Here is a 226064-nt window from a genome sequence, read left to right as displayed (position 1 = left end):
GCGTCGGACTGGGGGGCCTTCTCGCCGAACTGGCGCAGGTGCACCTTGGAGGACTTGTACGAGCAGTGCTCGGACCACATCACCGAGTACATGGCGAGTTCGGCGCCGGTCGGGCGGCGGCCGAGGATCTCCACCACCCGCTCGTACTCGTCCTTCTTCAGGCCCAGTTCGGCCCAGGGCAGCTCGACGTCGGGGGTCGCGGTCGCGTGCTCGACCGTGTCCAGAGGCGTCCGGCTCATGCGGTGACCAGCTTCTTGAGGATCGAGGTGAAGAACGGCAGGCCGTCGGTGCGGCCGGTGCCGATCAGGGGCTCGACGGCGTGCTCGGGGTGCGGCATCAGGCCGACGACGTTGCCGGCGGCGTTGGTGATGCCGGCGATGTCGTTGAGCGAGCCGTTGGGGTTCACGTCGAGGTAGCGGAAGGCGACGCGGCCCTCCGCCTCCAGCTCGTCCAGCGTGCGCCGGTCGGCGACGTAGCGGCCGTCCATGTTCTTCAGCGGGATGTGGATCTCCTGCCCGGCGGTGTAGTCGCCGGTCCAGGCGGTGCCCGCGTTCTCCACCCGCAGCTTCTGGTCGCGGCAGACGAAGTGCAGGTGGTCGTTGCCGAGCATGCCGCCGGGCAGCAGGTGGGCCTCGGTGAGGATCTGGAAGCCGTTGCAGATGCCCAGCACCGGCAGGCCGGCCTTGGCCTGCTCGATGACGGTGTCCATCACCGGCGAGAAGCGCGCGATGGCGCCGGCGCGCAGATAGTCGCCGTAGGAGAAGCCGCCGCAGAGCACCACGGCGTCGACCTGCTTCAGGTCCTTGTCCTTGTGCCACAGGGAGACGGGCTCGGCGCCGGCGACGCGGATCGCGCGCTGGGTGTCCCGGTCGTCCAGACTTCCGGGGAAAGTGACGACGCCGATACGGGCGGTCACTTCGCGGCCCCGGCGACCACGTCGCCGGACTCGACCTTGACGGTGAAGTCCTCGATCACGGTGTTGGCGAGGAAGGATTCCGCAAGATCATGGATGCGGGCGAGGGCGGCATCGTCCACCGGCCCGTCCACTTCGAGTTCGAATCGCTTTCCCTGACGGACGTCCGAGATCCCCTCGAATCCCAGCCGCGGCAGTGCGCGCTGCACCGCCTGGCCCTGGGGGTCGAGGATCTCCGGCTTGAGCATGACGTCGACTACGACGCGTGCCACTGGCACTCCCGGTGTGTGGTGCTGAGCAGGTCCCTTCAGACTACCCGCACAAAAATTCTACGCGGGTAGCGTTGGAGGAAGCGACGAGAGCCCGCTCACATCGGGCGGATTTTCCGGCCGGGTGTGGGAGGCTTCCGGGAAAACTTGGGGAAAGGACACGCGGAGGTATTCCTGCGGTCTTCCCCTTGCAATGACGGGCACTGTACAAATGGGCCCTGTACAAATGAAATGCCCTGGGCCGATACTTTCCCGATAACTGTCTGATAGTCGGCATCTGAGTGACGTCCTGGCACGTCATCGCGGAGATGCCGCATGAAGGGACCGATATTCGTGGCGCAGCGTGTCGTGGTCACTGTCTTCGATGACATCGACGGCTCCGAAGCGGCGGAGACGGTCGCCTTCGGGGTCGACGGCAGGATGTACGAGATCGACCTGAACGAGGCCAACGCGCAGAAACTCCGCGAGGCGCTGGAGCCGTACGTGTCGGCCGGCCGCAAGCGGTCCCGGTCCGGGCGGGCCTACCGGGAGACGGAGGTCGCCCCCGACCCGGCGGCGGTCCGGGCCTGGGCGCAGTCGAACAAGCTGGAGGTGCCCGCGCGGGGGCGCATCCCGAAGAAGGTCTACGAGGCGTTCGCCGAGGCGCAGTGAGTCCCGCGTCCCGGCCCACCGGCCCCTCGCCGCAGCCGACTTGCGCCGCACCCCGGGTGGTCGGCTAGAGTCTGGAGCGCGCCGGGGGGCCGGGCCGAAAAGCCCAGCTCACGGATCACGCGGGTGTAGTTCAGTAGCAGAACATCCCCCTTCCAGGGGGAAGGCGCAGTGTGCAATTCCTGTCACCCGCTCTGCATCGCCGTACCGACGGTCGTTTTCGATCAGGTAGGCTGGTGCTCGCACCGATCGGTAACCGTGCTTGTTCAGGCGGGCGGTCGGAGGCAATGCGGACGTAGCTCAGTTGGTAGAGCGCAACCTTGCCAAGGTTGAGGTCGCGAGTTCGAACCTCGTCGTCCGCTCGGGAAGAAGACCCCGGTTCCTCGTATGGGACCGGGGTCTTCTCGTATGCCCGGGCCCCTTCTGACATTTGTCACGCCGAGCGGTGACAGCGCGCACTGACCGCTCGCCCTGGCGGCAGGAAGGCTGAAGGGCATGCGAGACGACGAGTACGTGATCGAGGTCAGCGGCCTGCGGCGGGTGTACGGGGGCGGGTTCGAGGCGGTGCGGGGCATCGACTTCTCCGTCCGGCGCGGGGAGGTGTTCGCGCTGCTCGGCACCAACGGCGCCGGCAAGACGTCCACCGTCGAACTCCTGGAGGGCCTCGCCCCGCCGGCCGGCGGCCGGGTCCGCGTCCTCGGGCACGACCCGTACACCGAGCGCGCCGCCGTCCGCCCCCGCACCGGCGTGATGCTCCAGGAGGGCGGCTTCCCCTCCGAGCTGACCGTGGCGGAGACCGCGCGGATGTGGGCGGGGTGCGTGAGCGGGGCCCGCCCGGAGGCGGAGGTGCTGGCGCTGGTCGGCCTCGCGGACCGGGCCGGGACCCGGGTGAAGCAGCTCTCCGGGGGCGAGCGGCGCCGCCTCGACCTGGCCCTCGCGCTGCTCGGCGACCCCGAGGTGCTGTTCCTGGACGAGCCCACCACCGGCCTTGACGCCGAGGGGCGCCGGGAGACCTGGGAGCTGGTGGGCGCGCTGCGCGACGCGGGGACGTCGGTGCTGCTGACCACGCACTACCTGGAGGAGGCCGAGCAGCTCGCCGACCGGCTGGCCATCCTGCACCAGGGCCTGATCGCGGCCACCGGCACCCCGGCCGAGGTGACCGAGGCCCAGCCCGCCCGGATCTCCTTCGAGCTGCCCGACGGCTACCACCTCGGCGACCTGCCGCCGCTGGCCGGCCTCGGGGTGAGCGGGCACGAGGCGGACGGCCGGCTGGTCCGGCTGCGCACTCGGGAGCTGCAACGGGCGGCCACCGGGGTGCTGGCCTGGGCGGCGGGGGCCGGCGTGGAGCTGCGGCGGCTCGACGTGCGGTCGGCGTCGCTGGAGGAGGCGTTCCTGCGGATCGCGCGGGAGGCGTCGGCGGGTTCGGCGGACCCGATACGGGAGACGGCGGCTGCGAAGGAGTACTCGGCATGAGCGACACCCTCTCGGCCCGTGCGGCCAGTACCCCCAGGACGCGGATGGCCGCCCTGGCCCGCGCCGAGCTGACCCTGCTCGGGCGGAGCAAGGGCACGCTGGTCGCCGCGCTGATCGTGCCGGTCGTCCTGCCGGTCAGCGTGCGGTCGGCGACCGACAGCATGGATCTGGCCGGCGCCGGGCTGAGCGCCGGCACGGTGGTGCTGCCGGCCGCCATCGGCTTCTCCCTGCTCTTCGCGGTCTACTCGGCGCTGGTCGGCGTCTTCGTCGTGCGGCGCGAGGAGCTGGTCCTCAAGCGGCTGCGCACCGGCGAGCCGCGCGACGCGGAGATCCTGGCCGGCTCGGCGCTGCCCGCCGTGCTCACCGGCCTCGTGCAGTGCGTGCTGCTCGCGGTGGGCTGCTCGGTGCTGCTCGACGTGCCCGCGCCGGCCGCCCCCTACCTGGCCGTGGCCGGTGTGCTGATCGGTCTGGTGCTGTGCGCGGCGCTCGCCGCGGTCACCGCCGGCTTCACCAGGACCGGGGAGAGCGCGCAGGTCACGCCGATGCCGCTGCTGGTCGTCTCCATGATCGGCTCCGGCGTCACCGTGCCCCTTGAGCTGTTCCCCGATCCGCTGGGCTCCGTCTGCCGGCTGCTGCCGCTCTCGCCCGTCATCACCCTGGTGCGCGGCGGCTGGACCGGCGACCTGTCGGCGTACGAGGCGCTGGGCGCCCTGGCGACCGCCCTGGCCTGGACCGGGCTCGCGGTGTTTGCTGTACGGCGGTGGTTCCGGTGGGAGCCCCGGCGCTGACGATGGCATGGGGGGCCGGGCTGAGGAGGAGTGAGGGCATGGCGAGGCCGAGGCCGCGCGGCTGGTGGCGGCGGAAGAGCACCCCGGCGAAGGTCGAGACGTACACGCGGTGGTCGTTCTACTTCTTCGGGGTCATCGAGGTCGCCACCATCGCCGGGGCCGGCCTCGCCACGGTCGGTCCGCGCCTGGCGGGCGCGCTGCTGCTGACGGCCCTCGTGCACGCCGGGTCGGGTGTGGTGGTGACGGCCCGTTCGCTGGACTTCACCCGCGGACGGCGGGCCCAGCCGGTGCGGTCGCTGTGGGCGCACGCCGCCCTCACCGCGGTGATCGCCGTCGGCGCGGTCGGCGTCGCGGAGCGCGGTCCGTCCGGGGAGGGCGTGGACGGGGCGGCGGGTGCGCTCTTCGGGACCGTGCTCGTCTTCGGGGCCGGGGTGATCGCCCTGGGGGTGCGCAACCGGCGGCGGGTGTTCGCGATCGTCGGCGGCTTCGCGGCCGGCGCGGGGGCGGTGAGCCTCCCCATGGGGACGCCGGACGGGCAGGCGCTGGCGCAGACCGGCATCGTGCTGGTGATGGGCGGGTTCCTGGCCTTCACCTCCGTCTTCTCCGTCTGGCTCCTGGACGCGGTCTACGCGCTCGACGAGGCCCGCGAGACCCGTGCCCGGCTCGCCGTCGCGGAGGAGCGGCTGCGGTTCGGCCGGGACCTGCACGACGTGATGGGGCGCAACCTCGCGGTCATCGCCCTCAAGAGCGAGCTGGCCGTGCAGCTGGCCCGGCGCGGGCGGCCCGAGGCGGTGGCGCAGATGACCGAGGTGCAGCGCATCGCGCAGGAGTCGCAGCGCGAGGTGCGGGACGTGGTGCGCGGCTACCGGGAGGCCGACCTGGAGGTCGAGCTGGCCGGCGCGCGGGGTGTCCTCGCGGCGGCCGGGGTGGAGTGCCGGGTGACCGGCGACGCCGCGGGGCTGCCGGCCGAGGTGCAGTCGGCGCTCGGGTGGGTGGTGCGGGAGGCGGCGACGAACGTGCTGCGGCACGGGGACGCGCGGGTGTGCGAGGTGGCTGTGCGGGTGGACGAGGAGCGGGGTGCGGCGGTGCTGGCGGTGGAGAACGACGGGGTGCGGGACACGGCCCCGGGGGAGGCGCGCGGCGGCTCGGGCCTGGCGGGGCTGCGGGAGCGGCTGTCCGCGGTGGAGGGCACGCTGGAGGCGGGCGCGGCGGGGGACGGGAGGTTCCGGGTGACGGCGGTGGTGCCGTTGCCCGCGGCGGCGGGTGGGGCAGGGCGTTGGGGGGCGGAGGTGCCGGTGCCGTCGGGTGCGGGGGTGCGGCGGTCGGCCACGGAGGGGCCGTCGGCCGCGAAGGGGCGATCGGACGCCGCACCGGCGCAGGACCCGGGCGCCTCCGCCGGGGCCGCCGTGCCGTCGGGGAGCGGTGAGGTGCCCGGCGGCGCGGAGACCCGCGGGGGCCGGCCCGGGGCGGAGGGCGTGTCGTGACCGAGGTGGTGCGGGTGCTGCTCGCCGATGACGAGCACCTCATCCGGGGGGCGTTGGCCGCGCTGCTGTCCCTGGAGGACGATCTCGTCGTGGTCGCCGAGGCGGCCAGTGGGCCCGAGGCGCTGGCGATGGCGCGGGCGCACGCGCCGGACGTCGCCGTCCTTGACCTCCAGATGCCGGGGGCGGACGGTGTGAAGGTCGCCACATCGCTACGGGCCGAGCTGCCCGGGTGCCGGGTGCTGATCGTGACCAGCCATGGGAGGCCCGGGCACCTGAAGCGGGCGCTTGCGGCGGGGGTGCGGGGCTTCGTGCCGAAGACGGTCAGCGCGCAGCGGCTCGCCGAGCTGATCCGCACGGTGCACGCCGGGAACCGTTACGTGGACCCGGAGTTGGCGGCCGACGCGATCTCCGCGGGGGACTCGCCGCTGACCGCGCGGGAGGCCGAGGTGCTCGAGCACGCGGCCGACGGGGCGCCCGTCGCGGAGATCGCCGAGCGGGCCGCGCTCGCGGAGGGGACGGTGCGGAACTACCTGTCGTCGGCCGTCACGAAGCTCGGCGCGGAGAACCGGCACGCGGCGGTGCGGCTCGCGCGGGAGCGGGGTTGGGTATAGTTGCTCTCGCGCCACGGCGCAGTGCGAACGTAGCTCAGTTGGTAGAGCGCAACCTTGCCAAGGTTGAGGTCGCGAGTTCGAACCTCGTCGTTCGCTCCACAGCACGAAGCCCCCGGTCACCGGCCGGGGGCTTCGTCGTGTCCCGTGTGCCCGCGCTCAGCTCCAGCTGAGGCCGGTCAGGCGCTCGTACGCCTCGATGTACTTGGCGCGCGTCGCCTCGACCACCCGCTCCGGCAGCGGCGGCGGAGGCTGCTCGCTCTTGCGGTCCCAGCCGGACTCCGCCGAGGTCAGCCAGTCCCGGACGAACTGCTTGTCGAACGAGGGCTGCGCCCGGCCCGGCTCCCACTGGTCGGCCGGCCAGAAGCGGGAGGAGTCCGGGGTGAGCACCTCGTCGGCGAGGACCAGGCCGTCGTCCGCGTAGCCGAACTCGAACTTGGTGTCCGCGAGGACGATGCCCCGCTCGCGGGCGATGTCGCGGGCCCGGGAGTAGACGGCGAGGGTCGCCTGGCGCAGCTCGGCCGCGGTCTCCGCGCCGACCTGGCGGGCGACCTCCTCGTACGACACGTTCTCGTCGTGCTCGCCGACCTCGGCCTTGGTGGCCGGGGTGAAGATCGGGGCGGGCAGCTCCGAGCCGTCGACCAGGCCCTCCGGGAGGGCCAGGCCGCAGACGGTGCGGGTCTGCTCGTACTCGGCGAGGCCGGAGCCGGTGAGGTAGCCGCGGGCCACGCACTCCACGGGGACCATCCGCAGCGACTTGCAGACCAGGGTGCGGCCGGCCCAGTCGGCGGGGGCGCCGGGGGGCAGGTCGGTGCTCAGGACGTGGTGCGGGACCAGGTCGGCGAGCCGGTCGAACCACCACAGGGAGAGCTGCGTGAGCACCCGGCCCTTGTCGGGGATCTCGGTGGGCAGCACCCAGTCGTAGGCGGAGAGGCGGTCGCTGGCGACCATGACGAGGTCGCCCGCCTCGTTCCGGTACAGCTCGCGCACCTTGCCGGTGTGCAGATGCACCAGGCCCGGCACCTGGATCGGCTCGGGCTTCTCGACGAATCCGGACACGGTTCCTCCCCGTGGTTCTGTCCAACTGGCTCGATTCTCCCGTACGCGGGGTGCCGGTCGCGCCGCGGGTGCCGGTCAGTCCCGTTTGCAGATGCGGTCCAGGAGGTTGGCGGTGGCCCGCTGCACGCGCGGGTCGGCGTGGCCGGGGCGGTCGAGCTTCGGGGACCAGGCGAACGTCCCGGACGCGAAGACCCAGGCGCCGGACGGGGCCCGGTACAGCGACGTCTCCTGGTGGCGCCGGGCGCCGTGGGCGTCGGGGTACGGGGAGTGGGCGAGCAGGACCCGCTCCTCGTGCTCGGGCAGGGCGGTGCGCGGGAAGTAGCGGTCGGCCTCGCCGGCGACCAGGTCCTCGATGGCGTCGCCCTCGTGGGCGCCGGTGGCCTCCCACAGCCAGTGGCCGGCGTTGCGGACAATCAGGGGGCCGGGTTCGGGGACGCGCCCGGCGTACTGGATGCCGAGCAGCTGCTGCTCGGCGCGGTCGACCTCCCGCCACAGCACGGGGCGGCCGGGGCCGCGGCGCTTGCGGCAGGTCAGCAGGCGGTCGGGGGCGCCGGACGGGGACGGGGACAGCTCCACCTGCCAGTACATGGTGTTGGCGGAGAGGAAGACCAGCGAGGTGCCGTGGTCGCGGGCGGCCTCGGCGGTGCGGCGCATCGGCGCCGACCAGTACTCGTCGTGGCCGGGGAAGACCAGGCCCCGGTAGCGGGCCGGGTCGACGCGGCCGGCGTGCAGGTCGCGGGCGTCGGCGTAGGCGAGGTCGTAGCCGTAGCGCTCGGCGAAGCGGATGACGTCGTAGGCGTGGCCGACGTGCAGGGGGAGGCCCGCGCCGGCGTACGGGCGGTCGAAGGAGACGGTCGTCGCGGCGTCCGCCTCGCCGAGCAGCCGGCCCTCGGCGTCCCAGGCGTGGTAGAGGCTGGCGCCGGTGCGGCCGTCCTCCGGGTAGAGGTTGTACGCCTGCCAGGTCACGTCCGGCAGGACCAGGAGCAGGTCGGCCGGGCGGTCGTCGCGGACGGTGAAGGGGACGTGGGAGCGGTGGCCGCCGGCGGTGGTGAGCACGGCCACGTAGGCGCCGGTGTTCCAGTACGAGGGGATCTGCAGCCGCCAGGAGAGCCACCAGTGGTGGCAGGAGACGGTGCGGTCGGCGGCGAGCGGCGGGGGCTGGACCATGCCGGACAGGCGGGGGCTGGTGGTGATCTTGGCGGCGCCGTCGCCACCGTAGTGCCCTATCCGGTAGACGTCGACGGAGAACTGCTGGGGCGGGTCGACCGAGACGTGGAAGTCGACGGCCTCGCCGGGGGCGGCGGCGCCGGTGGAGGTGTAGCCCTTGATCTGGCCGTGCACGTCGTCGGCGGCGCGGGGGCCCGAGGTCCGGGTGGCGGCGGCGTCCGGGTCGGCGTACCAGGCGACGACCTGGCCGGTGTCCCCGAAGTACGCCTCGCCGCCGCGCAGCCAGGGGACCGGCCCCTGTCCGAACGGGTCCGTGACGGCGTGCGCCATCGCTCCCGACTCCCAGCGGCGGATCTGCTCGGGCGCCATGGGACTCTCCCCTCCCTCAAGCCCCCGTGCTGTCCGTTCGCGTGCGGTCGGTGCGTGCGTGCGGTCGGTGCGTGCGTATGACGAACGCTTTTGCCAGTCGTGCGGTCGGGTTCCAGCACATCACATGTTGCGCCGGTGCCGTCACTGTTCGTCGCGAAGTGGTGGTGGGCGGTGCCAAGTGGAGAGGTGCGGTCCGGTTCTCGGCGGGCCGCCCTTTCAGACCAGGCGTACCGGCTTCTCCGGGCGTATGCCGAGGTCGGTCAGCCAGGTGCGCAGGGGCTCGGGGTCGCCGGTCTCGACCAGGGTGCGGACGCGGGGGGCCAGATCGGCCGCGCGGGTGCCGTCGAAGAGGAGGGACGGGCCGTCGAGCCAGTCCAGGCCGGGGGCGGCGCCGGCGGTGTCCATGGCGGCGCAGCACACCATCGCCGTGACGTGGTCGGTGAGGATCTCGCGGCCGGTGCGCGGGGGTTGCAGGGGCAGCAGGGGCAAGGGGTGGTCGTCCCAGAGTCCGGCGGCGGGCTCCGGGGGCGGGGCGGCGGTGGTGGGGGCGGCCTTGTTGGCGGCCGGCTCGGCCTCTTCGCGGGCGAGCTGGGCGCTGAGGCCGGCGGCGAGGGCGGCGCCCTGGGGGGTGGTGTCGTCGGCGTCGGGATCGGGGGCGGGCGCGGGCGCGGGGGTGGCCGGTGGGACGGCGAGGTGGTCGAGGACGCGGTCGAGGGTGGGGCCGGGGGTCGGGGTGCGGTCGGAGGTCGGCGTGCGGTCGGGGGCGGAGGTGGTGGCGGTGGCGGCGGTCGGCTGGGGGTCCTCGGGGCCGGGGCCGGGGCTCGGGTCGGTGACGGTGAGGGTGTCCAGGACGCGGTGGAGGCGGGCGGCGTCCGTGCGCCAGGTGCGGTCGACGACCTCCTCCGCGTACTCGTCCCACTCCACCGACGCCCACTCCGGGCCGGCGTCGGGGCCGCCGTGGAAGAGGCGGGCGGCGAGGAGGGAGACCGCCTCGTCGATCGCGCCGGGCTCTTCGAGGAGGTCGCAGGCGGGGCGCTCGCCGAGACGGGAGGCGAAGCCCTCGGCCAGCCGGTCGCGCCGGGACAGCTCGGTGAGCGCGGCGACGACGCCCACGTCGAGGCGCGAGGGCCAGCGGCCCATCCGCCAGGCCGGCAGCGCCACCCGGGTCAGCAGCCGGTCCCAGCCCGCGTAGGCGAGGCCCACCTGCTCCTGGGCGACGATCCGCAGCCCGTAGTCCACGGCCTTGGCCCGCTCGGCCGCGGCCGACGCGACCGCGCGCTCCATCTCGGCGGCGTGGGCGCGGCAGCCGCGCAGCAGCAGCCGGGTCGCCCAGCCGAGCCCCGCGCCCGCCGCCCGGGACACCGGACCCCGGCCCGGCGCGGCGGCCACCGCCACGGCGGCGTCCAGGCCCCGCAGGAAGCGCCGGGCCGCGGCTATGTCGGGGTGCGCCGAGGGACCCGCGCCCGCGACGACCGGGGCGAGGACGGCGCGCAGCTCGCCGACCCGCATCCACCACAGGAAGGGGGAGCCGATGACGAGCACCGAGGCGCCGGCGCCCGGCGGGGTGCGGGAGGCGTGGGAGCGGTCCTCCAGCCAGCTGTCGCAGTCCGGGGTGAGCGCTATCGCGGACGGCGCGGGCACGCCGAGCCGGTCGGCGAGGTCGCGCACCAGCCGGTACAGGTCGGGCGCGGACTCCTCGGCGACCGCCACCGTCGGCGTGCAGGCCGGGCGGGCGCGGGCCACTACCAGGGCGACCGCGCCGGCGAGCAGCAGGACGAGCAGCGCGAGCGCGGACACGGCCCAGCGGGCGGCGTCCCAGCCGGCCCCCACGAGGTGGCCGCTGGTGCCGCCGGCGAGCAGGATCACGGCGGCCGCGGCGGGCAGCAGGGCGACCGCGAGGGCGCGGCTGCGGACCCGTAGCACGGCCAGCGCCCGGGCCCGCGCGGCCCGCGCGCCGGCCTCCGCACCAATGTCGACACCGCTCATGTCCGACTCACCCCCTCCGCCCTCCTCGCCCTCCGGCTGTCCCGAGTGTCCTGACTGTCCCCACTGTGGCACCCGCCACTGACATCGCAATGCCGGTGGGCCATGTGCCGGAACGCTTGCGCGGCACCATAGTTGGGGCCCCGGCGCCCGTCAGCCATATGGCGGATCGGTCACTCGATGGAATGGCTTTGGGCAAGGGTGATCGACAGACAGCAAGGATCAGGCCCCGGCTCCTGGAGCGGAGCCGGGGCCTGCCGGTACGGGGCCTGGCGGTACGGGGCCTGGCGGGCGAGGCCGGTCAGGCTTCGCCGGCCGCCTTCGCCGCGATGTCCGTACGGTGCTGGGAGCCCGCCAGTCCGACGCGGGCCACTGCCCGGTAGGCGCGGTCGCGGGCCTCGGTGAGGTCGGCGCCGGTCGCCGTGACCGACAGCACCCGGCCGCCGGCGCTGACCACGGCGTCGCCCTCGCGGCGGGTGCCGGCGTGCAGCACGTAGGCGTGCGGGGCGTCCTCGGCGGCGACCTCGGCCAGGCCGGTGATCGGGTCGCCGGTGCGGGGGCTCGCGGGGTAGTCCGCGGCGGCGACGACCACCGTGACGGCGGCCTCCTCGCTCCAGCGCAGCGGCTCCAGGTCGGCGAGGTTGCCGGTGGCGGCGGCCATCAGCAGGCCGGCCAGCGGGGTGCGCAGGCGGGCCAGGACCACCTGGGTCTCGGGGTCGCCGAAGCGGGCGTTGAACTCGATGACACGGACGCCGCGCGAGGTGATCGCGAGGCCGGCGTAGAGCAGGCCGCTGAACGGGGTGCCGCGGCGGCGCAGCTCGTCCACGGTCGGCTGGAGCACGCTCTGAACGACCTCGTCGACCAGCTTGGGATCGGCCCACGGCAGCGGCGAGTACGCGCCCATGCCGCCGGTGTTGGGGCCCGCGTCGCCGTCCAGGGCGCGCTTGAAGTCCTGGGCGGGCTGGAGCGGGCAGACGGTGTCGCCGTCGGTGACGGCGAAGAGGGAGACCTCGGGGCCGTCGAGGAACTCCTCGATGACGACGCGCTCGCAGGCGGCGGCGTGCTGCCGGGCGGCCTCGATGTCGTCGGTCACGACGACGCCCTTGCCGGCGGCCAGGCCGTCGTCCTTGACGACGTAGGGGGCGCCGAAGGCGTTCAGGGCCGCGTCGGCCTCGTCCGGGGTGGTGCAGACGTAGGAGCGGGCGGTGGGGACGCCGGCCTCGGCCATGACGTCCTTGGCGAACGCCTTGGAACCCTCCAGCCTGGCGGCCTGCCCGGAGGGGCCGAAGACGGGGATGCCCGCCTCGCGCACGGCGTCGGCGACCCCGGCGACCAGGGGCGCCTCAGGACCGACCACGACCAGCTCGGCGCCCAGCCGCTGGGCCAGCGCGGTGACGGCCGCGCCGTCGAGGGCGTCGACCGGGTGCAGCTCGGCGACCTCGGCGATGCCAGCGTTGCCGGGGGCGCAGTGCAGCGCGGTGACGTCGGGGTCGAGGGACAGGGAGCGGCACAGGGCGTGTTCGCGGGCGCCGCCGCCGATGACGAGGACCTTCACGGGTGTCAGCCTAATGGGCGGGGGCGGGGGCGGATTGTGCGGGCTTCCCAAGGGGCGGGGGGTGCGGGGTTGTGGGTTCCTCCAGTCGCACCCCGGCTCCCTGTCGCCGGAGGTCGGCCACTTGGGGCTACTCGTGGGCGATCTCCTCCACGACCGTCGCGCCCAGCTCCCGTACGAGGAGGTCCATGCCGGACAGGGCGGACTCGTCGAGGTCGGGGTCGTCGTCCTCGGGGACGTCGTCCTCCGGGGAGACCGGGGGCGGCGGCTCGGGGGCCGGGGGGCGGGCGGGGGTGGGCGACGCGGAGGGGGTCGCCCGGGAGGAGGAGGCGGCGGCCGGGGGCTCGGGGGCGGCGGACGGACCCGAGGCGGGGGGCACCGATGGGCGGGGCGCGGACGGGCCGCCGCCACCGGAGAAGCCACCGCCGCCGGAGTACCCCCCGCCGGCTCCGCCCTCGCCGCCGCCGAAGGCACTGCCCCCGGACGCGCTGCCGCCGCCGGCCCCACCGAAGGGGGCACCGGGGGGCGGGGGCGCCGAGCCGCCGGACGGGTCGACCACCGCCTCGATCTTCCACTGCACGCCGAACCGCTCGGTCAGGCACTGGCGCAGCACGTCCTCGCTGCCGCTGCTGAGGAAGTTGTCCCGGGCGCCGGCGTTGACGAAGCCGACCTGGAGGACGGTGCCGTCGAAGCCGGTGACCTGGGCGTTCTGGCTGAGCAGGATCCAGGTGAACCGGCGGCGGTTCTTGACGGCCTCCAGGATCTCCGGCCAGATCGTGCGCGGGTCGAGCCCGCCGCGCTGCGGGGCGGGGGCCGGGGCGGCGGGGCCGGGCGCGGGGGTGGCCTGAGCCGGAGCGGGGGACGCCGCCGGGGCAGGGCCGGGCGTCGCGGGCCGGGTGGCGGGGGCGCCGCCGCCCGCCGCCGCCGGGGTGGGCCAGCCGCCCGGGCGCCGGCCGCCGCCGGCGGGGGCGGCGCTGGGCCAGGCGCCGGGGGCGGCTGCCGGGGCGGAGTTGGAGGCGGGCGCGGATGCGGGTGTGGGCGCGGTCGGCTCCGGGGCCGGCGCCGGCGCCGGCTGCGGCTCGGGCGCGGGGCTGCCGGTGGCAGCCGGCGGGGCCTCGGCGCCGGGGCCCCGCACCGCGGCACGGGCTGCGGCGGGCCCGCCACCGGCCGGAACGGGAGGAGCGGCGGGGGCGGCGGCATCGGCAGCCCCGCCGGAGCCGCCGCTCACCGGGACCGCCGCCGCATGGGCCTCGGGCCCGGGCACGTACCCCATGGCGGGCGCCCCGCCCCCCGCCGAGAACTGCACCCCGCGCTCGATCCGGTCGAGGCGGGCCATGACCGACCGCTCGTCCCCGTACGCGGCGGGCAGCATCACGCGCGCGCAGATCAGCTCCAGCTGGAGGCGCGGCGAGTGCGCGCCGCGCATCTCGGTCAGCCCCTCGTTGACCAGGTCGGCCGCGCGGCTCAGCTCGGCGGCGCCGAAGGAGCGCGCCTGGGCCTGCATCCGCTCCAGGACGTCGGCGGGGTGGTCGAGCAGCCCCTTCTCGGCGGCGTCGGGCACGGCCGCGAGGATGACGAGGTCGCGGAGCCGCTCCAGGAGGTCGGCGACGAAGCGGCGGGGGTCGTTGCCGCCCTCGATGACGTGGTCCACGACCCCGAAGGCGGCGGCGCCGTCCCCGGAGGCGAAGGCGTCGACCACGGAGTCGAGCAGCGAGCCGTCGGTGTAGCCGAGCAGCGATGTCGTCATGTCGTACGTCACACCGCCCTCCCCCGCCCCGGCGAGCAGCTGGTCCATGACGGACATGGAGTCACGCACGGATCCCTGCCCCGCCCGCACCACGAGCGGCAGCACCCCGTCGTCGACCGGGATCTGCTCCTTCTGGCACACCTCGGCGAGATAGTCGCGCAGGGTTCCCGGCGGGACGAGCCGGAAGGGGTAGTGATGGGTGCGCGACCGGATCGTCCCGATGACCTTCTCGGGCTCGGTGGTGGCGAAGATGAACTTGAGGTGCTCCGGAGGCTCCTCGACCACCTTCAGCAGGGCGTTGAAGCCCTGCGGGGAGACCATGTGGGCCTCGTCGATGATGTAGATCTTGTACCGGCTCTGGGCGGGCCCGAAGAAGGCCTTCTCGCGCAGCTCACGGGCGTCGTCCACGCCTCCGTGCGAGGCGGCGTCGATCTCGATGACGTCGATCGAGCCCGGTCCGTTGCGCGCGAGGTCCTGGCAGGACTGGCACTCGCCGCACGGGGTCGGCGTAGGACCCTGCTCGCAGTTGAGACACCGGGCGAGGATCCGCGCGCTGGTCGTCTTGCCGCATCCGCGCGGACCGCTGAACAGGTACGCGTGGTTGACCCGGTTGTTGCGCAGCGCCTGCTGCAACGGGTCGGTGACATGCCCCTGCCCGATGACCTCGGCAAAGGACTCCGGTCGGTAGCGGCGGTACAGCGCGAGAGATGACACGTCTACGAGGTTATAGGCGCCCACCGACAACCGGCCCGGCCCCGCCGCCCCCGCCGGGCACCCCGGCAACGCAAGCGCCCCCCACGCACCCGCCAGAGCCGACCTACCCTTGCTGCCTTCCGGCCCTGGGGGAGTTCAGTCAGATAGCGCCGCGTGAGGGGCTGCGCCATAGGTTACCTGATCCGAGGCCCTTTGAACGAGTTCGCAAGCACTCCCCCACGTCATGTAATGTTCTCGGCGGAGGATTCGCCTAGAGGCCTAGGGCGCACGCTTGGAAAGCGTGTTGGGGGCAACCCCTCACGAGTTCGAATCTCGTATCCTCCGCCAGTGCCTCACCGGGCACGATGTCGAAGGGCCCCACCGTTCGCGGTGGGGCCCTTCGACGTGGCGGTGGAGGGAGGTGTCATGGCCCGGAGTACGCCGGCCCCGTCACCGGTCAGGTCACCTTCAGTCGCGTTCCGTGGACGGCCAGGGCGGCCAGGCGGCGGGCCTGGGCGGCGGTGGCCGCGCGGGCCGCTACGTGGCCGACGCGGGCCGAGCTGTCGGCCGGCTCGGGGACGGTGTCGCCGGGTCGCAGGTACAGCTCGCTGCGGGTGCCGGGGACCTCGGGTACGGCGACCTCCGCCAGCGTTCCGGCGTGCTCGGGGAGCAGGAAGCGGATGGCGGCGGCGCGGTGCCGGGTGGGCCGGGTTCGGGGCGGGCGGCCGGTCACCGCGCGGAGGTACGCCTCCGCCTCGTCGATCCCCGTCGCCGCCTCGACGAGCTCGCAGATGTTGTCCCCGGGCAGGCGGGCGCCGGTCTCGATGACGACCGGGCGGCCGGTGCCGGGCGGGATCTTCAGCTCGGTGTGCGCGACCCCGTTGCGCACCCCGACGGCCAGGGCGGCGCGGGCGGCGGTGTGCTGCACGGCCAGGGTCAGCTCGGGGGAGAGCTCCGCCGGGCAGGTGTGGCCGGTCTCCACGCGGTGGCGGCCGGCGGTGGTGTCCTTGGCGACCACCGGCAGGGCGTAGGCCACGCCGTCGGCGACCACGGTCTCCGTCGAGTACTCCGGGCCGGGTACGTAACTCTGGAGCAGCACGCGGGAGTCGAGCGGGAGGCCGTGCGGCTCGGCGGTCTCGAAGCGGGTGGCGGCGGCCACCGCGGCGGGCAGGTCGGCCGGGTCCTCGACGACGCTCACCCCCCAGGAGCCGCCCTGTTCGACGGGCTTCACCACCAGCGGCCGGCCCAGGCTGCCGGACTCCGTGGCCCGGAGCGCCTGCCCGGCGTCCGCGACGACCGCGCCGCGCGGCGCGGGGACCCCGGCGGTCCGGAAGGCGGCGGCCATGTCGGCCTTGTTGCGGGCCGCCCGGGCCAGCAGCGGGTCGTTGCCGGGTGCGCCGAGCCGCGCCGCGAGGCGGGCGGCCAGCGGGGTGAACAGCTCCCAGCAGGCGGCGACCGCGCGGATGCGGTGGCGGCGGCAGTAAGCCTCCGTCTCGTCCAGGGCGCGGGGCGGGTCGGCGAGGTCCGTGAGGCAGACGCCGGCCAGCGCGCCGGCCAGGGCGGGCGGGTAGGCGGCGTGGACGGCGCGGTGCGTGGCGGCGTGCAGGGAGAGGCCGAGCCGGGCGGCGGCGGCCGCGAGGAACGGGCCGGCGTTCCCCATCGGCTCAACGACCAGCACGGCGCTGGGCGGCGCTTCGCTGATGTTCACGAGGGCCCACTGAAGCCGTCGGCGACGGGCACCGTCCATCGGGCCGACCTCCGAAAACACCCGCCGGGCGTGGCGGGGTGGCTGGGAGGATGCGCCGAAGCGACGCGCTCACCAGGGCGGGGGGGGTGTGCATGGGGTCGGGCCGCGGGGCCGGCCGTGCGGACCCCGGGTGGTGGCCGGGGAGGAGTCTGCGCAGGACAGGGGGCGTCGGGCGGGGGAGACTCGGGCGGGAGGGGGTGTCGGCCGCCGTGTGAGGGGTTGGTCCGTGCTCGACGTGCCGTGGTGGTTGTGGGCGGTGTTCGGTGCCGTCGTGGTGGTGTCGCTGGCCGTCGACCTGCTGGCGCACCGGGACACGCACGTCATCGGGTTCCGGGAGGCCGCCGCCTGGAGCGGGGTGTGGGTCGGGCTCGCGGTCGCCTTCGGGGTGGTCGTGTTCCTCGTACTGGGGACGACGCCCGGGGTGGAGTACACGACCGCCTGGCTGCTGGAGAAGAGCCTGTCCGTCGACAACCTCTTCGTCTTCGCGCTGATCTTCGGCTACTTCCGGGTACCGCGGGCCTACCAGCACCGGGTGCTGTTCTTCGGCGTGCTGGGAGCGCTGGTGTTCCGGGGGTTGTTCCTGGCGGCCGGGGTGGCGGTGGTCAGCCGGTTCACCGCGGTGCTGTTCGTGTTCGCGGCGGTGCTGTTCTGGAGCACGTACAAGATCCTCAAGGAGGAGGACGACAGCTTCGACCCGGGGCACAGCCTCGCCGTGCGGCTGCTGCGCAAGGTGGTGCCGGTGCGGGACGAGTACGCCGGGGCGCACTTCTTCGTCCGCGAGGCGGGGCGGCGGGTCGCCACGCCGCTGCTCGCGGTGGTCGTCGCGATCGAGGCGGCGGACCTGGTGTTCGCGGTGGACAGCGTGCCGGCGGTGCTCGCGGTGAGCGACGAGCCGTTCATCGTCTACACCAGCAACGCCTTCGCGATCCTGGGGCTGCGCGCGCTGTACTTCCTCCTCGCCGGCCTCCTCGACCGCTTCCACTACCTGAGCAAGGGGCTCGCGCTGATCCTCGCCTTCATCGGGGTGAAGCTGGTGCTCCAGGCTTCGCACAAGGTCATCAGCAGCAGCGTGCCGGAGATTCCGTCGCCGGTGAGCCTGGCGGTGATCGTGGTGGTGCTGGCGGGGTCGGTGCTGTTGAGTCTGGCGCGGCCTCGGGAGGGCTAGGTTCGGGTTCTTCCCGGTCAGGGGCGGATGCGCACCGGGCGCGCCTCGCTCACCTGGTCCGTCTCCGTCACCCGCACCGTCGCCTTCGGGTCGGTGGCACGCAGGGCGGCGTGCGCGGAGGCGGGGGCCGCGCCGCCGAGGAGCAGGAGAAGCAGGAGGGGGAGCAGGGGGAGGAGCAGGAGCGGCCGGGGAAGCACCGCCGCCGCCCGACGCAGCCGGCCCCCGCCACGTACCGCACGCCTCACGTCGCCTCCCGCGATCCGCCTCGCGGGGATACGTACGGCTGCCGGCACCCCGCCCCTCGCCCCACGGGGACGCCTGCGGCCACCGTCGGTACCTCGTGCGCTCAGTTCCGCCGGGACGCGCCCTCGCGCTCAGCTCAGCAGATGCCCCACCGTCTCCCGGCGCAGGAACGCCAGCTGGGCCTTCTTCTCCGGGAGGTACACCTCCGGCAGGTCGATCTCCGGGAGGACCACCGCCGGGCCCGCGGTGAAGCCCTGGCGGAGGAAGCGGGCCACGGCCTTCTCGTTGCGGACGTCCGGGTCGACGACGATGCGCGTGCGGTCGAGGCCGAGGAGGACGTAGCCCATGAGCGCCGTCGCCAGGGCCGCCGTCCAGCCGGGGCGGGCGCCCGCCGGTCCTGCCGAGGCGAGCAGCAGGTGGACGCCGATGTCGCCGGGCTCGACGGGGTAGCACTCGCCCACCCGGTCCGCCTCGGGCTCGTAGGTCTGGAGGAGGGCGACGGGCGCCTCGTCCCTGGTGACGAGATAGGCGTGGTGGGTGGACAGGCCGGCCAGGTGGGCGTAGACGTCGGCGACCTGATCGCGGGTCAGGCCCGTCATGCCCCAGAACGCGGCGCGCTCCTCGCTCACCCAGCCGTGCACCGTCTCCGCGTCGCGGGCGGCATCGAGGGCGAGGACGCGGACCGTGCCGAAGCCGTCGAGGGCCTGTTCGTGGAGGGCCGGGCGGGAGGCGTACGGGTCAGACATCGGATTCCTTCGTGAGCTGGGCGAAGTCCGTGAGGACGGGGACGAGCGCGCCGGTCAGCCACAGCGGCTGCTGGTCCCGGCGGTGGGCGGCGCCGCCCGCCCCGTGCGGGACCGCCCAGCCGCTGCGCGTCCGGTCGGCCAGGTCCCAGACGTAGCGGGCGGCCGGGCCCCGCGCGGCGCGGTCGGTGAGGCCCGGGACGGCGGAGGTGCACAGGACGCAGTCGTGGTCGCCGGACAGGCCGGGCTCGGCGGCGTCGGGGGAGTCCGGGTCGGGCAGCGCCCGCCAGGGGGCGAGGCGATGGGTCTCGCCCCAGGAAGCGCCGGATGCCGAGTCCGCCACCTCCTCCACCGCCGCCGCGACGATCGCCGCGCGGTCGATGCCGTACAAGTCCTCCGCGCGCAGGAGGTGTTCCAGGGCGTACCCGATCCGCGGGACCAGGGCCAGCCAGGGCTGGAGCACCTCCGGCCAGGCCGGCGGTACGGCCGCGGCGGCGAGGGCCGGGTGTGCGGCGAGGCGCCGGACGACGGCGCTCCGCAGGGCGGCGTACGCGGCGGCGTCCGCGCTGCCGGCGTCCATGTGGCGGTCCCAGGCGAGCAGGCGGTCGCGGAGGGCGGCCCCCCGCGAGGCGTCCGGCACCTGGGCCACGAGGTCAAGGAGGGGCCCGGCGGAGCCCAGGTGCGTGTCCATGTGGATGGCCGGCATGTCAGCCGCCGACCAGCGCCGCTTGCCGGCCAGCAGCGCGGCGATGCGGTCGGCGCGGTGCGGCGGCGCGAACTCGACGCCGAGCGGGGCGGCCGGGCCCCGCTGGTTGGCCATCACCGCGACGCCGTCCGACAGGCCCGCCCGCGCCGGGGTGTGCCAGCCCCGCCACTCGTGCCCCGGCTCCCAGGCCGGCACCGGACGCTGCCCGTTGGCCGCCGCCCGCACCGGCACCCGCCCCGCGACCCGGTGCAGCAGCCCGCCCTCGGTGTCGGCGGCCTGCACCACGTTGACCGGCTCGGCCCACGCGTCCAGGGCCCGGTCCACGTCGGCCACCCGGCGGGCCCGCAGCAGCGGCAGCAGGGCGCCGAAGCCGAGGTCGGCGGTGACGCGGGGCGGGTGGCGGAGGCTGAGCGCGGCCGGGGTGCCGTCGTCCAGGCCCTCGGGGCCGCCGGCCACCACCGGGCCCCGGTCGGTCTCGACGACCTCGACCTCGACGTCCGCCTCCCCCGCGACCTCGATCACCTCGGTGTGCCGGGCGGCCCGGTGCCAGGTGCCGTCGGGGCCGAGCGCCTCGACGCCGGCGCCGGTGCGGCGCAGCCGCTCCTCGTAGAGGTCCTGGTAGTCGGCCATGGCGTTGGTGATGGCCCAGGCGACGGTGCCGGTGTGGCCGAAGTGGGCGATGCCGGGGACGCCGGGCACGGCGAGGCCGACGACGTCGAACTCCGGGCAGGAGAGGTGGATCTGCTGGTAGACGCCGGGGTCCTCGATCCAGCGGTGCGGGTCGCCGGCGATCACCGCGTGACCGGTCGTGGTGCGCTCGCCGCTGACCAGCCAGCCGTTGCTGCCCGCGGTGCCGGGGCCGTCGGCGGCGAACAGGGGGACGGCCTCGGGGCCGAGGTGGGCGGTGACGTGGGCGCGCCAGAGCTTGGCCGGGAAGCCGGCGAAGAGGATGTGCGTGGCCAGCCAGACGCCGAGCGGCGTCCAGGGCTCCCAGCGGCCGGGGGCGAGGCCGGCGCGGGCGAACTCCGGTGCCCACGGGCCTCCCTCGGCCAGACCCTCGCCCACCTCGGCCAGGCCCTCGTTCACCCCGTCGACGTAGGCCCGCACCCAGGCCGCCGTCTCCGGGTCCTTCTCCTCCAGCGCGGCGAAGCAGCGCCGTGCGGTGTCGGCGAGGCGGGCGCGGCGGGCGAGGCGGTCCCAGGAGAGGGCCTCGGGACCGAGGAAGGACGCGGAGGTGCCCTGCGCCCGGTGCCGCTCGACCTCCAGCTGCCAGGCGCGGTCGCGGGCGGTCACCCGGCCCTGGACGCGGGCGAGTTCGCCCACGCCGTCCGCGCGCAGGTGGGGTATCCCCCAGGCGTCGCGGTAGATCTCGGCGCTCACCCTGTGCCCTACTCTCCGGGAAGCCTTTAGGTTAGGCTCACCTAAGTATTACGTCGTGGCGAGATGGTACGTGAAAGGTGAAGAACCGATGGCGCAGGGTCGGGGTTGGGAGGGCGCGGTCCTCAAGCTGATGCGCGCCAAGGACTACGCGTTCACGGTGACCGAGGCGGAGGACGTCGCCCCGGACTACCGGCGGCTGCGGCTCAGCGACGGCGGCATGCTCGCCGCGACCGGCACGCACCCCACCATGTGGGTGCGGCTGTGGTTCGAGAACGCGGGCAAGCCGCACCAGCGGGCGTACACCCTGGTCGACCCCGACCCGGCGGCCGGCACCTTCGGCATGGAGTTCGCGCTGCACGAGGGGTGCGCGAGCGACTGGGCGCGGGCGGCGAAGCCCGGCGACACCATCGAGGCCACCGTCCAGGGCACCGGCTTCGAGACGCCCGAGCCCGCCCCCACCCGGCTGTTCGCCGTCGCCGACCCGGCCTCGCTGCCCGCCCTCAACTCCCTGCTCGACGCGCTGGGCACGGTCCCCGCGACCGTCTTCTTCGAGGGCGACCCCGGCGAGCTGCCGCTGCGCGCCGACCCCGCCCGGCACGAGGTGCGCGCGATCCCGCGCCGCGACGCCGGCCGGCACCTGGTCGAGCAGGTGAAGGCGGCCCTGCCCGAGCTGCTGCGCGAGACCTCCGAGCCCTACCTGTGGATCGCCTGCGACACCGCGACGACCCGCGCGCTGGCCTCGTACGCCCGCAAGGAGCTGGGGCTGCCCAAGCAGCGGGTGAACGCGCTGGGGTACTGGCGCGCGAGCTGACCGGCCCCGCGCGATCATCGGGGCATGGACGTCACCCTGCATCTCGCCCAGGACCCCGAGGCCGACGAGCTACTCGGCCGCAGTCCGCTCGCCGCCCTTGTCGGCATGCTGCTCGACCAGCAGGTGCCGATGGAGTGGGCGTTCAAGGGCCCGTCGACCCTTGCCCGGCGGATGGGCGCCGAGGACCTGGACGCGCACGACATCGCCGCGTACGACCCCGAGGAGTTCGCCGCCCTGCTCTCCGCCAAGCCGGCCGTGCACCGCTACCCCGGCTCGATGGCGGGCCGCGTGCAGCAGCTGTGCCGGTACCTCGTCGACACCTACGACGGTGACGCCGAGGCCGTCTGGCGCGGCGTCGGCAGCGGACGCGAGCTGCTGACACGCCTCCAGGACCTGCCCGGCTTCGGGCGCCAGAAGGCGCAGATCTTCCTCGCCCTGCTCGGCAAGCAGCTCGGCGTCCGCCCCGAGGGCTGGCGCGAGGCCGCCGGCGACTACGGCGAGGCCGGCTCCTACCGCTCGGTCGCCGACATCACCGGGCCTGAGTCGCTGACCAAGGTGCGTGCGCACAAGCAGCAGGTGAAGGCGGCGGCCAAGGCGGCGAAGTCCGCCAAATCCGCCCCCTCGGACTGATCACCCGGCGACTGGGCGGCTCGGCGGCTCGGCGGCTCGGAAGTCCAGGATGTCCAGCCAGGAGCCGCCACCGTCGTCGGCCGCCGGGCGGGGGCGCAGCGGGCGCGGCTCGGGGTAGCTCGCCGACGCTGCCCGCGCCCGGACGACGTCGGGCCCGCCGCACGCCTCCACCGCGAAGGCCCCGAAGGTCTTCGCGAACGCGGCGGGGTCGCGGAACTCCACGCCGACCGCGCTGCCGTCCAGGAGCGGTACCCACACCACCCGCTCCAGCCGCGGCCACTCCGGCGTTGGGTCGGGTGGGCGTCCCCGAGTGGCGGGACCGGCGCGGGTGTCCGCAGCATGGAGCATGACCGAGCCACCGAGCGGCGCTCCCGGCGGGCAGCCGTACGACGACAGCGGGGTCCACGCCCGGCACGGCGCGGGGCCGCGCGCCACCGGAACCGGACCCGGCACCGGCACCAGAACCGGCGGCCCCGAGCCCGAGCCGGCCTTCGAGGGCCCGCTGCACCTGCTCTCCCGCGCCGCCTGGCAGACCGTGCTGCTCACCGGCATCGCCTCCCTCGTCCTCGGCGTCCTCGTGCTGGTCTGGCCGGGCGCCTCCGTGGTCGCGGCCGGCGTGCTCTTCGGCCTGTACCTCGTGGTCAGCGGCGTCCTCCAGCTGGCCGCCGCCTTCGGCACGCACCGGACGACCTCGCTGCGGGTCCTCGCCTTCATCAGCGGCGCCGTGTCGATCCTGCTCGGCCTGTTCTGCTTCCGGGGCCCGTTGCAGTCGGTGCTGCTGCTCGGCCTGTGGGTCGGGATCGGCTGGCTGTTCCGGGGCATCACGCAGACCGTGGCCGCCGCCCACGACCCGTCGGTGCCGGCGCGCGGCTGGCAGGTGTTCCTGGGCATCGTCACCGTGCTCGCCGGCATCGTGCTGATCGACTCGCCCTACGAGTCGGTCGCCGTCCTGACGGTCGTCGGCGGGTGCTGGCTGGTCGCGGTGGGCGTGGTCGAGGTCGTCACGGCGCTCGGCATCCGCTCACGGGCCCGCAAACTGCCGCACTCCGCGTGAGGCCCTCCCTACGCCGAGCGGGCGGTTCTCCCGCCGGGCGCGATGCCTCCCGGGCGCCGGGCGGGGACACGACCTGACGTGAGCCCCGCGCCGCCGCCACCGCCGCGCACCGCCGCCGCCGTCCGAGTCGTACGGCGGCTCCGGTGGCTGCGGGCGCTGGTGCTGCTGCTCGCGCTGCTCGTGCCGGGCGCGCACGCGCAGGCCCACGCCGCCACGGGCGCGGTGACGGCCGGCGCCGCCGAGGCGGCCGAGCACGACGTCCTCGACGCCCTGGTCCGCACGCCGGCGCCCGGTGCGCGGCACGCCGTCCCCACGCCCCGGCGGCGTACGTCGCCACCCCCGTACGCCCGCCGCACCCCCGCCCTCCCCCTCCCCGTCCCGTCCGGGCCGCGCTCCCCGCGCTCGGTGGTCCTGCGCTGCTGAGCCGGCCGGTGCCGACCGCCGCGCCCCAGCACACCACCGGACCCAGGAACGAGGAACCCCGTCATGCTCAGCGACCCCTACGCCGTCCTGCGCGCCCTGCTGCGCGCCGAGGCCGCCCGCCGCGCCCAGCGCGCCGACGCCGCCCCCGAACCGCCCCGCGAGGCACCGCGCGAGCGCCCGCTGCCCGCACGCGAGGGGAGGCGCGGCTGACCGGGAGGACCCGGCCGGGTCCGGGCGTGGCCGCCTCAGGAGGCTGCGCCCGGGGAGCCCGGGCCGGTAGGCTTTCCGTGTGATCTTCAAGCGCATCGGAAACGGCCGGCCGTACCCCGACCACGGCCGGGAGAGCACCCGGCAGTGGGCGGACGTCGCGCCGCGCCCGGTCCGCCTCGATCAGCTCGTCACGACCAAGGGGCAGCTGGACCTGGAGACCCTCCTCGCCGAGGACTCCACCTTCTACGGCGACCTGTTCGCGCACGTCGTGAAGTGGCAGGGCGACCTCTATCTGGAGGACGGCCTGCACCGGGCGGTGCGGGCGGCGCTCCAGCAGCGACAGGTGCTGCACGCGCGCGTCCTCGAACTGGGCTGACCGCCCGGCCGACCACCCCGGTGACAGGGGGCGGTGACGGGGGCGTTGACCCTTTCGGGTGGGATCGCGGCCGTCCTCGGAAGGTCACGTGATCATCTAATAGGCATCGCCGCCGAGGGGCATTACGCTGCGCACATGAGCATGCTGACTCCGCCCGGCATGGGCGGCCAGTACCGCATCACGGGGGACAAGTTCCCGCGGATGCGACCGGCCCGGCGCCGCGGCAGGCTCGCGTTCGTCGCAGTGGCCTGCGTCGCCGTCCTGACGGTCCTCGGCTGGGGCACCTGGCAGCTCATCGGCGTCTTCACCGGCGGGGACGAGGCGGTGGCCGCCACCGGGAAGTGCCGGCCCGGCGCCACGCAGGCCCGGGCCAGTGCCGCGCCCGCCGCGGCGGCCGTGCCGAAGCCCGGCCAGGTCACCGTCAACGTCCTCAACGCCACCACCCGCAAGGGCCTCGCGCAGCAGACCGCCGACGAGCTGAAGAAGCGCGGGTTCCGGATCGGCGAGGTGGGCAACGCGCCCAAGGACCTGGACAAGAAGGTCCGCGGCTCCGGGGTGCTGCTCGGCCCGGCCGCGTCGGTCAAGAGCACGCTGCCGGTGCTCGGCGCCCAACTGCCCGCCGCCGAACGCCGCACCGACGCCGCGCGCAAGGGTGCGGCCGTCGACCTGGTCATCGGCGACGGGTTCAAGGGCCTGGCGAAGCCGGCCGACGCCACCGCGGCGCTGGCCCGCCTGAGCGCCCCGCGCGAGGCGGAGGCAGCGGCGGCCAAGGGCTGCTAGGCGCCCCCGGGGGCGGGTCGGCTCAGGCAACCGTGAGCACGATCTTGCCCCGGATGTGCCCCCGCTCCGCGCGCCGGTGCGCCGCCCGCGCGTCCTCCAGCGCGAAGGTGCTGTCGACGGCGACCCGGATCGTGCCCGCGTCGGCCAGGCGCCCCAGTTCGGCCAGCTGAGCGCCGCTCGAGCGCACCTGCGTACCGGTGACGGTGACGCCCCGTTCCGCGTTCTCCGCGTCGTCGAACTCCCCGAAGTACACCGGGTGCAGGGCGCCGCCGCGCCTGACGGCGGGCAGGAAGCGCCGGCTGGCGGGGCCGCCGACGACGTCCAGCACGACGTCGGCGTCCCGGACGACGTCCTCGGGGCGCCGCTCGGTGTAGTCGATGAACTCGTCGGCGCCCAGACCGCGCAGGAACGCCTCGTGGGCGCCGGAGGCCACGGCGATGACGCGGGCCCCCTTCCACTTGGCCAGCTGCACGGCGAGGTGGCCCACGCCCCCGGCGGCGCCGTTGACCAGCACCGTGGTGCCGGGGCCGAGGGCGGGGGGCCGGTGCGGGGCCTCCTGGAACGGGGAGGGGTGGTCGTGCCCGAGCTCGATCAGGTACTGCCACGCCGTCAGCCCCGACATGGGCAGCGCGGCGGCGTGCACGTGGTCGACGGAGGCCGGCTTGCGGGCGAGGTCGGAGGCGGGCGCGGCGACGTACTCGGCGTAGGCGCCGCTCTGCATCAGGACGGGGAAGCGCAGCAGGCCCACCACCTCGTCGCCGGCCGCGAGGCCGCGGACGCCGGCGCCGACGGCCGCCACGTCACCGGAGACGTCGGTGCCCGGGACCAGGGGCAGGTCGAACGGGGGCCTGAACTCCTCGGGAATGCCGGGCATCCCCTCACGCACGTACCAGTCGGGCGGGTTGAGGCCGACCGCGTGCACGCGGACGAGCACCTCGCCCGGCGCCGGTACCGGGACCGGCACCTCCTCGTGCCGCAGCACCTCGGGGCCGCCGAACTCGTGCAGCCGGATCGCCTTCATCGTGTGCGTCGGCATCGCTTTCCTCCTGCTCGCGGTGGGGGATACGCTTCCGGTTCAGCGATCCACATAAGTGGACCACTGATCCGAATATATGGATCAGTGGTCCACTTGGTCAAGTGAGGGAAGCGAGGGAGCCGGGATGCGGGCCGACGCGCAGAGGAACCGCGACCACCTGCTCGCCGTGGCGGGCGCCATCGTCGTCGAGGAGGGCGTCGACGTGTCGATGCGCGACATCGCGCGCCGGGCCGGGGTGGGGCTCGCGACGCTGCTGCGGCACTTCCCGACGCGCGAGGCGCTCCTCGAAGCCCTGCTCCGTACGAGCTTCGAGGAACTGACGGCCAGGGCGAGTGCGCTGGAGGCGTCGGACGCGGCCCGGGAGGCGCTCGTCTCGTGGGTGCGCGAGTGCGTGGCGTGGACGACGGAGTACCGGGGGGCGACGGAGCTGATGGCGGCCGCGATCGACGAACCGGGGTCCGCCCTGCACGCCTCGTGCGTCACCCTGCGCGCGGCCGGTGCCCGGCTGCTCGTCCGGGCCCAGGCCGCGGGCGAGGCGCGGGGCGACCTCGACGGCGACGACCTGTTCGCGCTGATCGCCATGCTCGCCTGGGCCGGCGACCAGCCCGCGCTCGCGCCCCGCGCCGAGCACCTCTTCGACGTGGTCGCGAGCGCCGTCCTGACGGGCGCGGGGGGCCGGTAGGACGGGCCCGCGGGCCGCGCGTCGGTTACTCGGCCGCCCCGTACATGCGGTCGCCCGCGTCGCCGAGGCCCGGCACGATGTAGCCCTGCTCGTTGAGGTGCTCGTCGACCGAGGCCGTCACGACCGTCACCGGGGTGCCGGCCAGCTCGCGCTCCATCAGCTCGACGCCCTCGGGGGCGGCCAGCAGGACCACGGCCGTCACGTCGTCGGCGCCGCGCTTGATCAGCTCCTGGATCGAGGCGACCAGGGTGCCGCCGGTGGCGAGCATCGGGTCCAGGACGTAGACCTGGCGCCCGGAGAGGTCCTCCGGCATGCGGGTGGCGTAGGTGTGGGCCTGGAGCGTCTCCTCGTTCCGGACCATGCCGAGGAAGCCGACCTCGGCGGTCGGCAGCAGCCGGACCATGCCGTCCAGCATGCCGAGGCCGGCCCGCAGGATCGGCACGACCAGGGGGCGCGGGTGGGAGAGCTTGACGCCCGTGGTCCGGGCGACCGGCGTCTGGATGTCGACCAGCTCGGTGCGCACGTCGCGCGTGGCCTCGTAGGCGAGCAGGGTGACCAGTTCGTCGGCGAGCCGGCGGAAGGTCGGGGAGTCGGTGCGCTGGTCGCGCAGGGTGGTGAGCTTGTGGGCGACCAGGGGGTGGTCGACGACGTGGAGACGCATGTCCCCCACAGTAACCGGGCCCCGCGGCACCGGCGGCCCCGCGGTTCGCGGACGTTCGAAGCGCCCGGTCGGGGGAAGGCGGGAGGGACGGACGCGGGGTGGTGAGACGGTGCCTGACCGGGACTTCCACGACACGCCGTCCCCGGACGACGACCCGGGGACACGGCGCACATCGCGACGCGGACGCGCCACGCGAGCACCCTCGGACGAGCGCGCGCCGGGCAGGAAGGCGGACGGCGGGGGCAGGCCCCGTACCGGCCGGACACCCCGCACGCAGACCGCTCCGGACATCGAGGCACGGCCCGGCGAACCCCGTACGAAGACGCCTCCCGGCACGGACCCGCCGCGGCGGCGCGGCCGGAGGCAGGACCCGGACTCCCGAAACGGCATCGAGGCGCAGATGGAGACACGGCAGGAGCCGACCCGACGACGCGGACAGGGCCAGCCCACCGCATCCCGCACCCGAACGGGCCGCCGCCGCCCACCGGCCGCCCAGGACCCCGCTCCGACACCGGCCGCCGACACCGGCCCTGTGACCGACCCGGAGCCCGCCCCCCGACCCGACCCCGGCCGCACCCCCGAGACCGGGACCACCCCGGGGACCGCGCCGCGACCCAGGCCCGAGACCGTGAGCGACCCGGAGACCGCACCGCGACGCGGGCCCGACCAGGCCACTGACCCCGGAACCGACCCGGAGCCGGCCCGGCGACGCGCCCCCGGCCGCACCCCCGACTCCCGCAGCCGAACGAGCCGCCGCCGCACACCCGCCGAAGGCCCCGACCCGATGACCGACACCGACTCCGGCACGGACCCCGGGACCGACACGGATCCCGGGACCGTGGCCGACCCGGAATCCGCCCGGCGACGCGCCCCCGACCCGCGCCGCCGACGCGCACCGGGTCAGGAGGCGGACCGGGTGGCGGACCCGGGGACGGACACCGGCACCGGCACCGAGTCCGCGCGGCGGCGCAGGCCGGGGCGGGGGCCCGTCGACGAGGGCCAGCCGCGGCTGATCGGGGGGCTGACCCCGGACACCGGGCCGGAGACCGAGTCCGAGCGGCGGCGCCGCAGGGCGCAGTTCCTGCGCGACCTCGCCGAGGCGCGCCAGCTGCGGGACCGCGTCCAGCCGCGCCGCGCCAAGACCGCCCGACTCCGCCACGCGATGCGGATGCGCACCTTCCGCTGGTGACCGGCGACGGAGCCGACGCCCACCCCGGGACGCCCCCCAGGTGACAGCCGGGCGCGGCACGCCCACCGGCGGACGCGGGTGGCGTGCGAAGGCGCGTACGATCCGGACGTGGCGGCGACGAACGCGGGCGAAAGTGCCGGACACAGGGCGCGGAAGACGTCCCCTGTGCGCCTCGTTTCTGCCACGATTCCGAGTGGGTGGGGCTCGGCGCACCGCGCTCCCCCGCCCGCAGCCTCCGCCGGGGGGACCCCCAACCGGCACACCTAGGACCAGTGGGAGAGTCACGGTGTACTTCGCCGCACTGCTCGCGCGCACCGAAGACGGGTGGAAAGCGAGCGACACGGAACTCGACGATGTGGAGACCCTCTCGGACCTGGCCGACCTGGCCCGGGAGGCATCCACGGACGACGACACGGTGCTCGTGCTGATCGAACAGGAGGACGCGTGGTTCGGCGTCGTCCGCCTGGACGGCGAGGACGACCCGCGCATCTACGTCTCCGACGCCGCCGCGGCCGCCCGCAGCAGCTACGGGGAGATCCTGCTCACCGACGAACTGCTCGGCCGCGACCCCGACGGGGACGACGACCTCGACGCCCTCGACCTCGACGGCACCGAGGACGGCGAACCGGACGAGGACGCCGACGACGAGGAGGGCGGCGGCGCGGGCACCGGCACCGCCGACTCCGCCGTGCCGCACGGCCCGGTCGGCGACGCCGAGGTCCTGGACGACCTCGGCGTGACCGAGAAGGAGCTGCGCGCGCTGTCCGGCGACGCCGTCGGCGAGATCGCCGAGGCCCTCGGCGCCTCCGACGTCCTGGAGACCGTCCGCTGAGCGAGCCGCCCGACGCCATCAGCCCGCCCGACCCCGTCCGCGACCCCTGGCGGGACGCCGTACGGCTCGCCCTGGCCGAGGCCGGGCGGGCCGTGCCCGGCGGGGACGTCCCCGTCGGCGCCGTCGTGCTCGGCCCGGACGGCCGCACCGTCCTCGCCACCGGGCACAACGAACGCGAGGCCACCGGCGACCCGACCGCCCACGCCGAGGTGCTGGCACTGCGGCGGGCCGCCGCGGCGCTCGGCACCTGGCGGCTGGCCGGCTGCACCCTCGCCGTCACCCTGGAGCCGTGCACGATGTGCGCGGGCGCGCTGGTCCTAGCCCGGGTCGACCGGGTCGTCTACGGCGCCCGGGACGACAAGGCGGGCGCGGCCGGCTCCCTCTGGGACGTCGTCCGCGACCGCCGCCTCAACCACCGCCCCGAGGTGATCGAGGGCGTCCTCGCCGAGGAGTGCGCCCGGCAGCTCACGGCCTTCTTCCGCGACCGCTGAACCGATTTCCAGGCACGCTGGAGCGTGCTGTAAGGTCTCCCTCGGTAGCGTGTCCGAGCGGCCGAAGGAGCTCGCCTCGAAAGCGAGTGTGGCGCAAGTCACCGAGGGTTCAAATCCCTCCGCTACCGCTTGAGAAGGGCCCCGTCGAGAGACGGGGCCCTTCGTGCGATCATGTCCGACCGACAGGCAGGCATCGGTGGGACAGGGGAGGCCGCGGTGGCGGTGAACACGAAGAAGGTCGCCGTCTACGTACTCGTGGTCTTCGCGCTGTACGTGATCATCACGGACCCGGCCAAGGCCGCCGACTACGTACAGATAGGTTTCCAGGGGATCTCCGACGCGGCGGGCGCCGTGGGCGACTTCATGACCTGGGCCGCCAACGGAGGAAAATGATGATCCGCCACCTGGTGCTCTTCAAGCTGAACGAGGGCGTCGAGCGCGACGACCCGCGCGTCGAGCGGGGCGTGGCCGCGTTCCGGGCGCTCGGCGGGCAGATCGAGGAGCTGCGGTTCTGGGAGTGCGCCTGGAACATCAGCGACCGGCCCATCGCCTACGACTTCGCCATCAACTCGGCCGTCGACGACGCCGACGCCCTCACCCGCTACCTGGAGCACCCCGCCCACCAGGCCGGCGTCGGCCTGTGGCGCGAGTTCGCCACCTGGGTGATCGCCGACTACGAGGTCTGACGGCTGGAGCCGCCGTAATCCCCGGAAACGGACAAATCATCCTCAACAATCCCCAACACGGCGTTATGGGGTGCTTGCACACAGTGCACATGTCTTGTGATGCTATGACCGCTTTTGACGGATGAATTGACGGGTGCACTGACGGCTGAGGGGACGGACCACGAGGTGGAGTTGACCGTGCCGGCAGCCAGTACCCCTCCGCAAGCACCACCCGCCCAAGCTGCACCGGCCCAGGCCGCGCCCCCTCAGGCCGCGCCCCCTCAGGCCGCGCCCCAGCGCAGCAGCCGGGGCGCCGACACCCGGGCCCTCACCCAGGTGCTCTTCGGCCGGCTCAAGGGGCTCACGCCGGGCACGCCGGAGCACGACCGGGTGCGCGCGGCGCTCATCGAGGCCAACCTCCCGCTGGTGCGCTACGCCGCCGCCCGCTTCCGCTCCCGCAACGAGCCGATGGAGGACGTCGTCCAGGTCGGCACCATCGGCCTGATCAACGCCATCGACCGCTTCGACCCGGACCGGGGCGTGCAGTTCCCGACCTTCGCGATGCCCACCGTGGTCGGCGAGATCAAGCGGTACTTCCGCGACAACGTCCGCACCGTGCACGTACCGCGCCGGCTGCACGAGCTGTGGGTGCAGGTCAACAGCGCGACCGAGGACCTGACGACGGCGTTCGGGCGCTCCCCCACGACCGCCGAGATCGCCGAGCGGCTGCGCATCACCGAGGAGGAGGTGCTGAGCTGCATCGAGGCGGGGCGCTCGTACCACGCCACCTCCCTGGAGGCCGCCCAGGAGGGCGACGGGCTGCCCGGGCTGCTCGACCGGCTCGGTTACGAGGACCCCGCGCTCGACGGCGTCGAGCACCGCGACCTGGTCCGCCACCTCCTCGTCCAGCTCCCCGAGCGCGAGCAGCGCATCCTGCTGCTCCGCTACTACAGCAACCTCACCCAGTCGCAGATCAGCGCCGAGCTGGGCGTCTCCCAGATGCACGTCTCCCGGCTCCTGGCGCGCAGCTTCCAGCGGCTGAGATCCGCGAACCGCATCGACGCCTGAGCGCGGCCCGGGAAGCGAAAACACGAGCGAGCGGTCACCTCGGAGAGCGAATCGCTCACCTGGGATGTTGCGGGCCGGCGCGACCTGAAGGAACGTCACACCCCCTTCTTCCAGGGGGTTTTCGTGTCTCACATGTCGACAAGTCACTACAGCGCGTTGCCGACATGTGACATTCTGCCGGAAGCGCGTTTGCCGGAGCCCCGGTTCCGGTAATTCAGGTGAAGGCTGCGTTCCCGACATGGGGGACGCGAGCCACGACCGTCCCGCGACCCAAAGGGGGTGGCATGTCCGCAGACCAGGGCAGCTCGAAGGTGCTCGCGCTCGCGGAGAGCGAGACCGCGTCCGAGGCGCTCGACGCGCTCGGCACCGTCATCGACGACATCCCGACGCTCGAGGCCGTCCCGGCCCAGCCCGCCGCCCCGGCGGCGGAGGCCATGGCGGCCCCGGGGGTCATCGACACCCGCACCCTGTCCCGCTCCCTGTTCCTGCGGCTCGCCACGCTCGGCGAGGACAGCCCCGAGCGCGGCTACGTCCGCGACACCCTCATCGAGCTGAACCTCCCGCTGGTGCGCTACGCCGCCGCCCGCTTCCGCTCGCGCAACGAGCCGATGGAGGACATCGTCCAGGTCGGCACCATCGGCCTGATCAAGGCGATCGACCGCTTCGACTGCGAGCGCGGGGTGGAGTTCCCGACCTTCGCGATGCCGACGGTCGTGGGCGAGATCAAGCGGTTCTTCCGGGACACCTCCTGGTCGGTGCGGGTCCCGCGCCGCCTCCAGGAGCTGCGCCTGGCGCTGACCAAGGCGAGCGACGAGCTGTCGCAGAAGCTGGACCGCTCCCCGACCGTCGCCGAGCTGGCCGCCGTGCTCGGCGTCTCCGAGGAGGACGTGGTCGACGGCCTCGCGGTCGGCAACGCCTACACCGCCTCCTCGCTGGACTCCCCGGCCCCGGAGGACGACGGCGGCGAGGGCTCGCTCGCGGACCGGCTCGGCTACGAGGACACGGCCCTGGAGGGCGTGGAGTACCGCGAGTCCCTCAAGCCGCTCCTTGCCAAGCTGCCGCCCCGGGAGCGGCGGATCATCATGCTGCGCTTCTTCGCCAACATGACCCAGTCGCAGATCGGCGAGGAGGTCGGCATCTCGCAGATGCACGTCTCCCGGCTGCTCACCCGCACGCTGTCCCAGCTGCGCGAGGGCCTCATCTCCGACTGAGCCGACCGAACCGGACCCCCGCGCCGCCTCCCCGGTGGCCTGCCCGCGCGTGCTACTTCAGCGCCAGCCAGGCCACCGCCGCGACGATCACCACGGCGACGACGACGCCGATGATCAGGCCGACGCGCGGCCCGGAGGAGGCGGGGGACGAGGCGGCCGCCGCCGCCCGCGGGGACTGCGGGGCGCCCTCGTCCACGAACGCGCGGAACATCTGGGTGCTGCCGGCGGGGTCGTAGTTGCCCTGGGGGCCCTGGTTGTCAGTCATGCCCCGAGACCCTAGCGAATCCACGGGCCCCGCCCAAGTGCGGGGCCCACGGCACCCGTTACTTGCCTTTACTAACTTTTTGCGCCGCCGGCCCTCCGTTTGTTTGCCTTCAGCAACCAAGCAGTCTTATGGTTGCCCTAAGCAACGAATACGGGAGGTGGGATGGCCGAGCAGGCGCAGTTCGAGGAGCTGGCCCGTCAGCTCAGCGCCGTCGGAGCCGTGAAGCGGGACATGGGGCGGATCCTGCCGCCCGACTGCCCGGCCGGCTCCGCGGCCGTGCTGACCCTGCTCGGCCGCCACGGCGACATGCGCATGAGCAGGCTCGCGGAGCTGCTCGCCGTGGACATGTCCGTGACCAGCCGGCACGTCGCACACGTCGCCGCCCGCGGCTGGATCGAGCGGCACCCGGACCCCGCGGACAAGCGCTCGCGCATCCTGCGCCTGACGGCCGAGGGCCTGGAGCAGGTCGACGAGCTGTCCCGCCGGACCACGCGGCTGCTCGCCGAGCGCCTCGCGGACTGGACCGACGACGAGGTCGGCCAGCTGATCGGGCTGATGACCCGCCTGCGCGCGTCCTTCGGCGACTGCCGCTCGGCGCCGCTCCGGCCGCCCACTCCCGTGTTCGAAGAGACCACCCGTACACCCGCAAGCACGTAAGAAAAGGAAGCCCATGGCAACGACCACACCAGCCGGTGTGCGGGCCCACGCCAAGCACGGGGGAGGCTCCCACGGCGGCTCCCACGGCGACGCCCCGATGACGCACCGGCAGATCATGGAGGCCCTGTCCGGGCTGCTGCTCGGCATGTTCGTGGCGATCCTGTCGTCCACGATCGTCTCCAACGCCCTGCCGCACATCATCGGCGACCTCGGCGGCGGCCAGTCCGCCTACACCTGGGTCGTCACCGCCGCCCTGCTGTCGATGACCGCGGCCACCCCCCTGTGGGGCAAGCTCGCCGACCTGTACAGCAAGAAGGCGCTCGTCCAGATAGCCCTGGTCATCTACGTGGTCGCCTCCATGGCGGCCGGCCTGTCGCAGAACCCGGGCATGCTCATCACCTTCCGGGTGTTCCAGGGCATCGGCGTCGGCGGCCTCTCCGCCCTGGCGCAGATCGTGATGGCCGCGATGATCTCCCCGCGCGAGCGCGGCCGGTACTCCGGCTACCTCGGCGCCACCTTCGCCGTCGCCACCGTCGGCGGCCCGCTGCTCGGCGGTGTCATCACCGACACCTCGTGGCTGGGCTGGCGCTGGTGCTTCTACGTCGGCGTGCCCTTCGCGATCATCGCCCTGATCGTCCTGCAGAAGACCCTGCACCTGCCCGTGGTCAAGCGGGACGTCAAGGTCGACTGGGGCGGCGCGACCCTCATCGCCGCCGCCGTCTCCCTGCTGCTCGTCTGGGTCACCTTCGCCGGTGACAAGTACGACTGGGTCTCCTGGCAGACCTACGCGATGGTCGGCGGCTCGATCGTCCTCGGCCTGCTCTTCGTCCTGGTCGAGTCCAAGGCGAGCGAGCCGATCATCCCGCTGCGCCTGTTCAAGAACCGCACGATCACGCTGGCCTCGCTGGCCTCGCTCTTCGTCGGCATCGCTATGTTCTCCGGCACCGTCTTCTTCAGCCAGTACTTCCAGCTGGCCCGGGACAAGTCCCCGACCATGTCGGGCGTCATGACCATCCCGATGATCGGCGGCCTGTTCGTCTCCTCGACCGTCTCCGGCCAGTTCATCACCCGCACCGGGCGCTGGAAGGCGTGGCTGGTCAGCGGCGGCGTCCTGGTCACGGCCGGCCTGCTGCTGCTCGGCGGCATCCGGTACGACACGGACTACTGGAAGATGGCCATCTTCATGGCCCTGCTGGGTCTCGGCATCGGCATGATGATGCAGAACCTGGTGCTCGCCACGCAGAACCAGGTGGCCCCCTCCGACCTCGGCTCGGCCAGCTCCACGGTGACCTTCTTCCGCTCCCTCGGCGGTGCGGTCGGCGTCTCGGCGCTCGGCGCGGTGATGTCCCACAAGATCACCGACTACGTCAAGGACGGCGTCGCCGCCCTCGACCCGAAGTACCAGGCCGCGATGGCCGGCTCCGGTTCCACGGACACCATCCCGGACATGGACAAGCTGCCGGCCCCGATCCGGAACCTGATGGAGAGCGCCTACGGGCACGGCATCGCCGACGTCTTCCTGATCGCCGGCTGCCTCGCCGCCCTCGCCTTCGTGATCACCCTGTTCATCAAGGAGGTCCCGCTGCGCACCAAGGGCGCGCTGGCCCAGTCCGCCGAGGGCGAGGCCCCGGTGACCGACCCGGCCGCCACGCCGACGGTCGCCGAGGCGCAGACCCCGGCGCAGGGCATGGCCCAGGCGCAGGCCCCGGCGCCCGTCGCCGAGCCGGTCCCGGCCGCCGTGGCCGCCGGCCCGGCGCAGGGCACCGACACCGCGACCCAGCGGCTCGGTGCGGTCGCGAGCACCGGCGCCGGTGACACGGCCCCGCTCCCCGGCGGCATCGCGGTGCGCGGCTTCGTCCGCGGCGCCGAGTCCGCCCCGGTCCCGCAGGCCGCCGTCACGCTGATCTCGCTCGGCGGCCGGCAGCTGGGCCGCTCGGTCGCCCAGGCCGACGGCTCCTACGCGGTCGACGCGCCCGGCACCGGGTCGTACGTCCTGATCGCCTCCGCCGACGGCTTCCAGCCGCAGGCGTCCACGGTCGTCGTCGGCGACGAGCCGGTCGCCTTCGACATCCTGCTCAGCGGCACCAGCGGGCTGACCGGCCTGGTGCGCGCCGCGGAGAACGGGCTGCCGGTGAAGGACGCGATGGTCATCGTCACCGATGTGCGCGGGGACCTGCTGGCCACCGCCGCCACCGGTGAGCAGGGCGAGTTCGCCCTCGCCGAGCTGGTGCCCGGCACCGTGACCGTCGCGGTCAACGCCGCCGGCTACCGGCCGCGCGCGCTGCCCGTCGAGGTGGGCGGCACCGGGGTCACCCGGGTCGAGGTCGACCTCCAGTCGGGCGCGCAGGTCCAGGGCGCGGTGCGCGCGCCGCACGGTCCGCTGGCCGACGCCCGCGTGACGCTGGTCGACCAGGCCGGCAACGTGGTCGGCAGCGCCACCACCGGGACGGACGGGGCGTACGCCTTCACCGACCTGGACGCCGGCGAGTACACCGTCATCGCGACCGGCTACCCGCCGGTGGCCACCGCCCTGACGGTGACCGGCCAGGGCGTCGACGGGCACGACATCGACCTCGCCCACCCCGGCGAGTGACGGCGTAGCCCGACCACCGAGAACCCCGGCCCGTGGCGGCCCGCGCGCTCTGAGCGGAGGCGCGCCACCGCCACGGGCCGGTCTCGTTCACGGCCTCACGACCATTTTCTGAGTTCGAGTCTTTGCAGGGAGAAAACGGGATGGGACTGACCGGACTGACCGCGAGGATCCGCACCCGGGACGGCTGGGCCGTCTCGCACGCCGTCGTCACGGTGACCGACATGACCGGCGCGCAGGTGCTGCGCGCCGAGGCCGACGCCGAGGGCGCGGTGCGGGACGCGACACCGCTGGCGCCGGGGGCGTACACCGTCATCGTCACCGCCGTGGGCTACGCGCCCGCCGCCTCCAGCGCGCTCGTCACCGCGAGCGGCCGGGCCGAGGTCGGTACGGTGACGCTGGCCCGCCAGGGCGGCACCGAGCTGCCGCCGCCGGGGCCGTGGACCATCGACCCGGCGCACTCCAGCGTCGCCGCGGTCGCCCAGCACCTGGGCATCTCCAGCGTGCACGGCCGGTTCACGGAGTTCGCCGGCCTGGTGGAGATCGCGCCGGACGACGTCGCCAAGTCCCGGGTGGAGGCGGTCATCAAGGCGGCCTCCGTCGACACCGGCAACGGCATGCGCGACACGCACCTGCGCTCGGCGGACTTCCTGGACGTCGAGCGGTACCCGGAGATCACCTTCCGGTCCACCGGCGTCACCCAGGCGCCGGGCTCCGACCGCTGGACCGTCCACGGCGAGCTGGGCCTGCACGGCGTGCTCCGCCAGGTCGACCTGGACCTCGCCTACCTCGGCACCGGCGCCGACCCCTGGGGCGGCACCCGGGCGGCCTTCCGGGCCACCACCGAGCTGCGGCGCGAGGACTTCGCCATGAACTACAACCAGGTCCTCCAGGCCGGCATCGCCGCCATCGGCACGACCCTGCGGGTGGAGCTGGACATCCAGGCGGTGCAGGGGGACTCACTCCCCGCCGCGTGAGCCGCCCTTCGCGGTGACCTGGGCCACCAGGTCCTGGCACAGGTCCCGCAGCTTGATGTTGGAGTCCTGCGAGACGCGGCGCAGCCGCTCCATCGCGTCCTGGGCGTCGATGCGCTCGCGCGCCATCAGGATGCCGATCGCCTGGTCGATGATGCTGCGGGAGATCAGGGCGGTGCGCACGTCCGCCGTCGAGGCACGCTGCCGCTCGATGCGCAGGGCCTCGTTGACGGCGCCGGCGACCCGGTCCGCGAAGGACCGGGCCGCCTCGTGCGCGCCGGACAGGGAACCGGGCTCCAGGCCGTAGAGGTTGACGGCGGCGCCCGCCCCGCCCTCCACGGCCAGCGGCAGCGCCAGCACGCAGCGCACCCCCGTGGTCAGCGCGTACTGCGTGTACGCCGGCCAGCGGGTCTCGGTGACCAGGTCGGGCGCGTACTGCTCGCATCCGGTGTCGGCGGCGTCCACGCAGGGGCCCGCGCCGTTCTCGTACTGCCTGAGGTCCAGGCCGCTGGGCAGCCCCGTGCTGCCCGCCAGCGTCATCAGCCGCGCGCCGCGGCGCACCGTCAGCGAGCACGCGGCGGCGCCGGGCACCTCCGTCACCGCACGGTCGGTCAGATCGCGCAGCAGCGTGTCGATGCCCCCGCTGCGCGCCATGGCGTGGTCGAGGGTGTCCGGCGTCTGCGAACTCATGCGGTACGGATTACCCGTGGGCGCCCATCGACGCCCCCGCCGGGCCTATTCAGCGCCCCGCGCTCCCTCCCGCGTGGTTCGCGTCCACCAGGCGGCGGGCCAGGTCGCGCAGTTTCACGTTCTCCCGCTGCGAGGCCCTGACCAGGGACTCGAAGGCGCCGGCCGCGTCGATGCCCAGGCGTTCCATCAGGATGCCGGTGGCCTGGCCGATGAGGTCCCGGGTGCGCATCGCCTCGGTGAGCTGCTCGCGCACGGTCGTGGAGTCCAGGGCGAGGCCGACGTGCTCGGTGAACAGCCGGCCGATGCGGGCGGCGTCGTCGTCGAAGGCGCGCGGGGCGCGGGCGTAGGCGGTCAGCACGGTCAGCCGGCGCCGGTCGGCGCGCAGCCGCAGGGACAGCGCGGAGCGCAGGCCGAGGCCGGCGAGGGCGGTGCCGGCACCGTCGGCCTCGCTGTCCTCTATCCGCACCACCGGGGTGGTCCACAGCCGCTCCCAGTCCGGGTGCGGCTCGCGGGCCTCGTCCTCGGGCGCGGTCTCGGCGGAGCGCACCACCTCGTCGGTCCAGGCGAGCGTCCGACTGCGGCTGCCGCGTTCGATCTCGGAGATGCCGGCGTGCTCGGCGCCGGGCAGCAGGCGTACCGCCAGCTCGGCCGCGGCGCGCAGGGTGTTGTCCGGGGTGCCCGTGTCGTGCAGATCCCGAGCCGCGGCGGTCAGGGCCTCGGCCAGCTCGAAGCCCGCCGGAAAACGCGGCAAATCGGTAAATTCGGACGCAGCCACCACGAACCTCTTCGGCGTGCACGGCCAACCGACCGCGCGCAGGAGAGCTCCGCAGCACATTCCCGACTGCGAGCACAGGACGGTCAGCACTCTAGCTGCTCCGTTGTGCGCCGGTGACGCCCGCCCGACGTACCCGTGGAGCGCCTTTCGCCGCCCGGCGCCGACATGATGAAATGGGGGCCGGGTCAGGAAGCGGCCTTGCCGGAAGCCGGACGAACGTCTGCCAGGTGAATCCTTGACCTTCCTCCCGAATCCCAGCGACCCGGGCGCGGCGCCGCCCGACTGCGTCGTGCTCGCGCTGCCCGCGGAGCTCGATTTCTGCAACGCCATGGGGCTGCTGCCGCTGATCATGGCGGCGGTGCGGGCCCGCGCTGACGCGCGCACCCTCGTCCTCGACCTCACCACCACGCACTTCATGGACTCCCAGGGCGTCCGCCTCCTCGACGAGGTCGCCCTGCGCCTGCCCGGCCGGGTCCGGCTGCGGGTCGCGGCGGACCCGGAGGGCGTGACGACCCGCGTCCTGGAACTGACCGGCCTGCGCCGGGACGTGCCGGTGTACGACAGCCTGGCGGAGGCGGTGCGGCCGGGGGAGGCGATGTCGTTCGGGCCGCGGGGGTAGCGGGGCCGGCGGTGCTTCGGGCAGCGGAGGTGGCGGGGCTTCGGTCGGCGGGGCCGGCGGTGGGGGGTCGGTCGCGGGGCCGGGCCGGGCTACGGGGCTAGGGTGGGGGCATGGCACCTCGTACCGCGACCAACACCCGTGTCTCCCTGGAAGAGTTGCTGGAGTTCGTCCGGCCCCGGCACCGGGCGATCCTGCTGACCCGGCGCGGCGACGGCGGCCCCCAGGGCTCCCCGCTGACCTGCGGGGTCGACGGCTCGGGCCGGATCGTCGTCTCGACCTACCCCGAGCGGGCCAAGACCCGCAACGCCCGGCGGGACGCCCGGGTCTCCCTGCTCGTGCTCAGCGACGACTGGGACGGGCCCTGGGTCCAGATCGACGGCACGGCCGAGGTCATCGACGCGCCCGACTCGGTGGAACCGCTCGTGGACTACTACCGGGCCATCTCCGGGGAGCACCCCGACTGGGACGAGTACCGTCAGGCGATGGTGCGGCAGGGCAAGTCGATCCTGCGCATCGAGCCCGAGCGGTGGAGCCCGGTGGCCACCGGCGGGTTCCCGGCGCGGCTGACGGGGGACGCGGACTGAGCCGCCCGCTCAGCCCCGCTCCACCATCGCCTCGATCCCCGCGACCAGCAGGTCCAGGGCGAAGGCGAAGTCCCGCTCCATCATCTCCCCCACCGTGTCCCCGCCCCGCGCGTCCATGAGATCCCGCGACTCCTCGATGACGCCGTCGGTGTCGGGCGTCCCGCTCACCGCGCTCATGGCGTGCCGGAAGTAGTCGTCGGGGCTCAGCCCGGTGTCCGCCGCGCGGGTGAGGAAGTGCCCCTCGATCGTCCCGTAGCCGTAGACGAACTGGAAGACGGCGGAGATCGCGCCGGTCACGCCGTGCGCGGGCAGGCCGGTGCGGCGCAGCACCCGCTGCACCCTGCGGGCGAAGACCAGCGCGTTGGGGCCGATGTTGAGGTACGCGCCGATCAGCGGGGACAGCCAGGGGTGGCGCACCAGCAGCGCGCGGTTCTCCCGGGCCAGCGCGCGCAGCTCGGTGCGCCAGTCCTCGTCGGCCTCCTCCGGGCCGCGCAGGCGCAGTTCGCCGTGGACGGCGTCCAGGGCGAGCTCCAGCAGCTCGTCCTTGGTGTCGACGTACCAGTAGACGGACATCGCCGTGACGTCCAGCTCGGCGGCGAGGCGGCGCATGGAGAACTTCGCCAGCCCCTCGGCGTCGAGGAGCCGCACGGTGGCCTCGGTGATCCGGCGCCGGTCGAGGCCGGACGGCTGCGCGCCCCCTCGCCGGCCGCCGCGCCGCTCCCGGCTCTCCCGGTCGACCAGCCAGACGCTGTCCCGGGGCCCGGGTCGGCCGCCCTCCGTCGCCATGCGCACCTCTGCCTCTCGTTGCCTGTGCGGCTCCACGCCGGTCTGCCCGTGGGGCTCCACGCCGGTGCCGGCCGGGTCGGTCAGACCGGGCGCGGCTCCGTCTCCGGCGTCTCCGCGACCCCCGGCGTCTTCGAGTCTGCCCCCTGTGCCCGGTGCAGCAACGCCGCAGCGACGAGACCGCCGGCCAGCACCGCCGCCGCCCCCACCAGCTGGCTGGCCTGGAGCCCCGAGGAGTACGCGGCCACGATCCGCCCCCGCTCGCCCGCGCCGTCCGCCGCGGCCAGCGCCGCCGGCAGCGAGGCCGCCGCCACCGGGACCAGCGCCGCGAACCGGGAGTTGAGCACCGCGCCGAGCACGGCCACCCCGAGCCCGTTGCCGAACTCCGCGAGCGTGCCGTTGATCCCGGCGCCGACGCCCGCCTTGGCCGGCGGTATCGCGCTCATGATGGCGTGCGCCATCGCCGGGTTGGCGAGCGCGCACCCCGCGCCGATCAGCAGCAGGCCGAGCAGGGTGCCGGCGTAGCCCTGCCCGGTCAGCGTGGCGACGGCCACCAGGCCGGCCGACATCAGCACCATGCCCAGCAGCACCGCCCGCGGCGTGCCGAGCCGGGCGAGCCAGCGGGCGGACAGCCCGGTGAAGTTCAGCAGCACCACCGACAGGGCGAGCGGGGCGGTGCGCAGGCCGGCCTCCAGGGGCCCGTAGCCGAGGACGAACTGGAGGTGCTGGGTGAGCAGGAACAGCGCGCCGCCCATGCCGAAGGTGATCAGCACGGCGCCGGCCACCGCGCCGGTGAAGCGCCGGTCGCGGAAGAAGTCGAGGTCGAGCATGGGGTGGGGGACGCGGGTCTCCCAGTACGCGAAGAGCGCGAGGACGGCGAGGGCGCCGGCCGCGGTGAGCAGTACCCGGGGGGAGGTCCAGCCGTGGGCGGGGCCGGAGATGATCGCGTAGACCAGGCCGCCCATGCCGACGGTCGACAGCACGGCGCCCAGCGGGTCGGGCCGTTCGCCGCGCCCGCCGCGCGACTCGGGGACCAGGACCACCACGGCGACCAGGCCGAGGGCCACGACCGGCAGGTTGACCAGGAAGACGGCACCCCACCAGAAGTGGTCGAGCAGGAAGCCGCCGATCAGCGGGCCGCCCGCGAACCCGAGCGCGTTGACCGCGCTCCAGACGCCGATCGCCTTCGGCAGTTCGCCGGCCGGGAAGACCTGCATGACGACGGCGAGCGTGGTGGTGAGCAGCAGCGCGCCGCCGACCCCCATCCCGGCCCGCGCGGCGATCAGCTCCCGGACGCCGTCCGCGAGCCCCGCGGCCAGCGAGCCCGCGCCGAACAGCACGAGCCCGGCGAGCAGCATCTTCTTCCTGCCGTACCGGTCGGCGGCGCTGCCCGCGGTGAGCAGGAGGCCGGACTGGACGAGGGCGTAGGCGTTGACCATCCACTGGATGTCGGAGGTGGCGGCGTGCAGCTCGGCGGTGAGCGAGGGGATCGCCACGTTGAGCACGGTGTTGTCGAGCACGACCGTCAGCTGGGTGAGGCTGATGACGGCGAGGATGAGCCAGCGGCGGGGGTGGGGGCGCGGGTGGGGTCCGGGGGCCATGCCGTACACCGTATAGCTGAACCTGTACGCCGTACAGGCAGCGCCTCCCGCCGCCCGCGGATCAGGAGGGCCTGATCAGATACCCGGCCCCCCGCCGGGTGTGGATCATCGGCGCCCGGCCGGCGTCGATCTTCTTGCGCAGGTAGGAGACGTACAGCTCGACCACGTTCTCCGGCCGGCCGCCGAAGCCGTGGGACCACACCCGGTCCAGGATCTGCGCCTTGCTCAGCACCCGGCGCGGATGGCGCATCAGGAAGCGCAGCAGCTCGAACTCGGTGGAGGTCAGCCGGATCCCGACGCCGCCCCGGGCGACCTCGCGGCTGTCCTCGTCGAGGGTGAGGTCGCCGACGGTGAGCAGGGTCCCCGGCCGCCGACCGGTCACGGCGCCCGCGCGGCTGACCAGGCCGTGCAGCCGGCCGACGACCTCCGCCGTGCGGAAGGGCTTGCCGACGCAGGCGTCCCCGCCGGCGGTCAGCCCGGCGACCCGGTCCCCTGCGGGGCGCGCGGACCGCCCACCCGTCAGGAACAGCACCGGCACACCGGGCAGTTCGCGGCGCAGCCGCCCGAAGAGGCTCAGGCCGTCGAGGTCCGGCAGCTGCATGTCCAGGACGACGACGTCGGGCCGGAACTCCCGCGCCGCCCGCACGGCCCCGGCGGCGTCCGCCGCGCCGCGCAGCCGCCAGCCCTCGGGACGCACGGCACGGGAGAGCCGCGCGGCGACGGAGGGCTCAGCGTCCACGACCAGTACGCGGACGGCGGTCTGCCGAGGAGTCGTCGGGCGCGAGGTCGTCGTGGTCGTACCGGTCGTGGTCATATCGGCACGATGGCGGGGCGGTGTGAGAACGGGCTTGCGCGAAGCTGTGAATCCCCTGAGAAACGGGGGGTGTCTCGGCGGACGGAGGCTCAGACCAGCCCGAACAGCCGGGCCCCGTTGTCATGGCACACCGCCCGCAGCCAGCCCTCCCCCAACCCCAGCCGTTCGAGCGCGAGCAACTGCTCGACGTACGGATACGGGATGTTGGGGAAATCCGTCCCCAACAGCACCCGGTCACCGACCGCGGCGAGCCGGGGCAGCGCCCGGCGCGGGAAGGGCGCGAAGCGGTCGCCGAAGTCGGTGAACACCATGGTGGTGTCGAGGCGCACCTCGCCGTACCGCTCCGCGAGGCCCAGGAAGTCCTCGTACTCGGGCAGCCCGAGGTGCGCGACGACCAGCCGCAGCCGGGGGTGCCGGGCCAGCACCCGGGCGACGGGCCCCGGCCCGGTGTGCTTGCCGGGCGCAGGACCCGACCCGCAGTGCATCACCACCGGGACGCCCGCCTCGGCCAGCAGCCCCCAGACCGGGTCGAGCAGCTCGTCGGCCGGGTCGTACGCCCCCACCTGCACGTGCGCCTTGAAGACCCGGGCCCCCGACTCGACGGCCCGGCGGACACAGCCCTCGGCGCCCGGCTCGGGGAAGAGGGTGGCGGTGTGCAGGCAGTCGGGGGTGCGGCGGGCGAAGTCGGCGGCCCAGCCGTTGAGCCACTCGGCCATGCCGGGCTTGTGCGGGTACAGCATGGCGGTGAAGGCCCGCACGCCGAACGCCCGCAGCAGGGCGACCCGTTCGTCCTCGTCGGCGCGGTAGGTGATCGGCCACGCGATGCCGTCCTTCGGCTCGCTCAGGGCGTCGAAGTACTCCCACACCTTGCGCAGGACGCGCTCGGGCATGAAGTGGGTGTGCACGTCGACGAGCCCGGGCAGCCCGAGCCCCTCCCAGAACCGCCGCACCCGCTGAACCTCGCTCATGCGGCCCACGATCACCCGCGCCCCGGCCTCAGAACAACCCGTCCTGCACGCCGCCGCCCGTGCCCAACTCCCGCAGGGGCACCTCGCACCCCCCACCCCCCGGGTCGGCGACCAGCTCCCACCCCGTCATCAACCGCGTGTCGAGCACGACGACCCCGCGCGAGGTCGCGAGATGCAGATCGGGCCCGGCGACGGCGACCAGCTCACCCCCGACGGCACCACCGGCGACCAGCTCGACCACCTCCCACGCGGGCGCCTCGGCCCGGTCGAGCCCGAACTCCCGGACGTGGTCGACACCTCGGAACGGCTCCGCCCGCAACGCCTCCGGCCACCCGCCCAACCGCACGGCCCGCGCATGCAGCTCGGCGATCTCCGCGACCCGCTCGCCCTCCGTACCGGGCAGCGCACCGCGCACGCCCCGCTTCCGCCCGTAAGGAATCCGATCCGGCACCCCCAGCCCGACCCGCAGCACCTCCTCGGCCCGCCGCGCGGCCATCAACGGCCCCGTCCCCAGCCAGCTGAAGCAGACGGCCCCCTGCTCCAGCAGCCGCGCGGACCCCCGCTCCACGCCGGTGATCCCGACCTTGACCATGCCGGGCCCGAACCAGGCGAGGTAGACGCGGTACGGCCGGGGATCGTCGGCGAGGGTGTCGGCGGCGACGGAATGGGCGCGATCGAGCCGAGCACACTCCTCACACCGCCCCCCGGTCGACCGCCCCTGCACGGGCACCCCCAGCGGACACGCATGCCCCCGCGCCCCGACACACCGCCGCACGCCCCCTTCCACCACCCCGAAGGCAACCCGCTTCCCCCGCGCCAACGGACTACGCCGCCCGCCCTCCCACACCAGCACGGGCGCCTCCCCATCCCCCCACCGCAGCCCCGCGCACCGCCACATCTGTGTACTCACCCTCGCCTCTCACCAGGTCCGGACGTTAGCGTGCGAGGGTGATCACCAGCGAGGGAGCCCGCCTGGGCGGGGAAGCCGCATGTCGCCTGGCGCGGACCGGGCGCTACGAGTTCAAGCCGGGGCTGTCGGACGCCGAGTTCGCGCGCATCGAGCACGAGTACGGGTTCGAGTTCGCTGACGACCACCGGGCGTTCCTCGCCGCCGGGCTGCCGGTGAACGTCCCTCCCGAGGAGGGGCAGACCTGGGCCACTCCATGGCCTGACTGGCGCAACGGCGATCCGCAGAAGCTGCGCGGTCAGCTCGCCTGGCCGACAGAGGGCGTCCTCTGGGACGTGGAGCACAGCGGCTACTGGCACGAGAGCTGGGGCGAGCGCCCGACGGCCCCCGAAACGGCCCTGACTACGGCCCGACTCCACCTCGCGAACGCCCCGACCCTGGTCCCCGTCTACGCCCACCGCTTCCTCCCGGCCGGCCGCGGCACCCACGGTCACCCGGTGCTCTCGGTCTGGCAGACCGACCTCATCTACTACGGCCTCGACCTGGTCGACTACATGCACCGGGAGTTCGACGAGCCCCGCGACGAGCCCGACGAAACCTGGAACCCACAAGCCACAGTCCCCTTTTGGAGCTGCTTCCTCTGAGGGCCTCCCGCCGAGGAAGACGAGGGATCTTGAATTTGCCAGTCCGCACACTCATCTCGTCAGAATGACGCGAGCAATCTACAATCTACGTTTTCGCGGCCACGGTCTGAGACCCTGAAGACCGATCGAGAGGGGTCGCAGGTATGGAGTGGAAGACCCACGGTGAGCGACGGATCTACACGAACAAGTGGGTGAATCTGTGCCTGGTCGACGTCCAGCAGCCCGACGGGGACAGGTGGGAGTACCACGTCGTCCGTCTCCGGCACTTGGCCGTGGCCGCCGTGGTCAATGATCGCCAGGAACTCCTCATGATGTGGCGGCACCGCTTCATCACGGACTCGTGGGCCTGGGAGCTGCCTATGGGCCTGGTCGAGGACGGCGAGACCCCAGAAGAGGCTGCGGCCCGCGAAGTGCTGGAGGAGACGGGCTGGAGGCCAGGCCCCGTCAAGCCTTTGATCTACGCCGAGCCGGCCAACGGCATCACCGACTCGCAGCACCATGTCTTCCGCGCCGACGGCGCGACCTATGCGGGACCAGCCACGGAGAAGAACGAGTCCGACCGCATCGAGTGGATCCCCCTCTCGGAAGTGAGGGGAATGATCGACCGCCGTGAGATCGTGAGCAGCGGATCACTCGTCGGCCTCCTGTACCTGCTCATGGATGAAACGATCCGCTGACCGGTGTGGGAGAAGTTCCCTCAGCCGCGCCTCGAAGGACAGGGCCACGGGCTCGCGCCTGTACGGGGCCAACTGGTCATAGAACTCCCTGATGTGGCCCGACACTCGCTCTGAGGCCACTGCCGAAGAGGCTTCCAGAGCTTGCGTGGCCGTATGGCATGCCTGCTCAAGCTTGTCTTGGTCCAGTTGCGTCCGTGCCAGCCAGAACGAGTGAAACGCGCGGCCTCGCTGGTTGGTGCGATCCTCTCGCCGCAGAGAATCCTCGATCAACGGTTCTGCGGTCGCCGCCTCACCAAGCTGGCCATGGGCGATGCCTGTATCCACGATGAGCTTCGGCTCATCGAAGTAGGCCGCCCACGGCGGGTCCGGGTCGCTCGCCTTGATCCGCTCGAAATGGCGGTGCGCTGCCCCGATTGCCCGGTGAGTGGCGTCCCGGCCGGCGAGGGTGGCATGGGCAAAGGCTTCGCGCATGGCCAGCATCGACAGAACGCGCGGGGTGGCGCCGATTTCTGAGCGGGCTTGGTCCTGAGCGGCGGTCACGAGGGCCAGGGAGTCGGCGGGTTTGTCCATGTAGGTGGCCTGCAAGCTCATACACGCAAGGACATTGGCCATGAAGGGGCGGTCGTCGATCTCCTTGGCCAGTCGCAGGGCTTCGGTGAAGTAGGCGCGGGCCTGGTTGTACAGCCGGGAATCGAAGTAGGTCCAGCCCGTGAGGCGTGCCAGTTCGGCTGCGACTCCGTACAGGCCGTCCTGAACGGACGGCGTCAGGCTCTCCTTCAGAAGCCCGACGACGTACCGGAGCTGCCCAACGATGGCCGGCCGCAGAGCCTCGCCCCCGTGCTGATCGTCTCGGCGCCAGTAGTCCTCGATGGAGGAACGGAAGGCTTCAAGGGTGCCGGTACTCATGCTGGTTCGCGCAGTCAGAGCCAAAATGCTGTCCACATCGGGGCCTGGCAGGGACGCGAACGCCCGCTGCGAGGGCTCCGGAGTTGCCTCGTGTAGCTCACGCTCCATGGCGATGTGAGCGTGGGGCGTCTCCCACGCTCGGCGGGCAAGCCCGAGCAGGTGTCCTGGAATGCGCAACCCGTCTGAGATGCGCTCGATGACCTCCATGTGTTGCAACTGACGTTGCCCTGAGATTACTTCTTCGACGCGGCTGGGGGTCAGGTCGCAACGCCTGGCGATCATGGAGGGGTAGATGCCCGCCTTGCTCTTCACCAGCCGGAAGACCGTTGCGAAGTCCCGCACCCGACACGCATTGATCATCTCGGGATCGGTGAGCAGCCGGGCAGGCAGCTCCTGCGGCCGGTCGGCTTGGGGCATGGGTGGCTCCCCACTGCGAGGGCTACGCAACGTCGCTGAATCCCTACCCTCGGCGATACTACTCAAGTTGGGTAATCACCCTGACCTTTTAGCGGTCGCCCGCGGATCGCGATGCTCCTGCGCATGGCAAGCAACCAGCAGACGAGACCAGGCATCGGCGAACTGGCGAAGGACACCGCCAGTGGACGTATCGGCGTCGTCATGGGCGAGGTCGGCGGCCGCGTACAGATGAGGCCCGTTGGTGGCGGCAGGGAGTGGGATGCCATGCCGAACACCGTCGTGGCGCTGCGGGCGCGGGAGGAACTGAGCGCACGCCTGGCCGTTCGTAACGGCAATAGCCGGAAGAGGTTGTGATGCGCGCCATTGGCCGGTACGCGGGAGTCCTCTTCATCATCCTGATCAGCGGGTCGTGCGGCCTGGTGATCGGCATGGCTCTCAACGTCAGCCCGTAGGCCGGCCGCCCCGTCCGGGGCCGTTCAAGCCCGCGTTCTGGTCGCCGATGCGCGCGACCGCTGCGGCCAGCAAGTGCCATGCACCGCCGACACGAGGAGCATTCGCATGACGGCAACGTCGAACGACCAGATGACCGGGCGCGCGGTGGCGGGCGAGGAGCTGTTCGACAGCCTCACCCACTTCGTGATGGTCCACCACGGGCATTCCCGCGAACGAGCCGAGCGGATCGCGGACCAGGCGGTGGCCTTGGTGGTCACCGCAGCGACCGCGACCGTCCCCATGGTCCCGTCGGACGACGTGGACCTCGGTCTGCACGCGCTCATCCTGCACACGAAGGAGTACGCCGACCTGTGCCAGCGGTTCGCCGGCCGCTTCCTCCACCACAACCCGAAGCCGGGCGGTGGTGGGCGTGACCCTGAGACGGTCGCGGCCTCCGCGCACGCGATGAAGGCGGCCGGTTTCATGGTCTTCGACGACCTCTGGACCGTGGACGGCACCAACCTCGCACAGTGCGACTCGGACTGCGGCCGCCCGTACGGTCAGGCGTAGCGACACGACACCAGCGGCGCGGTCGACCTCAATACGGGGTCGGCCGCGTTGCCCGGAAGGAGAAGCGACGTTGTCCGGGACACCCCCTGAACTGCCGATCATCGTGGTCGATGCCCTCATGCCCAAGGCTCAGCGCCTGGTCGTCAATCGCCGGGGCTCCATGGTCTGGGAGGTTGAGAGCCATCGAGGGCAGTACGCCGTGAAGGTCGGATACCCGATCGAGGCTACGGCCGACTGGCCCGCCCAACCCTGGACGGCGCTCGCCCCCGCACGCGAAGGCGCCGTGCTGTACCGGATCAGCTTCGACGACTTCGCGTACGGCGAGTGGGAGCGGGGCACCTGGAACTTCCAGCCGTGGCGCGAGGGGCTCGACCTCTACGAACTCTGGAAGCCCTGTCGTGAGCCGGACTCTCGTACTGAACCGCACATCAGCGTGGCCCTCGGCTGCGTAGAGGCACTGGCCGAACTGCACGCCAAGGGCTGGGCCCACGGCGACGTTCAACCCGCGCACTTCATCATTGGACCGGAGCGCACCCACCTCATCGACCTGGCCTTGGCCCGGGGTGGGCACATCCCCGAGTGGTACGACTTCCCGTTCCGCGGCTGCCTCGTCCACTACGAAGCCCCGGAGATCGCGCGCAGCGTGCTCGCGAACGGAGCGGCGGAGCCCACCCAGGAAGCGGACGTCTATGCGCTGGGCGCCTCGCTCCTGATTTCCGCCACCGGCTGGCGGGCCGTCGAGTACCCGGACGACGCACCGCGCCACGAACAGCGACGAGCCATCGCGAGTGGCAAGCGCCGGCCGGTGAGGGTCTCGGGTGAGCTGGGCGAACTGATCGACACCATGCTGAGCCCCGCCCCGGGAGACAGGCCCACGATCTACGAGGTCGGCAAGGCTCTGAGCCGAGCACGCCAGAGGCCCCCGAGATGATCCCGGGGGCCTCTGGTCTGCTGTGCACTCGGCAGGATTCGAACCTGCAACCTTCTGATCCGTAGTCAGATGCTCTATCCGTTAAGCTACGAGTGCTTGTTCTGTTGTGTCTGTGCTTTCGGGGCTTGCGGCCCGCTCGCGGCGACAGGAAGAACACTACATGACCGCCGCCGCCATGTGAAATCCGTTCCCCGCACCCCTTGTGAGCTGGGCGAACGGCTGGGAGACGACGAAGCCCCGGCCGGGTGGGCCGGGGCTTCGTGATCATGTGCGGAGGCGGAGGGATTTGAACCCTCGATGGGGGGTAAGCCCCAAACCGCATTAGCAGTGCGGCGCCATAGACCGGACTAGGCGACGCCTCCAGACATCGTCACCGAACGCGCGAGCGCGAGCGGTGCGTGCCGATGATGACACAGTCGAGCGGGGTGTCACCAATCGCCCCCCACGGTACTAGGCAGGTCGGGGGCGGGGCAAAGGGCTTCGCGCGGGGCGCGTGCCGCATCGTCCGGGGCGCTGCGGCGTTGAGCAGGGCATGGTCCAGATCACCCGGCTCGCGTTCGCCGCCGCCGTCACCGCCGTCTCCGTTGTCTCCCTCGCTCCGCTGAGCGCCTCCGCCGCCTCCGCCGCCCAGGGCGACGGCGGGCCCCGTGCCGAGGTGCCGGCCGTGGGGGATCGGCTCGTCGTCACCGTCCGGGACGCGGGGGGCGGGGTGGACGGGACGTATGTCCTGTACTGCCACCCCGGTGGCGGGAGCCACCCCGACCCCGCCGGCGCCTGTGACGCGCTGGAGCGGAACACGCGGTGGGGGGTCGACACCTTCGGCCCGGTTCCGGAGGGCGCCGTGTGCACCATGCAGTACGGGGGGCCGGCCACCGCGCACGTCACCGGGACCTGGGCCGGGCGGGCCGTCGACGCGACGTACGACCGGAGCAACGGGTGCGAGATCGGGCGGTGGGATCGGATGGTGCCGCTGCTGCCCGCGCCGGGGGTGGGCAGCGTGGGCGACACGCCCGGGGCCTCCTCCGGGGGGTGAGCGGCGCGCACGGAGCCCGGTCACCTGTTCCGCGTCACTTCCGCGAGCGCCCTCCCCGCCGTCCCGCGCCGCCCGCCGGGCCCCAGCGCTTAGACTCCCTCGCGTGACACGCCGCGGGGCGGTTGGCAAGATGGCCCAGGCGGTCGGCAAGTGCGGTAACAGGAGGGAAGCGTCTCGTGAGCAGCAGGCCATCCCGAGGCGCTGCTCGCCTCGCAGCGATACTGGACGCCCTGCCCGACGCGTTGGTCCTGGTCAACGCGAACGGCACCGTCGTCAACGCGAACACCATCGCGCTGGAGGCGTTCGAGGCGCCCGGCACCGCGCTGGTCGGGCGCGGGCTGCTCGATCTGCTGCCGCAGTTCGACTCCCGGCTGATCCCCGGCTCCATGCGCCGCCCCGATCACATCGACCCCCGCGCCCGCACCAAGCCGACCCGGATGATCGCCCGGCGCACCGACGGCACCGAGTTCCCCGTCGAGGTCACCAGCGCCAACCTGGAGAACGGCCAGCAGGCGTACGACGGTTACGGCTACACCGGCGACGAGCTGCTCATGCTCGTCGTCCGCGACCTGACCGGCACCGTCGACACCGAGGCCGAGCTGGCCCGTTCGCAGCGGCAGACCGAGATGATCCTGCGGGCCGCCTCCGAGGGCGTCGTCGGCACCGACACCGACGGGCGGATCGTCCTCGTCAACCCGGCCGCCGCGCAGATACTGGGCTACCGGGCCGGCGAACTCGGCGGGCGCGAGCTGCACACCCTCGTGCTGCACTCCCGGCCCGACGGCTCCCCCTTCCCGTACGGCGAGTCCCCGCTCGCCGACACCCTGCGCTCCGGGCGCAAGCACCGGGTGCGCGGGCAGGTGCTGTTCGCCAAGAACGGCGACCCGCTGCCGGTCGACCTCACCACCGCGCCGGTCCGCGACGGCGACCAGCTGGTCGGCGCCGTGATGACCTTCACCGACCGCCGGCCCTACGACGCCATGGTCAGCGAGCACGAGGACGCCGAGCGCCGGCACGACGAGGAGCTGGAGCGGCTCGCCGAGGAGCACGCCTCCGAACTGACCGCCCTGCGCCAGCAGCACGTCACCGAGGTGGAGGAGCTGCACGAGAAGCACGCCGAGGTGCTGGCCGCCGGGCAGGACCGCTACGCCGCGCTCGGCGAGCGGGAGAACGACCGCTACGAGGCCCTCGCCGCCCGGCACGAGCAGCTGCTCACCCTGCTCGGCGCCTCGCTGCGCGGACCCCTCGCCGAACTCCGGCAGGAGCTGGCCGCGCTCGCCGCCGACGACGCCGGGCAGCTGTGGCCCGAGGCCAACCAGGTGCTCCACCATCTGTCGGCGGGCTACTCGCGTATCACCACCCTCATCGACAACGTCCTCGGATATCAGCGCCTCGACACCGGTGCGGAGAGCATCGCCCGGACGAAGGTGATGCTGGACGCCGTCGTCGCGGCCGGTGTGGACGGGGCCGTCGAGCTGATCGGCCCGGGCCGGGTGCAGTTCGCCGTGCACGCGCCGCCCATCGAGGCCGAGGCCGACCCCCGGCTGCTGGCCACCGCCCTCGCCCACCTCGTCGCGGACGTCGCGGGCGTCGACGCCACCGGCAACGCGCCCGTGGCGGCCACGGGCGGCGGCTACCTGGACAACACCGTCGTGATGGCGGCCGCCCAACGCGGCGAGGTCGTCCGCATCGAGGTGCGCGGGCCGTACGCCGGCGGCGACCCGGTGCACGAGCCGATCGTGCGCGGGATCGTGCGGGCGCACGGGGGTGTGCTGCAGACGCACGAGATGCCGGGGATGAGCGGCAGCGCGTACGTGCTCGAGGTGCCCGTCGGGAACGGGGCCGGGGCCGTCGTCGCCGGCGCGGCCGAGGTCGCGGTCGCGGGCGCCGGTGCGGATGCCGAAGACGTCGACGGGGGGCGGCGGCGGGCCCGGCGGGCCTCCGTGGACGCCTTCCTGGACGGTGCGGACGGCGAGTCCGGTGACGTCGACGACGCCGGCCAGGCCGCTGACGGCACGCCCACCGGGCGGCGCAGGCGACGGGGTGCCGAGGTACCGGGGCAGGACCCGGAGGCCGTGACGGTGCCGGCGCAGGCCGGGCCCGGCGACGCCCCCGGTGGTACCGGGCGGCGGCGCGGGCGGCCCGCCGAGATCGGCGCCGGGGCGTCGGAGGCGCGCGGCGGGGTGTCCGAGGGCGCCGTCGTCACCGCCGCCGAGCATGCCGCGGGGGCCGCGGCCTCCCACACCGCCCTTGGCGCGACCGTGCCGCCGCAGGGCGTGCCGGTGCCGGCCGGGCGCCGGGCCAGGCGGGACGGCGCGGAGCAGCACGCGCTGCCGCCGGCGCTGCCCGCGCAGGCCGGTGCGCAGGCCGGTGCGCCGGTTCCGGACGCCGTCGGCACCCCGGCCGAGGAGGGCGGCCGGCCCACCGGGCGCCGGCGGCGCGCCCTCGCCTCCGCCGACGAGCGGGCCGCCGCGCAGGAGGCCGCACCGCGGCAGGTGTTCGCGCTGCCGCCCGCCGAGGCGGACCGGCCGGTGGCGGAGACCGACGGGGCCGCCGAGGCCGGTGTGGCGCCCGAGGCCGATGAGACGCCCGAGGCCGTCGCCGAGGCGGTCGCGGCCGGCGCGGTGCCGGGCGCGGTGCCGGGCGCGGTCCCGACGCCGGACGCCGGGACGGACGAGGCCGCCACGCCGGCGCCGGTGCCGGACGCCGCGGACGTACGCGCCGACGACGTGGCGGACGACGCGGGGCGGCACGACGCCGTCCCGCACGACCAGGCCGACGACCACACGCCGCCGCAGCCGCATCCGACCGAGGCCCCGACCGGGCGGCGCCGCCGGGCGGTGGCCGGCGCGGCCCGCCAGGCGGAGCCCCAGGCTCCGCAGGCCCCGGCCGAGCAGGGCATCCCCGCGCAGGCCCGGGCCGGCGACTCCGCGGCGGCGGTCGAGTCCGAGGCGCCCGCCTCGCCCGAGGCCGCCGACGACGAGACCCCGGCCGCCACCCCCGGCCGCGGCACCCCCCTCCCCCCGGAGAACGCCCCCCGCGTCGCCCAGCCGCTGCCCGCCGAGACCGCCGTCCCGGCCGGCCCGGCCGTCTCGCCGGGCGACCCGGCCGCCACGCAGGGCCGGGCGTTCAGCGTCCGCACGCTGGGCCAGGGCGTGCCGTTCAACCGGCAGGCCGCGCAGGTCCAGCAGCCCACGCAGGCCGCGCAGGCCGCGCAGCCCCCGGCTCCCCTGCCCGGCTCCCCCACCCCCACCCCCGCCCCGCACCAGCCGGGCGGCTCGGGGCGGCGCCGCAAGCTGGGTACGCCGCCCGACCCGGCCGCCGCCGCGCGACCGGAGCGCCCGGAGCCGGCGGCCCGCCCGCACCCGGCGCCCGAGCGCCCGTCGGGCCCCGCGCGGCCGACCACCGAGGGCACCGGGCGGTCGTACGCCATAGGGGCCCCGGACCGGAACGCCGCCGAGGGTCCCGAGCCGCTGGACGGGCCCGGCGGCGCCGTGGAGGTGGCCGACCCGCCGCGCCCGCAGCCGATGGACGACGAGCTGCCGCCCGAGCCGCTGGACAACCCGCGCCGGCTGCTGGTGTGGCCCGCCCCCGACGTCTCCACGCAGCAGGCGCTCAGCGACCGCGGCTACCGGCCGGTGATCGTCAACTCGCGCGAGGAGGTCGACGCGCAGATCGCCGCCTTCCCCGCCGCGCTGTTCGTCGACCCGCTGACCGGGCCCATCACCCGCACCGCGCTCCAGTCGCTGCGCCAGGCCGCGGTGGCCGCCGAGGTGCCGGTGCTGGTCACGGCCGGCCTGGGGCAGGCGTCGCGGGACGCGGCGTACGGCGCCGACCCGGCCGTCCTGCTCAAGGCGCTCGCGCCGCGGGACAGCGAGCAGCACCCGCCGCGCGTCCTGCTGATCGAGGAGCACGCGGAGATCGCCCTCGCGCTGACCGCGACCCTGGAGCGGCGCGGGATGCAGGTGGCGCGGGCGGCGAGCGACGCGGACGCGGTGGCGCTGGCCGGGCAGTTCCGGCCGAACCTCGTCGTGATGGACCTGATGCAGATGCACCGTCGGCAGACCGGGTTCGCCGGGATCATCGACTGGCTGCGCGCGAACGGGCAGCTCAACCGCACCCCGCTGGTCGTCTACACCGCCGCCGTCGACCAGGCCGACCTGCCGCGGCTGGCCTCCGGCGAGACGGTGCTGTTCCTGGCGGAGCGGTCCACCAGCGGTGAGGTGCAGGGGCGGATCGTGGAGCTGCTGGCGCGGATCGGGACCAACTGAGCCGGTGACGGGAGGGGGCGGGCCCGGCCGGCCGCCCCCTCCCGCGCCGCCGGGTCAGAGCTGCTCGACGTCCAGTCCGCCCTCGGCGTACTGCCGGCGCAGCACCTTCTTGTCGAACTTGCCGACGCTCGTCTTCGGCACCGTCTCGACGACCGTCCACCGCTCCGGCAGCTGCCACTTGGCGATCCCGCCCTCCTCGGCGAGGAAGGCGCGCAGGGCGGTGAAGTCGGTGGTGGCGCCCTCGCGCAGGACGACGGTGGCCAGCGGGCGCTCGCCCCACTTGTCGTCGGGGACGGCGACGACCGCGGCCTCGGCGACGTCCGGGTGGGCCATCAGCGCGTTCTCCAGCTCCACCGAGGAGATCCACTCGCCGCCGGACTTGATGACGTCCTTGGCGCGGTCGGTGAGGGTGAGGAAGCCGTCGGCGGAGATGGTGCCGACGTCGCCGGTCTTCAGCCAGCCGTCCTCGCTGAACTTGTCGGCGGGGCGCAGCGGCTCGGCGTCCGGGCCGTTGTAGTACGCCCCGGTGATCCAGGCGCCGCGCACCTCCAGCTCGCCCGCCGACTCGCCGTCCCAGGGCAGCCGCTCGCCGCCGGGGCCGGTGAGGCGGGCCTCGACGCCGGCCGGGAAGCGGCCCTGGGTGAGGCGGTAGGCGAACTCCTGGTCGGTGCCGATCGTGTGGGCCGGCGGCCGGGCGATGGTGCCGAGCGGCGAGGTCTCCGTCATGCCCCAGGCGTGGAAGACCCGCATGCCGAGCCGGTCGAACGCCTCCATCAGCGACGGCGGGCAGGCCGAGCCACCGATGGTGACCTGGGTGAGGGAGGCGACGTCGCGCGGGTGCGCGGTCAGCTCGGCGAGCAGGCCCTGCCAGATGGTCGGGACGGCGGCGGCGTGCGTGGGGCGCTCGCGCTCGATCATCTCGGCGAGCGGCGCGGGCTGCAGGAAGCGGTCCGGCATCAGCATGTTGACGCCGGTCATGAAGGTGGCGTGCGGCAGGCCCCAGGCGTTGACGTGGAACTGCGGGACGACGACCAGGGAGGTGTCCCGGTCGGTCAGGCCCATCGACTGGGCCAGGTTGACCTGCATCGAGTGCAGGTAGATCGAACGGTGGCTGTAGACCACGCCCTTGGGGTCGCCGGTGGTGCCGGAGGTGTAGCACATGGCGGCGGCCGTGCGCTCGTCGAGGTCGGGCCAGTCGTAGGCCGTCGGCTTCCCGGCGAGCAGCTCCTCGTAGTCGTGCACCCGGACGCCGGCGGCGTCGGCCGCGCCGGTCAGCGCGGAGCGGTCGCCGGGGCCGTTCACGACGACGTGCTCGACGGTCTTGAGGTGCGGCAGCAGCGGGGCGAGCAGGGGGAGCAGCGAGCCGTCGGCGATCACGACGCGGTCGGCGGCGTGGTTGACGATCCAGGTGAGCTGGGCGGCCGGGAGGCGGAGGTTGAGGGTGTGCAGCACCGCGCCCATGGAGGGGATCGCGAAGTACGCCTCGATGTGCTCGCTGTGGTTCCACATGAGAGTGGCCACACGTTCGTCGCCGGTGACGGAGAGGTCCTCGCGCAGGGCGTGCGCCAGCTGGGCGGCGCGGGCGCCGATCTCGGCGAAGGAGCGGCGGCGGGGGCCCCTCTCCTCGCCGGTCCAGGTGGTGACCTGCGAGCTGCCGTGGATCGTGGATCCGTGGGTCAGGATCCTGGAGACCAGCAGCGGTACGTCCTGCATCGTGCTCAGCACGGTGTCCTCCCGGGGCGACATGGCGCAGTGTCGGCGCTCCGCCGATTCTGCTCACATACCAGGCGGTATGTCACTAGGGAGGTCGTGCGGAGAATGATCGATCACCGCACGTCACGCGCTCGCTCAGCGCGCGACCCCCAGCTCCGGGTCCTCGCGCAGCTTGCCCAGCGCCCGCGACACCGCGGACTTCACCGTGCCCACCGAGACGCCGAGCACCTCGGCGGTCCGGGCCTCGCTCAGGTCCTCGTAGTACCTGAGGACGACCATCGCCCGCTGCCGGGCGGGCAGCTTGAGGATCGCCCGCCACATCGCGTCGTGCAGGGCCTGGCGCTCCGCCGGGTCGTCGCCGGCGGACAGCGGCTCCGGCTCGGGCAGCTCGTCGCACGCGAACTCGTCGACCTTGCGCTTGCGCCACTGCGAGGTGCGGGTGTTCAGCAGCGCCCGGCGCACGTACCCGTCGAGCGCCCGGTGGTCCTCGATGCGCTCCCAGGCCACGTACGTCTTGGTCAGCGCGGTCTGGAGCAGGTCCTCCGCGTCGCACGCGTTGGCGGTCAGCGACCGCGCGGTGCGCAGCAGTACCGGCTGGCGGGCCCGCACGTAGGACGAGAACGACGGGTACGGCAGGGTCTGCGAGAGGTGCGGGGCGGCGGTCGCGGCCTTCGAAGCGCTGGTGCAGACGGGTGTGGTCATGGCTCAACGCTATGAGCGCGGGGGCGGGCGGCGGATCGGCCGCAGGTCCCGAAGGCGGCTCCGCCTCAGGTTGTAGGGGCGGCTCGGGGGCGACCTCCTGAAGGTGGACGAGCGGGGGAGGGTTCTCGGGGGCGCGACCCCGGGACGCCGGGGCGGTGGTGGCGGGACGCCGCCGGGGCGGTGGTATCGGAGTACCACCGCCCTGACGCCTTGCGACCCCTTGAAGCACACCGCACACGACGGCCGTTCTGCCGGCCGCGCTACCCGCCGCGGCTCACCACCACAGCGGGCTGAAGCTGACGGCGACGTTCTCGTTGCCCTGGTTGACCGCCGTGAAGGCGGAGCCGAAGACCTGCGCGGTGTTGCTCTGGTTCGAGGCCCCGGAGCCGACCGCCTGCTGCTGCGTCGTGGCCGAGTTGCCGTTGTCGGCCGCCGCCACGCCGCCCAGGAGGGCGACGGCGAGCGGGAGGGCGGCGACGGTGGCGAAGACGCGGGCGGTACGGATGCTTGCCATGGTTGTTCCTCCGGACGTGAACTCGGTTGTGTGCCAGAGCAGTTGGCCTACCGGCCCCGGCGCTGTGACGACGTCGCGAGATCAGAGTCGCCCACCGGATCGCGACGAACCACCCCGGACGCCCCGATTCGCCCTCAAGCGTGAGCACAAGTCGATAAACCCCCTTCACTCACCTTTCCGTTCAGCTCGGGGCGGTCAGGACCACTCCGTCCCAAGCCCCGCAAGGGGTGAAGCGTTCCGGCACGCGTCGGCGCTTTTCGGCCCTCTGCCGCCCCCGTCGGCGCGTCGGAGGCGACCACCCTTCCCTTTCTCGAACGCGTGTACGAAAATGGCTCCATGGCCACCATCGATCGCCACGACCGGAACACCCGGCAGGCCACCGCGCTGGCCCTCGCGCACGCCCTGTCGGCCGCCGAGCGCGGCCTGGCCGTCATCCCGCTCTCCCGGTCCTCGTCCAGCAGGCGCAGGGCGGGATAGCCCTCCAGGGAGTACGGCTCGCTGCCGCAGTTCTCCAGGTGCAGGCCGACCACGCGCAGGCCCATCGCCGCGTCCCCGTCGTCGGCGGTGACGCGGAGGCCGGAACGGGGGCAGGTGCCGGCCGGAGCGGGGGCCTCGGCGGTGGGCACCTTCTCCACGTCCTGCACCTTCACGCGCCCGTGCGCGTGGAGGCCGCTGCCGTCGAACGTCCGGTGCGCGGTCTGCCCGGCGCCGACGGTCACGACGGCCGTCATGGGGCCGGACATGGCGCGGTCCTGCTCGTCGAGGGGGCTGAAGGTGATGGTGTAGGTGAAGGACTCGGTGCCGGGGTTGGTGACGGTGTACGCCACGTCGCACGGGCCGCCGGAGGTGCCGGGCGCACCGGACGCGCCGGACGTGCGGGGCTCGTCGGAGGGCGAGAGGGTGTCCGCGTGCACGCTGTGGTCGCCGCCCGAGGGCGACGCCGTACCGGACGCACCGCCGCCGTCCCCGGCCCCCGCCGCCCCCTCCACCACCCCGACGACCCGCACCCCGTCCAGGGCCGGCTCCCCGCCGCCCACCTCGCCGTAGGCCGCGCAGCGCCCCGTCGGCGCACCGACCGGCTCCCCGCCGGCGCCGACCTGGGTGCCGCAGGCGCCGAGCGCGAGGACGGTGACGAGGGTGCCGGAAGCGGCGACGGCGGCACGGGCGTGCGAGGAGAAGGGCATCCGCCCACTTCACCAGCGCACCGGCACCTCGAGTGTGGCGGAGGCCACATCTCCGGTAACGGCCGCGCCACAGTCCCCGGGGTTCACCCCCCGTCCGTCCCCATCAGCGCGGCGATGTCCCGTTCCGTCCAGTGCCCGGCCGCGCCCGGGCAGGCGGCGACGTACGAGGCGACCGCCTCCGCGTCCCACACGCCGGCCGACAGCAGCCCCGACGCCAGGAACCCCACGTACGGCCGGGACGGGGCGACCCACTCGACGTCCCCCACGCCCCACGGCGCCGTGAACGTCAGCACCGGCAGCCCCTCGATCCGCCCGGCGCACACCAGCGTCTCGTACCGCCCCTCGCCCAGCTCCGCCCGGCCCTGGGCGAGCACATCCTCCAGGTCGAGATCGATGTCGGGCTCGCGGTACATCTCCTGGGCGGCGATATCCGCGAACTGCCCGGCCGTCACGAGGTACGCCCGCGCCAGCACCCGCCCGCCCGCCCCCGCGTCGTAGAAGGCCCGGCCGCCCCGCCACACCGGCGACCAGGTGGCGAAGTACAGCGCCCCGCCCAGCTCCACCGCCTCCGCCCGCTCCGGCATCCGCGGATCCCGGCACCCCGGGTACTCCCGCGCCGCCCCCGCGGGCCGCCCGCCCCGGACGTAGGCGGCGAGCCGGTCGAGGTGCAGGTTGGACCCGTAGGCGGCGTACCAGACGTGGGTGGGCCGCCGGTCGACCGGCAGCCCGGGATCGACAACCCGAAGCGCCTTCACCCGACCTCGCCTCCCATCCCGTCCACTCCGACGACGGCCCGCTCACGGACGACGGCCCGCTCACAGACGACGGCCCACTCACAAGAGAACGGCCCCTGGCCGCTTCGAGCAGCCAGGGACCGTTTCCCCTTGCGCGGTGGGTGTGGGATTTGAACCCACGGTGACGTCGCCGCCACGACGGTTTTCAAGACCGTTCCCTTAGGCCGCTCGGGCAACCCACCCCGCGCCGTCGGTGATCGGCGGCGCGGGACCAGGGTAGCGGGTCCGGTGGGGCGGGTCGGGTCAGTCGTCGTCGCCCGTCTTGGAGCCGAGGGTCAGGTCGACCGTGTGCTGCTTGCCGTTTCGCTCGTAGGTGAGCTTGACCTTGTCGCCGGGCTGGTGGGTCCAGATCTCGCCGATCAGGGTCGGGCCGCTGTCGATGACCCGGTCGTCCAGCTTGGTGATGACGTCGCCGGGCTTGAGGCCCGCGTCGGCCGCCGGGCCGCCCGGCTCGACCGGCTCGGCGCCGCTGACGCCCCGCTCGGTGATCTGCGCGCCCTTGGCGGACTCCTCCAGGGAGACGGAGGCGCCGATCCGGGCGTACACCGGCTTGCCGTTCTGGATGAGCTGCTGGGCGACGTACTTGGCCTGGTTGACCGGGATCGCGAAGCCGAGGCCGATCGAGCCCGGCTGACCGGCGCCGCCGCCCATGCCGCCGCTGCCGGAGGACTGGATCGCGGAGTTGATCCCGATGACGTTGCCCTGGGCGTCCAGGAGCGGGCCGCCGGAGTTGCCCGGGTTGATCGACGCGTCGGTCTGCAGGGCGCTCATGTAGGACGCCTTGCTGTCGGCGCCGCCGTCGCTGGAGGCCACCGGGCGGTTCTTGGCGCTGATGATGCCGGTGGTCACGGTGTTGGACAGGCCGAAGGGGGCGCCGATGGCGATCGTGGAGTCGCCGACCGCGACCTTGTCGGAGTCGCCGAGGGGGAGCGGCTTCAGGTCCGAGGGCGCGTTCACCAGCTTGATGACCGCCACGTCGTAGCCCTGCGCGTGGCCGACCACCTGGGCGTCGTACTTCTTGCCGTCGGGGAAGGTCGCGCTGAGCTTGCCGCCGTCCACGGCCTGGGCGACCACGTGGTTGTTGGTGACGATGTGGCCCTGCTTGTCGAAGACGAAGCCCGTGCCGGTGCCGCCCTCGCCGTTGTCGCCCTCGGCCTGGATGGTCACCGTGCTGGGCAGCGCCTTGGCCGACACGCCGGCGACGGTGCCCGCGTCGCGCTTGACCGCGCCGCCGGTGTCGGAGGCGGCGACCGTCGTGGAGCCGTTGTCGTCGTCCTTCGCCAGCGTGTACCCGATGCCGCCGCCCAGGCCGCCCGCGACCAGCGCCGCGACCAGGAGGCCGGCGACCAGGCCGCCGCGACCGCGGCGCGGCTTCGGCTCGGGCTGGTGGTACGTGGAGCCCCAGCCGCCGCCCGCACCGGGGCCGCCCGCGCCCGGGTCGCCCGCGCCGTACGCCGGGGGCTGGGACGGGCCGGCCGGCGGCGGGGGCGGGGGCCACGCGGCGTGCGGCGTCTGGGAGGCGGCGGGGGGAGGGGTGGCGGGCGGCTCCGGGGCCGCGCCCCGCGGGGCGGAGGCGTCGTGGTCGCCGGCGTGCGGGGCGGAGGCCGCGGGGGAATCCACCGGCACGGGGGGTGCGGACGGAGCCGGGGGTACTCCGGCGCCCTCGTTCTCGGTGCTCACGGCTTCTCTCCTTGGTGATCCACGATGATCCACGTCCGGTGACCGGGTCAGGTGATCATGCCTGACGGTCCGGCCCGGTGATCCACTTCTGATGCGTCTTGTGATGCGTCCTCGACTGCCATCAGCTTTTCCCACCGGCCGTCAGAGCACCATAAGCGGTTGCTGTGGGCCCGGGGCCGTTCGCTGCGCGGGTCCGCCGCGCAGGTCATCCAAGACTAAACGGACGGGGTGCCGATGCCCGGGGAGGCGGCCTGCGTCGTACGTCTACCCGCACGCGGTGGCACCATGACGCGGTGACCCACGCACGACAGCACCGGATCCAGGTCGTCGCCCACCGGGGAGCCTCCGAGGAGGCACCCGAACACACGCTGGCCGCCTACCGGAAGGCCATCGAGGACGGGGCGGACGCCCTGGAGTGCGACGTGCGCCTCACCGCCGACGGCCACCTCGTCTGCGTCCACGACTGGCGCGTGAACCGCACGTCCAACGGCCGCGGGGCGGTCTCGGCGCTCGAGCTGGCCGACCTCGCCGCGCTGGACTTCGGCTCCTGGAAGACGCGGGAGGCGACACGCGCGCGTGGCGAGGAGCCCGACTGGGAGCACCGGCCCGAGGACCGCGAGGAGACCTCGGTGCTCACCCTGGAGCGGCTCCTGGAGCTGGTGTCCGACGCGGGGCGCCGGGTGGAGCTGGCGATCGAGACCAAGCACCCGACGCGCTGGGCGGGCCAGGTGGAGGAGCGGCTGCTGCTGCTCCTGAAGCGGTTCGGGCTCGACGCACCCGCGGCCGACGCCCTCGCAGGGCCCGACTCCCTGGCCGGTGCGGTCGGCTCCCCGGTGCGCGTGATGAGCTTCTCGGCGCGCTCGCTGCACCGGGTGCGGGCGGCGTCGCCGGGGCTGCCGACGGTCTACCTGATGCAGTTCGTCTCGCCCCGGCTGCGCGACGGGCGGCTGCCGGCCGGGGTCCGGATCGCGGGGCCCTCGATGCGGATCGTGCGCAATCACCCCGCCTACATCGAGCGCCTCAAGCGCGCCGGGCACCAGGTGCACGTGTGGACCGTGAACGACCCGGCCGACGTCGACCTCTGCGCCGGTCTCGGCGTCGACGCGATCATCACCAACCGGCCGCGCGCGGTCCTGGACCACCTCGGCCGCTGAGCGTCGCACGTCTTGACGCGGCGACCCGGCCGCCCGCATTCTCACCTCCCGGCACACCGGCGAGATCCAGCCACCGCGCGGCACACGCTGATCGGGCGCACTCCGGCGCGTTCGGTGCGGGTGCGACCGGGTCGAGTGCGTCACCGGACGCGGATCGACCGGTTTCCGGTCCAGGCCAATGGGGCATTCACCCCGTGGTGTGGGGCTAAGGAGGTCTCGGGGGTGGCGTTGGTGGTGGCACAGGAGGTGCCCTCGTCGTCGAGCATGGCCGTACCTCATGGCCCGGCGGGCGTCGGGCAGGCGAGGCACCGCATGCGTGATCAGCTGCGCAGCGGCGGTGTGACGGAATCGGTCATCGACGACGCCGTACTGGTCCTTTCCGAATTGTTGAGCAACGCGTGCAAACACGGCCGCCCACTGGGCGACGTCCCGGCCGGTGACGGAAGCGTCCGCGCCGCCTGGCGGCTGGATGCCGGGGGACGGCTCCTGGTGGAGGTCACGGACGGCGGCGGCCCGACCCGCCCGGCGCCGTCGACCCCGTCGGTCACCGCCCGCGGCGGCCGGGGGCTGAACATCATCACGGCGCTCTCCGCGGACTGGGGCGTCCGCAACGACGCCCGCGGCGAGGTCACCGTCTGGGTCGTCGTCCACGACGACGTACGCGCGGCCCCGGCGGCCGGTCACCGGCGCGACGACTTCGCCTCCCGGGTCGCGGCGCCGGCGGTGTCGGAGATTCCGGGGCTGGAGTACGAGGGACCGTACGAGGGGCCGTATGAGGAGGACGACGCGTACGACGCGGCGGGCTGAGCCGGCGGCTGCGTCGTCAGGGTGCGGCTCCGTCCACAGGTGCGGCTCTGTCCGCAGTGCGCGGCTCCGTCCACAGGGTCCCGTCGGTCACTTCCGGAACGGCTAGGCTCGCGCCCGTACCAGAGAAGCCGCATCCGGGAGACAGTCACCATGGCCAAGAAGCGCCCCCAGACGAAGGCCAGGCGGCCTCAGCCCACCGACGGTGACCTGCCGGTCGTCGGCGCCCGGGAGCCCTGCCCCTGCGGCAGCGGCCGTCGCTACAAGGCGTGCCACGGTCGGGCCGCCGCGCAGGCCGGCACCGAGCTGGTGCAGCGCCCCTTCGAGGGGCTGTCCGGCGAGGGCGACTGGGTCGCGCTGCGCGAGCTGGTCCCGGCGGCGACGGTGGAGCTGACCCTGAAGGACGGCCTGCCCGAGGGCGTCCCCTCCATCACGCTGGCCACGGTGCTGCCGATGGCCTGGCCCGCCCTGCGCCGCGACGACGGCTCGGTCCTGCTCGCCCTCCAGAACGACACGGCGTCGGGCGACCTCAGCCGCGACCTCGCCGACACCCTGCTGCGCGCCCTCGAGGCCGAGCCGGGCACGCCGGTGCAGGGCCGCCGCGCCCCCGCCGACGGCCCCCGGCTCCAGGACCTGCTGGCGGCGGACGCGCCGTTCGAGCCGGTGGTGCACGAGGGCTTCGAGTTCTGGGTGCCGGACGCCGAGAACGCGACGCCGGAGGTGACCGCCTCCCTGGAGCGGGCCAACGCCGCCGCCATCCCCACCGTCCGGCTCCCGGACCTCGACGCCGCCTACTGGTGCGAGACGCCGGACAAGAACCACCTGCGCTGGGTCATGCCCCACGAGGAGGAGCGACTTCTGGACGCCCTCGCGCGGCTGTCGGCGGCGGGCGACTCCGGCCTCGGCGAGGGCACCCGCCTCGTCGGCTCGTTCCGCGCGCACGGCCTGACCGTGCCGGTATGGGACCTGCCGAGCGGCGTCGGCGCCGCGGACGTGGAGAAGCCGGCGGCCGAGTTCGCCGAGCGCCTCGCCACGGCCCTGGCCATCGAGGCGCCCCTCACCCCGGACGAGCGGCGGGCCCGCGGCGGCCTCACCAACCGGCAGGTCACCCTCAGCTGACCCGCGCGGTCACCGGCACCGTTCCCGCCTTGGTCCGCGCTTGGTCCGGACTTGGTCCGCACCTTTGCGGGAGCAGGTGACTCCAGTCACAACTCCCGGTAGACACAAGCCAGTCGGTGTCCGGAAACCAGGAGATCGAATTTGCTTACCGCCGATCTCTTGTTACCGTTCGAGTAGCCCGGTTGCTGGTGCATCCCCCGTCGCCAGCAACCGGGCCTTTCCATGCCCGCGACTCTCCGCGCGGCGCCCTCGGCCGCCGACCGCGGTCAAGGCCGGCCCGGCTCGCTCCCCGTACGCAGCAGCAACGGCCCCGTACTACAGCTCGGGCGCGCTCACACCCGTACGCGTGAGGGCGTCGACCACCGCGTCGAGGACCGCCTCCACGTCGGGCACCCAGGGCGTGGCGGAGCCGGGCAGCGGGGCCCGCTCCCAGCGGACGGCGCCGGCGCCGGTCTCCGACGGGGGCAGCACGAGATAGCCGCCCGCACCGTGGAAACGCAGCGAGCCGGGGACGAAGTCCTTCGCGTAGAGCAGCTCGCCCAGCTGCGCCAGGGAGTACGGCCGCACCAGCAGCGCCCAGCGCGTGGGCGAGGCGACGACCGGGCCGACCCGGAGGCCCGCGCGGTCGAGCGCGGCCAGGGCGCGGGCGGCCGGTCCTGCGGGCAGCGAGACGGCGCACGGGGCGTCTCCCCCGGTGGCCAGCAGGACCGGCGCGGCCGGCCGGCTGGTCCACCACCAGCGGACCATGCGGGCGTCGGTGGTGGCCGCGAGGAGGCCGGGTTCGAAGGGGTGCGCGCCGGGCACCGTGCACTCGGGGTCGGGGCAGCCGCAGCGCGAGCGCGCCCGCGGGTCGGCCGCCACGCCCGGGAGCACCGGCCACCGCCAGCGCGCCGCACAGGTCAGGGCCGCGTCGAGCGGGTCGGGCCGTCCCTCGTCGCGCGGGGACCTCTCATCGCCGGTCACGAGCCTGCGTCGCCTTCCGAGGATCTCGCGCATGAGCGCTCGTTCCTTTCCGTTGCACGCCTGGCAACACCGTGGTCGCATCACGCAACACGTGGTCGCATCACGCCTTGTGTCGCATCACACCATGTGTCGATCTCTTCGCTGTGCGGAGAAGCTGCTGGCGCCTCACACCCCCCGCCGGGGGCGGGGAACCCCAAAACGCCCCGAATCCCCTCGGGGTCGTGCTGTCGACTGCGTCCGTGGCATGGCGCGGGGGTGGCGAAGTATGGCGTTTCGCCGTCTCGCGTATTTCTCTCCGCCTCCGCCACGGGAGGATGGGGCACGGTCGTCGGTGGATAGGACGCCCGGGTCGGTCGCCGGGTTCCGGGTGGCACCCGACCACCCCGGCCTTCACCGAGTACGTACCCATCACGACCGCTGTGACGCTCCGTTGAGCACCCCCAGAAGACCGCAACAAGACGTCCTCTGCGGCAGTTTCAAGCCAACTTCGCTTTTACGCAAGGGTTTCGCAAGGAGCCGAGAATGAGGCCACGTGAGTCCCACGGACACCAGGAATCCCAGCAGGACAATGCTGGACATCTCCCGACGAGTGCGTGTACATGTGGAGACACTGCTGGCGGCGCCGAATGACATGGGGGTTCGCGATGCATTTGCGCAGAAAGCACCGGTCGGAAAGCCGGACACCATGAACGCCCCGCATCCCGCGAAAGTGGCCGGAATCGACTCCACCGTGCCGGCCCCCGCCCAGACTGTCGCGCCCGCCGCGCCCGAGCCCGCCGCCCCGGCCACCGCGCCGCCCGCCCCGGACGCCCCGGGCGTCCTGCTCCAGGACCGGCTGGCCGGCTGGGTCTCGGACCTCACCACGCTGCACGAGCTGACCGAACGCCTGGTCCGCACCGACTCCCTCGCCGACGGCCTCCAGGAACTGCTGCACGCCGGAGCCGCCCTGGTGGGCGCCCGGCGCGGCCTCGTCGTCCTCGAACCCGCCGACGGACTCGGCCCGGACACCAGCACCGGGCTCGGTCTCACCCGCGCCGACCTGGGCCTCATCGAGACCGTCCCGCGCGCCGCCCTGCCCTGCGGCCGCTTCCTCGGCGCGCCGACCCTGGACGCCCCCGCCCTCGGCGCCCCCGCCGCGCCGCCCGCCGCCGAGGGCGAGGCCGGGATCGCCGTGCCCGACCTCTTCGCCGAGCCGGGGCTCGACCCCCGCCACCGCGAGGTCGCCGCCCGCCTCGGCTACGCCGCCAGCTACACCCTCCCGCTCGCCGCCGAGGGCGCCGGGCGGCTCGGCGCGGCCGTCTGGCTCTACGACGAGCCCGCCGAACCCACCGGCCGGCAGCGGCACCTGGCCGGCCTGTACGCCCGGTACGCCACCGCCCACCTGGCCCGGCTGGTCGAGGTGGAGCGCACGCGCGCGTGCATGGCGACGCTCGCCGAGGAGCTGCTGCCCTCCCGGCTGCCCCGCGTCCCCGGCGTCCAGCTCGCCGCCCGGCACCGCACCGGGCCGCGCGGCGGCGGCGACTGGTACGACGCGCTGCCGCTGCCCGACGCCGCCCTCGGCCTCGCCGTCGGCTCCGTCACCGGCTCGGGGCCCGGCGCGGTCGCGGCGATGGGGCGGCTGCGCGCCTCGCTGCGGGCGTACGCCGTGATGGAGGGCGAGGACCCGGTCGCCGTCCTGTCCGACCTGGAGCTGCTGCTGCGGCTGACCGAGCCGGCCCGTTCGGCCACCGCGCTGTTCGGCTACTGCGAGCCGGCGCTGCGCCGGATCACCCTGGCCGGCGCCGGGCACAGCCCCCCGCTGCTGATCGGTGAGCGGCGCACCGAGTTCGTGGAGACCTCCGTCTCGGCGCCGCTCGGCATGCTCGCCTGCTGGGAGGCGCCCAGCGTGGAGGTGCAGGCCGAGCCGGGAGAGACGGTCCTGCTCTACACCGACGGGCTGCTGCACCGCACCGGCGACCCCACCGACCGCGCCTTCGCCCGGCTGCACGCCGCCGCGGCGGGCGTACCACGGGCCGCCCGGCAGGACCCGGGCGCGGTCGCGGAGCACGTGCTGCGCGCCGTGCTGCCGGAGGCGGGCGGCGGCGACACGGCGGCCGAGGAGGACGTGGTGCTGCTGGCGGTCCGCTTCGAGTGACCCGCCACCCCAAGTGAGAGACCTTCGGCCCTGGGCCCCGTTTCGTACGACCGTACGATGGGGGTGGCCCAGTGCCGTACGGGCCGCGTGCCGTATAGAGGAGGATGACCGTGGCGGAGGAGCTCCCGGAGACCCCGGAGACCGCTGAGGAAGCGCCGATCAAGCAGCGGAAGAACAGCCTGTACCCGGGTGTGTCCGACGAGCTGGCCGAGAACATGAAGTCCGGCTGGGCCGACACCGAGCTGCACGACCTGGCGCCGGTCGCCCAGGCCGCCGAGACCGCCGCCCGCCGGGCCGCGCTGTCGGCGCGCTTCCCGGGCGAGCGCCTGGTGGTGCCGGCCGGCAACCTCAAGACCCGGTCCAACGACACCGAGTACGCCTTCCGCGCCTCCGTGGAGTACGCCTACCTCACCGGCAACCAGACCGAGGACGGCGTCCTGGTCCTGGAGCCGGCCGGCGAGGGCCACACCGAGACGCTCTACCTGCTGCCGCGCTCCGACCGCGAGACCGGCGAGTTCTGGCTGGACGGCCAGGGCGAGCTGTGGGTCGGCCGCCGCCACTCCCTCACCGAGGCGGAGCAGCTGTACGGCGTCCCCGCCTCCGACGTCCGCGAACTGGCCGGCGCGCTCGGCGAGGCCACCGGGCCGGTGCGCGTCGTGCGCGGCCACGACGCCGGGATCGAGGCGGCGCTGACCGACAAGGTCACCGCCGAGCGCGACGAGGAGCTGCGCGTCTTCCTCTCCGAGGCCCGCCTGGTCAAGGACGACTTCGAGATCGGCGAGCTGCAGAAGGCCGTCGACTCCACGGTGCGGGGCTTCGAGGACGTGGTGAAGGTCCTCGACAAGGCCGAGGCCACCAGCGAGCGCTACATCGAGGGCACCTTCTTCCTGCGCGCGCGCGTGGAGGGCAACGACGTCGGCTACGGCACCATCGCCGCCGCCGGACCGCACGCCTGCACCCTGCACTGGGTCCGCAACGACGGCCCGGTCCGCTCCGGCGACCTGCTGCTGCTCGACGCCGGCGTGGAGACGCACACGTACTACACGGCGGACGTCACCCGCACGCTGCCGGTCAACGGCACCTACACCGAGGTGCAGAAGCGGGTCTACGACGCGGTGTACGAGGCCCAGGAGGCCGGCATCGCGGCGGTCCGGCCGGGCGCGAAGCACCGCGACTTCCACGACGCCGCCCAGCGGGTGCTGGCCGAGAAGCTGGTCGCCTGGGGCCTGGTCGAGGGCCCGGTCGAGCGGGTCCTGGAGCTGGGGCTGCAGCGCCGCTGGACGCTGCACGGCACCGGTCACATGCTCGGCATGGACGTCCACGACTGCGCCGCCGCGCGCGTGGAGACGTACGTGGACGGCACGCTGGAGCCCGGCATGGTGCTCACCGTCGAGCCCGGCCTGTACTTCCAGGCCGACGACCTGACCGTGCCGGAGGAGTACCGGGGCATCGGCGTGCGTATCGAGGACGACATCCTGGTCACCGCGGACGGCAACCGGAACCTCAGCGCCGCGCTGCCCCGGCGGTCCGACGAGGTCGAGGCGTGGATGGCGGGGCTCACGGGCTGATCGAGCGCCGGGGGGAGTTCGGGGGTCGGGGAGTTCGGGAGTCGGGGGGCGTTCCGTGGACGACTTCTGGGCCGGTGTCGGGGTCGATCTGCATCTGGAGCCCGACGCCGCCGGGGGTCGCCGCCACGGCCTGGAGCGGGCGCTGCGCGACGCCGTGCGCGCGGGCCGGCTGGCCCCCGGGACCACCCTGCCCGCCTCCCGGCGGCTGGCGGAGCAGCTGGGCATCGCCCGGGGCACCGCGAAGGCCGCCTACGACCAGCTGGTCGCCGAGGGGTACCTGACCGCCCGCCAGGGCTCGGGCACCCGTGTCGCCCGGCTGCCCGCCGCGCCGGCCGGCCCGTCCGAACCGGCGGCACCCGCGCGTGCGCCCCGTTTCGACCTGCGCCCCGGCAGCCCGGACGTCGGCGCCTTCCCGGCCGCGGCCTGGCTCCGGGCGTTGCGCCGCGCGGTCGCCTCGGCGCCGGCGTCCGCCTACGACTACGGCGACCCGCGCGGCCGTGTCGAACTGCGCACCGCGCTCTCCGGCTACCTCGGGCGCGCCCGCGGGGTGGTCGCGCCGCCGGAGCGGATCGTGGTCACCTCCGGCTCCGTCCAGGGCCTCGCCCTCCTCACCCGCGTCCTGGACCGGCCCCGGGTGGCCATGGAGGACCCGGGGCTGCCCTTCCACCGCGAGGTGGTCCGGCGGGCGGGCGGCAGCGTGCTGCCGGTGCCGGTCGACGAGCGCGGCGCCCGCGCCGAACTCCTGGGCCCGGCCGACACCGTGGTCCTCACGCCGGCGCACCAGTACCCGAGCGGCGTGACCCTGCGACCCGAGCGGCGGCGGGCGTTCAGCGCGTGGGCACGCGCGTGTGACGGCCTGATCGTCGAGGACGACTACGACGGGGAGTTCCGCTACGACCGGCAGCCGGTCGGCGCCCTCCAGGGCATGGCGCCGGGCCACGTCGTCTATCTGGGCACGGTCTCCAAGACCCTCGCGCCCGGGCTGCGGCTCGGCTGGATGGTGCTGCCGCCGCACCTGGTCGACGCGGTGGCCGACGTCAAGCTGCACAGCGACCACCACACCGAGGCGCTGGGCCAGCTCGCGCTGGCCGACCTCATCGGCACGCACGCCTACGACCGGCACGTACGCGGCTCCCGGATGCGCTACCGGCGGCGCCGGGACCGGCTCGTGGACCTCCTCGGCCGGCGCAGGACCGTGCGCGGGGTCGCGGCCGGGCTGCACGCGCTGGTGGAGGTGGCCGACGAGGACGCGGTGCTGGCGCGGGCGGCGGCGGAGGGGCTCGCGGTGGGGCGGCTGGGGGAGCACTGGCATCGCCCGGACGGTGCGGGTGCGGGTGCGGGGCGGTCCCAGGGGCTCGTGGTGGGGTACGGGACGCCGCGCGAGGCGGCGTATCCCGAGGCGCTCCAGGCGTTGGGGCGGGTACTGGACCTGCCGTCCTAGACGGCGACCAGGGGCGCGCCGCCGCGCCACTTGAGGACCTTGTCGAAGCTCACCACGGACCCGGTCCGGCCGGGCGCGCTGCCGATGTGGACGTGGTCGGTGAGTTCCTGGATCAGGCACAGGCCGCGGCCGTGCTCCGCGTCGGCCGGGGCCTGGCGGGCCGCGCCGCCGCCCGGAGCGCCCGGGGCGCCGGCCGGGAAGCCGGGCCCCGAGTCCGCCACCTCGATGCGGCAGCGCTCGCCGTCCAGGTAGGCCGTCACGCGGTACGCCTCCGAGCCGGCGCCCGCGCCGCCGTCGGGGCCGCCGTGCTCCACCGCGTTGGCGCACGCCTCGCTGAGGGCCACGGACAGGTCGAAGGAGATGTCGGGATCGACGCCCGCGGTCTCCATGGTGCCGATCAGCAGGCGTCGGGCCAGGGGGACGCTCGCAGCCTCGCGCCGCAGATGGAGTGACCACCAGATGCTCATGCTCCAGCCTCCCGGCCGCGGCTCGACATACCGTTACGTATTGCCCCTCGTGGCCGGGCGTAAGCGCAGAGTCGGCATCCGACCGCCCGTACGGCGGATGCGCGCCCGCGCGCCGACGGTGTATGAGCGGGGGTGCGGGGGGCGCGCTCGGGGATGCGCGGGGCGTTCGGCGGGGATGTCTGAGGGCGGCCGGAGAGGGCTTCCGAGCGCGGATGAGGATCTTCCGGTTCTTCCGGGCGCTTCCCGCACCTTCCGGTCGTAGCTCATCTTGCGGACCTGCCGCACGGGGCCCGGGGTGCCGGTGCGATGATGAGGCCGCCATGTCTGTCCCCCATCCGTCATCGGCGCGCTCCGGGAACGACCTCCGGGTGCTGCGGGCCGCGGTGTTCGCCGCGGTCTGCGTCGTGCTGGCCGCGGGCGGGCACGTCCTCGCCTCCTGCGCCGGGGTGCCGGCGTGGTCGCTGGGGGCGGGCTTCGCGGGGGTGCTCGCGGTGGCCGTGCCGCTGGCCGGGCGGGAGCGGTCGCTGCCCGGGATCGCGGTGCTGCTGGCTGCCGGCCAGGTGGCGCTGCACACCCTCTTCGGCGTCGGCCAGCACGCTGCCGCCGCCACGGCCGCGTCCGGTGGGGTCGGCGTCGGTACGGCCGGCGCGGGTGCGGCCGACGCGTCGCTGGTGCAGCAGGCGGCCCATCTCGTGTGCGGGAGCGCCGCGGCGGCGATCAGCCCGGCGCAGGCCCAGCGCATCCTCACCGACGCCCGGCTCGGGGCCGGCGGCGGCCACACCGGCCTCCACCGCCCGGCCGGCGACGCCATGTCCGGCGCGGCCGGCTCCCCCATGGCCCTGCTGCCGTCCCTGCCGATGCTGCTGGGCCATGTCCTGGCCGCCGTCGCCGCCGGCTGGCTGCTGCGGCGCGGCGATCTCGCCCTCGCCCGGCTGGTCGACGTGTCGACGCACTCGGCCCAGTCGGTGGCCGAGGCGGCACTGGTACGCGCCCTGCGCGGCGCGCTCGCGCTGGTGCGCGCCCTGCAGGCCGGGCTCGCGGGGGCACCCCGCACCGGCCCGCGTCCGCCGTGCGCCGACCGCACGGCGCCGCCGCGTCCGTGGACGACCGCGCTCCAGCACACGGTGATCAGGCGCGGCCCGCCCCGCACTCCGCTCGTCCACTTCGCCTGACACGACGCGACCGGTGCCATGAGGGGCCGCCGTCGTGCGGCGAGCGCGCGCCCGCGCGCACCCCCTTCTGCCACTCGTCACCGGCCCCGTCGGGCCGGGACCCACTCGAAGCGGAGTGCTCCGTCCATGAAGGCTTCCCGTATCGCCACCGCCGGCGCCCTGTCCGGCATCGCCGTCCTCGCCCTGTCCGCCCCCGCGTTCGCGCACGTCACCGTGCAGCCGGAGGGCCAGGCCGCCAAGGGCGGCTACGCGACCGTCAACTTCAAGGTGCCCAACGAGCGCGACAACGCCTCCACCACCAAGCTGGAGGTCAACCTCCCCGCCGACCACCCGCTGGCGTCCGTGATGCCGCAGCCGGTGCCGGGCTGGGACGTCAAGGTCACCAAGTCGAAGCTCGCCAAGCCGCTCGAGTCGCACGGCGAGAAGCTCACCGAGGCCGTCAGCAAGGTCACCTGGACCGCCCAGAAGGGCGGCGGGGTCCAGCCCGGCTACTTCCAGAAGTTCCCGCTCTCCCTCGGCGCCCTGCCCGAGGACAGCGACGAGCTGGTGTTCAAGGCGATCCAGACGTACTCCAACAAGGAGGTCGTGCGCTGGATCGAGGTCCCGCAGGAGGGCCAGGACGAGCCCGAGAACCCGGCGCCCGTGCTCCAGCTGAGCGCGGCCGAGGACGACGCCCACGGCGCGTCGGGCGCGACGGCGACCGGCGGCGCCGACGCCGGTGACTCCGGTGACTCCGGCGACAAGGCGGACGGTCACGACACGGCCGCGGCGGCCGACTCCGGCGACGACAGCGACACCACCGCCCGCGTCCTCGGCGTGGTCGGCATCGTCGTCGGCGTCGCGGGCGTCGCCTTCGGCGTGCTGGCCGGCCGCCGGCGCGGTACCGGCGCGTCCGCGTAACCCTCTCGTCCGGTGCGCACCGGGTCCCGCCCCTCGGGGCCCGGTGCGTACCGGGGCACCTCAGATCTGGGACATTCCTCCATGCACATCAGCTTCCGAACGAACTCCCGCCCCCGCGGGGCCTCCCGCAAGAAGACCCTGGCCGCGGCCGTGCTGCTCGCCGCCGGCGCCCTCACCCTGTCCGCCTGCGGCGACGGCTCCGACGGCGGCGAGCCGGCCGCCGTGGTCTCCGACGACACCGGCCGACAGGCGGCCACTATCCTCGACCAGCCCTTCAAGAAGCCGGACCTGGTCCTCACCGACACCGACGGCAAGAAGTACGACCTGCGCGCCGAGACCGCGGGCCGGCCCACCCTGGTCTACTTCGGCTACACCCACTGCCCCGACGTGTGCCCCCTCACCATGAACAACCTGGCCGTGGCCAAGAAGCAGCTCCCCCGGGCCGAGCAGGACAAGCTGCGCGTCGTGTTCGTCAGCACCGACCCGGAGCGCGACACCCCCGCCGCCCTCAAGACCTGGCTGAAGGGCATCGACCCGCAGATCGTCGGCCTCACCGGCGACTTCGCCACCGTCCAGGCCGGCGCCCGCGGCCTCGGCATCTCCATCGAGCCGCCGACCAAGGACAAGAACGGCAAGATCGTCTCCACCCACGGCACCCAGGTGATCGCCTTCTCCCCCAAGACCGACGCGGGGTACGTCCTCTACGACGACGACGCGACCGTGGACGACTACACCAAGGATCTGCCGAAGCTGGTCAAGGGGGAGAACCCGTGATCCGGCGAGCCGGGACCGCAGCGGGGGCGGCCGCGCTGGGCGGCTGCCTGCTGCTGGCCGGCTGCTCCGGGTCCGGCGACTCGGGCGGCGACGAGGCCGAGTTGTCCGTCGGCGGCGCCTACATGCCGCAGCCCGTCTCCGCCTCCATGGCGGCCGGCTTCCTCACCATCACCAACAAGGGCGGCGCGGCCGACGACCTGACCTCCGTCACCAGCGAGGCCGGCGAGGTCACCGTGCACCAGACCAAGGGCGGCACGATGACGGAGGCCGACCGCCTCCCCGTCCCCGCCCACGGGCGGCTGGTGTTCAGGAGCGGCGGCAACCACCTGATGTTCGAGAAGCTCACGCAGCGACCGCGGGAGGGCCAGACGGTCTCCGTCCGGCTGCACTTCGCCCACTCCGCCCCCGTCACCGTCGCGATACCGGTGAAGGCGGCCACCTACCAGCCCACCGGCGGCACCCCCGAGCACGCGGCGCACTCCGCGTCCTCGGGACACTGAGGGAGGGACCACCTTGACGCTGACCATCGCCCCACGCCTCCGGACGCTGCTCCTGCTGCTCCTCGCGGCGGCCGGCCTCCTGCTCGCCACCGCCGGACCGGCCTCCGCGCACGCCGCGCTGACCGGCAGCGACCCCCGGCAGGGGGCGGTGGTCGACCGGGCCCCGGCCCAGGTGTCGCTCACCTTCTCCGAGAACGTCTCCCTGGACGACGACTCGCTGCGCGTCCTCGACCCCAAGGGCAAGCGGGTGGACGACGGCAAGCCGGCCGGCACCGGCGGCACGACGTACGCCGTGAAACTGCACGCCGGGCTGCCCGACGGCACCTACACCGTGGCCTACCAGGTCGTCTCCGCCGACAGCCACCCCGTGGCCGGCGCGTACACCTTCTCCGTCGGCGCCCCGTCCGAGACCTCCGTCTCCGTCGGCGGCCAGGAGGCGGGCGGCGGACCCGTGGGCTGGCTCTACGGCTTCGGGCGGTACGTGTCGTACGCCGGCTTCGTCGTGCTGACCGGCGGCGCCGCCTTCGTGCTCGCCTGCTGGCCGCGCGGGGCCGGGGCCCGGGTGCTCCAGCGGCTCGTCGTCGGCGGCTGGCTGGCGCTGACCGGTGCCACGCTGCTGCTGCTCCTGCTGCGCGGCTCCTACACCACCTCGGGGAAGCTCGCCGACGTCTTCGACCTGGACCTGCTCGGGGAGGTCCTCCAGACCAAGAGCGGGGCGGCGCTCGTCTCCCGGCTGCTGCTGCTCGCCGCCGCCGCCCTCTTCGTCGCCGTGCTCTTCGGCGCGTACGACAAGCGCGAGGACGAGGAGAAGCGGGACCTCACCTTCGGGCTCGCCGTCGGCGGAACCGTCGTCGGCGCGGGCCTCGCCGCGACCTGGGCGATGGCCGAGCACGCCTCCGTCGGCCTCCAGGCGGGGCTCGCCATGCCCGTCGACGTCCTGCACCTGCTCTCCGTGGCCGCCTGGCTGGGCGGGCTCACCGCGCTGCTCACCGCCCTGTACCGGGCGCCGGCCGAGCTGCCGCTGCCGGTCTCGGCCGTCCGGCGGTTCTCCCGGGTCGCCTTCGGCAGTGTGGTGGCCCTCGTCGTCACCGGCGTCTACCAGTCCTGGCGGCAGCTGGGCTCCTGGTCCGCGTTCACCGACACCCGCTACGGGCAGCTGCTGCTGGCCAAGATCGCGCTGGTCGCGGCGCTGGTCGGGCTCGCGTACTTCTCCCGCCGGTGGACGGCGCGGCTGGCGGTGTCGGCGGCGGCGGTGCCGGCTGCTGCGGTGCCGGCCGCTGCGGGGAAGCGGCAGCAGAGGCAGGGGGCCGGGTCCGCGGTCGCCGCGGCGACGCCTCGGAGCGAGGGCGCGGCGGCGAAGGCCAAGGGCGCGGGGAAGTCCCGGGTCGCCGGAACCGCCGCGGAGGCCGCCGACCCGGAGCGCGCCGCGCACGCCGGCGACCCGGAGCGCGCCGCGCAGCTGGCCCGGCAGCGGGCCGCGGTCGACACCGCCCGGCGCAAGCAGCAGCGGGACGCCGACCCCGAGCGGCACGGGCTGCGCCGCTCCGTGCTGGCCGAGGCGGGCGTCGCGGTCGTGCTGCTCGCCGTCACCACCGTGCTGACCCAGACCGAGCCGGGGCGTACCGAGCAGGAGGCCCAGGCGGCCGGCGCGGCCTCCTCGTCGGCCGCCAGCTCCACTGCGCCCTCCGGCGCGGTGACCCTGGACATCCCGTTCGACACCGCGAGCCCCAACGGCAAGGGCGTCGTCCGCGTCGACATCGACCCGGCCCGGGTCGGCGGCAACGACGTGCACCTCTACGTCGAACGTCCGGACGGCACCGCCGTCGACATCCCCGAGGTGAAGCTCGCCCTGACCCTCAAGAGCAAGGACATCGGGCCGCTGCCGGTGGCCCCGGAGCACATCACCACCGGACACTGGTCGGCGAGCGGAGTGCAGATCCCGATGGCCGGCGACTGGGAGGTCGCCGTGACCGTGCGGACCTCCGACATCGACCAGGTGACCGTCTCTAAGAACGCGCAGATCGGCTGAACCGCACCATGGCTGACCAGTCCACCCCCTCCACGTCCGGCACCCAGGGAGCGCGCGAGGGCATCTCCCGCCGCCGGCTGCTCGGCACCGCCGGGGCCACCGGGCTCGTGCTCGGCGCGGCGGGCGGCGCCACCGGATACGCCGCGGCACCGGCCGAGGCGACACCGCTCACCTCGCTGGGCAGGGCGCGGGCGGCGTTTCACGTGAAACATCAGCCCGGCATCACCACGCCCATGCAGGCGCGCGGCCATCTCGTCGCCTTCGACCTGGCGGCGGGCACCGGCCGCAAGGAGGCCGCCGCGCTGCTGCGCCGCTGGTCGGAGACGGCGCGGCGGCTGATGGCGGGCGAGCCTGCCGCGACCGGCGACACGGCCGTGGCCCTGGACGCCGGGCCCTCCTCCCTGACGGTGACCTTCGGGTTCGGGCACGGCTTCTTCGGCCGGACCGGTCTGGCGGCGCGACGCCCGGCGGCCCTCGATCCGCTGCCCGACTTCTCCTCCGACCATCTCGACAAGGCCCGCAGCAACGGCGACCTGTGGGTGCAGATCGGGGCCGACGACGCCCTGGTCGCCTTCCACGCCCTGCGCGCGATCCAGCGGGACGCCGGGTCGGCGGCGCGCCTCCGCTGGCAGATGAACGGCTTCAACCGCACGCCGGGCGCCACCGACCGGCCCATGACCACCCGCAACCTGATGGGCCAGATCGACGGCACCCGCAACCCCAAGCCGGCCGAGCCCGACTTCGACCGCCGGATCTTCGTCCCGGAACGGGGCGAGCCCGACTGGATGGCGAACGGCTCCTATGTCGTCGTACGGCGCATCCGCATGCTCCTCGACGAGTGGGAGCGGCTGTCCGCCAAGGCCCAGGAGGGGGTGATCGGGCGCCGCAAGTCCGACGGGGCACCGCTGTCCGGGGGCGGCGAGACGACCGAGATGGACCTGGAGAAGACCGACGCCGCGGGGGACCTGGCCGTCCCGATCAACGCCCACGCCCGCATCACCCGGCCCGACCAGAACGGCGGCGCCGCCATGCTGCGCCGACCCTTCTCGTTCCACGACGGCTTCGACGCCGACGGGGCGCCGGACGCGGGCCTGCTCTTCGTCTGCTGGCAGGCCGATCCGCTGCGCGGCTTCGTGCCGGTGCAGCGCAAGCTGGACCGGGGGGACGCGCTTGCGCCGTTCATCCGCCACGAGGCGAGCGGCCTGTTCGCGGTGCCGGGCGGGGCTGCGGAGGGGGAGTACGTGGGGCAGCGGCTGCTGGAGGGGTGAGGGACGGTGGCCGCCGGCCCGGCGCACCGGGGTGGGACGGTCCGTGGAAGCACGCGTCGCGCCCGGCAGCGGCGCATTAGGGTGAGTTCATGCCCGCCAGTTACGCGTATCTCGGCCCCGAAGGCACCTTCACCGAAGTCGCCCTGCGCACGCTCCCGGAGACGGCGACCCGGGAACTCGTACCGTACGTCTCCGTCCAGTCCGCGCTCGACGCGGTGCGCACCGGCGAGGCCGAGGCCGCGTTCGTGCCGATCGAGAACTCCGTCGAGGGCGGCATCACCACGACCCTGGACGAGCTGGTCGCCGGCCAGCCGCTGATGATCTACCGCGAGGTGCTGCTGTCCATCACCTTCGCGCTCCTCGTCCGCCCCGGCACCGGGCTGTCGGACATCAAGACGGTCACCGCGCACCCGGCCGCCCAGCCCCAGGTGCGCAACTGGCTCAAGGCCCACCTCCCGCACGCTCTGTGGGAGTCGGCCGCCTCCAACGCCGACGGCGCCCGCCTGGTCCAGGAGGGCCGGTTCGACGCGGCCTTCGCCGGTGAGTTCGCCGCCGCCCGGTACGGCCTGGAGGTCCTGGAGTCCGACATCCACGACGCGGAGAACGCGCAGACGCGGTTCGTCCTGGTGGGCCGCCCGGCCCGGCCCGCCGCGCCGACCGGTGCGGACAAGACGTCCGTGGTGCTCTGGCAGCGCGACGACCACCCCGGTGGCCTGCGCGACCTGCTGGGCGAGTTCGCCACCCGGGGCGTCAACCTGATGCTGCTCCAGTCCCGGCCCACCGGTGCCGGCATCGGCAACTACTGCTTCTGCATCGACGCCGAGGGCCACATCACCGACCGCCGGGTGGCCGACGCCCTCATGGGCCTCAAGCGGTCCTGCCTCCAGGTGCGCTACCTCGGCTCCTACCCGCGCGCGGGCGCGGACCCGGCCGACCTCGACGGAAGCTCCGGGAGCGCCTCGGCGCCGGTGCGGCCGGGTACCTCGGACGCGGACTTCGTGGCGGCGGCGGACTGGGTGGGGCGCTGCCAGGACGGCCGGTTCTGAGCGAGCGTTGTCCACAGAAGTTATCCACAGGTCCGCTTCTCGACCTGGGGACAAGTCGACAACCAACCCCGACACAGTCGACAAATACCCCCACAGGCACCATCTCCGTCCACAGGCCCACAGGTCACCCCTCGTCCACCTGTCGCCCGCCCACCATTCTCCGGAGTGACACCGAGTGCCCCGTTTCCACTCGAAAGTGCGGCTACAAAAGGTTTGAACCGCCTGCCATGAGGCGCCCATCCCAACATCCACAGACCTTGCACACAGCCTGTGGATAACTTCCGGGGACCCACCCCGGCCTGTGGACATCCGCTGCCTCTCGGAGCCCCAAGTCCGGTGACACGCACGGGAATCCGGCCGACCCGCCGCCGGCTCCGGCGATACGGACGGCGATACGGAGTCGAACACGCTCACCCCGCACCGGTAGCCTGGACCGCGTGATTGACCTTCGCCTGCTCCGTGAGGACCCCGACCGTGTGCGTGCGTCGCAGCGCGCCCGTGGAGAGGACGTCGCGCTCGTCGACTCCCTCCTGTCCGCCGACGAACGGCGCAGGTCGTCCGGCGTCCGCTTCGACGAGCTGCGCAATGAGCAGAAGGGCCTCGGCAAGCTCATCGGCAAGGCCGCCGGGGACGAGAAGGCCGAGCTGCTGAAGCGGGCGGGCCAGCTCGCCGCCGACGTCAAGACGGCCGACGCCGAGCGCGACGCCGCCGACGCCGAGACCCAGGAGCTGCTCCAGCAGCTCGGCAACCTCGTCCACCCCGACGTGCCCGTCGGCGGCGAGGAGGACTTCGTCACGCTGGAGACGCACGGCACGCACCGCGACTTCGCCGCCGAGGGCTTCACCCCCCGCGACCACCTGGAGCTGGGCCAGCTGCTCGGCGCCATCGACGTCGAGCGGGGCGCAAAGGTCTCCGGCTCGCGCTTCTACTTCCTCACCGGCGTCGGCGCCCTGCTGGAGCTGGCCCTGGTCAACGCGGCGATCGCCCAGGCCACGGCGGCCGGATTCACGCCGATGCTCACCCCGGCGCTGGTGCGCCCGCGGTCGATGGCCGGCACCGGCTTCCTCGGCCAGGCCTCCCAGGACGTCTACCACCTCGACAAGGACGACCTCTACCTGGTCGGCACCTCCGAGGTGGCCCTCGCCGCGTACCACATGGACGAGATCCTCGACGCCGACCGCCTCCCGCTGCGCTACGCCGGCTTCTCCCCCTGCTTCCGCCGCGAGGCCGGTTCGCACGGCAAGGACACCCGCGGCATCTTCCGCGTGCACCAGTTCGACAAGGTCGAGATGTTCTCCTACGTCCTCCCCGAGGACTCACAGGCCGAGCACCAGCGCCTCCTCGACTGGGAGAAGCAGTGGCTGACCTCGCTCGAGCTGCCGTTCCGCGTCATCGACGTGGCCTCGGCCGACCTCGGCGCCTCGGCCTCGCGCAAGTACGACTGCGAGGCGTGGATCCCCACCCAGGGCAAGTACCGCGAGCTGACCTCGACCTCGGACTGCACCGAGTTCCAGTCCCGCCGGCTGTCCATCCGGGTCCGCGAGGACAAGAAGGTCCGCCCGCTGGCCACGCTCAACGGCACGCTGTGCGCCGTCCCGCGCACCATCGTGGCGATCCTGGAGAACCACCAGCAGGCCGACGGCTCGGTGCGCGTCCCCGAGGTGCTGCGCCCGTACCTGGGCGGCCGGGAGGTCCTGGAGCCGGTGACCAAGTGAGCGACACGGACACCGGCACCGGCGCGGCCGGGGGCGGCACGGGCTTCCCCTACCGGCTCGTCGCCACCGACCTCGACGGCACGCTGCTGCGCAGCGACGGAACGGTCTCCCAGCGCACCCGTGAGGCGCTCGCCGCGGCCATCGCGGCGGGCGCGGCCCACCTCGTCGTCACCGGCCGCGCCGTGCCCTGGACCCGGCACATCCTGGACGACCTCGGCTACGACGGGCTGGCCGTCTGCGGCCAGGGCGGGCAGGTCTACCACGCCGGCGAGCACCGGTTGCTGACCTCGGTCACCCTGGACCGCCAGCTGGCCGGCGTGGCCCTCGCCAAGATCGAGGCCGAGACCGGGCCGCTGTACCTGGCGGCCAGCCGGGACGGCCTGGACGGCGACATCCTGGTGGGCCCGGGCTACGAGGTCGGGGGCAGCCTCCCGGCGGTCCCCTTCACCGACGCCGCCGACCTGTGGACCGCGCCGCTGAACAAGATCTACCTCCAGCACCCGACCCTGTCCGACGACGAACTGGCCGAGGCGGCCCGGCTAGCTGCCGGCGGCTTCGTCACCGTCACCATGGCCGGAGCGGGCATCGTCGAACTGCTTCCCCTCGGCCTGTCCAAGGCCACCGGTCTCTCGCTGGCGGCCCGGCGCCTCGGCGTGAAGGCCGCGGACACCATCGCTTTCGGCGACATGCCCAACGACATCCCCATGTTCGGCTGGGCCGCCCGGGGCGTGGCGATGGCCAACGCCCACGAGGAGCTGAAGGCGGTCGCGGACGAGGTGACGTCCTCCCACGACGAGGACGGAATCGCGGTGGTCCTGGAGCGGCTGGCCGCCTCGGCGGCGACCCGGGTCTGAGAGCCGGACACGGCCCGGACGGCGCCGAGATCCCCGGGGAGCGGCCCACGCGGGGGATCCCCGCGTGCTCGAAGCGGCCGCCCCGTCGATCGGCGCCGTCCGGCCTCGTGCACCCCTCACCCTGCCGGGGTGGGAAGCCGGACGCCACCGATTAAAAGGGGACGTACGCCGCCCGACGGTCCCGCGTCACTCCTCCCCGGCCAGCGTCAGTGTCCGCAGCTTGCGGCCGGCGTACCAGGTCGCCACGACGGTGACCGCCGCCAGCAGCACCGTGGCGGTCGGCAGGCCGACGTCGGAGGTCACCAGGTCGCCGTGCGCGACCTTCTGGGCCACCGCGAGCGACCACTGCTGGACGCTCAGGGTGCGCGCGCCGGGCACCAGCGACCCGAACAGCGCCTCCCAGACGAGGGCGTAGACCAGCCCGAAGACCACCGCGTGCCGGGACACCGTGCCGAGCAGCAGGAACAGCGCGGCGTAGGCGATGGACGCGACCAGCGCGGCGATCGTGTAGGCGACGGCGATCTGCTGGCCGTTGCCGTTGAGTATCAGCCCGGCGAGCATCGTCGGCACGGCCGAGAACACCATCGTCACGGCGATGGCGACGATCAGCTTGGTGAAGATGATCGTCGGCCGCTTGATCGGCTTGGAGAGCAGATACACCACCGAGCCGTCGTCGATCTCGGGGCCGATGGCGCCGGTGCCCGCGATGACGCCGATGATCGGCACCATGGTGGCCAGCGCGAAGCCGCCCAGCACGTCCGAGGCCGTCTGGTCGTCGACGCCGCCGAGGGCGCGCACCGCCACCGCGATGACGATCAGCAGCAGGGGCAGCGCCCCGAGGATGAGCGCCCGGCGGCGGCCGAGCAGGGCCCGGTAGGTGAGCCGGGCGACTGTGGGGTCGTACATTCTTCGGCCTCCTACGCCGCGACGAGATACGAGAAGACGGACTCGAGGGACTCGTCGGACGGCGAGACCGTGAGCAGCCGGATGCCGTGGTCGCGGGCGACCCTGGGCAGCAGGACGGTGAACCGGCCGAAGTCCACCGCCTGGATGCGCAGCGCTCCCTCGGCCATGTCGACCTCGATGCCGGAGGTCGACGGGTCGGCGATCAGCGCGGCGGCCAGGGCGCGGTCGTCGCTGGAGCGCACGAGGTAGCGGTGCGGGCGGTCGGTCATCAGCCGGCGGATCCGGCGGAAGTCACCGCTGGCCGCGTGGCGCCCGGCGACCACGACCTCGATGTGCCAGGCGAGCTGTTCGACCTCCTCCAGGATGTGCGAGGAGAACAGCACCGTGCGGCCCTCGTCGCCCATGCGGCGCAGCAGGTCCATCAGCTGCATGCGCTGGCGCGGGTCCATGCCGTTGAACGGCTCGTCGAGGAGGAGCAGGGACGGCTGGTGGACCAGGGCGGAGGCCATCTTCACCCGCTGGCGCATGCCCTTGGAGTAGGTGGCGATCTTGCGGTCCTGGGCGTACTCCATCTCCACCGTGGCGAGCGCCTCCTTGGCCGCCTTGCCCCCGAGGCCGTGCAGCTCGGCGTTGGCCAGGACGAACTCGCGGCCGGTGAGGAAGTCGTACATCGCCTCCCGCTCGGGGACGACGCCGATCTGCCGGTAGACGGACTCGTTGCGCCAGACCTGCTCTCCGTCGAGGGTGACGGTGCCGGTGGAGGGGGCGAGGAAGCCGCCCATCATGTTGATGAGGGTGGACTTCCCGGCGCCGTTGGGGCCGAGGAGGCCGGTGACGCCCGGACCGATCGTCATGGTGATGTCGTTGACGGCGACCACGTTGCCGAACCAGCGGGAGACGTGGTCGATGCTCAGCGTGGTCACAGTCCCACCTTCTTGTAGCGGCGCATCAGCAGGCCGTAGGCGCCGGCGATGAGGCCCAGGGTGACGAGGAGGAACACCGCGCCCTGCGCGTTGTCCGGTCCGACGCCGCCGGGGGAGGCGGAGGTCGCGCCCAGGAAGGCCGACTGCACCCCGTCGATCAGGGTGATCGGCGAGAACAGCCCGATCCAGGTGACGGCCCCGGAACTGCTGTTGACCTCGGCTATCGCCTGGAGCGTGGAGACCGCGCCGTAGGTGATGGTCAGCACCGCGATGACGGCCGCGATGCCGAAGCCGCGACGCGGGGTGACGGAGGCGACGACCAGGCTGAGCCCGGCGAAGAGCAGCGAGAGCAGCGCCACCGAGACGAGTCCCTGGCCGAAGCCCTTGGTCTGGTCCGCGAAGTCGAGCTTGGCGAGCAGCGCCCCCACGTAGAGCACCAGGAGCGGGGCGGCGGTGAGGAGGAACAGGGCCGAGGCCAGCGCGGCGTACTTCGCGCGGACGTAGTCGGCGGTCTCGATGGGCCGCGAGAAGTACAGCGGCACGGTCTTGAAGCGCAGGTCGCGCGAGACGGACTGCGGAGCCTGGGCGGCGACGAAGAGGCTGATGACGGCCTGGAGGATGATCGCGTAGCGGGTGTAGTGCACCGGCAGGTCGTTCGCCTTGGTGACCACGGCGACGGCGACCATGATGGCGGCGGGCAGGCACATCACCACGAACAGCAGCATCGGCAGCACCTTGGACTTGGCCGAGCGGCCGAGGCCGTAGGCGCCGCGCAGGGACTGCGAGAACAGCGAGCGGCGGGCATAGGCGCGGCCGAGGCGGGGGCCGTCGTAGCTGCGGTAGCCGATGTTGTGGATGCGGGTCTGGTCCCCCGGCACCGGGGCCGGGACGTGCAGCGGCTGCTCAGCTGCCATGGCCGACCGCCTCCTTCCGTGCTGCGTCGCTGTCCTGGAAGACCTCCGAGATGTGGTGCCGGCGCTGCTCCATGCGGACCAGGCCGAGGCCGAGGTCGGCTATGACGTCCCGCACCAGGTCGTAGGTCTCCTCCCCTGCCGAGGTGAGCAGCAGGATGTGACCGGCGCCGGGCAGGCCGCTGCCGTCCTCGACGCTCACCCCGCGCGCCTGGAGCGCCTCGCGCACCGCGCGGGTGCCGTCGGGGTGGTCGTCGGTGTCGGTGACCTCGATCGCGAGGGTCGTGGTGGTCTGGGTGAAGTCGGTGGTGGAGCTGGAGCGCAGCAGCTTGCCGCCGTCGACGACGACCACGTGGTCGCAGGTGCGCTCCAGCTCGCCCAGCAGGTGGGAGGTGACCAGGACCGAGATGCCGAAGTCGGTGTGCACGCGGCGGATGAGGCCGAGCATCTCGTCGCGGCCGACGGGGTCGAGCCCATTGGTCGGCTCGTCGAGGAGGACCAACTGCGGGTCGTGGACGAGGGCCTGGGCGAGCTTGACGCGCTGCTTCATGCCGGTCGAGTAGCCGCCGATGGGGCGGTACCGCTCCTCGTACAGGCCGACGTGGCGCAGGGTGTCGGCGGTGCGCTCGCGGGCGGCGGTGGGCGGCAGGCCGGACATCCGGGCCATGTGCACGACGAACTCGGTGGCCGAGACGTCGGGCGGCAGGCAGTCGTGCTCCGGCATGTACCCGACCCGCTCCCGGATGGCGGCGCCCTTGGTGGCGACGTCCAGTCCGAGCACCTCGGCGCGGCCCTCGGTGGCGGGGGACAGACCCAGCAGGATCTTGATCAGGGTGGATTTGCCGGCGCCGTTGGCACCGACGAGTCCGGTCACACCGGGCCCGATGTCCACGGAGAGGCGGTCGAGCGCGGTCACCCGGGGGAACCGCTTGCTCAGGCTTTCGGTCGCGATCACAGTCACAACCACGACTGTAGTGACGGGCCTCACGGCGGTCGTCAGACCGCAGAGCCGTCTTTCGCCTCCCTCTCCGGTATGACGGCCCCGGGGGATCCCTGACCTGAGAGCTACGGGAGCCCGCGTGCGGGCGTGGTGCGGCCGGTCCCGACCGCTCTATTGACGCCGGGTCTAACAGCTGGAAGATTCGGCGGCGTCAGGTTACGAGCGAGTAGCTTGGTCGGCGGCGTGGTCGGGCCGGGCCGGGTGGAACGGGGTGGCATGACGACGGCAGTGGCAGCGGGGTCCGGCACCGAACTGGCGGGCTTCCGGCGGGTGCAGCGCCTCGCCTACGAGTGCGCCGAGGCCGTGGCGGCCCGTCTTGAGCCGGGGGTGACCGAACGCGAGGCGGCCCGCATGCAGCGCGAGTGGCTGCGTGCACGGGGCGTCAAGGACTGGTTCCACCTGCCGTTCGCCTGGTTCGGCGACCTCGCCGGCTTCACGGGCTTCCGCGTCCCGCTCCAGTTCTTCCCGACCGGACGGCGGCTGGAGCCGGGCATGCCGTTCATCCTCGACCTGGCCCCGGTGTACGGCGGGTTCACCGCCGACATCGGCTACTCCGGCTCGCTCGGCGCCAACCCGGTGCAGCGGCGGCTGATGGCCGACCTCGAGGCACACCGGGAGCTGATCCTGCGGGAGGTGCGCGAGCGCCGGCCGCTGCGCGCGATCTACCAGGACGTGGACCGGCTCATGGTTCGCCAGGGCTATGCCAACCGGCACCGCGCCTACCCGTTCGGGGTGATCGCGCACAAGGTGGACCGGGTCCGGGAGCGGCGGCTGACCCCGCGTCTGTTCGGCTTCGGCACACAGTCGTTGAAGGGGCTGGCGAGCGACGCGCTGCACGGGCACCGGGAGGGCTGGTCCCCGCTGTGGTCGCCGTACCGCTTCTCCGACCACCCGCCCCGACCGGGCCTCTGGGCGGTCGAGCCCCACCTCGGCTTCCGGGGCACGGGCGCGAAGTTCGAGGAGATCCTGGTGGTCACCGACTCCGCGGATCCCGAGGAGAGCGCCTTCTGGCTGGACGACGATCTGCCGCACGTGCGGCGTTGGGCGGAGGGGACATGACGGAATCGGCACGGTCGGGAGGTGCGTCCGCGATGACGCTGGAGGGCGCCCGGGAGCGCTGGGTGCGCACCGGCGGGGTGGAGCTGTGCGTGGCCGAACTGGGTGATCCGCGGCAGCCGACCGTGGTGCTCGTGCACGGCTACCCGGACAGCAAGGAGGTCTGGTCGGAAGTGGCCCACCGGCTCGCCGGCCGCTTCCACGTCGTGCTCTACGACGTCCGGGGCCATGGCCGCTCCAGCGCTCCCAGCCCGCTGCGTGGCGGCTTCACGCTGGAGAAGCTGACGGACGACTTCCTGGCGGTGGCGGACGCGGTCAGTCCGGACCGCCCCGTGCACCTGGTGGGACATGACTGGGGATCCGTGCAGGGCTGGGAATTCGTCACCGTCCAGCGCGCCGAGGGCCGGATCGCCTCCTTCACCTCGATGTCCGGCCCCTCCCTCGACCACTTCGGGCACTGGATCAACCGGCGCCTGAAGCGCCCCACCCCGCGCCGGGTCGGACAGCTCCTCGGCCAGGGCGCCAAGTCCTGGTACGTGTACCTGCTGCACACCCCGGTCCTGCCCGAGCTGGCCTGGCGCGGCCCGCTCGGCAAGCGCTGGCCGGGCATCCTGCAACGCGTGGAGCGGGTGCCCGCCGGGGACTATCCGACCCCCTCCCTCCCGATGGACGCGGCGCACGGGGCGTGGCTGTACCGGGACAACGTCCGGCCCCGGCTGCGCCGACCCCGCGCCGACGCGTACGCGCACGCCCCCGTGCAGCTGATCACCCCGCTCGACGACGCCTTCCTCTCCGAGCGGCTCTACGACGACCTGGAGAAGTGGGCGCCGCGGCTGACGCGCCGCACGCTGCCCGCCAAGCACTGGGTGCCGCGCACCCGGCCCGACCGGCTGGCGGGCTGGATCAACGACTTCGTCACCTCGGTGGCGGACGGTCGGCCCGAGGCGACGGCACCCGGTAAGCACGCCGACCGCTTCGGCGGGCAGCTGGTGCTGGTCACCGGGGCGGGCAGCGGCATCGGGCGGGCGACGGCGTTCGCCTTCGCCGAGGCCGGCGCGCGGGTGGTGGCCGTCGACCGGGACGCGGAATCCGCCGCCCGCACGGCGGAGCTGGCCCGCCTGATCGGCGCCCCGGCGGCCTGGGCGGAGCCCGCCGACGTCTCCGACGAGCAGGCCATGGAGAAGCTCGCGGACAAGGTCGCCGCGGAGTACGGCGTGGTGGACGTCCTGGTGAACAACGCCGGGATCGGACTGTCCGGCTCCTTCTTCGACACCACCCCGGAGGACTGGAAGAAGGTCCTCGACGTCAATCTGTGGGGCGTGATCCACGGCTGCCGGCTCTTCGGCCGGCAGATGGCCGAGCGCGGGCAGGGGGGCCACATCGTCAACACCGCGTCGGCGGCGGCCTTCCAGCCGTCCCGGGCGCTGCCCGCCTACAGCACCTCCAAGGCGGCGGTGCTGATGCTGAGCGAGTGCCTGCGCGCCGAACTGGCCGGTCAGGGCATCGGCGTCACGGCCGTCTGCCCCGGGCTCGTGAACACCAACATCACCGCGACGGCACGCTTCGCCGGGGTCGACGCCGCCGAGGAGAGGCGGCGCCAGCAGCGCTCGTCCCGGCTGTACGGGCTGCGCAACTACCCGCCGGAGAAGGTCGCCGACGCGATCCTGGAGGCCGTCGTCCGCGACAAGGCCGTACTGCCCGTGACGCCGGAGGCGCGCGGCGCCCATCTCCTCTCCCGCTTCCTCCCCGGGGCCCTGCGGAGGCTGGCCCGGGTCGAGCCGCGCCTGTAGCCGCCCCCGCCCGCTCCGGCGTCCCGCCGACCACGGATCATCGGGACATGGACCAGCTGCCCACCACCGAGGCCGCCGTCACCGTGCTCCGCGCCATCGCCGCGGAGCACGCACGGGAGATCGAGGTCACGCACGACATCGGCGCCGATCAGACGTCCCGGCGCACGGCCGCCGGGGTGGGCGTGACCACGGACGCCGACGGCACCCTTCCGCACGAGGCGTACGCCGAGTTCGGCGGGGTGCCCCGGGTGAGCGTCCGCCTCTTCCCCGAGGACGACGCCCTGATCACCGTGGAGGGCGTGGAGTGCCACGACATCCCGCGCGACGAGGTGCCCGCCTTCCTGCGCTCGGTCTTCGGCGGCCTGGCATACGTCACAGCGCGCCGCTTCCCGCCCGGATACCGGCTGGTCGTGCCGCTGCCGGGGGACCGGGCCCACAAGGAGCCGGTGCCCATGTTCCTGCTGAGCCCCTGGCTGAGCGGCCGGGTGCGGTGAGGCCCCGCGGGATCCCTGAGCGCGACCGGGGTGCCGGTCGGGGACGTTTCACGTGAAACAGCTCCGCCCGCATAGGCTCGACGCCATGAGTCTGCGTCTGAGCACCGTGATCCTCCCTCACCGCCGCTGGCACGAAGGCGGCCGTACGGCCTGGACGCGTGCCGAGCAGCTCGGCTTCCACACCGCCTACACCTACGACCACCTGTCCTGGCGGAGCTTCCGCGACGGGCCCTGGTTCGGCGCCCTGCCGACGCTGACCGCCGCCGCGACCGCCACCGAGCGACTGCGCCTGGGCACCCTGGTGACCTCGCCGAACTTCCGGCACCCGGTGACGCTCGCCAAGGAGCTGATCTCCCTCGACGACATCTCCGGCGGCCGGGTCACGCTCGGCATCGGCGCCGGCGGCACCGGCTTCGACGCCACCGCGCTCGGCCAGGAGCCCTGGACCCCGCGTGAGCGGGCCGACCGGTTCGCCGAGTTCGTCCCGCTGCTCGACCGGCTGCTGACCGAGGACGCGGTGTCGTACGGAGGCGACTTCTACTCGGCGCACGAGGCGCGCAACATCCCCGGTTGTGCGCAGCGACCGCGGTTGCCCTTCGCGGTGGCCGCCACCGGTCCGCGCGGGCTCCGGCTCGCCGCCCGGCACGGACAGGCGTGGGTGACCACCGGCGACCCGAAGCTGTTCGAGAACGGCACCCCAGAGCAGTCGGTCCGCGCCCTGCGCGGGCAGCTCGACCGGCTGGCCGACGCCTGCGCCGCCCTCGGCCGCCAGGTGGACGAGCTGGACAAGGTCCTGCTCACCGGCTTCACTCCGGACCGCACCGGCCCCCTGGAGTCCGTGGACGCCTTCGTGGACTTCGCCGGCCGCCACCGTGACCTCGGCTTCACCGAGATCGTCGTCCACTGGCCGATCCCCGACTCGGACTTCGCCGCCGACGAGCGGGTCTTCGAGCGGATCGCCGTGGAGGCACCGGAGCAGCTGCGCTGACCCTCCGGAGCCCGGACGAGAGCCGTACGCCACAGGTGTGCGCAGCCTCGCACGGTCGTGCGGGTGTCTGCGTGACAATGACCGGGTGACCTCAGCGACCCGCCAGCCCGAGCCCCCGGCCGCCGCCACCCGCCCGCGGCTCATCGCCACCGACCTCGACGGCACCCTGCTGCGGGACGACCAGACGGTCTCGCCGCGCACCGTCGCGGCACTCGCCGCCGCCGAGCAGGCCGGCATCGAGGTCTTCTTCGTCACCGGCCGCCCCGCCCGCTGGATGGACGTGGTCAGCGCGCACGTGCACGGTCACGGCCTCGCCATCTGCGGCAACGGCGCCGCCGTGGTGGACCTGCACGGCGGCCCGGGCGCGCATCGGTTCGTGAAGGTGCGGGAGCTGGCGCGGGACAACGCCCTGGACACCGTGCGGCTGCTGCGTGACGCGGCGCCCGGCACGGTGTTCGCGATCGAGCAGACGTACGGCTTCCACCAAGAGCCGGATTACCCCAAGCTGCACCTGGAGGTCCCCGACGGCCTCCTCCTGGCCGAGGAGGTCCTGGCATCGGGCGGCCGTGCCGCCGACGAGCCGGTCCTCAAGATCCTCGCCTTCCACCCGGACCTAGATCCGGACGGCTTCCTCACCCTGGCCCGCCTCGCCATCGGCGACCGCGCCTCCGTCACCCGCTCCAGCCCGAGCGCCCTGCTGGAGATCAGCGGCCCGGACGTGTCCAAGGCGAGCACCCTCGCCCTGTGCTGCGCCGAGCGCGGCATCTCGCACGACCAGGTCGTCGCCTTCGGCGACATGCCCAACGACGTCGAGATGCTGACCTGGGCGGGCCGGTCCTACGCGATGGGCAACGCCCACCCCGACGCGATCGCCGCCGCGTCGGGGCGGACGGTCGCGAACAACGACGACGGCGTGGCCGTGGTGATCGAGCGGCTGTTGCGGGAGCCGGCTCCGTAGCCGGCCGGCCGCCCGGCCGGATGGCCCGCGCGGTTCAGGTCGTTCCGCACGGCGCTTCCCACACCACCGACGTGCCGCCGCCCTCCGGTCCGAGACCGGGTCCGAGCCGGCTGGCCCCGCCGAGGGTCTCCGCACGGCGTTCGAGGTTGTGCAGGCCGCTGCGGCGCCCGCCGGCGGGGATGCCGACGCCGTCGTCCGCGACGGTCAGCCGGACGCCCGGCCTGCCGTCCGCCAGCATCACGGTCGCGTCGACCACCACCTCGATCCGGGTGGCCCGGGCGTGCCGGAACGCGTTGGACAGCGTCTCGCGCAGGGCGGCGATGAGGTTCTTGCCCACCGCGTCCCCGACGGCGGCGTCGATCGGGCCGACGAAGCGGTGGGCGGGGGTGAAGCCCAGCGGCACGGCGGCCATGGTGATCTCGCGCAACAGCCGGGTGCGCAACCCGGCCGGGGCCTCGGCGGGCTGCCCGAGAGCGAAGATCGCCGAACGGATCTCCTGGATGGTGACGTCGAGTTCGTCGACGGCGCCGCCCACCCCGTCGCGCACCTCCGGCACCGCCGACCGGCGCCGGGCGCTCTCCAGCATCATGCCGGTCGCGAACAGCCGCTGGATGACCAGGTCGTGCAGGTCACGGGCGATGCGGTCGCGGTCCTCGAACACCGCGAGCCGCTCCCGGTCCCGCTGCGCGTCGGCCATCATCAGCGCCAGCGCCGCCTGGGCGGCGAACCGGTCGCCGAGTGCCCGCTCGGCCCGGGTGAACGGACGCTCTCCGCGCGCCCGTGGCATGACCAGGCCACCGAGCACCCGCCCGTCGCTGCGCAGCGGCAGCAGCATGATGGGCCCGTAGGCCCGCACCGGACCGGCCTTCAAGCGCGGATCGGTGGCCGCGTCGTCGACGTGCACCGCCCGGCCGGCGAGCAGTTCGGCGACGATGGCGTCGTCCGGCGGGATGACCCTGCCCAGCGCCTCCGACGGGCGCGGTGCGGCGACCGCCGCGATCTCCAGCCCGCCGTCCGCGGGGAGCAGCACGATCCCCGCGGTCGCGCCGGAGAGCCGGCGGGCCTGTTCGGCGACCACCTGGAGGGCGTCGTCCATGTCGTCCCCGGCCAGCAGGGCGGTGGTGACGGCGACCGACCCGTCGATCCAGCGCTCGCGCTGCTGCGCGGCCTCGTACAGCCGCGCGTTGCCGATGGCGATGCCGGCCTCGGTGGCGAGGACCCGCACCATGGCAAGGTCATGGTCGGTGAACGGCTCGCCGTCGCGTTTGTCGGTCAGGTAGAGGTTGCCGTAGATCTCGCCCTGCACGCGGAGCGGGACGCCGAGGAAGCCGTGCATCGGCGGATGGTGCTCGGGGAAGCCGCAGGAGCGCGGGTCCTGGGTGAGGTCCGCGAGCCGGACCGGCGCCGGGTCGCGGATGAGGGCGCCCAGGACGCCCTTGCGACCGTCGGGCAGGTGACCGATCCGGCGGACGGTGGCCGCGTCGACGCCGTGATGGACGAAGTCGGCCAGGCCCTCGCCGTCCTCGGCGAGGACGCCGAGCGCGACGTACCGGGCGTTGGCCAGATCGGCCGCGGTCTCGCAGATCCGGCGCAGCGTGGCGTGCAGCTCCAGGCCGCTGCCGACGGACCGCATCGCGTCCAGCAGCTTCGGTACCCGCGCGAGGAGCTCGGCCGAGGCGTCCTGACGCGGCGGCTCTCCGGGAGGCGGCGCAGCAGGCATGGACCGAGCTTAATGAGACCCTTTCGTCCTGGAAAGTCGAGATTCACGCAGGCACACGAGGATCGTGCTGAGCCGCCTCGCGCTCGATCATCGTCCGCAGAGGTCCCGGCACGGCCGCCAGCTCCGCGTACGCCCCGCGCTGCACGACCGCCCCCTGGTCCAGGACGACCACCTCGTCCACGGCCTCCAGACCCGCCAGCCGGTGTGTGATCAGCAGGGTCGTGCGGCCCTCGGTGACGGCCAGCAGGTCGGCGGTGAGCGCGTCGGCGGTCGGCAGGTCGAGGTGCTCGGCGGGCTCGTCGAGGACCAGGACGGGGAAGTCGGCGAGCAGCGTCCGGGCCAAGGCCAGCCGCTGCCGCTGGCCGCCGGAGAGCCGGGCCCCGTACTCGCCGACCAGGGTGTCCAGGCCGTCGGGCAGACCACGGGCCCACTCGAGCAGCCGCGCCCGGTCCAGCGCGTCGCACAGCTCGGCCTCCGTGGCGTCCTTGCGGGCCAGCAGCAGGTTCTCGCGCACCGAGCTGTCGAAGAGGTGGGCGTCCTGGGCGCACAGCCCGACCAGCCGCCGCACGTCGTCGCCGGCCAGCGCACGGGCGTCCACCCCGGCCAGTGTGTACGAGCCCGCGCCGGGGTCGAGGAATCGCAGCAGCACCTGGGCGAGCGTCGTCTTGCCGGAGCCCGACGCCCCGACCACGGCGATCCGTCGGCCCTCCGCGAGGGTGAGGTCGATGCCCGCCAGGGCGTCCCGGTCCTGGCCGGGGTGGCGGGCGGTGAGGCCCCGGAGCACGACCGGGAACGGTGACTGGGGTGCCTGCCGGGGCCGCTCGGGTTCGCCGACCGGCTCGGGGGCGTCCAGCACCTCGTGGATCCGCTCGGCGCTCCGGCGCACCCGCTGCCGGTACTGCACGGCGAGCGGCAGCCCCAGGACGGCCTCGAAGGCGGCCAGCGGGGTGAGGACCACGACGGCCAGGGCCACCCCGGCGAGCCGCCCGTCGGCGACCGCCTCCACGCCGACCAGGGCGGCGCCGACGACGGTCAGGCCGCAGACCAGCGCCGTCAGTCCGGCACCGAGCGCGGTGGCGGCGGCGGCCCGGGAGGCGATCCGGGTGAGCGTGGAATCGGCGCGGCGCGCGAGCGCTCGCCGCGCCGGCAGGGCACCGGCGACGGTGAGTTCGGCGGTGCCGGTGAGCAGGTCGGTGACCCGGGTGGCGAGGGCGCCCCGGGCGGGGGAGAGCCGCCGTTCGGCCCGCCGTGCGACGAAGCCGGTGAGCAGGGGGACGCCCACACCGGCCACCAGCAGCCCGGCCGCAAGGACGGCACCGGCCGCCGGCAGCAGCCACGCCGTGACGCCGACCGACGCGACGGAGACGATCGCTGCGGCCCCGGCCGGCAGCAGCCAGCGCAACCAGTAGTCCTGCAGGGCGTCGACATCCGCGACGAGCCGGGACAGCAGGTCGCCCCGGCGGCTGTGGCGCAGCCCGGCGGGCGCCAGCCGCTCCAGCCGCCGGTAGACGGCGACGCGGGTGTCGGCGAGCATCCGCAGCACGGCGTCGTGGGAGACGAGCCGCTCGGCGTACCGGAAGACGGCCCGCCCGATCCCGAAGGCACGGGTCGCCGTCACGGCCACCATCAGATACAACACCGGCGGCTGCTGCGAGGCCCGCGAGATGAGCCAACCGGAGGTCGCCATCAGGCCGACGGCACTGACGAGCGCGAGACCGCTGAGCAGCAGCGCAAGGCCGAGCCGGCCGCGCCGCGCGCCGGACATCGCCCGCACCCGGGCCAGCGCCCTGCCCGGGGCCCGCACCGGGACCGGGGTCTCGCACGGCTGCCGGGCCGGGTCGGCCGCTGCCTCCAACGGACGGGGCCGAGCCGCCGAGGACGCCGCGGGCGTCGTGAGTCCCGCAGGCACCGTGGCCGCCGAGCCCGCCGTCGCTCCCGCCGTCGCTCCCTCCTCGGCGGCGCCCACAGGGGCCGGCTGCTCCAGCCGCACCACCCGGTCGGCCACGTCCAGAAGCGCCGGGCGGTGCACCACCAGCAACACCGTCCGCCCCGCCGCCAGCCGGCGTACCGCGGTGACGATCTCCGCCTCGGTGGCCCCGTCCAGCGCGGCCGTCGGCTCGTCGAGCAGCAGCACCGGCCGGTCCGCCAGGAACGCCCGGGCCAGCGCGAGACGCTGCCGCTGACCCGCGGACAGCCCCGCGCCTTCCTCCCCCAGCACGGTCCCCGGCCCCTCGGGCAGCGCGTCCACGAACTCCAGCGCGCCCGCGTCCCGCAGCGCCCGGCGCACGGCGACGTCGTCCGCGTCCGGCCGGGCCAGGCGGACGTTCTCCGCGATGGTGCCGGCGAACAGGTGCGGGTGCTGGGGCACCCAGGCGACGCGCTCGTGCCACCGGGCCGGTTCGAGACCCGCCAGGTCGGCGCCCCCGACGCTGACCCAGCCCGCCGCCGGACGCACCAACCCGAGAGCCACGCCGAGCAGGGTCGACTTGCCCGCGCCGCTCGGGCCGACCAGGGCGACCGTCTCGCCGGGCTCGACCGTGAAGCTCACGTCCGTCACCGCGTCCCCGGAGCGCCCGGGGTAGCGGACGGTCACGCCCTCGAAGGCCAGGGCGCCGTTCACCGGGACCGGGCCGGTCCCCGCGGCCGGCACGGGGTGTTCCAGGACGGCGAAGACTTCCTCGGCTGCGGCGAGCCCCTCGGCTGCGGCGTGATACTGCGCTCCCACCTGACGCAGCGGCAGGTACGCCTCCGGGGCCAGCACGAGCACGACGAGGCCGTCGTAGAGGGCCATGTCCCCGTGCACGAGCCGCATGCCGATGGTCACCGCGACCAGCGCCACCGAGAGCGTGGCGAGCAGTTCCAGGGCGAAGGAGGACAGGAAGGCGATGCGCAGGGTCCGCAGTGTGGCCTGCCGGTACTCACCGGTGATCCGCTTGATCGACTCGGCCTGCGCCTTGGCCCGCCCGAACACCTTCAGCGTCGGCAGCCCGGCGACCACGTCCAGGAAGTGCCCGGACAGCCGGGAGAGCAACTGCCACTGACGGTCCATCCGGGACTGCGTGGCCCAGCCGATCAGCACCATGAAGACCGGGATGAGCGGCAGGGTGGCGACGATGATCGCCGCCGACACCCAGTCCTCGGTGACGATCCTGGCCAGCACGGCCGCCGGCACGACCACCGCGAGGCCCAGCTGGGGGAGGTAGCGGGAGAAGTAGTCGTCCAGGGCGTCGATTCCCCGGGTGGCCAGGGCGACCAGCGATCCGGTCGGCCGGCCGCCGAGCCGGTCCGGGCCGAGCGCGGTCGCCCGCTCCAGCAGACGGCCGCGCAGTTCCGACTTGACGGCCGCGCTCGCCCGGTGCGCCGCCAGCTCGGTGAGCCAGCCGACCAGGGCGCGGCCGACCGCCACGGCCACCAGCAACAGCAGCGGGGAGCGGAGGTCACCGGCCGCCATGCCGTGCTGGAAGCCGCCCACCACGATCTCGGCGATGAGCATTGCCTGGGCGACGAGCAGACCGGCCCCGAGGCCGCCCAGCACGACGACGGCCGCCAGGAACAGCCGGGTGGCGCGGGCGTACCGCAGCAGACGCGGATCGATGGGTTTCACGTGAAACATGCCTCCCTGGTCGGAGGGACTCGGTCCTGTTCGGGGGAGTCAGTGCGCGGCGTCGGCGAGGTGCTGGGTTCCGATCCGCTTGCGGAACACCCAGTACGTCCAGCCCTGGTAGAGCAGGACGAGAGGCGTGGCGATCGCGGCCAGCCAGGTCATGATCTTCAAGGTGTACGGGCTGGAGGAGGCGTTGGTGACGGTCAGGCTCCAGTCCGCGTCGAGCGTGGACGGCATGACGTTCGGGAAGAGCGTCAGGAAGAGCATCGCCACGGCGGCCACGATGGTGACGCCGGACAGGGCGAACGACCATCCCTCGCGCCCCGCCTGGTTCGCCACCAGGGCGGTGACCAGCGCGGCGACGGCCACCACGAGGGCCACCAGGCTCTTGCCGTCCCCGCTGTGCACCTGCGTCCACAGCAGGAACACCAGCGCCAGCACGGCCGTGACCAGCCCGACGCGCAGGGCCAGGGTGCGCGCCCGCTCGCGGATCTCCCCCACGGTCTTCAGGGCCGTGAACACCGTGCCGTGGAAGGTGAACAGCGTCAGCGTCACCAGTCCGCCGAGCAGGGCGTACGGGTTGAGCAGGTCCCAGAAGGTGCCGACGTACTCGAGGTTCCGGTCGATCTCGACGCCCCGGACGATGTTGCCGAAGGCGACGCCCCACAGGAACGCCGGGAGCAGCGAGGTCCAGAAGATCGCGGTCTCCCAGTTGCGCTGCCAGCGCTCCTCCGGCCGCTTGACCCGGTACTCGAAGGCGACGCCCCGGATGATCAGGCAGAGCAGGATGACCAGCAGCGGCAGGTAGAAGCCGGAGAACAGGGTGGCGTACCACTCGGGGAAGGCGGCGAAGGTGGCGCCGCCGGCCGTGAGCAGCCAGACCTCGTTCCCGTCCCACACGGGGCCGATGGTGTTGATCAGAACCCGCTTCTCGGCCCGGTCGCGGGCGAGCAGCTTGGTCAGTACGCCGACCCCGAAGTCGAAGCCCTCCAGGAAGAAGTAGCCGGTCCACAGGACGGCGATCAGGACGAACCAGACGTCGTGCAGTTCCATGACGGTGCGGCTCCCTCGGCCTAGTAGGAGAAGGCCATCGGCTTGTCGGCGTCACGGACGTCGCCGCCGATCTTCGTGGGCGGGTTGAGGTCGTCCGTGGTCAGCTCGGGCGGGCCCGCCTTGACGTACTTGGCGAGCAGCCTGACCTCGATCACGGCCAGCACGGCGTAGAGGGCGGTGAACGCGATCATCGAGGTGATGACCTCGCCGGTGGACACGCCGGGGGAGACCGCGTCGCGGGTCTGCATCACGCCGTAGACGACCCACGGCTGGCGGCCCATCTCGGTGAAGATCCAGCCCCAGGAGTTGGCGATGAGCGGGAAGGCCATCGTCCACAGGGACAGCAGCCAGTACAGCCGGCCGAGGCGCGGTCCGAGCGGCTTCTTCCACACCATCAGGTGCGGCACCTCGTCGTCCCCGGTCCGCCAGGCGGCGGGCAGCAGGAACTTCTTCCGGGTCAGCCACAGGCCCAGCAGGCCGAGCGAGAAGGAGGCCATGCCGAAGCCGATCATCCAGCGGAAGCCCCAGTAGGCGACCGGGACGATGGGCTTGTAGTCACCCGGGCCGAACTTCTCCTGGAGCGTCTTGTTGGTGTCCTTGATGCCCGGCACGTACGAGTCGAAGTCGCTGTGGGAGAGGAAGGACAGCAGGCCCGGAATCTCCAGAGCGACCTCGTTGTGCCCCTTGTCCACGTCTCCGTAGGCGAAGACGGAGAAGGGCGCCGGCTTCTCGCCCTCCCAGAGCGCCTCGGCGGCGGCCATCTTCATCGGCTGCTGCTCGTACATGACCTTGCCGAGGGTGTCGCCGCTGATCGCGGTGAGCAGGCCGCCGACGGCCAGGGTGACCAGGCCGAGCCGGAGCGAGGTGCGCATCACCGGGATGTGCTTCTTGCGCATCAGATGGAAGGCGGCGATGCCGACCATGAAGGCGCCACCGGTCAGGAAGGCCGCCGAGAAGCTGTGGAAGACCTGGTTGAGCGTGGTGTTCTGGGTGAGCACCCGCCAGAAGTCGGTCAGCTCGGCGCGGCCCTTCTCCCCGTTGATCCGGTAGCCGACCGGGTGCTGCATCCAGGAGTTGGCGGCGAGGATGAAGTACGCCGACAGCAGTGTGCCGATCGAGACCATCCAGATGCAGGCCAGGTGGACCTTCTTGGGCAGCTTGTCCCAGCCGAAGATCCACAGGCCGATGAAGGTCGACTCGAAGAAGAACGCGATCAGCGCCTCGAAGGCGAGGGGGGCACCGAAGACGTCGCCGACGAAGCGCGAGTAGTCGGACCAGTTCATACCGAACTGGAACTCCTGCACGATGCCGGTGACGACGCCCATGGCGATGTTGATCAGGAAGAGCTTGCCCCAGAACTTGGTCGCCTTGAGGTACTTCTCCTTGTCCGTGCGGACCCAGGCGGTCTGCAGACCGGCCGTCAGGGCGGCCAGCGAGATCGTCAGGGGAACGAACAAGAAGTGGTAGACGGTCGTGATGCCGAACTGCCACCGCGCCAGGGTCTCCGGCGCCAACGCCATGTCCACGTCGTCTCTCCTCACTCGCCGTGGTCGCGGGCACTTTATGCGTGTATGTCACATCTAGATCGGACGTAGCCTACGCGCTTGTGAACGCGTTCACATTCACAAGCAATTATGACCTACCGCTTTTCGACACCGGTAGGGGGGTCCGGTGTGACGTCAACCCCTTGGCAACGCCTTCAACATCTTGTTGAATCCGCGGCATGGGACCGCTGACGGAGCCGCTGACCCAGATCCGCATCTCGTGGCCCGCGGGTCACCTCACCGCGACGCTCACCGACACCCCGACCGCCGAGGCACTCCTCAAGGCGCTGCCGCTCTCCGCCTCGGCCCACACCTGGGGCGAAGAGGTGTATTTCGACGCAGGCGTATCTGTTTCACGTGAAACGGACGCCCGGCAGGTCGTGGAGCCGGGCACCGTCGCCTTCTGGACCGACGGCGACGCGCTGGCCCTCCCCTATGGCCCCACGCCGATCTCGCGAGGCGACGAGTGCCGCCTCGCGAGTCCCTGCAACGTCCTGGGCCGCCTCGACGGGGACCCCCGGGACCTGGCGACGGTGCGGGACGGCGACCCGATCCGCGTGGAGCGCGTCGAGTCACCGTAGCCCTGGGCCTCAAGCGTCCGGCGGGAGCCTCCGGGGGCTACAGCTCCCGGCGGAAACCTTCCGCGGCCTTGAGGAAGATGTCGTTCGCCTCGGTCTCCCCGACCGTCACCCGCACCCCTTCGCCGGCGAACGGCCGGATCACCACGCCCGCCTGCTCGCACGCCTCGGCGAAGGCGAGCGTGCGCTCCCCCAGCCGCAGCCACACGAAGTTGGCATGCGTCTCCGGCACCGTCCAGCCCTGGGCGCGCAGCCCGTCGACCACCCGCGTGCGCTCGCACACCAGCGACCCGACCCGGCCGATCAGCTCGTCCTCGGCGCGCAGCGAGGCGATCGCCGCCTCCTGGGCGATCTGGCTGACCCCGAAGGGCACCGCCGTCTTGCGCAGCGCCGCCGCCACCGGTTCGTGGGCGATCGCGAAGCCGACGCGCAGCCCGGCGAGGCCGTACGCCTTGGAGAAGGTCCGCAGGACGCAGACGTTGGGCCGCGAACGGTAGAACTCGACGCCGTCCGGCACCTCGGGGTCCCGGATGAACTCGCGGTACGCCTCGTCGAGGACCACGAGCACGTCGGACGGCACCTGGTCGAGGAAGCGCTCCAGCTCGGCCCGGCGCACCACCGTGCCGGTGGGGTTGTTGGGGTTGCAGACGAAGATCAGCCGGGTCCGGTCGGTGATCGCCGCGGCCATCGCGTCCAGGTCGTGCACCTCGCCGTCGGTCAGCGGCACCTTCACCGACGTCGCGCCGCTGACCTGCGTGATGATCGGGTACGCCTCGAAGGAGCGCCAGGCGTAGATCACCTCGTCACCGGGGCCCGAGGTGGCCTGGATCAGTTGCTGGGCCACACCGACCGAGCCGGTGCCGGTGGCCAGGTGGGAGAGGGGGACGCCGAACCGGTCGGACAGCTCCTGCGTCAGCGCCGTGCAGGCCATGTCGGGGTACCGGTTGAAGGCCGCGGCGGCGGCCGTCACCGTCTCCATCACCCCGGGGAGGGGCGGATATGGGTTCTCGTTGGAGGACAGTTTGTAGGCCACCGGACCGTCGGCCGCGGCCGGCCGGCCCGGCTTGTAGGTGGGGATACCCTCCAGCTCGGCACGCAGCTTCGGGCTCGTCTCGCTCACCGCAGTCCTCCTCGTGACCACCACCGGCTATGAATACTTCTCACCCTAAGAGGATTCGGCGCCGGTGCGTATAGGTGAGCGGTCGGCGGCCGCACCGGGACCCGAATCCACGACCGCCACTCCGGCATCACGGACATCTGGGCGTGAAGGCGCCCGATCCGGGGGGCGCGTCGCACATATATCCGTGCGCCGGTGGCTCGCGCCCTGGCGCGCGTCCCCCGTGCAGGTGAGTTGAGACCTCTTCGCAACCTCGACCGCTCGCCAGGCATGCGCGGGCCGACGCCCCAGGTAGTAGGGCATCGAGAGGCATCTGCCTTGCTTACCATGGCCGTTCGGGCTTTTGGATCTTGCAGAATCGTCCCTGTCGATGGGTGCATATGCGTCCGCCCTACCCCACCACATGAGCCCTACTATCGGCTCGCCATGACAGCAGCAGGGAAGCACCAGGTGAGCCGTGCGGAAGCCGCACGCCGAGGCAGCCGGCCCGGCCGGGCGGGCATCAGGGACGTGGCCGCCGCCGCCGGAGTGTCCATCACGACCGTCTCCGACGCCCTCAACGGCAAGGGCCGTCTCCCGGACGCCACCCGGCGCCATGTCCGCGAGGTCGCCGAGCGGCTGGGGTACCGGCCGTCTGCCGCGGCCCGCACACTGCGCACCGGCAAGTCGGGGCTCATCGGCCTGACCGTGACGACGTACGGGGATGAACCTTTCACCTTCACGGAGTTCGCGTACTTCGCCGAGATGGCACGCGCCGCCAGCTCCGCCGCGCTCGCCCGCGGCTACGCCCTCGTCATCCTCCCGGCGACCTCCCGCCACGACGTCTGGGCCAACGTGGCACTGGACGGCACGGTCGTCGTGGACCCCTCCGAACAGGATCCCGTCGTCGGTGAGCTGGTCCGCCAGGGCTTACCCGTCGTCTCCGACGGCCGCCCGGTCGGCTCGCTGCCCGTCACCGCCTGGGTCGACAACGACCACGAAGCCGCCGTCCTCGGCATCCTCGACCACCTGGCCGACGCCGGCGCCCGCCGCATCGGGCTGCTGACCGGCACCACGACCGACACGTACACCCACCTGTCGACCTCGGCCTACCTGAGCTGGTGCGAGCGCGTCGGACAGGACCCCGTCTACGAGGCCTACCCGGCGCACGACCCCTGCGCCGGCGCGGTGGCCGCCGACCGGCTGCTCGCCCGGCCCGACCGGCCCGACGCCGTCTACGGCCTGTTCGACCCGAACGGCACCGACCTGCTCGCCGCGGCCCGGCGCTACGGCCTGCGCGTTCCGGAGGACCTGCTCGTCGTCTGCTGCAGCGAGTCCACCGGGTACGCCGCCACCGAGCCGCCCATCACGACCCTGTCGCTCAAGCCCCGGCGCATCGGCACCGCCGTCATCCAGCTGCTGATCGACGCCATCGAGGGCATCGAATCCGACCAGCCCGTCGAGCAGGTCATACCGACCGAGCTGATCGTGCGGACGTCGTCGCAGCGGCGTACTCCGCGCACGACGGTCAGCCCGCCACGCTCACCGGAAAGCGACTGACGCGCCGCCACGGACCGGCGAATCCCGTGCCAATCGGGGCGAAAGCCCCGGTGAACCGGAGTGATGCTCTGATTCACCACCCCTGGGTCATCACACAGCGCGATCCGCATTCCTATGATGGGCCCACACACCGCGGGCCGCTGCGACCAGGCAGTCCGAAGCGGTGCAGCTGCGGCGCGATGGTGGAGGGGCCGATGACTCAGGGGGCCGGTCAGGGACCCGAGGTGGAGCGGACGGCGACGGTCCGCGACTTCCGGGTGCCCGCGTACGTCCACGAGACCGCTCCGTACGCCGCCTCCGGCACCCACCCGGGCGACATGGCGGCACCGCCCGCCGAGGAGGGGCTCACCGAGACCTTCCCGGAGGGCTACACCCCCACCCAGCGCGACCTGCCCGTCATCCGCCGCGGTGACACGGTGCAGGTGGCCGTCGACCCCGAGCCGCTCACCGTCTCGCACACCGGCACGGGCCAGGGTCCGCTGTACGTCGTCGGCGACGTGCACGGCTACCTCGACCAGCTGATGGCGGCCCTGCGGGAGCGGGGCCTCGTCGACGCGGCCGGCCAGTGGTGCGCGGGCACCTCCCGCCTGTGGTTCCTCGGCGACTTCACCGACCGCGGTCCGGACGGCATCGGCGTCATCGATCTGGTGATGCGGCTGTCCGCCGAGGCCGCCGCGGCCGGCGGCTACTGCAAGGCGCTGATGGGCAACCACGAGCTGCTGCTGCTCGGCGCCAAGCGGTTCGGCGACACCCCCGTCAACTCCGGCGCGGGCACCGCCACCTTCCAGGCCGCCTGGCTGCTCAACGGCGGCCAGAAGACCGACATGGACCGGCTCCAGGACCACCACCTGCAGTGGATGGCCCGCCTGGACGCCCTCGAAGAGGTCGACGGCCACCTCCTCGTCCACTCCGACACCACCTCCTACCTCGACTACGGGCGCTCCATCGAGGAGGTCAACGACACCGTCCGCGAGACGCTCACGCGCAACGACGCGGAGGAGGTGTGGGACCTGTTCCGCAAGCTGACCAAGCGCTTCTCCTTCCGCGACGAAGGCGGCGCCGACGCCGTGCGCTCGCTGCTCGACGCCTACGGCGGCACCCGGATCGTCCACGGGCACAGCCCCATCCCCTACCTCCTGGGCGAGGTCGGCTCGGAGGACGGCGAGGACGACACCCGTACCGCCGTCGAGGGTCCGCACGTCTACGCGGACGGGCTGGCCATCGCGATGGACGGCGGCGTCACCATGGCCGGAAAGCTGCTGGTCCAGCAACTGCCGCTGACCGACTGACCGTTCCCCGGCGCACCGCCCGGCATCCGGCGGCGGGCGGGCCGGCACCCAATTTCCGGAAACCCCCTGTCACCGCGCGCCGTCGCCGCTCTACCATCGGCTTATCCGTAGCAGGCTCCCCTCCGTTTCTGCCCGACGGCTCGCAGGCATGCGTGCGAGCCCCAAGCCCTACGGAGCATCGGGGGATGCACATGAACAGCGTTCCGCAGCACCTGCCCAGTGAGGACCGCCAGGAGTACGCGCGGATCCTCGACGAGGCGCTGCGCACCGCTCCGCACCGGCCCGAACTGGCCATGGTCGGACAGCGGCTCAATCCCGAACAACTGCGCACCATGGCCCTGAACGCCACCGCGCTGATCACAGCGGCGGCCACGGCCGAGTACCAGCACTACGTCAAGGTCCGTGAGGAGCTGCGCCGCCCCGCGTCCGCCGGCCCGGCCGGCGACCTCGCGCACCCGGACGGCGCCGAGCGGCCGGGCACGGACGCGGCCGGCCTCGCCGCCACCGTCGGCGAGGCCGCCGAGGCGGCGGGCGCGGGTGCCGTCGCCGTCGTCGCGGTGCTGGCGCCGGTGCTGGCGGGCACGGCCGCGGCGATCTTCCTGCTCGTCGGCTACATCCTGCGGATGCTCGACCCCGAGCAGGCGTTCGCGCGGACCATGCTCACCACGGGCTGGGTGTTCGGCGCCGTCACGGCCCTCGCCATCCTGGTCGCCGGGGTCGGGCTGCTGCTCACGGCGCTGCGCAACCGCCCCTTCGCCGAGTCCGTCGGCTACGGCGAACTCGACGAGGAGCTGGCCCGGGCCCGGGACGCCTGGCACGACGCGCTGTTGGAGCGCGGCATCGTGCCCTTCCTGCGGGAGGCGCTCACCGATCCGGGCGCGGCGGGTGCGGTCGAACCGCCGGTCCGTCCGAGCCCGCCGGCGCCGGGGAGCCGGATTCCGCAGCTCGGCTACGGACGCCCCGGGTTCACCAGCCCCGACGACGGATCCGCCGGGCCCCGGCCCCGCTACACGAGCCCGGACTTCAGCAGCCCGGACTTCGGCGGCCCGGAGCACCGGCCCGAATAGCCACCGGTCCGGGCGGGCGGGTCAGAGGATGCCCGCCCGGCCGGCGGCAGCGATCCAGGACGGGAACTCGGAGAGCAGGCGGTCGTACAGCTCCGGGTCCGGGACGGTGCTGATGTCGTCCACGGCGAAGAAGCCCACGTTGTCGACGCGGCGGCCGGGCAGCGTGTCGAAGCGCTCGAGCACGCCGTACTTCGCCCGGCCCAGTCCCACGAACTGCCAGAAGACCGGCTCCTCCACGGCCGCCCGCAGCTCCCGCTCGATGTCGGCGTCGCGGTAGACACCGCCGTCCGAGAAGAACAGCACCAGGGTCGGCACCGGTACCGGATGGTCCCGGACGAAGGCCCGGACCTCGGCGATCACCTTCTGCTCCTCGTTCTGGACGCCGACCTCCCGCATGTCCACCTGGTTGGGCTCCAGCCCCTTCTTCCGGCCGCGGCGGAACAGCGAGATCTCCCCCGCGCGAACGTGCAGCCGCAGCCACTCGGGCAGCTCACCGAGGACCAGATCGGGCAGGCGGGCCGGGTTCGAGGCGAAGGTCCAGGCCTGCATCTCCCCGTCGTCGTCCAATTGCGCGGCGACGGCGGCCATCCGCTCCACGACATCGGCCACCACGCCGTGCGCGTAGAGGTCGACCATCGAGCCGGAGGCGTCGAGGACCAGAACGACGCGCGCGGTGATGCCGGACGCGCCGTGTTTGTGCAGGCTGACCGCCACCTGCTCCTTGCGCAGGGACAGCCGTTTGCGCATCTCCACCGGCAGCCGCTCCTCGCCCTTGACGAGGCGGGGCCCGGCGGGGCTTCCCGTGGCCGGCGGCGCCGGCTGGGCCGATGGCACGGCAGGCGACGGCGGCGTGGGGGCCGGCGGTGTGAGGGTCCCCGGCGTGGGGGGCGGCGTCGGCGGGGAAGCGTCGTCCACCGTGATGCCGTAGTCGGTCGCCACCCCGGCCAGCCCGCTGGCGTAACCCTGCCCGACCGCGCGGAACTTCCACCCGCCCTGCCGCCGGTACAGCTCGCCGCCGACCAGTGCCGTCTCCGTCCCGGCCGTCATGTCGAAGCGCGCCAGCTCGGTGCGCGAGGCCGCGTCCAGCAAGCGCAACGACAGCCCAGGCACCTGGCCGAACGTGCCGCCGTCCGCCGACGCGCACAGGACGACGCGGTCGACGGTCGGCTCCAGCGCGCCGAGCGCCACCTCGACGGTGTCGGCCACCACCCCGCCGGCGCCCCTCGCCTCCTTGCCGAGGTGGGTGACCGCGCCGGACGCGTGCCGGGGCTGGTTGTAGAAGACGAAGTCGCCGTCGTCCCGCACTCGTCCGGCCGAGGTGAGCAGCAGCGCCGAGGCGTCGACCTCGGGCACGCCCGGCCCCGAGGAGCAGACGAGTTCGACGCGCACCGCGGTGGAGCCGACGGCGAGGTTGGCGCCTTTGCCCACGGAGGTGGCAGTCATGGCTTCATGATGCCCATCCGGAGCTCCGGTGGGGAGGGAGAAGGCGAGCGGTCCCGCCCCCTCCCCGGTGCACGCCGGGCCGCCGGCCGGGGTCAGTCGGCCAGCGGCAGGTAGACCCGGTTGCCGCTCGCCGCGAACTCCTTGGACTTCTGCAGCATGCCCTCGGTGATCTCGTCGTCGGAGGCCCCCTCGGCCGCCGTCCCGCCGAACCGCTCGTTGATGCTCTGGCTGATCTTCATCGAGCAGAACTTCGGACCGCACATCGAGCAGAAGTGAGCGGTCTTCGCCGGCTCGGCCGGCAGCGTCTCGTCGTGGAACTCGCGGGCCGTGTCCGGGTCGAGGGCCAGGTTGAACTGGTCCTCCCAGCGGAACTCGAAGCGGGCGTCCGACAGCGCGTCGTCCCACTCCTGCGCCCCCGGGTGCCCCTTGGCGAGGTCGGCGGCGTGCGCGGCGATCTTGTAGGTGATGACGCCGGTCTTCACGTCGTCGCGGTTGGGCAGGCCCAGGTGCTCCTTGGGCGTGACGTAGCAGAGCATGGCCGTGCCCCACCAGGCGATCATCGCGGCGCCGATGCCCGAGGTGATGTGGTCGTACGCCGGGGCGACGTCCGTGGTCAGCGGGCCGAGCGTGTAGAACGGGGCCTCTTCGCAGATCTCCTGCTGGAGGTCGATGTTCTCCTTGATCTTGTGCATCGGGACGTGGCCCGGCCCTTCGATCATGGTCTGCACGTGGTGGCGCTTGGCGACCGTGTTCAGCTCCCCGAGCGTGCGCAGCTCGGCGAACTGCGCCTGGTCGTTGGCGTCGGCGATCGATCCGGGCCGCAGGCCGTCACCGAGGGAGTACGTGACGTCGTAGGCGGCGAGGATCTCGCAGAGCCCCTCGAAGTTCTCGTAGAGGAAGGACTCCTTGTGGTGCGCCAGGCACCACGCCGCCATGATCGAGCCGCCGCGCGAGACGATGCCGGTCTTGCGGTTCGCGGTGAGCGGCACGTAGGCCAGCCGCACCCCCGCGTGCACGGTCATGTAGTCCACGCCCTGCTCGGCCTGTTCGATGACCGTGTCCTTGTAGATCTCCCAGGTCAGCTCCTCGGCCCGGCCGTCGACCTTCTCCAGGGCCTGGTACAGCGGCACGGTGCCGATGGGCACGGGGGAGTTGCGCAGCACCCACTCGCGGGTGGTGTGGATGTTGCGGCCGGTGGAGAGGTCCATGACCGTGTCGGCGCCCCAGCGGGTCGCCCAGGTCATCTTCTCCACCTCCTCCTCGATGGAGGAGGTCACCGCCGAGTTTCCGATGTTGGCGTTGACCTTCACCAGGAACCGCTTGCCGATGATCATCGGCTCGATCTCCGGGTGGTTGACGTTGGCGGGCAGCACGGCCCGGCCGGCGGCGATCTCGTCCCGGACGACCTCCGGGGCGACGTTCTCCCGGATGGCCACGTACTCCATCTCCGGGGTGATCTCGCCCCGGCGGGCGTACGCGAGCTGCGTCACCGCCTGGCCGCCCCGGCCCCGGCGCGGCTGCCGGGGCCGCCCGGGGAAGACGGCGTCGAGGTTGCGCAGGCCACCGCGCGGCGAGGTGTGCTTGATGCCGTCGTCCTCGGGGCGGACGGGGCGGCCGGAGTACTCCTCGGTGTCACCGCGGCCGATGACCCAGTTCTCCCGCAGCGGCGCCAGGCCCCTGCGGACGTCGGTGTCGACGAGCGGATCGGTGTACGGCCCGGAGGTGTCGTAGAGGGTGACCGCCTTGCCGTTGGTGAGATGCACCTGACGGACCGGCACTCGCAGGTCGGGGCGCGAGCCCTCGACATACCCCTTGTGCCAGCCGATGGACTTCCCGGCCTCCGCGTTGGGCGCCTCGTGCGTGTTCGGCGCGTCCTGCGCGTCCTGCGTGTTCTGCGTGGAGGCAGGCGTGCGTGCGTCCTTGATGGTCATGAGACCTACTCCCTACGCCGGCATTACCCGGTAACAGGTTCGGCGGTCGACGCAGCCATGTCCGTCTGTCGATGTTCCACGTGAAACATCGCTGGGACGGAGGTCAGCGCCCTCTCAGCCCGGTGCTCCGAGCTCCCGCGTGTACAAAGGTGCCCCCACGCTAGCGTCAATTCGGGCGCGGTGAACAGAGGGCCCCCCTCGTTCTTGCGATGATCGGTCGGTGACCACACCGCAGCGCCCTCCGTACTCGCCGCGCGATCCCCGCCCCACACCGGCGCCGGACGCCGGCGACGGGCACGGCCACGACCAAGGCGGTGGCCATGGCCACGGCGGCGGACACGGCGGTGGACACGGCGGTGGACATGGCGGCGGGCATGGCGGTGGACACGGCCACTCGCATGCCCACAGCCACGGCCCGGCGGCGCCCGTCTCCCGGCATCTGCGCAAGGTCATCGCCGCGATCCTGATCCCGTTCACCGCCGCCGTGGTGGTCGGCCTCGCGGTGCTCTGGCCGGGCGGCGCACCGTCCCACGAGCGCACCGGCGTCGGCTTCGACCGGCAGACGCAGCAGGCCACCGTGGCGAACGTGGCCGAGGTGAGCTGTGCGTCCGTCAACGCCTCGGCGGACACCCCGACCGGCGACACCTCCACCGCGGAGGGCTCCTCCGCCGTGCAGCAGGCGAACGGCGCGTGCAAGAAGGCGACGATCCGCGTGGACACCGGTAAGGACCGGGGCCGCACGTTCACGGAGATCGTCCAGCCGGACCAGACGCGGCAGCTGCACGAGGGCCAGAAGGTGGTGGTGGCCTACGAGCCCTCCGCGCCCAGGGACCTGCAGTACTCGGTGACGGACATCGACCGCAAGCTCCCGCTCGCGCTGCTGGCCGGCATCTTCGCGCTCGCCGTGGTGGTGGTCGGCCGGCTGCGCGGCCTGATGGCGCTGATCTCCCTGGCGATCAGCTTCCTGGTGCTCAACTTCTTCATCCTGCCGGCCATCCTCCAGGGATCGAACCCGCTGGTCGTGGCGGTGATCGGGGCCAGCGCCATCATGCTGGTCGCGCTGTACCTGTGCCACGGGCTGTCCGCCCGGACGTCCGTCGCCGTGCTGGGCACGCTCATCTCGCTGCTGCTGATCGGCGTCCTGGGCTCGCTGTTCCTCGGCTGGGCCGCCCTCACCGGCAACACCGACGACAACACCGGCCTGATCCACGGCCTGTACCCGTCGATCGACATGAGCGGTCTGCTCCTCGCCGGGGTCATCATCGGCTCGCTCGGCGTCCTGGACGATGTGACGGTCACCCAGACGTCGGCCGTCTGGGAGCTGCACGAGGCCAACCCGGTCATGGGCTGGCGCGGCCTGTACCGGGCGGGCATCCGCATCGGCCGCGACCACATCGCCTCGGTGGTCAACACCCTCGTCCTCGCCTACGCGGGCGCCGCACTGCCGCTGCTGCTGCTGTTCTCGATCGCACAGAGCAGCGTGGGCACGGTCGCCAACAGCGAACTGGTCGCCGAGGAGATCGTGCGCACGCTCGTCGGCTCCATCGGGCTGGTGGCGTCGGTGCCGGTCACCACGGCACTCGCCGCCCTGGTCGTGTCGGCCGACCGGCCGCCGGGGCGGGCCGCGGCGGTGCCGGCCGGATCGGTGCCCGGTCCGGCGGGTGCGGTACGGGGCGGACGGGGCCGGCGCCGCAAGCGCTGAGCGGCGCACGCGGTGCGCCGGGCGCCGCGCGGCTCCGGCCACCTGACGCAGCCGCGCCTCGGGGACAGAACCGCCTCAGCGGGCAGAAGCGCCTCCGCGTGCAGAACCGTTCCTGCGGATACCGGGAGCCTCATGCGCCGCCGCGTCCGCGCCGCATCAGCCCGCGCTCTGCTCCTCCGCCAGGATGCGGTCCAACGCCTCGTCGAGATGGGCGTCGAAGTCGGCCAGCGCTCCCTCCTGCCCCAGCGGCACCAGCTTGTCGGTGCGGTCCAGGAACGCCACCAGCGGCGCCGCCGAGGAGCGGAACAACGCCTGGTCGCTGCCCACCTGAAGCCGGATCAGCACCTCCGCCAGCGGCTCGGGGTCGACGGGGGCGATGCGGACGTCGCCGTCACCGCACGGCCTGCCCACCCCGTCCACCAGCAGCTCCCGGCCGAAGGTCCAGGTCACCGGGGCGTCCCCGGGGAGATGGAAGGTCAGACGCACGGCGTAGGGATCGCTGGTCGCGTACCCCAGCTCCACCGGGATGCGGAATGACAGCTCCTCGGACACGAGAAAGCTCATCATGACCTCTGCCTGCACGGAATCACCCATCGCCTACCCCGTCATTCGCCTCGACCGGCCGGGAATCAACCCTGTGACACATCAAACCTCTGACACTGGAGGCATCTTGCTCAACGTACACACCAGATCACAAGGAGTGAGTTTTCAGATACTGATAGACAGCGCGAGCGACCCCAGCCGCCGGGCCATCTCGCTCTGCAGCACCTGGGCCGCGGGCAGCAGCCGATCCGCCTGACGGGCGGGCAGGGACAGGGCCATCGTGGCCGCCACGGAGCCGACCGTGAGGGGGATCGCGGCGCAGACGGTCCCCAGGGCGTACTCCTGCCGCTCGGTCACCGGTGCCATCCTGCGCAGGCGTTCGAGCCGCTCCAGGAGCCCGCGACCGTCACGCACCGTGTACGGCGTCAGGGTCCGCACCGGGTGACGGTCCAGGTGATCGCGCCGGGCGTCCTCGTCGAGCTGCGACAGCAGGCACTGGCCGACGGCGTGGGCGTGCCCGGTCTCGCGGAAGTCCGCCCACTCCACGGCCGCCGGGCTGCCCGAGGAGTCGGAGACGCACGCGACGTCGATCTCGCCCTCGCGGTACACGGCGAAGTACACCGGCGCCCCGATCGCGTCGCGCCAGTGCGCCATCGCGTCGGCCATCGTGCCGCGCCGCAACTGCTCGGCACCGCTGCTGCTCAGCCGCTCGGCGGCCGGGCCGAGGAAGAACAGGCCCTTCTCGCGGCGCAGATAGCCCTCGTGGACCAGCGTGCGCAGCAGGTGGTAGGCCGTGGGCAGCGCCAGCCGCGTCTCGCGGGCAAGCTGCTTGGCCGGGGCGCCGTACGCGTGGCTGGCGACGCACTCCAGCAGGCGCATGGCGCGCTGCACCGAGCCGATGAGGGTCGCGGCGGGCGGAGCCGTGGGGGGAGGGGCCCCGGCGGGCGTCGCCCTGCGGTCCGCGTGGGGCTGCGCGGGCAGACCCGGCAGCGGTACGAAGGCGGTGTCAGCCGTGGCCAAAGATCACTCCCGGAACTCGAGGGGCAGCCCGTGCCGGGGGACACGGGGCGGGGAACGCCGCTCGCGGGGTCGCCCCCGCGCGGAATTCCGGACTCTAATCGCCGGTCACCGCCCCTCGCCGGGCCGTGCGCGAAACTTCCCCCGCGCGAGGGAACCGGCGGCGCCACCCGTCACCTCCGCCGGTCCGCCCCCGCGCTCACCAGTCGGAGCGCGACGACGACCCCGCCATGAACTTGCGTACGACGTAGATCAGTCCACCGACCACCGCGACGAGGACCAGCAGCTTGAAGAGCAGACCGATCAGGAAGCCGACCACAGTGGCGATCAGTCCGCCGAACACGAGCAGAGCGATGGCCGGCACCACGATCCACTTCACCCACCACGGCACGCCCGTGAAGATCTCTCGCATCGCCCTCGTCCTCGTCTCTCTGTGGCCTCTCGGCCCGGATGTCCTGCACTCGATGCTAGGACCGCCGGGGGCCGCCGCGGGCGCCTCGCATCCCTTGTTCCCCCCTGACCGATCCCCTAGGGAACCCCGAGACCCGGCTCAGCTCTCGGGCGGAGAGAACACCACCAGCACCCGCAGGTCCTCGCTGATGTGGTGGAACTTGTGGACGACCCCGGCGGGCACGTACACCACGCTGCCCCGGGCGACCTGGGTGGTCTCCGGGCCCACGGTGATCGAGGCGCGGCCGCTCACCACGAAGTACACCTCGTCCTGCGCGTGCGGCCGCTGCGGGTCGGCCGCCCCCGCGTCGAGGGCGTACAGGCCGACCGACATGTTCCGCTCACGCAGGAACTGCAGGTAGGCACCGTCGTTGGCGGCGCGCTCCGCCTCCAGTTCGTCCAGCCGGAATGCCTTCATCGTCTCGCCCGTCCCCGCCTCGCCGTTCGTCACCGTTCGCGTCTGCCACGATCAGACACATGAAGAATTTCCTCGTCAAGACGATCGCGAACGCAGGCGCCCTGGCCGTCGCCGTGTGGCTGCTGGACAAGATCACGCTGACCGGCGGCAGCACCGGGCGCAAGGCCGTCACCCTGATCGTGGTCGCCGTGGTCTTCGGCCTGGTGAACCTGCTGATCAAGCCGATCGTACGGGTGCTGACCCTGCCCCTGTTCATCCTGACGCTCGGCCTGTTCACGCTGGTGGTCAACGCGCTGATGCTGCTGCTCACGTCCTGGCTGGCCGACAAGCTCGACCTGAGCTTCCACGTCGAGGGATTCTGGACCGCCGTGCTGGGCGGCCTGATCGTCTCGATCGTCTCCTGGGCGCTCAACGCCTTCCTGCCCGACGAGGACTGACCCGACCATGACCTACCGCGTCTGCTTCGTGTGCACGGGCAACATCTGCCGCTCACCGATGGCCGAGGCCGTCTTCCACGCGCGCGTGGCGGAGGCCGGACTGGAGCACCTCGTCGAGGCCGACAGCGCCGGCACCGACGGCTGGCACGAGGGCGAGGGCGCCGACCCGCGCACCCTGGCCGTGCTGGAAGAGGGCGGCTACCTCCTGGACCACACCGCGCGCCGGTTCCAGCCGTCCTGGTTCGCCCGCCTGGACCTCGTCGTCGCCCTCGACGCCGGGCACCTCCGGGTGCTGCGCCGCCTCGCGCCCACCGAGGAGGACGCCGCCAAGGTGCGGCTGCCGCGGTCCTACGACCCGGCCGCCGAGGGCGGTGACCTCGACGTGCCGGACCCCTACTACGGGGGCGCGGACGGCTTCGCGGAGTGCCTTGAGATGGTGGAGGCGGCGAGCACCGGACTGCTCGCCGCAGTTCGCGAACACGTGGAAGGACGGGCGGCATGAACGATCCCGCTGCGCACGACGGAACGACGGACGGCGAGGGGACGGGCGCACCCGCCGCCCCGGGCCGCGCCACCGACATCGGTGACGGCACGCGCGTGGTACGGGCGGGGCTGCCCGAACCCGTCAAGTACGAGCCGACCCTGCCGGGTCCGGTCTTCGCCGCCCACTTCCACCTGCCGGGCGACCCCACCGGGCCCTACACCTACGGCCGCGATGACAACCCCACCTGGACCCACCTGGAACGCGCCATCGGCGAGTTGGAGGCACCCGGCCGTACGGACACCGAGACGCTCGTGTTCGCCTCGGGCATGGCCGCGATCTCCTCGGTGCTCTTCTCGCAGCTGCGCGCCGGGGACGCGGTCGTGCTGCCCTCCGACGGCTACCAGGCGCTGTCCCTGGCCCGCGCCCAGCTGGAGGCGTTCGGGATCGAGGTGCGCACCGCGCCGACCGGCGGGGACGCCCAGCTCGAGGTCCTGGACGGCGCGAAGCTGCTGTGGATCGAGACGCCCTCCAATCCCGGGCTCGACGTGTGCGATGTGCGCCGGCTCGCCGAGGCGGCCCACGCCCGCGGCGCACTGGTCGCCGTCGACAACACGCTCGCCACACCGCTGGGACAGCGCCCGCTGGACCTGGGCGCCGACTTCTCGGTGGCCAGCGGCACCAAGCAGCTCACCGGCCACGGCGACATCCTCCTGGGCTACGTGGCCGGCCGCGACGCCACGGCCATGGCCGCGGTGCGACGGTGGCGCAAGATCGTCGGCGCCATCCCGGGGCCCATGGAGGCATGGCTCGCGCACCGCTCCCTCGCCACGCTCCAGTTGCGCGTCGAGCGGCAGAACGCCACCGCGCTCGAGGTCGCCCGGGCCCTGAGGGAGCGCCCGGAGATCAGCGGGCTGCGGTATCCGGGGCTGCCGGACGACCCGTCCTACAAGATCGCCTCCGAGCAGATGCTGCGGCATGGCTGCGTGGTCTCCTTCACGCTGCCCACGCGCGCGCGTGCCGACCGGTTCCTCGAGGCGCTGCGGCTGGTGGACGACGCGACGAGCTTCGGCGGGGTGCGGTCCACGGCTGAGCGGCGGGGACGCTGGGGCGGGGACGCGGTGCCGGACGGCTTCGTGCGCCTCTCCGTCGGCGCGGAGGACCCCGAGGACCTGGTGGCGGACCTGGTGCGGGCGCTGGAGGAGTCGGCCGGCTGAATCGTCCGGGCGGTGTGCCGGCGGTTCGAGCGCTGCGGCGGACCGGAACCGATCTCACCGGCACGATGTTTCACGTGGAACATGTCGGGCCACATTGTCCCCATGACCGACCGACCCGTGGTCAAGCGCACCGCCCGAGCCGTCCTGCTGGACGGTGACCACCTGATCCTGATCAAGCGCACCAAGCCCGGTGTCGATCCGTACTGGGTCACACCGGGAGGTGGGGTCGAACCGAGCGATCCCACCATCGTGGACGCCCTGCACCGAGAGGTGTACGAGGAACTCGGTGCCAAGATCACCGATGTGGTGCCCTGCTTCGTCGACACGGTGGAACACATCGGCGAGGACGGTGGCGCCACCGGCGTGAAGGTGCAGTTCTTCTTCGTGTGCCGCCTGGAGTCGATGGACCCCGCGCTCCGGCACGGACCGGAGGTCGAGGAGCCCGCCGGTGAGTACGAGATCGTCCGGGTGCCCTTCACCCGGGTCGGGATCGCCTCCGTCCACCTGGTGCCGCTGTCGCTGCGGCACTATCTGGACGGGAACATCGAGGGCGTCCCTGCTCTGCACGCGCCGGACCTCGGCTGACCATGTGACCGCGTGACCGCGTGACCAAAAGCTCGTGTGATCCTCGGGAAAGAGGTGGACGCGCACCGTCCGCGTCGGACAGCCTGACCTGCGTGCCGACTCCATCCCTCGCCGCTCTGCCGATCCGTCGTCTCACGCTCCGCGACTCCAGCGCCTGCGCCGACCTGTCCGAGGACCGGGGGTGGCCGCGCGAGGAGCACAAGTGGGGACTCCTCCTCGCTGCCGGGCAGGGCTACGGCATCGACGCCCCCGACGGCGGTCTCCTGAGCGCCTGCGTCGTCACCGAGTACGGCCCGCCCGGACGCCCCTCCCTCGCCGCGATCGGGATGGTGCTGGTGGCCGAGCGATACGCCCGCCAGGGCGTCGGACGCCGGCTCATGCGGCAGGTCGTCGCGGACCTGGGCACCACTCCCCTGACCCTCTACGCCACCCCGTACGGCCGGCCCCTCTACGAGGAACTCGGCTTCAAGGTCATCGGCCGGTCCGAGATGCTGCGTGGGCACTTCAGGGCGGAGGCCGCCGCGGCCTCGTCCACGACCCGGACCGCCACCCGCCCCGCGACCGCCGAGGACCTCACCGCGATCCTCCGGCTGGACGCGGAGGTGTTCGGCTCCGATCGCACGCACGTCCTGACCCGGCTGCCCGCCTTCGCCGACCGTTTCCGCGTCGCCGAGAAGGACGGCCGGGTCATCGGCTACGGGGCCGCCTGGCCCAACATGGACACCCACGTCATCGGCCCACTGATCGCCCGGGACACCGAGACGGCCAAGGCTCTGCTCGCCTCCCTGGCCGCCGGCACCGAGCGTCCGCTGCGCACCGACGTCGATGTCCGCCACGAGGAACTGCGGGCGTGGCTGACGGAGCACGGGCTGGCCTCCGTCGCGGTCAACTCGGTGATGACGTACGGCATCCCGGAGCTGCCCGGCGACGCCGGCCGGCGCTTCGCTCCGCTGACGGTCGCGGCGGGCTGACCGCCGGGCGGTCGCTTCAGCCGAGGCTCTCCACGGCGGCAAGGTTCTCGACCGCGGCCGTGGCGAAGCCGTGGTCCTGCTCCGGTGCCCCGCCGCCGACCCCGACCGCACCGATCAACCGACCGTCGCGGTGCACGGGCACGCCGCCGGCGATGAACAACAGCGGCCGGTCGAGCGCGGTGGGCAGGGTGTGGAACGGGCCGCCGGGCCGGACCGCGTCCACCAGTTCGGCGGTGGGGGAGTTCAGCTGGAGCGCGGTGTACGCCTTGCGGGTGCTGGTCTCGCCGGAGATGAGTACGGCTCGGTCGTCCCGGCGGAAGGCGAGCAGGTGGCCGCCTGCGTCGAGGACGGTGACGCTCACGGTGACGCCGGCCGCGTCGGCGGCGCGCTGCGCGGCGGTGACCAGGGCTTCGGCGTCCTGGATGGACAGCGGGGCGACGGCGGTGGGGGTGCTCATGGCGTGGTGCTCCTTGGTTCTGTGCGGGGGGTGGTGCGCCGGGGGGGGGCGATTCGCTGTGGGTGCGGTTCTGCGAGGGGCTTCTCAGGACTGGACGGCGGCCCGCTCCCCGCCCGGTACGGAGCCGGAGCCCGCGACGACCTTGCCGGAGGCGCTGTCCCGCCGCTCCAGCCCGGCGGAGACCAGGGCGAGGACGAGGGCGGCGACGGCCAGCATCGCGCCGACCCAGTTCGGGGCGGTGTAGCCGAAGCCGGCGGCGATGACGATGCCGCCGAGCCAGGCCGACAGCGCGTTGCCCAGGTTGAAGGCGCCGATGTTCACGGCCGAGGCGAGTGTCGGGGCGCCGTGCGCCTGGTCCAGGACGCGCTTCTGGAGGGGCGGGACGGTGGCGAAGCCGAAGGCACCGATGAAGAAGACGGTGACCGCCGACGCGATCTGGTCGTGCGCGGCGAGGGTGAAGAGGGCGAGCACGGCGGCCAGGGCGGCCAGGGCGACATACAGCAGCGGCATCAGGGCGCGGTCGGCGAACCTGCCACCGACCAGGTTGCCGGCGCTCATGCCGAGGCCGAAGAGGACCAGCAGCCAGGTGACCGAACCGCCGGCGAAGCCCGCCACGTGCGTCATCATCGGGGCGATGTAGGTGATGGCCGCGAAGACGCCGCCGAACCCGAGGACCGTCATCGCCATGGCGAGCAGCACCTGGACGTTCTTGAACGCGGCGATCTCGTGCCGCAGCCGCACACCCTCCGGCCTGGACAGGTCCGGCACCAGCTTGGCGACACCGGCGAGGCCGAGAACGCCCAGCGCGGCGACGGCGCAGAAGGTGACGCGCCAGCCCGCGAACTGGCCGATGAGCGTGCCCGCCGGCACCCCTACCACGTTGGCGACGGTCAGGCCGGTGAACATCATCGAGATGGCACCGGCCTTCTTGTGCGGTGCGACCAGGTCGGCGGCGACCACCGAGCCGATGCCGAAGAAGGCGCCGTGGGCGAGGGAGGCGACCACCCGGCCGATCAGCATGACGGAGAAGGCGGGGGCCAGGGCGGAGAGCAGGTTGCCCGCGATGAACAGGCCCATGAGGAGCATCAGCATGCGCTTGCGCGAGACCTTGGTGCCGAGCAGGGTCATCAGCGGGGCGCCCAGCATCACGCCGAGGGCGTAGCCGGACACCAGGTAGCCGGCGGTGGGGATGGAGACGTCGAAGTCGCTCGCCACCTCGGGCAGCAAGCCCATGATCACGAACTCGGTCGTCCCGATCCCGAAGGCCCCAATCGCGAGGGCCAGGAGCGCGAGAGGCATGGCGGGTGACACCTTCCGAAGAGATTGCAGGGGCGTTTTGCCGTCGCTGACAATAGTTGCACACGCGGGCTACTAGCAAGCGCCGACTATCGCGCTCCTGGACTACGCTGTGCACAGCGGCTCCGGGACGGAGGAGACACCCATGGCAGCGACGGACCCCGCGCTCACCGCCCTCTCCCAGGGCTGGTGCGCCCTCTCCCTGCTCCACGGCAGGATCGAGGCCCACATCGAGCGCGCCCTGCAGTCGGGGCACGACCTCAGCGTGCGCGAGTATTCCCTGCTCGACGTGCTCAGCAGGCAGCACGACGGAGAAGGCGGTCACTTGCAGATGAAGCAGGTCGCCGACGCCGTCGTGCTCAGCCAGAGCGCCACGACCCGCCTGGTCACACGGCTGGAGGACCGCGGGCTGCTCGAGCGTTACCTGTGCCCCACCGACCGTCGCGGCATCTACACCAACGTCACCGCGAACGGCCTGAAGCTGCTGGACGAGGCACGCCCCACCAACGACGCCGCACTGCGCGAGGCCCTGGACGACGCGGCCCGCAACCCCGAACTGGCGCCGCTGGTCCAGGCCGTGGAGACGCTCAAGAGCCCCGTGCCCGCATAGGGGCTCCCCCGACCGGTCCGGCGGCGCGGCTGCGTAGGGTGCGGGCATGGCAGATCTTGAGAGCCGTCCCGCCACGCTCGACATACGCCCAGCCGCCGAGGCCGACATCGCCGCGATCGTCGCCATGCTCGCCGACGACCCCCTGGGCGCGCGACGCGAGTCCCCGGACGATCTGAGCCCCTACCTGGCCGCCTTCGAACGGCTCGCCGTCGATCCGAACCAGCACCTGGTCGTGGCCGTCCGAGCGGGGCGGGTCGTCGGCACCTTGCAGCTGACGGTCGTTCCCGGCCTCTCCCGGCGCGGCGCGACCCGGTCGATCATCGAGGCGGTGCGCATCCACGCCGAGGAACGCGGCGGCGGACTGGGCACCCTCCTCATCGAGTGGGCGGTGGACGAGTCGCGTCGGCAGGGCTGCCAACTGGTGCAGCTCACCTCGGACAAGTCCCGTACCGACGCGCACCGTTTCTACGAACGGCTCGGCTTCACCGCCTCCCACGCGGGCTTCAAACGGGAGCTGTGACCGACGCTGCGGGCCTGTTTCACGTGAAACAAGGCACCGCTGGACCGTGGGTCACTCCTGGCCGAGACCCCGCCAGCCTTCCGGGTCGACGCCACCGGGCACCGGGTCCGCCGCGTCGTACGGGCGACGGGTGAAGACGAACGAGCCGAGGTCCAGGTGGCTCACCGTGCCGTCGGGACGGCGCACGGCCCGCAGCAGCTCCCCCGCGTAGTAACCCTCCAGCCCTGTCCAGGTACCGTCGCCGTTCGCCCGGAACCGCGAGCGACGACCGCCGCCGGACAGGGGCTCGAGGAGGACTCCGCCACCGGGCGTGAGCCGCAGCACGAAGACCTGGGTCCCCCAGTACCAGGGGCCGGTCAGGGGCAGCTCCGACGTGTCGGCGGCCGGCAGGGGCCGCCACGGCTCCGGAATCCGGGGCTCGGCCTCGGCGACGATCCGGACCAGGTCGGCGCCGACCGCGGACAGCGCGGGACCGGACGTGCAGTTGGCCAGCACCACCGCCGCCACGTCGTCCTCCACCCCGACGGTCAGGTTGGCCAGGAAGCCCGGCAGGGAGCCGGAGTGCCCCGCCAGCAGGCGTCCATGACGACTCATCACCTGCAGCCCCAGCCCGTAGGCGGAGCCGTCCACGAGATCCTGCGCCTCCAGCGGCGCCGCCGGGCACCGCATCTCCGCGACGCTCGCCGCGCCCAGCACCCTGTCGTCGCCCCGCATCAAGAAGACGGCGAACCGGGCCAGGTCGCCGGTGGTGGACCAGAGCTGACCGGCCGCGGCCATGCGTCCGAGGTCCTCGGCCGGCTCGGCCAGCATGACGTCCGCCCACGGGTGCACCGCCCAGCCGCCGGCGTGCGGCGCGCGGGGCCGCACGGTCGTCGCGTCGAGTCCCAGCGGTTCCAGTACCTCTCGCCGCAGCACCTCCTCCCAGGGGGCGCCCCGCAGCTTCTCGACCAGAGCGCCGAGCAGGGCGTAACCGGGGTTCGAGTAGTGGTGCCGGCGCCCCACCGGATGCAGCAGCGGTCGCCCACCGAGGACATCTGCCAGTTCCGGACGCAGTGAGCCGGGCGTGCGCTCCCACCAGGGGGCCGGCGACTCGGCGGCCAGCCCGCCCGAGTGTGCGAGCAGGCCGGCGATCGTGGCCTCACCCACGCCGGTGCCAGGCAGATGCCGCTCCAGCGGGTCGGAGAGGTCCAGCACGCCCTCGTCGCGCAGTCGCAGCACCAGGACCGCGGTGAAGGTCTTGGTGATCGACCCGATCCGGTACTGCACGGACGCGTCGGGGCCGTGTCCGTCGACCGAGGTGCGCGCACCGTGCCACACGGCCCGCCCGTCCCGCACCACCGCGGCGACGAGCGACGGGGCGCGCCCCTCGGCCTGCGCCACCGCGATCCGGTGCAGCAGTGCGCGGCGGGTGGCGGGCAGCAGATCTTCCTGGGAGGTCGTCATGCCGCCAGTCCACCGGACCGCGGACCGCGCGTCGAGCCGATTACCCCGGCCGCCCCACGTGCCCGCGCAGGGTGCGGAAGAAGTCGCGGACGTCGGTGACCAGCAGGTCGGGGGCCTGGAGCGAGGCGAAGTGGCCGCCCCTGGGGAACTCCGACCAGCGAATGATCCGGTGCGACCGTTCCGCGAGGCTCCGCAGGGCACGGTCGCCGGGGAAGACGGCGACCCCGGTGGGGACGCCGGAGGGGGCGGGGCGGCCCCAGCCGTCGGCGGCCATCTCGCGGTAGAGCCGGGCGGCGGAACCGGCGGTCGAGGTGAGCCAGAGGACCGTCACGTCGGTCAGCACGGCGTCCCGGCCGGCGAGTGGCTGGCGGGTGCGGGACGGGTCGTGGTCGACGAACCACTCCAGGTTCCACGCCAGTTGTCCGGCCGGAGAGTCGTTGAGGCCGTAGGCGAGCGTCTGCGGGCGGGTCGCCATCTGGACGGCGTAGCCGGAACGGGCCTGCCACCATGCCCGGTTCTCCCGCGCCCGCGCGCGCTCGGCCTCCGAGAGCAGCGCCTCCTCCTCGTCGTCCGCCGGGGCGGAGGCGTTGACCAGCGCGTTGACGTGAACGCCGAGGACCTGGCCCGGGGCGGTGCGGCCGAGCGCCGCGGAGACCAGGGAGCCGATGTCCCCGCCCTGCGCGCCGTACCGGTCGTAGCCGAGCCGCCGCATCAGTTCGGCCCAGGCGCGGGCGATGCGCTCGACGCCCCAGCCCGTCTCCCGCGTGGGGCCCGAGAAACCGAACCCCGGCAGGGAGGGGACGACGAGATGGAAGGCGTCGGCCGGGTCGGCGCCGTGGGCGCGCGGGTCCGTGAGCGGGCCGACGACGTCCAGGAAGTCGCTGACGGTGCTCGGCCAGCCGTGGGTGAGGATCAAGGGGACGGCGTCCGGCTCCGGCGACCGCACATGCAGGAAGTGCACCCGTTGCCCGTCGACGACGGTGGTGAACTGCGGCACCGCGTTGAGCCGGGCCTCATGCACCCGCCAGTCGTACCCCTCGACCCAGTACGCCACGAGCTCCCTCAGCCAGGGCAGCGCGACGCCGTACTCCCACCCCACCCCGGAGAGCGCGTCCGGCCAGCGGGTCCGGGCGAGACGGTCCCGCAGGTCGTCGATGTCGGCCTGCGGGATGTCGACGACGTAAGGATCGATGTCCACGGTTGCGAGCCCCCTGATGGTCGTCTCTGCGCGGGTGTCCTCAGGTCTGCGCCATGTCCACGAAGCGCGAGTAGTGGCCCTGGAACGCGACCGTGATGGTCGCCGTCGGGCCGTTTCGGTGCTTGGCGACGATCAGGTCCGCCTCACCCGCGCGGGGGGACTCCTTCTCGTAGGCGTCCTCGCGGTGCAACAGGATGACCATGTCGGCGTCCTGCTCGATCGATCCGGACTCGCGCAGGTCGGAGACCATGGGCTTCTTGTCGGTGCGCTGCTCGGGACCGCGGTTCAGCTGGGAGAGCGCGATGACGGGGACTTCCAACTCCTTGGCCAGCAGCTTGAGGTTTCGGGACATGTCGGAGACCTCCTGCTGCCGGCTCTCGGCGCGCTTGGAGCCACCGGACTGCATCAGTTGGAGGTAGTCGATGACGACGAGCTTGAGGTCGTTGCGCTGCTTGAGCCGGCGGCACTTGGCGCGGATCTCCATCATCGACAGGTTCGGGGAGTCGTCGATGTAGAGCGGGGCGGCGGAGACGTCCGGCATCCGGCGGGCCAAGCGGGTCCAGTCGTCGTCCGTCATCGTGCCGGAGCGCATGTGGTGCAGCGCCACGCGGGCCTCGGCGGACAGCAGGCGCATCGCGATCTCGTTGCGCCCCATCTCGAGGGAGAAGATGACACTGGGCAGATTGTTCTTGATGGAGGCGGCCCGGGCGAAGTCCAGCGCGAGCGTCGACTTGCCCATGGCGGGGCGCGCGGCGATGACGATCATCTGACCGGGGTGCAGGCCGTTGGTCAGCGAGTCGAAGTCCGTGAAGCCGGTCGGCACCCCGGTCATCTCGCCGCTGCGCGACCCGATCGCCTCGATCTCGTCGAGCGCGCCCTCCATGATGTCGCCGAGCGGCAGGTAGTCCTCGCTGGTGCGCTGCTCGGTGACGGCGTAGATCTCGGCCTGGGCGCGATTGACGATCTCGTCCACGTCGTCGTCGGCCGCGTACCCCATCTGCGTGATCCGGGTGCCCGCCTCCACCAGGCGGCGCAGGACGGCGCGCTCGTGCACGATCTCCGCGTAGTACGCGGCGTTCGCGGCCGTGGGCACCGTCTGGACGAGGGTGTGCAGATAGGCGGCCCCGCCCACCTTGTTGATCTCACCGCGCTTGGTCAGCTCGGCGGCGATGGTGATGGGGTCGGCCGGCTCGCCCTTGGCGTAGACGTCGAGGACGGCCTGGTAGACCGTCTCGTGAGCGGGCTTGTAGAAGTCGTGGCCCTTGAGGATCTCGACCACGTCGGCGATGGCGTCCTTGGAGAGCAGCATGCCGCCGAGGACCGACTGCTCGGCCTCCAGGTCCTGCGGCGGGACCCGCTCGAAGGACGGCCCGCCACCGTCCCAGGAACCGCTCTCCCGACCCCGCTCGTGCTGCTCCTCACGGCTCCGGCCGGTGTCACCGCGGCGGCGGGAGGCGGGCAGACGATCGCTGGGACCGCTGTCGGCCCACGGGTCGTCCAAGGGCTCGGAAATGCTCACCGAGCCACCTCCTCCCGTCCGCCGAGCGGACCTCGCGGTGCCCCTCATTTCTACGGCACGGCACTGACAAACAGGACACCCAACTCCGGTTCTGACGCGTCGGATTTGTGGCGATTCACAAGTCGGCGGACGGAGCGGGCGCCGGACTACCGTAGGCCCGCGGGCACCGTCAGCCAATCTGGTTATCCACAGGCCATGTGGACGACCGCCCAGATGCTGTGGAGAACTCGCCGAAACCTGTGCACGAGCCGGTGGACAGTCCTGTGAACAAGCCCTCTCCATCCGTCTATTACCCCTACTGAGCTGCGGGTTCGCCGTCCACCGGCTGTGCAGAACAAAAAGTTCGCCGGTCGGGACCGGTTCGCTTCGAACCGTGCACAGACGTGCGCATGCGGAGACGGAAAGTAAGGGTCTGAGCTGCGTTGCATCACTTACCTGTGGACGATTAGATTGAAGCCCATGACACAGGCCCCCGCGAGCACCCGAACCGTTCGGCGACGGCACGACCGTGAGATCGTGGCGCTGGCCGTTCCGGCCTTCGGCGCGCTCGTCGCCGAGCCGCTCTTCGTCATGGCCGACAGCGCCATCGTCGGCCATCTCGGCACGGCCCAGCTCGCCGCCCTCGGCGTCGCCTCCGCCCTGCTGACCACGGCCGTCAGCATCTTCGTCTTCCTCGCCTACGCCACCACGGCGGCCGTCGCCCGACGCGTCGGCGCGGGCGACCTGCCGGCCGCCATCCGCCAAGGCATGGACGGCATCTGGCTGGCCCTCCTGCTCGGTGCCGCCGTCATCGCTCTGGTCCTGCCCTCGGCACCCGCTCTCGCGGACCTCTTCGGCGCCTCGCACACCGCCGCACCGTACGCCGTGACCTATCTGCGGATCTCCGCCCTGGGCATCCCGGCCATGCTGGTCGTCCTGGCCGCGACCGGTGTCCTGCGGGGCCTCCAGGACACCCGGACCCCGCTCTACGTGGCCGTTGCCGGGTTCGTCGCCAACGCCCTGCTCAACGTCGGGCTCGTGTACGGCGCCGGCCTCGGCATCGCGGGTTCGGCCTGGGGAACCGTCGTCGCTCAGTGGGGCATGGCCACGGTGTACCTCGCCGTGGTCGTCCGCGGCGCGCGTCGGCACGGCGCCTCACTGCGCCCCGACGCGGCCGGCATCCGGGCCTCCGCCCGGGCGGGGGCCCCGCTGTTGGTGCGTACGCTCTCACTGCGGGCGATTCTCCTGATCGCCACGGCGGTCGCGGCCCGGCTGGGGGACGCCGACATCGCCGCCCACCAGATCGTCCTGTCCCTGTGGAGCCTGCTGGCCTTCGCCCTCGACGCCATCGCCATCGCCGGGCAGGCCATCATCGGGCGGTACCTGGGCGCCGACGACACCGAGGGCGCTCGTGCGGTGTGCCGCCGGATGGTGACCTGGGGCATCGCCGTCGGCATCGTTCTCGGACTGCTCGTCGTGGTGTCCCGGCCGGCGTTCCTGCCCCTGTTCACCGGCGACTCCGCCGTCCGGGACGCCGCCCTGCCCGCGCTGGTGATCGTGGCGGCCGCTCAGCCGATCTGCGGCGCGGTCTTCGTCCTCGACGGCGTCCTGATGGGCGCCGGGGACGGCCCCTACCTCGCCGGGGCGATGCTGGTCACCCTCGCCGTGTTCGTCCCGGTGGCTCTGCTGGTTCCCGTACTGGGCGGTGGGCTCACCGCGCTGTGGGCGGCGATGACGCTGATGATGGCGACGCGGCTGGCCACCCTGTGGCTGCGGACCCGCTCCGGCCGCTGGGTGGTCACCGGAGCCACCCGCTGACCGATCCCAGCCGACGTTTCACGTGAAACGGGGCCGCACCCCGGCATGGGGTGCGGCCCCGTTCTCACGACTGCCGCTTCAGCGAGAGCGATGCTCAGGCAGCGACGACCTCGATGTTGACCTTGGCGGCAACCTCGGGGTGCAGACGCACGGACGTCTGGTGAGCGCCCAGCGTCTTGATGGGCGAGCCCAGCTCGATGCGGCGCTTGTCGACCTCGGGGCCACCGGAAGCCTTGATCGCCGAGGCGACGTCGGCCGGAGTGACGGAACCGAAGAGACGACCGGCGTCGCCGGAGCGGACGGCCAGGCGGACCTGGACACCCTCGAGCTGGGCCTTCACCTGGTTGGCCTGCTCGATGGTCTGGATCTCGTGGATCTTGCGAGCACGACGGATCTGCTCGACGTCCTTCTCGCCACCCTTGGTCCAGCGGATCGCGAAGTTCCGCGGGATCAGGTAGTTGCGAGCGTAGCCGTCCTTGACGTCGACGACGTCGCCCGCGGCACCGAGGCCGGAGACCTCGTGGGTCAGGATGATCTTCATGAGTCGGTCACCCTTCCCTTATCGCGCGGTGGACGTGTAGGGCAGCAGCGCCATCTCACGGCTGTTCTTGACGGCCGTGGCGACGTCACGCTGGTGCTGCGTGCAGTTGCCGGTCACGCGGCGGGCACGGATCTTGCCGCGGTCGGAAATGAACTTCCGCAGCATGTTCGTGTCCTTGTAGTCCACGTACGTGACCTTGTCCTTGCAGAACGCGCAGACCTTCTTCTTAGGCTTGCGCACAGGCGGCTTCGCCATGGTGTTTCTCCTGTGTGATCAAGAAGTGTGGGTGCGGCCCCGCCTAGAAGGGGGGCTCGTCCGAGTAGCCGCCACCGCCGCCGGAGCCGCCGGACCCGCCGCCCCAGCCGCCGCCACCCTGGTTGCCACCGGCGGGAGCGCCGGTCGCCCAGGGGTCGTCGGAGGGAGCGCCGCCGCCCTGCTGGCCGCCACCGGGGCCGCCGCCCCAGCCGCCGCCCTGCTGGCCGCCACCGCCGCCGTAACCGCCCTGGCCCTGGCCCTGGCCACCGCGACCCGAGGTCTTGGTGACCTTGGCCGTGGCGCTGCGCAGGCTGGCGCCGACCTCGTCGACGTCCAGCTCGTAGACCGTGCGCTTGACGCCCTCACGGTCCTCGTAGGACCGCTGCTTCAGCCGGCCCTGCACGATGACGCGCATGCCTCGCTGGAGCGACTCGGCGACGTTCTCCGCCGCCTGGCGCCAGACCGAGCAGGTCAGAAAGAGGCTCTCGCCGTCCTTCCACTCGTTGGTCTGGCGGTCGAAGGTGCGGGGAGTGGACGCGACACGGAACTTCGCGACGGCCGCACCGGACGGGGTGAAGCGCAGCTCGGGGTCATCGACAAGGTTGCCGACGACCGTGATGACGGTCTCGCCTGCCATGGGGCTACCTCTCGGCGGGTTTGCTGCTGGCTGCTTGTGCTGCTACTCGGAACCCGGGACCGGCTGAGCGGAAGGCTCAGTGGGTCTCGGGACGGAGGACCTTGGTCCGGAGGATCGACTCGTTCAGGTTCATCTGGCGGTCGAGCTCCTTGACGACCGCAGGCTCGGCCTGGAGGTCGATGACCGAGTAGATGCCCTCGGGCTTCTTCTTGATCTCGTACGAGAGACGACGACGGCCCCAGGTGTCGACCTTCTCGACCTTTCCGCCGCCGTCACGGACGACAGAGAGGAAGTTCTCGATCAGCGGGGAGACAGCACGCTCCTCGAGATCGGGGTCGAGGATGACCATCACCTCGTAGTGACGCATGTGGAACCCACCTCCTTTGGACTCAGCGGCCACGGTCGATCCGTGGCAGGAGGGTTGCGATGCGTGGCACCGGCGTCGGTGAGTGAACGCGGACACCAGTGCAGAACGTACAGAGTACCCGGCCGCCGGGCCGGGGTTGAAATCCGCCCGTGAGGGGACACAACCTGTACCCGACCCACCACGGCGGGAGAATACGGACTGCCTGCGGCAGGAGGTTCCCCATGGCACAGATCATGCGACCGGCCAAGCCCCGCACCGGACTGCTCGCGACGGACGGCAAGCGGCACCCGCTCCAGGACACCCTGCTGGCGGTGACGCTGGCGCTCGGCGTTCTCTCCGTGATCACCGCGGGCTTCTCGTGGCTGCATGTCCTGACGTCGTGGGCCGGGCTCGCCGGGGTGCTGACCGGCGGATACGGCCAGTTCATCTCGGAGACGACCCGGGAGCGCTTCGGCCTGATCCTCGGACTCGGCGCATCCGCGATCGGCCTCTACTTCGGCATAGCCCACGGCGGGCTCATCGGCTGAGCGATCGGCCGCCCCCACGCGGGGGCGGCCGGTCCACCCCTACGCCGGTCGGGGCGCTCACAGGGCGCAGTAGGCTTCGCGCGAGAGCCGGAGCCCCTGTACCCATGGGGACACACCAGCCCGAGGAGCGCCCCGAATGAGCCTGACCCTGAGGACCATCAGCCGCGAGCAGCATCTGGCCTACATCCAGAGCCTGCCGGCGGCGAGTCACATGCAGGTGCCGGCCTGGGCGGACGTGAAGGCGGAATGGCGCTCGGAGAACCTCGGCTGGTTCGACGAGCGGACCGGTCAGCTGGTCGGCGTGGGTCTGGTCCTCTACCGGCAGCTGCCCAAGATCAAGCGCTACCTCGCCTACCTCCCCGAGGGCCCGGTCATCAACTGGTACGCGCCGAACCTCCAGGACTGGCTGGAGCCGATGCTGGCGCACCTCAAGCAGCAGGGCGCGTTCTCGGTGAAGATGGGCCCTCCGGTGATCATCCGGCGCTGGGACGCCGTGTCGATCAAGAAGGGCATCCAGGACCCCGACGTCAAGCGGCTGCGGGACATAGAGGCCGACCACATCGAGCCGCGCGCCTTCGAGGTGTCCGACAAGCTCCGCCGGATGGGCTGGCAGCAGGGCGAGGACGGCGGCGCCGGCTTCGGTGACGTGCAGCCCCGCTACGTCTTCCAGGTCCCGCTGGCCAACCGCTCGCTCGAAGAGGTCCACAAGAACTTCAACCAGCTCTGGCGCCGCAACATCAAGAAGGCCGAGAAGGCCGGCGTCGAGGTGGTCCAGGGCGGCTACCACGACCTGGAGGAGTGGCAGCGGCTGTACGAGATCACCGCCGTGCGCGACCGCTTCCGGCCGCGCCCGCTGTCGTACTTCCAGCGCATGTGGGCGGCCCTCAACAACGAGGACCCCAACCGGATGCGGCTGTACTTCGCCCGGCACAACGGGGTGAACCTGTCGGCGGCCACCATGCTGGTCGTCGGCGGGCACGTCTGGTACTCCTACGGCGCCTCCGACAACATCGGCCGCGAGGTCCGCCCCTCGAACGCGATGCAGTGGGCGATGCTGCGCGACGCCTACGCCCTCGGCGCCACCGTCTACGACCTGCGGGGCATCTCCGACTCGCTGGACGAGAGCGACCACCTCTTCGGCCTGATCCAGTTCAAGGTCGGCACCGGCGGGCAGGCGGCCGAGTACCTCGGCGAGTGGGACTTCCCGCTCAACAAGCTGCTCCACAAGGCCCTCGACATCTACATGTCGCGCCGCTGACCGTCCCACCCCCTCATCTGCGACCCACCGCAGCCACCAGAAAGGTTCCAGGTCCGGCCATGGCGCTCACGCTCTACGTCGACACCGCGCGCTGGCGGGCGCATCACAAGCACGTGCAGGAGCAGTTCCCGGGACTCGTGCCGGTCTGCAAGGGCAACGGCTACGGCTTCGGGCACGAACGGCTGGCGGAGGAGGCCACCCGGCTCGGCTCGGACGTCCTGGCCGTCGGCACCACGTACGAGGCCGCCCGGATCAAGGACTTCTTCGGCGGCGACCTGCTGGTGCTGACGCCGTACCGGCGCGGCGAGGAGCCCGTGCCGCTGCCCGACCGGGTGGTGCGCTCGGTGTCCTCGATCGACGGTGTGTACGGCCTCGTGGGTGCCCGCGTCGTCATCGAGGTGATGTCCTCGATGAAGCGGCACGGCATCAGCGAGCAGGACCTGCCGCAGCTGCACGCCGCCATAGAGAACGTCCGGCTGGAGGGCTTCGCCATCCACCTGCCGCTGGACCGCGCCGACGGCTCGGACGCCGTCGAGGAGGTCATCGGCTGGATGGACCGGCTGCGGGCGGCGCGGCTGCCGCTGCACACTATGTTCGTCAGCCACCTCAAGGCCGACGAGCTCGCCCGCCTCCAGCAGCAGTTCCCGCAGACCCGCTTCCGCGCCCGGATCGGCACGCGGCTGTGGCTGGGCGACCACGACGCCACCGAGTACCACGGTGCGGTGCTGGACGTCACGCGCGTCGCCAAGGGGGAGCGCTTCGGCTACCGGCAGCAGAAGGCCGCCTCCGACGGCTTCCTGGTCGTCGTGGCCGGCGGCACGTCCCACGGCGTGGGTCTGGAGGCACCCAAGGCCCTGCACGGCGTCATGCCGCGCGCCAAGGGCGTCGCTCGGGCCGGTCTGGCGACGGTCAACCGGAACCTGTCGCCGTTCGTGTGGGGCGGCAAGCAGCGTTGGTTCGCGGAGCCGCCGCACATGCAGGTGTCGATCCTCTTCGTCCCCGCGGACGCCCCGGAGCCCAAGGTCGGTGACGAGTTGGTGGCCCATCTGCGGCACACCACCACGCAGTTCGACCGGCTCATGGACCGCTGAGCCCGGGCGGGGCGTTCGCTCAGAGCGAATGCTCCGCCGACTGCCCGGTGCCCCAGTGCACTCCGGGACCCTCCGTCTGCGACCTGTGAGACGCGGAGCGGGCCGCCGGGCCCAGCACGAAGACGTCCTCGGCACCGTCGAGTACGCCTCCCGAGGGATCGTCCTCGCCGGTCCGTCGGACCGGATCCCGGTCCGGGAGCAGGATGTCGCGCACCACCATGCCGCAGAAGTAGAGCGTGCCGAGCAGGTGCACGCCGATGGCCCAGTGGTAGCCGTCCGTCGGCAGCCCCTTGTGGGCGTCTCCACTGGTCGTATAGGCGAGGTACATCCAGATGCCCAGGAAGTAGGCCACTTCACAGGCCTGCCAGATCAAGAAGTCCCGCCACTTCGGACGGGCCAGCGCGGCCAGCGGCACCAGCCACAGCACGTACTGCGGCGAGTAGACCTTGTTGGTCAGGATGAACGCCGCCACGATGAGGAACGCGAGCTGGACGAAGCGGGGGCGTCGCGGGGCCATCAGCGCGAGTGCCGCGATGCCGGCACAGCACAGCAGCATCAGGACCTCGGCGAGGGTGTTGACGGTGTCGGTCTCGAGCGGGTCGGCCGAGTTCTGCGCCAGGATCAGCCAGAACGACCCGAAGTCGACGCCTCGCTCCTGGCTGAACGTGTAGAACTTCGACCACCCCTCGAAAGCGAAGAGCATCACCGGCACGTTCACCACGAGCCACGACCCGACCGCTCCGGCCAGGGCCACGCCGTACTCCCGCCAGCGGCCCGCGCGCCAGCACAGCAGGAGCAGCGGGCCCAGGAGCAGGAAGGGATACAGCTTGGCGGCGGTCGCCAGACCCAACAGGACACCGAAGGCCAGCGACCGGCCCCGGGACCACATCAGCAGCGCCGCCGCGGTGAGGGCGCCCGCCAGCAGGTCCCAGTTGACGGTCGCGGTGAGCGCGACGGCCGGCGCAAGGGCGACCAGCAGGCCGTCCCACGGCCGGCGGGCGTGGGTGCGGGTGACGCAGACGGCGATGACGACCGCGCACACCATCAGCAGCCCCGCGTTCGCCATCCAGTACCACTGCTCCTGGTGCTGGAGGGAACCGCTGCCCGGCGTCAGCCAGGAGGCCACCTCCATGAACACGCCGGTCAGCACCGGGTACTCGAGGTACTCCATGTCACCGGGGACCCGGTCGAAGTACGGCACGAGGCCCTCGGCGAACCCTCGCCCCTCATACAGGTGGGGGATGTCCGAGTAGCACGCGTGCGTGTACTGGGAGCTGGCCCCGAAGAACCAGGCGCCGTCGTAGCAGGGCGCCTTCTGGACCAGACCGAGAGCGAACATGCCGATCGCCACCAGGGCGATCACGCGGACCGGGGACCACCAGGAGGTCCCGAGCAGTGCGCGTCGGCCGAGGGGGCCTCCGATCATCTCGCTGCCGGCCGCGGCCACCGCGTCTTCCCGGGTCGGCTGCGCCGATTCCGGCCTGTGCACGCTCGCTGGCGTCGATTCTGCGCTGGGCATGGGGCACATCCTGCCGTACGTCCTCTGGAACACGCCGAGGCCGCCGCGCCCCGAGGGTACGGCGGCCGGTGTTTCACGTGAAACATCCGGCTGTTTCACGTGAAACACCCATCCTGGGCGTTCTGCCCGCCGAAGCGGTGAGCGGTCCTAGCCGTTCGGGCCGGAGATGAAGCCGCCTCCGCCTCTGGTGCCACCCTCGCCTCCGGTGACCGTGGGCGACGGGGTCGGGGAGGGTCCGCCGGCGCCGCCCGGACCATCGCCACCCGGGCCGTTGCCGCCGTTGGCGCCGCCGTCGTCCTCGTCGTCGCAGTTCCACTCGAAGACGCCACAGGTACCGCTCGGCGTGGGCGTCGGAGTGGGCTCGGGCTTGCTGGGCGTCGGGGTCGGCGTCGGGCTCGGGGTCGTCTCCTGGGACTTGGAGGGCGTGGGCGTCGGGCTCGGCGACGGGGGTGGAGTGTCGTGGAGGACCTCGCCGATGGGCTCCGGGGTCGGGAACCTCAGCGCCTTGGTGCCCTTGAGCGCCTGGGACATGTAGTCGTGCCAGATCTCGGCGGGGAAGGACGCGCCGTGGATGGAATCCTGACCGCCCGTCCCGTACATCTTCAGGAACTTCCGGTTCTTGACCCGTTCGTCGTCCTGGAAGCGGAACATCGTGATCGCGGTGGAGAGCTGCGGGGTGTAGCCGATGAACCAGGCCGACTTGTTGCCGTCCGTGGTGCCGGTCTTGCCCGCCACGTCACGGCCCGGCAGCTGGGCGTTCGTACCCGTTCCCTTGTCCACGACCGTCTTCAGGACGTCCGTCACATTGTCCGCGACCTTCGAGGTGAAAGCCCGCTTGTCCTTGACCTCGTGCGTGTAGATCGTGCCCTTCTTGCTCGTCACCTTGGTGACGGAGAAAGGATCGCGCTGCACGCCGCTGGACGCGAAGGTCCCGTACGCCCCGGCCATGCGAATCGCGCTGGGGTCCGAGATGCCGATGGAGAAGGCCGGGAAGGTCGAACCGGACAGGCTGCTCTCCAGCAGGCCCGCCTGCACGGCGGCCTCCTTCACCTTGTCCGTGCCGACGTCCATGCCAAGTTGCACGAAGGCGGTGTTCACCGACTTCCGCATGGCCTCCCGCAAGTCGATCTTGTAATCCGGCGGACTGCCCACGGACTCCTCGCCGTCATTGGGCTGGGGCCACTGCTCACCCTTCTCGTTCATCCAGATCGACCCGTCATAGTCCTTGATCTTGAGCCTGTTCCGGCCGCTGTACAGGCTCTTCGGCGAGACCACCGTACGCTCGTCCTGGGACTGGTCCTTGTCGAGGTCGGGATCGCGCACGCCCCACTTCATCGCTGCCGCCAGCACGAACGGCTTGAACGTGGAACCGACCTGCGCACCGGTCTCATCCGCGTTGTTGCTGAAGTGCTTGGTCGCGTCGGCGCCACCGTAGATGGCCTCGATGGCACCCGTCTCCGGATTGACGGACGCTCCGCCGAACTGGACGTGCGTGTCCAGCTCGGGCCGTTTGTCGGGCTTGATGTTCGCCTTGTAGACCTTGGTGACCGCGCCCTCCAGCTCCTCGACCTTCTTCTTGTCGAAGGTGGTGTAGATCGAGTAGCCGCCCTGGTCGAGCTGGTGCTTGGTCGCCACGTTGTTCTTGAGCAGTGAGGCCTTGGCGAGGTCGACCAGATAGCCGATCTGACCGGACTGCTCCGTGTTGGAACGCGGGTTCTGGACCTTGGGCAGCGCCCGGTACTCGGCGCGCTCCGCCGCGTCCAAGTGCCCGTACTCCACCATCTTGTCGAGCGTGTCCTGCATCTGTCGCTGCGCACGGGCGCTGTTGGCCGTCGAGGTGGCGCTCGGGTCGAGGGAGGTCGCACCCGCGGGGTCGTAGTAGGTGGAGCCCTTGAGCACCGCCGCCAACATGGCGCACTGGCCGGGGTTCAGGTCAACGGCGTCCTTGTTGAAGTAGGCCCGCGCCGCCGCCTGGATGCCGTAGGCCCCGCGGCCGTAGTAGGCGGAGTTCAGATAGCCCTCGAGGATCTCGTCCTTGTCGACCTCGGCACCCACCTTGACGGAGACCAGGATCTCCTTGGCCTTGCGGGTGATCGTCTGCGACTGGTCCTCGAGCATGGCGTTCTTGACGTACTGCTGGGTGATGGTCGAGCCGCCCTGCGTCTCGCCTCCCTTGGCCATGTTGAACACGGCCCGGGCGATGCCCTTGGGGTCGACTCCGTTGTCGGAGTAGAAGGTCTTGTTCTCCTGGGAGATGACCGCGTACCGCATCGCCTTCGGGATCTGTGAGAGCCCGACCGCCTGCCGGTTGCGCTCGCCGCCCGTGGCGATCATCCGAGTGCCGTCGGCCCAGTAGTAGACGTTGTTCTGCGCCTTCGCCATCTTGGCCACATCGGGGACGCCGACCATGGCGTACGCGATGCCGGCGGCGGCCAGCATGCTGCCGAAGAAGCCGAGGCAGACCCCGGAGGTCAGCTTCCAGGACGGTACCCAGCGCTGCCAGCCGTACCGGCCGGCGCGGGGGTAGTCGATCATCCGCCGCTTGCCGGACGACGCGGCACCGCCCTGTCCCGGCCCACCGGGAGCGGCTCGCCGGCCACCGCGGCCCGGCTCGGCCGCCCGGCGGCGACCGCCTCCGTTCCGCTGCGCGGCGCGGCGGGCCTCGGCGCGTCCCGCGTAGGGACGCTCCTCGGCGCCGGAGCCGTACGAGCCGGCGGAAGACCCTGTGGCGCCACGCGGAGCCGCACGGCGGCCGGAGGACGAGCCGCTCTGTCCGCGCCGGGCCGCGGCACGTCCGCCTCCCTGCGGCTGCGGCGGTTTGCGACGGTGCTCGCTCATCGAACGACTACTCCTCGGGCAGGCGCACCCCTGCGCACCTGGAAGCGGCAACTGGTTTCCGGTCCCCCCGACGTACGGACGCGGTCCCCGCCGCATTCACCCGTACTGCACCGGGGACGAGGACGCGCCCCAGGCGTCACGCGGTTCCCGGTGGTCTGCATGGCGCACAGACTACGCACCGGCAAAACACCCGAGCTCCGAAGTTCACCCCAAATCAGGCAACTTACTTCCGATGAATCGCTGATGTGATCCCGTTCACGCTGCCCCCTCTTGTCGCGCGAGGGTGGGCGTTCTATCGTCGGGATGTATCGAGTCGATACATCAGCACGGCATAAGGACGAGAGGAGGAGACGATGAGCCGGCGTTCCGAGATCCTCGAGTTCGCTGTCCTCGGTCTGCTCCGCGAGTCCCCGATGCACGGGTACGAGCTGCGCAAGCGGCTCAACACGTCACTCGGCGTGTTCCGGGCGTTCAGCTACGGAACCCTCTACCCGTGCCTCAAGACGCTGGTCGCGAACGGCTGGTTGATCGAGGAACCGGGCAACGTGGACGAGGCCGCGGCCACCCTCACCGGGCGCCGCGCCAAGATCGTCTACCGGCTGACGGCCGACGGCAAGGAGCACTTCGAGCAGCTCCTGTCGCAGACCGGCCCGGACGCCTACGAGGACGAGACCTTCGCCGCCCGCTTCGCCTTCTTCGGGCAGACGTCGCGGGACGTGCGCATGCGCGTGCTCGAGGGGCGGCGCAGCCGGCTGGAGGAGCGCCTGGAGAAGATGCGGACTTCACTGACCCGCACCCGGGAGCGCCTCGACGACTACACGCTCGAGCTCCAGCGCCACGGCATGGAGTCCGTGGAGCGCGAAGTGCGCTGGCTGAACGAGCTCATCGAGAGCGAGCGGGCGGGGCGGGACCTACGGGGTTCCGCCGCCGAGGGGACCGCTCAGCAGGACACCACACAGGGAGCGACGGGCGGCCTGCCCCGGCCCGGGGGCGACCCCCGGCCGGATACGCCCGGCGACACCGCCACGTGAGCGCCCAGTCAGGGCCTCACTCGTACACACAGGGAGCAACCGGAATGGGTTCGGTTCGCGTAGCCATCGTCGGCGTGGGCAACTGCGCGGCATCGCTGGTGCAGGGCGTCGAGTACTACAAGGACGCCGATGCCGCGTCCAAGGTCCCGGGCCTGATGCACGTCCAGTTCGGGGACTACCACGTCCGCGACATCGAGTTCGTCGCCGCCTTCGACGTGGACGCCAAGAAGGTCGGCCTGGACCTCGCGGACGCCATCGGCGCCTCCGAGAACAACACCATCAAGATCTGCGACGTGCCCAACAGCGGCGTCCAGGTCCAGCGCGGCCACACCCTCGACGGCCTGGGCAAGTACTACCGCCTGACCATCGAGGAGTCCGCCGAGGAGCCGGTCGACATCGTCCAGGTCCTCAAGGACAAGCAGGTCGACGTCCTGGTCTGCTACCTGCCCGTCGGCTCCGAGGACGCGGCGAAGTACTACGCCCAGTGCGCCATCGACGCCAAGGTCGCCTTCGTCAACGCCCTCCCGGTCTTCATCGCCGGCACCAAGGAGTGGGCGGACAAGTTCACCGAGGCCGGTGTGCCGATCGTCGGTGACGACATCAAGTCGCAGGTTGGCGCCACCATCACGCACCGCGTCATGGCGAAGCTGTTCGAGGACCGGGGCGTCATCCTGGACCGCACGATGCAGCTGAACGTCGGCGGCAACATGGACTTCAAGAACATGCTCGAGCGCGACCGTCTCGAGTCGAAGAAGATCTCCAAGACGCAGGCCGTCACCTCCCAGATCCCCGACCGGGATCTCGGCGAGAACAACGTCCACATCGGCCCGTCCGACTACGTCGCCTGGCTGGACGACCGCAAGTGGGCGTACGTCCGCCTCGAGGGCCGCGCGTTCGGCGACGTGCCGCTGAACCTGGAGTACAAGCTGGAGGTCTGGGACTCCCCGAACTCCGCCGGTGTCATCATCGACGCCGTGCGCGCCGCGAAGATCGCCAAGGACCGCGGCATCGGCGGCCCGATCCTGTCGGCGTCGAGCTACTTCATGAAGTCCCCGCCGGTCCAATACTTCGACGACCAGGCCCGCGAGAACGTCGAGAAGTTCATCAAGGGCGAGGTCGAGCGCTGAGCGCCTCGGGCTGAACTCCGCTGACGGTCCCTGGGTCGCACGACCCGGGGACCTCGGCGTATGTGAGGCTGGGCCCCATGGCCGTCGTCCGTGATCTTCGGGAGCTGCTGCGCCTGAAGGGGTTCCGGCGCCTGCTCGCCGTGCGCCTGCTCTCCCAGGGCGCCGACGGCGTCTACCAGATCGCGCTCGCCACGTACGTCGTCTTCTCGCCGGAGAAGCAGACCTCGGCCGGCGCGGTGGCCTCCGCCATGGCGGTCCTGCTGCTTCCCTACTCCCTGGTCGGACCCTTCGCCGGCGTCCTCCTCGACCGCTGGCGCCGTCGGCAGGTCCTCCTCCACGGCAATCTCCTGCGCGCCCTGCTGGCGTCGGGCACGGCCCTGCTGATGATCGCGGCCGTCCCGGACTGGCTGTTCTACGCGTCCGCCCTGTGCGTCACCGCCGTCAACCGGTTCGTCCTGTCGGGCCTGTCCGCCGCGCTGCCCCGCGTGGTCGACGCCGACCGGCTGGTGATCGCCAACTCCCTGTCTCCGACGGCCGGCACCCTGGCCGCGACGGCGGGCGGCGGCCTCGCCTTCGTCGTGCGCCTTCTGGGCGCGGACTCCGACGCCGCCGTGGTGCTGCTGGGCGCCGCGCTGTACTTGTGCGGGGCCCTCGCCGCCCTGCGCATCCCGCCCGAGCAACTCGGTCCCGACCGCTCGCACCTGCGGCCGCGGCTGGCCTCGGCCCTGGCCGGTGCCGCCCGCGACCTGATGGCGGGGGTGCGTCACCTCGCGGCGCCCGCCCGGCGGGACGCGGCCCGATCGCTGGCCGGCATGACGCTGATGCGGTTCTGCTACGGCGCGCTGCTGGTGATGCTGCTGATGCTCTGCCGGTACGCCCTGACGTCGGACACCGACGCCGGCCTCGCGCTCCTCGGCCTGGCGCTGGGCGTCTCCGGCGCCGGGTTCTTCGCGGCAGCGCTGCTCACGCCCTGGGCCGTGGGCCGGCTGGGGCCGGGGCGCTGGATGGCCGGGTGCTCGGCGACGGCCGCGGTGCTGGTTCCGGCGCTGGGACTGCCGTTCGCCACCGGGCCGCTGCTCGCGGCGGCGTTCGTGCTCGGGCTGACCACGCAGGGGGCGAAGATCGCCACCGACACGGTCGTGCAGTCCTCGGTGGATGACGCCTTCCGCGGCCGGATCTTCTCCGTCTACGACGTGCTGTTCAACGCCGCCTTCGTCGGTGCCGCGGGGGTGGCCGCGGCGATGCTGCCGCCGGACGGCCGGTCGGTAACGCTGATCGTGACAGTCGCGGCCGTCTACGGCGCGGTTGCGGCGGCTATGGCCCGGTTTCCCCGCCAGTAAGTGTCACATCAGGGCCACAGAGTCCCGACGGATTACGGAGATGTCATCGGGGCCCGGTAGCTTACGTGCGTCTTACTCGCGGGCATGTCCGCGACACGCACCCATGTTTGAGGGGGACCCCCAAGTGACCACTCCGCCGCCACAGGGCAATCCGTTCGCTCCGGGCCAGCCGCAGGCCCCGCAGCAGCCGCACGGACAGAACCCCTACGCCCAGGGCCAGCCGGGCTTCCCCCAGCAGGCGGGGTACCCCCAGCAGCCCGGCCAGCCCGGCTTCCCCCCGCAAGGCGTGCCGTACGCCCCGGTCCCGCCGCAGCCGGCCGGCCGCAAGGTGAGCTTCAAGACGATCAAGAACATCGTGGTCGCGGTGATCGTCGTGAGTGTGGCGATCGGCGGCTACATCGCCAGCCGTGACGACGCCGACACCGCCAAGGTCGGTGACTGCATGCACCGCGGCAGCAGCAGCGACACCGACCCGGACCTCGAGGTTGTCGACTGCGGCGACTCGGGGGCACAGTTCAAGGTGCAAGCCAAGATCGAGGGCACTTACCTGGGCGAAACGCTGGCCTCGCAGCAGTGTCAGAGCCGGACGAAGGACTTCGACTTCTTCTATACCCAGAGCGGCGACGGCAAGGACTTCCTGCTGTGCCTGGCGGACATGCAAAAGTAGCTCTTCATGACGGAGGGGCATGTTTCACGTGAAACATGCCCCTCCGTCCTCTGTGTCAGCCCTCTTGGCCGGCCCACCATTCCTTGAGCGCGGTCACCGCCGCGTCGTGCTCCATCGGCCCGTTCTCCAGGCGCAGCTCCAGCAGGTGCTTGTACGCCTGGCCGATGGCCGGGCCCGGGCCCACGCCGAGGATCTCCATGATCTGGTTGCCGTCGAGGTCCGGGCGGATCGCGTCCAGCTCCTCCTGCTCCTGGAGCGTCGCGATCCGCTCCTCGAGCCCGTCATAGGCCCGCGACAGCGCGGAGGCCTTGCGCTTGTTGCGGGTGGTGCAGTCCGAGCGGGTCAGCTTGTGCAGCCGGTCGAGCAGCGGCCCCGCGTCCCGGACGTACCGGCGGACCGCGGAGTCCGTCCACTCGCCCGTGCCGTACCCGTGGAAGCGCAGGTGCAGCTCGACCAGGCGCGAGACGTCCTTCACCAGGTCGTTGGAGTATTTGAGCGCCGTCATGCGCTTCTTGGTCATCTTGGCGCCCACCACCTCGTGGTGGTGGAACGAGACCCGCCCGTCCGTCTCGAAGCGCCGGGTGCGCGGCTTGCCGATGTCGTGCAGCAGGGCGGCCAGGCGGAGGGTCAGGTCGGGGCCCTCACTCTCCAGGGCCATGGCCTGCTCCAGCACGATCAGCGTGTGGTCGTAGACGTCCTTGTGCCGGTGGTGCTCGTCACGCTCCAGGCGCAGGGCGGGCAGCTCGGGCAGCACGTGCTCGGCGAGGCCGGTGTCGACCAGCAGGGCCAGCCCCTTGCGGGGGTGAGCGGAGAGGATCAGCTTGTTCAGCTCGTCCCTGACCCGCTCGGCCGACACGATCTCGATGCGCCCGGCCATGTCCTTCATCGCGGCGACGACCTCGGGGGCCACCTCGAAGTCCAGCTGGGCGGCGAAACGCGCGGCCCGCAGCATCCGCAGCGGATCGTCCGAGAAGGACGCCTCCGGGGTCCCCGGCGTGCGCAGCACCCGGGCCGCGAGGTCGTCGAGCCCGTGGTGCGGGTCGATGAACTCCTTCGCCGGGAGGGCGACCGCCATGGCGTTGACGGTGAAGTCCCGGCGGACGAGGTCGTCCTCGATGGAGTCGCCGTACGACACCTCCGGCTTGCGCGAGGTGCGGTCGTAGGCCTCCGACCGGTAGGTGGTGACCTCGATCTGGAAGCCGTCCTTCTGGGCCCCGACCGTGCCGAAGGCGATCCCGACCTCCCAGACGGCGTCCGCCCAGGGCCGCACGATCTTCAGCACGTCCTGCGGGCGGGCGTCCGTCGTGAAGTCCAGGTCGTTCCCGAGCCGGCCGAGCAGCGCGTCCCGCACCGAGCCGCCGACCAGGGCGAGGGCGAACCCGGCCTCCTGGAACCGGCGGGCAAGGTCGTCGGCGACGGGAGCGACCCGCAGCGCTTCGCTCATGGGGCGTCGGTCGTTGTCATCGTTGGCGTTCGGCACAACAGGACAGGGTACGTGGCCCCGCCGGACGATCTTGTGGCGTACGCCGCGGCACTTACCCTCAGCGCGCATCGTTACCATGCGTGGACGCACATTCCGACGACCACTGACGACGAGGGACGGACGAGCGCGTGGCCGAGGCGGCAGACTTCCAGGGGACCAGTGCCTCACCTGCCCGCCGGTGGCTGCGGCGCACCACAGCGCTGCTGGCGGGTGCCCCCCTGCTGGCCGGAGTGGTGCAGCTGCCCGCCGCGGGTCCGGCGAGCGCGGACGCGCCGGCCTCACCGAAGCAGGACGCCGGAGCCGGCTCGGTCGCCGTGGCCGTCGACACGCTCACCCCCTCGGCCCCGACGGACGGGGACACGGTGACCGTGTCGGGCACCGTGACCAACAACGGCAAGCGCACCGTCACCGGCGCCCACGTGGGTCTGCGCGTCGGCCCGGAGATCGACACCCGTTCGTCCCTCGACGCCGTCGCCAAGGACAGCGACGACCTCAGGGGGACCGTCCCGCCGGAGATCGACGACAAGTACACGGAGAAGTTCTCCAAGCTCGTCCCCGGCGTCGCCGAGCATTTCAACATCTCCGTCCCGGTCGACGACCTGGACCTCGGTGACGACGGTGTCTACCAGTTCGCGGTGTCGCTCTCCGGGCAGACCTCGGCCCAGCCGTGGGAGCAGATCCTCGGCATCCAGCGGACCTTCCTGCCCTGGCAGCCCGAGGGCGCCGACCCCAAGACCAGGACCACGGCCCTGTGGCCGCTCGTCTCGACCACCCACATGGCCGCCGAGACCGGCCCGGACGAGGAGCAGACCCCGGTCTTCCTCAACGACGACCTGGCCAAGGACATCTCGCCCGGCGGCCGGCTGAACCAGATGGTGACGCTGGGCAAGGACCTCGACGTCACCTGGGTGGTCGACCCGGACCTGCTGGCCTCTGTCGACGCGATGACCGGCAGCTACCGCGTCCGCGAGGGCGAGGGCGACAAGACCGTCGCCGGGACGCACCAGGAGGCCGCCAAGCAGTGGCTGGCCGACCTCCAGAAGGCGGTGGCCGACAAGGAGGTCGTCGCGCTGCCCTTCGCCGACCCCGACCTGGCCTCCCTCGCCCACAACGGCACGGCCGGCGCCGGCTCGCTGAGCCAGCTGAAGGACGCCACGGACGTCGTCGACAACACCGTCGAGCCGATCCTGCACGTGAAGCCGAGCACGGACTTCGCCTGGCCGGTGGAAGGCGCCGTCGACCGGTCCATCGTGAAGGTCGCCACCTCCGCCGGCGCCGACAAGGTGATCGCGCGCAGCGACAGCCTCCAGGAGACCAACGGTCTGCCGTACACCCCTTCCGCAGCCCGTCCGATCGGCGGCGGCACCACCGCCGTCGTCGCGGACGCCCGGCTGTCCACGGCGTTCGACGGCGATCTGACCAAGGCGTCCGCGTCCACGCTCGCGATCCAGGGGTTCCTCGCCCAGAGCCTGGCGCTCGAGCAGCAGACCGACAAACAGCGCAGCATCGTCGTCGCACCGCCGCGCATGCCCACGGCGAGCCAGGCCCGGGCCATGGCGTCGGCGCTGCGGACCCTTCAGAGCGGCACCTGGTCCGAGCCCCAGAAGCTGAAGGCCGCCGCCACCGCCGAGCCGGACCCGGACGCCACCACATCGGTGCCCGGCGACTCCGCCTACCCCGCCGCGCTGCGCCGCAACGAACTGCCGCGGTCGGCGTTCACGCAGATGGGGCAGACGCAGGCCAAGCTCACCGACTTCACGGTCGTGCTGTCCGAGCCGTCCCGGGTGGTGACCCCCTTCGGGCGGGCCCTGAACCGTGGGATGTCCGCGTCGTGGCGTGGTCGCGCCGACCGGGCGGAGACCTTCCGCGACGGCGTGACGAGCTACCTCGACGCGCTGACCGGCCGGGTCAAGCTGATCGACAAGTCGGAGACGAAGCTGTCCGGCCGCAGCGCGACCATCCCGGTCACCGTGCAGAACAACCTGGTACAGGACGTCGGACCGCTCGTGCTGCGGCTCTCCTCGACCAACCCGACGCGCCTGAAGATCGACGGCTCCGCCTACCAGGAGCAGCCTGTGTCCGTCTCCGGCGGGCACAGCCAGTCGGTGAAGTTCACCACCTCGGCCAACGCCAACGGCCGGGCGACGGTGATCGCCCAGCTGTACACGCTCGACGGCCGGCCCTACGGTCAGGCCGTCACCTTCGACGTGAAGGTCACCGAGATCACCGCCACGGTGATGCTCGTCATCGGCGGCGGTGTGCTGCTGCTCGTCCTCGCCGGCTTCCGGATGTACACCCAGCGCAAGCGGGCCGCCGCCCGGGACGCCGAGCAGGACGGTCCCGAGGGAACCGCGGAGCCGGGGAACGCGGAGGGGAATCCGGAGCAGCCGAGTGACCCGAAGCCGGACACCGCAACGGAAAGCGCCGACCCGTCCGGCACGGGTGAGAGAGTGGACCGCTGAGGATGTCGTGGCCGGTCGGCCCGGGACGATGAGGTGGGGTAAGCATGAACGCGCCGTACGACGGTGACCGCGGTCGGACCGTGGACGGCTCGGGACACCCCGAGGGGCCGCCGCCCGACCAGGCCGGCGCACAGCAGCCGCCCGCCGACGTGTACCTCCAGGACGCCTACGACCAGGACCCCTACCGGGCGCACGACCTCTCCGCCCAGGACCCGGTCTCCGAGGCGCTCTACGACGGCGCCGCGCATCCTCCCCCGCCGCCGGGCACCTACCCGCAGCAGCCGCTGTACTCCCAGCCCCCCCAGTCGCCGTACGCCCCCGACCCGCGCGTCTGGGCCCAGACCCCGGCGCCCGAGCCGGAGGGCCCCACCCAGTACCTGCCGTACGGCGACGACCCCCGCACCACCCAGTACGTCGGGGTGGACGACCTGGTCAGCCAGGCCGGCGAGCAGCGCCACGAGCCGGACGCCTTCGCCCACCTCTTCCGCGACCAGCAGCAGGGCGGCGGCCACCCCGCCTACGACGACCCCGCGGCGGTCCCCGCGCCCGCCCAGGCCCCCGGCCCCTACGGCGCGCCCCAGACCCCGAACCCGTACGGCGGCGCGCAGGCGCCCGGCGGTTACGGCGACGCCCCGGCCCCCGGTCACTACGGCAACCCCCCGTACGGCGGCGAGGCCCAGGCCACCGGGCCGTACGCGGCACCGGCTCCCGACCAGTACGCGGTGGCGCCGACGCCGGAAGCGGCCGAGCCGCCCCTCCAGGACCAGGCCACCACCCAGCTGGGCACCGCGTCCAGGAAGGGCGGGCGCGCGGGCGGGCTGCTCAAGTCCAGCGCGGTCATGGCGGCGGGCACGATGGTGTCCCGGCTCACCGGGTTCGTGCGCTCAGCCATGATCGTCTCCGCGCTGGGCCTCTCCCTTCTGGGCGAGTCGTTCCAGATCGCCTACCAGCTACCCACGATGATCTACATCCTGACCGTCGGCGGCGGCCTCAACTCGGTCTTCGTGCCCCAGCTCGTCCGCTCCATGAAGGAAGACGACGACGGCGGCGAGGCCTATGCCAACCGGCTGCTGACCCTGGTCATGGTCGCCCTCGGCGTGCTCACCGCGCTGGGCATGCTGGCGGCCCCCCTGCTGGTGCGCGCGCTGTCGAACCCCGTCGCCACGTATGCGCCGGCCAACGAGGTTGCCGTCACCTTCACCCGGTACTTCCTGCCGTCCATCTTCTTCATGGGCGTCCACGTGGTGATGGGACAGGTGCTCAACGCCCGCGGCCGGTTCGGCGCGATGATGTGGACGCCGGTCCTGAACAACGTCGTCATCATCGTGACGCTCGGCATGTTCATCTGGGTCTACGGCACCGCCTCGCACTCCGGTATGACGGTCGAGAGCATCCCGCCCGAGGGTCAGCGGCTGCTCGGCATCGGCGTCCTGCTCGGCCTCGTGGTCCAGGCCCTGGCGATGATCCCCTACCTGCGCGAGACCGGGTTCCGGCTGCGCCTGCGCTTCGACTGGCGGGGACACGGGCTCGGCAAGGCCGCGATGCTCGCCAAGTGGACGATCCTGTTCGTCCTCGCCAACCAGGCCGGCGCCCTCGTCGTCACCCAGCTGGCGACCGCCTCCGTCAAGGAGACCCGCATCGACGGCACGGGCTTCAGCGCCTATGCCAACGCCCAGCTGATCTGGGGCCTGCCGCAGGCCATCATCACCGTCTCCCTGATGGCCGCCCTGCTGCCCCGCATCTCGCGCGCCGCGGCCGACGACGACGGCGGCGCCGTCCGCGACGACATCTCGCAGGGACTGCGCACCACGGCGGTCGCCATCGTGCCGGTGTCCTTCGGCTTCCTCGCGCTCGGCATCCCGATGTGCACCCTGATCTTCGGGTCCTCGGGCACGGGAGCGGCCACCAACATGGGCTACATGCTCATGGCCTTCGGCCTCGGCCTGATCCCCTACTCCGTCCAGTACGTCGTCCTGCGCGCCTTCTACGCCTACGAGGACACCCGGACGCCCTTCTACAACACGGTGATCGTGGCCGTGGTCAACGCCGCCGCGTCGGGACTGTGCTACCTGCTGCTGCCCGCCCGCTGGGCGGTGGTCGGCATGGCCGCCGCGTACGGCGTGGCCTACGCGATCGGTGTCGGGGTCGCCTGGCGCCGGCTGCGCAAGCGGCTCGGCGGGGACCTGGACGGCGCCCGGGTGCTGCGGACCTACGCACGGCTCGCCCTCGCCTCCGTCCCGGCCGTCCTGCTCAGCGGCGCGGCTGCCTACGGCATCGGTCAGAGCCTCGGGCAGGGCGTCCTCGGCTCGCTGGCCGCGCTGCTGGCCGGCGGCGTCCTGCTGCTCGGCGTCTTCTTCGTCATCGCCCGCCGGCTGCGCATCGAGGAGGTCAACTCCCTGGTCGGCATGGTGCGCGGGCGTCTGGGACGCTGAGGCCCCGGGTAGGCGCACAACCATCGTCCGTCGCCGTGTGTCGTGCATGGCGGCGGACTGTGGGCACAATTGGTTCCTGCGTCGGACCGCACGCAACGGATGTGGCCGGCGCGCATCGAGTGGGGAGGCAGGGACGACGGTGGCGGAACGGAGCACAGCTGCCGTCGACGTGGCAGACACCAGCGGCGAGGAGCCGCTGACCGCCGAGGCGGACCAGTCCACGGCCGACGGGGTGGCCAACAACCGGGAGCGGGACACGGACAGCGAAGAGGCACAGGTCGACCCCGCGAGCGAGCCGTCGTCCGGCAAGACCTCGCCTCCCGAGCTGCACAGCGGCCACAAGCTCGCCAGACGCTACCGGCTCGAGGAGTGCCTCACCCGACTGGACGGCTTCAGCAGCTGGCGGGCCGTCGACGAGAAGCTCCGCCGCGCCGTCGGCGTGCACGTCCTGCCGGCCGACCATGCCCGCGCCCGCTCCGTGCTGGCCGCGGCCCGCTCCTCCGCGCTCCTCGGCGACCCCCGCTTCGTCCAGGTGCTGGACGCCGTCGAGGACAACGACCTCGTCTACGTCGTGCACGAGTGGCTCCCCGACGGCACCGAGCTGACCGCCCTCCTCGCCGCCGGGCCGCTGGACGTCTACGACGCCTACCAGATGGTCAGCCAGGTCGCCTCGGCGATGGCCGCCGCGCACCGCGAGGGCCTGGCCCACCTCCGGCTGAACCCCAACGCGGTGCTCCGCACGTCGACCGGTCAGTGGCGCATCCGCGGACTCGCCGTCAACGCCGCGCTGCGCGGCGTCGGCTCCGACACCCCGCAGCGCACCGACACCGAGGCCATCGGCGCCCTGCTGTACGCCACGCTGACCCAGCGCTGGCCCTACGAGAGCGACGCCCACGGTCTGATCGGCCTGCCCAAGGACATCGGTCTCATCCCGCCGGACCAGGTGCGGGCCGGTGTCCACCGCGGACTGTCCGAGCTGGCCATGCGGGCACTCGTCAACGACGGCGCGACCGCCTCCCGCCACGAGTCCCCGTGCACCACGCCGGAGGAGCTGGTGAAGGCGCTTGGCGAGATGCCCCGCGTCCGCCCGCCGGAGCCGGACTACACGACGCCGCCCCGGTACCAGCACACCACCTACCAGCAGGGCGCCTACGGCCGTCCCGCGCCGCACCCCGGTGCCACCCAGCCGGTGCCGTCGCCGCCGCCCCCACTGCAGAGCCGCACCGGCAGGGCCCTGAAGTGGAGCGTCTCCGCGCTGCTGATCGCGGCGCTCGGGCTGGGCAGCTGGCAACTGGCCGACGCGCTGATGGACCGGGGCGGCAAGGCCGACGACCAGAACCGGACCCAGACCACGGACACCGGCGACAAGGGCCCGAAACTCCCCGTCAGCAAGCCCCTCACCATCGAGGGCGCCCAGGAGTACGTGGCCAAGGGCTCGGCCCAGGCCCCCGGGGACGTGGCCAAGACCTACGACGGAGACGGCTCGACGTACTGGCGCACCAAGAGCTTCCTGGACGGCCCCGAGATGGCACCCTCCGTCAAACCCGGGGTCGGCATCGTCTACGACCTGGGCTCGACCCGGACGGTCTCCTCGGCGTCGATAGGACTCCGGTACGCCGGGGACCACACGACGGTGACGCTGTACGCGGCGGACTCGCTCAGCCCGACCGGCTCCGTCGACTCGATGCAGCGGCTCGGCACCACGACCACCGGTGCGAACTCCGCCACGGTGAAGGTCGACAAGCCGGCCAAGGCCCGCTACGTCCTGGTGTGGTTCACGGCGCTGCCGTACGCGTCCGGTGACGGGTACAGCGACTCGGGCTACAAGCAGGCGGTCACCGACGTGACGTTCAAGGGCTGAACGCCTGCCGGACGCGAGGGGGGGGGGAGGCCCGATGGCGGATGGCACCGCGTACGGCGATGTCAGCGACCAGGGCCTCCTGGCCCGGCACGTGGCGGGCGACCCCGATGCCTTCGGTGAGCTGGTCCGCCGGCACCGGGACCGGCTCTGGGCGGTCGCCCTGCGCACACTGGGCGACCGGGAGGAAGCCGCTGACGCCGTGCAGGACGCCTTCGTCTCCGCCTACCGGGCCGCGCACACCTTCCGCGGCCAGGCGGCCGTCACGACGTGGCTGCACCGGATCACGGTGAACGCCTGCCTGGACCACGCCCGCAAGGCCGACTCCCGGAAGACCGCCCCGGTGGACGACACCGAGCGGTTCGAGCAGCTGCTGGAGCCCCACGAGTCCGCGGCGGCCCCCGCCGAGCGCAACGACCTGCACCGCGAGCTGATCGGCGCGCTGGAGACACTGCCCGCCGATCAACGAGCGGCCCTGGTGCTGGTGGACATGCAGGGCTACCCGGTCGCCGAGGCCGCCCGCATCCTGGAGGTGCCGGTCGGCACGGTCAAGAGCCGGTGCTCCCGGGGCAGAGCCAGGCTGCTGCCGCTCGTGGCCCATCTGCGCCTCGGCGGGAACCGGACACCGGACACGTCCGTCACACCCACGGCGGAGGCGAAGAAGGGCGGAGGTGGACGAGCGTGACGACGTCATCGAGGACGGACGAGACCCGGCATCCGGACGTCGCGGAGATCTCCGACTTCGCCGAGGGCCTGCTGAGTCCGGCCCGCGGTACGGCGGTGCGGCAGCATCTTGATGCCTGTGACCTCTGCTCGGGTGTCTTCGCCTCGTTGGCGGAGATCCCGGACCTTCTCGGCGCCCTGGCCGGCCCGGAGCGGATGCCGGACGACGTCGCCGACCGGGTGGCGGACGCCTTGGCCGCCGAACGCGACGACCCCGGCGCCTCTGTTTCACGTGAAACATCGACGGCTGCGGACCGGCCCACCGGTCACCCCCGCACCGCCACCACCGGCCCGGGTCGGACACCGCCCCGCCGGCGCAGGCGCCGCAGGATCGCCGTTCTCGGCACCGTGGCCGCCGTCGCAGCCCTCGGGATCGGCTCCGTGGTCGTGACATCCCTCACCGGAGACGGTTCGCCCGACGAAACCGCCCAGGGGCAGAAGACGGGGCTCACGGACACCTTCTCCGAGGGCGAGCTGAAGGGGCGGGTGACCCAGCTCATCACCGAGGGGCAGAGCGAACGAAGCGGACCGCGCACTCCGCACAGCTTCGGCGCCCAGTCCGACCCCGGAGCGACCGAGAACGGGACCACGGAGAACCACGTCTTCATGCAGCCGACCGTGCCCGACTGCGTACGGCGGGGCATCGGTCGCACCGACGACACCGCGCTCGCCACCGAGGAGGGCGTCTACCAGGGCAAGGAAGCCCTCCTCGTGGTGCTGCCCGACGCCTCCGACGACACTCGCGTGACCGCCTACCTCGTCGAGTCGGCCTGTGTGACGCATCCGTCGGTCGGTCCGGGAAAGGTACTTCTGCGCCGCTCCTACGTCCGATCCTGAGCCCAGCCGTGTGCCCGGACACAGCGGGAATGCGCGCCCCTTAGGATCCGTTGGGTGGGATGTGAGCGCGCAAGACAGCTCCGCCCGGCCCTGAAGACGTAGTCAGAGACGAGGAATGCAGCCGTGAGCGACGTCCGAAACGTGATCATCATCGGCTCCGGGCCCGCCGGATACACGGCGGCGCTCTACACCGCGCGCGCGTCGCTGAAGCCGCTGGTGTTCGAGGGCGCGGTCACCGCCGGCGGTGCGCTGATGAACACCACCGAGGTGGAGAACTTCCCCGGCTTCCGCGACGGCATCATGGGCCCCGAGCTGATGGACAGCATGCGCGCCCAGGCCGAGCGCTTCGGTGCGGAGCTGATCCCGGACGACGTCGTCGCCGTCGACCTGACCGGCGAGATCAAGACCGTCACCGACACCGCGGGCACCGTCCACCGGGCGAAGGCCGTCATCGTCACCACCGGCTCCCAGCACCGCAAGCTGGGCCTGCCGAACGAGGACGCGCTCTCCGGCCGCGGTGTGTCCTGGTGCGCGACCTGCGACGGCTTCTTCTTCAAGGACCAGGACATCGCCGTGATCGGCGGCGGCGACACGGCGATGGAGGAGGCTACATTCCTCTCCCGCTTCGCGAAGTCCGTGACGATCGTCCACCGCCGGGACACCCTGCGCGCCTCCAAGGCGATGCAGGAGCGCGCCTTCGCCGACCCGAAGATCCGGTTCATCTGGGACAGCGAGATCGCCGAGGTCCAGGGGGAGCAGAAGCTGTCCGGCCTCAAGCTCCGCAACGTCAAGACCGGCGAGCTGTCCGACCTGGCGGTGACCGGCCTGTTCATCGCGATCGGCCACGACCCGCGCACCGAGCTGTTCAAGGGCCAGCTCGACCTGGACCCGGAGGGGTACCTCAAGGTCGACGCTCCCTCGACCCGCACCAACCTGACCGGCGTCTTCGGCGCCGGTGACGTGGTCGACCACACCTACCGCCAGGCGATCACCGCCGCCGGCACCGGCTGCTCCGCCGCTCTCGACGCCGAGCGCTTCCTGGCCGCGCTCACCGACGAGGACAAGGCCGAGCCCGAGAAGACCGCTGTCTGACCCCCTTCCCCCGCGTACCAACCAGTTAGGAGCCCACCGTGGCCGGCACCCTCAAGCACGTCACCGACGACACCTTCGAGCAGGACGTGCTCAAGAACGACAAGCCCGTCCTGGTGGACTTCTGGGCCGCCTGGTGCGGTCCCTGCCGCCAGATCGCGCCGTCCCTCGAGGCGATCGCCGCCGAGTACGGCGACAAGATCGAGATCGTCAAGCTGAACATCGACGAGAACCCGGGTACGGCCGCCAAGTACGGCGTCATGTCCATCCCGACCCTGAACGTCTACCAGGGCGGCGAGGTCGCCAAGACCATCGTGGGTGCCAAGCCGAAGGCCGCGATCGTCCGCGACCTTGAGGACTTCATCGCCGACTGATGTTTCACGTGAAACACGAATGGGCCAGTCCGTCCGGGCTGGCCCATTCGCATGACCGCATTAGATTTCTCGGGTCCGTCACAGGGGCCGCAGGGCCGGCTCCTTCTGGACGGCGCCGAGCAGCCGATCCAGGGCCATCTCCACGTCCTCCTTCCAGGAGAGCGTGGAGCGCAGGTCCAGCCGCAGCCGCGGGTGACTGGGGTGGGGACGCACCGTCTTGAATCCCACGGCCAGCAGATGATCGGCCGGCAGCATGCAGGCCGGCTCCTTCCAGCGGGCGTCACCGAAGGCCTCAATGGCCTTGAAGCCTCTGCGCAGCAGATCCTTGGCGACCGTCTGCACCAAGACCCGGCCGAGCCCCTGACCCTGGTAGCCCGGCATGACGAACGAGGTCATCAGCTGCACGGCGTCCGGTGCGACGGGACTGGTGGGGAACGCCGCCGAACGCGGGACGTAGGCGGGGGGTGCGTACAGCACGAAGCCCACCGGAACGTCGTCGACGTACACGACGCGGCCACAGGATCCCCAGTCCAGCAGGACGGCGGAGATCCAGGACTCCTTCTCGGTGGCCTGGGTGCCCGCTGTCAGCGCGGCCTCACCGCTGACGGGATCCAGTTCCCAGAAGACGCACGAACGACAGCGCTGGGGAAGGTCTTGAAGGTTGTCCAGCGTGAGCGGTACGAGCCGGCGCCCCATGACAGCTGTTCCTCGCTTCCCTCGCCCGCCGCGTCGCGGGCGGCCGTCAGAGCGCTCCGTTCCCTGAGCAGGCTGCCGACGAACCCACCGACAGCGCCCAGGCCCAGGCCCGCGCCCACCAGTCCGGTGCGGCTCATCGTTCGCATGGCCCCCGTCTTCCTCTCAGACGTACCGCCAGGTGACTGCGCCCTCCCGCACGCATCGTATCCACGATGCGCTGACCTGCACACCGACGAAATGCAAAGGGCGGGCCGTGTTCTGGTACACCCGGAACACGGCCCGCCCGGACCGCCGACCGATCAGTCGTCGGACTCCGCGGGGTCGCTCTCCGAGATTCCCTTCTGGAGGACGGGGCCTTCGCCCGGGGCGAGGCTGCCCAGGATCCGCTCCAGGTCATCCATGGAGGCGAACTCCACGGTGATCTTGCCCTTCTTCTGGCCGAGGTCGACCTTCACCCGGGTCTCGAAGCGGTCCGAGAGGCGCGTCGCCAGCTCCGACAGCGCGGGGGACACCAAGGACCCGGCCCGCGGCCCCTTGGCCCGCTGCGGCTTCTGCGGCCCGGAGCCCATCAGCGTCACGATCTCCTCGACCGCCCGCACCGAGAGCCCCTCGGCGACGATCCGGTGGGCCAGCCGCTCCTGGTCCTCCGAGTCCTCGACGGAGAGCAGGGCCCGGGCGTGCCCGGCGGAGAGCACGCCGGCAGCGACCCGGTTCTGCACCTTGGGCGACAGCTTCAGCAGACGCAGCGTGTTGGACACCTGCGGACGGGACCGGCCGATGCGATCCGCCAGCTGGTCGTGCGTGCAGTGGAAGTCCTTCAGCAGCTGGTCGTAGGCGAACGCCTCTTCCAGCGGGTTGAGCTGCGCGCGGTGCAGGTTCTCCAGCAGAGCGTCCAGGAGGAGCTTCTCGTCCTCGGTGGCCCGCACGATCGCCGGGACGGCCTCCAGCCCGGCCTCCCGGCAGGCTCGCCAGCGGCGCTCACCCATGATCAGCTCGTACCGTCCCGGCCCGGAGGGCCGTACGACGACGGGCTGCAGCAGACCGACCTCCTTGATGGAGGTGATCAGTTCGGCCAGGGCGTCCTCGTCGAAGACCTTGCGGGGCTGCTTCGGGTTGCGCGTGATGGAGTCGAGCGGGATCTCCGCGAAGTGGGCGCCCAGCGGAGCCCGGAGACCGGTCTCCGCGGCGTCCGGACCCGCCGCCGGCTCCTCTTCCGTTTCACGTGAAACAGGCGGCAGTGTGGCCACCTTCGCCGCGGCCACCCCGCGGTCGTTCGGCAGCAGGGGCAGGGAAGCGGGGGAAGCGGACGCCGCGTTCCCCAAGGCCGCCGCTGCCACCGACTTCTCCGTCGGGGCGTTGGGGATCAGTGCGCCCAGACCGCGGCCAAGACCCCTCCGTCGCTCGCTCACTGGATGCCCTCCGCCATGTTCGGGTCGTTCTGTGCGCCGATGTGCGCGTGGGTCGGGTCGTAGCCGACGTCCACGCCCTTGAGCGCGATCTCTCGCGCCGCCTCCAGGTAGGAGAGCGCGCCACTGGAACCTGGATCGTAGGTCAGCACCGTCTGCCCATAGCTGGGGGCCTCCGAGATGCGCACGGAGCGCGGGATGCTGGTGCGGAGGACCTCTCCACCGAAGTGGCTGCGCACCTCGTCCGCGACCTGGGAGGCCAGTCGGGTGCGGCCGTCGTACATGGTGAGGAGGATCGTCGACACGTGCAGCGTGGGGTTGAGGTGCCCACGCACCAGGTCGACGTTGCGCAGCAGCTGTCCCAGCCCCTCCAGCGCGTAGTACTCGCACTGGATCGGGATCAGGACTTCCTGGCCGGCGACGAGCGCGTTGACCGTCAGTAGTCCGAGGGACGGCGGGCAGTCGATGAGGATGTAGTCCAGCGGCTGCTCGTACGCCTGGATGGCTCGCTGCAGCCGGCTCTCCCGAGCCACCAGCGACACCAACTCGATCTCCGCGCCGGCCAGGTCGATGGTGGCGGGCGCGCAGAACAGCCCCTCGACGTCCGGAACCGGCTGGACGACCTCCGACAGGGGCCGGCTCTCCACCAGCACGTCGTAGATGGAGGGGACCTCGGCGTGGTGGTCGATACCGAGCGCGGTGGACGCGTTGCCCTGCGGGTCGAGGTCGACGACCAGGACCCGGGCTCCGTGCAGCGCCAGGGACGCGGCCAGGTTCACGGTCGTCGTGGTCTTGCCCACGCCGCCCTTCTGGTTGGCGACCACCATGACGCGGGTCTGCTCCGGCCGCGGAAGCCCCTCGCCGGCGCGGCCCATAGCCTCCACCGCCAGTTGGGCAGCACGGCCGATCGGCGTGTCGTCCATCGGAGGCGGTGTTTCACGTGAAACATCCGCCCCCATCGACTCGGTACGGGGACCGGGGACCGGATCGGTCATCGGTCCCGCGATGTTGGCGTCGGACCGCAAGGATTCACTCTCCTCGACTTCAGGCTCGCAATGAACAGAGCCTCCCATGCCTCCGGGGTCAGGAACCAGTGAGGCCAGGCGATCTGTGGAGAAATCCACCTCTGTGGACAACTCCGTGCCCCGGGAGGGCGAAGAGCGGCCCGGTGCGGTGAGCTCCTCGTCGAGGGAACCGAGCGGCTTGCGATCGCGCGGTTCGGCCGCGGCGCGACCGCGACCAATGATGCCGTGCAGCAATGAGCGACGTTTCACGTGAAACACGATGCACAGCCGCACAGACCGAGCTGAGGCGACACTCCGCCACCGCGGGGCAGGGAAGCTGGTGTGGAGTACCCGGACCGTACCTAACCGCGTCGGCGACGGGTCCGTCCCGTACGGGCCGCCTTGGCGCGCTTGGCGGCGAAGCGGACGCCGCCCGGGCTCTCTCCGACCTCGACCCGCACCACCGTCGACCGGGGGTCCACGATGCCCTCACCGACGTGCAGGATGGACGTCTCGACTGCGCCGAGCTTGCTCAGTGCGGTGGATGCGGCCTTCAGTTCCTCCTCGGCCGTGTCGCCCTTGAGGGCCAGCATCTCGCCGTACGGCCGCAGCAGCGGAATGCCCCAGGCGGCCAGGCGGTCCAGCGGGGCGACGGCCCGCGCCGTCACCACGTGCACGGGCTGGATCTTCCCCATGACCTCTTCGGCCCGGCCGCGCATGACCGTGACGTGGTCGAGCCCGAGCAGCTCCACGACCTCGGTCAGGAAGGTGGTCCGACGCAGCAGCGGTTCCAGGAGGGTGATCTTCAGGTCGTCCCGGACGAGAGCCAGCGGGATCCCCGGCAGGCCGGCGCCCGACCCGACGTCGCACACCGTCACGCCCTCGGGCACGACCTCCGCGAGCACGGCACAGTTCAAGAGGTGCCGCTCCCACAGGCGGGGGACCTCACGCGGGCCGATCAGACCGCGCTGCACCCCCGCCTCGGCGAGCAGCTCGGCATAGCGAACCGCGTCCGCATAGCGCTCGCCGAACACCTCGTGTGCCTGCTCGGGCACGGGGGGAAGCTCCGCTGCCTCCGTCACGGGGGACCGTCCTTCCGTACGGCGACGACGCTCGGGGCGCCGCTGCCAGAACCACCAGAACTATCAAGGCTGACAACAGTCGGCCCCGCCTGCGCAACAGACGGGGCCGGTGAAACGAGGAGACCGATCAGGCGGGCAGCACGACGACGAAGCGCTGCGGCTCCTCGCCCTCGGACTCGCTGCGCAGTCCGGCGGCCTTGACCGCGTCGTGCACGACCTTGCGCTCGAAGGGGCTCATCGGCTTCAGCCGCACGGATTCGCCGCTGCTCTTGGCCTCGGCCGCGGCCTTGGCGCCCAGCTCGGACAGCTCGGTGCGCTTCCTGGCCCGGTAGCCCGCGATGTCGAGCATCAGCCGGCTGCGATCACCGGTCTCCCGGTTCACCGCGAGCCGGGTCAGCTCCTGGAGCGCCTCCAGGACCTCACCGTCCCGGCCGACCAGCTTCTGCAGGTCCCGGCCGTGGGAGTCGCTGATGATCGAGACGGAGGCGCGGTCGGCCTCGACGTCCATGTCGATGTCGCCGTCGAGGTCGGCGATGTCGAGCAGACCCTCCAGGTAGTCCGCGGCGATCTCACCCTCCTGCTCGAGGCGGGTGAGGGTGTCTGCGCCCTCGGCGGCGGAGGTGGTGCCTTCCGTCACGGGATGGACTCCTTCTTACTTCTTCGACGGGGACTTGGGCCGCTGCGGGCCCTTGCGCTGACCGGACTGGGCCCTGCTGCGGGTGCCACCGCCGGACTTCTGGGCCGGCTTCTGAGCGGCGGTGGAGCCGGTGCCGTCCTGCGGGGTGTCCGCCGGCTCGTCGGCCTTGCTCAGCGAGGTCTTCGCCGCCTCGGACTCGCCGGCCGGCTTCGCGGTGCCGGACTGCCGCTGCGACTTGCTCTGCCGCTTGGGCTGCTGCCGCTTGGGCCCGGCCGCGGTGGCGGGCGCACCGTCCTCGGTCGCGACGGCCGCGGCGGCGTCGCTCTTCACCACGGTGCCGTCGGGCTGGGCCGCCAGACCCGCCTTGCTGAGGCCGTTGATGAACTTCCGCTCGAACTCGTTGCGGTCGCGGCCCTTGGCGACGAGGGCCTTCACGATGGCCTTCTGTCCCCGGCCGCGCGTCGCACCGTGCTCGGTGACGTGCTTGTGCAGTCGCTCGAGATAGGCGGCCTGGGCCTTGGAACCCGGGGTCGGGTTGTTGCGGATGACGAACATCTGCTGGCCCATGGTCCACACGTTGGTGGTCAGCCAGTAGACGAGGACACCGACCGGGAAGTTGATGCCGAAGACGGCGAACATCACGGGGAAGACGTACATCAGCATCTTCTGCTGCTGCATGAACGGCGTCTTGACCGTGGTGTCGACGTTCTTCGTCATCAGCTGGCGCTGGGTGAAGAACTGGGACGCCGACATCATGATGATCATGATCGCGGTGACCACGCGGACGTCGGTAACCGTGGCGCCCAGCGCCTCGACGGTGGAGGCGCCGTCCTTGAACTTCGCCGCGAGCGGGGCGCCGAAGATGTGCGCCTGGCGTGCGCTGGCGAGCAGGGAGTCGTTGATGACTCCGATGGTCTTGCCCGAGGCGATGCCGTTGAGCACGTGGTAGAGGGCGAAGAAGAACGGGGACTGCGCCAGGATGGGAAGGCACGAGGAGAGCGGGTTGGTGCCCGTCTCCTTGTACAGCTTCATCATCTCTTCGGACTGACGCTGCTTGTCGTTCTTGTAGCGCTCCTGGATCTTCTTCATCTCGGGCTGGAGCGTCTGCATGCCGCGAGTGGCCTTGATCTGCTTCACGAAGAGCGGGATCAGGCAGATGCGGATCAGAATCACCAGGGACACGATCGACAGGCCCCAGGCCCACCCCGTGTTCGGGCCGAAGATGGCGCCGTACACGCTGTGGAACTGGACGATGACCCAGGAGACAGGTGTCGTGATGAAGCTGAAGAGGCTGGCAATCGTGTCCACTAATCATGCTCCTTGGGCATGGGACGGGGTCTCTGCGGCTGCGGCGGAGGTCCCGCCCTTGCGTGCACGCCGAGCGTCACGCAGCATTTCGTGCCACCGCGGGCGCTTGCGCTGCGGGACATGGTCCACGCCGCCCGGCGACCACGGGTTGCACCGCAGGATGCGCCAGGCGGTGAGCACCGTGCCCTTGACGGCACCGTGCCGGTCGATGGCCGTGTAGCCGTAGTGGGAACACGACGGGTAGTACTTGCACACCGGCCCGAGCAGTGGACTGATCGTCCACTGGTAGAGCTTGATCAGTGCCAGCAGCGGGTACTTCATCGCGCGCCCCCTCCCAGCAGCCGCTGGAAGGCGGCGTCCAGGTCTCGGGCCAGCTGTGCATGGTCGGCGTCACCCGCACCGGGCAGCGCTCGTACGACTACCAGGCTACCGGGGGGCAACAGGTCGATCCGGTCGCGCATCAGATGGCGAAGCCTGCGCTTCACCTTGTTGCGCACGACCGCGCCACCCACGGCTTTGCTCACGACGAAACCCGCACGTGTCCGGGAAGCGCTCTCCCCAGGCGCGTGCGGGTCCGTTGCACCGCTTCGTAGGTGGACGACGAGGGCCGGGCGACCTGCCCGGCGACCTCGGCGTACCGCGGTCGCGAAGTCCTCGGGCCGCCTCAGCCGGTTCTCGGTGGGCAGCACGACGTCATGACCTGATCGGGATCAGGCGGACAGGCGGGCGCGACCCTTGCCACGGCGGGACGCGAGAATCGCGCGGCCGGCACGGGTGCGCATCCGCAGCCGGAAGCCGTGGGTCTTGGCGCGACGACGGTTGTTCGGCTGGAAGGTGCGCTTGCTCACTCGGGGGCTCCAGAAAGAATCGGGTGGTGGCGGGGTGCCGTCCTGGCTGTCACCGTGCGCCCACGAGTAGCTCGCGTTACGCCCGTGTGCACCGCTTTTCGATCACCTTGGACGCGATCTGTGCCCATCGGAGGCAGGCGGCAGCAGCCATCGACAACTCGACCTGGTTACGGTACGTGGGACTGCGCCATTCGGTCAAACCAACGCCGCCCCGGAGACACTTGTCCACAGGCTGGGGACAACAACTTGAACCCTACCGGTCGCGCTGACTACCGTGGCCGGACTCCGATTCGTCGGCATATCCCTGCCGCACCCGAGATTCATCCCGACCCGTCCCTGAATCACACCTTCGAGGGACTCGTGAGAGAGCGTGCCCTGTGGCTGACGTACCTGCCGATCTTGCCGCAGTGTGGCCACGCGTTGTGGAGCAACTGCTCGGGGAGGGGCGCGGGCAGGGCGTCGAGTCGAAGGACGAGCGCTGGATCCGGCGCTGCCAGCCGCTCGCGCTGGTCGCGGACACCGCGCTGCTCGCCGTGCCGAACGAGTTCGCCAAGGGCGTCCTGGAGGGCCGCCTGGCCCCGGTCGTCAGCGAGACGCTGAGCCGGGAGTGCGGCCGGCCGATCCGCATCGCCATCACCGTGGACGAGTCCGCCGGCGAGCCGGCCGGCCCCCCGGCGCCCGCGCCGCCGGCCCGCCCGCAGTCGCGCTACGAGGAGCCCGAGCTGCCGGCCCCGGGCCAGGGCCGCGACGAGTACGAGGGCTACGGCCGCCACCGCGCCGACCAGCTCCCCACCGTCCGCCCCGCCTACCCGCACGAGTACCAGCGCCCCGAGCCCGGCGCCTGGCCCCGCCAGGACCGGCAGGACCGGCAGGACGACTACGGCTGGCAGCAGCAGCGTCTCGGCTTCCCGGAGCGCGACCCCTACGCGTCCCCGCCGGACTCCTACGGCCAGGACCCGTACCCGCAGGAGCCGTACGGCCAGGACGCCTACGCCAAGGACTACCGAGCGCAGTCGCAGGAGCGCACTCCGTACGACTCCCAGCGGGCGGACCACCCGCGCGGCGACTACGACCAGCAGCGCGGGGAGTACGACCAGCGCGGGGAGTATGAAAAGCAGCGCGGGGACTACGAGCCGCAGCGGGGCGACTACGACAAGCCGCGGGGCGGTGGCGGTGACTACGACCAGCCCCGCGGCGACTACGACAAGCACCGCGGCGGCGCCGACTACGACCAGCCGCGTGGCAGCGGCGACTACGACCAGCGCCCCGCCCGCCGCGACCTGCCCGAGCCGCCGCCCGGCTCCGGGCACGTCCACCGCGGCGGCCCCGTCGGCCCCGGCCCGGCCACCGGCGCCCCGGGGCCGCTCGCCGCGCAGCCCGCGCCGGCCCCCGGCCCCGGCGAGCCGACCGCGCGGCTGAACCCCAAGTACCTCTTCGACACCTTCGTCATCGGCGCCTCCAACCGCTTCGCGCACGCCGCCGCGGTCGCCGTCGCCGAGGCGCCCGCCAAGGCGTACAACCCGCTCTTCATCTACGGCGAGTCCGGCCTCGGCAAGACGCACCTGCTGCACGCGATCGGGCACTACGCGCGCAGCCTCTACCCGGGCACCCGGGTGCGGTACGTCAGCTCGGAGGAGTTCACCAACGAGTTCATCAACTCCATCCGCGACGGCAAGGGCGACAGCTTCCGCAAGCGCTACCGCGAGATGGACATCCTGCTCGTCGACGACATCCAGTTCCTGGCGGACAAGGAGTCGACGCAGGAGGAGTTCTTCCACACCTTCAACACCCTCCACAACGCCAACAAGCAGATCGTGCTCTCCAGCGACCGGCCGCCCAAGCAGCTGGTCACCCTGGAGGACCGGCTGCGCAACCGGTTCGAGTGGGGCCTGATCACCGACGTGCAGCCCCCGGAGCTGGAGACGCGCATCGCGATCCTGCGCAAGAAGGCGGTGCAGGAGCAGCTCAACGCCCCGCCGGAGGTGCTGGAGTTCATCGCCTCGCGCATCTCCCGCAACATCCGGGAGCTGGAGGGCGCGTTGATCCGGGTGACGGCGTTCGCCTCGCTCAACCGGCAGCCGGTGGACCTGGGCCTGACGGAGATCGTCCTCAAGGACCTGATGCCCGGCGGTGAGGACTCGGCGCCCGAGATCACGTCCACGGCCATCATGGGCGCGACCGCGGACTACTTCGGGCTGACCGTCGAGGACCTGTGCGGCACGTCGCGCGGGCGGGCGCTGGTGACCGCCCGGCAGATCGCCATGTACCTGTGCCGGGAGCTGACGGACCTCTCGCTGCCCAAGATCGGCGCGCTGTTCGGCGGCCGTGACCACACCACGGTGATGCACGCCGACCGCAAGATCCGCAATCTGATGGCCGAGCGGCGCTCCATCTACAACCAGGTGACCGAGCTGACCAACCGCATCAAGGCGGGCTGACAGCCGCCGCACCGCCCCGCGAGGCGCCCCCAGGGAGACCTGGGGGCGCCTTTCTCATGCCTCTCCCGTGCCTCTCTCATCCCCCCGGCCGCCCCGCCGTGCCTCCGCGGTCGCCGCCCGCTGTTCGAATACCTGCCGGGTTACGGCCTTCCTCCACAGATTCGGCGACTTTCTGCGCTCCACAGCCTGGGGACCGCGAAGTTTTCCCAACGCTGTCCACAGGGCGGCCTGGTGAGAGAGCATCAGGCCAGGTCATCCCCTTGTGGATTCGTGGACGAAGGATCTCCACAGCCTGTGGACAACGAATCTGTCCACAGGCCGCCCGCCGACTTGTCCACGGGCAACCCACAGGCTGAGCCCGATTGTCCCCAGCGATCACCGGCTTCTCCACATGCCTGTCCACTGTTCGGCAACATGGCGCGACCTCTCACCGCGTCGAGTGAAAGGCGTCACACCAAGGTGCCGGATTGGGCTGTGGGAAAGGTGGGTAAACCTGGGGACGGCGTTGGGGAGAAGTCGCCTCTCCCTGTGCACGGCGTGTGCAGAACTTTTCGTTCTCCACAGCGACGCCCAGTTGTCCACCGGTGTCACCCACAGGGGCAGTGGACAAAATTTGGGGCCTGACCTGCACAAACGGGGTTATCCACGGTATCCACAGGCCCTACTACTACTCCCAACGTTAGAGAGAGCGGAATCCGTTTCGAAGCGGGGCCTGTGCACAACTCGCCGCCGGGAGCCCGGCTGCCCCTCGGAGCGACTTGACCCCGAAGGGCACCTACTGTCAGTGGGGTGCGTCAGACTGGTCCACGGCGTCCTGCCCCGTCCGGGGCCGGCGACGCCGAGTCAGACGACTCAGACCACGAAGCGCAGCAGGGCGAGAAGCGCCGGCAACAGCAGGAGGCGGCACGGTGAAGATCCGGGTGGAACGCGACGTACTCGCGGAGGCAGTGGCCTGGGCGGCACGCAGCCTCCCGGCCCGTCCGCCGGCGCCGGTCCTCGCGGGCCTGCTGCTGAAGGCCGAGGAGGGGCAGCTGAGCCTGTCCAGCTTCGACTACGAGGTCTCGGCCCGGGTCTCGGTGGAGGCCGAGGTCGAGGAGGAGGGCACGGTCCTCGTCTCCGGCCGCCTGCTCGCCGACATCTCGCGCGCCCTGCCCAACCGCCCCGTGGAGATCTCCACAGACGGTGTACGGGCGACGGTGGTCTGTGGATCGTCGCGCTTCACGCTGCACACCCTCCCGGTGGAGGAGTACCCGGCGCTGCCCCAGATGCCGAACGCCACGGGCACCGTGCCCGGCGAGGTCTTCTCCTCCGCCGTGCAGCAGGTCGCCATCGCCGCCGGCCGGGACGACACGCTGCCCGTGCTCACCGGCGTGCGCATCGAGATCGAGGGCGACACCGTCACCCTGGCCTCCACCGACCGCTACCGCTTCGCGGTCCGCGAGTTCCTGTGGAAGCCGGAGAACCCGGAGGCGTCGGCGGTCGCCCTGGTGCCCGCGAAGACCCTCCTGGACACCGCCAAGGCGCTGACCAGCGGGGACCAGGTTGTCCTGGCGCTGTCGGGCTCGGGCGCGGGCGAGGGCCTGATCGGCTTCGAGGGCGCGGGCCGCCGGACCACGACCCGGCTGCTCGAGGGCGACCTGCCGAAGTACAAGACGCTGTTCCCGACGGAGTTCAACAGCGTCGCGGTGATCGAGACCGCCCCCTTCGTGGAGGCCGTCAAGCGCGTGGCCCTGGTCGCCGAGCGCAACACCCCGGTGCGGCTCTCCTTCGAGCAGGGCGTGCTCATCCTGGAGGCCGGCTCCAGCGACGACGCACAGGCTGTGGAAAGGGTCGACGCGCAGCTGGAGGGCGACGACATCTCGATCGCCTTCAACCCGACCTTCCTCCTGGACGGCCTGAGCGCCATCGACTCCCCGGTGGCCCAGCTCTCCTTCACGACCTCCACCAAGCCCGCGCTGCTCAGCGGCAAGCCCGCGCTGGACGCCGAGGCGGACGAGGCCTACAAGTACCTGATCATGCCGGTGCGGCTGAGCGGCTGAGTCCCCGGGGACGCCCAGGAACGCCGGGGACGGCCGGGCCGCGACCACGGGGCGCGGCCCGGCCGTCCACAGGCTGAGGACGGACCGGGGCTGAAACGCCGCGGACCTGGGGACAAACCCGCAGGTGGCGGCGTACGTCTGAGCGCGGATGCCCACAGCTGTGCACGGCGGGCCGGCACTAGGCTCGGGCGCGGTCACGCAAGTGCCGCGGCACCGGCCCGAAGGGCCTGGCGCCGTCCCGCCTCCTCGCACACCTAAGGAACACACCTGATGGAGCTCGGTCTCGTCGGCCTCGGCAAGATGGGCGGCAACATGCGCGAGCGGATCCGCCGCGCGGGCCACACCGTCGTCGGATACGACCGCAATCCGGACCTCGCCGACGTCCACAGCCTGGAAGAGCTGGTGGGCAAGCTCTCCGCCCCGCGCGTCGTCTGGGTGATGGTCCCGGCCGGCGAGGCCACGCAGGCCACCGTCGACCAGCTCGCCGAGCTGCTGGAGCCCGGCGACGTCGTGGTGGACGGCGGCAACTCCCGCTGGACGGACGACGAGAAGCACGCGCACGAGCTGGCCGCCAAGGGCATAGGTTTCGTGGACTGCGGCGTCTCCGGCGGCGTGTGGGGCCTGGAGAACGGCTACGCGCTGATGTACGGCGGCGACGAGGAGCACGTCGCCAAGGTGCAGCCGGTCTTCGACGCCCTGAAGCCCGCGGGCGACTTCGGCGCCGTACGCGCCGGCAAGGTGGGCGCCGGCCACTTCGCGAAGATGGTCCACAACGGCATCGAGTACGCGATGATGCAGGCGTACGCCGAGGGCTGGGAGCTGCTGGAGAAGGTCGACTCGGTGGAGAACGTCCGCGAGGTCTTCCGCTCCTGGCAGGAGGGCACCGTCATCCGCTCCTGGCTGCTCGACCTGGCGGTCAACGCCCTGGACGAGGACGAGCACCTGGACGGGCTGCGGGGTTATGCACAGGACTCCGGTGAGGGACGCTGGACGGTGGAGGCCGCGATCGACAACGCGGTGCCGCTGCCGGCGATCACCGCGTCGCTGTTCGCCCGCTTCGCCTCCCGGCAGGAGGACTCCCCGCAGATGAAGATGATCGCCGCGCTGCGCAACCAGTTCGGCGGCCACGCGGTGGAGGCGGCGAAGAAGTAGCCCGGGCCGCCGCGAGCGGCCCACCGGCCGAGCCACACCCGGAGACCGAAGGAGGTCGGCGAACGACCATGCACGTCACGCACCTCTCGCTGGCCGACTTCCGCTCCTACGCCCGGGTCGAGGTCCCGCTCGACCCGGGCGTCACCGCCTTCGTCGGCCCCAACGGCCAGGGCAAGACCAACCTGGTCGAGGCGGTCGGCTACCTCGCCACCCTCGGCAGCCACCGGGTCTCCTCCGACGCCCCCCTGGTGCGCATGGGCGCCGAGCGCGCGGTGATCCGCGCCCAGGTCAGGCAGGGCGAGCGGCAGCAGCTGGTGGAGCTGGAGCTGAACCCGGGCCGCGCCAACCGGGCCCGGGTCAACCGGTCCACGCAGGTCAGACCGCGTGACGTGCTGGGCATCGTGCGCACGGTGCTGTTCGCGCCCGAGGACCTGGCGCTGGTCAAGGGCGACCCCGGCGAGCGGCGGCGCTTCCTGGACGAGCTGATCACCGCCCGCTCCCCGCGGATGGCGGGCGTCCGCTCCGACTACGACCGCGTGCTGCGGCAGCGCAACACCCTGCTGAAGTCGGCCGCGCTGGCCCGCCGGCACGGCGGCCGGACCCTGGACCTGTCCACCCTGGACGTCTGGGACCAGCACCTCGCGCGCGCGGGCGCGGAGCTGCTCGCCCAGCGCCTCGACCTGATCGCCGCGGTGCAGCCGCTGGCCGACAAGGCGTACGAGCAGCTGGCCCCGGGCGGCGGCCCCGTCGCCCTGGAGTACAAGCCGTCGGCGCCCGGCGACGCGCACACCCGCGAGGACCTGTACGAGCAGCTCATGGCGGCCCTGTCCGAGGCCCGCAAGCAGGAGATCGAGCGCGGCGTCACCCTGGTCGGCCCGCACCGCGACGACCTGCTGCTGAAGCTCGGCGAACTGCCCGCCAAGGGGTACGCCTCGCACGGCGAGTCCTGGTCGTACGCGCTGGCGCTGCGGCTGGCCTCCTTCGACCTGCTGCGCGCCGAGGGCAACGAGCCGGTGCTGGTCCTGGACGACGTCTTCGCGGAGCTGGACGGCCGGCGCCGGGAGCGGCTGGCCGAGCTGGTCGCGCCCGGCGAGCAGGTGCTGGTGACCGCCGCGGTCGAGGACGACGTGCCGGGCGTCCTGGCGGGCGCGCGGTTCGCCGTCGCGGACGGCACGGCGGAGCGCGTATGAGCACCGGCGACGGGCAGACCCCCGACGAAGCCGCGGAGCCCTCCGGCGTCGACCTCGCGCGCGTGGCGCTCCGCGCGGCCCGCGAGGCGGCACGCGCGCGGGGGGACGCGGCACAGCAGGCCCGCCAGGCCCGGCGCGGCGGCGGCCTGCGCTCGGGCGCCCGCGCCGACGGCCGCGACCCCATGGCGCTCGGCTCCGCGATCAACCGCCTGATCACCGAGCGCGGCTGGGAGACCCCGGCCGCGGTGGGCGGGGTGATGGGGCGCTGGCCGGAGATCGTCGGCGAGGACGTGGCCAAGCACTGCGTGCCGGAGCGGTACGACGAGGACGAGCGGGTGCTGGTCGTGCGCTGCGACTCCACGGCCTGGGCGACCAACCTGCGGCTGCTGGCGCCGACGCTGGTGGCCCGGCTGAACGAGGACCTGGGGCACGGGTCGGTGCGGATGATCAAGGTGCAGAGCCCGGGCGGCGGCCCGAAGCGCTACGGCCCGCTGCGCGCCCCGGGCAGCACCGGTCCCGGCGACACGTACGGGTGATCTGCCTCACATTTCAGGGCGTCGGCGGCGGGCGTGAACCGTCGGCGCCCTGGTCGTCGTGGTGTCGCACACGGTTGCGAACACCGAGCTGACTCCCAAGTAGCCAAGGGTTGACGGCCGGAAGCGCTGGGTGCCGTCGTGAGCCTCCTGGGGACCCCTCCCGCATATCGGGAGTCGGGACAGGCAGGTTCAGGGCGGCACATGCGAACTCAGGCACCCGCAAACCCCCATCAGTGTCAGTGCTACCGGTAGAATGGAAGACAATCCCGCCCCGACTGTGGGGACCGTCCGGGACAAGCTGAGCAACGCTGATCAAGGCTTATCCACGCAACATGCCGCAGCCGCTTCGGCAACCTGCCGACGAGCCCGGCTCGTGCTGTGCCAGAAAGGGCGCTTCGTGGCCGATTCCGGCAACCCCAACGAGAACAACCCGTCCACCGACACCGGCGTGCCCCACGCGGTGACCAGCTCCGACGGCGCGGCCCCCGCCTCGTACGACGCGAGTGCCATCACCGTCCTCGAGGGTCTGGACGCGGTCCGCAAGCGACCCGGCATGTACATCGGCTCCACCGGCGAGCGCGGCCTGCACCACCTGGTACAGGAGGTCGTGGACAACTCGGTCGACGAGGCGCTGGCCGGCCACGCGGACACCATCGACGTGACGATCCTCGCCGACGGCGGCGTCCGCGTCGTGGACAACGGCCGCGGCATCCCGGTGGGCATCGTCCCGTCCGAGGGCAAGCCGGCCGTCGAGGTCGTGCTGACCGTGCTGCACGCGGGCGGCAAGTTCGGCGGCGGCGGCTACGCGGTCTCCGGTGGTCTGCACGGCGTCGGCGTGTCGGTCGTCAACGCCCTGTCCACCAAGGTCTCCGTGGAGATCAGGACGGACGGCCACCGCTGGACGCAGGAGTACAAGCTCGGCGTCCCGACGGCCCCGCTGGCGCAGCACGAGGCGACGGAGGAGACCGGCACGACGGTCACCTTCTGGGCCGACGGCGACATCTTCGAGACCACCGAGTACTCCTTCGAGACGCTCTCGCGGCGCTTCCAGGAGATGGCGTTCCTCAACAAGGGCCTGCGGATCAACCTGTCCGACGAGCGCGAGTCGGCGAAGGCGGTCGCCGGCGCGGACGAGGCGGGCGAGGACGAGAAGCAGGAGGTCAAGTCCGTCTCGTACCACTACGAGGGCGGCATCGTCGACTTCGTGACGTACCTCAACTCCCGCAAGGGCGAGGTCGTGCACCCCACGGTCATCGACCTGGAGGCGGAGGACAAGGACCGCAGCCTCTCGCTCGAGATCGCGATGCAGTGGAACGGCGGCTACACCGAGGGTGTCTACTCGTTCGCCAACATCATCCACACCCACGAGGGCGGCACGCACGAGGAGGGCTTCCGCGCGGCGCTGACCTCGCTGATCAACAAGTACGCGCGCGACAAGCGCCTGCTGCGCGAGAAGGACGACAACCTCACGGGTGACGACATCCGCGAGGGCCTGACGGCGATCATCTCGGTGAAGCTGGCCGAGCCGCAGTTCGAGGGGCAGACCAAGACCAAGCTGGGCAACACCGAGGTCAAGACCTTCGTCCAGCGCGTGGTCTACGAGCACCTCACCGACTGGCTCGACCGCAATCCGAACGAGGCCGCGGACATCATCCGCAAGGGCATCCAGGCGGCCACCGCGCGCGTGGCGGCCCGCAAGGCCCGCGACCTGACCCGCCGCAAGGGCCTGCTGGAATCGGCCTCCCTGCCGGGCAAGCTGTCGGACTGCCAGTCCAACGACCCCACCAAGTGCGAGATCTTCATCGTCGAGGGCGACTCCGCCGGCGGCTCGGCCAAGTCCGGCCGCAACCCGCAGTACCAGGCGATCCTCCCGATCCGCGGCAAGATCCTCAACGTCGAGAAGGCGCGCATCGACCGGATCCTGCAGAACCAGGAGATCCAGGCGATGATCTCCGCGTTCGGCACCGGTGTGCACGAGGACTTCGACATCGAGAAGCTCCGCTATCACAAGATCATCCTGATGGCGGACGCCGACGTCGACGGCCAGCACATCAACACCCTGCTGCTGACCTTCCTGTTCCGCTTCATGCGGCCGCTGGTCGAGGCCGGACACGTGTACCTGTCCCGCCCGCCGCTCTACAAGATCAAGTGGGGCCGGGACGACTTCGAGTACGCGTACTCCGACCGCGAGCGCGACGCGCTGATCGAGATGGGCCGCCAGGCCGGCAAGCGCATCCGCGAGGACTCGGTGCAGCGCTTCAAGGGCCTCGGCGAGATGAACGCCGAGGAGCTGCGCATCACGACCATGGACCAGGAGCACCGCGTCCTCGGCCAGGTCACCCTCGACGACGCCGCCCAGGCCGACGACCTGTTCTCGGTGCTGATGGGCGAGGACGTCGAGGCCCGGCGCCAGTTCATCCAGCGCAACGCCAAGGACGTCCGTTTCCTCGACATCTGAGTCGGTCTCAGCTGACCGCACCAGGAAGGACCCGTACCAGCAATGACCGACGACAACACCCCCGTGACGACGCCCGAGGGTGACGCCCTGGCCATGCGTGTCGAGCCCGTCGGGCTCGAGACGGAGATGCAGCGCTCGTACCTCGACTACGCGATGTCCGTCATCGTCTCGCGCGCGCTGCCGGACGTCCGCGACGGCCTCAAGCCCGTCCACCGCCGCGTGCTCTACGCGATGTACGACGGCGGCTACCGGCCCGAGCGCGGCTTCTACAAGTGCGCCCGCGTCGTCGGCGACGTCATGGGCAACTACCACCCGCACGGCGACTCCTCCATCTACGACGCCCTGGTGCGCCTCGCCCAGCCGTGGTCGATGCGGATGCCGCTGGTGGACTCCAACGGCAACTTCGGCTCGCCGGGCAACGACCCGGCGGCGGCCATGCGCTACACCGAGTGCAAGATGGCGCCGCTGTCGATGGAGATGGTCCGCGACATCGACGAGGAGACCGTCGACTTCACGGACAACTACGACGGCCGCTCCCAGGAGCCGACCGTCCTGCCCGCGCGCTTCCCGAACCTGCTGATCAACGGCTCGGCGGGCATCGCGGTCGGCATGGCGACCAACATCCCGCCGCACAACCTGCGCGAGGTCGCGGCCGGCGCCCAGTGGTACCTCGACAACTACGAGGCCTCGCACGAGGAGCTGCTCGACGCGCTGATCGAGCGCATCAAGGGCCCCGACTTCCCGACCGGCGCCCTGGTGGTGGGCCGCCGGGGCATCGAGGAGGCGTACCGCACCGGGCGCGGCTCGATCACCATGCGCGCGGTGGTCGAGGTCGAGGAGATCCAGAACCGCCAGTGCCTGGTGGTCACCGAGCTGCCGTACCAGACCAACCCGGACAACCTCGCGCAGAAGATCGCCGACCTGGTCAAGGACGGCAAGATCGGCGGCATCGCGGACGTCCGCGACGAGACGTCCTCGCGTACCGGCCAGCGCCTGGTCATCGTGCTCAAGCGGGACGCGGTCGCCAAGGTCGTGCTGAACAACCTCTACAAGCACACCGACCTGCAGTCCAACTTCGGCGCCAACATGCTGGCCCTGGTCGACGGCGTGCCGCGCACGCTGTCCCTGGACGCGTTCATCCGGCACTGGGTGAACCACCAGATCGAGGTCATCGTCCGGCGGACCAAGTACCGCCTGCGCAAGGCCGAGGAGCGCGCGCACATCCTGCGCGGCCTGCTCAAGGCCCTGGACGCCATCGACGAGGTCATCGCGCTGATCCGGCGCAGCGACACCGTCGAGATCGCCCGCGGCGGCCTGATGGACCTCCTGGACATCGACGAGATCCAGGCCAACGCGATCCTGGAGATGCAGCTCCGCCGGCTCGCGGCCCTGGAGCGGCAGAAGATCGTCCAGGAGCACGACGAGCTCCAGGCGAAGATCACCGAGTACAACGAGATCCTCGCCTCGCCCACCCGCCAGCGCGGCATCGTCAGCGAGGAGCTGACGGCGCTGGTCGAGAAGTACGGCGACGACCGCAAGACGAAGCTGATCCCCTACGAGGGCGACATGTCCATCGAGGATCTGATCGCCGAGGAGGACATCGTCGTCACGGTCTCCCGGGGCGGCTACATCAAGCGCACCAAGACCGACGACTACCGCGCCCAGAAGCGCGGCGGCAAGGGCGTGCGCGGCACGAAGCTCAAGGAAGACGACATCGTCAACCACTTCTTCGTGTCCACCACCCACCACTGGCTGCTGTTCTTCACCAACAAGGGCCGCGTCTACCGCGCCAAGGCCTACGAGCTGCCCGACGCCGGCCGGGACGCGCGCGGCCAGCACGTCGCCAACCTGCTGGCCTTCCAGCCGGACGAGCAGATCGCCCAGATCCTCGCGATCCGCGACTACGAGGCGGTGCCCTACCTGGTCCTCGCGACCAAGGCGGGCCTGGTGAAGAAGACGCCGCTGAAGGACTACGACTCCCCGCGCTCGGGCGGCGTCATCGCGATCAACCTGCGCGAGCAGGCGGACGGCGCGGACGACGAGCTGATCGGCGCGGAGCTGGTCTCGGGCGACGACGACCTGCTGCTGATCAGCAGGAAGGCGCAGTCGATCAGGTTCACCGCATCGGACGACACGCTGCGCCCCATGGGCCGTGCGACCTCGGGTGTCAAGGGCATGAGCTTCCGCGAGGGCGACGAGCTGCTGTCCATGAATGTTGTCCGAGCCGGTACGTTCGTGTTCACTGCCACCGACGGCGGTTACGCGAAGCGCACCTCCGTCGACGAGTACCGCGTCCAGGGCCGCGGCGGCCTCGGCATCAAGGCCGCCAAGATCGTCGAGGACCGCGGCTCCCTGGTGGGCGCGCTGGTGGTGGAGGAGAGCGACGAGATCCTCGCCATCACACTCTCGGGCGGTGTGATTCGCACGCGAGTCAGCGGAGTCAGGGAGACCGGCCGTGACACCATGGGCGTCCAACTGATCAATCTGGGCAAGCGCGATGCCGTCGTCGGGATCGCGCGCAACGCCGAGGCGGGACGCGAGGCGGAGGAGGTCGACGGCGACGTGGCCGTCGACGAGACCGCCGAGGGTGCCGCCACCGGTGGTACGGACGAGGGTGAGGCGCCCTCGACCGAGTAGCACGAGGAGAGAGTCATCGTGAGCGGAGCCACGGGCGCTGGATCGGCCGGTACCTCCAGGGGTACGGAAACGGGCGGCGGCGGCCGTGGCTCCGCCGCGCGTGCGGGCGATCCGCACACCACTCAGCTGCGCAAGATCGAGGACGACGGGGCGAGGAGCTCGCACGCGTCCGACCGGCATTCCCAGGGGGGAACTGTGACGGACACCCGAGGCCAGCAGACCCGTCAGTCGGCCTCGCCGCTGCCCGGAGAGCGTCAGCCCCAGCAGCACGGCGGCCCGTACCACCCGCCGCAGGCCTACCCGGCCCAGGGCGCGGGCCCGGCCGCCGGCGGCGTACGCCGCCCGCGCACCGGCGCGCGCACCACGCCGCGGGTGCGCAAGGCGCGGCTGCGGGTGGCCAAGGCCGACCCGTGGTCGGTGATGAAGGTCAGCTTCCTGCTCTCCATCGCGCTCGGCATCTGCACGATCGTGGCGTCGGCGGTGCTGTGGATGGTCATGGACGCCATGGGCGTGTTCGCGACCGTCGGCGGCACGATCTCCGAGGCCACCGGCTCGAACGAGTCCAACGGCTTCGACCTCCAGTCCTTCCTGTCGCTGCCGAACGTGCTGCTCTTCACCACGATCATCGCGGTCATCGACGTCGTCCTGGCCACCGCGCTGGCCACGCTCGGCGCGTTCGTCTACAACCTCTCCGCCGGCTTCGTCGGCGGCGTCGAGCTGACGCTCGCCGAGGACGAGTGACCGCGCTCACCGATTTTGGGACTGCCCGCCTCGTGCGCTAATCTTCAGGAGTCAGCGCGCGGGACATACACCGCAGAGCGCGGCGGGGCTATAGCTCAGTTGGTTAGAGCGCATCCCTGATAAGGATGAGGCCACAGGTTCAAATCCTGTTAGCCCCACCAGCGAGAAGACCCCCAGTCGGCAACGGCTGGGGGTTTTCTCGTTGGTGGGCGCGTGGAGCGCTGCGGACAATGACGGCATGACGTTGACGATCTGGGTCGATGACTGGCAGATGCAATGCTGCGGGGAGAGCTTCACGCCGGGGGATGTCGTCTCGTGGCGCCTGCTGGAGGTGGACCCTGAGGACTACGCCGACCTCGTGGGCAGCGACCGCGCCGCAGGTATCGACTTCTGCGAGGAGCATCATGGCCCAGGCGATGAGCACGCGCCGACTCGGTTGCGGGTGCTGACCATCACCGAGGTGCACTGCCGGTACGGCGTCTCGCCGGGCAGCACCTCGAACGTGCGGCATCCGGTACCAGGTACGACGGAAGCGGTGCCGGTCCAAGAAGCCGACGGGTGGGCGGCCACTCGTCCAGGCGTCGAGTTCGCCGGCTACCTCGTGACGGCCTTGCGGGTTCGGTGTTGAGGTGTGTCCGGTGTGTCGTCGACGAGGGCCGGCCGCTACGTCGTTCTTGGCCCCCCCGCACACACGGCGAGGCCCGGCTGCTCTGGGGAGCGGCCGGGCCTGGTCTCGCGTGGGGGCTTGTACGCAAAGCGCCGTCGGAGAGGGGTGGGGCGGGAGGGTCAGGACTGGAGGGGCAGGGTCAGCTCATCGTCTGGGGCGCAGGTGTTCAGGACGGTGCGCTGCCGGCAGCTGGGGGCCTTGCCGTGGGCCTCGGCGCGGATGCGCTGTTTCATCGTGGGGGGCAGGGAGCCGGGTCGGGTCAGTGGAGTGGGCGCCGCCGCGAGGGCCGCGGTGCGGGGCTCGTGCTCCGTGTTGCTGTGGGTGCCGGTCTGCGGTACGGCGGCGGAGGCGGTCGTGGTGACGAGTCCGAGCGCCGTGCAGAGCGCGAGGAAGGCGGTGACGAGCGCCGTCCACAGTGTCGTGACCTTGTTCCGGGCCATGGCCCCTCACTTTCGGGTTGGGCGATTTGCGTACTCCCTCATGATGTGCACGCGGCTCGCGAAGTGGGGGACCGACGCCCGTGGCGCGGTGATGTTCTGATGAACACCACTCGTATGGCCGCATTGGTGGATAAAGGTCGCTTTCCGTGGGGGTGCGATCACCCTCCGATCGGAGCGGTTCCGGCCACGCGTACTGGGCCTCGGCGCCCGGCAGTTGACGGCGTACGCAGGTCACCGATCGGTATCGGTCGGTGTGTATAGTCGGGCGCCAGAGGTCCCCTACGTCAAGAAAGACGAGGTCGCGCGGTGAAGAAGCTTCTCCTGGTCGCACTGGCCGCCATCGGCGGGCTCCTCGTGTACCGCCAGATCCAGGCGGATCGCGCCGAGCAGGATCTGTGGACGGAGGCGACCGACTCCGTGCCCACGGGTTCCTGAGTCCGACCGGTATCCGGTCAACCCGAGCAGACCCCGGCCGTCGTGACGGTCGGGGTTTTGTGTTGTCCGGACCGTGTGCGGGGGGTCGCGGCAGGATGGGGCCCGTGAGGGGGTGCGGGGTGCGGGTGATGGGGTGGCCCAGCGGGGCGTTGCGGACCGGGGTGCTGCGGACCGGGGCGCGGGTGCGGCTCGTCGTCGGTGCGGTGCTGCTGGGCCTGGCGTCCGCCGCGGTGCCGGGCGGCGAGGCCGTCGCGGTGAGCGGCCCGGGCGGGTACGGCTTCGCGCCGGGGGCCCGTCCGATCGCCGGCGGTGGCGCCCTGGCGCCGGGGACGACGTACCGCGGCTCCCTGCCGCGCGACCGCGCCGTCCACTACCGCCTCGACCTCGACGCCGCCTCCGCCGCCTACGTCTCCGTCACCGCCGTGCCGGCCTCCGGCGCCGAGGTCACCGCGGTGGACGGCGTCCGCATCTCGGTCCGGGACGCCGACGGGGGCACCTGCTCCTCCGACAGCGCCATCTTCGGCGCCGCCCGCAGCGTCCGGCCCCTCACCGCCCTGGGCACCCGGGAGGCGGCGGTGCCCGGCGGGACGCGCTGCCGGGCGGCCGGCGCCTACGACGTCACCGTCGAGCGGACCCGGCCCGAGGACTCCCCGCCCGGGGACTGGGCGCTGGAACTCCTCGCCGTCACCGAGCCGCGCCCGGCGAGCCCCGGCCCGACCGAGGCCCCCGATGCCTGGGACTCGGCCTCCCCCGCGCCCCTCGACGGTGCGCCGCAGCCCCGCCACGGCGGGACCGGCTTCGCCGACGCCACCCGGCTCGACGAGGGCGTCTGGCGCGACGCCGTACGCCCCGGCGAGACCCTCTTCTACCGGGTGCCCCTCGACTGGGGCCGGCAGCTGCACGCGACCGCCGAACTCGACGGGGCCGGCGGCGCCACCGGCTACACGTCCGGCGCCCTGCGCCTGGCCCTGCACAACCCCGTGCGCGCCGAGGTCGACGACGTCGCCCGCGGCTGGACCGGCCGCCCGGTCTCGGTCGGCCTCGCGCCGCTGCCCCCGGTGGCGTACGCCAACCGGTACGCGCGGGGCGGGCACGTCGGCGCCCTGCGCTTCGCCGGCTCCTATTACCTCGTCGTGCATCTCGCGGGCCGGGCCGCCGAGGACTTCGGGCCGGGTCCGTACGGGCTGACGCTGCGCGTGCGGCTCGGCGGGACGGCGCGGTCCGGGCCGGCGTACGCGGGGGAGCCGGTGCCCGCGGGCGTCTTCACCGTGCCGGGGGGTGGCGGTGCGGTGGCGGGGGGCGGCGACGCGGGCGGTGGCCGCGTCCCCATGGCGGCCGTCGCGGCCGGCGGCCTCGGCACCGGGACGCTGCTGCTCGTCGGGCTCGGCGCCTGGACACTGGCGGCCCGGCGCGGGGCGGGGCGGGCCCGCCGGGGGTGACCTCAGAGCCGGGACAGCGCCCAGAAGCCCACGGCGTAGCACGCCAGTGCGATCAGGAGGACGGGGACGGCGACCTTGGTGGGCGGGCCCGGGCGCCGGCGCCGTGGCGCGCGGTGCGGTCGGACGGGCTGGGCGGGCTGGGCGTCCCGGGCGGTGTACGAGGCGGTGGGGGCGTCCGCGGCTCGCGGTGGCGGGGCGTGGGGCTGCGGGGGTGCCGCCGGCGCGGACGGAGAGGCGGCCTGCAGGGAGGCGGCCTGCGGGGAGTCGGCCTGCGGGGAGCCGGTGGGCGGGGAGTCGGGGGTCGGAGAGGCTACGGGCGGAAAGGCCGCGGGCGAGAACGCGTCGGGCGGAGCGGCGCCGGACGGGAAGCCGGTGGCCAGGGGGGAGCCCCCTGACGACGAGGTGAGCGCGCTCCCCGGCGGCGGGAGCCGGAAGCTGCCAGTGTCCTTGACAGCCACGGGCGGGCGGTGCGACCGGCGCGGGTCGGTCGTCTCCTCGCCTGTCCGCGGCACCCGCGTGAGCGGCCCGTCCGTTCCGAACCCGGCCGGGAGCGGCCCGACTTGGTCGAAGATCTCGATCGTCTCGTCGTCGGGACCCGGCTCCGGCAGCAGCTCCACGGCCTGGGCGAGCGCCTTGCGCGCCCCCGTCGCCGTACGGAACCTGCCCCGCAGGTCCGGCTGCACCAGGGCGGCCACCACCTGCCACAGCGGTGCGGGCACGCCGCGCGGGGCGGGCGGCGTGCCGTGCTCGGCGAAGTGCTCGACCAGCGCCCGCACGTCCGGCCTGGCGCCTTCGAGGAGGTAGAGCGCGACCAGGCCGACGGCGAACAGGTCGGCGGGGAAGTCCGGTTCGGCGCCCAGTAACTGCTCGGGGGCCAGGTAGCCCGGCGTGCCCACCACCAGGTCGGCCTCCGTCAGCCGGGGTTCGCCCAGCCGCATCGCGATGCCGAAGTCGGACAGCCGCAGCCGGGGCGGCCCGGTGCCGGTGGCCTCGAGCAGGATGTTGGCCGGCTTGACGTCCCGGTGCACCACGCCCTCCGCGTGCACCGCCGCCAGCCCCGCCAGGAGCTGGTCGAGCAGGACGCAGACGTAGGCCGGGGGCAGGGGGCCGTAGTCGCCGACGAGGTGGGCGAGCGAGCCGCCGGTGACCAGGTCCATGGTGAACAGCACCTGGTCGTCGTCGGCGGCCCAGCTGGCGGGGGCGACCACATGCGGGTGGTCGATGCGCAGTGCCTGCTCGCGGACGAAGCGCAGCAGCGCGTGCGCGTCCCGCTGCTGGAGCACCTTGGCGGCCACGTACCGCCGCCGACGGCGGTCCCAGGCCCGCCAGACGGCGCCGACGCCGCCCCGGCCGATCGGGTCGACCAGTTCGTACCGGCCGGCGAACACCTCACCCATGGCTGTGCGTCGCTCCTCCCCAGGCGCCACCGCCCCCGGCCCGGCCCGCCGCGCCCTTCGCGGCCGGTGTCCGGGCCCGCTCCGTCAGTTCTGGTGTGACTGGTAGTGCGCGACCGCGTCGGAGGTGCGGCCCGCGCCGTACACGCGCAGGAACTCCGCCAGTTCGGGGTGGTCGCCGGCGAGCGCGTCCGCCGCGTCGATGATGTCGCCGGCGGCGGCGACCGAGCGCAGCAGCGACTGGATCTCGCGGACCACGCGCTTGACCGTGGGGGCGCCCGAACTGCTCGTCGTCTGCGTGGTGTTGTTGAGCACCGAACCCCCCTGGGACTTCTTGATCTCCTCCATGCGCTCGGTCGCCTCGGCCGCGCTGACGCTGCCGTCCGCCGCCTGGCCCGCCAGGTCCTGCAGCAGCTGCACGCGCTGGACCACCGCCGGGTTGCCGATCTTCGCCCGCTGGCCGCTCATCAGCTGCGACAGCATCGGGGCGGACAGGCCGAGAACGCCCGCGAGGCGGGCCTGGTTGAGGCCGAGGTCGTCTATGAGCCTGCGGAAGAGCGCTCCCAGCGGCTCCCCGTACCAGTTCCGCTGGAGCTCCCGCGCTCTCGCGGTGGCTTCCTGCTGTGCGGCGTCCATTGCGTCTCCCCATCGCTGCCCCGAAACCGCAGTTCGCTCCAGCGAACCACGCCGAGCATCTTACGGAGAGTGGTTGTTCGCCGGGACCCCCAATCGTTTGTGAGATACGGGCGGCGACCCGGTACTCTTGGCAGCGGCGACCGCCGGCTCGCGCCTCCGCGACCGCACGCCACCTCCTCCGGGGCCTTAGCTCAGTTGGTAGAGCGCTGTCTTTGCATGGCAGATGTCAGGGGTTCGACTCCCCTAGGCTCCACTTGGTATAGCCCCTCTGAACTGCGGAAACGTGGTTTTGAGGGGCTTTTTCGTGCTGACGTGTCAGCACGGCGGTGCTGACGGCCCCTTCGTAGGCCCCGAGTTTTCGAGGTTTGCCAGCCCTATGTGTCCTCGTGGTTCCCCTAGGCTCTTGCTGTCTGGGGAGCAGCCTGGGTTGGGCTGTGTCTGTCGTCATCGCGGTGGACCCGGCAACGAGGGCCCACGAGAGCGCCAACCTGACCGCCTTCACCATGGCGCCGGGGCTGGCCGCTGGAGTCGCTGTACGGCGACGACCGGGCCTCCGGGATACATGATGGAGTCCGAGCAGAGCCGACACACGCCGACGCAGGTGATGCAGAGCGCGGCATAGCTGTACCACGAGCACCAAGCCGACTGCGCGGTCACCGAGGCCAACAACGGCGGCGGCTACCTTCCAGTGCTGCTGCAGCAGATCGGCGGGTGGCATGGCGGATCTTGCACGCCACCTGGCGTAAGCGGGCCCGGGCCGCGCCGGTCGCCGGCCCGGGCGTACGCGGCACTGGAGGAGCATATGACGACGTTTCGCCGGCCAGGGTGAGACGGAGGACTCGCCGGATCTGCTGGACTCGCTTGTGTGGGCGCTGTGGGATTTGTCCTCGACTTGACGATGCCCCTATCCAGCCCTGGCAGTGATCGGCGACTTGACCGGCGCCGCTAACTTTCGGCGGAGGCCATTGACACGCGCCCCATCATCTCGAGACGGGGGAGGAAGGCGGCCCGCAGGGCCGAGCGGGAGCTTAAGGAAATGCGCGAAGTGCCGGAGGAGCTTGCCGTCGCCGAGCTTCGAGCCCGGCGGCGTCGGACCAGTACTCGCGCTTGGTGACATCCGCCACCCGCTGGACGCGAAAGTATGTGCCGCCTCGCCCCTGCAGTCAGGACGAGCCGGCAGCTAGGGGAACTGGAACGAGGAGACGCCGTGCGCCTAACCGGCAGCCTTGCCGCGGTGCTCGTCCCAGCCCGACAGAATCTGGCTGACCCTGCCGTGGGAGATGCCGAGGAGACGCTGAATCTCCGCACCGCTGGCACCGGCCGAATGGAGTTGCCTCGCGGTAGCGTCACGTGCGGTCAGTACGTCCTTGCGTACCGCCCCCAAGCGGTCGAGCAGGGCGGCGAGGCTCGCGGCGCGCTTGCGTGGGTCGGTCTCCTGCAGGGCGCGCTTCAGTTCGGTCTCGGGGGTCATCAGGAAGCCATCCTACCGTTAGCACGCTTGCAAACGGTATGTTAACGCGCTAACGTGCGGGAGTGTTCACACCCCCGTCCTCGCGGCTTGCGATCCCGTGAAGGCCGTCGGAGGGTTCGATCCCCTGCCGCGCTGGCGGCAGACTCGCCGCGTGAAGTGTCGGAAGCGTCGGATCGGGCCAGCTCCGTCCGCCGGGCGGCCTCCAGGCGGCTATTGTCAGTGGTCGCGTCTAGTGTCCCTGCCGGAGGGTGTGTGAGTTGCGGAGATGCGCGTCGTGCCTACGTGATTCCCCACCGCTTGCACCAAACTGAAGGCTGGCCCGGTGGAAGGAGAAGAGAGTGTCCCTGGCTCTTGAGGCTAATGACGCGGAGCCCGTCATTTCGCGGAACCTGTCGGCGGTTGGTGTCAGCAGTCTGGAGGACTGGGAAGAGAATCTCTCGCCCGCCAGTGCAGAGGTTGTCATTGGGGACGCCCGCCGGACTGGACTGGAGGACAATTCGGTCGACGTGATCGTCACCTCGCCTCCATACTGGCAGAAGCGTGACTACGGCCATAAGGATCAGATCGGTCAGGAGTCGACACCGCAGGCTTACGTCCAGTCGATGATGGAATGTCTCGACGAGTGGAAGCGACTACTCCGCCCGACTGGCTCGATCTTTCTCAACGTCGGCGATACCTATCACAAGCGGTCCCTCATGGGTATCCCTGGGCTATTGGAGTTCGCCGCAGTACAGCGCGGCTGGCTGATCCGTAACCGGATCATCTGGACCAAGGACAGCGGCATGCCGGAACCCGCTAAGAACCGGCTCGCAAACCGCCACGAATACATCATTCACCTCGCGTTGAAGCCGAACTACTACTACGACCTGATCGGCTACAGCGAATATATGGGCAACGGCGCCAACCCCGGCGACGTTTGGAAGATTATGCCTGAGCGGAACATGGGTGCACACCTTGCCCCATATCCGCAGGAGTTGGTGCGTCGCGCCGTTATGCTCGGATGTCCGCCGCAGATTTGCTCCACCTGCGCCAAGCCTCGTACCCGCGTATTGGAGCGGACCGATCAACTCGATCCGCAGAGGCCACAGGCCCGACGTGCCATGGAGTTGGCGAAGGAGCACGGGCTGACGCCCGACCACATTCGCGCGGTCCAAGCGACCGGCATCTCTGACGTCGGTAAGGCCACCAAGTTCCAGTCTGGCACCGGGCGGAATTCCCAGGAAGTACAGCAGCTTGCTGCCGAAGCAAAGGCGGTCCTCGGTGGATACTTCCGCGAATTCACCTTCGCCAAGAAGGCAACTGCGGGCTGGACCGACTGCGGCCACGGTACGCCGGCCCGCGGCGTAGTGCTTGACCCATTCATGGGCACCGGAACCACACTGAAGACCGCAACTGCCATGGGCCAGGACGCGATCGGTGTCGACCTGGTGCCGCTTGTGCAGGAGACAGAGGTTCCGAAACAGGGGAAGGCGAAGGAGTCTACAAAGCGATCAGTTCGCTGATTTTCGCACCCATCTCCTCCATCTCCGCCTCCAGATCATTGGCACCGAGGTCGATTCGATACTGCGCTACGACCACCGAGCCGATGCGTCCGGCCATGTGGAGACCCTTCTTCGCGCCAGCTCGGCGCGGGTGAATGGTCATCACGACTGGAGCCCTGTAACGGAGGCCATAGAGCACTATCTGTTCGACCTCGGAGCGGGCGGCCAAGTTCTTGACGTTGGTGTATTTCACGTCCGCGATCACAGGGTGAGTGCCGTCGTCCATGCGAAAGACAACGTCGGGTTCAGCGTATGGCGGCTCACCGCTCGTTGTCGGCACTTCGTGATCCGGCAAGACCTGACTCGTGGCGTCTGGCAGCTCCTCATAGAGCCGCAGTCGGCCAGGCTCCTGATTACCGTCGAGGACCGCTAGGTTCGGATGGGCGGCCAGTGCCGCCCGAAGACTGACACGGACGAATTCCTCGAAGAGGTCCTCAGTCTTCACGAGCAGCGTTGGCATGGTGAGGTCGCCGGTAAGTACATCCAGACTTATGCCGCGGCGTGTCAGGATTGCGACGGCGAGATCGAGCGCCGACCGGTAGTAGGACCGCGTCTCGGGGATGGGAGATTCGCCGCGCACCTGCGGGTCATCGAGACTGGCGGGGTGATTCTCCAGTGTCACGTGTTCGAGGAGTCGCAGTGCCTCCGCGAGCCTCGCTACGCGTCCACGCACGCCCTTATGCCGCGGCGCATTGATGTAACGGCTGTGCAGGAGTGAGACCGCGCTCTTCAGGCAGCGGTTTGGCGGGTTGTCGATGGTCCGCTCGAACCAGGAATACTGCGCACGATGGTTTATGCCGCGCGCCGCGAACCGAAGCATGGTGGCCGTCGTGTCGATGCGGCCATGTGGGTAGGACCCATCCTCGGTACGGCGGTGGTAGGTACGGAGGAATCCGTTAAGGGCGATGGTGTCCATCACATCGAGCAGCGCGTCCGTCATTACGTCGAGCAGCCAGTCACTCCACTGATCGGTCGACCTGTACTCACGCAATGCCGACAGCACTGCTGGGGCATAGCCGGCCACGGTCACCATCTGCGTGAGGCTCCGGAGCGGGAACCGCGGGCGTACCTGGATGGCGATGCGGTCGGTGAGCGGCATCAAACCGATCACGCCTTTGGCGGAGAGGCGGAGTTGGCCGTCTTTGAAGTCAACTCGTACGTGGTGGTTCAGAACACCGGGAGCCAGAGCAAGGCGTCCGTCGTGCCCGATAACGTCCTCCGGGGCAACGTTGATCGGCCCATACTCCGAGCACGGAATGACGGTTCGGTGCGGCTCCGTGAGCCGGTCAAGCGTTACGACCGTCATGGCGCCTCGGCCTTCGATCCGGCTTCCTCGGCAACAGGCGGTTGACTCTCGTCGTCAGGTGACTCGAAGATCGCTGCCCAGCCATTGACCATCTCATCGCGCACCCCCGGAAGATTCTTGAATGCCCGGGCGACAAGGTACTTCAACTGGTAATCCCAGACCTCTTGAAGGGTCTCTGCATCGGTCACGTCAGCGAAATACGCGTGACCCACGGCAGCGGCCGGCGTCTGCGTCGCGCGGGTGTTGATCTTACTGAACCAGCCGAGCAGGCGCCGATGAATGTTGCCATTGGGAAAGCCGTTGTCGTCGAGCATCTGCTCGAGCAGTCCCCGGCTGGGCGGCATATCGACCTTCGCAAACCGGCGTTCGAACGCCGCATCCACGTCGTCAACACCGCGGTCAAGCGGGTTCATCGTTGCAATCAGAAACAAGTTGAGCGGGATCGAGATGGTCTCACCGGACGGCAGGTTGAACCGCTGGCCACGCTTGTTCCGCTCGATGTAGGTCAGCGCCTCGCCGAACACGCGGCCAACGTCCGCGCGGCTCAATTCATCAATGACGAGCACGTAGGCGTCATCAGTGTTTTCATGTGCTTTCCGCACTAGTTGAAGGAAGACCCCGTCGCGAGGTTCGAACCCGCTGCCGTCCTTCTTCGGGCGATAGCCCTCCATGAAATCCTCGAACTGGTACGAGGCATGAAACTGGATGTCGGCTCGACGGCTGCCATCGCCCCCCGTCATCTTATCGGCGATTTGCCCAGCCAACCAAGACTTGCTGGTGCCGGGCGGGCCACTGAGGATCACGCCTCCGAAGCGCCGTAGAAGCCTGAGGATCGTCTCCAGCCGGGGATCGTCGGACTGGAGCAGCGGGGCGTCCGGGGCACTGGACCCATGTGACGCCTGAGCGCGCGCGACGTACCCGATATCCAGGTCGTCGGCATTCAACTCCCGGAGGCCTTTAATCAGGGACACGTCAGTCATTGAGTGCGCCTTCCTTATGGTCGGATTCATTGCCGGACGTCTGATCGAACAGCTCGAACCAGGGCTCGGTGAACTGAATCGGTTCGTTGTCCTCGAAGATCACGTCGAAATCAGTGTCCTGCTCGAAGTGAAATTCCTTCCTAAAGGCGGTGATCAACTCGTCGTAACCACCCTCGCCCTCAAAAACGAAGCCGTAGTTGCGCAGGTAGTAGGCCGCCAGTGCCCAAGCAGGAACTTTCGTCCCCTTCAGTAGTCTGTCGAGGGCCTGCTGGGCGTGATCGGTGGGAAGCGCGTAGTCGTCGCCGTTCGCGTTGAGCATGAAGCTCGAGGTCGCCCTCATCGACTTCGGGGCGTAGCTCCCGGCGAGGTTGCGGTTATACCAGTAACCTGTTTCATCCCTGCGATTGACCGAACTGAACGGCCGGTAGTGCGGCTTGGTAGGCGGCCCACCGGGCATCTTCAGTAGATCGCTGACCTCCTTCCAGTCAGGATTTATGCTCGTCGGAGAGTCAGAGGCAATGGCCAACTTGCGTAGCTGAAGGTAGGCCGGGAAGTGCTCGTGGATGCGCTGGGCCTTCAGCGCGCCGATCCCAGCGATGACTGCCGCCCTGGTGAGCACGTGCATGTTGTGGGTGTCCTCTACGACCGCCGTCGACTCCTCCAGCAGCGCGTCTCTGCTCTGGGCTGGTGCTTCTTCCGTCTCACTCACGTGAGTCAACGTACCTAACGGGTTTCCGTGCCGGTCAACTTGTTGGGAAACGTAGATCGATAGATCCGCGTGCTTGCCTGCGGACAGGACGCTAGGGTGCGCGGTCAGGACGTGCCCTCGACTTGGCCTCCGGGAACGCCTGCGTCGACCGATGACCCCGATGCGACACGGGGGCCACGGCGTGGGCGACACCGACAGCCGCACATGGGTAGCTCAGCGTCCAGGCCACGGAACCGTCGGGGCCGGCCGTCACTGAACACCTCAGCGCTCCGGTGTGTTCAGGGGGCGTTGGACGCGCCCAGGAGTCGTCGAGACCTGCGGCCTGCCCGGCCGGCGCGGCCCTCGCTCTCATGCTGTGGAGACGACGCATACGGGTGCTGCTTTGTTCTTCGGAGCCCCGCACTGCTCGATCATGTCGGCGAGGCGGGCGCGTGACCGGCCGAGGCTGCGGCTTCATCAACGCCTGCCGATCGTCACACCCGCCGGTGCGCTCCCACTCCCACCCACATCCTGGAAGTCGGATGCGGCACCGGTCGACTCAGCCGCTCCCACGCCTGCCTATACCCGGCTGTGCCGGTCATCGGCATCGACCCATGCGCCGAAATGATCAAGCACACTGCCGCGTCCACAACAGCAGTGCGGTGACTGCAAGCCCGCGCGGAACAACTGCGCCTCAGTAAGCACTTGTTGAGCCCAGGCGTATCCACCCCGTCGCTTCGGCGCCGGCAGAACCCACCCCAAGGGCAGCCCGAAATTAGCCGGATCACTGCCCCGGACGGCACGGTCGTCATCGCCGATGCCTTGTCCTCACCACCTACCCCACGATGAGCCACGCTGCGGCACGCCCCCGGCCTGCCAACCCGAGCACGTGGACGAATCGCCAGCCTGACCTCGACAGGGGTGAAGCACGCACTGGGACAGGCAGGACTGCACGCTAAGCATCGGACCCGTCACGCTCAAAACGGTGGCACTGATCATCGTCGGCAACTCCACGCAGAGCTGCCCTGCCCGGATCCCTGAGCGCGACGACCTGATGATCACGCCGATGGAGCAGGTCCGTCGATGTTCCCTGCAAACAGCTACCTACCCGCCCCTGTAGCTTCCTTGAACAGGAGTCCTACTGGTGGTCATTGCCAAACGCGAACGCCGGTGTGTCCGTGCTGACACGTCAGCACGGGTGCCGGATCGAGGGGCAACGAGCCGGATCCAGGAGGATGCAAACGGGGGTGTTTGTCCGAGATCCGCGGCGTTCTCGCAGCTCAGGAAAGTAGCATTGTTAGGTTCGACTCCCCTAGGCTCCACCCCGGACGACCCCTCCGACCTGGCTCGACGCCGGGGCGGAGGGGTCGTCGTCTTGGGTGGCCCGAGGGGCCGGGGCCGGGCAACAGGGCCCAGGGGGGCGGCTATCGGGGACGAGGGGGTGCTGTCTGCTCTTGATATCGTCACCCCAGAGGGCACCTGGAAGGGGCAGACATGCGGGCGAAGGTACGGGCCGCTCTCGACGCGCTCTATATGAAGCGTCTGGTCAGAGAGCTGGAGGGACGCCCACGCCCTCAGCACATCGGCATCATGCTCGACGGGAATCGCCGGTGGGCGAAGATGTCCGGCATCGAGGATCCGCGTGAGGGATACCGCGCGGGCGGCGCGAAGGTGCTGGACTTCCTGCGCTGGTGCGACTCCGCGCAGATCGAGCACGTCACCCTCTTCATGCTGTCCGACGACAACCTGCACCGTCCCGAGGACCAGCTGGAACCGCTGATCGACATCATCGCCGAGGCGGTCGAGCAACTGGCCGCCCCCGGCAATCCCTGGCCCGTGGAGATCGTCGGCGCCCTGGACCTGCTGCCGGCCCACTCCGCGAACCGGTTGAAGATCGCGACCGCCGCCACGCAGGGACGCAAGGGCGGCACCAAGGTCGACGTCGCCGTGGGCTACGGCGGGCGCCGGGAGATCGTGGACGCCGTGCGCTCGGCCCTGACGGAGCACAGCTCCCAGGGCGGGGACATCGACGAGTTCATCGAGACCTTCACCGTGGAGCACGTCTCGAAGCACCTGTACTCCAAGGGGCGCTCCGAGTCTGACCTGATCATCCGCACCTCGGGCGAGCAGCGGCTCTCCGGCTTCCTGCTCTGGCAGTCCGCCTACGCGGAGGTCTACTTCTGCGAGACCTACTGGCCGGACTTCCGGGAGATCGACTTCCTGCGCGCCCTGCGGTCGTACTCGGTGCGGGAGCGGCGCTACGGCCGCTGAGGCGCTGCCCCGGTCGTGTTTCACGTGAAACAACGCCGCGGGGCGGGAGACGTGAACCGTCTCCCGCCCCGCGGCGAGGGGTGTCAGGCGAAGGCCGGCCGAGGCCGGGCCCGGCTCAGGGGCGGTCGTCGCCGTCCACGACGTCGTCCTCGGCCTGCTTGGCCTGGACCTCGGGGTCCAGCACCGCGTCACCGGTGCCGTCCACCGACGTCAGCCGGGTGGCCTCGGGGACCTCGGTGGCCTCCGGCGGCTCGACCAGCCAGTCCGGGTTGGCCTGCTTGTCCCACCACTTCCAGGCGGCGAAGGCCCCGCCCGCGACCACGCCGGCCACCAGGACGAACTTGGCCGCCCGGCCGGCCCGGCCGCGGCGCTGGTTCTTGCGGACGAGCTTCTCGATGTCCTTGGCCGAGAGCTGGCCCCGCAGGGCGGCAAGGGCGGCGGCGCCGCGCGCGGCGGCCTCGTCCTTGACGGGGCCGGCCGCGGCCACCGCCTGCTCGATCTTCGGGCGGGAGTAGACGGCGGCCTGCTTGGCGGCGAGGCGGGTGCGGACCGCGGCCTCCTGGGCAGCCGCGTCCACCTTCGGCGGCACATGCGTCCTGGCCTGCTCCAGGCGCGGCGCGACATGGGCCCCGTACTGGACGCGGGCCTGGTCGGCGGCCTGCGACACCTTCGGCGCCAGCCGTACGCGTGCCTCCTGCGCGTAGTGCGCGGCCCGGTCCTTGGCCGTGTCGGCGTACGGCGCCACCGCTTCCGCGGCGTGCAGCACGCTGTCCTTCGCCGAACCGGTCGCGGCGCGCACGCTGTCGATGCGGGTCACGGGTTCCTCCTCCTCGGTGGCGTACGGTAATTCGACTTTCCACCCTTTTCCGGATCATGCCTGTGGACACGCTGCCGGGCATGCGAGGGCGGGCATCCGGGTCACGGACGAGGCCCGCGCGTCCGGTGCGACAAGTGGGGAATACCGGGCACGAAGTCTGCCGTCGACAATGCCACGGATCGCCGCTCCACGCGCGTGACCCGCAGTGTCCGCCCGGAATTCCCCCGGCCACCGCACGCCGTGCGAGGATCTGCGGACCCGAGAAGGACGACGGAAGGCACACCGTGGCCGAGCAGCTCCACGCCACCCTCAGGACCAACCGCGGGGACATCGTGATCCGGCTCCTGCCGCACCACGCCCCGAGGACGGTCCGGAACTTCGTCGAGCTGGCCCGGGGCGAGCGGGAGTGGGTCAACCCCGCCACCGGCGAGCGGACCACGGACCGGCTGTACGACGGCACGACCTTCCACCGGGTGATCGAGGGCTTCATGATCCAGGGCGGTGACCCCCTCGGCAACGGCACCGGCGGCCCCGGCTACCAGTTCGAGGACGAGTTCCACCCCGACCTCTCCTTCAACCAGCCGTACCTGCTCGCCATGGCCAACGCCGGCCCCGGCACCAACGGCTCGCAGTTCTTCCTCACCGTCTCCCCCACGGCCTGGCTGAACCGCAAGCACACCATCTTCGGCGAGGTCGCCGACCCGGCGAGCCGGCAGGTCGTCGACGCCATCGCCGCGACGCGGACCAACCCGCGCACGCACCGCCCGGTCGACGACGTGGTCATCGAGTCGGTCGTCGTGGAGGGGTCCACGGGATCCACGGGGCCCACCAGCCTGCACAAGGGCTGACGCGCACGGGAACCAAACGTCCCGCCCGTCCGTAGAGAGAGCGGGGCCAGACGGACGAGCGAGGGGATCCCCATGGAGCACGCACCCGGCGGCCCGGGGGACCAGACGCCCCCGCAGCCGCAGAGCACCCCCGTCTGCTACCGGCACCCCGGCCGCGAGACCGGTATCCGCTGCATCCGTTGCGAGCGCCCCATCTGCGGTGACTGCATGGTCAGCGCCTCCGTCGGCTTCCAGTGCCCCGAGTGCGTGCGCGGCGGCTCCGGCACCGGGCACGCCCCGGCCGCCAACCGTCCCCGCACCCTGGCCGGCGGCGCCGTCGCCGCCGACCCCCACCTGTTCACCAAGATCCTCATCGGGATCAACGTCGCGGTGTTCATCGCCGTACAGGCGCACTCCTCGCTCCTGAACGACCTGGTTCTCATCGGCCGGTGGCCGCCGGCGCCGTTCGCCCCGCAGGAGGGCGTCGCGCAGGGCGACTGGTACCGCATGGTCAGCTCGATGTTCGCGCATCAGGAGTACTGGCACATCGGGTTCAACATGCTGAGCCTGTGGTTCCTCGGCGGCCCCCTGGAGGCGGCCCTCGGCCGGGCCCGCTATCTCGCGCTGTACCTGGTCTCCGGGCTGGCCGGCAGCGCGCTCACCTATCTCCTGGCCGACCCGTCCCAGGCCACCCTCGGCGCGTCCGGTGCGATCTTCGGCCTGTTCGGGGCGACGGCCGCCCTCGTGCGCCGGCTCAACGCGGACATGCGCCCGGTGATCGCCCTGCTGGTGATCAACCTGATCCTCACCTTCGGGTGGGCAAACATCGCCTGGCAGGCGCACATCGGCGGCCTGGTCGCCGGTGTCGTGGTCGGCTTCGCGATGCTGCACGCCCCGCGCGAGCGGCGGACCCTCGTGCAGTACGGCAGCTGCGCGCTGGTGCTGGTCGTCGTCGTCGGCCTGACCCTGCTGAGAACCGCGCAGCTCACCTGAGCGCGGCCGTTGTCCACAGTTGGTGCCGATCTTGTGCACAGCGTGCGGGAACAGGTGTGCCCCCTGTCACCGACCCGTGTTTGTGCAGGTCAGACAGGGGGCGAACGGGTTTTCGGTTCGTGGTACTTCCGTCACACCGGCGTCAACAGTCCCCGGGTTATCCACAGATCGTCTTTCTTTTCCCCATGTGGACAAGCCTGTGGATAACCCGGCTGGAAGTAAGCGGAATGCTCACTTCCACTGCGTGGAGACGCCGAATCCGGCGGCGATGAATCCGAAGCCCACGACGATGTTCCAGTTGTCCAGGGAATCGATGGGAAGCGAGCCGTCCGAGACGTAGAAGACCACGATCCAGGCGAGGCCGATGACGAACATGGCCAGCATCACCGGTGCGACCCAGGCGCGGCTGGTCAGCTTGATGGTCGTCGCCTGCTTCGCGGGCGGCGGCGTGTAATCGGCCTTCTTGCGGATCCGTGACTTCGGCACGAGGGACTCTCCTGTCGATGCGCGCTACGGGGGACTCTGGGCACTCCCCGGGCGTCCGTTAGCGTAGTGCTTCCGTGGCGCCGAAGGAGACAAGGGTACGTTGAGCAATTCTGCCGACTCCCCCGGGACGGGATCCAGCCCTGCCCGCCGGCTTCGTCTCCGGCCGGTGCGGGTGCTCACCGCGGCCGTCTTCGCCCTGGCGGGACTCATCTTCTTCACCAGTTTCAATACCGCCAAGGGCACCAATATCCGCACGGACACCTCATTGCTGAAGTTGTCCGACCTCATCCAGGAACGCAGCCACAAGAACGGCGAACTGGACGAGTCCAACGCGAAGCTGCGCGGCGACATCGAATCCCTCGCCGAACGCGACGACGGCAGCACGCGCGCGCAGGACGACAAGCTCTCCGCGCTGGAAGCGGGCGCGGGCACGCGCGGGCTCAAGGGCGACGGGATCTCCGTCACCCTGGACGACGCCCCGCCGGACGCCACCGCCAAGCTGCCCGGCTATCCCGAGCCGCAGCCCGACTACCTGGTGATCCACCAGCAGGACCTCCAGGCCGTGGTGAACGCGCTGTGGCAGGGCGGCGCCAAGGGCATCAAGGTCATGGACCAGCGGCTGATCTCCACCAGCGCCGTGCGCTGCGTCGGCAACACCCTGATCCTCCAGGGCCGCGTCTACTCGCCGCCGTACACCATCCAGGCGGTCGGCGACCCCGAGCGGCTGAAGAACACGCTGGCCGCCTCGCCCGCGATCCAGAACTACATGGTGTACGTCAACGTCTACGGACTCGGCTGGCGGGTCGAGGACGACGGCGCCGTGACGCTGCCGGGCTACTCGGGCACCGTCGACCTGCGCTACGCCCAGCCTGTCAAGTGACGCCGTTCCCCGGGGCCCCGCCCCGTTAGTCTTGTGCCGTACGGCGTGGCGGGTGATGCCGTGGCGCGGAGGGAAGGGACGGCATGTACGGCTGGATCTGGCGGCATCTGCCGGGGAACGCGTGGGTGAAGGCGCTGGTCTCACTCGTGCTGGCGACGGCCGTGGTCTACGTGCTCTTCCAGTACGTCTTCCCGTGGGCCGAACCGCTGCTGCCCTTCAACGATGTGACGGTGGACAACCAGTGAGCGCGCGCATCCTCGTCGTCGACAACTACGACAGCTTCGTCTTCAACCTGGTCCAGTACCTGTACCAGCTGGGCGCCGAGTGCGAGGTGCTGCGCAACGACGAGGTGACCACCGCGCACGCCCAGGAGGGCTTCGACGGCGTCCTCCTCTCGCCCGGCCCCGGGACCCCCGAGCAGGCCGGGGTGTGCGTCGAGATGGTCCGGCACTGCGCGGCGACGGGGGTGCCGGTCTTCGGCGTCTGCCTCGGCATGCAGTCCATGCAGGTCGCCTACGGCGGCGTGGTGGACCGCGCGCCGGAGCTGCTGCACGGCAAGACCTCGCCGGTCGAGCACGCGGGGGAGGGCGTCTTCGCCGGCCTGCCCTCGCCGTTCACGGCGACGCGGTACCACTCCCTGGCGGCCGAGCCGGCCACCGTCCCGCCGGAGCTGACGGTGACCGCCCGCACCCGCGACGGCATCGTGATGGGGCTGCGCCACCGGGAACTGCCCGTCGAGGGCGTCCAGTTCCACCCCGAGTCGGTGCTGACCGAGCACGGGCACCGGATGCTGGCCAACTGGCTCGCCGAGTGCGGCGACCAGGGCGCGGTGGCGAGGTCGGCGGGGCTCGCACCGGTGGTGGGCAGGGCCACGGCGTGACCGCATCGCGCCCCGAGCACGCGTCCGACGGACGACGCGAGCCGGTGGCGACCGACGAGACGATGGCGCTGCGGATACCGCGGCAGCAGCCGGGACGCGCGGCACCGGACGCCGGACCGAGGCCCGGTGAGGGCCGGGCGGCGCGCAGGAAGGCCGCCAAAGGGCGTCAGAGCCGCCATGGCGGCTCGCGACGGGCGGGACGGCCCCCGGGAGCCCCGACGCCTGCGGAGGCGGCCGAGGAGCCGCAGGAGACCGCGCAGCCCCTGTCGCGCGTGGAGGCGCGGCGGCGGGCCAGGGCGAACCGGCCCGGTCCCGCCGTGCTCGCCAGCCGGGCCGTCGGCGAGCTCTTCATCACCACCGGCGTGCTGATGCTGCTGTTCGTGACCTACCAGCTGTGGTGGACGAACGTGCGCGCGCACGCGCAGGCGGACCGGGCGGCCAGCGACCTCCAGCACGACTGGGCCGACGGCAAGCGCAGCCCCGGCACCTTCGAGCCCGGGCAGGGCTTCGCGCTGCTGCACATCCCGGAGCTGGACGTCGTGGTGCCGATCGCGGAGGGCGTCAGCAACAAGAAGGTGCTGGACCGGGGCATGGTGGGGCACTACGGGGAGGGCGCCCTCAAGACGGCGATGCCGGACGCGAAGACCGGCAACTTCGGGCTCGCCGGGCACCGCAACACCCACGGCGAGCCCTTCCGGTACATCAACAAGCTGCGCCCCGGCGACCCGATCGTGGTGGAGACGCAGGACGACTACTACGTCTACAAGATGACGTCGGTCCTGCCGGTGACCTCGCCGGCCGACACCAGCGTGCTCCGGCCGGTGCCCCCGAAGTCCGGGTTCACCGGTCCCGGCCGGTACATCACGCTCACCACCTGCACACCCGAGTTCACCAGCAAGTACCGCTTGATCGTCTGGGGCAAGATGGTCGAGGAACGGCCGCGCGGCAAGGGCAAGCCCGATGCGCTCGTCGGCTAAGGCGTCAGTCAAGGGCGGAAGAACAGTGGCATCGACCACCGGCACGGATCACGAAGAACGGCGCACGGGGGCGCCCGCGCCGCGGGGACGCGGCGGGGGCGGACGGCCGATCGCCCGCGCCGTCAGCGTCTTCGGCGAACTCCTCATCACCGCGGGCCTGGTGCTCGGCCTGTTCGTCGTCTACTCGCTGTGGTGGACGAACGTGGTCGCCGACCGGGCGGCCGACCGCCAGGGCGACCGGGTGCGCGACGACTGGGCCCACGGCCGGGCCGGACCGGGCGGCCCGGGGGCGCTGGACACCAAGGCCGGCATCGGCTTCCTGCACGTCCCCGCGATGGGGGACGGCGACATCCTGGTCGAGAAGGGCACCTCGACCGAGATCCTCAACGACGGCGTCGCCGGCTACTACACCGACCCCGTGAAGGCGGCCCTGCCCACCTCGGGCAAGAAGGGCAACTTCGCGCTGGCGGCCCACCGGGACGGGCACGGCGCCCGCTTCCACGACATCGACAAGCTGGAGAAGGGCGACCCGATCGTCTTCGAGACCCGGGACAAGTGGTACGTGTACAAGGTCTACGGCATCCTCCCGGAGACCTCGAAGTACAACGTCGACGTCCTCGGCGCGGTCCCGGAGGACTCCGGGCGGACCAAGGCCGGCCACTACATCACGCTGACCACCTGCACACCCGTGTACACCAGCCGGTACCGGTACGTGGTGTGGGGCGAGCTGGTGCGCACGGAGAAGGTCGACGCAGAGCGGACCCCGCCGGCCGAGCTGCGCTAGCTCGGCCGGCGGGGTCCGGGGCGGGTGCCCGGGGGGCGTCAGCCGCCGTTGAGGCCGCCGAGGAAGCCGCCGCCGTTGTCCCCGCCGCCGTTGTTGCCGCCGTTGTCGTTGCCGCCATTGCCGCCGGGCTGGGCGATGGTGGTCAGGGTGATCTTCTGGGCGCCCGGGTCGTCCGTCTCGGTGCCGGGCTGCGGGTCCTGCTTGAGCACCAGCGCGTTGTCGTCGCCCGGGGAGTTGGGTGCGAGCTGGATGTTGGTGAAGCCGGCCTGCTGGAGGATCTGCTTGGCCTGGCCCAGCGGGGTGCCGGGGTTGATCTGCGGCACCTGCTTCTTCGGCTTGTCGAGCTTGCCGACGACGATCTGCACCCGGGAGCCCTTGTCGACGCTCTCGCCCTTGCCCGGCGTCGTCGAGATGACCTTGCCGTCCTGGTTCGGGTCGGTGACGGGCTGCTCCGTGCAGGTGGCCTTCAGGTCGCCGCCGCTCTCCACCTGGGACTTGGCGTCCTCACAGCTGCGGCCCGTGACGTCCGGGACGGTCGCCTTGGCCACCGGCTTGGCGACCTCCAGGGTCACCGTGGAGCCCTTCTCCAGTTCGGTGCCCGGGTCGGGGTCCTGGCTGAGGACGGTGCCCTCGTCCTGGGAGGACTCGGTGCGCTTGACCTCGACCTTGAGCCCCTTGGCCTTGAGCTTCTCGGTGGCCGTGTCGACGTCCTTGTCGATGTAGTTGTCGATCGCGACCTTCGGGGCGCCGGTCGAGACGACCAGGTTGACCGTGGTGTCCTTCTCCACCTCGGTGCCCTGCTTCGGGTCCTGGTCGCAGATGTCGCCCTTCTTCTGGTCCTCGCACGGCTTGTCCGTGAAGGCCACCTGGAGGTCGATGTTGTCGGCCTGCTGCTGGGCGTCGGCCTTGGACAGGCCGACGAGGGCCGGCACCGGCACCTTGTCGTCCCCCGGGCCGCCGTCCCCGCCGAAGAGGTTCTTGCCGATCAGGATCGCGCCGACCAGGACCAGCACGCCCGCCACGACCAGCAGGATCGTCGAGGTGTTCGACTTCTTCTGGCGGCGCCGGTCGGGGCGGTCGTCGTAGCCGTAGCCGCCGTCGTCGGGGCGGGTGGGCGGCAGCATCGTGGTGGCGCCGCCGCCGGCGTCCGAGCGCAGGGCGGTGGTCGCGCGGTCGTCCGGGTAGCCGCCGTAGCCGCCGGCGGCCATGGCGCCGAGCGCGGCGGTGGCGCCGACCGGCTGGCCGTCCAGGCACGCCTCCAGGTCGAGGCGCATCTCGTCGGCCGACTGATACCGGTAGTCCGGGTCCTTGACCAGGGCCTTCAGCACGATCGCGTCCATCTCGGGCGTGATCTCGGGATCGAAGACGCTGGGCGCCTGCGGCTCCTCGCGCACATGCTGGTAGGCGACCGCGACCGGGGAGTCCCCGACGAAGGGCGGGCGCACGGTCAGCAGCTCGTAGAGCAGGCAGCCGGTGGAGTACAGGTCGGAACGGGCGTCGACCTGCTCGCCCTTGGCCTGCTCCGGGGAGAGGTACTGGGCGGTGCCGATGACCGCGGCGGTCTGCGTCATCGTCATGCCGGAGTCGCCCATGGCGCGGGCGATGCCGAAGTCCATGACCTTGACCTGGCCGTTGCGGGTCAGCATCACGTTGGCCGGCTTGATGTCGCGGTGCACGATGCCGGCCCGGTGGGAGTACTCCAGCGCCTGGAGGATCCCGATGGTCATCTCCAGCGTGCGCTCGGGCAGCAGCTTGCGCCCGGAGTGCAGCAGCTCGCGCAGGGTGGAGCCGTCGACGTACTCCATGACGATGTACGGGATGGAGACCCCGTCGATGTAGTCCTCGCCCGTGTCGTAGACCGCCACGATCGCGGGATGGTTGAGCGAGGCGGCCGACTGGGCCTCCCGGCGGAACCGGGCCTGGAAGGACGGGTCGCGCGCGAGGTCCGCGCGGAGCGTCTTCACCGCCACGGTGCGGCCGAGCCGGGTGTCGTGCGCGAGGTAGACCTCCGCCATGCCACCACGGCCGAGCACCTGGCCCAGCTCGTACCGGCCGCCGAGGCGACGCGGCTCTTCCATAGCTACCTACCAGCCCTCTCCGTCGGTCCCGACCGGCGCGTTCACACGGTCGGAGGCTGCCGTCCGGCCTACGGTACCCGGCTCGTTCGCCGCGCCCCGGCCGAGCCCGATACCCGATACCGGACCGGTATCGCAACGTGCGCCGATGCGCGGGGGACGTGACCGGACTCACGCCCCGGTCCGCCCGGGGTCACTTCTTGCCGTCGATCACGGCCTTCATCACGTTCCGCGCGATGGGGGCCGCGAGGCCGCCGCCGGAGATGTCGTCGCGGACGGCGTTGTCGTCCTCGATGACCACGGCCACGGCGACCGGCGCGCTGCCGTCCGCGCCCTTGGCGTAGGAGATGAACCAGGCGTACGGGTTCTCGCTGTTGTCGACACCGTGCTGGGCGGTACCGGTCTTGCCACCGACGGTGACGCCGTCGATCTGCGCGTTGGTTCCGGTGCCGTCCTTGACGACCGTCTCCATCATCGACTGGAGGATCTGCGCGTTCTTCGGGGAGAGCGGCTCGCTCATCTTCTCCGGGTCCGTCTTCTCGATGGTGTCGAGGTTCGGGGCCTGGAGCTCGTCGACCATGTACGGCTTCATCAGGGTGCCGTTGTTGGCGACCGCCGAGGCCACCATCGCCATCTGGAGCGGGGTGGCGGCGGTGTTGAACTGGCCGATGGAGGACAGCGCGGTCTGCGACTTGTTCATGTCGTCGGAGAAGACCGAGGCGCTGGAGCGGACCGGCACGAACTGCTCCTCGGTGAAGCCGAACTTCTTCGCCGTCTCCAGCATCTGGTCGTTGCCCAGGTCGGCGCCGATCTTGCCGAAGACGGTGTTGCAGGACACCCGCAGCGCCTCCCGGAGGGTGGCGTCCTTGCAGGGGATGTTGCCCTCGTTCTTCAGCTCCGTCGTGGTGCCCGGCATGACGTAGGGCAGCGGGGAGTCGGTCTTGGAGTCGGCGTCCGAGTACTTCCCGTGCTCCAGGGCCGCCGCCGCGGTGACCACCTTGAAGGTGGAGCCGGGCGGGTAGACCTCGCGCAGCGCGCGGTTGAGCGAGGGGTCGTCCGGGTTGTTCTTCTTGTCGAGCTTCTTCCACGCCTCCTCGTCGGAACCGGAGTTGCCGGCGATGGTGGAGGGGTCGTACGAGGGGTACGACGCCATGGAGAGGATCTTGCCGGTGGACGGCTCGAGGGCGACGACCGCGCCCTTGGCGCCCTGGTTCTTCAGGCCGTCGTACGCGGCCTTCTGCGCGGCGGCGTTGAGCGTGGTGACGACGTTGCCGCCCTCGCGCTTCTTGCCGGTGAGCATGTCGAGGGTGTTGCGGAAGAACAGCCGGTCGTCGTTGCCGGTGAGGATGCCGTCGTCGATGGCCTCCAGCTGGGTGGCGCCGTACGCCTGCGAGACGTAGCCCGTCACCGGCGCCCACATGGCGCCGTCCTTGTAGGTGCGCTTGTACTTGAAGTCGCCCTCGGAGGTGGTGGTGTGCCCGGTGATGGGGTGGCCGCCGTCGACGATGATGTCGCCGCGGGGGACGGAGTAGCGCTCGATGGAGACGCGGCGGTTGGCGTCGTCGGTCTTCAGCTCGTCGGCCTTGACGTACTGGAGCCAGTTGTCGCGCAGCAGCAGTGCGAGGACCAGGAGTCCGCAGAAGATCGCGATACGGCGCAGGGGCTTGTTCACGGTCGGACCACCTGGGTCATCTCGGCGTCGGGATTGCCCGCCGGAGCGGGCGCGGGGCGGCGCGCGGTGTCGCTGATGCGCAGCAGGATGCCGATCAGGGCCCAGTTGGCGATGACGGAGGAACCGCCGTACGCCAGGAACGGCATCGTCATACCGGTCAGCGGGATGAGGCCCATCACACCGCCGGCGACGACGAACACCTGGAGGGCGAAGGCGCCCGAGAGGCCGACGGCGAGCAGCTTGCCGAACGGGTCGCGGGCGGCGAGGGAGGTGCGCACGCCGCGCTCCACGATGAGTGCGTACAGCAGCAGGATCGCCATGATGCCGGCCAGGCCCAGCTCCTCGCCGAAGGTGGCGAGGATGAAGTCGGAGTTGGCGGCGAAGCCGATGAGGTCGGAGTTGCCCTGGCCGAGCCCGGTGCCGAGGGTGCCGCCCGAGCCGAAGGCCCACAGGGCCTGCATGGCCTGCTCGGAGTGGAGGACTCCGTTGTTCACGCCGGCCCGGCTGAGCTGGTACTCGTGGAACGGGTCCAGCCACGCCTGCACACGGGTCTGGATGTGCGGCTCGAAGCTCGCCACGCCGACGGCGCCGACCGCGGACATCAGCAGACCGAAGACGATCCAGCTGGTCCGCTCGGTGGCGACGTACAGCATGATCACGAACATGCCGAAGAACAGCAGCGAGGTACCGAGGTCGGTCTCGAAGATGAGGATCAGGATGGACACCACCCAGACCACGAGGATGGGGCCGAGGTCGCGCCCGCGCGGCAGGTAGAGCCCCATGACGCGGCGGCTGGCCAGGGCCAGCGCGTCCCGCTTGACCACCAGGTAGCCGGCGAAGAAGACGGCGAGCGCGATCTTGGCGAACTCACCGGGCTGGAGGGTGCCCAGGCCGGGGATCTTGATCCAGATCTTGGCACCGTAGACGTCCGCGCCGAGACCGGGGACCAGCGGGAGGACCAGCAGCAGGAGCGCGCCGGCCATCGAGATGTAGGTGTAGCGCTGCAGGACGCGGTGGTCCTTGAGGAAGATCAGCACGGCGACGAACAGGGCCACGCCCAGGGCCGAGTAGAGCAGCTGCCGGGGCGCCGCCTCCACGAAGGTCCTGCTGGCCTGGAGCTTCTCCGACTGGTCGAGACGCCAGATCACGACCAGGCCGATGCCGTTGAGCAGCGTCGCCAGCGGCAGCAGCAGCGGGTCCGCGTACGGGGCGAAGCGGCGGACGACGAGGTGGCCGACGCCGGCCAGGAGGCCGAGGCCGAGGCCGTAGCTCAGCAGCCCCGCGGGGACCTCGTCGTTGATCGCCAGGCCCACGTTGGCGTACGCGAAGACCGGGATGACCACGGCGAAGACCAGCAGCGCCAGCTCGGTGTTGCGGCGGCTGGGCGCGCCGATGGCGCCGATCGTGGACGTGTGGTGCGTCGGCGAGTTGGAAGAACTGCTCATCGTGTGACGGGGCCTCTCACGGCGTGCCTGCTGCTCACGGCTTGCCTACTGCTCACACCGCGAGACGACCTTCTGCTCCTCCTCCGAGAGGCTGGGGCCGGTGCTGGGCGCGGGTGTCGGGGACGGGGTCGCGGACGTGCCGGGGTCCTTGGGGCCCTTGGTGGGCGGGTCCGACGGGTTCGGCGTCGCCTTGGCCGGGGTCCCGGTCGTCAGGGACGCGGGGTTCTGCCCGGCCGTGGTGCGGTGCTCGGCCTGCTTCTGGCAGGCGGAGGCCTGGACGGACAGCTCCTCGATCTTCGCCCGGGCGCCGTTCAGGTCGCCCTCGGTGATCGTGGACTCGACCGATTTGCGCTGGTAGGGCGGGAGGTACTTGAGTTCGATCTCCGGGTGGTCGTTCTGCACCTTGGAGAGCGAGACCCAGGCGAGGTCCTGGCTGATGCCCCGGTACAGCGCGACGTGGTCGTCCTTGGCGCCGACGTAGTACTGGGTCTGGGTCCAGCGCCAGCCGCCGTACAGGCCCGCGCCGATCACGGCGAGGGCGAGGACGGAGTAGAGGCCGATCTTGAGCCCGCGGCGCTTGCGGCGCGGCTTGACGAAGTCGTCGGGCCCGTAGTCCCCGAAGCCGTCGGTGGGGATGAAGCCGGTGACGTCGCCGCTGCCGGGCGGGCCGAACTCGCCGCCCCCGCCGTGCCGGCCGCCGCCCTGGCGGCCGAGCCCCGCGGCGCGGCCCGCCGGGGTCTGCATGATGCCGTTGTCGCTGAGCTGGTGCTGGTTCTCCGCGACGGCGCCGACCACGACCGGGGTGTCGGAGAGCTGCCCGGCCAGGGTGTCCCCGCCGTCCAGGTCGAGGACGTCGGCGACGATGACGGTGATGTTGTCCGGGCCGCCGCCGCGCAGCGCGAGCTGGATCAGCTCCTGCACGGTCTCCTGCGGGCCCTGGTAGCTGGCGAGGGTGTCCTCCATCGTCTGGTGGGAGACGACGCCGGAGAGCCCGTCGGAGCAGATCAGGTAGCGGTCGCCGGCCCGGACCTCGCGGATGGACAGGTCGGGCTCGACGTGGTCGCCGGAGCCCAGCGCGCGCATCAGCAGGGAGCGCTGCGGGTGGGTGCCGGCCTCCTCCTCGGTGATCCGGCCCTCGTCGACCAGGCGCTGCACCCAGGTGTGGTCCTGGGTGATCTGGGTGAGCACGCCGTCGCGCAGCAGGTAGGCGCGGGAGTCGCCGACATGGACCAGGCCGAGGCGCTGGCCGGTCCAGAGCAGCGCGGTCAGGGTGGTGCCCATGCCCTCCAGGGCCGGGTCCTCCTCGACCATCTGCCGCAGCTGGTCGTTGGCCCGCTGGACGGCGGTGCCGAGGGAGGTGAGCACGTCGGAGCCGGGCACGTCGTCGTCGAGGGCGACGATGGTGGAGATCACCTCGGAGGAGGCGACCTCGCCGGCCGCCTGGCCGCCCATGCCGTCGGCGATGGCGAGCAGGCGGGGCCCGGCGTAACCGGAGTCCTCGTTGCCCTCCCGGATCATGCCCTTGTGCGATCCGGCGGCGAAGCGCAGTGACAGACTCATGCGCACCTCGCCCGTCGGCTCCGGGTACAGCCGGTCGTGTCGAGCCACACTGCCCACCCTCCGGTCGGGAGCGGGCCGGCGGGGCCCGGGGTGCCGGCCGCCGCCGCGTGCTCGCTCCGCTCGCGCTCATTCATGACGTGGCACTACTTCCGCAGCTCGATGACGGTCTTGCCGATGCGGATCGGCGCGCCCGGCGACACCGGCGTGGGGGTCGTCAGCCGGGACCGGTCCAGGTACGTGCCGTTGGTGGAGCCGAGGTCCTCGACGATCCACTGGCCGTCGCGGTCCGGGTAGATCCTGGCATGGCGGCTGGAGGCGTAGTCGTCGTCCAGCACGATGGTGGAGTCGTGGGCGCGGCCGAGGGTGATGGTCTGGCCCTGCAGGGCGACCGTGGTGCCGGTGAGCGTGCCCTCCGTCACGACCAGCTTGGTGGGGGCGTTGCGGCGGCCCCGGCCGCCGCCCTGCTGCTGGCGCTGCTGCGGGGGCGCCTGGCCCTGGCGGGCGGCGCCCTGCTGTGCGCGGCCGGCCTCCCGCCGTGCCCCGCGCTGGGTGACCCGCGTGCCGAACAGGTCACTGCGGATGACCTGCACGGCCACGATCACGAACAGCCACAGTACGGCCAGGAAACCCAGCCGCATGACCGTGAGGGTCAGCTCTGACATTGCCCCCGGATCACCCTTCGGCTTGCCTATAGATAACGGTGGTACTGCCCACGACGATCCGCGAGCCGTCGCGGAGCGTAGCGCGGGTGGTGTGCTGCCCGTCCACCACGATGCCGTTGGTGGAGCCGAGATCCTGGATCGTCGAGGGCGTTCCGGTCCGGATCTCGCAGTGCCGGCGGGAGACGCCGGGGTCGTCGATCCGCACGTCGGCCTCGGTGCTGCGACCCAGCACGAGCGTCGCGCGGGAGATCTGATGGCGGTTGCCGTTGATCTCGATCCAGTGGCGGGTGCGGCCGCCGGCCGCGGGCGCGGCCTCGGGTCGCCGGCCGCCCGCGGGCTGCGGGTAGCCGTAACCGCCGGGGGTGCCCGGCCGGCCGCCGGGCGGCGGTGCGGCGGGCATGGGCGGGGCGCCGGCGGGGCTCTGCGGCGGGTAGCCGTAGCCGCCGCCCGGGGCGCCGGGGCGTCCGGCGGGCGGAGCCGCCTGCCCGGGGTGGCCCGTGGGGGCCTGGGGGGCGGCGCCCTGCTGGTTGCTGGAGGAGGCGAGCGTGCGGCTGCGGACCCGGTAGAGACCGGTGTCCAGGTCGTCCGCCTTCTCCAGGTGGACCTTGATCGGTCCCATGAAGGTGTAGCGCTGCTGCTTGGCGTAGTCGCGGACCATGCCGGCCAGCTCGTCGCCGAGCTGTCCCGAGTAGGGGCTGAGCCGCTCGAAGTCCGGAGTGCTCAGCTCCACGATGAAGTCATTGGGGACGACCGTGCGGTCGCGGTTCCAGATGGTCGCGTTGTTGTCGCACTCGCGCTGGAGCGCTCCCGCGATCTCCACGGGCTGCACCTCGGACTTGAACACCTTCGCGAAGGTGCCGTTGACCAGACCTTCGAGACGCTGCTCGAACTTCTTCAGGACTCCCATGGGGCACCTCCTCCGTCGTTGCCGTCCTGTCCACCTGGTACTGCTTACTGATCGTATCCACGCGCCGGTCGATCGGGTGGTTCCCCCCGTCGGCCCCGTCGACAGGTGTCGACGCCTCTCGGAGTTCCCGCTGGAGCTCCCCTTCGAACGCCGCGGGCCGTGCGGGATGTGCGCTCCCGTACGTACTCATGCCCAGGATCGTAGAGGCGGCCGCAGACCAGTGTCCCGCACCTGGCTGTGCTGCCCCGCCCCTTGTGGACAGACGGCCCGGACCGGTACGAGGTTGATACGTGGACGGACCGCGTCCGGGGGCCTCCCCGGGCTCCCGAAAGCGATGTGAATCCACCCTGACCGGCGTGCTAGTGTTCTGGATGTCGGAAGGCGCCGCACCACAAGGAAAACGGAGCCCGAGGACACACCCAATGCGCGGGTGGCGGAATAGGCAGACGCGCTGGATTCAGGTTCCAGTGCCCGAAAGGGCGTGGGGGTTCAACTCCCCCCTCGCGCACAAGACGAAAGCCCCCCAGGCTCGGCCTGGGGGGCTTTCGCGTGTCCATGGCGGGGTAGTCGCGACTCCCTGTGAGGAAGGTCTCAGGCGGTCCGGTCGACGGCCGGGCGTGTACGGGCGGGGTGCCCGGCGGTACGGTCGGGGCGCCTCGGTGCCGGTGTGTGGGCACGGCGAGGCATGGATGCGGGGAGGGCGGCCGGGATGGCTGAGGCGGTGGCGGAGCGGCGTACGGAGGCGTCGGGGACGGCCGGGGCGGCGAGGACGGCGGGGACCGGCGGGCAGGGGAGCGCGGGGCCCCGGGTGCCGCGGGTGCCCGGGTTCGCGCGGTGGCCCGTCGAGGGGTCGTCGCCCAAGGCGGCCGGCAAGGCGCTGCGGCACGAGGTCCCGCGCTCCGCGCACGCCGCCTTCGAGGCGGACGCCGGCCGTCCGGACGCGGTGCGCGCGACCGAGGAGTCCAACCAGGGCCGGATACCCGAGCTGACCCCGCTGCGTGCCGGGCGGATGGCGGCCACGCCCTTCGCCTTCCTGCGCGGCTCGGCCGGCCTCATGGCGTACGACCTGGCGCGCACGCCGACGACCGGGGTCGCCGCCCAGCTGTGCGGCGACGCGCACGCGGCCAACTTCGGCCTCTACGGCGACGCGCGCGGCGGCCTGGTCATCGACCTCAACGACTTCGACGAGACGGTGCGCGGCCCCTGGGAGTGGGACCTCAAGCGGCTGGCCACCTCCCTGGTGCTGGCCGGCCGGGTCGGCGGCGCCGGCGAGGACGCCTGCCGGGAGGCGGCGCACGACGCGGCCGGTGCCTATCGGCGCACGATGCGGCTGCTGGCCAAGCTGCCCGCCCTGGACGCCTGGAACGCCATCGCGGACGAGGAACTCGTCTCCCACACCGACGCCCACGACCTGCTCGGCACCCTGGAGCGGGTCTCCGAGAAGGCGCGGGCCAACACCAGCGGGCGGTTCGCGGCCAAGTCGACCGAGGCCACCGGGGACGGCGGGCGGCGCTTCACCGAGGCCCTGCCGGTGCTGCGCCGGGTGCCGGACGCGGAGGCGGCGGCGGTCGCGGCGGCCCTGGAGTCGTACCTCACCACCCTCACCGAGGACCGGCTGCCGCTGCTCGCCCACTACGCGGTGCACGACGTGGCCTTCCGGGTCGTCGGCACCGGCAGCGTCGGCACCCGCTCCTACGTGGTGCTGCTCCTCGACCACCGCGGTGAGCCGCTGGTGCTCCAGGTGAAGGAGGCCCGGCCCTCCGCGCTCAACCCGCACCTGGAGACGGCCGGGTTCGCGGTGGGCGAGGTCGTGCACGAGGGGCGCCGGGTGGTGATGGGGCAGAAGCGGATGCAGGTGGTCAGCGACTTCCTGCTGGGCTGGACCTCGGTCGCGGGGCGGCCCTTCCAGGTCCGGCAGTTCCGCAACCGCAAGGGCAGCGTCGACCCCGCCGCCCTGGCCGGCGGCCAGCTCGACGACTACGGCCGGATGACCGGCGCCCTGCTGGCCCGCGCCCACGCGCACAGCGCCGACCCGCGGCTGATCGCCGGGTACTGCGGCAAGAACCAGGAGCTGGACGAGGCCGTGGCCGCGTTCGCCGTCGCCTACGCCGACCGCACGGAGGCGGACCACGCGGAGCTGGTGGCGGCGGTGCGGGCGGGGCGGGTGGCGGTGGAGGTCGAGGACTGAGCGGGCAGGGAGAGGCGGAGGGTCCGGTTCTGGTGGGGGCAGGCCCTAGGCTGGACGGGTGACGACCCCGGAAGCCGAGCAGAGCGGTGCCGGTGCGCCGCGTCCCGAGGAGCGCCTGGAACGGGCCGTGCGGGCCGCGGAGCAGGCACTCATCGAGTACGAGATCGCCCTGGAGACCTTCCGCGTGGAGGTCGAGAACTTCTCCCGGCTGCACGAGCAGCGGCTCGGCCCGGTCTACGCGCGCCTCGAGGAGCTGGAGGCGCGGATCCTGGAGGCCAGGGCCGCCCGCACCGGCGACGCGGATGACCTGCGCCGGGCCGACGAGGCGCGGGCCCGGCTGATGCCGATCCCCGGCGTGGAGGAGCTGCTGCACGGCTGGATGGACGGCTCGGGCCTCTTCCCGGAGGCGTCCTCGATGCTCACCGGGCGGGAGGTGCGGCCCCCGCAGCGGGTGCGGCCCGGCGAGGAGGCCCGCCGCCTCTATCGCGAGCTGGTCCGTAAGGCGCACCCCGACCTCGCGCAGGAGGAGGGTGAGCGGGCGCGGCGCGAGGAGTTCCTCACCCGGGTCAACGCCGCCTACGCGCGCGGGGACGCGGACGAGCTGCGCGGGCTGGCCGAGGAGTGGGCCGCGGGTCCGGTGCCCGAGCGGCGGCCGGGTCGCGCCGAGGAGCTGTACGCGCGCCTGGAGTGGCTGGACCGCCGCAAGGAGATGCTCACCCTGCTCGCCAAGGAGCTGGAGGACAGCGCGATCGGCGCGATGCTCCGGCTGGCCCCGGACGACCCCGACCGGCTCCTGGAGGAGATCGCCGAGCAGCTGGCGGAGCAGGTGAGCGCCCGGGAGGCGGAGCTGGCGGAGGCGCTCGGCGAGGGCGGATCCTGAAGATGCCTCCTGAGGAGGGCGGGGCAGCGGCTCCGGTAGCGTCTGGGCCATGAGTTTCGGAGCCGGTGTGCCCACCGTGGAGGTCGCGGACCTCGAGGGCGGCGACTTCCTGCTGGACGTCCGTGAGGACGACGAGTGGCGTGCGGGCCACGCCGAGGGGGCGCTGCACATCCCCATCAGCGAGTTCGTCGCCCGCTACGGCGAGCTGACCGAGGCCGCGCCCGCCGACGGCCGGATCAACGTGATCTGCCGCTCCGGCGGCCGGTCGGCCCAGGTCGCCATGTACCTGGTCCAGCAGGGCCTCGACGCCGTCAACGTGGACGGCGGCATGCAGGTGTGGGCCGCCGCGGGCCGGCCCGTCGTGGACGGCAAGGGCGAGCCGGGCTTCGTTCTGTAGCCATGGCGTGCGTCGCGGATCCCGAGCCCGCCGGCGGGCGGCGTCCCGGGCTCGCCGGGCTCCCCGCCCGCTCCCAGGCCGCCGCGCTGCTGGCGCTGCTGCTCGTCGCGGCCGGTGTCGGCGTCCATCTGGTGCTGACCTTCCTGCACGTGGCCCCGGCGAACACGCTCTCCCGGCAGCACGCCGGCCTGGTGGACGACTGGGTCTACCCGGAGTTCGAGCAGAACTGGAAGCTCTTCGCGCCCAACCCCCTCCAGCAGGACGTCTCCGTGCAGGTGCGCGCCGAGGTGGGCACGGCGGACGGCGGGATCCGCACCACCGGCTGGTACGACCTGTCCGCCGAGGACGGCCGGGCCGTGGCGGGCAACCCGCTGCCGAGCCACACCCAGCAGAACGAGCTGCGCCGGGCCTGGGACTTCTACACCGCGACCCATGACTCCGCCGGCCGCCGGGTGGGCCTGCGGGGCGGCCTGGCCGAGTCCTATCTGCGCCGGATCGCCGTCCTGCGCCTGGCGCGCCATGACGCGGCCGGTCCCGGCGGCACCCTGGAACGCGTCCAGTACCGCTCCCGGACCACCGTGGTGCCGCCGCCCCCGTGGAGCGCCGAGCGGGCCGCCCCGCGTCCCGCGGTGCGGGAGCTGCCGTGGTGGCCGGCGGACGGGGCGGACGGATGACCGGCCTCGCCGGGCCGCTGGCGCGGGGCGGCCTCGCCGGGTCCGTCCCGCGCGCCGTGGACCGGGTCACCTCGGCCGCGCTCGGCCCGTACCAGACGGCCGTCGTCCGCATCGGGCTCAGCGCCACCTGGCTCTTCTTCCTGCTGCGCGAGCTGCCGCACCGGCACGAGCTGTACGGGCCGGACGGGCCCTGGAGCCTCGGCCTGGCGAGGCAGCTGCTCGCGCAGAACGGCGCCTTCAGCGTGCTGGCGTGGTGGCCGGGCCGCGCCTGGTTCGAGCTGGTCTACGCGCTCGCCCTGCTGAGCGGCGCGCTGCTGCTGCTCGGCTGGCGGACCCGGACCATGTCGGTGCTGTTCATGGTGGGCGTGGTCTCGCTGCAGAACCGCAGCGTCTTCATGGGCGACGGCGGCGACAACGTGCTGCACCTGATGAGCGTCTACCTGGTGCTGACCCGGTGCGGGCAGGTGTGGTCGCTGGACGCCCGGCGGGCGCGGTCGGGGCGCGGTCGTCCCGACCGGGTGGGGCCCGCGCTGTGGGCGGTGCTCGGGTGCGGGCTGGTCGCGGCGACGTCGGTGGGGCGGCTCGACGGGGACCTGCTGGTGCCGGTGCTGCTGTGGGCGGTCTGGCTCGCGCAGGGGGTGTGGTGGGTCGCCGGGCGGGCCAAGGGGCCCGACGGCCGGGCCGGGGGCGGCGAGCTGCGGGCGCTGCTCGACGTGGTGACCCACCTCGTGCACAACGGGGCCCTCGCGGTGATCATGGCCGAGGCGTGCCTGATCTACGCGACCGCCGGCTGGTACAAGGTGCAGGGCTCGCGCTGGCAGGACGGCACGGCGGTCTACTACCCCTTGCAGCTCCGGTACTTCTCGCCCTGGCCGGACCTGTCCGACCTGCTCTCCGCGAGCGGCACGATGGTCATGCTCATCACCTACGGCACGGTGATCGCGCAGGTCGCTTTCCCGTTCACGCTGTTCAACCGGCGGGTCAAGAACGTCCTGCTGGCGGTGATGATGACCGAGCACGCGGTGATCGCCGTGGTGCTGGGGCTGCCGTTCTTCTCGCTGGCGATGATCGCCGCGGACGCGGTGTTCCTGCCGACGCCGTTCCTGCGGTGGCTGGGCGGGCGCGTAACCCGGGTGGTCGGGCGGTTGCCCGGGCGGCGGGCCGGGCCGGAGGCGTCCGGTACCGCGGTGGAGGCGTCCGTGCCGGCAGCCCGGGAGGACGGTGCCGGCCGGGGCGGGCACACGGCCCCGGAGGAGGCCGACCGGGCGCCGGACCAGCGCACGTAGGCTGCACCGCATGACCGACCCCGCCGCCGCCCTCGCCGCATGGCGCCGTCACGCCGGCGACGCCTGCGTGCTGCTCGACGGCTTCCACGCCCTCAAGCACGCGCTGCGCTTCGGCGCCGAGGTGCCGGTCGCGGTCACCGCCGACCGGCGGGCGGCGCTCGCCCTCGCCGACGAACTGGCGCCGGACGTACGGGACGCCCTGGACGCCGCGCTGGCCGAGGTGGGGCCCGCGGCCTACGCCGGCCTGGTGCCGCGCCCGCACCCCACCGCCGTCGCCGCCCTGGCCGTACGCCCCGCGCGGGCGGCGGCGCTGCGGACGCTGGCGGAGCTGCCGCGCCGGGCGCCGGTCGTCGTCCTCGACCAGCCGCGCAACCTCGGCAACGCGGGCGCGGTGATCCGGCTGGCCGCCGGCTTCGGGGCGACCGGCGTGGTCACCACGGGGCCGCTCGACCCCTGGCACCCCACCGTGGTGCGCGGCGGGGCGGGCCTGCACTTCGCGACCGCCGTGGAGCGGCTGGACGTGGCGCAGCTGCCGCCGGGCCCTGTCTACGCGCTGGACCCGGAGGGCGCGGACATCCGCGGCGCCGAGCTGCCCGACGACGCGCTGCTCGCCTTCGGGTCCGAGCGCAGCGGCCTGTCGGCGGAACTGCGCGCGCGGGCCGACCATCTCCTCGCGCTGCCGATGCGACCGCAGGTCTCCAGCTACAACCTCGCCACCAGCGTGGCCATGGCGCTGTACCACTGGAGCGCCACGGCCCCGCGCCCCTCCTGACCTACGCCGGGCGCCGCACCTCCACCACCCGGAAGCGGCCCGCGACGAAGGCGCCGTCGCACAGGGCCGCGTTGGCCGCCGGGTTGCCGCCCGAGCCGTGGAAGTCGGAGAAGGCGGCGGTCTGATTGACGTACACCCCGCCGGTCAGGTTCAGCGAGAGCTGGGCGGACTCCTCCAGGCACGCCTCCCGCACCGCGTCCGCCACCTCGGTGTCGGTGGTGTAGGCGCCCACCGTCATCGCGCCCTTGTCGCGGACGGTGCGGCGCAGCAGCTCCACCGCGTGCGTCGCGGAGTCGACGGCGACCGCGAAGGAGACGGGGCCGAAGCACTCGCTCGCGTAGGCCGCCTCGTCCTCCGGCTTGGCGCCGTCGAGCTTGACGATGACCGGGGTGCGCACCACGGCGTCCGGGAACTCCGGGTGCGTCACCTCGCGGGAGGCCAGCGCCACCTCGCCGAGCCCGGCGGCGGCCTCCAGGCGGGCCTTGACGTCCGGGTTGACAATGGCGCCGAGCAGCGCGTTGGCCCTGGTGTCGTCGCCGAGCAGGCCGTCCACCGCGCGGGCCAGGTCGGCGGTCACCTCGTCGTAGGTCTTGGCGCCCTGGTCGGTGCGGATGCCGTCGCGGGGGATCAGCAGGTTCTGCGGGGTGGTGCACATCTGGCCGCTGTAGAGGGAGAGGGAGAAGGCCAGGTTGGCGAGCATGCCGCGGTAGTCGTCGGTGGAGTCGACGACGACCGTGTTGACGCCGGCCTTCTCCGTGTACACCTGCGCCTGGCGGGCGTTGGCCTCCAGCCAGTCGCCGAAGGCGGTGGAGCCGGTGTAGTCGATGATCCGGACGTCGGGGTGGGTGGCCAGGGTCTTGGCGATGCCCTCGCCGGGGCGCTCGGCGGCCAGCGCCACCAGGTTCGCGTCGAAGCCGGCCTCGGCGAGCACGTCGCGGGCCACCTGGACGGTGAGGGCGAGCGGGAGCACCGCGCGCGGGTGCGGCTTGACCAGCACCGCGTTGCCGGTGGCGAGGGAGGCGAAGAGGCCCGGATAGCCGTTCCACGTCGGGAAGGTGTTGCAGCCGATGACCAGGCCGATGCCGCGGGGGACCGGCGTGAACTCCTTGGTCAGCGCCAGCGGGTCGCGCTTGCCCTGCGGCTTGGTCCACTCCGCGGAGCCGGGGGTGCGGACCTGCTCCGCGTACGCGTACGCCACCGCCTCCAGGCCGCGGTCCTGCGCGTGCGGCCCGCCCGCCTGGAAGGCCATCATGAAGGCCTGGCCCGAGGTGTGCATGACCGCGTGGGCGAACTCCAGGGAGCGGGCGGAGATCCGCTTGATGACCTCCAGGCAGACCGCGGCGCGCAGCTCCGGGCCCGCGTCCCGCCAGGCCCGCTGCCCGGCGCGCATGGCGGGCAGCAGCACCGCGAGGTCCGCGTGCGGATAGGTGACGCCCAGCTCGACGCCGTACGGCGAGACCTCGCCGCCCACCCAGTCGTCCGTGCTGGGCTGGCCGAGGTCGAGGCGGGTGCCGCGCAGGGCGTCGAAGGCGGCCTGGCCGGCCGCCGCGTCGAGGCTGCCGTGCTCCGCGCCGTACGCCTTGGGGTGCTCGGGGTGCGGGGACCAGTAGGCGCGGGTGCGGATGGTCTCCAGCGCCTGGTCCAGGGTCGGCCGGTGCCGGTCGATCAGCTCGTGCGCGGTCAGTGCGGCGGCCATGCGGGACCAACTCCTCGTCTCACGCACTCTCCGTCGAGCGCGTGACCTGGGGGAAGCCTGGGCGGAAGCAGGTGGACACGGCTAGAGTAACCGAACGATCGGTCGGGACAAGGGGGACCGCCGCATCTGTGGAAAACCCCGTGCGGGAGGATCGCGCGCATGACAGCACTGGACCTCAGCAGCCCCGTGGCCGTCGTCGGCACCGGCACCATGGGCCAGGGCATCGCCCAGGTGGCGCTGGCCGCCGGCCACCCCGTGCGGCTCTACGACGCCGTGCCCGGGCGGGCCAGGGAGGCGGCCGACGCCATCGGCGCCCGGCTCGACCGGCTCGTCGCCAAGGACCGGCTGACCGGCGCCGAACGGGACGCCGCCCGCGCCCGGCTGACGCCGGCCGGGAGCCTGGCCGAGCTGGCCGGCTGCGCGCTGGTCGCCGAGGCCGTGGTGGAGCGGCTCGACGTGAAGCAGGAGCTGTTCCGGGCGCTGGAGGAGGTCGTCGGCGCGGACTGCCTGCTCGCCACCAACACCTCCTCCCTCTCCGTGACCGCCGTCGGCGGCGCCCTCGCCCACCCGGAGCGCCTGGTCGGCCTGCACTTCTTCAACCCGGCGCCGCTGATGCCGCTGGTCGAGGTGGTCTCCGGCGCCGCCACCGACGTCACGTCGGCCACGCGCGCGTACGAGACGGCCCGCGCCTGGGGCAAGACCCCGGTGGCCTGCGCGGACACCCCGGGCTTCCTGGTCAACCGCATCGCCCGGCCCTTCTACGCCGAGGCGTTCGCCGTGTACGAGGACCAGGGCGCGGACCCGGCCACCATCGACGCGGTGCTGCGCGAGTGCGGCGGCTTCAGGATGGGCGCCTTCGAGCTGACCGACCTGATCGGCCAGGACGTCAACGAGTCCGTCACGCACTCGGTGTGGCGGTCCTTCTTCCAGGACGTGCGCTTCACGCCGTCCCTCGCCCAGCGCCGCCTGGTCGAGTCGGGCCGGCTCGGCCGCAAGAGCGGGCGCGGCTGGTACGCGTACGGCGAGGGCGCCGAGCGCCCCGAGCCGCACACCGCGGAACCGGCCGACCGGCCCGCGTACGTCTCGGCCGGTGACGACCTGGGCCCGGCCGGCGACCTGCTCGACCTGGTCCGCGAGGCCGGCATCGAGGTGCGGGAGGAGGACGAGCCCGACGGTTACCAGCTGGTCCTGCCGGGCGGCGGCCGGCTCGTGCTCGCCGACGGGCAGACCTCGGCGATGTTCCGGGACGTCGTGTACTTCGACCTCGCCCTCGACTACCGCGCCGCCACCCGGGTGGCCCTCGCCGTCTCCCCGCGCACCTCCGCGCGGACGGTCGCCGAGGCCACCGGCCTGTTCCAGGCGCTCGGCAAGAAGGTCAGCGTGATCGGCGACGTGCCCGGCATGATCGTCGCCCGCACGGTGGCGCGGCTCATCGACCTGGCGCACGAGGCGGTCGCCAAGGGCGTGGCCACCGAGGAGGACGTCGACACCGCCATGCGGCTCGGGGTCAACTACCCGCTGGGGCCGCTGGAGTGGAGCCGCCGGCTGGGCGGGGACTGGGCCTTCACGGTCCTGGAGAACCTGCACGAGTGCGCGCCCACCGGCCGCTACGCCCCCTCCCTCGCCCTGCACCGGCACGCCTACACCTCCTACGAGCAGGAGGGCAGCTCCTCATGACCACGGCCAGGCGCGACACCTACACCCCGGAGACCCTGCTGTCGGTCGCCGTGCGGGTCTTCAACGAGCGCGGCTACGACGGCACCTCCATGGAGCACCTCTCCAAGGCGGCCGGGATCTCCAAGTCGTCCATCTACCACCACGTGGCCGGCAAGGAGGAGCTGCTGCGCCGGGCCGTCAGCCGGGCCCTCGACGGCCTGTTCGGCATCCTCGACGAGGAGCACGCGCGCGTGGGGACCGCCGCCGAGCGGCTCCAGTACGTGGTGCGGCGCATGGTCGAGGTGCTGATCGCGGAGCTGCCCTACGTGACGCTGCTGCTGCGGGTGCGGGGCAACACCGCCACCGAGCGGTGGGCGCTGGAGCGGCGGCGCGAGTTCGACCACCGGGTGGCGGAGCTGCTGAAGGCGGCGGCGGCCGAGGGCGAGCTGCGCGCCGACGTGGACGTGCGGCTGGCGACGCGGCTGGTCTTCGGGATGATCAACTCCGTGGTGGAGTGGTACCGCCCGGACGGCCGGGGCGCCGGTGAGCGCGAGGTGGCGGACGCGGTGGCGCGGCTGGTCTTCGAGGGGCTGCGCACCTCCCGCTGAGGCGCCCGGAGGCCGGACTCAGCCCTGCGGCTCCAGGTCCTCCGTCTCGAAGACCAGCAGGGTGCGGGTGCTCAGCACCTCCGGCATGGCCTGGAGGCGGGTGAGGACCAGCTCGCGCAGCGCCCGGTTGTCGGGGGTGTGCACCAGCAGCAGCACGTCGAAGTCGCCGCCCACCAGGGAGATGTGCGAGGCGCCGGGCAGCTGCCTGAGCCGGTCCCGCACCGAGCGCCAGGAGTTCTGGACGATCTTCAGCGTGATGTACGCCGAGGTGCCGTGCCCGGCCCGCTCGTGGTCGACTCGGGCGCCGAAGCCCCGGATGACGCCGTCCTCGACCAGCCGGTTGATGCGCGCGTAGGCGTTGGCGCGCGAGACGTGCACCCGTTCGGCGACGGAGCGTATCGAGGCGCGGCCGTCCGCCTGGAGCATGCGCAGGATGTCCTGGTCGATGGCGTCGAGCGGGCGCGGGGGCGGCGGTCCGCCGGTCTCGTCCGGCCGGTCGGCCATTTGTTCAGATGCCATGTCCCCCCGCCTCCCTACCATGGACGTACTGCGTCCATCTCAGGTTGTGCAGAACCGTTTGTCCACAGCCTCGGGGGCCCCGTAGCCAAAATGTGCCGACGACCGAACAATCGGTAGGTGAGGCCCGTCACAGCCGTGGCGGGCCGGAAGCCGCTCCCACGAGGAGGTGCCGTCATGACGGTCATGGAGCAGCGGGGCGCGTACCGGCCCACGCCGCCGCCCGCCTGGCAGCCCCGCACGGACCCCGCGCCGCTGCTGCCCGACGCGGAGCCGTACCGCGTCCTCGGCACCGAGGCGGCGGCCCAGGCCGACCCGGGCCTGCTGCGCACGCTGCACGCCCGGCTGGTGCGCGGCCGGCGGTACAACGCGCAGGCCACCGCGCTGACCAAGCAGGGCCGGCTCGCCGTCTATCCCTCCAGCACCGGCCAGGAGGCCTGCGAGGTGGCCGCCGCGCTGGCCCTTCAGGAGCGGGACTGGCTCTTCCCCAGCTACCGCGACACCCTCGCCGTGGTGGCCCGCGGCGTCGACCCCGTGCAGGCGCTCACCCTGCTGCGCGGCGACTGGCACACCGGCTACGACCCGCGCGAGCACCGGGTCGCCCCCCTCTCCACGCCGCTCGCCACCCAGCTGCCGCACGCCGTCGGCCTCGCGCACGCCGCCCGGCTCAAGGGCGACGACGTGGTCGCGCTCGCCATGGTCGGCGACGGCGGCACCAGCGAGGGCGACTTCCACGAGGCGCTGAACTTCGCGGCCGTCTGGCAGGCGCCGGTCGTCTTCCTCGTGCAGAACAACGGCTTCGCGATCTCCGTGCCGCTCGCCAAGCAGACCGCCGCCCCGTCGCTCGCCCACAAGGCCGTCGGCTACGGGATGCCCGGCCGGCTGGTCGACGGCAACGACGCGTTGGCCGTGCACGAGGTGCTCACCGACGCGGTGCGCCGCGCGCGCGAGGGCGGCGGGCCCACGCTGGTGGAGGCGGTGACGTACCGCGTCGACGCGCACACCAACGCCGACGACGCCACCCGCTACCGCGGCGCCGACGAGGTGGCGGCCTGGCGGCGGCACGACCCCGTCGACCTCGTCGAGCAGGAGCTGACCCGACGCGGCCTCCTCGACGAGGACGCCCTGCGCGCCGTCCGCGACGAAGCCGAGGCGATGGCCGCCGACCTGCGCGCCCGCATGAACGAGGACGCGCCGCTCGACCCGATGGACCTGTTCGCCCACGTCTACGCCGAGCCCACCCCGCAGCTGCGCGAACAGCGCGACCAGCTGCGCGCGGAGCTGGCCGCCGAGGCCGGCGAAGACACCGGCGCCGACACCGAGGGGACCCGCCGATGACCACGGTCGCCGCGCGGCCGGCCACCATGGCGCAGGCCCTCACGCGCGCCCTGCGCGACGCCATGGCCGAGGACCCGGCCGTGCACGTCATGGGCGAGGACGTCGGCGCGCTCGGCGGGGTCTTCCGGATCACCGACGGGCTCGCGAAGGAGTTCGGCGAGGACCGCTGCACGGACACCCCGCTCGCCGAGGCCGGCATCCTGGGCGCGGCCGTCGGCATGGCGATGTACGGGCTGCGCCCGGTGGTGGAGATGCAGTTCGACGCCTTCGCCTACCCGGCCTTCGAGCAGGTCGTCAGCCATGTCGCCAAGATGCGCAACCGCACCCGCGGGGCGATGGCGCTGCCGCTGACCATCCGCATCCCCTACGGCGGCGGCATCGGCGGCGTCGAGCACCACAGCGACTCGTCCGAGGCGTACTACATGGCGACACCGGGGCTGCACGTCGTCACGCCCGCCACCGTCGCCGACGCCTACGGGCTGCTGCGCGCCGCCATCGCCTCCGACGACCCGGTGGTCTTCCTGGAGCCCAAGCGGCTCTACTGGTCGAAGGACACCTGGGACGCCGAGCGCCCCGCGCCGGTCGAGCCGATCGGCCGCGCGGTGGTGCGGCGCGCCGGGCGCAGCGCCACGCTGATCACCTACGGGCCCTCGCTGGCCGTCTGCCTGGAGGCCGCCGAGGCGGCCTCGGCCGAGGGCTGGGACCTGGAGGTGGTCGACCTGCGCTCGCTGGTGCCCTTCGACGACGAGACGGTGTGCGCCTCGGTGCGGCGGACCGGGCGCGCGGTGGTCGTCCATGAGTCGGGCTCCTTCGGCGGCCCCGGCGGCGAGATCGCGGCCCGCGTCACCGAGCGCTGCTTCCACCACCTGGAGGCGCCGGTGCTGCGGGTGGCCGGATTCGACGTGCCGTATCCGCCGCCGATGCTGGAGCGGCACCACCTGCCCGGGGTGGACCGGATCCTGGACGCCGTGGGGCGCCTGCAGTGGGAGGCCGAGAGCTGATGGCACAGGTGCTGGAGTTCAAGCTCCCGGACCTCGGCGAGGGCCTGACCGAGGCGGAGATCGTGCGCTGGCTGGTCGAGGTCGGCGACGTGGTCGCGATCGACCAGCCGGTGGTCGAGGTCGAGACGGCCAAGGCGATGGTGGAGGTGCCCTGCCCCTACGGCGGCGTGGTCACCGCCCGCTTCGGCGCGGAGGGCACGGAGCTGCCGGTCGGGGCGCCGCTGATCACGGTGGCGGTCGGGGAGCCGTCCGCCGGTGACCGGGCCGGCGAGGAGCCGGGTGCCGCCGAGGGCTCGGGGAACGTCCTGGTGGGGTACGGCACCTCGGCGGCGCCGGCGCGGCGGCGCCGGGTGCGGCCGGGCCGGCCGGTGCCGGTGCCGGTTTCCTCACGGCAGGTGGACGGTGACGGGGGCCTCGCCGAGGTCCGGTCCGCCGAGGCGCTCGCGGTGGGGGGCGCGGTGGACGGGCCGGTTCCCGTCATCTCACCCCTGGTGCGCCGGCTGGCCCGGCAGCACGATCTGGATCTGCGCGGGCTGACCGGCTCGGGGCCTGACGGGCTGATCCTGCGTTCGGACGTGGAGGAGGCGCTGCGGACCGCTGCGGCGCCGGACGCCCGCGCCGTGACCACCACGGCGCCGGACGCCCGCCTGGTCGCCGACCCGGCCGCGCGGCCCACCGTGGAGCCCCGGTCCGCCACCGCCCACGCGATCACCGCCGGCGGCATCCGCACGCCCCTCAAGGGCGTCCGCGGTGCCGTCGCCGACAAGCTGGCGCGGAGCCGGCGGGAGATCCCGGACGCCACCTGCTGGGTGGACGCCGACGCCACCGAACTGATGCGGGCGCGGGCCGCGATGAACGCGGCGGGCGGGCCGAAGATCTCCCTGCTCGCCCTGCTGGCCCGGATCTGCACGGCCGCGCTGGCCCGGTTCCCCGAGCTGAACTCCACGGTGGACACCGAGGCCCGGGAGGTCGTCCAGCTCGACGCCGTCCACCTCGGGTTCGCCGCGCAGACCGACCGGGGCCTGGTGGTGCCGGTGGTGCGGGACGCGCAGGCGCGGGACGCCGAGGCGCTCACCGCCGAGTTCGGCCGGCTGACCGAGGCGGGCCGGGCCGGGCGGCTGACGCCGGGGGACCTGACCGGCGGCACCTTCACGCTGAACAACTACGGCGTGTTCGGCGTCGACGGCTCCACGCCGATCATCAACCACCCCGAGGCGGCGATGCTCGGCGTCGGCCGGATCGTGCCCAAGCCGTGGGTGCACGAGGGGGAGCTGGCGGTGCGGCAGGTCGTCCAGCTGTCGCTCACCTTCGACCACCGGGTGTGCGACGGCGGCACGGCGGGCGGTTTCCTGCGGTACGTCGCGGACTGCGTCGAGGCTCCGGCGGTGCTGCTGCGCACCCTGTGACGGCCGCCGGCGGGTCCGCTCCCCCGGTACGTCCCGTGCGATCACCGTTCCCTGTGATCGCCGGGGCCCGCATACTCGGGGGGTGACGACCGACGAGCCACCCGCCTACGACGCCGTCGTGCTCGCCGGCGGGGCCGCCCGCCGGCTGGGCGGCGTGGACAAGCCGGGCCTCAGGGTCGGCGGGCGCGCGCTGCTCGACCGGGTGCTGGCCGCCTGCGCCGGGGCGGGGAGCACGGTCGTCGTCGCCGATCCCCGGCCCACCGCGCGGCCGGTGACCTGGGCGCGCGAGGAGCCTCCCGGCGGCGGACCGCTGCCGGCGCTGGCCGCCGGGCTGCGGCACGTCACGGCGGAGCACGCCGTGGTGCTCTCCGCCGACCTGCCCTTCCTCGGCGCCCCGACCGTCGGCCGGCTCCTGTCGGCGCTCGCGGCGGGCGACGCCGACGGCGTGCTGCTCAGCGACGCGGACGGCCGCGACCAGCCCCTCGTCGCCGCCTACCGGACGGCCGCGCTGCGCCGCGCCCTGGCCGCGCTCGCCCCGGGGCGAGCCGAGCCGCCGGAGCTGTCCGGGCTGCCCCTGCGCCGGCTGACCGGCGCCCTGCGGCTCGACCGGGTCCCCGACGCCCTCGCCTCCTTCGACTGCGACACCTGGGAGGACATCGCCACGGCACGGGCGCGCATCAGGGAGCATGGGCACGTGTTGGATGAATGGATCTCCGCTGCCAAGGACGAGCTGGGCATCGACCTCGACGTCGACACCAAGGTGCTGCTCGACCTCGCCCGGGACGCCGCCCACGGGGTGGCCAGGCCCGCGGCCCCGCTGACCACCTTCCTCGTCGGCTACGCGGCGGCCCACGCAGGCGGCGGCCCCGAGGCGGTCGCCGAGGCCGCGCGCAAGGCCGTCGGCCTCGCCGCGCGCTGGGCGGCGGAGAACGCCGAGCCCGGCACCGCCCCCGACAGCTCCCCGGACGCCTGATGACCGCCTTCCGCACCCGGGCAGGCGAGGAGGCCGAGGACGACCTCGGCATCGAGGAGGCGCTCGCCCTGGTGAAGGAGAACCCCGGCCCGACGCCGCCCTCGCACGCCCCGCAGCCCACCCGCCCGACCGGCGACTCCGCGAAGGGCACCGAGCACCATCGCGCCACCGAGTGGCACGCCGCCCGGTCGGTCGCCGAGCGCGCCGCCCGCGCCCAGGCGAGGGCCGCCCGCCGAGCCCCGCTCTCCGTGCCCCTGGACGCGGCCCTCGGCCTCACCCTGGCCGCCCCGCTCACCGCCCTCACCGACCTGCCGTCCTTCGACACCTCGGCGATGGACGGCTGGGCGGTCGCCGGACCCGGCCCCTGGACGGTCCGCGCGGAAGGCGCCCTGGCCGGCCACGCCGAGCCCGCCCCCCTCACCGACGGCGAGGCCCTGCGCATCGCCACCGGCGCCCGCGTCCCCCGGGACACCACCGCCGTCCTGCGCAGCGAGCACGGCCGCACCGACGCCGCCGGCCGGCTGCACGCCACCCGCGAGGTCGCGCACGGCCAGGACATCCGCCCGCGTGGCCAGGAGTGCCGCGGCGGCGACCAGTTGCTGCCCGTCGGCACCCTGGTGACGCCGGCCGTCCTCGGCCTCGCCGCGGCGGCCGGGTACGACACCGTCACCGCCGTCCCCCGCCCCCGCGTCGAGCTGCTGGTGCTCGGCGACGAGCTGCTCACCGAGGGCCTGCCGCGCGAGGGCCGCATCCGGGACGCCCTCGGCCCGATGCTGCCGCCCTGGCTGCGCGCCCTGGGCGCCGAGGTGCTCGCCGTCCGGCGGATCGGGGACGACGCCGAGGCGCTGCACCGGGCGGTCGCCGACTCCGCCGCCGACCTGATCGTCACCACCGGCGGCACCGCCGCGGGCCCAGTCGACCACGTCCACCCGGTCCTCGACCGGCTCGGCGCCGAGCTGCTGGTGGACGGCGTCAAGGTCCGCCCCGGCCACCCCATGCTGCTGGCCCGGATCGGGGACGGCCGGCACCTGGTCGGGCTGCCCGGCAATCCGCTGGCCGCGGTCTCCGGCCTGCTCACGCTCGCCGAGCCGCTGCTGCGCACCCTGGCCGCCCGCCCGGCGCCGGAGCCGTACGCGCTGCCGTTGCGGGAGGCCGTGTCGGGGCATCCGTACGACACCCGGCTGGTGCCGGTGGTGCTGCGCGACGAGGACGCGGTGCCGCTGCGCTACAGCGGGCCGGCCATGCTGCGCGGGGTGGCGGCGGCCGACGCGCTGGCCGTGGTGCCGCCCGGCGGGGTGGGCGCGGCGCAGGAGACGGAGTTGCTCGACCTGCCCTGGGCGAGCGGGGGAATCGGAGTGTGTTTCACGTGAAACTTCCGGGCCATGACGCCATCGCCCGACAGGCGGACGAGCATCTGGTGACCCACAAGGTGAAGCTGCCGCGCCGCTTGGTGGAGCACCCGATCCGTCAGGTGGGCAAGCGGCTCTCCCTGGCGCTCGTGGTCCTGGTGGCCACCGCGTTGATCGTCTACGTCGACCACGACGGCTACAGCGACAACTCGGACCAGTCCGTCGACCTCCTCGACGCCTTCTACTACGCCACGGTCACCCTCTCCACCACCGGATACGGCGACATCGCCCCCGTCAGTGACGCCGCCCGGCTCACCAACATCTTCCTCATCACGCCCCTGCGCGTGCTGTTCCTGATCATCCTGGTCGGCACCACGCTGGAAGCCCTCACCGAGCGCACTCGGGAGGAATGGCGCCTGAACCGCTGGAGGTCCACCTTGCGCGATCACACCGTCGTCGTCGGCTTCGGCACCAAGGGGCGGTCCGCGATCGAGACCGTCTGCACGACGGGCCTGCGCAAGGAGCAGGTGGTCGTGGTGGACCCGAGCGGCAAGGCCATCGAGGCCGCGACGGCGCACGGATACGCCGGGGTGATAGGGGACGCGACCCGCAGCGACGTGCTCAACCGGGCCGAGCTGTTCCGGGCGAAGCAGGTCATCATCGCCACCCAGCGCGACGACACCGCCGTCCTGGTCACGCTGACGGCCCGCCAGCTCAACCGCAACGCCAAGATCGTGGTCGCGGTCCGCGAGGAGGAGAACGCGCCGCTGCTCAAGCAGTCCGGCGCGGACGCGGTGATCACCAGCGCCAGCGCGGCCGGCCGGCTGCTCGGTCTGTCCGTGCTCAGTCCCGCCGCCGGCATGGTCATGGAGGACCTGATCAGCCAGGGCAGCGGCCTCGACCTGGTGGAACGGCCGGTCATAAAGGCCGAGGTGGGCCGCAAGCCGCGCGAGACGGACGACCTGGTGGTGAGCGTGCTGCGCGGTCACCGGGTGCTCGGCTACGACGACCCGGCGGTCGGGGCGCTGCAACTGACGGACCGCCTGATCACCATCGTGCGGATCACTCCGGGCAGCCAGGTCGCCCCCGACGCCCGCGCGCTGCCCCGCGACTGACCCGGCGGCGAAGAGTAGCGTCGGCCTCATGCATGCGATCACGATTTCCGAACCCGGTGGCCCCGAGGTACTGGCCTGGTCCGAGGTGCCCGACCCGGAGCCCGGCGAGGGCGAGGTCCTGGTCGAGGTGACGGCAAGCGCCGTCAACCGGGCCGACATCATGCAGCGCCAGGGCTTCTACGACCCCCCGCCCGGCGCCTCCGCCTACCCGGGCCTGGAGTGCTCGGGGCGGGTCGCCGCAGTCGGGACCGGGGTGTCCGGGTGGTCCGTCGGCGACGAGTTGTGCGCGCTGCTCTCCGGCGGCGGCTACGCCGAGAAGGTCGTCGTGCCGGCCGGGCAGCTGCTGCCCGTGCCCGAGGGCGTGGGCCTGAAGGAGGCCGCGGCGCTGCCCGAGGTGGTCTGCACGGTGTGGTCGAACGTCTTCATGGTCTCCCAGCTGCGGCCGGGCGAGACGCTGCTCGTGCACGGCGGGTCCAGCGGCATCGGCACCATGGCGATCCAGCTGGCCAAGGCGGTCGGCGCGAAGGTCGCCGTGACGGCGGGCAGCAAGGAGAAGCTGGAGCGCTGCGCCGAGCTGGGCGCCGACATCCTGGTCAACTACCGGGAGCAGGACTTCGTCGCCGAGGTGAAGGAGGCGACCGGCGGTGCGGGCGCCGACGTCATCCTCGACAACATGGGGGCGAAGTACCTGGACCGCAACGTCGACACCCTCGCCGTCAACGGCCGGCTCTCCGTCATCGGCATGCAGGGCGGCCGGAAGGGCGAGCTGGACCTCGGCAAGCTGCTCGCCAAGCGCGGCGCGGTCAGCGCGACCTCGCTGCGGGCGCGTCCGGCGGAGGAGAAGGCGGCCATCGTGGCGGCCGTCCGCGAACACGTCTGGCCGCTGCTGGCCGGCGGCCACATCCGCCCGGTCATCGACCGGGAGCTGCCGATGCGCGACGCGGCCACCGGGCACCGGGTGGTGGAGGAGAGCGGGCACATCGGGAAGGTGCTGCTGGTGACGGGGGCGTAGACCCCCGCCGTCACCCCGCTGCTACCCCTTCCGTCACCCCGCTGCTACCCCCGCCGCAGCCGGACCCCCACCAGGCCCAGGCCGAGGCCGATGAGCAGCAGGCCGGTGCCGACGGGGAGGATCGGGAAGAGCGGCTCGACGGGCGCCTCGGCGGTGCGGGCCGCGGTCTGCTGGCGGGGGCGCGGGGGCGTCGGCGTGGGCTCCGCGGGCGCCGTCCGGGTGGGCACGGCGGCGGGCGCGTCCCCGTCGTCGTCCCGGGTGTCGCCGACGTACTCCCGGACGTCCCCGGCGTCCCGGTCCCGCCCCTCGTGCCGTCCGGGGTGGCGCCGGCCCTCGCCCGCCCTGCTGCCCGCCCGCGCGGGCTCCTCGTCCTGCTCGGTCGCCGGGACGGCGGCGGGGGAGGCGGACGGGTCCTGCGGGGTGCCGGAGGCCGTGGGGCGCCCGGTGGGGTCGGCGTCCGCGCCGTCCGTGGCGGTGTCGTCCGCCGTCGGCTCGTCGGGGCCCTCGTCGCCCCGGCCGTGCTGGTCCTCCCGGGCGTCCTCGTCCCCGTCCTCGGCCTCGTCGTCGCGGCCGTGGTCGTCGCGGTCGGGGCGGTCGTCGCGGCCGTGCGCCGCCTCCCGGGTCGGGGCCGCCGCCGACGCCGAGGGGCCCGGGGGCCGGGCGTGGCCCCAACCAGCCGGTCCTGTAGCCGCCGTGGCCGCCGCAGCCGCCCCGGGCATCCCCGCCGCTGCCGCCGGCACCGTCGCCAGCACCCCCGACACCGCTCCCGCCAGTGCCGCCGCCCGCAGCACGCCCAGCCTTGGAGTCACGGCCGTGACCCCCTCCCGGTGATCGCACACTTCAGTGGGACGATCCTCACACTTTCCGGCGCTTCCGGCATTCCGGGCGCTCCCGTCCGCGACCGCCCCCCGCCGGGGCCGTCCCCCGGGCCCGTGCGCGAGAATGGGCGTATGGAGATGCCGAGGAACGACAGGTCGCCGGAGAACCCCCAGATCCTGGTCGTCGGCCAGGACGGCATGGCGCTCGGCGGCGGTGGTGGCGGGGACGACGACCCCCGGGAGATCCCGGTGACCGAGCAGGTCGAGCAGCCGGCCAAGGTGATGCGGATCGGCAGCATGATCAAGCAGCTGCTCGAGGAGGTCCGGGTCGCGCCGCTGGACGAGGCGAGCCGGGCCCGGCTCAAGGAGATCCACGCCAGTTCCGTGAAGGAGCTGGAGGACGGCCTCGCCCCCGAGCTGGTCGAGGAGCTGGAGCGGCTCTCCCTGCCCTTCACCGACGACGCGACCCCGACCGACGCCGAGCTGCGGATCGCCCAGGCGCAGCTGGTCGGCTGGCTGGAGGGCCTGTTCCACGGCATCCAGACCACGTTGTTCGCCCAGCAGATGGCCGCGCGGGCCCAGCTGGAGCAGATGCGCCGCGCGCTTCCGCCGGGCGCCGTCCCCGACGGCGAGGAGCCGCACCCGGGCCCGCACTCGGGCGGCCCCTACCTCTAGGCGGTCCAGGCAGGCGACCAGGCAGTCCAGGCAGGCGACCCGTTGACGACGAAGGGCCCCGCGAGGGGCCCTTCGCCACGAGCGGGAGCGCCGGTCAGGACGGCGGGTTGCCCGTCGAGACCTTGAGCTGGATCTCCGGCATGTTCTCGGGGTCGACGTCCGTCCCGGCGATCGGGAACTGCTCCATGACCGCCCCCTCGCCGTAGGTGTTCTCGTCCACCGGGACCCGCTTCAGCGACCAGCCCGCCGCGTTGAAGCACTCCTGCACCGAGCCGATGTACTTGAACTGGAAGTTCGGGACCTTCACCTTGTCGGGGTCGTTGTACGACTCCTCCGGCTCGGTGCACTGGTCCGTCTCGATCGTCCGCGACTTGTCGGGACCGCGGTGGCCCGCCGCCTTCGTCGACGCGGACGCCGACGCCGAGCCGCTCGCGGTGCCGCCCCCGCCCTTGGCGTCGTCGTCACCGCCGTTCATCAGCAGCGCGGCGATCAGCCCGCCGGCGGCCAGCACGGCGACCACGGCCGACCCGATGATCACGCCCTTGTTGCTCCGCCGCCCCCCGCTCGCGGGGGCCGGGCCGTAGGACGACGCGGTCGGCGCCGGGTAGCCGCCCTGCTGCGGGTAGCCGTAGGACGGCGCCGGCGTCGGGGTGCCGTACGGGTTCGGGGTGTGCGGCGGGACCGGCTGGTAGGGCGTCTGGACCGGCCCGGTCGGCGCCGGGGCGCTCTGGTCGACCGGCGGGAACACCTCGGAGCCGACGCCCGCGCCGCTCGCCGCGGCGGCGCCGGGGACGATGCTCGGCGGCGTCGCGTGGAAGGAGGACGCCACCCGCAGGCACTCGTCGCGCATGGCCTCGGCGCTGGGGAAGCGCTCGTTCGGGTTCTTCTTCAGCGCGCGGGCCACCAGCGCGTCCACGGCCGGCGGCAGCGCCCGGTTCACCGAGGAGGGCGCCACCGGCTCCTCCTGCACGTGCGCGTAGGCGATGGCCAGCGGCGAGTCCGCGTCGAACGGCAGCCGCCCGGTCACCAGCTGGAACAGCATGATGCCGACCGAGTACAGGTCGGAGCGGGCGTCCACGCCGCGGCCGAGGGCCTGCTCGGGGGAGAGGTACTGCGGGGTGCCGACGACCATGCCGGTCTGCGTCATCGAGGTGACGCCGGACTGCATGGCGCGGGCGATGCCGAAGTCCATCACCTTGACCACGCCGCGCTTGGTCATCATCACGTTGCCCGGCTTGATGTCCCGGTGGACCAGGCCCATCTCGTGGCTGATCTCCAGGGCGGCCAGCACGTCGGCGGTGATCTTCAGCGCCTTGTCGGCGGGCATCGCGCCGTACTGCCGCACGTCCGCGTCGAGCACCGAGCCGAGCGGGCGGCCCTCCACGTACTCCATGACGATGTAGGGGGTGGTGAGGCCCCCCAGGTCGTCCTCGCCGGTGTCGAAGACGGAGACGATGTTGGTGTGCGTGAGCTTGGCCACCGCCTGCGCCTCGCGGCGGAAGCGCTCGCGGAAGGCCTGTTCGCGGCCCAGCTCGGTGTGGAGCGTCTTGATCGCGACCTGGCGGTCGAGGACCGAGTCGTAGGCCAGGTGCACCGAGGCCATGCCGCCCTCGCCGAGCAAGTCGCGCAGCTGGTAGCGGCCGCCGGCGAGCGCCCGCCCCGCGTACCGGCCCTGTCCGGCCCGGCCCTGTCCGGCGTCCTGGCTCATCTCTGCGTCCCCCGTAGGCGCCGGTGGCAGCGGCGCGCGCGTGTTGATCGAAAGTGCGATTCCCGCCAAGTCTGCCGCAGGGCCCTGCCACGTCAAGCGCGGTGCCCGTTCCGTGACCGTACGAGAAAGAAGCGTCGCGGAAGCGTTACAGCGGGCTCGTAGCGGGTGCACGGAATTTGCACGACCCCGCGGAACCAGGGTTTCATGACCGGTCCGTCCCGTACCGGTACCGGCCGACCTCTTCCCGGACCGGGGGTTTGCGCGGAGCCTGTAGCGTGGGCCGACGGAGACCGTGACAACACCGCGCACCCGCGGGCAGAAACGACGGCGAGGACTGATGGCACAGCAGCAGCATGCCCAGGGCCCGTCCGATCCCGAGGCGAACGGCGGCGGAATGTCTGACACGCCGGAGATCTGGGGCAACGGCGGCCTGGTCGGCGACGGCCGGTACCGGCTGACCCGCAGGCTCGGGCGGGGCGGCATGGCCGAGGTGTTCGCCGCCGAGGACGTGCGCCTCGGCCGCACCGTGGCGGTCAAGCTGCTCCGTGCCGACCTCGCCGAGGACCCGGTCTCCAAGGCCCGCTTCACGCGCGAGGCCCAGTCGGTGGCCGGCCTCAACCACCACGCCATCGTCGCCGTGTACGACTCCGGCGAGGACTTCGTCGGCGGCCAGTCCGTGCCGTACATCGTGATGGAGATCGTGGAGGGCCGCACCATCCGCGACCTCCTGCTCAACGCGGAGGCGCCGGGGCCCGAGCAGGCGCTGATCATCGTCTCCGGGGTCCTGGAGGCGCTCGCCTACTCCCACCAGCACGGCATCGTGCACCGCGACATCAAGCCCGCCAACGTGATCATCACGAACACCGGCGCGGTGAAGGTGATGGACTTCGGCATCGCCCGCGCCCTGCACGGCGCGTCGACCACGATGACGCAGACCGGCATGGTCATGGGCACCCCGCAGTACCTCTCCCCCGAGCAGGCGCTCGGCAAGGCCGTCGACCACCGCTCCGACCTGTACGCCACCGGCTGCCTGCTCTACGAGCTGCTCGCGCTGCGCCCGCCGTTCACCGGTGAGACCCCGCTGTCGGTGGTCTACCAGCACGTCCAGGACATCCCGACGCCGCCCTCCGAGGTCTCCGGCGCGGTCCCGCCGGAGCTGGACGGCCTGGTCATGCGCTCGCTGGCCAAGGAGCCCGACGACCGCTTCCAGACCGCCGAGGAGATGCGCGGCCTGGTCCAGTACGGCCTGCAGATGCTCTACGAGCAGGGCGGCCACACCGGCACCTGGAACACCGGCCCGGTCGCCCCGTCCGACGGCCGGAACACCCCCGCGGGCGGCCTGGCCGGCACCACCGTGCTGCCGCACTCCGAGCACGGCGCGGGCACCGCGCAGATCCCGCAGCCGATCCTGCCGGCCGGCTACGGCGGCGGGGACGACGGCGGCTTCGAGGGCCACGGCAACAAGGGCGGCGGCCGCGGCAAGATGTGGATCGTGGCGGTCCTCGCGGTGATCGCCGTCGTCGCGGGCGTCGCCTTCGCCCTGAACAACGCGGGTGGCGACGGGGGCGGCGGCAAGACCGACAAGAGCCCGACGCCGACCTCCTCGCAGACCGCCGAAGAGGACCAGCGGCCCAGCAAGAAGCCCAGCGACGAGGCCACCGAGCAGAGCCGCGACCCGGGCACCGACCAGAACACCGGCGGCGGGGGCACCGGCGGCGGCGACGACCGGCAGCCCACCCGGAAGCCCTCCTGGACGCCCTCGGAGAGCACGAGCGACGACCCCACCGGCGACCCCACCGGCGAGCCCACCGACCCGGGCGGGCCGACGGACGAGCCGACCACGGAGCCGACCGCCCCGTCCACGCCGACGGAGGACCCCGGCGGCGGCGACAACGGCGGGAACGGCGGCGACGCCGGGGCCGGCGACGGCGGGGAGAGCGGCGGCAGCACGGCCGACCCGGCGGCGGGCGGCTGAGCCCCGCTGAACCCGAGCGGAACCCCCGCTGAACCGAGCGGAGCCCGGCGGAGCCCCCGCGCGGCCCGCGCTCAGCGCCGCTCGGCCTGCATCCGCGCCACGTACGCGGCGGCCTGGGAGCGCCGCTGCATGCCCAGCTTGGCCAGCAGGCTGGAGACGTAGTTCTTGATCGTCTTCTCGGCGAGGTGCAGCCGCTCGCCGATCGCCCGGTTGGTCAGGCCCTCGCCGATCAGCTCCAGGATGCGGCGCTCCTGCTCGGTGAGGCGGCCCAGGCGCTCGTCGCCGCCCCGGTTCTCCCCGTCGCGCAGCCGCTCCAGGACGCGCGCGGTGGCCGCCGGGTCCAGCAGCGACCGCCCGGCCGCCACGTCCCGCACCGCGGCGATCAGCTCGGCGCCCCGGATGTCCTTGAGGACGTAGCCGGCGGCCCCCGCCATGATCGCGTCGAACAGCGCCTCGTCGTCGGCGAACGAGGTCAGCATCAGGCAGCGCACCGACTCGTCCCGGGAGCGGATCTCGCGGCACACCTCGACGCCGCTGCCGTCCGGCAGCCGCACGTCGAGCACCGCGACGTCGGGGCGGGCGGCCGGCACCCGGGCCAGCGCCTCGGCCGCCGTGCCGGCCTCGCCGACCACCTCGATGCCGTCCTCCGCGGAGAGCAGATCGTGCACGCCGCGGCGGACGACCTCGTGGTCGTCCAGGAGGAATACCCGGATATGTCCGTCTTCGCGCACGAGGTCAGTGTCACACACCGGCTCTTCCCGTGCCCGGGGTGGCCGGGATAACGTGCCGTTGTTCCGGCCCCCTGCGACGCTGTGACCAGTGACTGTTCCGGACTTGGCGGATTTACTTGGAAACCCAAGTAAAAATGCAGGTCAGGAGGGGTTTCACAGAAATGTGGAGCACTGGGTAACGTGCTGTTCGCAGGGCGCTCGCCGGGGCACCTGTCACGCCTGCCCCCGACCGGGCCGCACCCACCCCTTGTGCGACCACCGGGCCGCAGGTGAGCCGCACTGGCCTTCCGGCGAACCCGGGGGCCGGACCGACGGAGGAGCACACGTGACCGTGGAGAGCACTGCCGCGCGCAAGCCGCGACGCAGCGCCGGGAGCAAGGCGGCCGGCGAAGCCGCCGGCAAGGCCGGCACCACCGGCGCCAAGCGCACCACCCGCACCGCGGCCCGCAAGGGCGCCGAACCGGAGCTGGTGCAGCTGCTGACCCCCGAGGGCGAGCGCGTCGAGGACGCGGCGCACGCGGAGTACGCCCAGTACGTCGCCGGCATCACCGCCGAGGAGCTGCGCGGCCTGTACCGCGACATGGTGCTCACCCGGCGCTTCGACGCCGAGGCCACCGCGCTCCAGCGCCAGGGCGAGCTGGGCCTGTGGGCCTCGCTGCTCGGCCAGGAGGCCGCCCAGATCGGCTCGGGCCGCGCCACCCGCGAGGACGACTACGTCTTCCCGACCTACCGCGAGCACGGCGTCGCCTGGTGCCGCGGGGTGGACCCGACCAACCTGCTCGGCATGTTCCGCGGCGTGAACAACGGCGGCTGGGACCCCAACAGCAACAACTTCCACCTGTACACCATCGTGATCGGCTCCCAGGCGCTGCACGCCACGGGCTACGCGATGGGCATCACCAAGGACGGCGCCGACTCCGCCGTCATCGCCTACTTCGGCGACGGCGCCTCCAGCCAGGGCGACGTCAGCGAGGCGTTCAACTTCGCCGCCGTCTACAACGCGCCCGTGGTGTTCTTCTGCCAGAACAACCAGTGGGCGATCTCCGAGTCCAACGAGAAGCAGACGCGCGTGCCGCTCTACCAGCGCGCCCAGGGCTTCGGCTTCCCCGGCGTCCGGGTCGACGGCAACGACGTCCTCGCCTCCCTCGCGGTCACCCGCTGGGCCCTGGAGCGGGCGCGGCGCGGTGAGGGCCCGGCGCTGATCGAGGCGTTCACCTACCGGATGGGCGCCCACACCACCTCCGACGACCCCTCGCGCTACCGGCACGACGACGAGCGCCTGGCCTGGGAGGCGAAGGACCCGATCCTGCGCCTGCGCCGCTACCTGGAGTCCGCGAACCACGCGGATGAGGGATTCTTCGCGGAACTCGAGGCCGAGAGCGAGACGTTGGGCAGGCGAGTGCGCGAGGTGGTCCGCGCCATGCCCGACCCGGACCGCTTCGCCATCTTCGAGAACGCGTACGCGGACGGGCACGCGCTCGTCGACGAGGAGCGCGCCCAGTTCGCCGCCTACCAGGCGTCGTTCGCGGATGCCGAGGGGGTCTGAGATGGCTGCGGAGAGTGTGACGGGCAAGCCCCTGGCGCTGGCCAAGGCGATCAACGAGTCGTTGCGCCGCGCCCTGGAGGAGGACCCCAAGGTCCTGATCATGGGTGAGGACGTCGGCAAGCTCGGCGGCGTCTTCCGGGTCACCGACGGGCTCCAGAAGGACTTCGGCGAGGACCGGGTCATCGACACCCCGCTCGCCGAGTCCGGCATCGTCGGCACCGCCATCGGCCTCGCCCTGCGCGGGTACCGGCCGGTGGTGGAGATCCAGTTCGACGGCTTCGTCTTCCCGGCCTACGACCAGATCGTCACCCAGCTGGCCAAGATGCACGCCCGGTCGCTCGGCAAGGTCAAGATGCCGGTCGTCATCCGCATCCCCTACGGCGGCGGCATCGGCGCGGTCGAGCACCACTCCGAGTCCCCCGAGGCGCTCTTCGCGCACGTGGCGGGCCTGAAGGTGGTCTCTCCGTCGAACGCGGCGGACGCGTACTGGATGATGCAGCAGGCCATCCAGAGCGACGACCCGGTGATCTACTTCGAGCCCAAGCGGCGGTACTGGGACAAGGCCCCGGTCGACACCGAGGCGATCCCCGGCCCGCTGCACCGCGCGAGCGTGGTCCGCGAGGGCACCGACCTGACGCTGGTGGCGTACGGCCCGATGGTGAAGCTCTGCCAGGAGGTCGCCGCCGCGGCGGCCGAGGAGGGCCGCTCCCTGGAGGTCGTCGACCTGCGCTCGATCTCGCCGCTGGACTTCGACACCGTGCAGTCCTCGGTGGAGAAGACCGGGCGTCTGGTCGTGGTGCACGAGGCGCCGGTGTTCCTCGGCTCGGGCGCGGAGATCGCCGCCCGGATCACGGAGCGCTGCTTCTACCACCTGGAGGCCCCGGTGCTCCGGGTCGGCGGCTACCACGCGCCGTACCCGCCGGCCCGCCTGGAGGAGGAGTACCTGCCCGACCTGGACCGGGTGCTGGATGCCGTCGACCGCTCGCTGGCGTACTGAGGAGAGGGTCGTGACGACGATGACGGCAGGGTCCGTGCGCGAGTTCAAGATGCCCGACGTGGGCGAGGGCCTCACCGAGGCCGAGATCCTCAAGTGGTACGTACAGCCCGGTGACACCGTCACCGACGGCCAGGTGGTGTGCGAGGTCGAGACCGCGAAGGCGGCGGTCGAGCTGCCCATCCCGTACGACGGGGTGGTCCGCGAGCTGCACTTCCCCGAGGGCACCACGGTCGACGTGGGCACCTCGATCATCGCGGTGGCCGTCGGCGACGCGACCGCGGCGGCGGAGCCGGTGCAGGAGGCCGTGGAGGCCGTGGAGGCCCCCGCCGAGGCGGAGCCGGTGGCGGAGGAGGCGAAGGCGCCGGCCCGCCAGCCGGTGCTCGTCGGGTACGGGGTGTCCACCTCCGCGACCCGCCGCCGCCCCCGCAAGGGCGCCGAGACCCCGGCGGCGGCCCCGGCCCAGCCCGCCGAGCCGGCCGCGGCCGCGATCCAGGCCGAGCTGAACGGGCACGGGGCCGCCCCGGCCGTCCGGGAGCGCCCGCTGGCCAAGCCGCCGGTGCGCAAGCTGGCGAAGGACCTCGGCGTCGACCTGGCGACGGTGGTGCCCTCGGGCCCCGACGGCGTCATCACCCGCGAGGACGTGCACGCGGCCCTGGCCGCGGCGGAGTCCGCGCGGCCGGCCCCCGCCGAGACCCCCGCGCCCGCCCCGGCGCAGGCCCCGGCCGCCCCCGCCTCGTACGACACCGCGCGCGAGACCCGCGTCCCGGTCAAGGGCGTGCGCAAGGCGACGGCGGCGGCGATGGTCGGTTCGGCGTTCACCGCGCCGCACGTCACGGAGTTCGTGACGGTCGACGTGACACGCACGATGCGGCTTGTCGAAGAGCTGAAGCAGGACAAGGAGTTCGCCGGCCTGCGGGTCAACCCGCTGCTGCTGATCTCCAAGGCCCTGCTGACCGCGATCCGGCGCAACCCGGAGGTCAACGCCTCCTGGGACGAGGCGAACCAGGAGATCGTGGTCAAGCACTACGTCAACCTGGGCATCGCCGCCGCCACCCCGCGCGGCCTGATCGTCCCCAACATCAAGGACGCCCAGGCGCAGACGCTGCCGCAGCTGGCCGGGTCCCTCGGCGAGCTGGTGGCGACGGCCCGCGAGGGCCGGACCACGCCGGGCGCCATGCAGGGCGGCACGGTGACCATCACCAACGTCGGCGTCTTCGGCGTCGACACCGGCACCCCGATCCTGAACCCGGGCGAGTCGGCGATCCTCGCGGTCGGCGCGATCAAGCTCCAGCCGTGGGTGCACAAGGGCAAGGTGAAGCCGCGTCAGGTCACCACGCTGGCGCTGAGCTTCGACCACCGCCTGGTCGACGGCGAGCTGGGCTCGAAGGTCCTCGCGGACGTGGCCGCGGTCCTGGAGCAGCCCAAGCGGCTGTTCACCTGGTCCTGAGCCGCCTGGCACACGACAACGAGAAGGGGCCCGTCGCCGGTGCGACGGGCCCCTTCCGTGTGCCGTGCGGGGTGTTACCGGGCGAAGCCGTAGTTCAGGATCTTCGTGGCGTCCGCGGCGCGCTGGTTCACCGAGGAGGAGGCCAGCACCGTGCCGATGACGGTCTTGCTGCCCCGGGTGGCCGCGAAGACCAGGCAGTACTTGGCCTCGGGGCCCGAGCCGGTCTTGACGCCGATCGCGCCGCTGTAGCTGCCGAGCAGCGTGTTGGTGTTGGTCCAGGCCGCCATGGTGCGGGTGCCGCCGGACTTGGTGGTCGTCTTCGCCGTGTACTTCTTGGTCTTGACGATCGAGCGGAAGGTGGAGCTCTTCATCGCGCTGCTCGCGAGCTTGGTCAGGTCGCGGGGCGTC

The 226064-nt window shown here is 72.4% G+C and carries 208 protein-coding genes, 11 tRNA genes, 1 other RNA gene, 3 pseudogenes and 1 riboswitch (2 of these 224 only partly in view); of the genes and pseudogenes, 130 read left to right on the top strand and 93 right to left on the bottom strand.

Going from position 1 to position 226064, the window contains the following annotated elements:
• The 3 genes in view from purL to purS are tightly spaced (each overlapping or abutting the next) and all read right to left on the bottom strand, a layout consistent with a single transcriptional unit that may run on beyond the window.
• On the bottom strand, positions 1-239 hold the beginning of the coding sequence (purL, locus tag ACGFZL_RS05710; protein ID WP_393689511.1) for a phosphoribosylformylglycinamidine synthase subunit PurL. The gene continues 2020 nt to the left of window position 1, outside the view; 239 of the gene's 2259 nt are visible here — the first part of the coding sequence; the start codon lies at positions 237-239; its stop codon lies off the left edge, out of view.
• Positions 236-916 carry a phosphoribosylformylglycinamidine synthase subunit PurQ gene (gene purQ / locus ACGFZL_RS05705; protein WP_355168601.1) on the bottom strand — a complete coding sequence of 227 codons (681 nt, stop codon included), beginning with the start codon at positions 914-916 and terminating at the stop codon, positions 236-238. Before purQ ends, purL begins: the two co-directional genes overlap by 4 nt.
• Complete coding sequence (purS, locus tag ACGFZL_RS05700; RefSeq protein WP_355168599.1) at positions 913-1185, bottom strand: phosphoribosylformylglycinamidine synthase subunit PurS; 273 nt, start codon at positions 1183-1185, stop codon at positions 913-915. The genes purQ and purS overlap by 4 nt, the downstream gene beginning before the upstream one ends.
• Before the next feature lie 330 nt (positions 1186-1515).
• On the opposite strand from purS, the gene ACGFZL_RS05695 reads away from it, so the two are divergent.
• From ACGFZL_RS05695 to ACGFZL_RS05660, 8 genes are all read left to right on the top strand, one after another.
• Positions 1516-1833 (top strand): Lsr2 family protein, encoded by a 318-nt coding sequence (locus ACGFZL_RS05695; RefSeq protein ID WP_355168705.1) that lies wholly within the window; start codon positions 1516-1518, stop codon positions 1831-1833.
• A gap of 119 nt (positions 1834-1952) precedes the next feature.
• A tRNA-Gly gene (locus ACGFZL_RS05690) sits at positions 1953-2024 on the top strand.
• 95 nt (positions 2025-2119) lie between these two features.
• Positions 2120-2192 (top strand) — tRNA-Gly (locus ACGFZL_RS05685).
• 133 nt (positions 2193-2325) lie between these two features.
• Positions 2326-3303 carry an ABC transporter ATP-binding protein gene (locus tag ACGFZL_RS05680; RefSeq protein WP_393689507.1) on the top strand — a complete coding sequence of 326 codons (978 nt, stop codon included), beginning with the start codon at positions 2326-2328 and terminating at the stop codon, positions 3301-3303.
• A complete protein-coding gene (locus ACGFZL_RS05675) occupies positions 3300-4091 on the top strand; it encodes an ABC transporter permease (RefSeq protein ID WP_393689505.1) in 792 nt (263 codons plus the stop codon). The genes ACGFZL_RS05680 and ACGFZL_RS05675 overlap by 4 nt, the downstream gene beginning before the upstream one ends.
• A 2-nt stretch (positions 4092-4093) precedes the next feature.
• Positions 4094-5575 (top strand): sensor histidine kinase, encoded by a 1482-nt coding sequence (locus ACGFZL_RS05670; RefSeq protein WP_393689618.1) that lies wholly within the window; start codon positions 4094-4096, stop codon positions 5573-5575.
• Positions 5572-6186 carry a response regulator transcription factor gene (locus ACGFZL_RS05665; protein ID WP_355168591.1) on the top strand — a complete coding sequence of 205 codons (615 nt, stop codon included), beginning with the start codon at positions 5572-5574 and terminating at the stop codon, positions 6184-6186. Before ACGFZL_RS05670 ends, ACGFZL_RS05665 begins: the two co-directional genes overlap by 4 nt.
• A 23-nt stretch (positions 6187-6209) precedes the next feature.
• A tRNA-Gly gene (locus ACGFZL_RS05660) sits at positions 6210-6285 on the top strand.
• Positions 6286-6342: 57 nt separating this feature from the next.
• Here ACGFZL_RS05660 and ACGFZL_RS05655 read toward each other — a convergent pair.
• The 6 genes from ACGFZL_RS05655 to ffs all read right to left on the bottom strand — a co-directional run bounded on the left by ACGFZL_RS05655 (position 6343) and on the right by ffs (position 14940).
• Positions 6343-7242: a phosphoribosylaminoimidazolesuccinocarboxamide synthase gene (locus tag ACGFZL_RS05655; protein WP_393689502.1), complete on the bottom strand. Its 900-nt coding sequence runs from the start codon at positions 7240-7242 to the stop codon at positions 6343-6345.
• A 75-nt stretch (positions 7243-7317) separates the two neighbouring features.
• The gene (locus ACGFZL_RS05650) at positions 7318-8778 is read right to left on the bottom strand and encodes a N,N-dimethylformamidase beta subunit family domain-containing protein (protein ID WP_355168587.1); all 1461 of its coding nucleotides are present in this window, start codon (positions 8776-8778) and stop codon (positions 7318-7320) included.
• 216 nt (positions 8779-8994) lie between these two features.
• Complete coding sequence (locus ACGFZL_RS05645) at positions 8995-10764, bottom strand: hypothetical protein (RefSeq protein ID WP_393689500.1); 1770 nt, start codon at positions 10762-10764, stop codon at positions 8995-8997.
• A gap of 298 nt (positions 10765-11062) precedes the next feature.
• Positions 11063-12316 carry a phosphoribosylamine--glycine ligase gene (gene purD / locus ACGFZL_RS05640; RefSeq protein ID WP_355168583.1) on the bottom strand — a complete coding sequence of 418 codons (1254 nt, stop codon included), beginning with the start codon at positions 12314-12316 and terminating at the stop codon, positions 11063-11065.
• 127 nt (positions 12317-12443) lie between these two features.
• Entirely contained in the window at positions 12444-14774 is a 2331-nt protein-coding gene (locus ACGFZL_RS05635; RefSeq protein WP_393689497.1) for a DNA polymerase III subunit gamma and tau, read from the bottom strand.
• Positions 14775-14841: 67 nt separating this feature from the next.
• Positions 14842-14940, bottom strand: an RNA gene (ffs, locus tag ACGFZL_RS05630) — signal recognition particle sRNA small type.
• A 73-nt stretch (positions 14941-15013) separates the two neighbouring features.
• On the opposite strand from ffs, the gene ACGFZL_RS05625 reads away from it, so the two are divergent.
• Positions 15014-15101: transfer RNA gene (locus tag ACGFZL_RS05625), tRNA-Ser, on the top strand.
• Positions 15102-15210: 109 nt separating this feature from the next.
• Here the strand turns inward: ACGFZL_RS05625 and ACGFZL_RS05620 are convergent.
• Complete coding sequence (locus ACGFZL_RS05620) at positions 15211-16461, bottom strand: ATP-grasp domain-containing protein (protein ID WP_393689495.1); 1251 nt, start codon at positions 16459-16461, stop codon at positions 15211-15213.
• Between the two features lie 265 nt (positions 16462-16726).
• Between ACGFZL_RS05620 and ACGFZL_RS05615 the strand changes: the two genes are divergently transcribed.
• Positions 16727-17665 carry a TerC family protein gene (locus ACGFZL_RS05615; RefSeq protein ID WP_393689493.1) on the top strand — a complete coding sequence of 313 codons (939 nt, stop codon included), beginning with the start codon at positions 16727-16729 and terminating at the stop codon, positions 17663-17665.
• Positions 17666-17682: 17 nt separating this feature from the next.
• On the opposite strand, the gene ACGFZL_RS05610 is transcribed toward ACGFZL_RS05615, so the two are convergent.
• From ACGFZL_RS05610 to ACGFZL_RS05600, 3 genes are all read right to left on the bottom strand, one after another.
• The gene (locus ACGFZL_RS05610; protein WP_393689491.1) at positions 17683-17910 is read right to left on the bottom strand and encodes a hypothetical protein; all 228 of its coding nucleotides are present in this window, start codon (positions 17908-17910) and stop codon (positions 17683-17685) included.
• 129 nt (positions 17911-18039) lie between these two features.
• Positions 18040-18654, bottom strand: a complete 615-nt coding sequence (locus tag ACGFZL_RS05605; RefSeq protein ID WP_393689489.1) for a GNAT family N-acetyltransferase — start codon at positions 18652-18654, stop codon at positions 18040-18042.
• Positions 18647-20737 (bottom strand): penicillin acylase family protein, encoded by a 2091-nt coding sequence (locus tag ACGFZL_RS05600; protein ID WP_393689487.1) that lies wholly within the window; start codon positions 20735-20737, stop codon positions 18647-18649. The genes ACGFZL_RS05605 and ACGFZL_RS05600 overlap by 8 nt, the downstream gene beginning before the upstream one ends.
• Positions 20738-20825: 88 nt before the next feature.
• On the opposite strand from ACGFZL_RS05600, the gene ACGFZL_RS05595 reads away from it, so the two are divergent.
• Both ACGFZL_RS05595 and ACGFZL_RS05590 read left to right on the top strand, forming a co-directional pair.
• Positions 20826-21548, top strand: a complete 723-nt coding sequence (locus ACGFZL_RS05595) for a siderophore-interacting protein (protein WP_393689485.1) — start codon at positions 20826-20828, stop codon at positions 21546-21548.
• 24 nt (positions 21549-21572) lie between these two features.
• Entirely contained in the window at positions 21573-22178 is a 606-nt protein-coding gene (locus ACGFZL_RS05590) for an HhH-GPD-type base excision DNA repair protein (protein ID WP_393689483.1), read from the top strand.
• On the opposite strand, the gene ACGFZL_RS05585 is transcribed toward ACGFZL_RS05590, so the two are convergent.
• The gene (locus ACGFZL_RS05585) at positions 22179-22436 is read right to left on the bottom strand and encodes a hypothetical protein (protein ID WP_393689481.1); all 258 of its coding nucleotides are present in this window, start codon (positions 22434-22436) and stop codon (positions 22179-22181) included.
• An 88-nt stretch (positions 22437-22524) separates the two neighbouring features.
• Between ACGFZL_RS05585 and ACGFZL_RS05580 the strand changes: the two genes are divergently transcribed.
• From ACGFZL_RS05580 to ACGFZL_RS05560, 5 genes are all read left to right on the top strand, one after another.
• Positions 22525-23232, top strand: a complete 708-nt coding sequence (locus ACGFZL_RS05580; RefSeq protein ID WP_393689479.1) for an HdeD family acid-resistance protein — start codon at positions 22525-22527, stop codon at positions 23230-23232.
• A 78-nt stretch (positions 23233-23310) separates the two neighbouring features.
• Positions 23311-23655: a hypothetical protein gene (locus tag ACGFZL_RS05575; RefSeq protein WP_393689477.1), complete on the top strand. Its 345-nt coding sequence runs from the start codon at positions 23311-23313 to the stop codon at positions 23653-23655.
• Positions 23656-23718: 63 nt separating this feature from the next.
• Positions 23719-23865: a hypothetical protein gene (locus ACGFZL_RS05570; protein WP_393689475.1), complete on the top strand. Its 147-nt coding sequence runs from the start codon at positions 23719-23721 to the stop codon at positions 23863-23865.
• A gap of 79 nt (positions 23866-23944) precedes the next feature.
• Positions 23945-24241, top strand: a complete 297-nt coding sequence (locus ACGFZL_RS05565) for a type II toxin-antitoxin system VapB family antitoxin (RefSeq protein WP_003955420.1) — start codon at positions 23945-23947, stop codon at positions 24239-24241.
• Between the two features lie 159 nt (positions 24242-24400).
• Complete coding sequence (locus ACGFZL_RS05560) at positions 24401-25021, top strand: LytR C-terminal domain-containing protein (RefSeq protein WP_393689616.1); 621 nt, start codon at positions 24401-24403, stop codon at positions 25019-25021.
• A 22-nt stretch (positions 25022-25043) separates the two neighbouring features.
• On the opposite strand, the gene ACGFZL_RS05555 is transcribed toward ACGFZL_RS05560, so the two are convergent.
• Entirely contained in the window at positions 25044-26057 is a 1014-nt protein-coding gene (locus tag ACGFZL_RS05555; protein ID WP_393689473.1) for an NADP-dependent oxidoreductase, read from the bottom strand.
• Positions 26058-26181: 124 nt separating this feature from the next.
• Here ACGFZL_RS05555 and ACGFZL_RS05550 point away from each other — a divergent pair, with 124 nt between their 5' ends.
• The gene (locus tag ACGFZL_RS05550) at positions 26182-26739 is read left to right on the top strand and encodes a TetR/AcrR family transcriptional regulator (protein ID WP_393689471.1); all 558 of its coding nucleotides are present in this window, start codon (positions 26182-26184) and stop codon (positions 26737-26739) included.
• A gap of 25 nt (positions 26740-26764) precedes the next feature.
• Here ACGFZL_RS05550 and upp read toward each other — a convergent pair whose 3' ends face one another.
• Positions 26765-27400: a uracil phosphoribosyltransferase gene (upp, locus tag ACGFZL_RS05545; RefSeq protein ID WP_355168550.1), complete on the bottom strand. Its 636-nt coding sequence runs from the start codon at positions 27398-27400 to the stop codon at positions 26765-26767.
• Between the two features lie 784 nt (positions 27401-28184).
• Between upp and ACGFZL_RS05540 the strand changes: the two genes are divergently transcribed.
• The 8 genes from ACGFZL_RS05540 (at position 28185) to ACGFZL_RS05505 (ending at position 32856) form a co-directional block, all read left to right on the top strand.
• The gene (locus ACGFZL_RS05540; RefSeq protein ID WP_393689468.1) at positions 28185-28589 is read left to right on the top strand and encodes a hypothetical protein; all 405 of its coding nucleotides are present in this window, start codon (positions 28185-28187) and stop codon (positions 28587-28589) included.
• A 286-nt stretch (positions 28590-28875) separates the two neighbouring features.
• Positions 28876-29421, top strand: coding sequence for a hypothetical protein (locus ACGFZL_RS05535; protein WP_393689466.1), 546 nt, complete (start codon positions 28876-28878; stop codon positions 29419-29421).
• On the top strand, positions 29418-29912 hold the full coding sequence (gene tadA / locus ACGFZL_RS05530) for a tRNA adenosine(34) deaminase TadA (protein WP_355168701.1): 495 nt from the start codon (positions 29418-29420) through the stop codon (positions 29910-29912). Before ACGFZL_RS05535 ends, tadA begins: the two co-directional genes overlap by 4 nt.
• Before the next feature lie 43 nt (positions 29913-29955).
• A tRNA-Ser gene (locus ACGFZL_RS05525) sits at positions 29956-30040 on the top strand.
• 88 nt (positions 30041-30128) lie between these two features.
• On the top strand, positions 30129-30305 hold the full coding sequence (locus ACGFZL_RS05520; protein ID WP_393689464.1) for a hypothetical protein: 177 nt from the start codon (positions 30129-30131) through the stop codon (positions 30303-30305).
• Positions 30305-30598, top strand: a complete 294-nt coding sequence (locus tag ACGFZL_RS05515; protein WP_355168699.1) for a Dabb family protein — start codon at positions 30305-30307, stop codon at positions 30596-30598. Before ACGFZL_RS05520 ends, ACGFZL_RS05515 begins: the two co-directional genes overlap by 1 nt.
• Before the next feature lie 138 nt (positions 30599-30736).
• Positions 30737-31645: an RNA polymerase sigma factor SigF gene (locus tag ACGFZL_RS05510; RefSeq protein ID WP_393689614.1), complete on the top strand. Its 909-nt coding sequence runs from the start codon at positions 30737-30739 to the stop codon at positions 31643-31645.
• A gap of 284 nt (positions 31646-31929) precedes the next feature.
• Positions 31930-32856 carry an RNA polymerase sigma factor SigF gene (locus tag ACGFZL_RS05505; RefSeq protein WP_393689461.1) on the top strand — a complete coding sequence of 309 codons (927 nt, stop codon included), beginning with the start codon at positions 31930-31932 and terminating at the stop codon, positions 32854-32856.
• A 52-nt stretch (positions 32857-32908) separates the two neighbouring features.
• Here ACGFZL_RS05505 and ACGFZL_RS05500 read toward each other — a convergent pair whose 3' ends face one another.
• On the bottom strand, positions 32909-33121 hold the full coding sequence (locus ACGFZL_RS05500; RefSeq protein ID WP_355168542.1) for a hypothetical protein: 213 nt from the start codon (positions 33119-33121) through the stop codon (positions 32909-32911).
• A gap of 162 nt (positions 33122-33283) precedes the next feature.
• On the opposite strand from ACGFZL_RS05500, the gene ACGFZL_RS05495 reads away from it, so the two are divergent.
• From ACGFZL_RS05495 to ACGFZL_RS05485, 3 genes are all read left to right on the top strand, one after another.
• Complete coding sequence (locus tag ACGFZL_RS05495) at positions 33284-33778, top strand: MarR family transcriptional regulator (protein ID WP_355168540.1); 495 nt, start codon at positions 33284-33286, stop codon at positions 33776-33778.
• A gap of 13 nt (positions 33779-33791) precedes the next feature.
• The gene (locus ACGFZL_RS05490; protein WP_393689459.1) at positions 33792-36371 is read left to right on the top strand and encodes an MFS transporter; all 2580 of its coding nucleotides are present in this window, start codon (positions 33792-33794) and stop codon (positions 36369-36371) included.
• Positions 36372-36511: 140 nt separating this feature from the next.
• Positions 36512-37345, top strand: a complete 834-nt coding sequence (locus ACGFZL_RS05485; protein ID WP_355168536.1) for a YceI family protein — start codon at positions 36512-36514, stop codon at positions 37343-37345.
• Here the strand turns inward: ACGFZL_RS05485 and ACGFZL_RS05480 are convergent.
• Positions 37328-38032 (bottom strand): ANTAR domain-containing protein, encoded by a 705-nt coding sequence (locus ACGFZL_RS05480; RefSeq protein ID WP_393689456.1) that lies wholly within the window; start codon positions 38030-38032, stop codon positions 37328-37330. The two genes, ACGFZL_RS05485 and ACGFZL_RS05480, sit on opposite strands and share 18 nt — an antisense overlap.
• A gap of 49 nt (positions 38033-38081) precedes the next feature.
• A complete protein-coding gene (locus tag ACGFZL_RS05475) occupies positions 38082-38783 on the bottom strand; it encodes an ANTAR domain-containing protein (protein WP_393689454.1) in 702 nt (233 codons plus the stop codon).
• 259 nt (positions 38784-39042) lie between these two features.
• Between ACGFZL_RS05475 and ACGFZL_RS05470 the strand changes: the two genes are divergently transcribed.
• Both ACGFZL_RS05470 and ACGFZL_RS05465 read left to right on the top strand, forming a co-directional pair.
• Positions 39043-39426 (top strand): STAS domain-containing protein, encoded by a 384-nt coding sequence (locus tag ACGFZL_RS05470; RefSeq protein WP_393689452.1) that lies wholly within the window; start codon positions 39043-39045, stop codon positions 39424-39426.
• Positions 39427-39536: 110 nt separating this feature from the next.
• On the top strand, positions 39537-40010 hold the full coding sequence (locus tag ACGFZL_RS05465) for a PPOX class F420-dependent oxidoreductase (protein ID WP_393689450.1): 474 nt from the start codon (positions 39537-39539) through the stop codon (positions 40008-40010).
• Positions 40011-40019: 9 nt separating this feature from the next.
• Here the strand turns inward: ACGFZL_RS05465 and ACGFZL_RS05460 are convergent, their stop codons facing one another.
• The 5 genes from ACGFZL_RS05460 to ACGFZL_RS05440 all read right to left on the bottom strand — a co-directional run bounded on the left by ACGFZL_RS05460 (position 40020) and on the right by ACGFZL_RS05440 (position 45074).
• Positions 40020-40796 carry a TetR/AcrR family transcriptional regulator gene (locus ACGFZL_RS05460; protein ID WP_393689448.1) on the bottom strand — a complete coding sequence of 259 codons (777 nt, stop codon included), beginning with the start codon at positions 40794-40796 and terminating at the stop codon, positions 40020-40022.
• An 80-nt stretch (positions 40797-40876) separates the two neighbouring features.
• Positions 40877-42394 carry an MFS transporter gene (locus ACGFZL_RS05455; RefSeq protein ID WP_393689446.1) on the bottom strand — a complete coding sequence of 506 codons (1518 nt, stop codon included), beginning with the start codon at positions 42392-42394 and terminating at the stop codon, positions 40877-40879.
• A 61-nt stretch (positions 42395-42455) separates the two neighbouring features.
• Positions 42456-43208, bottom strand: a complete 753-nt coding sequence (locus ACGFZL_RS05450) for a response regulator transcription factor (protein WP_393689444.1) — start codon at positions 43206-43208, stop codon at positions 42456-42458.
• Positions 43209-43297: 89 nt separating this feature from the next.
• Positions 43298-44176, bottom strand: coding sequence for an amidohydrolase family protein (locus ACGFZL_RS05445; RefSeq protein ID WP_393689442.1), 879 nt, complete (start codon positions 44174-44176; stop codon positions 43298-43300).
• A 28-nt stretch (positions 44177-44204) separates the two neighbouring features.
• Positions 44205-45074 (bottom strand): DUF2797 domain-containing protein, encoded by an 870-nt coding sequence (locus ACGFZL_RS05440; protein ID WP_393689612.1) that lies wholly within the window; start codon positions 45072-45074, stop codon positions 44205-44207.
• Between the two features lie 50 nt (positions 45075-45124).
• Here ACGFZL_RS05440 and ACGFZL_RS05435 point away from each other — a divergent pair, with 50 nt between their 5' ends.
• Positions 45125-45727, top strand: coding sequence for a hypothetical protein (locus ACGFZL_RS05435; protein WP_393689440.1), 603 nt, complete (start codon positions 45125-45127; stop codon positions 45725-45727).
• Between the two features lie 143 nt (positions 45728-45870).
• Positions 45871-46404 (top strand): NUDIX hydrolase, encoded by a 534-nt coding sequence (locus ACGFZL_RS05430; RefSeq protein ID WP_393689438.1) that lies wholly within the window; start codon positions 45871-45873, stop codon positions 46402-46404.
• Here ACGFZL_RS05430 and ACGFZL_RS05425 read toward each other — a convergent pair.
• Positions 46382-47727 (bottom strand): annotated as a pseudogene (locus ACGFZL_RS05425) (hypothetical protein). The gene ACGFZL_RS05430 and the pseudogene ACGFZL_RS05425 sit on opposite strands and share 23 nt — an antisense overlap.
• Positions 47728-47850: 123 nt before the next feature.
• Here ACGFZL_RS05425 and ACGFZL_RS05420 point away from each other — a divergent pair.
• The 3 genes from ACGFZL_RS05420 to ACGFZL_RS05410 all read left to right on the top strand — a co-directional run bounded on the left by ACGFZL_RS05420 (position 47851) and on the right by ACGFZL_RS05410 (position 49660).
• Positions 47851-48081, top strand: a complete 231-nt coding sequence (locus ACGFZL_RS05420) for a hypothetical protein (RefSeq protein WP_393689436.1) — start codon at positions 47851-47853, stop codon at positions 48079-48081.
• A 204-nt stretch (positions 48082-48285) separates the two neighbouring features.
• Positions 48286-48729 (top strand): glycine-rich domain-containing protein, encoded by a 444-nt coding sequence (locus ACGFZL_RS05415; protein ID WP_393689434.1) that lies wholly within the window; start codon positions 48286-48288, stop codon positions 48727-48729.
• A gap of 70 nt (positions 48730-48799) precedes the next feature.
• Positions 48800-49660 (top strand): protein kinase domain-containing protein, encoded by an 861-nt coding sequence (locus tag ACGFZL_RS05410; protein ID WP_393689432.1) that lies wholly within the window; start codon positions 48800-48802, stop codon positions 49658-49660.
• Positions 49661-49683: 23 nt separating this feature from the next.
• Here ACGFZL_RS05410 and ACGFZL_RS05405 read toward each other — a convergent pair.
• Positions 49684-49756: transfer RNA gene (locus tag ACGFZL_RS05405), tRNA-Arg, on the bottom strand.
• 175 nt (positions 49757-49931) lie between these two features.
• Positions 49932-50022 (bottom strand) — tRNA-Ser (locus ACGFZL_RS05400).
• A 170-nt stretch (positions 50023-50192) separates the two neighbouring features.
• On the opposite strand from ACGFZL_RS05400, the gene ACGFZL_RS05395 reads away from it, so the two are divergent.
• A complete protein-coding gene (locus ACGFZL_RS05395) occupies positions 50193-50693 on the top strand; it encodes an SSI family serine proteinase inhibitor (RefSeq protein WP_393689429.1) in 501 nt (166 codons plus the stop codon).
• 176 nt (positions 50694-50869) lie between these two features.
• A complete protein-coding gene (locus ACGFZL_RS05390) occupies positions 50870-54964 on the top strand; it encodes a PAS domain-containing protein (RefSeq protein ID WP_393689427.1) in 4095 nt (1364 codons plus the stop codon).
• A 54-nt stretch (positions 54965-55018) separates the two neighbouring features.
• Here the strand turns inward: ACGFZL_RS05390 and ACGFZL_RS05385 are convergent, their stop codons facing one another.
• The 3 genes from ACGFZL_RS05385 to ACGFZL_RS05375 form a co-directional block, all read right to left on the bottom strand.
• Positions 55019-56710, bottom strand: coding sequence for a long-chain fatty acid--CoA ligase (locus ACGFZL_RS05385; protein WP_393689425.1), 1692 nt, complete (start codon positions 56708-56710; stop codon positions 55019-55021).
• A 102-nt stretch (positions 56711-56812) separates the two neighbouring features.
• The gene (locus tag ACGFZL_RS05380) at positions 56813-57379 is read right to left on the bottom strand and encodes a SigE family RNA polymerase sigma factor (protein WP_355168394.1); all 567 of its coding nucleotides are present in this window, start codon (positions 57377-57379) and stop codon (positions 56813-56815) included.
• Between the two features lie 274 nt (positions 57380-57653).
• Entirely contained in the window at positions 57654-57893 is a 240-nt protein-coding gene (locus ACGFZL_RS05375) for a hypothetical protein (RefSeq protein ID WP_355168392.1), read from the bottom strand.
• A 336-nt stretch (positions 57894-58229) separates the two neighbouring features.
• Here ACGFZL_RS05375 and ACGFZL_RS05370 point away from each other — a divergent pair.
• Positions 58230-58343: pseudogene (locus ACGFZL_RS05370) on the top strand (DNA primase); the annotation flags it as partial.
• 17 nt (positions 58344-58360) lie between these two features.
• Here ACGFZL_RS05370 and ACGFZL_RS05365 read toward each other — a convergent pair.
• The 4 genes and pseudogenes from ACGFZL_RS05365 to ACGFZL_RS05350 all read right to left on the bottom strand — a co-directional run.
• Positions 58361-58435, bottom strand: a pseudogene (locus ACGFZL_RS05365) (hypothetical protein); the annotation flags it as partial.
• Between the two features lie 725 nt (positions 58436-59160).
• Positions 59161-59832, bottom strand: coding sequence for a histone deacetylase (locus ACGFZL_RS05360; protein WP_393689422.1), 672 nt, complete (start codon positions 59830-59832; stop codon positions 59161-59163).
• A gap of 134 nt (positions 59833-59966) precedes the next feature.
• Positions 59967-60053 (bottom strand) — tRNA-Ser (locus tag ACGFZL_RS05355).
• 61 nt (positions 60054-60114) lie between these two features.
• The gene (locus ACGFZL_RS05350) at positions 60115-61551 is read right to left on the bottom strand and encodes a S1C family serine protease (protein ID WP_393689420.1); all 1437 of its coding nucleotides are present in this window, start codon (positions 61549-61551) and stop codon (positions 60115-60117) included.
• 293 nt (positions 61552-61844) lie between these two features.
• Between ACGFZL_RS05350 and ACGFZL_RS05345 the strand changes: the two genes are divergently transcribed.
• From ACGFZL_RS05345 to ACGFZL_RS05335, 3 genes are all read left to right on the top strand, one after another.
• Positions 61845-62705 carry a glycerophosphodiester phosphodiesterase gene (locus tag ACGFZL_RS05345; RefSeq protein ID WP_393689417.1) on the top strand — a complete coding sequence of 287 codons (861 nt, stop codon included), beginning with the start codon at positions 61845-61847 and terminating at the stop codon, positions 62703-62705.
• Between the two features lie 135 nt (positions 62706-62840).
• Complete coding sequence (locus ACGFZL_RS05340) at positions 62841-63512, top strand: ATP-binding protein (RefSeq protein WP_393689415.1); 672 nt, start codon at positions 62841-62843, stop codon at positions 63510-63512.
• A 150-nt stretch (positions 63513-63662) separates the two neighbouring features.
• The gene (locus ACGFZL_RS05335) at positions 63663-64628 is read left to right on the top strand and encodes a DUF5926 family protein (protein ID WP_393689413.1); all 966 of its coding nucleotides are present in this window, start codon (positions 63663-63665) and stop codon (positions 64626-64628) included.
• Positions 64629-64943: 315 nt separating this feature from the next.
• Here the strand turns inward: ACGFZL_RS05335 and ACGFZL_RS05330 are convergent, their stop codons facing one another.
• Positions 64944-65624 carry a bifunctional DNA primase/polymerase gene (locus ACGFZL_RS05330; protein ID WP_355168350.1) on the bottom strand — a complete coding sequence of 227 codons (681 nt, stop codon included), beginning with the start codon at positions 65622-65624 and terminating at the stop codon, positions 64944-64946.
• Between the two features lie 652 nt (positions 65625-66276).
• Here ACGFZL_RS05330 and ACGFZL_RS05325 point away from each other — a divergent pair.
• From ACGFZL_RS05325 to ACGFZL_RS05315, 3 genes are all read left to right on the top strand, one after another.
• Positions 66277-67725 carry a PP2C family protein-serine/threonine phosphatase gene (locus ACGFZL_RS05325; RefSeq protein ID WP_393689411.1) on the top strand — a complete coding sequence of 483 codons (1449 nt, stop codon included), beginning with the start codon at positions 66277-66279 and terminating at the stop codon, positions 67723-67725.
• Positions 67726-67829: 104 nt separating this feature from the next.
• A complete protein-coding gene (locus ACGFZL_RS05320) occupies positions 67830-69293 on the top strand; it encodes an aminopeptidase P family protein (RefSeq protein WP_393689409.1) in 1464 nt (487 codons plus the stop codon).
• Between the two features lie 55 nt (positions 69294-69348).
• Positions 69349-70734 carry a PLP-dependent aminotransferase family protein gene (locus ACGFZL_RS05315; RefSeq protein WP_393689407.1) on the top strand — a complete coding sequence of 462 codons (1386 nt, stop codon included), beginning with the start codon at positions 69349-69351 and terminating at the stop codon, positions 70732-70734.
• On the opposite strand, the gene ACGFZL_RS05310 is transcribed toward ACGFZL_RS05315, so the two are convergent.
• Entirely contained in the window at positions 70731-71201 is a 471-nt protein-coding gene (locus ACGFZL_RS05310) for an ATP-binding protein (protein WP_355168342.1), read from the bottom strand. The two genes, ACGFZL_RS05315 and ACGFZL_RS05310, sit on opposite strands and share 4 nt — an antisense overlap.
• A 320-nt stretch (positions 71202-71521) precedes the next feature.
• Here ACGFZL_RS05310 and ACGFZL_RS05305 point away from each other — a divergent pair, with 320 nt between their 5' ends.
• From ACGFZL_RS05305 to ACGFZL_RS05265, 9 genes are all read left to right on the top strand, one after another.
• Positions 71522-72373, top strand: a complete 852-nt coding sequence (locus tag ACGFZL_RS05305; protein WP_393689404.1) for a hypothetical protein — start codon at positions 71522-71524, stop codon at positions 72371-72373.
• A 126-nt stretch (positions 72374-72499) separates the two neighbouring features.
• The gene (locus ACGFZL_RS05300; RefSeq protein WP_393689402.1) at positions 72500-73273 is read left to right on the top strand and encodes a YcnI family protein; all 774 of its coding nucleotides are present in this window, start codon (positions 72500-72502) and stop codon (positions 73271-73273) included.
• Positions 73274-73354: 81 nt separating this feature from the next.
• Complete coding sequence (locus ACGFZL_RS05295; RefSeq protein ID WP_393689400.1) at positions 73355-74047, top strand: SCO family protein; 693 nt, start codon at positions 73355-73357, stop codon at positions 74045-74047.
• Positions 74047-74547 carry a copper chaperone PCu(A)C gene (locus tag ACGFZL_RS05290; RefSeq protein ID WP_393689609.1) on the top strand — a complete coding sequence of 167 codons (501 nt, stop codon included), beginning with the start codon at positions 74047-74049 and terminating at the stop codon, positions 74545-74547. Before ACGFZL_RS05295 ends, ACGFZL_RS05290 begins: the two co-directional genes overlap by 1 nt.
• Before the next feature lie 13 nt (positions 74548-74560).
• Positions 74561-76576 (top strand): copper resistance CopC/CopD family protein, encoded by a 2016-nt coding sequence (locus tag ACGFZL_RS05285; protein WP_393689398.1) that lies wholly within the window; start codon positions 74561-74563, stop codon positions 76574-76576.
• A gap of 8 nt (positions 76577-76584) precedes the next feature.
• Positions 76585-77844, top strand: a complete 1260-nt coding sequence (gene efeB, locus ACGFZL_RS05280; RefSeq protein WP_393689396.1) for an iron uptake transporter deferrochelatase/peroxidase subunit — start codon at positions 76585-76587, stop codon at positions 77842-77844.
• A gap of 89 nt (positions 77845-77933) precedes the next feature.
• Entirely contained in the window at positions 77934-78890 is a 957-nt protein-coding gene (gene pheA / locus ACGFZL_RS05275; RefSeq protein ID WP_393689394.1) for a prephenate dehydratase, read from the top strand.
• A gap of 437 nt (positions 78891-79327) precedes the next feature.
• Positions 79328-80605 (top strand): serine--tRNA ligase, encoded by a 1278-nt coding sequence (gene serS / locus ACGFZL_RS05270; RefSeq protein WP_393689392.1) that lies wholly within the window; start codon positions 79328-79330, stop codon positions 80603-80605.
• Positions 80602-81459, top strand: a complete 858-nt coding sequence (locus ACGFZL_RS05265; RefSeq protein ID WP_393689388.1) for an HAD family hydrolase — start codon at positions 80602-80604, stop codon at positions 81457-81459. Before serS ends, ACGFZL_RS05265 begins: the two co-directional genes overlap by 4 nt.
• A gap of 186 nt (positions 81460-81645) precedes the next feature.
• Here the strand turns inward: ACGFZL_RS05265 and ACGFZL_RS05260 are convergent, their stop codons facing one another.
• Genes ACGFZL_RS05260 through ACGFZL_RS05245 form a run of 4 tightly spaced genes read right to left on the bottom strand, consistent with a single transcriptional unit; the run spans position 81646 to position 85154 of the window.
• Entirely contained in the window at positions 81646-82365 is a 720-nt protein-coding gene (locus ACGFZL_RS05260; RefSeq protein WP_393689386.1) for an ABC transporter permease subunit, read from the bottom strand.
• 11 nt (positions 82366-82376) lie between these two features.
• Positions 82377-83288: an ABC transporter ATP-binding protein gene (locus ACGFZL_RS05255; RefSeq protein WP_393689384.1), complete on the bottom strand. Its 912-nt coding sequence runs from the start codon at positions 83286-83288 to the stop codon at positions 82377-82379.
• Positions 83285-84202 (bottom strand): ABC transporter permease, encoded by a 918-nt coding sequence (locus ACGFZL_RS05250; RefSeq protein WP_355168320.1) that lies wholly within the window; start codon positions 84200-84202, stop codon positions 83285-83287. Before ACGFZL_RS05250 ends, ACGFZL_RS05255 begins: the two co-directional genes overlap by 4 nt.
• Complete coding sequence (locus ACGFZL_RS05245; RefSeq protein ID WP_355168691.1) at positions 84192-85154, bottom strand: ABC transporter ATP-binding protein; 963 nt, start codon at positions 85152-85154, stop codon at positions 84192-84194. The genes ACGFZL_RS05250 and ACGFZL_RS05245 overlap by 11 nt, the downstream gene beginning before the upstream one ends.
• A 261-nt stretch (positions 85155-85415) precedes the next feature.
• Between ACGFZL_RS05245 and ACGFZL_RS05240 the strand changes: the two genes are divergently transcribed.
• From ACGFZL_RS05240 to ACGFZL_RS05220, 5 genes are all read left to right on the top strand, one after another.
• Positions 85416-86258 carry a M24 family metallopeptidase gene (locus tag ACGFZL_RS05240; protein ID WP_393689382.1) on the top strand — a complete coding sequence of 281 codons (843 nt, stop codon included), beginning with the start codon at positions 85416-85418 and terminating at the stop codon, positions 86256-86258.
• 32 nt (positions 86259-86290) lie between these two features.
• Positions 86291-88045, top strand: a complete 1755-nt coding sequence (locus ACGFZL_RS05235; protein WP_393689380.1) for an SDR family oxidoreductase — start codon at positions 86291-86293, stop codon at positions 88043-88045.
• A gap of 47 nt (positions 88046-88092) precedes the next feature.
• Positions 88093-88539: a hypothetical protein gene (locus ACGFZL_RS05230; protein ID WP_393689378.1), complete on the top strand. Its 447-nt coding sequence runs from the start codon at positions 88093-88095 to the stop codon at positions 88537-88539.
• A gap of 85 nt (positions 88540-88624) precedes the next feature.
• On the top strand, positions 88625-89527 hold the full coding sequence (locus ACGFZL_RS05225) for an LLM class flavin-dependent oxidoreductase (protein ID WP_393689376.1): 903 nt from the start codon (positions 88625-88627) through the stop codon (positions 89525-89527).
• 67 nt (positions 89528-89594) lie between these two features.
• Positions 89595-90485 (top strand): HAD hydrolase family protein, encoded by an 891-nt coding sequence (locus ACGFZL_RS05220; protein WP_393689607.1) that lies wholly within the window; start codon positions 89595-89597, stop codon positions 90483-90485.
• Between the two features lie 34 nt (positions 90486-90519).
• Here ACGFZL_RS05220 and ACGFZL_RS05215 read toward each other — a convergent pair whose 3' ends face one another.
• From ACGFZL_RS05215 to ACGFZL_RS05200, 4 genes are read right to left on the bottom strand one after another with little or no spacing between them, the layout of a single operon-like run.
• The gene (locus ACGFZL_RS05215; RefSeq protein ID WP_393689374.1) at positions 90520-92205 is read right to left on the bottom strand and encodes a GAF domain-containing sensor histidine kinase; all 1686 of its coding nucleotides are present in this window, start codon (positions 92203-92205) and stop codon (positions 90520-90522) included.
• 43 nt (positions 92206-92248) lie between these two features.
• Positions 92249-95809, bottom strand: coding sequence for a thiol reductant ABC exporter subunit CydD (gene cydD / locus ACGFZL_RS05210; RefSeq protein WP_393689372.1), 3561 nt, complete (start codon positions 95807-95809; stop codon positions 92249-92251).
• A 48-nt stretch (positions 95810-95857) separates the two neighbouring features.
• Complete coding sequence (cydB, locus tag ACGFZL_RS05205) at positions 95858-96862, bottom strand: cytochrome d ubiquinol oxidase subunit II (protein WP_393689369.1); 1005 nt, start codon at positions 96860-96862, stop codon at positions 95858-95860.
• Between the two features lie 20 nt (positions 96863-96882).
• Positions 96883-98388: a cytochrome ubiquinol oxidase subunit I gene (locus ACGFZL_RS05200; RefSeq protein WP_393689367.1), complete on the bottom strand. Its 1506-nt coding sequence runs from the start codon at positions 98386-98388 to the stop codon at positions 96883-96885.
• A 197-nt stretch (positions 98389-98585) separates the two neighbouring features.
• On the opposite strand from ACGFZL_RS05200, the gene ACGFZL_RS05195 reads away from it, so the two are divergent.
• Positions 98586-98987 carry a cyclophilin-like fold protein gene (locus ACGFZL_RS05195; protein ID WP_393689365.1) on the top strand — a complete coding sequence of 134 codons (402 nt, stop codon included), beginning with the start codon at positions 98586-98588 and terminating at the stop codon, positions 98985-98987.
• Positions 98988-99024: 37 nt separating this feature from the next.
• Here the strand turns inward: ACGFZL_RS05195 and hisC are convergent, their stop codons facing one another.
• The gene (gene hisC / locus ACGFZL_RS05190) at positions 99025-100104 is read right to left on the bottom strand and encodes a histidinol-phosphate transaminase (RefSeq protein ID WP_393689363.1); all 1080 of its coding nucleotides are present in this window, start codon (positions 100102-100104) and stop codon (positions 99025-99027) included.
• A gap of 423 nt (positions 100105-100527) precedes the next feature.
• On the opposite strand from hisC, the gene ACGFZL_RS05185 reads away from it, so the two are divergent.
• The 3 genes from ACGFZL_RS05185 to ACGFZL_RS05175 all read left to right on the top strand — a co-directional run bounded on the left by ACGFZL_RS05185 (position 100528) and on the right by ACGFZL_RS05175 (position 103996).
• The gene (locus ACGFZL_RS05185; protein WP_355168298.1) at positions 100528-101640 is read left to right on the top strand and encodes a LacI family DNA-binding transcriptional regulator; all 1113 of its coding nucleotides are present in this window, start codon (positions 100528-100530) and stop codon (positions 101638-101640) included.
• Positions 101641-101819: 179 nt separating this feature from the next.
• Positions 101820-102929, top strand: coding sequence for a metallophosphoesterase (locus ACGFZL_RS05180; protein ID WP_393689360.1), 1110 nt, complete (start codon positions 101820-101822; stop codon positions 102927-102929).
• A 185-nt stretch (positions 102930-103114) separates the two neighbouring features.
• Positions 103115-103996 (top strand): hypothetical protein, encoded by an 882-nt coding sequence (locus ACGFZL_RS05175; protein ID WP_393689357.1) that lies wholly within the window; start codon positions 103115-103117, stop codon positions 103994-103996.
• Positions 103997-104017: 21 nt separating this feature from the next.
• On the opposite strand, the gene ACGFZL_RS05170 is transcribed toward ACGFZL_RS05175, so the two are convergent.
• Together ACGFZL_RS05170 and thiC are read right to left on the bottom strand one after the other, a co-directional pair.
• On the bottom strand, positions 104018-105439 hold the full coding sequence (locus ACGFZL_RS05170; RefSeq protein WP_393689355.1) for a VWA domain-containing protein: 1422 nt from the start codon (positions 105437-105439) through the stop codon (positions 104018-104020).
• A 92-nt stretch (positions 105440-105531) separates the two neighbouring features.
• On the bottom strand, positions 105532-107370 hold the full coding sequence (thiC, locus tag ACGFZL_RS05165) for a phosphomethylpyrimidine synthase ThiC (protein ID WP_393689353.1): 1839 nt from the start codon (positions 107368-107370) through the stop codon (positions 105532-105534).
• A riboswitch (TPP riboswitch) is annotated at positions 107363-107519 on the bottom strand. (Overlaps the previous gene by 8 nt.)
• Before the next feature lie 71 nt (positions 107520-107590).
• On the opposite strand from thiC, the gene ACGFZL_RS05160 reads away from it, so the two are divergent.
• Positions 107591-109072, top strand: a complete 1482-nt coding sequence (locus tag ACGFZL_RS05160) for a YibE/F family protein (RefSeq protein ID WP_393689351.1) — start codon at positions 107591-107593, stop codon at positions 109070-109072.
• Positions 109073-109228: 156 nt separating this feature from the next.
• Here ACGFZL_RS05160 and ACGFZL_RS05155 read toward each other — a convergent pair whose 3' ends face one another.
• The 4 genes from ACGFZL_RS05155 to ACGFZL_RS05140 form a co-directional block, all read right to left on the bottom strand.
• Positions 109229-109666, bottom strand: coding sequence for an SsgA family sporulation/cell division regulator (locus ACGFZL_RS05155; protein WP_355168286.1), 438 nt, complete (start codon positions 109664-109666; stop codon positions 109229-109231).
• 114 nt (positions 109667-109780) lie between these two features.
• On the bottom strand, positions 109781-110506 hold the full coding sequence (locus tag ACGFZL_RS05150) for an IclR family transcriptional regulator (RefSeq protein ID WP_393689605.1): 726 nt from the start codon (positions 110504-110506) through the stop codon (positions 109781-109783).
• 325 nt (positions 110507-110831) lie between these two features.
• Positions 110832-111044 (bottom strand): DUF5326 family protein, encoded by a 213-nt coding sequence (locus tag ACGFZL_RS05145; protein ID WP_393689348.1) that lies wholly within the window; start codon positions 111042-111044, stop codon positions 110832-110834.
• A 138-nt stretch (positions 111045-111182) separates the two neighbouring features.
• A complete protein-coding gene (locus ACGFZL_RS05140) occupies positions 111183-111500 on the bottom strand; it encodes a cupin domain-containing protein (protein WP_355168685.1) in 318 nt (105 codons plus the stop codon).
• 59 nt (positions 111501-111559) lie between these two features.
• Between ACGFZL_RS05140 and ACGFZL_RS05135 the strand changes: the two genes are divergently transcribed.
• From ACGFZL_RS05135 to ACGFZL_RS05115, 5 genes are all read left to right on the top strand, one after another.
• Complete coding sequence (locus tag ACGFZL_RS05135; protein ID WP_393689346.1) at positions 111560-111937, top strand: phage holin family protein; 378 nt, start codon at positions 111560-111562, stop codon at positions 111935-111937.
• Between the two features lie 7 nt (positions 111938-111944).
• Positions 111945-112439 (top strand): low molecular weight protein-tyrosine-phosphatase, encoded by a 495-nt coding sequence (locus tag ACGFZL_RS05130; protein WP_393689344.1) that lies wholly within the window; start codon positions 111945-111947, stop codon positions 112437-112439.
• Complete coding sequence (locus tag ACGFZL_RS05125; protein ID WP_393689341.1) at positions 112436-113635, top strand: cystathionine gamma-lyase; 1200 nt, start codon at positions 112436-112438, stop codon at positions 113633-113635. Before ACGFZL_RS05130 ends, ACGFZL_RS05125 begins: the two co-directional genes overlap by 4 nt.
• 102 nt (positions 113636-113737) lie before the next feature.
• Complete coding sequence (locus ACGFZL_RS05120) at positions 113738-114220, top strand: NUDIX domain-containing protein (protein WP_393689339.1); 483 nt, start codon at positions 113738-113740, stop codon at positions 114218-114220.
• A 92-nt stretch (positions 114221-114312) separates the two neighbouring features.
• Positions 114313-115191 (top strand): GNAT family N-acetyltransferase, encoded by an 879-nt coding sequence (locus ACGFZL_RS05115; RefSeq protein WP_393689337.1) that lies wholly within the window; start codon positions 114313-114315, stop codon positions 115189-115191.
• Positions 115192-115207: 16 nt separating this feature from the next.
• Here ACGFZL_RS05115 and ACGFZL_RS05110 read toward each other — a convergent pair whose 3' ends face one another.
• Together ACGFZL_RS05110 and ACGFZL_RS05105 are read right to left on the bottom strand one after the other, a co-directional pair.
• Positions 115208-115648 carry a heme-binding protein gene (locus tag ACGFZL_RS05110; protein ID WP_393689335.1) on the bottom strand — a complete coding sequence of 147 codons (441 nt, stop codon included), beginning with the start codon at positions 115646-115648 and terminating at the stop codon, positions 115208-115210.
• An 84-nt stretch (positions 115649-115732) separates the two neighbouring features.
• A complete protein-coding gene (locus ACGFZL_RS05105; protein ID WP_393689333.1) occupies positions 115733-116947 on the bottom strand; it encodes an MFS transporter in 1215 nt (404 codons plus the stop codon).
• Between the two features lie 142 nt (positions 116948-117089).
• Here ACGFZL_RS05105 and ACGFZL_RS05100 point away from each other — a divergent pair, with 142 nt between their 5' ends.
• Both ACGFZL_RS05100 and ACGFZL_RS05095 read left to right on the top strand, forming a co-directional pair.
• Positions 117090-117554: a MarR family transcriptional regulator gene (locus ACGFZL_RS05100; RefSeq protein WP_355168268.1), complete on the top strand. Its 465-nt coding sequence runs from the start codon at positions 117090-117092 to the stop codon at positions 117552-117554.
• 46 nt (positions 117555-117600) lie between these two features.
• Complete coding sequence (locus ACGFZL_RS05095) at positions 117601-118074, top strand: GNAT family N-acetyltransferase (protein WP_393689330.1); 474 nt, start codon at positions 117601-117603, stop codon at positions 118072-118074.
• Between the two features lie 51 nt (positions 118075-118125).
• On the opposite strand, the gene ACGFZL_RS05090 is transcribed toward ACGFZL_RS05095, so the two are convergent.
• Genes ACGFZL_RS05090 through dnaB form a run of 3 tightly spaced genes read right to left on the bottom strand, consistent with a single transcriptional unit; the run spans position 118126 to position 122234 of the window.
• Positions 118126-119517, bottom strand: coding sequence for a serine hydrolase domain-containing protein (locus ACGFZL_RS05090; protein ID WP_393689328.1), 1392 nt, complete (start codon positions 119515-119517; stop codon positions 118126-118128).
• A 40-nt stretch (positions 119518-119557) separates the two neighbouring features.
• Positions 119558-120715 (bottom strand): epoxide hydrolase family protein, encoded by a 1158-nt coding sequence (locus tag ACGFZL_RS05085; RefSeq protein WP_393689326.1) that lies wholly within the window; start codon positions 120713-120715, stop codon positions 119558-119560.
• Between the two features lie 40 nt (positions 120716-120755).
• Positions 120756-122234, bottom strand: coding sequence for a replicative DNA helicase (gene dnaB, locus ACGFZL_RS05080; protein ID WP_355168260.1), 1479 nt, complete (start codon positions 122232-122234; stop codon positions 120756-120758).
• Positions 122235-122693: 459 nt separating this feature from the next.
• On the opposite strand from dnaB, the gene ACGFZL_RS05075 reads away from it, so the two are divergent.
• Positions 122694-124031 carry an MATE family efflux transporter gene (locus tag ACGFZL_RS05075; protein ID WP_393689324.1) on the top strand — a complete coding sequence of 446 codons (1338 nt, stop codon included), beginning with the start codon at positions 122694-122696 and terminating at the stop codon, positions 124029-124031.
• A 94-nt stretch (positions 124032-124125) separates the two neighbouring features.
• On the opposite strand, the gene rplI is transcribed toward ACGFZL_RS05075, so the two are convergent.
• The 4 genes from rplI to rpsF all read right to left on the bottom strand — a co-directional run bounded on the left by rplI (position 124126) and on the right by rpsF (position 125831).
• On the bottom strand, positions 124126-124572 hold the full coding sequence (gene rplI / locus ACGFZL_RS05070) for a 50S ribosomal protein L9 (RefSeq protein ID WP_355168256.1): 447 nt from the start codon (positions 124570-124572) through the stop codon (positions 124126-124128).
• Between the two features lie 18 nt (positions 124573-124590).
• Positions 124591-124827 (bottom strand): 30S ribosomal protein S18, encoded by a 237-nt coding sequence (rpsR, locus tag ACGFZL_RS05065; RefSeq protein ID WP_003949403.1) that lies wholly within the window; start codon positions 124825-124827, stop codon positions 124591-124593.
• A gap of 43 nt (positions 124828-124870) precedes the next feature.
• Positions 124871-125464, bottom strand: a complete 594-nt coding sequence (locus ACGFZL_RS05060; protein WP_393689321.1) for a single-stranded DNA-binding protein — start codon at positions 125462-125464, stop codon at positions 124871-124873.
• 76 nt (positions 125465-125540) lie between these two features.
• Positions 125541-125831, bottom strand: a complete 291-nt coding sequence (gene rpsF / locus ACGFZL_RS05055; RefSeq protein ID WP_355168252.1) for a 30S ribosomal protein S6 — start codon at positions 125829-125831, stop codon at positions 125541-125543.
• Between the two features lie 221 nt (positions 125832-126052).
• Between rpsF and ACGFZL_RS05050 the strand changes: the two genes are divergently transcribed.
• From ACGFZL_RS05050 to ACGFZL_RS05040, 3 genes are all read left to right on the top strand, one after another.
• Positions 126053-126358, top strand: a complete 306-nt coding sequence (locus ACGFZL_RS05050; RefSeq protein WP_355168250.1) for a hypothetical protein — start codon at positions 126053-126055, stop codon at positions 126356-126358.
• Positions 126359-126494: 136 nt separating this feature from the next.
• Positions 126495-127616 carry a peptidoglycan bridge formation glycyltransferase FemX gene (femX, locus tag ACGFZL_RS05045; protein ID WP_393689318.1) on the top strand — a complete coding sequence of 374 codons (1122 nt, stop codon included), beginning with the start codon at positions 126495-126497 and terminating at the stop codon, positions 127614-127616.
• Between the two features lie 59 nt (positions 127617-127675).
• On the top strand, positions 127676-128707 hold the full coding sequence (locus ACGFZL_RS05040) for an alanine racemase (protein ID WP_355168246.1): 1032 nt from the start codon (positions 127676-127678) through the stop codon (positions 128705-128707).
• Between the two features lie 19 nt (positions 128708-128726).
• On the opposite strand, the gene ACGFZL_RS05035 is transcribed toward ACGFZL_RS05040, so the two are convergent.
• Both ACGFZL_RS05035 and ACGFZL_RS05030 read right to left on the bottom strand, forming a co-directional pair.
• A complete protein-coding gene (locus ACGFZL_RS05035) occupies positions 128727-130235 on the bottom strand; it encodes a glycosyltransferase 87 family protein (protein ID WP_355168244.1) in 1509 nt (502 codons plus the stop codon).
• A 138-nt stretch (positions 130236-130373) separates the two neighbouring features.
• The gene (locus ACGFZL_RS05030; RefSeq protein WP_393689314.1) at positions 130374-133064 is read right to left on the bottom strand and encodes a transglycosylase domain-containing protein; all 2691 of its coding nucleotides are present in this window, start codon (positions 133062-133064) and stop codon (positions 130374-130376) included.
• Between the two features lie 353 nt (positions 133065-133417).
• Between ACGFZL_RS05030 and ACGFZL_RS05025 the strand changes: the two genes are divergently transcribed.
• The 4 genes from ACGFZL_RS05025 to ACGFZL_RS05010 all read left to right on the top strand — a co-directional run bounded on the left by ACGFZL_RS05025 (position 133418) and on the right by ACGFZL_RS05010 (position 137229).
• Entirely contained in the window at positions 133418-134095 is a 678-nt protein-coding gene (locus ACGFZL_RS05025; protein ID WP_355168240.1) for a PadR family transcriptional regulator, read from the top strand.
• 44 nt (positions 134096-134139) lie between these two features.
• On the top strand, positions 134140-135222 hold the full coding sequence (locus tag ACGFZL_RS05020) for an inositol-3-phosphate synthase (RefSeq protein WP_355168238.1): 1083 nt from the start codon (positions 134140-134142) through the stop codon (positions 135220-135222).
• Between the two features lie 77 nt (positions 135223-135299).
• Positions 135300-136562 carry an MFS transporter gene (locus ACGFZL_RS05015; protein ID WP_393689311.1) on the top strand — a complete coding sequence of 421 codons (1263 nt, stop codon included), beginning with the start codon at positions 135300-135302 and terminating at the stop codon, positions 136560-136562.
• A 124-nt stretch (positions 136563-136686) separates the two neighbouring features.
• Positions 136687-137229 carry a hypothetical protein gene (locus tag ACGFZL_RS05010; RefSeq protein WP_355168234.1) on the top strand — a complete coding sequence of 181 codons (543 nt, stop codon included), beginning with the start codon at positions 136687-136689 and terminating at the stop codon, positions 137227-137229.
• A 55-nt stretch (positions 137230-137284) separates the two neighbouring features.
• Here the strand turns inward: ACGFZL_RS05010 and ACGFZL_RS05005 are convergent, their stop codons facing one another.
• Positions 137285-138709: a CCA tRNA nucleotidyltransferase gene (locus tag ACGFZL_RS05005; protein WP_407078446.1), complete on the bottom strand. Its 1425-nt coding sequence runs from the start codon at positions 138707-138709 to the stop codon at positions 137285-137287.
• Between the two features lie 131 nt (positions 138710-138840).
• Here ACGFZL_RS05005 and ACGFZL_RS05000 point away from each other — a divergent pair, with 131 nt between their 5' ends.
• The 7 genes from ACGFZL_RS05000 (at position 138841) to trxA (ending at position 148487) form a co-directional block, all read left to right on the top strand.
• On the top strand, positions 138841-141174 hold the full coding sequence (locus ACGFZL_RS05000; protein ID WP_393689308.1) for a DUF6049 family protein: 2334 nt from the start codon (positions 138841-138843) through the stop codon (positions 141172-141174).
• 44 nt (positions 141175-141218) lie between these two features.
• Entirely contained in the window at positions 141219-143606 is a 2388-nt protein-coding gene (murJ, locus tag ACGFZL_RS04995) for a murein biosynthesis integral membrane protein MurJ (protein ID WP_355168228.1), read from the top strand.
• Positions 143607-143745: 139 nt separating this feature from the next.
• A complete protein-coding gene (locus tag ACGFZL_RS04990; RefSeq protein WP_393689305.1) occupies positions 143746-145467 on the top strand; it encodes a protein kinase family protein in 1722 nt (573 codons plus the stop codon).
• Positions 145468-145501: 34 nt separating this feature from the next.
• Positions 145502-146149 (top strand): RNA polymerase sigma factor SigM, encoded by a 648-nt coding sequence (sigM, locus tag ACGFZL_RS04985; protein WP_393689303.1) that lies wholly within the window; start codon positions 145502-145504, stop codon positions 146147-146149.
• Positions 146146-147024 (top strand): anti-sigma factor family protein, encoded by an 879-nt coding sequence (locus tag ACGFZL_RS04980; protein WP_393689301.1) that lies wholly within the window; start codon positions 146146-146148, stop codon positions 147022-147024. Before sigM ends, ACGFZL_RS04980 begins: the two co-directional genes overlap by 4 nt.
• A 123-nt stretch (positions 147025-147147) precedes the next feature.
• A complete protein-coding gene (gene trxB, locus ACGFZL_RS04975; protein ID WP_355168220.1) occupies positions 147148-148116 on the top strand; it encodes a thioredoxin-disulfide reductase in 969 nt (322 codons plus the stop codon).
• Positions 148117-148154: 38 nt separating this feature from the next.
• Positions 148155-148487 carry a thioredoxin gene (gene trxA / locus ACGFZL_RS04970; RefSeq protein ID WP_007388947.1) on the top strand — a complete coding sequence of 111 codons (333 nt, stop codon included), beginning with the start codon at positions 148155-148157 and terminating at the stop codon, positions 148485-148487.
• A gap of 78 nt (positions 148488-148565) precedes the next feature.
• Here the strand turns inward: trxA and ACGFZL_RS04965 are convergent, their stop codons facing one another.
• The 9 genes from ACGFZL_RS04965 to rpmH all read right to left on the bottom strand — a co-directional run bounded on the left by ACGFZL_RS04965 (position 148566) and on the right by rpmH (position 155468).
• A complete protein-coding gene (locus tag ACGFZL_RS04965; protein ID WP_393689298.1) occupies positions 148566-149183 on the bottom strand; it encodes a GNAT family N-acetyltransferase in 618 nt (205 codons plus the stop codon).
• A gap of 299 nt (positions 149184-149482) precedes the next feature.
• Positions 149483-150592, bottom strand: coding sequence for a ParB/RepB/Spo0J family partition protein (locus tag ACGFZL_RS04960; RefSeq protein ID WP_393689295.1), 1110 nt, complete (start codon positions 150590-150592; stop codon positions 149483-149485).
• The gene (locus ACGFZL_RS04955; RefSeq protein ID WP_393689292.1) at positions 150589-151662 is read right to left on the bottom strand and encodes a ParA family protein; all 1074 of its coding nucleotides are present in this window, start codon (positions 151660-151662) and stop codon (positions 150589-150591) included. Before ACGFZL_RS04955 ends, ACGFZL_RS04960 begins: the two co-directional genes overlap by 4 nt.
• Positions 151663-151955: 293 nt before the next feature.
• Positions 151956-152675: a 16S rRNA (guanine(527)-N(7))-methyltransferase RsmG gene (gene rsmG / locus ACGFZL_RS04950; RefSeq protein WP_393689290.1), complete on the bottom strand. Its 720-nt coding sequence runs from the start codon at positions 152673-152675 to the stop codon at positions 151956-151958.
• Positions 152676-152802: 127 nt separating this feature from the next.
• Positions 152803-153312 (bottom strand): R3H domain-containing nucleic acid-binding protein, encoded by a 510-nt coding sequence (locus tag ACGFZL_RS04945; protein ID WP_355168212.1) that lies wholly within the window; start codon positions 153310-153312, stop codon positions 152803-152805.
• A 15-nt stretch (positions 153313-153327) separates the two neighbouring features.
• Positions 153328-154620, bottom strand: coding sequence for a membrane protein insertase YidC (gene yidC, locus ACGFZL_RS04940; protein WP_393689287.1), 1293 nt, complete (start codon positions 154618-154620; stop codon positions 153328-153330).
• Positions 154621-154623: 3 nt separating this feature from the next.
• Positions 154624-154941 carry a membrane protein insertion efficiency factor YidD gene (gene yidD, locus ACGFZL_RS04935; protein WP_355168208.1) on the bottom strand — a complete coding sequence of 106 codons (318 nt, stop codon included), beginning with the start codon at positions 154939-154941 and terminating at the stop codon, positions 154624-154626.
• Complete coding sequence (rnpA, locus tag ACGFZL_RS04930; protein WP_393689285.1) at positions 154938-155309, bottom strand: ribonuclease P protein component; 372 nt, start codon at positions 155307-155309, stop codon at positions 154938-154940. The genes yidD and rnpA overlap by 4 nt, the downstream gene beginning before the upstream one ends.
• Positions 155310-155330: 21 nt before the next feature.
• Positions 155331-155468 (bottom strand): 50S ribosomal protein L34, encoded by a 138-nt coding sequence (gene rpmH, locus ACGFZL_RS04925; RefSeq protein WP_003949374.1) that lies wholly within the window; start codon positions 155466-155468, stop codon positions 155331-155333.
• Between the two features lie 377 nt (positions 155469-155845).
• Here rpmH and dnaA point away from each other — a divergent pair, with 377 nt between their 5' ends.
• From dnaA to ACGFZL_RS04875, 10 genes are all read left to right on the top strand, one after another.
• Entirely contained in the window at positions 155846-157906 is a 2061-nt protein-coding gene (gene dnaA / locus ACGFZL_RS04920; protein WP_393689282.1) for a chromosomal replication initiator protein DnaA, read from the top strand.
• Positions 157907-158814: 908 nt separating this feature from the next.
• Positions 158815-159945, top strand: coding sequence for a DNA polymerase III subunit beta (dnaN, locus tag ACGFZL_RS04915; protein ID WP_355168201.1), 1131 nt, complete (start codon positions 158815-158817; stop codon positions 159943-159945).
• Between the two features lie 270 nt (positions 159946-160215).
• Positions 160216-161097, top strand: coding sequence for a phosphogluconate dehydrogenase (NAD(+)-dependent, decarboxylating) (gene gnd, locus ACGFZL_RS04910; RefSeq protein ID WP_393689279.1), 882 nt, complete (start codon positions 160216-160218; stop codon positions 161095-161097).
• 68 nt (positions 161098-161165) lie between these two features.
• Positions 161166-162287: a DNA replication/repair protein RecF gene (recF, locus tag ACGFZL_RS04905; protein ID WP_355168197.1), complete on the top strand. Its 1122-nt coding sequence runs from the start codon at positions 161166-161168 to the stop codon at positions 162285-162287.
• Positions 162284-162823, top strand: coding sequence for a DUF721 domain-containing protein (locus tag ACGFZL_RS04900; protein WP_393689276.1), 540 nt, complete (start codon positions 162284-162286; stop codon positions 162821-162823). The genes recF and ACGFZL_RS04900 overlap by 4 nt, the downstream gene beginning before the upstream one ends.
• 397 nt (positions 162824-163220) lie before the next feature.
• Complete coding sequence (gene gyrB / locus ACGFZL_RS04895) at positions 163221-165281, top strand: DNA topoisomerase (ATP-hydrolyzing) subunit B (protein WP_393689274.1); 2061 nt, start codon at positions 163221-163223, stop codon at positions 165279-165281.
• 42 nt (positions 165282-165323) lie between these two features.
• Entirely contained in the window at positions 165324-167918 is a 2595-nt protein-coding gene (gene gyrA / locus ACGFZL_RS04890) for a DNA gyrase subunit A (protein WP_393689272.1), read from the top strand.
• An 18-nt stretch (positions 167919-167936) separates the two neighbouring features.
• On the top strand, positions 167937-168659 hold the full coding sequence (locus tag ACGFZL_RS04885) for a DUF3566 domain-containing protein (RefSeq protein WP_355168189.1): 723 nt from the start codon (positions 167937-167939) through the stop codon (positions 168657-168659).
• An 84-nt stretch (positions 168660-168743) separates the two neighbouring features.
• Positions 168744-168820, top strand: a tRNA-Ile gene (locus tag ACGFZL_RS04880).
• A gap of 77 nt (positions 168821-168897) precedes the next feature.
• Entirely contained in the window at positions 168898-169287 is a 390-nt protein-coding gene (locus ACGFZL_RS04875) for a DUF6578 domain-containing protein (protein ID WP_393689270.1), read from the top strand.
• A gap of 158 nt (positions 169288-169445) precedes the next feature.
• On the opposite strand, the gene ACGFZL_RS04870 is transcribed toward ACGFZL_RS04875, so the two are convergent.
• Positions 169446-169766 (bottom strand): DUF6344 domain-containing protein, encoded by a 321-nt coding sequence (locus ACGFZL_RS04870; protein ID WP_355168185.1) that lies wholly within the window; start codon positions 169764-169766, stop codon positions 169446-169448.
• 306 nt (positions 169767-170072) lie between these two features.
• On the opposite strand from ACGFZL_RS04870, the gene ACGFZL_RS04865 reads away from it, so the two are divergent.
• Positions 170073-170201 carry a DLW-39 family protein gene (locus ACGFZL_RS04865; RefSeq protein WP_003999697.1) on the top strand — a complete coding sequence of 43 codons (129 nt, stop codon included), beginning with the start codon at positions 170073-170075 and terminating at the stop codon, positions 170199-170201.
• A 128-nt stretch (positions 170202-170329) separates the two neighbouring features.
• Positions 170330-171640 carry a hypothetical protein gene (locus tag ACGFZL_RS04860; protein WP_393689267.1) on the top strand — a complete coding sequence of 437 codons (1311 nt, stop codon included), beginning with the start codon at positions 170330-170332 and terminating at the stop codon, positions 171638-171640.
• Between the two features lie 2 nt (positions 171641-171642).
• Here ACGFZL_RS04860 and ACGFZL_RS04855 read toward each other — a convergent pair whose 3' ends face one another.
• Positions 171643-173037, bottom strand: coding sequence for a protein kinase domain-containing protein (locus ACGFZL_RS04855; protein WP_393689265.1), 1395 nt, complete (start codon positions 173035-173037; stop codon positions 171643-171645).
• An 84-nt stretch (positions 173038-173121) separates the two neighbouring features.
• Positions 173122-173670, bottom strand: a complete 549-nt coding sequence (locus ACGFZL_RS04850; RefSeq protein WP_355168179.1) for a DNA-binding protein — start codon at positions 173668-173670, stop codon at positions 173122-173124.
• Between the two features lie 180 nt (positions 173671-173850).
• On the opposite strand from ACGFZL_RS04850, the gene ACGFZL_RS04845 reads away from it, so the two are divergent.
• Positions 173851-173923: transfer RNA gene (locus ACGFZL_RS04845), tRNA-Ala, on the top strand.
• Positions 173924-174883: 960 nt separating this feature from the next.
• Here ACGFZL_RS04845 and ACGFZL_RS04840 read toward each other — a convergent pair.
• Positions 174884-175141, bottom strand: a complete 258-nt coding sequence (locus ACGFZL_RS04840) for a hypothetical protein (protein ID WP_393689262.1) — start codon at positions 175139-175141, stop codon at positions 174884-174886.
• 338 nt (positions 175142-175479) lie between these two features.
• On the opposite strand from ACGFZL_RS04840, the gene ACGFZL_RS04835 reads away from it, so the two are divergent.
• Positions 175480-176643: a DNA methyltransferase gene (locus tag ACGFZL_RS04835; RefSeq protein WP_393689260.1), complete on the top strand. Its 1164-nt coding sequence runs from the start codon at positions 175480-175482 to the stop codon at positions 176641-176643.
• On the opposite strand, the gene ACGFZL_RS04830 is transcribed toward ACGFZL_RS04835, so the two are convergent.
• Genes ACGFZL_RS04830 through ACGFZL_RS04820 form a run of 3 tightly spaced genes read right to left on the bottom strand, consistent with a single transcriptional unit; the run spans position 176621 to position 179677 of the window.
• Positions 176621-177988 (bottom strand): 5-methylcytosine restriction system specificity protein McrC, encoded by a 1368-nt coding sequence (locus ACGFZL_RS04830; protein ID WP_393689257.1) that lies wholly within the window; start codon positions 177986-177988, stop codon positions 176621-176623. The two genes, ACGFZL_RS04835 and ACGFZL_RS04830, sit on opposite strands and share 23 nt — an antisense overlap.
• Positions 177985-178968, bottom strand: coding sequence for an McrB family protein (locus ACGFZL_RS04825; protein WP_393689255.1), 984 nt, complete (start codon positions 178966-178968; stop codon positions 177985-177987). Before ACGFZL_RS04825 ends, ACGFZL_RS04830 begins: the two co-directional genes overlap by 4 nt.
• Complete coding sequence (locus tag ACGFZL_RS04820; RefSeq protein ID WP_393689253.1) at positions 178961-179677, bottom strand: hypothetical protein; 717 nt, start codon at positions 179675-179677, stop codon at positions 178961-178963. The genes ACGFZL_RS04825 and ACGFZL_RS04820 overlap by 8 nt, the downstream gene beginning before the upstream one ends.
• A gap of 507 nt (positions 179678-180184) precedes the next feature.
• Between ACGFZL_RS04820 and ACGFZL_RS04815 the strand changes: the two genes are divergently transcribed.
• Complete coding sequence (locus ACGFZL_RS04815) at positions 180185-180322, top strand: methyltransferase domain-containing protein (protein WP_393689602.1); 138 nt, start codon at positions 180185-180187, stop codon at positions 180320-180322.
• An 828-nt stretch (positions 180323-181150) separates the two neighbouring features.
• Positions 181151-181927 carry an isoprenyl transferase gene (locus tag ACGFZL_RS04810; RefSeq protein ID WP_393689251.1) on the top strand — a complete coding sequence of 259 codons (777 nt, stop codon included), beginning with the start codon at positions 181151-181153 and terminating at the stop codon, positions 181925-181927.
• A 115-nt stretch (positions 181928-182042) separates the two neighbouring features.
• Here ACGFZL_RS04810 and ACGFZL_RS04805 read toward each other — a convergent pair whose 3' ends face one another.
• Positions 182043-182744, bottom strand: coding sequence for a DUF5324 family protein (locus tag ACGFZL_RS04805; protein ID WP_355168175.1), 702 nt, complete (start codon positions 182742-182744; stop codon positions 182043-182045).
• A 284-nt stretch (positions 182745-183028) separates the two neighbouring features.
• On the opposite strand from ACGFZL_RS04805, the gene ACGFZL_RS04800 reads away from it, so the two are divergent.
• Together ACGFZL_RS04800 and ACGFZL_RS04795 are read left to right on the top strand one after the other, a co-directional pair.
• Positions 183029-183592, top strand: a complete 564-nt coding sequence (locus tag ACGFZL_RS04800) for a peptidylprolyl isomerase (RefSeq protein WP_355168173.1) — start codon at positions 183029-183031, stop codon at positions 183590-183592.
• Between the two features lie 72 nt (positions 183593-183664).
• Positions 183665-184564 (top strand): rhomboid family intramembrane serine protease, encoded by a 900-nt coding sequence (locus tag ACGFZL_RS04795; RefSeq protein WP_393689249.1) that lies wholly within the window; start codon positions 183665-183667, stop codon positions 184562-184564.
• A 231-nt stretch (positions 184565-184795) separates the two neighbouring features.
• Here ACGFZL_RS04795 and crgA read toward each other — a convergent pair whose 3' ends face one another.
• Positions 184796-185050 (bottom strand): cell division protein CrgA, encoded by a 255-nt coding sequence (crgA, locus tag ACGFZL_RS04790; RefSeq protein ID WP_355168169.1) that lies wholly within the window; start codon positions 185048-185050, stop codon positions 184796-184798.
• Positions 185051-185150: 100 nt separating this feature from the next.
• Between crgA and ACGFZL_RS04785 the strand changes: the two genes are divergently transcribed.
• The 5 genes from ACGFZL_RS04785 to ACGFZL_RS04765 all read left to right on the top strand — a co-directional run bounded on the left by ACGFZL_RS04785 (position 185151) and on the right by ACGFZL_RS04765 (position 188571).
• Positions 185151-185930: a DUF881 domain-containing protein gene (locus tag ACGFZL_RS04785; protein ID WP_355168167.1), complete on the top strand. Its 780-nt coding sequence runs from the start codon at positions 185151-185153 to the stop codon at positions 185928-185930.
• Positions 185931-186013: 83 nt separating this feature from the next.
• Positions 186014-186175 (top strand): hypothetical protein, encoded by a 162-nt coding sequence (locus ACGFZL_RS04780; protein WP_355168165.1) that lies wholly within the window; start codon positions 186014-186016, stop codon positions 186173-186175.
• The gene (locus ACGFZL_RS04775) at positions 186172-186810 is read left to right on the top strand and encodes an aminodeoxychorismate/anthranilate synthase component II (RefSeq protein WP_355168163.1); all 639 of its coding nucleotides are present in this window, start codon (positions 186172-186174) and stop codon (positions 186808-186810) included. The genes ACGFZL_RS04780 and ACGFZL_RS04775 overlap by 4 nt, the downstream gene beginning before the upstream one ends.
• Positions 186729-187787, top strand: coding sequence for a class E sortase (locus tag ACGFZL_RS04770; protein WP_393689600.1), 1059 nt, complete (start codon positions 186729-186731; stop codon positions 187785-187787). The genes ACGFZL_RS04775 and ACGFZL_RS04770 overlap by 82 nt, the downstream gene beginning before the upstream one ends.
• Positions 187788-187812: 25 nt before the next feature.
• On the top strand, positions 187813-188571 hold the full coding sequence (locus ACGFZL_RS04765) for a class E sortase (RefSeq protein WP_393689245.1): 759 nt from the start codon (positions 187813-187815) through the stop codon (positions 188569-188571).
• Positions 188572-188609: 38 nt separating this feature from the next.
• Here ACGFZL_RS04765 and pknB read toward each other — a convergent pair whose 3' ends face one another.
• From pknB to ACGFZL_RS04735, 6 genes are all read right to left on the bottom strand, one after another.
• Positions 188610-190649: a Stk1 family PASTA domain-containing Ser/Thr kinase gene (gene pknB, locus ACGFZL_RS04760; RefSeq protein ID WP_355168157.1), complete on the bottom strand. Its 2040-nt coding sequence runs from the start codon at positions 190647-190649 to the stop codon at positions 188610-188612.
• Positions 190650-190839: 190 nt separating this feature from the next.
• Positions 190840-192318: a penicillin-binding protein 2 gene (locus tag ACGFZL_RS04755; protein WP_355168155.1), complete on the bottom strand. Its 1479-nt coding sequence runs from the start codon at positions 192316-192318 to the stop codon at positions 190840-190842.
• A complete protein-coding gene (locus ACGFZL_RS04750; RefSeq protein WP_355168153.1) occupies positions 192315-193763 on the bottom strand; it encodes an FtsW/RodA/SpoVE family cell cycle protein in 1449 nt (482 codons plus the stop codon). Before ACGFZL_RS04750 ends, ACGFZL_RS04755 begins: the two co-directional genes overlap by 4 nt.
• Positions 193764-193808: 45 nt before the next feature.
• Entirely contained in the window at positions 193809-195323 is a 1515-nt protein-coding gene (locus ACGFZL_RS04745; protein ID WP_355168151.1) for a Stp1/IreP family PP2C-type Ser/Thr phosphatase, read from the bottom strand.
• Positions 195324-195466: 143 nt separating this feature from the next.
• Positions 195467-195985, bottom strand: coding sequence for an FHA domain-containing protein (locus tag ACGFZL_RS04740; RefSeq protein WP_355168149.1), 519 nt, complete (start codon positions 195983-195985; stop codon positions 195467-195469).
• 10 nt (positions 195986-195995) lie between these two features.
• On the bottom strand, positions 195996-196892 hold the full coding sequence (locus ACGFZL_RS04735) for a DUF3662 and FHA domain-containing protein (protein WP_355168147.1): 897 nt from the start codon (positions 196890-196892) through the stop codon (positions 195996-195998).
• A gap of 424 nt (positions 196893-197316) precedes the next feature.
• Here ACGFZL_RS04735 and ACGFZL_RS04730 point away from each other — a divergent pair.
• From ACGFZL_RS04730 to ACGFZL_RS04700, 7 genes are all read left to right on the top strand, one after another.
• A tRNA-Leu gene (locus ACGFZL_RS04730) sits at positions 197317-197400 on the top strand.
• A gap of 201 nt (positions 197401-197601) precedes the next feature.
• Positions 197602-199080, top strand: coding sequence for a DUF2252 domain-containing protein (locus ACGFZL_RS04725; RefSeq protein WP_393689240.1), 1479 nt, complete (start codon positions 197602-197604; stop codon positions 199078-199080).
• 58 nt (positions 199081-199138) lie between these two features.
• Positions 199139-199960, top strand: a complete 822-nt coding sequence (locus tag ACGFZL_RS04720; protein ID WP_355168143.1) for a hypothetical protein — start codon at positions 199139-199141, stop codon at positions 199958-199960.
• A gap of 67 nt (positions 199961-200027) precedes the next feature.
• The gene (locus tag ACGFZL_RS04715; protein ID WP_355168681.1) at positions 200028-200357 is read left to right on the top strand and encodes a rhodanese-like domain-containing protein; all 330 of its coding nucleotides are present in this window, start codon (positions 200028-200030) and stop codon (positions 200355-200357) included.
• Positions 200297-201031 carry a DUF5819 family protein gene (locus tag ACGFZL_RS04710; protein WP_407078445.1) on the top strand — a complete coding sequence of 245 codons (735 nt, stop codon included), beginning with the start codon at positions 200297-200299 and terminating at the stop codon, positions 201029-201031. Before ACGFZL_RS04715 ends, ACGFZL_RS04710 begins: the two co-directional genes overlap by 61 nt.
• Positions 201028-202317, top strand: a complete 1290-nt coding sequence (locus ACGFZL_RS04705; protein WP_393689236.1) for an HTTM domain-containing protein — start codon at positions 201028-201030, stop codon at positions 202315-202317. The genes ACGFZL_RS04710 and ACGFZL_RS04705 overlap by 4 nt, the downstream gene beginning before the upstream one ends.
• Positions 202318-202327: 10 nt before the next feature.
• Entirely contained in the window at positions 202328-203089 is a 762-nt protein-coding gene (locus ACGFZL_RS04700) for a TrmH family RNA methyltransferase (RefSeq protein WP_393689234.1), read from the top strand.
• A 1-nt stretch (position 203090) separates the two neighbouring features.
• On the opposite strand, the gene paaN is transcribed toward ACGFZL_RS04700, so the two are convergent.
• Positions 203091-204785, bottom strand: a complete 1695-nt coding sequence (paaN, locus tag ACGFZL_RS04695; protein ID WP_393689232.1) for a phenylacetic acid degradation protein PaaN — start codon at positions 204783-204785, stop codon at positions 203091-203093.
• Between the two features lie 159 nt (positions 204786-204944).
• Here paaN and ACGFZL_RS04690 point away from each other — a divergent pair, with 159 nt between their 5' ends.
• Together ACGFZL_RS04690 and ACGFZL_RS04685 are read left to right on the top strand one after the other, a co-directional pair.
• Positions 204945-206462, top strand: coding sequence for a 3-hydroxyacyl-CoA dehydrogenase (locus ACGFZL_RS04690; RefSeq protein WP_355168133.1), 1518 nt, complete (start codon positions 204945-204947; stop codon positions 206460-206462).
• Positions 206459-207049: a TetR/AcrR family transcriptional regulator gene (locus tag ACGFZL_RS04685; RefSeq protein WP_355168132.1), complete on the top strand. Its 591-nt coding sequence runs from the start codon at positions 206459-206461 to the stop codon at positions 207047-207049. Before ACGFZL_RS04690 ends, ACGFZL_RS04685 begins: the two co-directional genes overlap by 4 nt.
• A gap of 18 nt (positions 207050-207067) precedes the next feature.
• Here the strand turns inward: ACGFZL_RS04685 and ACGFZL_RS04680 are convergent, their stop codons facing one another.
• Positions 207068-207568 (bottom strand): Lrp/AsnC family transcriptional regulator, encoded by a 501-nt coding sequence (locus ACGFZL_RS04680; RefSeq protein ID WP_393689229.1) that lies wholly within the window; start codon positions 207566-207568, stop codon positions 207068-207070.
• A 174-nt stretch (positions 207569-207742) separates the two neighbouring features.
• On the opposite strand from ACGFZL_RS04680, the gene pdhA (ACGFZL_RS04675) reads away from it, so the two are divergent.
• The 7 genes from pdhA (ACGFZL_RS04675) (at position 207743) to ACGFZL_RS04645 (ending at position 215759) form a co-directional block, all read left to right on the top strand.
• Complete coding sequence (gene pdhA / locus ACGFZL_RS04675) at positions 207743-208903, top strand: pyruvate dehydrogenase (acetyl-transferring) E1 component subunit alpha (RefSeq protein WP_393689227.1); 1161 nt, start codon at positions 207743-207745, stop codon at positions 208901-208903.
• Entirely contained in the window at positions 208900-209904 is a 1005-nt protein-coding gene (locus ACGFZL_RS04670) for an alpha-ketoacid dehydrogenase subunit beta (protein WP_393689225.1), read from the top strand. The genes pdhA (ACGFZL_RS04675) and ACGFZL_RS04670 overlap by 4 nt, the downstream gene beginning before the upstream one ends.
• Positions 209904-211310, top strand: coding sequence for a dihydrolipoamide acetyltransferase family protein (locus ACGFZL_RS04665; RefSeq protein WP_393689223.1), 1407 nt, complete (start codon positions 209904-209906; stop codon positions 211308-211310). The genes ACGFZL_RS04670 and ACGFZL_RS04665 overlap by 1 nt, the downstream gene beginning before the upstream one ends.
• An 82-nt stretch (positions 211311-211392) precedes the next feature.
• Positions 211393-212283, top strand: coding sequence for an NTP transferase domain-containing protein (locus tag ACGFZL_RS04660; protein ID WP_393689221.1), 891 nt, complete (start codon positions 211393-211395; stop codon positions 212281-212283).
• On the top strand, positions 212283-213653 hold the full coding sequence (locus ACGFZL_RS04655; RefSeq protein ID WP_393689219.1) for a molybdopterin molybdotransferase MoeA: 1371 nt from the start codon (positions 212283-212285) through the stop codon (positions 213651-213653). The genes ACGFZL_RS04660 and ACGFZL_RS04655 overlap by 1 nt, the downstream gene beginning before the upstream one ends.
• Positions 213650-214747, top strand: coding sequence for a potassium channel family protein (locus ACGFZL_RS04650; RefSeq protein WP_355168123.1), 1098 nt, complete (start codon positions 213650-213652; stop codon positions 214745-214747). Before ACGFZL_RS04655 ends, ACGFZL_RS04650 begins: the two co-directional genes overlap by 4 nt.
• A 28-nt stretch (positions 214748-214775) precedes the next feature.
• Positions 214776-215759 (top strand): NAD(P)H-quinone oxidoreductase, encoded by a 984-nt coding sequence (locus ACGFZL_RS04645; protein ID WP_393689216.1) that lies wholly within the window; start codon positions 214776-214778, stop codon positions 215757-215759.
• A gap of 44 nt (positions 215760-215803) precedes the next feature.
• On the opposite strand, the gene ACGFZL_RS04640 is transcribed toward ACGFZL_RS04645, so the two are convergent.
• Positions 215804-216568, bottom strand: coding sequence for a hypothetical protein (locus ACGFZL_RS04640; protein WP_393689214.1), 765 nt, complete (start codon positions 216566-216568; stop codon positions 215804-215806).
• A gap of 141 nt (positions 216569-216709) precedes the next feature.
• Between ACGFZL_RS04640 and ACGFZL_RS04635 the strand changes: the two genes are divergently transcribed.
• Complete coding sequence (locus ACGFZL_RS04635; protein WP_355168117.1) at positions 216710-217252, top strand: bacterial proteasome activator family protein; 543 nt, start codon at positions 216710-216712, stop codon at positions 217250-217252.
• Between the two features lie 94 nt (positions 217253-217346).
• Here ACGFZL_RS04635 and ACGFZL_RS04630 read toward each other — a convergent pair whose 3' ends face one another.
• A complete protein-coding gene (locus ACGFZL_RS04630; protein WP_393689212.1) occupies positions 217347-218960 on the bottom strand; it encodes a protein kinase domain-containing protein in 1614 nt (537 codons plus the stop codon).
• 337 nt (positions 218961-219297) lie between these two features.
• On the opposite strand from ACGFZL_RS04630, the gene ACGFZL_RS04625 reads away from it, so the two are divergent.
• Positions 219298-220935, top strand: a complete 1638-nt coding sequence (locus tag ACGFZL_RS04625) for a protein kinase domain-containing protein (protein ID WP_393689210.1) — start codon at positions 219298-219300, stop codon at positions 220933-220935.
• A gap of 71 nt (positions 220936-221006) precedes the next feature.
• Here ACGFZL_RS04625 and ACGFZL_RS04620 read toward each other — a convergent pair whose 3' ends face one another.
• Positions 221007-221666: a response regulator transcription factor gene (locus ACGFZL_RS04620; protein ID WP_355168111.1), complete on the bottom strand. Its 660-nt coding sequence runs from the start codon at positions 221664-221666 to the stop codon at positions 221007-221009.
• A gap of 325 nt (positions 221667-221991) precedes the next feature.
• Here ACGFZL_RS04620 and pdhA (ACGFZL_RS04615) point away from each other — a divergent pair, with 325 nt between their 5' ends.
• From pdhA (ACGFZL_RS04615) to ACGFZL_RS04605, 3 genes are read left to right on the top strand one after another with little or no spacing between them, the layout of a single operon-like run.
• Complete coding sequence (gene pdhA, locus ACGFZL_RS04615) at positions 221992-223212, top strand: pyruvate dehydrogenase (acetyl-transferring) E1 component subunit alpha (RefSeq protein ID WP_393689207.1); 1221 nt, start codon at positions 221992-221994, stop codon at positions 223210-223212.
• Between the two features lies 1 nt (position 223213).
• Positions 223214-224209 (top strand): alpha-ketoacid dehydrogenase subunit beta, encoded by a 996-nt coding sequence (locus ACGFZL_RS04610; protein WP_355168107.1) that lies wholly within the window; start codon positions 223214-223216, stop codon positions 224207-224209.
• Positions 224210-224228: 19 nt separating this feature from the next.
• The gene (locus ACGFZL_RS04605; protein ID WP_393689598.1) at positions 224229-225656 is read left to right on the top strand and encodes a dihydrolipoamide acetyltransferase family protein; all 1428 of its coding nucleotides are present in this window, start codon (positions 224229-224231) and stop codon (positions 225654-225656) included.
• A gap of 74 nt (positions 225657-225730) precedes the next feature.
• On the opposite strand, the gene ACGFZL_RS04600 is transcribed toward ACGFZL_RS04605, so the two are convergent.
• Positions 225731-226064: the final stretch of a D-alanyl-D-alanine carboxypeptidase family protein gene (locus tag ACGFZL_RS04600; RefSeq protein ID WP_393689205.1), read on the bottom strand. The gene runs 569 nt beyond the window's last position; 334 of the gene's 903 nt are visible here — the last part of the coding sequence; its start codon lies beyond the right edge, outside the window — the gene reads right to left on this strand; its stop codon occupies positions 225731-225733.

Source organism: Streptomyces sp. NPDC048182 (assembly GCF_043202555.1).
Lineage (GTDB): Bacteria > Actinomycetota > Actinomycetes > Streptomycetales > Streptomycetaceae > Streptomyces.
Note: the sequence above shows the minus strand (reverse complement) of the source record. Positions and strands in the feature narration are given on the sequence as shown.

What these genes read in the sequence shown, in the direction of transcription:
- ACGFZL_RS05680 (WP_393689507.1), top strand. Translation starts at nt 2,326, where the DNA reads ATGCGAGACGACGAGTACGTGATCGAGGTCAGCGGCCTGCGGCGGGTG.
- ACGFZL_RS05675 (WP_393689505.1), top strand. Translation starts at nt 3,300, where the DNA reads ATGAGCGACACCCTCTCGGCCCGTGCGGCCAGTACCCCCAGGACGCGG.
- ACGFZL_RS05670 (WP_393689618.1), top strand. Translation starts at nt 4,094, where the DNA reads ATGGCATGGGGGGCCGGGCTGAGGAGGAGTGAGGGCATGGCGAGGCCG.
- ACGFZL_RS05650 (WP_355168587.1), bottom strand. Translation starts at nt 8,778, where the DNA reads ATGGCGCCCGAGCAGATCCGCCGCTGGGAGTCGGGAGCGATGGCGCAC.
- ACGFZL_RS05645 (WP_393689500.1), bottom strand. Translation starts at nt 10,764, where the DNA reads ATGAGCGGTGTCGACATTGGTGCGGAGGCCGGCGCGCGGGCCGCGCGG.
- ACGFZL_RS05605 (WP_393689489.1), bottom strand. Translation starts at nt 18,654, where the DNA reads ATGTCTGACCCGTACGCCTCCCGCCCGGCCCTCCACGAACAGGCCCTC.
- ACGFZL_RS05595 (WP_393689485.1), top strand. Translation starts at nt 20,826, where the DNA reads ATGGCGCAGGGTCGGGGTTGGGAGGGCGCGGTCCTCAAGCTGATGCGC.
- ACGFZL_RS05590 (WP_393689483.1), top strand. Translation starts at nt 21,573, where the DNA reads ATGGACGTCACCCTGCATCTCGCCCAGGACCCCGAGGCCGACGAGCTA.
- ACGFZL_RS05580 (WP_393689479.1), top strand. Translation starts at nt 22,525, where the DNA reads ATGACCGAGCCACCGAGCGGCGCTCCCGGCGGGCAGCCGTACGACGAC.
- ACGFZL_RS05570 (WP_393689475.1), top strand. Translation starts at nt 23,719, where the DNA reads ATGCTCAGCGACCCCTACGCCGTCCTGCGCGCCCTGCTGCGCGCCGAG.
- ACGFZL_RS05560 (WP_393689616.1), top strand. Translation starts at nt 24,401, where the DNA reads ATGGGCGGCCAGTACCGCATCACGGGGGACAAGTTCCCGCGGATGCGA.
- ACGFZL_RS05555 (WP_393689473.1), bottom strand. Translation starts at nt 26,057, where the DNA reads ATGCCGACGCACACGATGAAGGCGATCCGGCTGCACGAGTTCGGCGGC.
- ACGFZL_RS05550 (WP_393689471.1), top strand. Translation starts at nt 26,182, where the DNA reads ATGCGGGCCGACGCGCAGAGGAACCGCGACCACCTGCTCGCCGTGGCG.
- upp (WP_355168550.1), bottom strand. Translation starts at nt 27,400, where the DNA reads ATGCGTCTCCACGTCGTCGACCACCCCCTGGTCGCCCACAAGCTCACC.
- ACGFZL_RS05540 (WP_393689468.1), top strand. Translation starts at nt 28,185, where the DNA reads ATGACCGACACCGACTCCGGCACGGACCCCGGGACCGACACGGATCCC.
- ACGFZL_RS05515 (WP_355168699.1), top strand. Translation starts at nt 30,305, where the DNA reads ATGATCCGCCACCTGGTGCTCTTCAAGCTGAACGAGGGCGTCGAGCGC.
- ACGFZL_RS05505 (WP_393689461.1), top strand. Translation starts at nt 31,930, where the DNA reads ATGTCCGCAGACCAGGGCAGCTCGAAGGTGCTCGCGCTCGCGGAGAGC.
- ACGFZL_RS05500 (WP_355168542.1), bottom strand. Translation starts at nt 33,121, where the DNA reads ATGACTGACAACCAGGGCCCCCAGGGCAACTACGACCCCGCCGGCAGC.
- ACGFZL_RS05495 (WP_355168540.1), top strand. Translation starts at nt 33,284, where the DNA reads ATGGCCGAGCAGGCGCAGTTCGAGGAGCTGGCCCGTCAGCTCAGCGCC.
- ACGFZL_RS05490 (WP_393689459.1), top strand. Translation starts at nt 33,792, where the DNA reads ATGGCAACGACCACACCAGCCGGTGTGCGGGCCCACGCCAAGCACGGG.
- ACGFZL_RS05485 (WP_355168536.1), top strand. Translation starts at nt 36,512, where the DNA reads ATGGGACTGACCGGACTGACCGCGAGGATCCGCACCCGGGACGGCTGG.
- ACGFZL_RS05480 (WP_393689456.1), bottom strand. Translation starts at nt 38,032, where the DNA reads ATGAGTTCGCAGACGCCGGACACCCTCGACCACGCCATGGCGCGCAGC.
- ACGFZL_RS05465 (WP_393689450.1), top strand. Translation starts at nt 39,537, where the DNA reads ATGGCACCTCGTACCGCGACCAACACCCGTGTCTCCCTGGAAGAGTTG.
- ACGFZL_RS05460 (WP_393689448.1), bottom strand. Translation starts at nt 40,796, where the DNA reads ATGGCGACGGAGGGCGGCCGACCCGGGCCCCGGGACAGCGTCTGGCTG.
- ACGFZL_RS05455 (WP_393689446.1), bottom strand. Translation starts at nt 42,394, where the DNA reads ATGGCCCCCGGACCCCACCCGCGCCCCCACCCCCGCCGCTGGCTCATC.
- ACGFZL_RS05450 (WP_393689444.1), bottom strand. Translation starts at nt 43,208, where the DNA reads ATGACCACGACCGGTACGACCACGACGACCTCGCGCCCGACGACTCCT.
- ACGFZL_RS05445 (WP_393689442.1), bottom strand. Translation starts at nt 44,176, where the DNA reads ATGAGCGAGGTTCAGCGGGTGCGGCGGTTCTGGGAGGGGCTCGGGCTG.
- ACGFZL_RS05440 (WP_393689612.1), bottom strand. Translation starts at nt 45,074, where the DNA reads ATGTGGCGGTGCGCGGGGCTGCGGTGGGGGGATGGGGAGGCGCCCGTG.
- ACGFZL_RS05430 (WP_393689438.1), top strand. Translation starts at nt 45,871, where the DNA reads ATGGAGTGGAAGACCCACGGTGAGCGACGGATCTACACGAACAAGTGG.
- ACGFZL_RS05420 (WP_393689436.1), top strand. Translation starts at nt 47,851, where the DNA reads ATGGCAAGCAACCAGCAGACGAGACCAGGCATCGGCGAACTGGCGAAG.
- ACGFZL_RS05415 (WP_393689434.1), top strand. Translation starts at nt 48,286, where the DNA reads ATGACGGCAACGTCGAACGACCAGATGACCGGGCGCGCGGTGGCGGGC.
- ACGFZL_RS05395 (WP_393689429.1), top strand. Translation starts at nt 50,193, where the DNA reads ATGGTCCAGATCACCCGGCTCGCGTTCGCCGCCGCCGTCACCGCCGTC.
- ACGFZL_RS05385 (WP_393689425.1), bottom strand. Translation starts at nt 56,710, where the DNA reads ATGTCGCCCCGGGAGGACACCGTGCTGAGCACGATGCAGGACGTACCG.
- ACGFZL_RS05380 (WP_355168394.1), bottom strand. Translation starts at nt 57,379, where the DNA reads ATGACCACACCCGTCTGCACCAGCGCTTCGAAGGCCGCGACCGCCGCC.
- ACGFZL_RS05375 (WP_355168392.1), bottom strand. Translation starts at nt 57,893, where the DNA reads ATGGCAAGCATCCGTACCGCCCGCGTCTTCGCCACCGTCGCCGCCCTC.
- ACGFZL_RS05335 (WP_393689413.1), top strand. Translation starts at nt 63,663, where the DNA reads ATGGCCAAGAAGCGCCCCCAGACGAAGGCCAGGCGGCCTCAGCCCACC.
- ACGFZL_RS05330 (WP_355168350.1), bottom strand. Translation starts at nt 65,624, where the DNA reads ATGCGCGAGATCCTCGGAAGGCGACGCAGGCTCGTGACCGGCGATGAG.
- ACGFZL_RS05325 (WP_393689411.1), top strand. Translation starts at nt 66,277, where the DNA reads ATGAACGCCCCGCATCCCGCGAAAGTGGCCGGAATCGACTCCACCGTG.
- ACGFZL_RS05320 (WP_393689409.1), top strand. Translation starts at nt 67,830, where the DNA reads ATGACCGTGGCGGAGGAGCTCCCGGAGACCCCGGAGACCGCTGAGGAA.
- ACGFZL_RS05310 (WP_355168342.1), bottom strand. Translation starts at nt 71,201, where the DNA reads ATGAGCATCTGGTGGTCACTCCATCTGCGGCGCGAGGCTGCGAGCGTC.
- ACGFZL_RS05305 (WP_393689404.1), top strand. Translation starts at nt 71,522, where the DNA reads ATGTCTGTCCCCCATCCGTCATCGGCGCGCTCCGGGAACGACCTCCGG.
- ACGFZL_RS05300 (WP_393689402.1), top strand. Translation starts at nt 72,500, where the DNA reads ATGAAGGCTTCCCGTATCGCCACCGCCGGCGCCCTGTCCGGCATCGCC.
- ACGFZL_RS05295 (WP_393689400.1), top strand. Translation starts at nt 73,355, where the DNA reads ATGCACATCAGCTTCCGAACGAACTCCCGCCCCCGCGGGGCCTCCCGC.
- efeB (WP_393689396.1), top strand. Translation starts at nt 76,585, where the DNA reads ATGGCTGACCAGTCCACCCCCTCCACGTCCGGCACCCAGGGAGCGCGC.
- pheA (WP_393689394.1), top strand. Translation starts at nt 77,934, where the DNA reads ATGCCCGCCAGTTACGCGTATCTCGGCCCCGAAGGCACCTTCACCGAA.
- ACGFZL_RS05260 (WP_393689386.1), bottom strand. Translation starts at nt 82,365, where the DNA reads ATGTACGACCCCACAGTCGCCCGGCTCACCTACCGGGCCCTGCTCGGC.
- ACGFZL_RS05250 (WP_355168320.1), bottom strand. Translation starts at nt 84,202, where the DNA reads ATGGCAGCTGAGCAGCCGCTGCACGTCCCGGCCCCGGTGCCGGGGGAC.
- ACGFZL_RS05240 (WP_393689382.1), top strand. Translation starts at nt 85,416, where the DNA reads ATGACGACGGCAGTGGCAGCGGGGTCCGGCACCGAACTGGCGGGCTTC.
- ACGFZL_RS05235 (WP_393689380.1), top strand. Translation starts at nt 86,291, where the DNA reads ATGACGCTGGAGGGCGCCCGGGAGCGCTGGGTGCGCACCGGCGGGGTG.
- ACGFZL_RS05230 (WP_393689378.1), top strand. Translation starts at nt 88,093, where the DNA reads ATGGACCAGCTGCCCACCACCGAGGCCGCCGTCACCGTGCTCCGCGCC.
- ACGFZL_RS05225 (WP_393689376.1), top strand. Translation starts at nt 88,625, where the DNA reads ATGAGTCTGCGTCTGAGCACCGTGATCCTCCCTCACCGCCGCTGGCAC.
- ACGFZL_RS05215 (WP_393689374.1), bottom strand. Translation starts at nt 92,205, where the DNA reads ATGCCTGCTGCGCCGCCTCCCGGAGAGCCGCCGCGTCAGGACGCCTCG.
- cydB (WP_393689369.1), bottom strand. Translation starts at nt 96,862, where the DNA reads ATGGAACTGCACGACGTCTGGTTCGTCCTGATCGCCGTCCTGTGGACC.
- ACGFZL_RS05195 (WP_393689365.1), top strand. Translation starts at nt 98,586, where the DNA reads ATGGGACCGCTGACGGAGCCGCTGACCCAGATCCGCATCTCGTGGCCC.
- ACGFZL_RS05185 (WP_355168298.1), top strand. Translation starts at nt 100,528, where the DNA reads ATGACAGCAGCAGGGAAGCACCAGGTGAGCCGTGCGGAAGCCGCACGC.
- ACGFZL_RS05180 (WP_393689360.1), top strand. Translation starts at nt 101,820, where the DNA reads ATGGTGGAGGGGCCGATGACTCAGGGGGCCGGTCAGGGACCCGAGGTG.
- ACGFZL_RS05175 (WP_393689357.1), top strand. Translation starts at nt 103,115, where the DNA reads ATGCACATGAACAGCGTTCCGCAGCACCTGCCCAGTGAGGACCGCCAG.
- ACGFZL_RS05170 (WP_393689355.1), bottom strand. Translation starts at nt 105,439, where the DNA reads ATGACTGCCACCTCCGTGGGCAAAGGCGCCAACCTCGCCGTCGGCTCC.
- thiC (WP_393689353.1), bottom strand. Translation starts at nt 107,370, where the DNA reads ATGACCATCAAGGACGCACGCACGCCTGCCTCCACGCAGAACACGCAG.
- ACGFZL_RS05155 (WP_355168286.1), bottom strand. Translation starts at nt 109,666, where the DNA reads ATGGGTGATTCCGTGCAGGCAGAGGTCATGATGAGCTTTCTCGTGTCC.
- ACGFZL_RS05145 (WP_393689348.1), bottom strand. Translation starts at nt 111,044, where the DNA reads ATGCGAGAGATCTTCACGGGCGTGCCGTGGTGGGTGAAGTGGATCGTG.
- ACGFZL_RS05140 (WP_355168685.1), bottom strand. Translation starts at nt 111,500, where the DNA reads ATGAAGGCATTCCGGCTGGACGAACTGGAGGCGGAGCGCGCCGCCAAC.
- ACGFZL_RS05135 (WP_393689346.1), top strand. Translation starts at nt 111,560, where the DNA reads ATGAAGAATTTCCTCGTCAAGACGATCGCGAACGCAGGCGCCCTGGCC.
- ACGFZL_RS05130 (WP_393689344.1), top strand. Translation starts at nt 111,945, where the DNA reads ATGACCTACCGCGTCTGCTTCGTGTGCACGGGCAACATCTGCCGCTCA.
- ACGFZL_RS05125 (WP_393689341.1), top strand. Translation starts at nt 112,436, where the DNA reads ATGAACGATCCCGCTGCGCACGACGGAACGACGGACGGCGAGGGGACG.
- ACGFZL_RS05120 (WP_393689339.1), top strand. Translation starts at nt 113,738, where the DNA reads ATGACCGACCGACCCGTGGTCAAGCGCACCGCCCGAGCCGTCCTGCTG.
- ACGFZL_RS05110 (WP_393689335.1), bottom strand. Translation starts at nt 115,648, where the DNA reads ATGAGCACCCCCACCGCCGTCGCCCCGCTGTCCATCCAGGACGCCGAA.
- ACGFZL_RS05105 (WP_393689333.1), bottom strand. Translation starts at nt 116,947, where the DNA reads ATGCCTCTCGCGCTCCTGGCCCTCGCGATTGGGGCCTTCGGGATCGGG.
- ACGFZL_RS05100 (WP_355168268.1), top strand. Translation starts at nt 117,090, where the DNA reads ATGGCAGCGACGGACCCCGCGCTCACCGCCCTCTCCCAGGGCTGGTGC.
- ACGFZL_RS05095 (WP_393689330.1), top strand. Translation starts at nt 117,601, where the DNA reads ATGGCAGATCTTGAGAGCCGTCCCGCCACGCTCGACATACGCCCAGCC.
- ACGFZL_RS05090 (WP_393689328.1), bottom strand. Translation starts at nt 119,517, where the DNA reads ATGACGACCTCCCAGGAAGATCTGCTGCCCGCCACCCGCCGCGCACTG.
- ACGFZL_RS05075 (WP_393689324.1), top strand. Translation starts at nt 122,694, where the DNA reads ATGACACAGGCCCCCGCGAGCACCCGAACCGTTCGGCGACGGCACGAC.
- rplI (WP_355168256.1), bottom strand. Translation starts at nt 124,572, where the DNA reads ATGAAGATCATCCTGACCCACGAGGTCTCCGGCCTCGGTGCCGCGGGC.
- rpsR (WP_003949403.1), bottom strand. Translation starts at nt 124,827, where the DNA reads ATGGCGAAGCCGCCTGTGCGCAAGCCTAAGAAGAAGGTCTGCGCGTTC.
- ACGFZL_RS05060 (WP_393689321.1), bottom strand. Translation starts at nt 125,464, where the DNA reads ATGGCAGGCGAGACCGTCATCACGGTCGTCGGCAACCTTGTCGATGAC.
- rpsF (WP_355168252.1), bottom strand. Translation starts at nt 125,831, where the DNA reads ATGCGTCACTACGAGGTGATGGTCATCCTCGACCCCGATCTCGAGGAG.
- ACGFZL_RS05050 (WP_355168250.1), top strand. Translation starts at nt 126,053, where the DNA reads ATGGCACAGATCATGCGACCGGCCAAGCCCCGCACCGGACTGCTCGCG.
- femX (WP_393689318.1), top strand. Translation starts at nt 126,495, where the DNA reads ATGAGCCTGACCCTGAGGACCATCAGCCGCGAGCAGCATCTGGCCTAC.
- ACGFZL_RS05040 (WP_355168246.1), top strand. Translation starts at nt 127,676, where the DNA reads ATGGCGCTCACGCTCTACGTCGACACCGCGCGCTGGCGGGCGCATCAC.
- ACGFZL_RS05035 (WP_355168244.1), bottom strand. Translation starts at nt 130,235, where the DNA reads ATGTGCCCCATGCCCAGCGCAGAATCGACGCCAGCGAGCGTGCACAGG.
- ACGFZL_RS05030 (WP_393689314.1), bottom strand. Translation starts at nt 133,064, where the DNA reads ATGAGCGAGCACCGTCGCAAACCGCCGCAGCCGCAGGGAGGCGGACGT.
- ACGFZL_RS05025 (WP_355168240.1), top strand. Translation starts at nt 133,418, where the DNA reads ATGAGCCGGCGTTCCGAGATCCTCGAGTTCGCTGTCCTCGGTCTGCTC.
- ACGFZL_RS05020 (WP_355168238.1), top strand. Translation starts at nt 134,140, where the DNA reads ATGGGTTCGGTTCGCGTAGCCATCGTCGGCGTGGGCAACTGCGCGGCA.
- ACGFZL_RS05015 (WP_393689311.1), top strand. Translation starts at nt 135,300, where the DNA reads ATGGCCGTCGTCCGTGATCTTCGGGAGCTGCTGCGCCTGAAGGGGTTC.
- murJ (WP_355168228.1), top strand. Translation starts at nt 141,219, where the DNA reads ATGAACGCGCCGTACGACGGTGACCGCGGTCGGACCGTGGACGGCTCG.
- sigM (WP_393689303.1), top strand. Translation starts at nt 145,502, where the DNA reads ATGGCGGATGGCACCGCGTACGGCGATGTCAGCGACCAGGGCCTCCTG.
- ACGFZL_RS04965 (WP_393689298.1), bottom strand. Translation starts at nt 149,183, where the DNA reads ATGGGGCGCCGGCTCGTACCGCTCACGCTGGACAACCTTCAAGACCTT.
- ACGFZL_RS04955 (WP_393689292.1), bottom strand. Translation starts at nt 151,662, where the DNA reads ATGGGAGGCTCTGTTCATTGCGAGCCTGAAGTCGAGGAGAGTGAATCC.
- yidD (WP_355168208.1), bottom strand. Translation starts at nt 154,941, where the DNA reads ATGAAGTACCCGCTGCTGGCACTGATCAAGCTCTACCAGTGGACGATC.
- gnd (WP_393689279.1), top strand. Translation starts at nt 160,216, where the DNA reads ATGGAGCTCGGTCTCGTCGGCCTCGGCAAGATGGGCGGCAACATGCGC.
- recF (WP_355168197.1), top strand. Translation starts at nt 161,166, where the DNA reads ATGCACGTCACGCACCTCTCGCTGGCCGACTTCCGCTCCTACGCCCGG.
- ACGFZL_RS04900 (WP_393689276.1), top strand. Translation starts at nt 162,284, where the DNA reads ATGAGCACCGGCGACGGGCAGACCCCCGACGAAGCCGCGGAGCCCTCC.
- gyrA (WP_393689272.1), top strand. Translation starts at nt 165,324, where the DNA reads ATGACCGACGACAACACCCCCGTGACGACGCCCGAGGGTGACGCCCTG.
- ACGFZL_RS04875 (WP_393689270.1), top strand. Translation starts at nt 168,898, where the DNA reads ATGACGTTGACGATCTGGGTCGATGACTGGCAGATGCAATGCTGCGGG.
- ACGFZL_RS04870 (WP_355168185.1), bottom strand. Translation starts at nt 169,766, where the DNA reads ATGGCCCGGAACAAGGTCACGACACTGTGGACGGCGCTCGTCACCGCC.
- ACGFZL_RS04860 (WP_393689267.1), top strand. Translation starts at nt 170,330, where the DNA reads ATGGGGTGGCCCAGCGGGGCGTTGCGGACCGGGGTGCTGCGGACCGGG.
- ACGFZL_RS04855 (WP_393689265.1), bottom strand. Translation starts at nt 173,037, where the DNA reads ATGGGTGAGGTGTTCGCCGGCCGGTACGAACTGGTCGACCCGATCGGC.
- ACGFZL_RS04850 (WP_355168179.1), bottom strand. Translation starts at nt 173,670, where the DNA reads ATGGACGCCGCACAGCAGGAAGCCACCGCGAGAGCGCGGGAGCTCCAG.
- ACGFZL_RS04840 (WP_393689262.1), bottom strand. Translation starts at nt 175,141, where the DNA reads ATGACCCCCGAGACCGAACTGAAGCGCGCCCTGCAGGAGACCGACCCA.
- ACGFZL_RS04830 (WP_393689257.1), bottom strand. Translation starts at nt 177,988, where the DNA reads ATGACGGTCGTAACGCTTGACCGGCTCACGGAGCCGCACCGAACCGTC.
- ACGFZL_RS04825 (WP_393689255.1), bottom strand. Translation starts at nt 178,968, where the DNA reads ATGACTGACGTGTCCCTGATTAAAGGCCTCCGGGAGTTGAATGCCGAC.
- ACGFZL_RS04810 (WP_393689251.1), top strand. Translation starts at nt 181,151, where the DNA reads ATGCGGGCGAAGGTACGGGCCGCTCTCGACGCGCTCTATATGAAGCGT.
- ACGFZL_RS04795 (WP_393689249.1), top strand. Translation starts at nt 183,665, where the DNA reads ATGGAGCACGCACCCGGCGGCCCGGGGGACCAGACGCCCCCGCAGCCG.
- ACGFZL_RS04780 (WP_355168165.1), top strand. Translation starts at nt 186,014, where the DNA reads ATGTACGGCTGGATCTGGCGGCATCTGCCGGGGAACGCGTGGGTGAAG.
- pknB (WP_355168157.1), bottom strand. Translation starts at nt 190,649, where the DNA reads ATGGAAGAGCCGCGTCGCCTCGGCGGCCGGTACGAGCTGGGCCAGGTG.
- ACGFZL_RS04750 (WP_355168153.1), bottom strand. Translation starts at nt 193,763, where the DNA reads ATGAGCAGTTCTTCCAACTCGCCGACGCACCACACGTCCACGATCGGC.
- ACGFZL_RS04745 (WP_355168151.1), bottom strand. Translation starts at nt 195,323, where the DNA reads ATGAGTCTGTCACTGCGCTTCGCCGCCGGATCGCACAAGGGCATGATC.
- ACGFZL_RS04740 (WP_355168149.1), bottom strand. Translation starts at nt 195,985, where the DNA reads ATGTCAGAGCTGACCCTCACGGTCATGCGGCTGGGTTTCCTGGCCGTA.
- ACGFZL_RS04735 (WP_355168147.1), bottom strand. Translation starts at nt 196,892, where the DNA reads ATGGGAGTCCTGAAGAAGTTCGAGCAGCGTCTCGAAGGTCTGGTCAAC.
- ACGFZL_RS04725 (WP_393689240.1), top strand. Translation starts at nt 197,602, where the DNA reads ATGGCTGAGGCGGTGGCGGAGCGGCGTACGGAGGCGTCGGGGACGGCC.
- ACGFZL_RS04705 (WP_393689236.1), top strand. Translation starts at nt 201,028, where the DNA reads ATGACCGGCCTCGCCGGGCCGCTGGCGCGGGGCGGCCTCGCCGGGTCC.
- ACGFZL_RS04700 (WP_393689234.1), top strand. Translation starts at nt 202,328, where the DNA reads ATGACCGACCCCGCCGCCGCCCTCGCCGCATGGCGCCGTCACGCCGGC.
- paaN (WP_393689232.1), bottom strand. Translation starts at nt 204,785, where the DNA reads ATGGCCGCCGCACTGACCGCGCACGAGCTGATCGACCGGCACCGGCCG.
- ACGFZL_RS04690 (WP_355168133.1), top strand. Translation starts at nt 204,945, where the DNA reads ATGACAGCACTGGACCTCAGCAGCCCCGTGGCCGTCGTCGGCACCGGC.
- ACGFZL_RS04685 (WP_355168132.1), top strand. Translation starts at nt 206,459, where the DNA reads ATGACCACGGCCAGGCGCGACACCTACACCCCGGAGACCCTGCTGTCG.
- ACGFZL_RS04680 (WP_393689229.1), bottom strand. Translation starts at nt 207,568, where the DNA reads ATGGCATCTGAACAAATGGCCGACCGGCCGGACGAGACCGGCGGACCG.
- pdhA (WP_393689227.1), top strand. Translation starts at nt 207,743, where the DNA reads ATGACGGTCATGGAGCAGCGGGGCGCGTACCGGCCCACGCCGCCGCCC.
- ACGFZL_RS04670 (WP_393689225.1), top strand. Translation starts at nt 208,900, where the DNA reads ATGACCACGGTCGCCGCGCGGCCGGCCACCATGGCGCAGGCCCTCACG.
- ACGFZL_RS04665 (WP_393689223.1), top strand. Translation starts at nt 209,904, where the DNA reads ATGGCACAGGTGCTGGAGTTCAAGCTCCCGGACCTCGGCGAGGGCCTG.
- ACGFZL_RS04655 (WP_393689219.1), top strand. Translation starts at nt 212,283, where the DNA reads ATGACCGCCTTCCGCACCCGGGCAGGCGAGGAGGCCGAGGACGACCTC.
- ACGFZL_RS04645 (WP_393689216.1), top strand. Translation starts at nt 214,776, where the DNA reads ATGCATGCGATCACGATTTCCGAACCCGGTGGCCCCGAGGTACTGGCC.
- ACGFZL_RS04635 (WP_355168117.1), top strand. Translation starts at nt 216,710, where the DNA reads ATGGAGATGCCGAGGAACGACAGGTCGCCGGAGAACCCCCAGATCCTG.
- ACGFZL_RS04630 (WP_393689212.1), bottom strand. Translation starts at nt 218,960, where the DNA reads ATGAGCCAGGACGCCGGACAGGGCCGGGCCGGACAGGGCCGGTACGCG.
- ACGFZL_RS04625 (WP_393689210.1), top strand. Translation starts at nt 219,298, where the DNA reads ATGGCACAGCAGCAGCATGCCCAGGGCCCGTCCGATCCCGAGGCGAAC.
- ACGFZL_RS04610 (WP_355168107.1), top strand. Translation starts at nt 223,214, where the DNA reads ATGGCTGCGGAGAGTGTGACGGGCAAGCCCCTGGCGCTGGCCAAGGCG.
- ACGFZL_RS04605 (WP_393689598.1), top strand. Translation starts at nt 224,229, where the DNA reads ATGACGGCAGGGTCCGTGCGCGAGTTCAAGATGCCCGACGTGGGCGAG.